Annotated in this window: 202 protein-coding genes, 1 pseudogene and 2 riboswitches; of the genes and pseudogenes, 101 read left to right on the top strand and 102 right to left on the bottom strand. The window is 74.6% G+C overall.

Features of this window, described 5'->3' with window-relative positions; genetic code table 11:
* Positions 1 to 303 precede the first annotated feature (303 nt).
* Entirely contained in the window at positions 304 to 969 is a 666-nt protein-coding gene (locus ACI78V_RS04775) for a DUF2461 domain-containing protein (RefSeq protein WP_456849428.1), read from the bottom strand.
* Positions 966 to 1,550, bottom strand: coding sequence for an N-acetyltransferase family protein (locus tag ACI78V_RS04770; protein ID WP_456849427.1), 585 nt, complete (start codon positions 1,548 to 1,550; stop codon positions 966 to 968). Before ACI78V_RS04770 ends, ACI78V_RS04775 begins: the two co-directional genes overlap by 4 nt.
* 57 nt (positions 1,551 to 1,607) lie before the next feature.
* Between ACI78V_RS04770 and ACI78V_RS04765 the strand changes: the two genes are divergently transcribed.
* On the top strand, positions 1,608 to 2,825 hold the full coding sequence (locus ACI78V_RS04765) for a winged helix-turn-helix domain-containing protein (protein ID WP_456849425.1): 1,218 nt from the start codon (positions 1,608 to 1,610) through the stop codon (positions 2,823 to 2,825).
* 7 nt (positions 2,826 to 2,832) lie between these two features.
* On the opposite strand, the gene ACI78V_RS04760 is transcribed toward ACI78V_RS04765, so the two are convergent.
* The gene (locus tag ACI78V_RS04760; protein ID WP_456849423.1) at positions 2,833 to 3,240 is read right to left on the bottom strand and encodes a DUF1232 domain-containing protein; all 408 of its coding nucleotides are present in this window, start codon (positions 3,238 to 3,240) and stop codon (positions 2,833 to 2,835) included.
* A gap of 72 nt (positions 3,241 to 3,312) precedes the next feature.
* On the opposite strand from ACI78V_RS04760, the gene ACI78V_RS04755 reads away from it, so the two are divergent.
* From ACI78V_RS04755 to ACI78V_RS04740, 4 genes are read left to right on the top strand one after another with little or no spacing between them, the layout of a single operon-like run.
* Positions 3,313 to 4,131 carry a thymidylate synthase gene (locus tag ACI78V_RS04755; protein ID WP_456849421.1) on the top strand — a complete coding sequence of 273 codons (819 nt, stop codon included), beginning with the start codon at positions 3,313 to 3,315 and terminating at the stop codon, positions 4,129 to 4,131.
* A 13-nt stretch (positions 4,132 to 4,144) separates the two neighbouring features.
* Positions 4,145 to 4,666, top strand: coding sequence for a dihydrofolate reductase (locus ACI78V_RS04750; protein WP_456849419.1), 522 nt, complete (start codon positions 4,145 to 4,147; stop codon positions 4,664 to 4,666).
* A gap of 9 nt (positions 4,667 to 4,675) precedes the next feature.
* Complete coding sequence (gene dapA / locus ACI78V_RS04745) at positions 4,676 to 5,572, top strand: 4-hydroxy-tetrahydrodipicolinate synthase (RefSeq protein WP_456849418.1); 897 nt, start codon at positions 4,676 to 4,678, stop codon at positions 5,570 to 5,572.
* Complete coding sequence (locus ACI78V_RS04740; protein ID WP_456849416.1) at positions 5,569 to 7,269, top strand: ribonuclease J; 1,701 nt, start codon at positions 5,569 to 5,571, stop codon at positions 7,267 to 7,269. The genes dapA and ACI78V_RS04740 overlap by 4 nt, the downstream gene beginning before the upstream one ends.
* A gap of 48 nt (positions 7,270 to 7,317) precedes the next feature.
* On the opposite strand, the gene ACI78V_RS04735 is transcribed toward ACI78V_RS04740, so the two are convergent.
* Positions 7,318 to 9,318, bottom strand: coding sequence for a prolyl oligopeptidase family serine peptidase (locus tag ACI78V_RS04735; protein WP_456849414.1), 2,001 nt, complete (start codon positions 9,316 to 9,318; stop codon positions 7,318 to 7,320).
* Positions 9,319 to 9,392: 74 nt separating this feature from the next.
* Here ACI78V_RS04735 and ACI78V_RS04730 point away from each other — a divergent pair, with 74 nt between their 5' ends.
* From ACI78V_RS04730 to ACI78V_RS04680, 11 genes are all read left to right on the top strand, one after another.
* Positions 9,393 to 11,933, top strand: coding sequence for a DNA translocase FtsK (locus ACI78V_RS04730; protein ID WP_456849412.1), 2,541 nt, complete (start codon positions 9,393 to 9,395; stop codon positions 11,931 to 11,933).
* Positions 11,934 to 12,059: 126 nt separating this feature from the next.
* Positions 12,060 to 13,487: a MiaB/RimO family radical SAM methylthiotransferase gene (locus ACI78V_RS04725; protein ID WP_456849410.1), complete on the top strand. Its 1,428-nt coding sequence runs from the start codon at positions 12,060 to 12,062 to the stop codon at positions 13,485 to 13,487.
* The gene (gene pgsA, locus ACI78V_RS04720) at positions 13,484 to 14,149 is read left to right on the top strand and encodes a CDP-diacylglycerol--glycerol-3-phosphate 3-phosphatidyltransferase (RefSeq protein ID WP_456849408.1); all 666 of its coding nucleotides are present in this window, start codon (positions 13,484 to 13,486) and stop codon (positions 14,147 to 14,149) included. Before ACI78V_RS04725 ends, pgsA begins: the two co-directional genes overlap by 4 nt.
* Before the next feature lie 161 nt (positions 14,150 to 14,310).
* On the top strand, positions 14,311 to 14,703 hold the full coding sequence (locus tag ACI78V_RS04715; RefSeq protein WP_456849406.1) for a helix-turn-helix domain-containing protein: 393 nt from the start codon (positions 14,311 to 14,313) through the stop codon (positions 14,701 to 14,703).
* A gap of 177 nt (positions 14,704 to 14,880) precedes the next feature.
* Positions 14,881 to 15,369: a TetR family transcriptional regulator gene (locus ACI78V_RS04710; protein WP_456849405.1), complete on the top strand. Its 489-nt coding sequence runs from the start codon at positions 14,881 to 14,883 to the stop codon at positions 15,367 to 15,369.
* Between the two features lie 103 nt (positions 15,370 to 15,472).
* Entirely contained in the window at positions 15,473 to 16,705 is a 1,233-nt protein-coding gene (locus ACI78V_RS04705) for a DUF4032 domain-containing protein (protein ID WP_456849403.1), read from the top strand.
* A gap of 318 nt (positions 16,706 to 17,023) precedes the next feature.
* A complete protein-coding gene (locus ACI78V_RS04700; protein ID WP_456849402.1) occupies positions 17,024 to 18,220 on the top strand; it encodes an extracellular solute-binding protein in 1,197 nt (398 codons plus the stop codon).
* The gene (locus ACI78V_RS04695; RefSeq protein ID WP_456849400.1) at positions 18,217 to 19,179 is read left to right on the top strand and encodes a carbohydrate ABC transporter permease; all 963 of its coding nucleotides are present in this window, start codon (positions 18,217 to 18,219) and stop codon (positions 19,177 to 19,179) included. Before ACI78V_RS04700 ends, ACI78V_RS04695 begins: the two co-directional genes overlap by 4 nt.
* On the top strand, positions 19,179 to 20,012 hold the full coding sequence (locus ACI78V_RS04690; protein WP_456849398.1) for a carbohydrate ABC transporter permease: 834 nt from the start codon (positions 19,179 to 19,181) through the stop codon (positions 20,010 to 20,012). Before ACI78V_RS04695 ends, ACI78V_RS04690 begins: the two co-directional genes overlap by 1 nt.
* Positions 20,013 to 20,050: 38 nt before the next feature.
* Positions 20,051 to 21,325, top strand: coding sequence for an ABC transporter ATP-binding protein (locus tag ACI78V_RS04685; protein WP_456849396.1), 1,275 nt, complete (start codon positions 20,051 to 20,053; stop codon positions 21,323 to 21,325).
* Between the two features lie 122 nt (positions 21,326 to 21,447).
* Positions 21,448 to 23,103 carry a glycoside hydrolase family 13 protein gene (locus tag ACI78V_RS04680; protein WP_456849395.1) on the top strand — a complete coding sequence of 552 codons (1,656 nt, stop codon included), beginning with the start codon at positions 21,448 to 21,450 and terminating at the stop codon, positions 23,101 to 23,103.
* On the opposite strand, the gene ACI78V_RS04675 is transcribed toward ACI78V_RS04680, so the two are convergent.
* Positions 23,100 to 23,564, bottom strand: coding sequence for a GNAT family N-acetyltransferase (locus tag ACI78V_RS04675; RefSeq protein WP_456849393.1), 465 nt, complete (start codon positions 23,562 to 23,564; stop codon positions 23,100 to 23,102). The two genes, ACI78V_RS04680 and ACI78V_RS04675, sit on opposite strands and share 4 nt — an antisense overlap.
* Positions 23,561 to 24,577: a carbohydrate kinase family protein gene (locus tag ACI78V_RS04670; RefSeq protein ID WP_456849391.1), complete on the bottom strand. Its 1,017-nt coding sequence runs from the start codon at positions 24,575 to 24,577 to the stop codon at positions 23,561 to 23,563. The genes ACI78V_RS04675 and ACI78V_RS04670 overlap by 4 nt, the downstream gene beginning before the upstream one ends.
* Before the next feature lie 142 nt (positions 24,578 to 24,719).
* On the opposite strand from ACI78V_RS04670, the gene ACI78V_RS04665 reads away from it, so the two are divergent.
* Positions 24,720 to 25,562 (top strand): PspA/IM30 family protein, encoded by an 843-nt coding sequence (locus ACI78V_RS04665; RefSeq protein ID WP_456849389.1) that lies wholly within the window; start codon positions 24,720 to 24,722, stop codon positions 25,560 to 25,562.
* Between the two features lie 155 nt (positions 25,563 to 25,717).
* On the opposite strand, the gene ACI78V_RS04660 is transcribed toward ACI78V_RS04665, so the two are convergent.
* The 8 genes from ACI78V_RS04660 to ACI78V_RS04625 form a co-directional block, all read right to left on the bottom strand.
* Positions 25,718 to 26,245: a ribose-5-phosphate isomerase gene (locus ACI78V_RS04660; protein WP_456849388.1), complete on the bottom strand. Its 528-nt coding sequence runs from the start codon at positions 26,243 to 26,245 to the stop codon at positions 25,718 to 25,720.
* Between the two features lie 23 nt (positions 26,246 to 26,268).
* Positions 26,269 to 27,999 carry a dihydroxyacetone kinase family protein gene (locus ACI78V_RS04655; RefSeq protein WP_456849386.1) on the bottom strand — a complete coding sequence of 577 codons (1,731 nt, stop codon included), beginning with the start codon at positions 27,997 to 27,999 and terminating at the stop codon, positions 26,269 to 26,271.
* Positions 28,000 to 28,039: 40 nt separating this feature from the next.
* Complete coding sequence (locus ACI78V_RS04650) at positions 28,040 to 29,173, bottom strand: ABC transporter ATP-binding protein (RefSeq protein WP_456849384.1); 1,134 nt, start codon at positions 29,171 to 29,173, stop codon at positions 28,040 to 28,042.
* On the bottom strand, positions 29,170 to 30,312 hold the full coding sequence (locus tag ACI78V_RS04645) for an ABC transporter ATP-binding protein (RefSeq protein WP_456849382.1): 1,143 nt from the start codon (positions 30,310 to 30,312) through the stop codon (positions 29,170 to 29,172). Before ACI78V_RS04645 ends, ACI78V_RS04650 begins: the two co-directional genes overlap by 4 nt.
* Positions 30,313 to 30,335: 23 nt before the next feature.
* Positions 30,336 to 31,202, bottom strand: coding sequence for a carbohydrate ABC transporter permease (locus tag ACI78V_RS04640; RefSeq protein ID WP_456849380.1), 867 nt, complete (start codon positions 31,200 to 31,202; stop codon positions 30,336 to 30,338).
* Between the two features lies 1 nt (position 31,203).
* Positions 31,204 to 32,154 carry a carbohydrate ABC transporter permease gene (locus ACI78V_RS04635; protein ID WP_456849378.1) on the bottom strand — a complete coding sequence of 317 codons (951 nt, stop codon included), beginning with the start codon at positions 32,152 to 32,154 and terminating at the stop codon, positions 31,204 to 31,206.
* A gap of 40 nt (positions 32,155 to 32,194) precedes the next feature.
* Positions 32,195 to 33,646, bottom strand: a complete 1,452-nt coding sequence (locus ACI78V_RS04630) for an ABC transporter substrate-binding protein (RefSeq protein WP_456849376.1) — start codon at positions 33,644 to 33,646, stop codon at positions 32,195 to 32,197.
* Positions 33,647 to 33,728: 82 nt separating this feature from the next.
* Positions 33,729 to 34,805, bottom strand: a complete 1,077-nt coding sequence (locus tag ACI78V_RS04625) for an alcohol dehydrogenase catalytic domain-containing protein (protein ID WP_456849374.1) — start codon at positions 34,803 to 34,805, stop codon at positions 33,729 to 33,731.
* 164 nt (positions 34,806 to 34,969) lie between these two features.
* On the opposite strand from ACI78V_RS04625, the gene ACI78V_RS04620 reads away from it, so the two are divergent.
* Positions 34,970 to 35,320: a hypothetical protein gene (locus ACI78V_RS04620; RefSeq protein ID WP_456849372.1), complete on the top strand. Its 351-nt coding sequence runs from the start codon at positions 34,970 to 34,972 to the stop codon at positions 35,318 to 35,320.
* 168 nt (positions 35,321 to 35,488) lie between these two features.
* Here the strand turns inward: ACI78V_RS04620 and ACI78V_RS04615 are convergent, their stop codons facing one another.
* Positions 35,489 to 36,343 carry a DNA-formamidopyrimidine glycosylase family protein gene (locus tag ACI78V_RS04615; protein WP_456849370.1) on the bottom strand — a complete coding sequence of 285 codons (855 nt, stop codon included), beginning with the start codon at positions 36,341 to 36,343 and terminating at the stop codon, positions 35,489 to 35,491.
* 88 nt (positions 36,344 to 36,431) lie between these two features.
* On the opposite strand from ACI78V_RS04615, the gene ACI78V_RS04610 reads away from it, so the two are divergent.
* Positions 36,432 to 37,016, top strand: a complete 585-nt coding sequence (locus ACI78V_RS04610) for an antibiotic biosynthesis monooxygenase (protein ID WP_456849368.1) — start codon at positions 36,432 to 36,434, stop codon at positions 37,014 to 37,016.
* Positions 37,017 to 37,100: 84 nt separating this feature from the next.
* Here the strand turns inward: ACI78V_RS04610 and ACI78V_RS04605 are convergent, their stop codons facing one another.
* On the bottom strand, positions 37,101 to 41,708 hold the full coding sequence (locus tag ACI78V_RS04605) for an ATP-dependent helicase (RefSeq protein ID WP_456849366.1): 4,608 nt from the start codon (positions 41,706 to 41,708) through the stop codon (positions 37,101 to 37,103).
* 55 nt (positions 41,709 to 41,763) lie between these two features.
* Here ACI78V_RS04605 and ACI78V_RS04600 point away from each other — a divergent pair, with 55 nt between their 5' ends.
* From ACI78V_RS04600 to ACI78V_RS04575, 6 genes are all read left to right on the top strand, one after another.
* The gene (locus ACI78V_RS04600; protein ID WP_456849364.1) at positions 41,764 to 42,567 is read left to right on the top strand and encodes a glycoside hydrolase family 16 protein; all 804 of its coding nucleotides are present in this window, start codon (positions 41,764 to 41,766) and stop codon (positions 42,565 to 42,567) included.
* A gap of 48 nt (positions 42,568 to 42,615) precedes the next feature.
* Entirely contained in the window at positions 42,616 to 43,761 is a 1,146-nt protein-coding gene (locus ACI78V_RS04595) for an acyl-CoA dehydrogenase family protein (protein ID WP_456849362.1), read from the top strand.
* 12 nt (positions 43,762 to 43,773) lie between these two features.
* Entirely contained in the window at positions 43,774 to 45,060 is a 1,287-nt protein-coding gene (locus ACI78V_RS04590) for an MFS transporter (RefSeq protein ID WP_456849361.1), read from the top strand.
* 159 nt (positions 45,061 to 45,219) lie between these two features.
* The gene (locus ACI78V_RS04585; RefSeq protein ID WP_456849360.1) at positions 45,220 to 45,414 is read left to right on the top strand and encodes a DUF3046 domain-containing protein; all 195 of its coding nucleotides are present in this window, start codon (positions 45,220 to 45,222) and stop codon (positions 45,412 to 45,414) included.
* A 175-nt stretch (positions 45,415 to 45,589) separates the two neighbouring features.
* Complete coding sequence (gene recA, locus ACI78V_RS04580; RefSeq protein WP_456849358.1) at positions 45,590 to 46,621, top strand: recombinase RecA; 1,032 nt, start codon at positions 45,590 to 45,592, stop codon at positions 46,619 to 46,621.
* 118 nt (positions 46,622 to 46,739) lie between these two features.
* Positions 46,740 to 47,348: a regulatory protein RecX gene (locus tag ACI78V_RS04575; RefSeq protein ID WP_456849356.1), complete on the top strand. Its 609-nt coding sequence runs from the start codon at positions 46,740 to 46,742 to the stop codon at positions 47,346 to 47,348.
* Positions 47,349 to 47,436: 88 nt separating this feature from the next.
* Here ACI78V_RS04575 and ACI78V_RS04570 read toward each other — a convergent pair whose 3' ends face one another.
* The 5 genes from ACI78V_RS04570 to ACI78V_RS04550 form a co-directional block, all read right to left on the bottom strand.
* Entirely contained in the window at positions 47,437 to 47,856 is a 420-nt protein-coding gene (locus ACI78V_RS04570; protein ID WP_456849354.1) for a hypothetical protein, read from the bottom strand.
* 152 nt (positions 47,857 to 48,008) lie between these two features.
* The gene (locus ACI78V_RS04565) at positions 48,009 to 48,911 is read right to left on the bottom strand and encodes an amino acid ABC transporter permease (protein ID WP_456849352.1); all 903 of its coding nucleotides are present in this window, start codon (positions 48,909 to 48,911) and stop codon (positions 48,009 to 48,011) included.
* Positions 48,908 to 49,558, bottom strand: coding sequence for an amino acid ABC transporter permease (locus ACI78V_RS04560; protein ID WP_456849351.1), 651 nt, complete (start codon positions 49,556 to 49,558; stop codon positions 48,908 to 48,910). The genes ACI78V_RS04565 and ACI78V_RS04560 overlap by 4 nt, the downstream gene beginning before the upstream one ends.
* Before the next feature lie 70 nt (positions 49,559 to 49,628).
* Positions 49,629 to 50,519, bottom strand: a complete 891-nt coding sequence (locus ACI78V_RS04555) for a glutamate ABC transporter substrate-binding protein (RefSeq protein WP_456849349.1) — start codon at positions 50,517 to 50,519, stop codon at positions 49,629 to 49,631.
* A 21-nt stretch (positions 50,520 to 50,540) separates the two neighbouring features.
* Positions 50,541 to 51,296 (bottom strand): amino acid ABC transporter ATP-binding protein, encoded by a 756-nt coding sequence (locus tag ACI78V_RS04550; RefSeq protein WP_456849347.1) that lies wholly within the window; start codon positions 51,294 to 51,296, stop codon positions 50,541 to 50,543.
* Between the two features lie 123 nt (positions 51,297 to 51,419).
* Between ACI78V_RS04550 and miaB the strand changes: the two genes are divergently transcribed.
* Positions 51,420 to 52,871 (top strand): tRNA (N6-isopentenyl adenosine(37)-C2)-methylthiotransferase MiaB, encoded by a 1,452-nt coding sequence (gene miaB / locus ACI78V_RS04545; RefSeq protein ID WP_456849345.1) that lies wholly within the window; start codon positions 51,420 to 51,422, stop codon positions 52,869 to 52,871.
* Positions 52,872 to 52,920: 49 nt separating this feature from the next.
* On the opposite strand, the gene ACI78V_RS04540 is transcribed toward miaB, so the two are convergent.
* Positions 52,921 to 53,622: an alpha/beta fold hydrolase gene (locus ACI78V_RS04540; RefSeq protein ID WP_456849343.1), complete on the bottom strand. Its 702-nt coding sequence runs from the start codon at positions 53,620 to 53,622 to the stop codon at positions 52,921 to 52,923.
* A 22-nt stretch (positions 53,623 to 53,644) separates the two neighbouring features.
* Positions 53,645 to 55,183 carry a DUF349 domain-containing protein gene (locus ACI78V_RS04535; protein WP_456849341.1) on the bottom strand — a complete coding sequence of 513 codons (1,539 nt, stop codon included), beginning with the start codon at positions 55,181 to 55,183 and terminating at the stop codon, positions 53,645 to 53,647.
* Between the two features lie 40 nt (positions 55,184 to 55,223).
* Between ACI78V_RS04535 and ACI78V_RS04530 the strand changes: the two genes are divergently transcribed.
* From ACI78V_RS04530 to dapF, 3 genes are read left to right on the top strand one after another with little or no spacing between them, the layout of a single operon-like run.
* Entirely contained in the window at positions 55,224 to 55,943 is a 720-nt protein-coding gene (locus ACI78V_RS04530; RefSeq protein WP_456849340.1) for a hypothetical protein, read from the top strand.
* Positions 55,940 to 56,863, top strand: a complete 924-nt coding sequence (miaA, locus tag ACI78V_RS04525; protein ID WP_456849338.1) for a tRNA (adenosine(37)-N6)-dimethylallyltransferase MiaA — start codon at positions 55,940 to 55,942, stop codon at positions 56,861 to 56,863. The genes ACI78V_RS04530 and miaA overlap by 4 nt, the downstream gene beginning before the upstream one ends.
* Complete coding sequence (gene dapF, locus ACI78V_RS04520) at positions 56,860 to 57,729, top strand: diaminopimelate epimerase (RefSeq protein ID WP_456849336.1); 870 nt, start codon at positions 56,860 to 56,862, stop codon at positions 57,727 to 57,729. The genes miaA and dapF overlap by 4 nt, the downstream gene beginning before the upstream one ends.
* Positions 57,730 to 57,769: 40 nt before the next feature.
* Here the strand turns inward: dapF and ACI78V_RS04515 are convergent, their stop codons facing one another.
* Positions 57,770 to 58,015 carry a hypothetical protein gene (locus tag ACI78V_RS04515; protein ID WP_456849334.1) on the bottom strand — a complete coding sequence of 82 codons (246 nt, stop codon included), beginning with the start codon at positions 58,013 to 58,015 and terminating at the stop codon, positions 57,770 to 57,772.
* 153 nt (positions 58,016 to 58,168) lie between these two features.
* Between ACI78V_RS04515 and hflX the strand changes: the two genes are divergently transcribed.
* The 3 genes from hflX (at position 58,169) to ACI78V_RS04500 (ending at position 61,568) form a co-directional block, all read left to right on the top strand.
* Positions 58,169 to 59,659, top strand: coding sequence for a GTPase HflX (hflX, locus tag ACI78V_RS04510; RefSeq protein WP_456849332.1), 1,491 nt, complete (start codon positions 58,169 to 58,171; stop codon positions 59,657 to 59,659).
* 126 nt (positions 59,660 to 59,785) lie between these two features.
* Complete coding sequence (locus ACI78V_RS04505; protein ID WP_456849330.1) at positions 59,786 to 60,535, top strand: phosphatase PAP2 family protein; 750 nt, start codon at positions 59,786 to 59,788, stop codon at positions 60,533 to 60,535.
* Positions 60,507 to 61,568: a hypothetical protein gene (locus ACI78V_RS04500; protein ID WP_456849328.1), complete on the top strand. Its 1,062-nt coding sequence runs from the start codon at positions 60,507 to 60,509 to the stop codon at positions 61,566 to 61,568. The genes ACI78V_RS04505 and ACI78V_RS04500 overlap by 29 nt, the downstream gene beginning before the upstream one ends.
* Positions 61,569 to 61,750: 182 nt before the next feature.
* Here the strand turns inward: ACI78V_RS04500 and lexA are convergent, their stop codons facing one another.
* The gene (lexA, locus tag ACI78V_RS04495; RefSeq protein ID WP_456849327.1) at positions 61,751 to 62,503 is read right to left on the bottom strand and encodes a transcriptional repressor LexA; all 753 of its coding nucleotides are present in this window, start codon (positions 62,501 to 62,503) and stop codon (positions 61,751 to 61,753) included.
* A 195-nt stretch (positions 62,504 to 62,698) separates the two neighbouring features.
* Between lexA and ACI78V_RS04490 the strand changes: the two genes are divergently transcribed.
* The 8 genes from ACI78V_RS04490 (at position 62,699) to ACI78V_RS04455 (ending at position 67,150) form a co-directional block, all read left to right on the top strand.
* Positions 62,699 to 63,637 (top strand): PfkB family carbohydrate kinase, encoded by a 939-nt coding sequence (locus ACI78V_RS04490; protein WP_456849325.1) that lies wholly within the window; start codon positions 62,699 to 62,701, stop codon positions 63,635 to 63,637.
* A 61-nt stretch (positions 63,638 to 63,698) separates the two neighbouring features.
* On the top strand, positions 63,699 to 63,845 hold the full coding sequence (locus tag ACI78V_RS04485) for a hypothetical protein (RefSeq protein ID WP_456849323.1): 147 nt from the start codon (positions 63,699 to 63,701) through the stop codon (positions 63,843 to 63,845).
* Positions 63,846 to 63,887: 42 nt separating this feature from the next.
* On the top strand, positions 63,888 to 64,928 hold the full coding sequence (locus tag ACI78V_RS04480; protein WP_456849321.1) for a TIGR03617 family F420-dependent LLM class oxidoreductase: 1,041 nt from the start codon (positions 63,888 to 63,890) through the stop codon (positions 64,926 to 64,928).
* 75 nt (positions 64,929 to 65,003) lie between these two features.
* Entirely contained in the window at positions 65,004 to 65,144 is a 141-nt protein-coding gene (locus tag ACI78V_RS04475; protein ID WP_456849319.1) for a hypothetical protein, read from the top strand.
* A gap of 172 nt (positions 65,145 to 65,316) precedes the next feature.
* Positions 65,317 to 65,943, top strand: a complete 627-nt coding sequence (locus tag ACI78V_RS04470; RefSeq protein ID WP_456849317.1) for a TetR/AcrR family transcriptional regulator — start codon at positions 65,317 to 65,319, stop codon at positions 65,941 to 65,943.
* Positions 65,944 to 66,055: 112 nt separating this feature from the next.
* Positions 66,056 to 66,481 carry a hypothetical protein gene (locus ACI78V_RS04465; protein WP_456849315.1) on the top strand — a complete coding sequence of 142 codons (426 nt, stop codon included), beginning with the start codon at positions 66,056 to 66,058 and terminating at the stop codon, positions 66,479 to 66,481.
* Positions 66,482 to 66,573: 92 nt separating this feature from the next.
* Entirely contained in the window at positions 66,574 to 66,738 is a 165-nt protein-coding gene (locus ACI78V_RS04460; RefSeq protein ID WP_456849436.1) for a hypothetical protein, read from the top strand.
* A gap of 37 nt (positions 66,739 to 66,775) precedes the next feature.
* Positions 66,776 to 67,150: a LapA family protein gene (locus ACI78V_RS04455; RefSeq protein WP_456849313.1), complete on the top strand. Its 375-nt coding sequence runs from the start codon at positions 66,776 to 66,778 to the stop codon at positions 67,148 to 67,150.
* Positions 67,151 to 67,159: 9 nt separating this feature from the next.
* Here ACI78V_RS04455 and ACI78V_RS04450 read toward each other — a convergent pair whose 3' ends face one another.
* Both ACI78V_RS04450 and ACI78V_RS04445 read right to left on the bottom strand, forming a co-directional pair.
* Positions 67,160 to 67,987, bottom strand: coding sequence for a DUF2182 domain-containing protein (locus ACI78V_RS04450; RefSeq protein WP_456849311.1), 828 nt, complete (start codon positions 67,985 to 67,987; stop codon positions 67,160 to 67,162).
* Positions 67,988 to 67,991: 4 nt separating this feature from the next.
* The gene (locus ACI78V_RS04445; RefSeq protein ID WP_456849310.1) at positions 67,992 to 68,594 is read right to left on the bottom strand and encodes a DUF1326 domain-containing protein; all 603 of its coding nucleotides are present in this window, start codon (positions 68,592 to 68,594) and stop codon (positions 67,992 to 67,994) included.
* 189 nt (positions 68,595 to 68,783) lie between these two features.
* On the opposite strand from ACI78V_RS04445, the gene ACI78V_RS04440 reads away from it, so the two are divergent.
* From ACI78V_RS04440 to ACI78V_RS04430, 3 genes are all read left to right on the top strand, one after another.
* Complete coding sequence (locus tag ACI78V_RS04440) at positions 68,784 to 70,628, top strand: acyl-CoA dehydrogenase (protein WP_456849308.1); 1,845 nt, start codon at positions 68,784 to 68,786, stop codon at positions 70,626 to 70,628.
* Between the two features lie 159 nt (positions 70,629 to 70,787).
* Positions 70,788 to 71,009 carry a hypothetical protein gene (locus tag ACI78V_RS04435; protein WP_456849306.1) on the top strand — a complete coding sequence of 74 codons (222 nt, stop codon included), beginning with the start codon at positions 70,788 to 70,790 and terminating at the stop codon, positions 71,007 to 71,009.
* Between the two features lie 24 nt (positions 71,010 to 71,033).
* Positions 71,034 to 71,225 carry a hypothetical protein gene (locus tag ACI78V_RS04430; RefSeq protein ID WP_456849304.1) on the top strand — a complete coding sequence of 64 codons (192 nt, stop codon included), beginning with the start codon at positions 71,034 to 71,036 and terminating at the stop codon, positions 71,223 to 71,225.
* Positions 71,226 to 71,408: 183 nt separating this feature from the next.
* Here the strand turns inward: ACI78V_RS04430 and ACI78V_RS04425 are convergent, their stop codons facing one another.
* Positions 71,409 to 72,773: an MFS transporter gene (locus ACI78V_RS04425; RefSeq protein ID WP_456849302.1), complete on the bottom strand. Its 1,365-nt coding sequence runs from the start codon at positions 72,771 to 72,773 to the stop codon at positions 71,409 to 71,411.
* Between the two features lie 263 nt (positions 72,774 to 73,036).
* Here ACI78V_RS04425 and ACI78V_RS04420 point away from each other — a divergent pair, with 263 nt between their 5' ends.
* The 4 genes from ACI78V_RS04420 to ACI78V_RS04405 are packed head-to-tail and all read left to right on the top strand — an operon-like array spanning position 73,037 to position 77,513.
* A complete protein-coding gene (locus ACI78V_RS04420; protein WP_456849300.1) occupies positions 73,037 to 73,792 on the top strand; it encodes a 3-hydroxybutyrate dehydrogenase in 756 nt (251 codons plus the stop codon).
* Entirely contained in the window at positions 73,777 to 75,732 is a 1,956-nt protein-coding gene (locus ACI78V_RS04415; RefSeq protein ID WP_456849298.1) for a helix-turn-helix domain-containing protein, read from the top strand. Before ACI78V_RS04420 ends, ACI78V_RS04415 begins: the two co-directional genes overlap by 16 nt.
* A gap of 27 nt (positions 75,733 to 75,759) precedes the next feature.
* Positions 75,760 to 76,686, top strand: a complete 927-nt coding sequence (locus ACI78V_RS04410; protein WP_456849296.1) for a 3-methyladenine DNA glycosylase — start codon at positions 75,760 to 75,762, stop codon at positions 76,684 to 76,686.
* On the top strand, positions 76,683 to 77,513 hold the full coding sequence (locus ACI78V_RS04405; RefSeq protein WP_456849294.1) for a tyrosine-protein phosphatase: 831 nt from the start codon (positions 76,683 to 76,685) through the stop codon (positions 77,511 to 77,513). The genes ACI78V_RS04410 and ACI78V_RS04405 overlap by 4 nt, the downstream gene beginning before the upstream one ends.
* Positions 77,514 to 77,517: 4 nt before the next feature.
* On the opposite strand, the gene ACI78V_RS04400 is transcribed toward ACI78V_RS04405, so the two are convergent.
* Positions 77,518 to 79,581, bottom strand: a complete 2,064-nt coding sequence (locus tag ACI78V_RS04400) for a diguanylate cyclase domain-containing protein (RefSeq protein ID WP_456849292.1) — start codon at positions 79,579 to 79,581, stop codon at positions 77,518 to 77,520.
* A gap of 219 nt (positions 79,582 to 79,800) precedes the next feature.
* On the opposite strand from ACI78V_RS04400, the gene ACI78V_RS04395 reads away from it, so the two are divergent.
* On the top strand, positions 79,801 to 80,328 hold the full coding sequence (locus ACI78V_RS04395) for a DUF4396 domain-containing protein (RefSeq protein ID WP_456849290.1): 528 nt from the start codon (positions 79,801 to 79,803) through the stop codon (positions 80,326 to 80,328).
* A 111-nt stretch (positions 80,329 to 80,439) separates the two neighbouring features.
* On the opposite strand, the gene ACI78V_RS04390 is transcribed toward ACI78V_RS04395, so the two are convergent.
* Positions 80,440 to 80,586, bottom strand: coding sequence for a hypothetical protein (locus ACI78V_RS04390; protein ID WP_456849288.1), 147 nt, complete (start codon positions 80,584 to 80,586; stop codon positions 80,440 to 80,442).
* A 131-nt stretch (positions 80,587 to 80,717) separates the two neighbouring features.
* A complete protein-coding gene (locus ACI78V_RS04385) occupies positions 80,718 to 82,430 on the bottom strand; it encodes a phosphoenolpyruvate--protein phosphotransferase (protein WP_456849286.1) in 1,713 nt (570 codons plus the stop codon).
* Between the two features lie 163 nt (positions 82,431 to 82,593).
* Between ACI78V_RS04385 and ACI78V_RS04380 the strand changes: the two genes are divergently transcribed.
* From ACI78V_RS04380 to ACI78V_RS04365, 4 genes are read left to right on the top strand one after another with little or no spacing between them, the layout of a single operon-like run.
* Positions 82,594 to 83,361, top strand: coding sequence for a DeoR/GlpR family DNA-binding transcription regulator (locus tag ACI78V_RS04380; protein WP_456849284.1), 768 nt, complete (start codon positions 82,594 to 82,596; stop codon positions 83,359 to 83,361).
* Positions 83,358 to 84,419 carry a 1-phosphofructokinase family hexose kinase gene (locus tag ACI78V_RS04375; protein WP_456849282.1) on the top strand — a complete coding sequence of 354 codons (1,062 nt, stop codon included), beginning with the start codon at positions 83,358 to 83,360 and terminating at the stop codon, positions 84,417 to 84,419. The genes ACI78V_RS04380 and ACI78V_RS04375 overlap by 4 nt, the downstream gene beginning before the upstream one ends.
* 22 nt (positions 84,420 to 84,441) lie before the next feature.
* Positions 84,442 to 86,562, top strand: coding sequence for a PTS fructose transporter subunit IIABC (locus tag ACI78V_RS04370; protein ID WP_456849280.1), 2,121 nt, complete (start codon positions 84,442 to 84,444; stop codon positions 86,560 to 86,562).
* 45 nt (positions 86,563 to 86,607) lie between these two features.
* The gene (locus tag ACI78V_RS04365) at positions 86,608 to 86,868 is read left to right on the top strand and encodes an HPr family phosphocarrier protein (protein WP_456849278.1); all 261 of its coding nucleotides are present in this window, start codon (positions 86,608 to 86,610) and stop codon (positions 86,866 to 86,868) included.
* 74 nt (positions 86,869 to 86,942) lie between these two features.
* On the opposite strand, the gene ACI78V_RS04360 is transcribed toward ACI78V_RS04365, so the two are convergent.
* From ACI78V_RS04360 to pdhA, 5 genes are all read right to left on the bottom strand, one after another.
* Positions 86,943 to 87,410 carry an SRPBCC family protein gene (locus tag ACI78V_RS04360; RefSeq protein WP_456849277.1) on the bottom strand — a complete coding sequence of 156 codons (468 nt, stop codon included), beginning with the start codon at positions 87,408 to 87,410 and terminating at the stop codon, positions 86,943 to 86,945.
* Between the two features lie 64 nt (positions 87,411 to 87,474).
* Positions 87,475 to 88,644, bottom strand: a complete 1,170-nt coding sequence (locus ACI78V_RS04355; RefSeq protein ID WP_456849275.1) for an AGE family epimerase/isomerase — start codon at positions 88,642 to 88,644, stop codon at positions 87,475 to 87,477.
* Positions 88,645 to 88,647: 3 nt separating this feature from the next.
* Positions 88,648 to 90,108, bottom strand: coding sequence for a dihydrolipoamide acetyltransferase family protein (locus ACI78V_RS04350; RefSeq protein ID WP_456849273.1), 1,461 nt, complete (start codon positions 90,106 to 90,108; stop codon positions 88,648 to 88,650).
* 2 nt (positions 90,109 to 90,110) lie between these two features.
* Positions 90,111 to 91,091, bottom strand: a complete 981-nt coding sequence (locus ACI78V_RS04345; RefSeq protein ID WP_456849271.1) for an alpha-ketoacid dehydrogenase subunit beta — start codon at positions 91,089 to 91,091, stop codon at positions 90,111 to 90,113.
* Positions 91,091 to 92,230 (bottom strand): pyruvate dehydrogenase (acetyl-transferring) E1 component subunit alpha, encoded by a 1,140-nt coding sequence (pdhA, locus tag ACI78V_RS04340; protein ID WP_456849269.1) that lies wholly within the window; start codon positions 92,228 to 92,230, stop codon positions 91,091 to 91,093. Before pdhA ends, ACI78V_RS04345 begins: the two co-directional genes overlap by 1 nt.
* A 215-nt stretch (positions 92,231 to 92,445) precedes the next feature.
* Between pdhA and ACI78V_RS04335 the strand changes: the two genes are divergently transcribed.
* Positions 92,446 to 92,919, top strand: coding sequence for an Lrp/AsnC family transcriptional regulator (locus tag ACI78V_RS04335; protein ID WP_456849267.1), 474 nt, complete (start codon positions 92,446 to 92,448; stop codon positions 92,917 to 92,919).
* Between the two features lie 55 nt (positions 92,920 to 92,974).
* Here ACI78V_RS04335 and ACI78V_RS04330 read toward each other — a convergent pair whose 3' ends face one another.
* Positions 92,975 to 93,226, bottom strand: a complete 252-nt coding sequence (locus ACI78V_RS04330; RefSeq protein WP_456849265.1) for a DUF3253 domain-containing protein — start codon at positions 93,224 to 93,226, stop codon at positions 92,975 to 92,977.
* A gap of 73 nt (positions 93,227 to 93,299) precedes the next feature.
* On the opposite strand from ACI78V_RS04330, the gene ACI78V_RS04325 reads away from it, so the two are divergent.
* Both ACI78V_RS04325 and ACI78V_RS04320 read left to right on the top strand, forming a co-directional pair.
* Positions 93,300 to 93,881 carry a hypothetical protein gene (locus ACI78V_RS04325; RefSeq protein ID WP_456849264.1) on the top strand — a complete coding sequence of 194 codons (582 nt, stop codon included), beginning with the start codon at positions 93,300 to 93,302 and terminating at the stop codon, positions 93,879 to 93,881.
* 148 nt (positions 93,882 to 94,029) lie between these two features.
* Positions 94,030 to 94,548: a hypothetical protein gene (locus ACI78V_RS04320; protein ID WP_456849262.1), complete on the top strand. Its 519-nt coding sequence runs from the start codon at positions 94,030 to 94,032 to the stop codon at positions 94,546 to 94,548.
* An 11-nt stretch (positions 94,549 to 94,559) separates the two neighbouring features.
* Here the strand turns inward: ACI78V_RS04320 and ACI78V_RS04315 are convergent, their stop codons facing one another.
* The 9 genes from ACI78V_RS04315 to ACI78V_RS04275 are packed head-to-tail and all read right to left on the bottom strand — an operon-like array spanning position 94,560 to position 101,760.
* Positions 94,560 to 94,883: a DMT family transporter gene (locus tag ACI78V_RS04315; protein ID WP_456849260.1), complete on the bottom strand. Its 324-nt coding sequence runs from the start codon at positions 94,881 to 94,883 to the stop codon at positions 94,560 to 94,562.
* Complete coding sequence (locus ACI78V_RS04310) at positions 94,880 to 95,023, bottom strand: hypothetical protein (protein WP_456849259.1); 144 nt, start codon at positions 95,021 to 95,023, stop codon at positions 94,880 to 94,882. The genes ACI78V_RS04315 and ACI78V_RS04310 overlap by 4 nt, the downstream gene beginning before the upstream one ends.
* Complete coding sequence (locus ACI78V_RS04305) at positions 95,020 to 96,702, bottom strand: amidohydrolase (RefSeq protein ID WP_456849257.1); 1,683 nt, start codon at positions 96,700 to 96,702, stop codon at positions 95,020 to 95,022. Before ACI78V_RS04305 ends, ACI78V_RS04310 begins: the two co-directional genes overlap by 4 nt.
* Positions 96,699 to 98,186: an aldehyde dehydrogenase family protein gene (locus ACI78V_RS04300; RefSeq protein WP_456849255.1), complete on the bottom strand. Its 1,488-nt coding sequence runs from the start codon at positions 98,184 to 98,186 to the stop codon at positions 96,699 to 96,701. Before ACI78V_RS04300 ends, ACI78V_RS04305 begins: the two co-directional genes overlap by 4 nt.
* The gene (locus tag ACI78V_RS04295) at positions 98,177 to 98,482 is read right to left on the bottom strand and encodes an EthD family reductase (RefSeq protein WP_456849254.1); all 306 of its coding nucleotides are present in this window, start codon (positions 98,480 to 98,482) and stop codon (positions 98,177 to 98,179) included. The genes ACI78V_RS04300 and ACI78V_RS04295 overlap by 10 nt, the downstream gene beginning before the upstream one ends.
* Entirely contained in the window at positions 98,482 to 98,970 is a 489-nt protein-coding gene (locus ACI78V_RS04290; RefSeq protein ID WP_456849252.1) for a flavin reductase family protein, read from the bottom strand. Before ACI78V_RS04290 ends, ACI78V_RS04295 begins: the two co-directional genes overlap by 1 nt.
* A gap of 11 nt (positions 98,971 to 98,981) precedes the next feature.
* The gene (locus ACI78V_RS04285; protein WP_456849250.1) at positions 98,982 to 100,430 is read right to left on the bottom strand and encodes a purine-cytosine permease family protein; all 1,449 of its coding nucleotides are present in this window, start codon (positions 100,428 to 100,430) and stop codon (positions 98,982 to 98,984) included.
* Positions 100,427 to 100,687: a hypothetical protein gene (locus ACI78V_RS04280; RefSeq protein ID WP_456849248.1), complete on the bottom strand. Its 261-nt coding sequence runs from the start codon at positions 100,685 to 100,687 to the stop codon at positions 100,427 to 100,429. The genes ACI78V_RS04285 and ACI78V_RS04280 overlap by 4 nt, the downstream gene beginning before the upstream one ends.
* Positions 100,684 to 101,760: an LLM class flavin-dependent oxidoreductase gene (locus ACI78V_RS04275; RefSeq protein WP_456849246.1), complete on the bottom strand. Its 1,077-nt coding sequence runs from the start codon at positions 101,758 to 101,760 to the stop codon at positions 100,684 to 100,686. The genes ACI78V_RS04280 and ACI78V_RS04275 overlap by 4 nt, the downstream gene beginning before the upstream one ends.
* A 183-nt stretch (positions 101,761 to 101,943) precedes the next feature.
* Between ACI78V_RS04275 and ACI78V_RS04270 the strand changes: the two genes are divergently transcribed.
* A complete protein-coding gene (locus tag ACI78V_RS04270; RefSeq protein WP_456849244.1) occupies positions 101,944 to 102,906 on the top strand; it encodes an Lrp/AsnC family transcriptional regulator in 963 nt (320 codons plus the stop codon).
* A 7-nt stretch (positions 102,907 to 102,913) separates the two neighbouring features.
* Here ACI78V_RS04270 and ACI78V_RS04265 read toward each other — a convergent pair whose 3' ends face one another.
* From ACI78V_RS04265 to ACI78V_RS04255, 3 genes are all read right to left on the bottom strand, one after another.
* Positions 102,914 to 104,413 (bottom strand): aldehyde dehydrogenase family protein, encoded by a 1,500-nt coding sequence (locus tag ACI78V_RS04265; RefSeq protein ID WP_456849242.1) that lies wholly within the window; start codon positions 104,411 to 104,413, stop codon positions 102,914 to 102,916.
* Between the two features lie 182 nt (positions 104,414 to 104,595).
* Positions 104,596 to 105,921 carry a serine hydrolase domain-containing protein gene (locus ACI78V_RS04260; RefSeq protein WP_456849240.1) on the bottom strand — a complete coding sequence of 442 codons (1,326 nt, stop codon included), beginning with the start codon at positions 105,919 to 105,921 and terminating at the stop codon, positions 104,596 to 104,598.
* A 52-nt stretch (positions 105,922 to 105,973) separates the two neighbouring features.
* Positions 105,974 to 106,300 (bottom strand): DUF3817 domain-containing protein, encoded by a 327-nt coding sequence (locus ACI78V_RS04255; RefSeq protein ID WP_456849238.1) that lies wholly within the window; start codon positions 106,298 to 106,300, stop codon positions 105,974 to 105,976.
* Positions 106,301 to 106,439: 139 nt separating this feature from the next.
* Here ACI78V_RS04255 and ACI78V_RS04250 point away from each other — a divergent pair, with 139 nt between their 5' ends.
* Entirely contained in the window at positions 106,440 to 106,985 is a 546-nt protein-coding gene (locus ACI78V_RS04250; RefSeq protein ID WP_456849236.1) for a hypothetical protein, read from the top strand.
* Between the two features lie 12 nt (positions 106,986 to 106,997).
* Here the strand turns inward: ACI78V_RS04250 and ACI78V_RS04245 are convergent, their stop codons facing one another.
* The gene (locus tag ACI78V_RS04245) at positions 106,998 to 108,053 is read right to left on the bottom strand and encodes a C40 family peptidase (protein WP_456849234.1); all 1,056 of its coding nucleotides are present in this window, start codon (positions 108,051 to 108,053) and stop codon (positions 106,998 to 107,000) included.
* Between the two features lie 35 nt (positions 108,054 to 108,088).
* Positions 108,089 to 108,184: riboswitch (cyclic di-AMP (ydaO/yuaA leader) on the bottom strand.
* A 234-nt stretch (positions 108,185 to 108,418) separates the two neighbouring features.
* Between ACI78V_RS04245 and ACI78V_RS04240 the strand changes: the two genes are divergently transcribed.
* From ACI78V_RS04240 to ACI78V_RS04230, 3 genes and pseudogenes are all read left to right on the top strand, one after another.
* On the top strand, positions 108,419 to 108,598 hold the full coding sequence (locus tag ACI78V_RS04240) for a hypothetical protein (RefSeq protein ID WP_456849232.1): 180 nt from the start codon (positions 108,419 to 108,421) through the stop codon (positions 108,596 to 108,598).
* 29 nt (positions 108,599 to 108,627) lie between these two features.
* Positions 108,628 to 110,184 (top strand): phytoene desaturase family protein, encoded by a 1,557-nt coding sequence (locus tag ACI78V_RS04235; RefSeq protein ID WP_456849230.1) that lies wholly within the window; start codon positions 108,628 to 108,630, stop codon positions 110,182 to 110,184.
* A gap of 47 nt (positions 110,185 to 110,231) precedes the next feature.
* Positions 110,232 to 110,984: pseudogene (locus ACI78V_RS04230) on the top strand (YhjD/YihY/BrkB family envelope integrity protein); the annotation flags it as partial.
* Between the two features lie 23 nt (positions 110,985 to 111,007).
* Here the strand turns inward: ACI78V_RS04230 and ACI78V_RS04225 are convergent.
* Complete coding sequence (locus ACI78V_RS04225) at positions 111,008 to 113,416, bottom strand: transglycosylase domain-containing protein (protein WP_456849228.1); 2,409 nt, start codon at positions 113,414 to 113,416, stop codon at positions 111,008 to 111,010.
* A 354-nt stretch (positions 113,417 to 113,770) separates the two neighbouring features.
* Between ACI78V_RS04225 and ACI78V_RS04220 the strand changes: the two genes are divergently transcribed.
* The gene (locus tag ACI78V_RS04220) at positions 113,771 to 114,397 is read left to right on the top strand and encodes a hypothetical protein (protein WP_456849226.1); all 627 of its coding nucleotides are present in this window, start codon (positions 113,771 to 113,773) and stop codon (positions 114,395 to 114,397) included.
* Here the strand turns inward: ACI78V_RS04220 and ACI78V_RS04215 are convergent, their stop codons facing one another.
* The 6 genes from ACI78V_RS04215 to ACI78V_RS04190 form a co-directional block, all read right to left on the bottom strand.
* Positions 114,398 to 115,069: an acVLRF1 family peptidyl-tRNA hydrolase gene (locus ACI78V_RS04215; protein WP_456849224.1), complete on the bottom strand. Its 672-nt coding sequence runs from the start codon at positions 115,067 to 115,069 to the stop codon at positions 114,398 to 114,400.
* Positions 115,066 to 115,485, bottom strand: coding sequence for a rhodanese-like domain-containing protein (locus ACI78V_RS04210; protein WP_456849222.1), 420 nt, complete (start codon positions 115,483 to 115,485; stop codon positions 115,066 to 115,068). Before ACI78V_RS04210 ends, ACI78V_RS04215 begins: the two co-directional genes overlap by 4 nt.
* Before the next feature lie 18 nt (positions 115,486 to 115,503).
* Complete coding sequence (locus ACI78V_RS04205; protein ID WP_456849220.1) at positions 115,504 to 116,718, bottom strand: MFS transporter; 1,215 nt, start codon at positions 116,716 to 116,718, stop codon at positions 115,504 to 115,506.
* A 220-nt stretch (positions 116,719 to 116,938) separates the two neighbouring features.
* Positions 116,939 to 118,744, bottom strand: a complete 1,806-nt coding sequence (locus tag ACI78V_RS04200) for a phosphoenolpyruvate carboxykinase (GTP) (RefSeq protein ID WP_456849434.1) — start codon at positions 118,742 to 118,744, stop codon at positions 116,939 to 116,941.
* Between the two features lie 233 nt (positions 118,745 to 118,977).
* Positions 118,978 to 119,493: an SRPBCC family protein gene (locus ACI78V_RS04195; protein ID WP_456849218.1), complete on the bottom strand. Its 516-nt coding sequence runs from the start codon at positions 119,491 to 119,493 to the stop codon at positions 118,978 to 118,980.
* Complete coding sequence (locus ACI78V_RS04190) at positions 119,490 to 119,819, bottom strand: ArsR/SmtB family transcription factor (RefSeq protein WP_456849216.1); 330 nt, start codon at positions 119,817 to 119,819, stop codon at positions 119,490 to 119,492. The genes ACI78V_RS04195 and ACI78V_RS04190 overlap by 4 nt, the downstream gene beginning before the upstream one ends.
* 73 nt (positions 119,820 to 119,892) lie before the next feature.
* Here ACI78V_RS04190 and ACI78V_RS04185 point away from each other — a divergent pair, with 73 nt between their 5' ends.
* The 3 genes from ACI78V_RS04185 to ACI78V_RS04175 all read left to right on the top strand — a co-directional run bounded on the left by ACI78V_RS04185 (position 119,893) and on the right by ACI78V_RS04175 (position 121,459).
* Positions 119,893 to 120,123, top strand: a complete 231-nt coding sequence (locus ACI78V_RS04185; protein WP_456849214.1) for a hypothetical protein — start codon at positions 119,893 to 119,895, stop codon at positions 120,121 to 120,123.
* Positions 120,124 to 120,199: 76 nt separating this feature from the next.
* Complete coding sequence (locus ACI78V_RS04180; protein WP_456849212.1) at positions 120,200 to 120,442, top strand: acyl carrier protein; 243 nt, start codon at positions 120,200 to 120,202, stop codon at positions 120,440 to 120,442.
* A 57-nt stretch (positions 120,443 to 120,499) separates the two neighbouring features.
* Positions 120,500 to 121,459 carry an NAD(P)H-dependent flavin oxidoreductase gene (locus ACI78V_RS04175; RefSeq protein WP_456849210.1) on the top strand — a complete coding sequence of 320 codons (960 nt, stop codon included), beginning with the start codon at positions 120,500 to 120,502 and terminating at the stop codon, positions 121,457 to 121,459.
* Between the two features lie 4 nt (positions 121,460 to 121,463).
* On the opposite strand, the gene ACI78V_RS04170 is transcribed toward ACI78V_RS04175, so the two are convergent.
* From ACI78V_RS04170 to ACI78V_RS04160, 3 genes are all read right to left on the bottom strand, one after another.
* Positions 121,464 to 122,189 (bottom strand): DsbA family oxidoreductase, encoded by a 726-nt coding sequence (locus ACI78V_RS04170; RefSeq protein WP_456849208.1) that lies wholly within the window; start codon positions 122,187 to 122,189, stop codon positions 121,464 to 121,466.
* Positions 122,190 to 122,275: 86 nt separating this feature from the next.
* On the bottom strand, positions 122,276 to 122,653 hold the full coding sequence (locus ACI78V_RS04165; protein ID WP_456849206.1) for an FKBP-type peptidyl-prolyl cis-trans isomerase: 378 nt from the start codon (positions 122,651 to 122,653) through the stop codon (positions 122,276 to 122,278).
* A 91-nt stretch (positions 122,654 to 122,744) separates the two neighbouring features.
* The gene (locus ACI78V_RS04160) at positions 122,745 to 124,058 is read right to left on the bottom strand and encodes an MFS transporter (RefSeq protein WP_456849204.1); all 1,314 of its coding nucleotides are present in this window, start codon (positions 124,056 to 124,058) and stop codon (positions 122,745 to 122,747) included.
* A 128-nt stretch (positions 124,059 to 124,186) separates the two neighbouring features.
* On the opposite strand from ACI78V_RS04160, the gene ACI78V_RS04155 reads away from it, so the two are divergent.
* Positions 124,187 to 124,576 carry a VOC family protein gene (locus ACI78V_RS04155; RefSeq protein ID WP_456849202.1) on the top strand — a complete coding sequence of 130 codons (390 nt, stop codon included), beginning with the start codon at positions 124,187 to 124,189 and terminating at the stop codon, positions 124,574 to 124,576.
* Positions 124,577 to 124,588: 12 nt separating this feature from the next.
* On the opposite strand, the gene ACI78V_RS04150 is transcribed toward ACI78V_RS04155, so the two are convergent.
* Positions 124,589 to 125,335 (bottom strand): SDR family oxidoreductase, encoded by a 747-nt coding sequence (locus ACI78V_RS04150; protein ID WP_456849200.1) that lies wholly within the window; start codon positions 125,333 to 125,335, stop codon positions 124,589 to 124,591.
* A 59-nt stretch (positions 125,336 to 125,394) separates the two neighbouring features.
* Here ACI78V_RS04150 and ACI78V_RS04145 point away from each other — a divergent pair, with 59 nt between their 5' ends.
* Positions 125,395 to 127,101 (top strand): glycoside hydrolase family 13 protein, encoded by a 1,707-nt coding sequence (locus tag ACI78V_RS04145; protein ID WP_456849199.1) that lies wholly within the window; start codon positions 125,395 to 125,397, stop codon positions 127,099 to 127,101.
* A gap of 202 nt (positions 127,102 to 127,303) precedes the next feature.
* Here ACI78V_RS04145 and ACI78V_RS04140 read toward each other — a convergent pair whose 3' ends face one another.
* The gene (locus tag ACI78V_RS04140; RefSeq protein ID WP_456849197.1) at positions 127,304 to 128,545 is read right to left on the bottom strand and encodes an acyl-CoA dehydrogenase family protein; all 1,242 of its coding nucleotides are present in this window, start codon (positions 128,543 to 128,545) and stop codon (positions 127,304 to 127,306) included.
* Positions 128,546 to 128,768: 223 nt separating this feature from the next.
* Here ACI78V_RS04140 and ACI78V_RS04135 point away from each other — a divergent pair, with 223 nt between their 5' ends.
* Complete coding sequence (locus ACI78V_RS04135; protein WP_456849195.1) at positions 128,769 to 129,545, top strand: alpha/beta fold hydrolase; 777 nt, start codon at positions 128,769 to 128,771, stop codon at positions 129,543 to 129,545.
* A 12-nt stretch (positions 129,546 to 129,557) separates the two neighbouring features.
* Here ACI78V_RS04135 and ACI78V_RS04130 read toward each other — a convergent pair whose 3' ends face one another.
* On the bottom strand, positions 129,558 to 131,558 hold the full coding sequence (locus ACI78V_RS04130; RefSeq protein ID WP_456849193.1) for an acetoacetate--CoA ligase: 2,001 nt from the start codon (positions 131,556 to 131,558) through the stop codon (positions 129,558 to 129,560).
* Positions 131,559 to 131,621: 63 nt separating this feature from the next.
* Between ACI78V_RS04130 and ACI78V_RS04125 the strand changes: the two genes are divergently transcribed.
* From ACI78V_RS04125 to ACI78V_RS04090, 8 genes are all read left to right on the top strand, one after another.
* Positions 131,622 to 132,032 carry a DUF2237 family protein gene (locus ACI78V_RS04125; protein WP_456849192.1) on the top strand — a complete coding sequence of 137 codons (411 nt, stop codon included), beginning with the start codon at positions 131,622 to 131,624 and terminating at the stop codon, positions 132,030 to 132,032.
* A 91-nt stretch (positions 132,033 to 132,123) separates the two neighbouring features.
* Complete coding sequence (locus ACI78V_RS04120) at positions 132,124 to 132,618, top strand: glutathione peroxidase (RefSeq protein WP_456849190.1); 495 nt, start codon at positions 132,124 to 132,126, stop codon at positions 132,616 to 132,618.
* Entirely contained in the window at positions 132,615 to 133,334 is a 720-nt protein-coding gene (locus ACI78V_RS04115) for a mycothiol-dependent nitroreductase Rv2466c family protein (protein ID WP_456849189.1), read from the top strand. The genes ACI78V_RS04120 and ACI78V_RS04115 overlap by 4 nt, the downstream gene beginning before the upstream one ends.
* Positions 133,335 to 133,619: 285 nt before the next feature.
* Positions 133,620 to 135,479: a hypothetical protein gene (locus ACI78V_RS04110; protein WP_456849187.1), complete on the top strand. Its 1,860-nt coding sequence runs from the start codon at positions 133,620 to 133,622 to the stop codon at positions 135,477 to 135,479.
* A 79-nt stretch (positions 135,480 to 135,558) separates the two neighbouring features.
* A complete protein-coding gene (locus ACI78V_RS04105; RefSeq protein WP_456849432.1) occupies positions 135,559 to 135,861 on the top strand; it encodes a mycothiol-dependent nitroreductase Rv2466c family protein in 303 nt (100 codons plus the stop codon).
* A gap of 109 nt (positions 135,862 to 135,970) precedes the next feature.
* Complete coding sequence (locus tag ACI78V_RS04100) at positions 135,971 to 137,044, top strand: FecCD family ABC transporter permease (protein WP_456849185.1); 1,074 nt, start codon at positions 135,971 to 135,973, stop codon at positions 137,042 to 137,044.
* Positions 137,041 to 138,123, top strand: coding sequence for a FecCD family ABC transporter permease (locus ACI78V_RS04095; protein ID WP_456849183.1), 1,083 nt, complete (start codon positions 137,041 to 137,043; stop codon positions 138,121 to 138,123). Before ACI78V_RS04100 ends, ACI78V_RS04095 begins: the two co-directional genes overlap by 4 nt.
* A complete protein-coding gene (locus ACI78V_RS04090; protein ID WP_456849181.1) occupies positions 138,120 to 138,947 on the top strand; it encodes an ABC transporter ATP-binding protein in 828 nt (275 codons plus the stop codon). Before ACI78V_RS04095 ends, ACI78V_RS04090 begins: the two co-directional genes overlap by 4 nt.
* A gap of 66 nt (positions 138,948 to 139,013) precedes the next feature.
* Here ACI78V_RS04090 and ACI78V_RS04085 read toward each other — a convergent pair whose 3' ends face one another.
* Positions 139,014 to 139,943: a siderophore-interacting protein gene (locus ACI78V_RS04085; protein WP_456849180.1), complete on the bottom strand. Its 930-nt coding sequence runs from the start codon at positions 139,941 to 139,943 to the stop codon at positions 139,014 to 139,016.
* Between the two features lie 114 nt (positions 139,944 to 140,057).
* Here ACI78V_RS04085 and ACI78V_RS04080 point away from each other — a divergent pair, with 114 nt between their 5' ends.
* Positions 140,058 to 141,065 (top strand): ABC transporter substrate-binding protein, encoded by a 1,008-nt coding sequence (locus tag ACI78V_RS04080; protein WP_456849178.1) that lies wholly within the window; start codon positions 140,058 to 140,060, stop codon positions 141,063 to 141,065.
* A gap of 33 nt (positions 141,066 to 141,098) precedes the next feature.
* Here the strand turns inward: ACI78V_RS04080 and ACI78V_RS04075 are convergent, their stop codons facing one another.
* From ACI78V_RS04075 to ACI78V_RS04065, 3 genes are all read right to left on the bottom strand, one after another.
* Positions 141,099 to 142,049 (bottom strand): EamA family transporter, encoded by a 951-nt coding sequence (locus tag ACI78V_RS04075; protein ID WP_456849177.1) that lies wholly within the window; start codon positions 142,047 to 142,049, stop codon positions 141,099 to 141,101.
* Positions 142,050 to 142,145: 96 nt separating this feature from the next.
* Positions 142,146 to 142,538 carry a VOC family protein gene (locus ACI78V_RS04070; protein WP_456849175.1) on the bottom strand — a complete coding sequence of 131 codons (393 nt, stop codon included), beginning with the start codon at positions 142,536 to 142,538 and terminating at the stop codon, positions 142,146 to 142,148.
* 76 nt (positions 142,539 to 142,614) lie between these two features.
* Positions 142,615 to 144,417 carry a BCCT family transporter gene (locus ACI78V_RS04065; RefSeq protein WP_456849174.1) on the bottom strand — a complete coding sequence of 601 codons (1,803 nt, stop codon included), beginning with the start codon at positions 144,415 to 144,417 and terminating at the stop codon, positions 142,615 to 142,617.
* Between the two features lie 206 nt (positions 144,418 to 144,623).
* On the opposite strand from ACI78V_RS04065, the gene ACI78V_RS04060 reads away from it, so the two are divergent.
* From ACI78V_RS04060 to ACI78V_RS04030, 7 genes are all read left to right on the top strand, one after another.
* A complete protein-coding gene (locus ACI78V_RS04060; RefSeq protein WP_456849173.1) occupies positions 144,624 to 145,016 on the top strand; it encodes a hypothetical protein in 393 nt (130 codons plus the stop codon).
* A 25-nt stretch (positions 145,017 to 145,041) separates the two neighbouring features.
* Positions 145,042 to 145,842, top strand: coding sequence for a thioesterase family protein (locus ACI78V_RS04055; RefSeq protein WP_456849172.1), 801 nt, complete (start codon positions 145,042 to 145,044; stop codon positions 145,840 to 145,842).
* Between the two features lie 51 nt (positions 145,843 to 145,893).
* The gene (locus tag ACI78V_RS04050) at positions 145,894 to 146,787 is read left to right on the top strand and encodes a mechanosensitive ion channel family protein (RefSeq protein WP_456849170.1); all 894 of its coding nucleotides are present in this window, start codon (positions 145,894 to 145,896) and stop codon (positions 146,785 to 146,787) included.
* Positions 146,784 to 147,281 carry a hypothetical protein gene (locus ACI78V_RS04045; protein ID WP_456849169.1) on the top strand — a complete coding sequence of 166 codons (498 nt, stop codon included), beginning with the start codon at positions 146,784 to 146,786 and terminating at the stop codon, positions 147,279 to 147,281. The genes ACI78V_RS04050 and ACI78V_RS04045 overlap by 4 nt, the downstream gene beginning before the upstream one ends.
* 122 nt (positions 147,282 to 147,403) lie before the next feature.
* A complete protein-coding gene (locus tag ACI78V_RS04040) occupies positions 147,404 to 148,345 on the top strand; it encodes an ABC transporter substrate-binding protein (RefSeq protein WP_456849168.1) in 942 nt (313 codons plus the stop codon).
* 15 nt (positions 148,346 to 148,360) lie between these two features.
* On the top strand, positions 148,361 to 149,323 hold the full coding sequence (locus ACI78V_RS04035) for an amino acid ABC transporter permease (RefSeq protein WP_456849166.1): 963 nt from the start codon (positions 148,361 to 148,363) through the stop codon (positions 149,321 to 149,323).
* Positions 149,320 to 150,093, top strand: coding sequence for an amino acid ABC transporter ATP-binding protein (locus ACI78V_RS04030; RefSeq protein WP_456849164.1), 774 nt, complete (start codon positions 149,320 to 149,322; stop codon positions 150,091 to 150,093). The genes ACI78V_RS04035 and ACI78V_RS04030 overlap by 4 nt, the downstream gene beginning before the upstream one ends.
* Positions 150,094 to 150,129: 36 nt before the next feature.
* Here the strand turns inward: ACI78V_RS04030 and ACI78V_RS04025 are convergent, their stop codons facing one another.
* Complete coding sequence (locus ACI78V_RS04025) at positions 150,130 to 151,158, bottom strand: zinc-binding dehydrogenase (RefSeq protein ID WP_456849163.1); 1,029 nt, start codon at positions 151,156 to 151,158, stop codon at positions 150,130 to 150,132.
* Between the two features lie 84 nt (positions 151,159 to 151,242).
* Positions 151,243 to 151,358: riboswitch (SAM riboswitch) on the top strand.
* A gap of 43 nt (positions 151,359 to 151,401) precedes the next feature.
* On the opposite strand from ACI78V_RS04025, the gene ACI78V_RS04020 reads away from it, so the two are divergent.
* Both ACI78V_RS04020 and metX read left to right on the top strand, forming a co-directional pair.
* Positions 151,402 to 152,697, top strand: a complete 1,296-nt coding sequence (locus ACI78V_RS04020) for a bifunctional o-acetylhomoserine/o-acetylserine sulfhydrylase (protein ID WP_456849161.1) — start codon at positions 151,402 to 151,404, stop codon at positions 152,695 to 152,697.
* 13 nt (positions 152,698 to 152,710) lie between these two features.
* On the top strand, positions 152,711 to 153,844 hold the full coding sequence (gene metX, locus ACI78V_RS04015) for a homoserine O-acetyltransferase MetX (protein ID WP_456849159.1): 1,134 nt from the start codon (positions 152,711 to 152,713) through the stop codon (positions 153,842 to 153,844).
* A 17-nt stretch (positions 153,845 to 153,861) separates the two neighbouring features.
* On the opposite strand, the gene ACI78V_RS04010 is transcribed toward metX, so the two are convergent.
* Complete coding sequence (locus ACI78V_RS04010; protein WP_456849157.1) at positions 153,862 to 154,440, bottom strand: gamma carbonic anhydrase family protein; 579 nt, start codon at positions 154,438 to 154,440, stop codon at positions 153,862 to 153,864.
* 64 nt (positions 154,441 to 154,504) lie between these two features.
* Here ACI78V_RS04010 and ACI78V_RS04005 point away from each other — a divergent pair, with 64 nt between their 5' ends.
* Positions 154,505 to 155,539, top strand: a complete 1,035-nt coding sequence (locus ACI78V_RS04005) for a uroporphyrinogen decarboxylase family protein (protein ID WP_456849155.1) — start codon at positions 154,505 to 154,507, stop codon at positions 155,537 to 155,539.
* A gap of 57 nt (positions 155,540 to 155,596) precedes the next feature.
* On the opposite strand, the gene gdhA is transcribed toward ACI78V_RS04005, so the two are convergent.
* From gdhA to ACI78V_RS03990, 3 genes are all read right to left on the bottom strand, one after another.
* Positions 155,597 to 156,946 (bottom strand): NADP-specific glutamate dehydrogenase, encoded by a 1,350-nt coding sequence (gdhA, locus tag ACI78V_RS04000; RefSeq protein ID WP_456849153.1) that lies wholly within the window; start codon positions 156,944 to 156,946, stop codon positions 155,597 to 155,599.
* A 101-nt stretch (positions 156,947 to 157,047) separates the two neighbouring features.
* Complete coding sequence (locus ACI78V_RS03995) at positions 157,048 to 157,938, bottom strand: NAD(P)H-hydrate dehydratase (protein WP_456849152.1); 891 nt, start codon at positions 157,936 to 157,938, stop codon at positions 157,048 to 157,050.
* A complete protein-coding gene (locus ACI78V_RS03990) occupies positions 157,919 to 158,659 on the bottom strand; it encodes a histidine phosphatase family protein (protein ID WP_456849150.1) in 741 nt (246 codons plus the stop codon). The genes ACI78V_RS03995 and ACI78V_RS03990 overlap by 20 nt, the downstream gene beginning before the upstream one ends.
* 145 nt (positions 158,660 to 158,804) lie before the next feature.
* On the opposite strand from ACI78V_RS03990, the gene ACI78V_RS03985 reads away from it, so the two are divergent.
* Entirely contained in the window at positions 158,805 to 159,383 is a 579-nt protein-coding gene (locus ACI78V_RS03985) for a YdeI/OmpD-associated family protein (protein ID WP_456849148.1), read from the top strand.
* A 17-nt stretch (positions 159,384 to 159,400) separates the two neighbouring features.
* On the opposite strand, the gene ACI78V_RS03980 is transcribed toward ACI78V_RS03985, so the two are convergent.
* Entirely contained in the window at positions 159,401 to 159,763 is a 363-nt protein-coding gene (locus ACI78V_RS03980; RefSeq protein WP_456849147.1) for an antibiotic biosynthesis monooxygenase family protein, read from the bottom strand.
* Between the two features lie 132 nt (positions 159,764 to 159,895).
* Here ACI78V_RS03980 and ACI78V_RS03975 point away from each other — a divergent pair, with 132 nt between their 5' ends.
* Together ACI78V_RS03975 and ACI78V_RS03970 are read left to right on the top strand one after the other, a co-directional pair.
* Complete coding sequence (locus tag ACI78V_RS03975) at positions 159,896 to 162,187, top strand: hypothetical protein (protein WP_456849145.1); 2,292 nt, start codon at positions 159,896 to 159,898, stop codon at positions 162,185 to 162,187.
* Complete coding sequence (locus ACI78V_RS03970) at positions 162,184 to 162,849, top strand: hypothetical protein (protein ID WP_456849143.1); 666 nt, start codon at positions 162,184 to 162,186, stop codon at positions 162,847 to 162,849. The genes ACI78V_RS03975 and ACI78V_RS03970 overlap by 4 nt, the downstream gene beginning before the upstream one ends.
* 15 nt (positions 162,850 to 162,864) lie before the next feature.
* Here the strand turns inward: ACI78V_RS03970 and ACI78V_RS03965 are convergent, their stop codons facing one another.
* The 5 genes from ACI78V_RS03965 to ACI78V_RS03945 all read right to left on the bottom strand — a co-directional run bounded on the left by ACI78V_RS03965 (position 162,865) and on the right by ACI78V_RS03945 (position 168,199).
* Positions 162,865 to 163,881 (bottom strand): C40 family peptidase, encoded by a 1,017-nt coding sequence (locus ACI78V_RS03965; protein ID WP_456849141.1) that lies wholly within the window; start codon positions 163,879 to 163,881, stop codon positions 162,865 to 162,867.
* A 266-nt stretch (positions 163,882 to 164,147) separates the two neighbouring features.
* On the bottom strand, positions 164,148 to 164,636 hold the full coding sequence (locus tag ACI78V_RS03960; RefSeq protein ID WP_456849139.1) for a hypothetical protein: 489 nt from the start codon (positions 164,634 to 164,636) through the stop codon (positions 164,148 to 164,150).
* A gap of 92 nt (positions 164,637 to 164,728) precedes the next feature.
* The gene (locus ACI78V_RS03955; RefSeq protein ID WP_456849137.1) at positions 164,729 to 165,031 is read right to left on the bottom strand and encodes a hypothetical protein; all 303 of its coding nucleotides are present in this window, start codon (positions 165,029 to 165,031) and stop codon (positions 164,729 to 164,731) included.
* Positions 165,032 to 165,299: 268 nt separating this feature from the next.
* On the bottom strand, positions 165,300 to 166,688 hold the full coding sequence (locus ACI78V_RS03950; RefSeq protein ID WP_456849135.1) for a metallopeptidase TldD-related protein: 1,389 nt from the start codon (positions 166,686 to 166,688) through the stop codon (positions 165,300 to 165,302).
* Positions 166,685 to 168,199 carry a TldD/PmbA family protein gene (locus tag ACI78V_RS03945; RefSeq protein WP_456849133.1) on the bottom strand — a complete coding sequence of 505 codons (1,515 nt, stop codon included), beginning with the start codon at positions 168,197 to 168,199 and terminating at the stop codon, positions 166,685 to 166,687. Before ACI78V_RS03945 ends, ACI78V_RS03950 begins: the two co-directional genes overlap by 4 nt.
* 113 nt (positions 168,200 to 168,312) lie before the next feature.
* Here ACI78V_RS03945 and ACI78V_RS03940 point away from each other — a divergent pair, with 113 nt between their 5' ends.
* Positions 168,313 to 169,128 carry an MBL fold metallo-hydrolase gene (locus ACI78V_RS03940; RefSeq protein WP_456849132.1) on the top strand — a complete coding sequence of 272 codons (816 nt, stop codon included), beginning with the start codon at positions 168,313 to 168,315 and terminating at the stop codon, positions 169,126 to 169,128.
* Between the two features lie 80 nt (positions 169,129 to 169,208).
* Here the strand turns inward: ACI78V_RS03940 and ACI78V_RS03935 are convergent, their stop codons facing one another.
* Positions 169,209 to 170,507: an amidohydrolase family protein gene (locus tag ACI78V_RS03935; protein WP_456849130.1), complete on the bottom strand. Its 1,299-nt coding sequence runs from the start codon at positions 170,505 to 170,507 to the stop codon at positions 169,209 to 169,211.
* A gap of 63 nt (positions 170,508 to 170,570) precedes the next feature.
* On the opposite strand from ACI78V_RS03935, the gene ACI78V_RS03930 reads away from it, so the two are divergent.
* From ACI78V_RS03930 to ACI78V_RS03920, 3 genes are read left to right on the top strand one after another with little or no spacing between them, the layout of a single operon-like run.
* Entirely contained in the window at positions 170,571 to 171,275 is a 705-nt protein-coding gene (locus ACI78V_RS03930) for a DedA family protein (protein ID WP_456849128.1), read from the top strand.
* Positions 171,272 to 171,946, top strand: a complete 675-nt coding sequence (locus ACI78V_RS03925) for an HAD-IA family hydrolase (protein WP_456849126.1) — start codon at positions 171,272 to 171,274, stop codon at positions 171,944 to 171,946. The genes ACI78V_RS03930 and ACI78V_RS03925 overlap by 4 nt, the downstream gene beginning before the upstream one ends.
* Positions 171,943 to 172,563, top strand: a complete 621-nt coding sequence (locus ACI78V_RS03920) for an alpha/beta hydrolase family protein (protein ID WP_456849124.1) — start codon at positions 171,943 to 171,945, stop codon at positions 172,561 to 172,563. The genes ACI78V_RS03925 and ACI78V_RS03920 overlap by 4 nt, the downstream gene beginning before the upstream one ends.
* Before the next feature lie 28 nt (positions 172,564 to 172,591).
* On the opposite strand, the gene ACI78V_RS03915 is transcribed toward ACI78V_RS03920, so the two are convergent.
* From ACI78V_RS03915 to ACI78V_RS03900, 4 genes are all read right to left on the bottom strand, one after another.
* On the bottom strand, positions 172,592 to 173,530 hold the full coding sequence (locus ACI78V_RS03915; protein WP_456849122.1) for an SRPBCC family protein: 939 nt from the start codon (positions 173,528 to 173,530) through the stop codon (positions 172,592 to 172,594).
* Positions 173,531 to 173,627: 97 nt separating this feature from the next.
* Positions 173,628 to 174,488, bottom strand: coding sequence for an FAD binding domain-containing protein (locus ACI78V_RS03910; RefSeq protein WP_456849120.1), 861 nt, complete (start codon positions 174,486 to 174,488; stop codon positions 173,628 to 173,630).
* A 28-nt stretch (positions 174,489 to 174,516) separates the two neighbouring features.
* Positions 174,517 to 177,009, bottom strand: coding sequence for a xanthine dehydrogenase family protein molybdopterin-binding subunit (locus ACI78V_RS03905; RefSeq protein WP_456849118.1), 2,493 nt, complete (start codon positions 177,007 to 177,009; stop codon positions 174,517 to 174,519).
* Positions 177,006 to 177,509: a (2Fe-2S)-binding protein gene (locus tag ACI78V_RS03900; RefSeq protein WP_456849116.1), complete on the bottom strand. Its 504-nt coding sequence runs from the start codon at positions 177,507 to 177,509 to the stop codon at positions 177,006 to 177,008. Before ACI78V_RS03900 ends, ACI78V_RS03905 begins: the two co-directional genes overlap by 4 nt.
* 299 nt (positions 177,510 to 177,808) lie before the next feature.
* On the opposite strand from ACI78V_RS03900, the gene ACI78V_RS03895 reads away from it, so the two are divergent.
* Complete coding sequence (locus ACI78V_RS03895) at positions 177,809 to 178,816, top strand: iron-siderophore ABC transporter substrate-binding protein (RefSeq protein ID WP_456849114.1); 1,008 nt, start codon at positions 177,809 to 177,811, stop codon at positions 178,814 to 178,816.
* A gap of 45 nt (positions 178,817 to 178,861) precedes the next feature.
* Here the strand turns inward: ACI78V_RS03895 and ACI78V_RS03890 are convergent, their stop codons facing one another.
* The 6 genes from ACI78V_RS03890 to ACI78V_RS03865 form a co-directional block, all read right to left on the bottom strand.
* Positions 178,862 to 180,187 carry a GAF domain-containing protein gene (locus ACI78V_RS03890; protein ID WP_456849112.1) on the bottom strand — a complete coding sequence of 442 codons (1,326 nt, stop codon included), beginning with the start codon at positions 180,185 to 180,187 and terminating at the stop codon, positions 178,862 to 178,864.
* 173 nt (positions 180,188 to 180,360) lie between these two features.
* Positions 180,361 to 181,881 (bottom strand): mycofactocin biosynthesis glycosyltransferase MftF, encoded by a 1,521-nt coding sequence (gene mftF, locus ACI78V_RS03885; protein WP_456849110.1) that lies wholly within the window; start codon positions 181,879 to 181,881, stop codon positions 180,361 to 180,363.
* Entirely contained in the window at positions 181,878 to 182,420 is a 543-nt protein-coding gene (locus ACI78V_RS03880) for a cysteine hydrolase family protein (RefSeq protein ID WP_456849108.1), read from the bottom strand. The genes mftF and ACI78V_RS03880 overlap by 4 nt, the downstream gene beginning before the upstream one ends.
* Positions 182,421 to 182,506: 86 nt before the next feature.
* A complete protein-coding gene (gene mftE / locus ACI78V_RS03875; RefSeq protein ID WP_456849106.1) occupies positions 182,507 to 183,202 on the bottom strand; it encodes a mycofactocin biosynthesis peptidyl-dipeptidase MftE in 696 nt (231 codons plus the stop codon).
* 89 nt (positions 183,203 to 183,291) lie between these two features.
* Entirely contained in the window at positions 183,292 to 184,200 is a 909-nt protein-coding gene (locus tag ACI78V_RS03870; RefSeq protein WP_456849105.1) for an ABC transporter permease, read from the bottom strand.
* 1 nt (position 184,201) lies between these two features.
* A complete protein-coding gene (locus tag ACI78V_RS03865) occupies positions 184,202 to 185,194 on the bottom strand; it encodes an ATP-binding cassette domain-containing protein (RefSeq protein ID WP_456849103.1) in 993 nt (330 codons plus the stop codon).
* Between the two features lie 62 nt (positions 185,195 to 185,256).
* Here ACI78V_RS03865 and ACI78V_RS03860 point away from each other — a divergent pair, with 62 nt between their 5' ends.
* Positions 185,257 to 185,919, top strand: coding sequence for a TetR/AcrR family transcriptional regulator C-terminal domain-containing protein (locus ACI78V_RS03860; RefSeq protein ID WP_456849101.1), 663 nt, complete (start codon positions 185,257 to 185,259; stop codon positions 185,917 to 185,919).
* A gap of 17 nt (positions 185,920 to 185,936) precedes the next feature.
* Here the strand turns inward: ACI78V_RS03860 and ACI78V_RS03855 are convergent, their stop codons facing one another.
* A complete protein-coding gene (locus tag ACI78V_RS03855; RefSeq protein ID WP_456849099.1) occupies positions 185,937 to 187,868 on the bottom strand; it encodes a mycofactocin system FadH/OYE family oxidoreductase 2 in 1,932 nt (643 codons plus the stop codon).
* A 55-nt stretch (positions 187,869 to 187,923) separates the two neighbouring features.
* Here ACI78V_RS03855 and ACI78V_RS03850 point away from each other — a divergent pair, with 55 nt between their 5' ends.
* Both ACI78V_RS03850 and ACI78V_RS03845 read left to right on the top strand, forming a co-directional pair.
* Positions 187,924 to 188,301 (top strand): YchJ family protein, encoded by a 378-nt coding sequence (locus tag ACI78V_RS03850; protein WP_456849097.1) that lies wholly within the window; start codon positions 187,924 to 187,926, stop codon positions 188,299 to 188,301.
* 96 nt (positions 188,302 to 188,397) lie between these two features.
* Positions 188,398 to 188,877, top strand: a complete 480-nt coding sequence (locus tag ACI78V_RS03845; RefSeq protein WP_456849095.1) for a pyridoxamine 5'-phosphate oxidase family protein — start codon at positions 188,398 to 188,400, stop codon at positions 188,875 to 188,877.
* Here ACI78V_RS03845 and ACI78V_RS03840 read toward each other — a convergent pair.
* Genes ACI78V_RS03840 through mftA form a run of 4 tightly spaced genes read right to left on the bottom strand, consistent with a single transcriptional unit; the run spans position 188,874 to position 192,484 of the window.
* A complete protein-coding gene (locus tag ACI78V_RS03840) occupies positions 188,874 to 190,718 on the bottom strand; it encodes a mycofactocin system FadH/OYE family oxidoreductase 1 (protein WP_456849430.1) in 1,845 nt (614 codons plus the stop codon). The genes ACI78V_RS03845 and ACI78V_RS03840 overlap by 4 nt on opposite strands.
* A gap of 14 nt (positions 190,719 to 190,732) precedes the next feature.
* Complete coding sequence (gene mftC, locus ACI78V_RS03835) at positions 190,733 to 191,965, bottom strand: mycofactocin radical SAM maturase (protein ID WP_456849093.1); 1,233 nt, start codon at positions 191,963 to 191,965, stop codon at positions 190,733 to 190,735.
* A 52-nt stretch (positions 191,966 to 192,017) separates the two neighbouring features.
* On the bottom strand, positions 192,018 to 192,338 hold the full coding sequence (gene mftB, locus ACI78V_RS03830; RefSeq protein ID WP_456849091.1) for a mycofactocin biosynthesis chaperone MftB: 321 nt from the start codon (positions 192,336 to 192,338) through the stop codon (positions 192,018 to 192,020).
* 32 nt (positions 192,339 to 192,370) lie between these two features.
* Positions 192,371 to 192,484, bottom strand: a complete 114-nt coding sequence (gene mftA, locus ACI78V_RS03825; protein ID WP_456849089.1) for a mycofactocin precursor MftA — start codon at positions 192,482 to 192,484, stop codon at positions 192,371 to 192,373.
* 189 nt (positions 192,485 to 192,673) lie between these two features.
* On the opposite strand from mftA, the gene mftR reads away from it, so the two are divergent.
* The gene (gene mftR, locus ACI78V_RS03820; protein ID WP_456849087.1) at positions 192,674 to 193,267 is read left to right on the top strand and encodes a mycofactocin system transcriptional regulator; all 594 of its coding nucleotides are present in this window, start codon (positions 192,674 to 192,676) and stop codon (positions 193,265 to 193,267) included.
* Positions 193,268 to 193,280: 13 nt separating this feature from the next.
* Here mftR and ACI78V_RS03815 read toward each other — a convergent pair whose 3' ends face one another.
* Both ACI78V_RS03815 and ACI78V_RS03810 read right to left on the bottom strand, forming a co-directional pair.
* Complete coding sequence (locus ACI78V_RS03815; RefSeq protein WP_456849085.1) at positions 193,281 to 194,483, bottom strand: cysteine desulfurase-like protein; 1,203 nt, start codon at positions 194,481 to 194,483, stop codon at positions 193,281 to 193,283.
* A 112-nt stretch (positions 194,484 to 194,595) separates the two neighbouring features.
* Positions 194,596 to 196,038 carry a bifunctional 3-(3-hydroxy-phenyl)propionate/3-hydroxycinnamic acid hydroxylase gene (locus ACI78V_RS03810; protein ID WP_456849083.1) on the bottom strand — a complete coding sequence of 481 codons (1,443 nt, stop codon included), beginning with the start codon at positions 196,036 to 196,038 and terminating at the stop codon, positions 194,596 to 194,598.
* 151 nt (positions 196,039 to 196,189) lie between these two features.
* Here ACI78V_RS03810 and ACI78V_RS03805 point away from each other — a divergent pair, with 151 nt between their 5' ends.
* The 3 genes from ACI78V_RS03805 to ACI78V_RS03795 all read left to right on the top strand — a co-directional run bounded on the left by ACI78V_RS03805 (position 196,190) and on the right by ACI78V_RS03795 (position 199,396).
* Positions 196,190 to 197,317, top strand: a complete 1,128-nt coding sequence (locus ACI78V_RS03805) for an NDMA-dependent alcohol dehydrogenase (RefSeq protein WP_456849081.1) — start codon at positions 196,190 to 196,192, stop codon at positions 197,315 to 197,317.
* Between the two features lie 139 nt (positions 197,318 to 197,456).
* Complete coding sequence (locus ACI78V_RS03800; RefSeq protein ID WP_456849079.1) at positions 197,457 to 198,350, top strand: AAA family ATPase; 894 nt, start codon at positions 197,457 to 197,459, stop codon at positions 198,348 to 198,350.
* A gap of 110 nt (positions 198,351 to 198,460) precedes the next feature.
* The gene (locus ACI78V_RS03795) at positions 198,461 to 199,396 is read left to right on the top strand and encodes a vWA domain-containing protein (protein WP_456849077.1); all 936 of its coding nucleotides are present in this window, start codon (positions 198,461 to 198,463) and stop codon (positions 199,394 to 199,396) included.
* Positions 199,397 to 199,408: 12 nt separating this feature from the next.
* Here the strand turns inward: ACI78V_RS03795 and ACI78V_RS03790 are convergent, their stop codons facing one another.
* From ACI78V_RS03790 to ACI78V_RS03765, 6 genes are all read right to left on the bottom strand, one after another.
* Positions 199,409 to 199,882, bottom strand: a complete 474-nt coding sequence (locus ACI78V_RS03790; RefSeq protein WP_456849075.1) for a molybdenum cofactor biosysynthesis protein — start codon at positions 199,880 to 199,882, stop codon at positions 199,409 to 199,411.
* 139 nt (positions 199,883 to 200,021) lie between these two features.
* Complete coding sequence (locus tag ACI78V_RS03785; protein ID WP_456849073.1) at positions 200,022 to 200,693, bottom strand: ATP-dependent Clp protease proteolytic subunit; 672 nt, start codon at positions 200,691 to 200,693, stop codon at positions 200,022 to 200,024.
* On the bottom strand, positions 200,690 to 200,959 hold the full coding sequence (locus tag ACI78V_RS03780) for a helix-turn-helix domain-containing protein (protein WP_456849071.1): 270 nt from the start codon (positions 200,957 to 200,959) through the stop codon (positions 200,690 to 200,692). The genes ACI78V_RS03785 and ACI78V_RS03780 overlap by 4 nt, the downstream gene beginning before the upstream one ends.
* A 99-nt stretch (positions 200,960 to 201,058) precedes the next feature.
* Positions 201,059 to 202,180, bottom strand: a complete 1,122-nt coding sequence (locus ACI78V_RS03775) for an XdhC family protein (RefSeq protein WP_456849069.1) — start codon at positions 202,178 to 202,180, stop codon at positions 201,059 to 201,061.
* Between the two features lie 92 nt (positions 202,181 to 202,272).
* On the bottom strand, positions 202,273 to 203,367 hold the full coding sequence (locus ACI78V_RS03770) for a vWA domain-containing protein (protein WP_456849067.1): 1,095 nt from the start codon (positions 203,365 to 203,367) through the stop codon (positions 202,273 to 202,275).
* 70 nt (positions 203,368 to 203,437) lie between these two features.
* Positions 203,438 to 204,433, bottom strand: coding sequence for an AAA family ATPase (locus tag ACI78V_RS03765; protein WP_456849065.1), 996 nt, complete (start codon positions 204,431 to 204,433; stop codon positions 203,438 to 203,440).
* Positions 204,434 to 204,607: the final 174 nt, after the last annotated feature.

Below are 204,607 nucleotides of genomic sequence, written 5' to 3'. Positions count from 1 at the left end.
GGAAGCTAAGCCTCTCAGCGCCGATGGTACTGCCCTGGAGACGGGGTGGGAGAGTAGGACGCCGCCGGACAACCATTCCCCGAAAGGGCTTCCAGCACCCGCTGGAAGCCCTTTCGGCATTCCCGGGCAACCCCCTGTGCCGGCGAGAGCACCGGACCGGCCGGCCCTCGCATCCGCCGGCCGGCACTTCTGGAGCCGCGGGGCCGGCGCCGCCCCGGCCGGGCGCCGCCGACCGCCACACCCGTCGCTCCGCGCGGAGCTCCAGAGCGAGCGGGTGCACCACCCTCGAGGACGGCGTCCGCCTCAGCGACGGGTGCGGGGTTCCTTGGTGGTGGCGCCGACGTTGTCGGCGAACCAGGCGTTGAGGGCGATGAGGTCACGCCACGCCGTCCGGACCTCGTCGAGGGCTCGTCCGTCGTGCAGCCACTCCGCCGGCTCCCAGCGGCGGCTGGCGTGCAGGGACCTGTGCCGGAGCAGGTCGCTCCGGTCGCCGTCGGCGGGGAAGCCGCTGGGGACCCGGACGAGGCGGTCACCCCCGATGTCCCAGCCGCCGGCGGCGAGCCGGTCGACCTCGGTGCGCAGCCGGCCACCCTGCACGTCGTCGGCCACGGCGCGGCGGTAGCGCGCCACCTGGTCGGACTCCAGCCGCCAGCACCCGCCGGCCACCATCAGACCGTCGGCCGACAGCTCGACGTACCAGGCGCCGGCCCCGCGTCCCTCGGGGTTCACGACCGCGCCCTGGTGGGTCTTGTACGGCGTCTTGTCGTGGCTGAACCGGACGTCGCGGTACGGGCGGAACAGTTTCGCCGTCCCGAATTCGGGGGCGAGCTCGTTCACCAGTGCCTGCAGCGGAGCCCGCACGCAGGCGTCGTAGGTGCCCCTGTGGCGGGTCCAGTAGGTCTTGCTGTTGTCGGCCTCCAGGCCCTCGTAGAAGACCAGTCCCTCGTCGGGGAACCCGGCGAAGCTCACCCGTCCTCCTCCAGGAGTGCGTGCCAGCGCACCTCGCGCAGCGGGTCCTGCCCGGTGTCGAGGGTGCGCACCCAGCCGTCCGGCGCCCAGCCGGCCGACTCGAAGAAGCCCGCCGACACCCGGTCGTGTTCCGGCAGCCAGGCCTGGAGCCGGGCCGCGCCCGAGTCGCGGGCGGAGTCGGCCACCGCGGCCAGCAGCCGGCTCCCGTGGCCGCGCCGTCCCCAGCGTGGCTCGACCAGCAGCGTGAACAGCTCGGTGGTCGGGCGGGCGGGGTCCGGCTCCTCACCCGCGCCCGGCTCCGGGGGGCCGTAGGCCGCGAAACCGACGACGGCGTCCCGCTCCACGGCCACCAGGACCCCGTGGGCCGGCGTGGGCGGCGAGGTCACCGCGGCGAGCCAGCTGCGCGCCGCCGTCCCCTCGTCCCAGTCGTCGAGCACGCCTGCCGGCAGTACGGAGCGGTAGGCGGCCCGCCAGGTGACCACCTGGACGCGGGCGATGTCGGCGGCGTCCTCGGCCCGGGCGCGGCGCACCGAGACCTCGGCGTCGCCCGTGAACCGGGGGAACGGCGAGGTCGGCTGCACGGGGTGAGCCTAGGACCCGCGCCGTTCCCGTCGGACCCGACCGGCAGGATCGGGGCCGTGGCTGCTCCCGTCGTCGACCGGTTGCCCGCCGCCCTGGCGCGGCGCATCGCCCTGGCCGCTCAGGGGCTCGTCGACCCCCGGCCGGGCGGCGCAGTCAACGGCGGGCACCTGCGCCGCATGGCCGACCGGCTGGCCGTCGTCCAGATCGACTCGGTCAACGTCCTCTCCCGGTCGCACTACCTGCCGGCGTTCAGCCGGCTGGGTCCCTACCGCCGGGCCGCCTTCGACGAGCTGGCCGGCCGCCGCGGCGCGCTGTTCGAGTACTGGGCGCACGAGGCGTCCTTCCTGCCGCTCCGGCTGCACCCGCACCTGCGGTGGCGGATGGCCGCCGCCGAGGAGCACGCGTGGGGCTCGATGGTCCGCATCCAGCGGGAGCGGCCCGGCTTCGTCGCCGAGGTCCTCGACCAGGTCCGCGAGGGCGGGCCCCTCAAGGCCGGCGACCTCGCCGGTCCGAGGCCCGACCGGCCCGGCAGCATGTGGAACTGGCATGCCGGCAAGGTGGCGCTGGAGTGGCTCTTCTACACCGGTGTCCTCACCACCCGCGGGCGGACGGCGGGCTTCGAGCGGGTCTACGACCTCTCCGAACGGGTGCTGCCCCCCGCGGTGCTGCGCGCACCCACCCCGGAACCGGCGGAGGCGGTGCGCGAGCTGGTGCGGACGGCCGCCCGTGCGCTGGGCGTGGCCACCGAGCGCGACCTGCGCGACTACTTCCGCCTCCGGCCGGCCCCGGCCCGCGCCGCCATCGCCGAGCTCACCGACGCCGGTGAACTCCTGCCGGTGGAGGTGGCCGGGTGGGGGGCGCCGGCCTGGCTGCACCCGGAGGCACGGCGTCCCCGCCGGGCCCAGGGGCGGGCGCTGCTGAGCCCGTTCGACTCCCTCGTGTGGGAACGCCCGCGGGTGGAGCGCATCTTCGGGTTCCGGTACCGGCTGGAGATCTACACGCCGGCCGCCCAGCGGGTGCACGGGTACTACGTGCTGCCCTTCCTGCTCGGTGACCGGCTGGTGGCCCGGGTGGACCTCAAGGCCGACCGGCAGGCCGGCGTCCTGCGGGTCCGGTCCGCGTTCGCCGAGCAGGGCGTCGACCGCGCCGAGGTCGCCGCCGAGCTGGCCGCGGAGCTGGGCCTCATGGGCGGCTGGCTGGAGCTCGAGGCGGTGGCGGTCGCCGAACGCGGGGACCTCGCCGCCGATCTCGCCGCGGCGCTCGGCGTCCGCTGACCTCGGGTCAGGCCTCGGGCAGGCCGGCCAGCCGGCGCACGACCGTCAGGCCGACCGGGCTGCCGGGCCACGCCCGGTCCAGCGCGGCGGCGCCCGCGCCGCGCACCACCCATCGCAGCGCCAGCGCCACCACCACGACGTCGTCGGCGTAGCCGAGGACAGGCACGACGTCCGGTACCAGGTCGACGGGGGAGAGCAGGTAGGCCAGCAGTGCCCACAGCCGCCACCGGACCCCGCGCGGGAGGGACCGGTCAGCCGCCAGCCGGCGGACCAGGCGGACGAGGTCGGGGAGCAGGCGCAGCGCCTCCCGGACGGTGAGGTCCGGGGGGCGGGCCCGCCAGAGGACCAGCAGCAGGACCACCCACAGCAGGAGGAGCCCACCCACGGCGGCGACCAGCCCCTCCCACCAGTCCACGTGACGAGTCTGACCGGTGCTGCCGGGCGATCCGCCGGTGACCCGCGGCGCGCGGCCGTAGGCTACGAGCCCGTGGGAAGCGCAACCGACGGCCGCATCGACACCCAGTACGAGGACCTGCTGCGCCGGGTGCTCGAGCAGGGCACCCCCAAGCAGGACCGCACCGGCACCGGCACGGTGAGCCTCTTCGGCGAGCGGCTGCGCTACGACCTGTCCGAGACCTTCCCGCTCGTCACCACCAAGCGCGTGCACTTCCGGTCCGTCGCCGTCGAGCTGCTCTGGTTCCTGCGTGGGGACAGCAACGTGCAGTGGCTGCGCGACAACAAGGTGACGATCTGGGACGAGTGGGCCTCACCCGAGGGCGAACTGGGCCCCGTGTACGGCGTCCAGTGGCGCTCGTGGCCCACGCCCGACGGCGAGCACGTCGACCAGATCAGCGCCGTCCTGGAGACCCTGCGCACCGACCCGGACTCGCGGCGGATGGTGGTCTCGGCGTGGAACGTCGCGGCCCTGCCCGACATGGCGCTGGCCCCCTGCCACGCCCTGTTCCAGTTCTACGTCGCCGAGGGCCGGCTGTCCTGCCAGCTCTACCAGCGCAGCGCCGACCTGTTCCTGGGCGTGCCGTTCAACATCGCCAGCTACGCCCTCCTCACGCGCATGGTCGCCGACCAGGTGGGCCTGGCTCCGGGCGACTTCATCTGGGTGGGCGGGGACTGTCACGTCTACAGCAACCACGTCGAGCAGGTGACCGAGCAGCTGTCCCGTGAGGTGCTGCCGTTCCCCCGGCTGGAGTTGGCGCCCGCGCCGTCGCTGTTCGACTACACCTACGAGCACTTCACGCTGGCGGACTACCGGCACCACCCGGCGATCCGCGCCGCGGTCGCGGTCTGACCGGGCGGTCGCCGTGTCCGTCGGCCTGGTCTGGGCACAGGCGCACGACGGGGTGATCGGTGCCGGCGGCGCGCTGCCGTGGCACCTGCCCGAGGACCTCGCGCTCTTCCGCAGCCTGACCTCGGGCAGCACCGTCGTCATGGGCCGGCGGACGTGGGAGTCGCTGCCCGAGCGGTTCCGCCCGCTCCCGGGGCGGCGCAACGTCGTCCTGACCTCCGACGCGTCCTGGGCGGCGGAGGGCGCGCACCGGGCGGCGTCCGTCGCCCAGGTGCTCGCCGAGCGGGACGGCGACCTCTGGGTGATCGGCGGCGGGCACGTCTACGCCGCCTTCCTGCCGTTCGCCGACCGGGTGGTCGTCACCGACGTCGACACCAGGGTGGACGGCGACACGTGGGCGCCGGAGCTCGGTGCCGAGTGGTGCCGGGTGTCCCGGGACCCCGAGGAGGGCTGGTCGACGTCGTCCACGGGACTGCGTTACGCGGTCTCGCGGTACCGGCGGTCCTCGGCCGGGGACCCGCTGCCCGCGGCTCGGTAGATTCTCCCCATGACCAGCGACCCCGCCCGGCCCTTCGGGCGCGTTCTGACGGCGATGGTCACCCCCCTGGCCGAGGACGGCTCCATCGACCTCGCCGGAGCCCAGGAACTGGCCGCGCACCTGGTCGACCGGGGTGGCCACGACGGCCTCGTCGTCGCCGGGACGACGGGGGAGTCGCCGACGCTCAGTGACGCCGAGCAGCGTGCCGTCCTCGAGGCGGTGCTCGACGCGGTCGGGGACCGCGCCACCGTCGTCGCCGGCGTCGGCACCAACGACACCGCCCACTCGATCGAGAAGGCCCGCGACGCCGAGCGGCTCGGCGCGCACGGCCTCATGGTCGTGACGCCGTACTACAACAAGCCCCCGCAGGCCGGGCTGCTGCGGCACTTCACCGCCGTCGCCGACTCCACCGACCTGCCGGTGATGCTCTACGACATCCCGCCGCGCACCGTCGTGCCCATCGAGGTGGAGACGCTGGTGCGGGCGGCGGAGCACCCGCGGATCGTCGCGGTGAAGGACGCCAAGGGTGATCTCGGCGCCGTGTCCTGGACCCTCGCCCGCACCGACCTGGCCTACTACAGCGGCGAGGACATGCTGAACCTGCCGCTGCTGGCGCTCGGCGCGGTCGGGGTCGTCAGCGTGGTGGGCCACCTGGTCGGGCCGCGGCTGGCCGAGCTCATCGCCGCGGTCGAGTCCGGCGACCTGGTGAAGGCGCGGGCGGTCAACGAGAGCCTGCTCCCGGTCTACACCGGCATCTTCCGCACGCAGGGCGTCATCCTGGTCAAGGCCGCCCTGCGCGAGCTGGGCCTGCCCGCCGGGCCCGTCCGGCCGCCGCTGGTCGACGCCACCCCGGAGCAGGTCGCCACCCTGCGGGCGGACCTCACCGCCGGCGGGGTGGCGCTGTGACGGCCGGCGCCGTCCAGCCGCACCTCGACCTGAGGGTCCCGCCGCCGCTGCCCGCCGGCGGCCTGCGGGTCATGGCCCTGGGGGGCCTCGGGGAGATCGGCCGGAACATGGCCGTGCTGGAGTTCGACGGCAAGCTGCTGCTCATCGACTGCGGGGTCCTGTTCCCCGAGGCCGAGCAGCCCGGCGTCGACCTGATCCTCCCGGACCTCGGGGTCATCGAGCACCGGCTGGACGACGTCGCCGCGGTGGTCCTGACCCACGGCCACGAGGACCACATCGGCGCCATCCCCTACCTGCTCCGGATGCGCGAGGACATCCCGCTGGTCGGCTCCCGCTTCACCCTCGCCCTGGTCCGGGCCAAGCTGCGCGAGCACCGGCTGGACCCGGTGCTGGTGGAGGTGGCCGCCGGTGAGGACCACCTGGCCGGGCCGTTCCACTGCGAGTTCATCGCGGTCAACCACTCGATCCCCGACGCGCTGGCCGTCGCCGTCCACACGCCGGCCGGGGTCCTGGTGCACACCGGCGACTTCAAGATGGACCAGCTGCCGCTCGACGGCGTCCTCACCGACCTCGGGGCGTTCGCCCGGCTCGGGCTCGAGGGCATCGACCTGCTGCTGGCCGACTCCACCAACGCCGAGGTGCCCGGCTTCGTCATCTCGGAGCGGGCGATCGGTCCCGTCCTCGAGGACGTCTTCCGCCGGGCCACCCAGCGGCTGATCGTCTCCAGCTTCGCCAGCCACGTGCACCGCATCCAGCAGGTGCTCGACGCTGCCGAGCTGCACGGCCGCAAGGTCGCCTTCGTCGGTCGGTCGATGGTTCGCAACATGGGTGTGGCGCGCGACCTCGGCGTGCTGCGCGTGGCGCCCGGGCTGACGGTGTCGCTGGACGAGGCGACGTCGATGCCGCCCGAGCAGGTGGTGCTGGTCAGCACCGGCTCGCAGGGGGAGCCGCTGTCGGCCCTCGGGCGCATGGCCCGCGGTCAGCACCACCAGGTCACGATCGAGGCCGGGGACACCATCGTGCTGGCCTCCTCCCTCGTGCCGGGCAACGAGACGGCCGTCTACAAGGTGATCAACGGGCTGGCCCGCCTCGGTGCCACCGTCGTCCACAAGGAGACGGCGATGGTGCACGTCTCCGGGCACGCGCCGGCCGGTGAGCTGCGCACCCTGCTCAACGTCGCCAAGCCGCGCCACCTCATGCCGGTGCACGGGGAGTGGCGGCACCTGCGGGCCCACGCGGCGCTGGCCGAGCAGACCGGCATGTCCGCCGACCGGGTGCTGCTCGCCGAGAACGGCGTGGTCGTCGACCTCGTCGACGGCAAGGCCTCGATCGTCGGCAGCGTGCCGGTCGGCGACGTCTACGTGGACGGGCTCAACGTCGGGGACGTCGGTGAGGAGTCGCTGCAGGAGCGGCGCATCCTCGGCGACGAGGGGTTCGTGGCGCTCACCGTCGTCATCGAGCCCTCGACCGGCACGATCGTGCGCCCGGTGCACCTGTCCGCCCGCGGCTTCGCCGACGACCCCACCGTGTTCGACCCGGCCCTCGAGCTGGTCGAGGACGCCCTGCGGCGCACCCTGGCCGACGGCGAGGCCGACCCGCACCGGCTGTCCCAGGTGATCCGGCGGACGATCGGCAAGTGGGTGTCGGACACCCACCGCCGCCGTCCGATGATCATCCCCACCGTCCTCGAGGTGTAGGAGCGGGGAGGCGGCAGCCCGGAGGTCCCCGAGGAGCGGCGGGGTGGCTCAGGGGGAGTCGGGGACGGCGCCGGGCCGCGGTCGCTGTCCGGAGGACCGCAGGGGGATCGGGGTGATGCCCTCCGCCGCGGGGAGGTCGAAGCCCCACACCTGCGCGTAGAACGACAGCTCGCCGTCCAGGGCCGCGCGGATGTTCTCCGCCCTCCGGAACCCGTGCTGCTCGCCGGGGAACAGCAGGTAGGCGTGCGGCACCCCCTTCGCCCGCAGCGCGCCGACGATCGCCTCGGCCTGCTCGGAGGGCACGACGCGGTCCTCCTCGCCCTGGAACACCGCCAGTGGGGTGTCGAACGCGTCCACGTGCGAGAGGGGGGAGCGCTCAGCATAGACGTCGGCGCCCTCCGGCCACGGCGCCACCAGGGAGTGCAGGTAGCGCGACTCGAACTTGTGGGTGTCGGCGGCCAGCGCGCCGAGGTCGGCGACGCCGAAGTGGCTCGCGCCCGCCGAGAACACCCCTGGCCGCAGGCAGAGCGCGGCCAGGGTGGTGTAGCCCCCCGCCGAGCCGCCGCGGATGGCCATGCGGGCGGGGTCCACCCGGCCGCTGTCGGCGAGGAACCGGGCGCAGGCCACGACGTCGTCCAGGTCGACCACCCCCCAGTTGCCGCGCAGGGCCTCCCGGTAGCGACGTCCGTAGCCCGTCGAGCCGCGGTGGTCGACGTCGGCGACGCAGAACCCGCGGGAGGTCCAGTACTGGACGCCCAGGTCGAGGACCGCCGTGGTGGCCGACGTCGGACCGCCGTGCACGACCACCAGCAGCGGCGGCAGCGTGCCCTCGGGGGCGGACACCTCCGGGTTGGTCGGCGGGTAGACCAGTGCGTGGGCGACGTCGATGCCGGTGCCGTCCTCGGGGGTGGGGAAGCAGACGTGCTCGGGCCGGGAGAACCACGCCGGGTCCAGGCCGAGGTCGCGGGCCGGGCGCAGCACCTCCGCCGCCCCGTCGTCCACCCGGACCCGCAGCACGACGGGTTCACTGTCCGGGCCGCCGGCCACGCACACGACCGAGCCCCCGGCGGCGGTCACGTACCGGAAGGCGGCGTACGGCAGGTCGAGTTCCCGCAGCGTCCCGTCGGGCTCACGGACGGCGAGCCGGTCGGCGCCCTCCCGAGCGGAGGCCAGGACCACGCGGCCGCCGGGCAGCACGGCGAAGCGGCGGGCCCCGAAGACCCACTGCGGCCCCGCGATGTCCGCGCCGAGGTCGAGCACCAGGTCGACGTCCCCACCCGGCCGCCAGCGGTACAGCGCCCACACGTCGCTGCGGTCGGCGCAGAACCACAGGCTCCCGTCGGCGGCCCACCCCGGCTGGACGACGGACTCGGCTCCGCCGTCCGGACGACGGCCACCGGCCACGACGGTCTCGGTGCCGTCGGCGGCGCGGACGACGAGGGCGGCTGCGTCCCACGGCATGTCGGGGTGGTCCCACTGCAGCCACGCGAGGTGCTGCCCGTCGGGGGACAGGCGGGGGTCGGAGACGAAGTCCGGCCCGGTGACCAGGACCTCGACGGTGCCGTCCGAGTCCACCCGCACGACCTCGTTGACCACGTCGGCGGCCGCGCCGCCGGCCGCGTGCGTCTCCCGGACGGCGAGGAGCCCGCCCGGCACGACCTGCAGGTCGGCGTACCGCACCCCGGCCGGCACCTCCGGCTCGGGGGTGACCGCGACCGGCTCGGGGGCGCCGGGGTCGAGCCGGTACAGCCGCTGGTCGGCGAAGTCGACCGACCACAGCACGCCGTCGCGGACGGTCCAGGCGCCCCCGCCGTACTCGTGCACCCGGGTGCGGGCGTTCCACGGCGGTGGGAGGACGTCGGTGGTCCGGCCGGCGGCGTCGCGGCGGACCAGCGCCGAGCGGCCGCCCTCCCCGGGCCGGGACTCCGACCACCACACGGCGTCCCCGTCCACCGCCACCTCGCCCAGCCGGGCGGCGGCCCGGACGACGAGTTCCGAGGTGATCGGGGTCGGCCAGCTCCCGTACGGGCGCGCGGGGGACGTCGGCATGTCCTGACCGTAGGTGGCGGACACGTCTGTCCGCCTGCCGTCAGGGGGCACCCCGGGCCACTACCGTCTGACGCATGCCTGCTCGCACGACGACGACCCGGCCGTCGGGTCGGTCGTCCGCGCGCGGCCGCTCCGGCTCCGGGTCGACCGCGTCCCGGAAGCGACCGCCCGCGAAGCGACCCGCCTCCGGCGGCCGCAAGCCCGCTGCCCGCAAGTCCGCTAAGAACTCCGGCCCCGGCCTGTGGGGCGTCATCAGCGGCGGCTGGTCGCTGCTGGCCCGTGGCGCCGGTGGGCTGGCCCGCTCGGTCGCCCGCCCGGAGGAGGCCGAGCCGCTCGCGCCCGAGCACCGCCGCGACGGCGTGGGGCTCGCGGTGCTGGGTCTGGCCGTGGTCCTCGGTGCCGCGGCCTGGACCAACGGGATCGGGCCGGTCGGCGCCGCGCTGGCCGACGGCGTGCGCTGGGTCGTCGGCTCGCTGGTCATGGTGCTGCCGGTCGTGCTGTTGCTCGCCGCCCTCCGGCTGCTGCGCCGTGGCCCGCGCCCGGAGGCCCGCGGCCGCCTGGTGATCGGCTGGCTGTGCGCCGTCGCGTCGGTGCTGGGCATCGCGCAGGTCGTGGGGGAGGGGGCGGTCCCCGCCAAGGGGCGTCCGGGATCGGGCGGCCTGATCGGGTGGGCCGCGGGCACCCCGCTGGTCGCCGGGGTCGGCAGCGTCGTCGCCGTCGTCCTGCTGGTCCTGCTGGCGTTCTTCGGCCTGCTCGTGCTCACCGCGACCCCGGTGCACCAGATCCCCGAGCGGCTGCGCGAACTCGGCGACCGGCTGCTCGGCCAGGCACGCGACGACGACGAGTACGACGAGGACTGGGACGACGACGACGAGGAGGAGCCCGTCGCGCCGCCGGCCCCGCGCCGCGCCCGCCGCCGCTCGCTGTCGGACGACCTGATGGACACCGGCCCGGTGGAGACCCTGCCGGCCATCGACCACGCCGCCTTCGACGAGGCGCCCGAGGCCGTGCGCCTCGAGCGGGCGCCCGAGCCACCCCCCGCGCCGCGTCGTCCCGTGGTCGACCGCACCGCCCCGCAGGAGGACCTCGAGCCGATCACCGAGCCCGAGCAGCTGCGCATCGAGCCGGTGGAGGGCGAGTACACGCTGCCCTCGGTCAGCGTGCTGCGGCCCGGCGACCCGCCGAAGAAGGGCTCGAAGGCCAACGACGCGGCGATCGAGGCGATCACCGGTGTGCTCGAGCAGTTCAACATCGACGCCGCGGTCACCAGCTTCACCCGCGGCCCGACGGTCACCCGCTACGAGATCGAGCTGGGCCCCGCGGTCAAGGTCGAGAAGATCACCGCCCTGACCAAGAACATGGCCTACGCCGTCGCCAACGACAACATCCGGATCCTCGCGCCGATCCCGGGCAAGTCCGCGGTCGGCGTGGAGGTGCCCAACGTCGACCGCGAGATGGTCAGCCTGGGCGACGTGCTCCGCTCGCAGGTGGCCAAGCAGGACCCGCACCCGATGCTGGTCGGCTTGGGCAAGGACATCGAGGGTGGCTTCGTCTGCGCGAACCTGGCGAAGATGCCGCACCTGCTGGTCGCCGGTGCCACCGGTGCCGGTAAGTCCAGCTGCGTCAACTCGCTGCTGACCTCGCTGCTGCTCCGGGCCACCCCGGAGCAGCTGCGGATGATCCTCATCGACCCGAAGATGGTCGAGCTGACGCCGTACGACGGCATCCCGCATCTGATCACGCCGATCATCACCGACCCCAAGAAGGCGGCCACCGCGCTGGCCTGGCTGGTCGAGGAGATGGAGCAGCGCTACCAGGACATGCGGGCCACCGGGGTGCGGCACATCGACGACTTCAACCGGAAGGTGGAGCGCGGCGAGATCGTGGCGCCGCCCGGCAGCGAGCGGGTGTACCGCCCCTACCCGTACATCCTCGCCATCGTCGACGAGCTGGCCGACCTCATGATGGTGGCGCCGCGCGACGTCGAGGAGTCGATCGTCCGGATCACCCAGAAGGCCCGTGCCGCCGGCATCCACCTGGTGCTCGCGACCCAGCGGCCCTCGGTCGACGTCGTCACCGGTCTGATCAAGGCCAACGTGCCGTCGCGGCTGGCGTTCTCCACCTCCAGCCTCACCGACAGCCGCGTCATCCTCGACCAGCCCGGCGCGGAGAAGCTGATCGGCATGGGCGACGCCCTGTTCCTGCCGATCGGCGCCGGCAAGCCGATGCGCGTGCAGGGCGCCTACGTCTCCGACGCCGAGATCGAGGCGGTCGTCGACTTCACCAAGCGGCAGGCCGAGCCCGAGTACCGGGAAGAGGTCTTCACCGCCGGCGGCGGCGAGAAGAAGGAGGTCGACGAGGACATCGGCGGCGACCTCGACCTGCTGTGCCAGGCGGTCGAGCTGATCGTCACCAGCCAGTTCGGCTCGACGTCGATGCTGCAGCGCAAGCTGCGGGTCGGCTTCGCCAAGGCCGGCCGGCTCATGGACCTCGCGGAGAGCCGCGGCATCGTGGGCCCGTCGGAGGGCTCCAAGGCCCGCGACGTGCTCGTCAAGCCCGACGAGCTGGAGTCGGTGCTGTTCACCCTGCGCGGCGGCACGCTCGGCGAGGCCTGAGCGCGGACCCGTCCTCCCCGGGCTGAGGGCGGGCCCCGGGACGAGACCAGGAGCCGGTCGGGTCGGGGAGGTCCGAGTCACTCGGGAGATCCCGTGCGGGCCCGGCGTGCCGACTACGATGGGGCGGTGACAGCTCTGCCCGACCCTGCCCGCACGGTGGCGGTGGTGACCCTCGGGTGCGCCCGCAACGAGGTCGACTCGGAGGAGCTGGCCGGCCGCCTGGCCGCCGGCGGCTACGAGCTGGTCGAGGACGCCGACGGCGCCGACGCGGTGCTCGTCAACACCTGCGGGTTCATCGAGTCGGCCAAGAAGGACTCCGTCGACGCCATCCTCGCCGCCACCGACTCCGGCGCGCGCGTCGTGGCCGTGGGCTGCATGGCCGAGCGGTACGGCTCCGAGCTCGCCGGCGCGCTGCCCGAGGCCACCGTGCTCGGCTTCGACGACTACGCCGCGATCGGCGACCGCCTTGACGACGTCCTCACCGGCCGTCACCTGGTGCCGCACGACCCGCGGGACCGCCGCACGCTCCTGCCGATCAGCCCGGTGGCGCGCACCGCGGCGGTCGCCGCGGCGGACGCCCCGGCCATCCCCGGCCACGGCTGGCTGCAGCGCCGCCGGCTGGCCGCCGGCCCGTCGGCGGCCCTGAAGCTGGCGTCCGGGTGTGACCGGCGGTGCGCCTTCTGCGCCATCCCGGCCTTCCGCGGCGCGTTCGTCTCCCGCCCCCCGGCCGAGGTCCTCGGGGAAGCGCAGTGGCTGGCGGGCCAGGGCGTCACCGAGCTGGTCCTGGTGAGCGAGAACTCGACCTCCTACGGCAAGGACCTCGGTGACCTGCGGTCACTGGAGCGGCTGCTGCCGCAGCTGGCCGCCGTCGAGGGGATCGCGCGGGTGCGCGTGGCCTACCTGCAGCCGGCCGAGATGCGGCCCGGTCTCCTCGAGGTCATCGCCGGCACGGAGGGTGTCGCGCCGTACTTCGATCTGTCGTTCCAGCACTCCTCGCCGGGCCTGCTGCGTCGCATGCGGCGCTTCGGCGGGACCGACGACTTCCTCGCGCTCATCGGGCGAGCCCGGGCGCTGGCCCCGGCCGCCGGCTTCCGCACCAACGTCATCCTCGGGTTCCCCGGCGAGACCGAGGAGGACGTCGCCGAGCTCGAACGGTTCCTCGTCGAGGGTCGGCTGGACGCCGTCGGCGTGTTCGGCTACTCCGACGAGGAGGGCACCGAGGCCGCGGGGCTGCCCGGCAAGCTCGACCAGGCCGAGATCGACGCCCGGGTCCGCCGGGTCACCGACCTGGTGGAGGAGCTCACCGCGCAGCGGGCGGAGGACCGGGTCGGCGACCGGGTCGAGGTCCTGCTGACCGAGGACCTCTCCGGCACCGACGGCGCGGGCACCTGGCTCGGGCACGCCGCCCACCAGGACCCGGAGGCCGACGGGACGACGTCGGTGACCGGCGTCCCGGCCGGCGCGGTCGCGGGTCGGGTCGTGCCGGCGGAGGTCGTCGGCACCGAGGGCGTCGACCTCGTCGCGGCCGCGCTGGTGCCCGCGGTGACCGCATGAGCCCGGCACCCGCGGACCCGGCCGCGACCCCGCCGCAGTCGGTGCGGGTGCTCAACCTGCCCAACGCGCTGACCGTCCTGCGGCTGGCCGTGGTGCCGGTGTTCGCCGTCCTGCTGCTCACCGACGGCGGCACGGACGAGGCCCAGCGCTACTGGGCGACGCTGTTCTTCGGGCTGGCGATCATCACCGACCGCTACGACGGGATGATCGCCCGCCGCACCGGCCAGGTCACCGAGTTCGGCAAGCTGGCCGACCCGATCGCGGACAAGGCGCTGACCGGCACCGCGCTCATCGGCCTGTCGGTGCTCTCGCTGGTGGCGTGGTGGGTGACGCTGACGATCCTCGTCCGCGAGGTCGGCGTGACCCTGCTGCGGTTCTGGGTGATCCGGCACGGGGTGATCGCGGCCAGCCGCGGCGGCAAGGCGAAGACCGTCGTGCAGGCCCTGGCGATCGGGCTGTACATCCTCCCGCTGGAGGGCCTGCTGGCCAGTGCCCGCTGGTGGGTGATGGCGGTGGCGCTGCTGCTCACCGTGGTGACCGGCCTGGACTACGTCTACCGGGCCCTCACCCTGCGGCGCACCAGCGCGCGGGCCATGCGGGCGGCCGCGGCGCGCCGCGCCGCCGGTCCCTCCGGGGGGTCCCGCACCGACGCGGCCGCCTGAGGGCGGACGCGGGAGCGGGGAAGGGCTGTCCGGCCTCTGGCGTTACGCCCAGAGCGGACGCGCCGGGGATGGCGCGGTGCCGGTCAGTGGCTCCGCGTACCGTGAGCGCACGGCGCCCCGAGGGAGCCGCCGCTTCCGAACAGGCAGGACAGGAGACGGCCATGACGCTGCTGCGCACCCAGCTCGGCACTTCCCTGCGCGGCCACCGGCTGCGTCAGCGCCGGACGCTGCGGGACGTCTCCGGAGCCGCCCGGGTGAGCCTGGGCTACCTCTCCGAGGTCGAGCGCGGCCAGAAGGAGGCCTCCTCCGAGCTCCTCGCCTCGATCTGCGAGGCCCTCGACCTCGAGCTCGCCGACCTGCTCGCCGAGGTCAGCCTCGAGCTGCGGCACGCCGACGGCGGCGTCCGCCCGCTGACCCCCGCGCCCGGTGGCGTCGCCGCCGAGCAGCCCGTCGCCGACGAGGCCGCGCAGGAGCAGATGGCCGAGCCGGCGCTGGCCCTGGTCGGTGCGCCGGCCCGCCCCGCGCCTCGCACCGCGGTGTCCCTCGCGGCCTGAGGTCGGCGACACGGAAGGCACGCGAGGTCCGGCGTCCTCGACCCGCCGCGCCGGTGGCGCCGGACGGGACGCACGGTGACGGTCGGCCCGCTCCCGCCGGACGTCGCGCCGTCCCCGGGCTGGGTGCCGGCGGCCCCGGTGCACGAACGGGGGGCGCACACGCGCAGCGGCAACGCCATGAACCGCACGCGCGCCGGGCTCCTGGACGGCGCCGCGCGGGCCTTCGCCGACCGTGGCCTGCGCGGCAGCACCATGCAGTCGGTCGCCGCGTCCGCCGGGGTGGCCAAGGCGACCCTCTACAACCACTTCCGCACCAAGGACGAAGTCGCCCGCGCGCTGCTGGCCGCGGAGCTGGAGCGGCTGGGTGGGCTCGCCGTGGCGCTGCCTCCCGAGGCCGCGCTGGCGGCCCTCGCCGACGAGGTGGCCGGGCACCCGGTGCTGCGGAGGCTGGCCGAGGACGAACCGGTGGTGCTGGCCGGCCTGCTGGGAGCCACGCCCCAGCACTGGGCGGAGCTGGTGGGGCGGCTCGCCGCGGCGCTGGGTGTCGAGCCCTCCGCCGCCGAGACGGTCGCCCGCTGGCTCGTGGGGCTGGTCCTCCAGCCGGGGGAGGCCGGCACGCGGCGGGCCGGGGCGGCGCAGCTGGCCGCCGTCCTCAGGAGGGACTGACCGCCGACCGGCCGCGCGCGCGGGCGGACCGGCATGGGATGGTGACGGTCCGGCACCGCCCCGGACGGGCGGTCGGCTGCTGCTGCGACCAACGGAGCTCGCCGTGCGGTACCTCTTCCGGCCACCGGCCACCGACGGGGCCGGCCTGCTGTCCCTCCCCTGGCACCTGCCCCTCGAGGAGTGGGACCCCGAGCTGCTGCTCGAGGTCCCGCAGCGCGGCATCTCGCGGCACGTGGTCCGGTTCGTGGCCCACGGTGGTCACGTCTACGCCCTCAAGGAGATCGCGGAGTCGCTCGCCCGGCACGAGTACTCGCTGCTGGGGCAGTTCGAGGAGGAGGGACTGCCGTCGGTCTCGGTGCTCGGCCTGTGCATCGACCGGCCCGGCGGGCAGGACGCCATCCTGGTCACCCGGTACCTCGAGTACTCGATGTCCTACCGGTTCCTGTTCTCGCGGCCGCGGGGCGAGCAGTCGGCCGAGCAACTGCTCGACACGATGGTCGTGCTGCTGGTCCGCCTGCACCTGGCCGGCGTGTTCTGGGGTGACTGCTCGCTGTCCAACACGCTCTTCCGGCTCGACGCCGGCACCTTCGCGGCCTACCTGGTCGACGCCGAGACCGCCGAGCGGCACCCGACCCTCAGCCCCGGCCGACGGCGGTACGACGTCGACCTGGCGCGGGAGCGGGTGGGTGCGGAGCTGCTGGACCTGCAGTTCGGCGGGCTCCTGCCCCGCGACGTGGACCCCATCGAGGTGGCCGACAGCCTGCCCCCGCGCTACGAGGCGCTGTGGGAGGAGGTCAACCGCGAGGAGGTCTTCTCCCCGGACGAGCAGCGGTACCGGGTGACCGACCGGCTGCAGCGGCTCAACGACCTGGGCTTCGACGTCGGGGAGGTCGAGCTGGTCACCTCGCCGGAGGGCGCCCGGCTGCGGGTGGAGACCCGCGTCGCGGAACCGGGGGAGAACCGGCGGGAGCTGTTCCGGCTGACCGGTCTGGAGGTCCAGGAGCGGCAGGCCCGCCGGCTGCTCAACGACCTGCGGGCCTTCCGCGCGCACCTGGAGCAGAAGAGCGGGCGGCCGGTCCCCGAGACCGTCGCCGGCTACCGGTGGCTGGAGGAGGCCTACCAGCCGGTGGTCGACGCGATCCCGCCGGACCTCGTGGGCCGGCTCGCGCCGGCCGAGGTGTTCCACGAGGTGCTGGAACACCGCTGGTTCCTGTCGGAGAAGGCCGGCCGGGACGTCGGGACGACGGCCGCGGCGCGCGCCTACTTCGACACCGTGCTGCCCCGCACACCCAAGGAGATGACCACGCCGTCGGCCATCGTGGGCCACCACGACTGAGCTCCGCGGGGGCCGCTGCGCCCCTGCAGCGCCGCTGGTCAAGGGCGGTAACGGGCGGGTTTCGTTCGAGTTGACAGCCCCTGTGACCTGGGCCACCGTACGAAATCCGAAGAGGTCGCAGGCTCCACGGCCCGCCAACGGAGGCGATGACGCGTGCTGAGAAGTGGCAGGAGGGCGGCACGCCGGGCGCGTGTCGCGCCGGACAGGACCTCACCGGGTCGACGCTCCCGCCGGGCGCTCGGAGGAGCGGCAGCCTCGCTGGTCCTGGCCTCCACTCTGGCCGCCTGCGGCGGTGGGGGCGAGGGCGCCGGCGCGCCGGTGCTGAACTGGTACATCAACCCCGACTCCGGTGGGCAGGCCGAGATCGCCTCCCGCTGTTCGGAGGAGTCGAACGGGGCCTACACGATCTCGGTCTCCCAGTTGCCGCGGAACTCGCCAGGGCAGCGAGAGCAGCTGGTCCGGCGCCTGGCTGCCGGTGACGAGTCGATCGACATCATGAGCCTGGACACCCCGTTCCCCCCGGAGTTCGCGCAGGCGGGCTTCCTGGCCCCGGTTCCGCAGGACCTCGCGCAGCGGGTGAGCGAGGGGGTCGTCGAGGGCGCCCTGGAGTCGGCGACGTGGAACGACGAACTCGTCACGATCCCGTTCTGGGCCAACACCCAGTTGCTGTGGTTCCGGAAGTCGGTGGTCGAGCAGGCCGGCCTGGACATGACCCAGCCGGTCTCCTGGGACCAGCTGATCACCGCGGCGCAGGACACCGGGACGACGATCAGCGCGCAGGGCATCCGCTCGGAGTCGCTCGTCGTCTGGCTCAACGCCCTCATCGAGTCCGCCGGCGGCCACATCATCGAGGAGAACTCGGAGGACCCCGAGCAGATCCAGTTCGGACTGACCTCACCCGCCGCCGACCGCGCGGCCGAGGTCATGAACGCCGTGGCCAACTCCGGCGTCACCGGCCCGGCCTTCTCCACGGCCAACGAGGACTCGAACGCCACCCAGTTCGAGGGTGGGAGCGCCGGGTTCATGGTCAACTGGCCGTTCGTCTGGGCCCGAGCGCTGGCGGCGGTCGAGGCCGGGACCATGGAGCAGTCGGTGCCTGACGACTACGGCTGGGCGCTCTACCCCCGCGTCGACGAGGACACGCCCAGCGCGCCTCCCATCGGCGGGATCAACCTCGGCGTCTCGGCCTTCAGCCGCAACGCCGACCTGGCGTACGAGGCGACCGAGTGCATCACGAGCGACGAGAACCAGGCCTACTACATGATCACCAACGGCAACCCGGCGTCGTCGGCCGCGGTCTACGACGACCCGGAGGTCGTGGAGGCATTCCCGATGGCCGACGTCATCCGGGAGTCGCTCGAGTCGGCGGCCAACCGGCCGCAGACGGCCTACTACAGCGAGGTCACCGGGGCTCTCCAGCGCGAGTACCACCCGCCGTCCTCCGCGTCGCCCGAGACCGGTGAGCGGGCCCAGGAGCTCATCACCGCCGTCCTGTCAGGAGACCAGCTGCTATGAGTCAGACCACGCTCCCACCGGTGGAGAAGACGCAACCGGTCTCGACGCCACAGGGAGGGCTCAGCGACCGCTCGCGCGCCGAACGCAGACTCGGCTGGCTGCTGGCCGGCCCCGCGTTCGTCGTCATGATGCTGGTCACCGCCTACCCGATCCTCCAGGCGGTCTGGTACTCGCTGTTCAACTACCGGCTGACCGACCCGGGGAACAGGTCGTTCAACGGGTTGAGCAACTACGCGGTGATCCTCAGTGACCCGATCTGGTGGACGTCGCTGTGGGTCACCCTGCTCATCACCGTCGTGACCGTCGTGGTGGAGCTCGTCCTGGGCTTCGCGCTCGCGCTGGTGATGGCCAAGGCGTTGAGCTCCATCCGCCCGGTCGTGCGGGCCGCGATCCTCATCCCCTACGCGGTCATCACCGTGGTGTCGGCGTTCGCCTGGCAGTTCGCCTTCGACATCGACACCGGGTTCGTGAACTCGTGGTTCGCCTGGCTGCCCGGCGTGGCCGGGGACACCGACTGGTTCGGTGACCGGGGGACGTCGCTCTTCGTCATCTGCCTGGCGGAGATCTGGAAGACCACGCCCTTCATCTCGCTCCTCCTGCTCGCCGGCCTCGCCCAGGTGCCGGAGGTCCTCCAGGAGGCGGCCAAGGTGGACGGCGCGACGTGGTGGCAGCGGATGTGGCGGGTGACCATCCCGAACATGAAGGCCGCGATCATGGTGGCGCTGCTGTTCCGCACCCTGGACGCCTTCCGCATCTTCGACAGCATCTTCGTGATGACCAACGGGGCCAACGGCACCGAGTCCGTCTCGTTCCTGGCCTACCGGCAGACGATCGCGCGGGTGGAGATAGGCCTCGGCTCGGCCGTGTCCGTGCTGCTGTTCGTGTGTGTCGTGATCATCGCGTTCGGCTTCATCAAGGGCTTCAAGATCGACCTGGCGCAGGCGAGAGGGGAACGCTGATGTCCCGGCGGGAGAAGACCTGGTGGATCATCGGGGGCGTCCTGATCATCCTGTACTGCCTGTTCCCGATCGCCTGGATCATCGCGCTGTCGTTCAAGGCGCCGGCGGACATCGCGAACGGGCAGTTCCTCCCGACCGACCTGTCGTGGGAGAACTACACGACGATCCTCACCGGCTCGGCGAGTGAGCTGTTCCTGCCGGCGCTGCGCAACTCCTTCGGCATCTGCCTGATCGCGACGGCGATCTCGTGCCTGCTGTCGATGTTCGCCGCGTACGCCATCGCGCGGCTGGACTTCCCGGGCAAGAAGCTGATCCTCTCCGCCGCGCTCGGGGTGGCGATCTTCCCGGTCATCTCGATCGTCACGCCGCTGTTCAACCTGTGGCGGCAGATCGGCCTGTACGACACCTGGCCGGGGCTGATCATCCCGTACCTGTCGCTGACCCTCCCGATCTCCATCTGGACGATGTCGGCGTTCTTCCGCGAGATCCCGTGGGAGATGGAGCAGGCGGCCCAGGTCGACGGGGCGACCACGTGGCAGGCGTTCCGCAAGGTCATCGTCCCGCTCGCCGCGCCGGGTGTGTTCACCACCGCGATCATCGCCTTCTTCATCGCGTGGAACGACTTCGCCTACGGCATCTCGCTGACGTCGACCAGCGCGGCCCGGCCCGTGCCCGCAGCTCTGGGTCTGTTCTCCGGGGCCTCCCAGTTCGAGGACCCGACCGGGTCCATCGCCGCGGCCGCGGTGATCGTCACGATCCCCGTCGTGGTCCTGGTCCTCCTCTTCCAGCGGCGCATCGTCGCCGGTCTGACCAACGGCGCCGTCAAGGGCTGACGGCCCGCATCCATCCACCCATCGAGGGGACAACTGCCATGGCTTCGATCGAGATGCGCAACATCGTCAAGCAGTACGGCGACGGTTTCCCGGCGGTGAACGACGTCAGTCTGGACATCGCCGACGGGGAGTTCATGATCCTCGTGGGCCCGTCCGGCTGCGGGAAGTCGACGCTGCTGCGCATGATCGTCGGGCTCGAGGACATCACCAGCGGGGACATGATCATCGGCGGCAAGCGGGTCAACGACATGGCGCCCCGCGACCGCAACCTGTCGATGGTGTTCCAGAACTACGCGCTGTACCCCCACATGACGGTCTACGAGAACATCGCCTTCCCGCTGCGGCTGTCGAAGACCCCGGACGACGAGGTGCGCCGCCGCGTCACCGAGGCGGCGGAGGTCCTCGAGCTCAAGGACCACCTCGAGCGCAAGCCGGCCAACCTCTCCGGTGGCCAGCGCCAGCGGGTGGCGATGGGGCGGGCGATCGTCCGCCAGGCCGAGGCGTTCCTGTTCGACGAGCCGCTGTCGAACCTCGACGCCAAGCTCCGTGGGCAGATGCGGACCGAGATCTCCCGGCTGCAGCGCCGACTCGGGATCACGACCGTCTACGTCACCCACGACCAGACCGAGGCCATGACCCTCGGCGACCGGGTGTGCGTGCTGCGGAAGGGGAGGATCCAGCAGGTCGCCTCCCCACGGGAGCTCTACGAGCAGCCGGTCAACCTGTTCGTCGCCGGGTTCATCGGCTCGCCGCCGATGAACTTCCTGCCCGCCACCCTGCAGGGCAACCGGCTGCAGACGCCCTTCGGCGAGATCCAGCTCGACGAGCGCCGCACCGCTGCGGTGCAGGGGCGCGATCTCCTGCTGGTGGGCATCCGGCCGGAGTACTTCGAGGACGCGTCGTTGGTGGACGAGGCCAAGCGGCCGCTGGGCTCCCTCTTCCGCGCGCGGGTGGACGTCACCGAGTGGCTGGGTGACTCCCAGTACGCCTACATCCCCTACGAGGCGCCGGAGGAGATCACCCGGCAGCTGCGCGACCTCTCCCGGGAGCTGGACTCCGAGGAGCTGCGCACCCAGGCGATCGTGTCCATCGACGCCACCAGCCGCATCCGCGAGGGGCGGGAGGCGGAGTTCTGGCTGGACAGCCGCAAGGTGCACGTCTTCGACCCCCAGTCCGGTGAGAACCTCACCCGCGACGCGGAGGCGGGGGCCCGCCTGACCCAGATGGCGACGGAGGACAGGGTCGAGCAGGTGCAGGAGGCCCAGGCGTCCGGGCAGACGGTCGGGGGCTCGCACCGCGCCGGCGCGGCCTGATCGAGCAGACACCGCCGGCGGCCCATCCGGCCGCCGGCGGTGCCGCGCCGGCGTCTGGTCTCCCGCACGACCGCCCCTGAGCAGCACCGCCCGCCCGGGGGCCCGAGCACGTCTGGAACGCGATGTCTCCCGCTGCTGGGTCCGGGCACCGCCCGTGGTGGCGCACCGCCGTCGTGTACGAGGTGTACCTGCGCAGCTTCGCCGACTCCGACGGTGACGGCCTCGGGGACGTGAACGGCCTCCGCAGGCGCCTGCACCACCTGGTCGACCTCGGGGTGGACGCCGTCTGGATCACGCCCTGGTACCCGTCGCCCATGGCCGACGGCGGCTACGACGTGAGCGACTACCGGGCGATCGACCCGCGCCTGGGCACCCTCGCCGACGCGGATGCACTCCTCGCCGAGGCACATGCAGCCGGCCTGCGGGTCGTCATCGACCTGGTCGCCAACCACACGTCGGTCGAGCACCCGTGGTTCGCCGCGGCGGTGGCCGGCGGGCCCGGCGCACCGGAGCGGAACCGCTACTTCTTCCGGGACGGCCGGGCCGGCGGCGCCGAGCCACCCAACGACTGGATCAGCGCGTTCGGGGGTCCGGCCTGGACCCGCGTCACCGAGCCCGACGGGCGGCCGGGCCAGTGGTACCTGCACCTGTTCGCGCCCGAACAGCCGGATCTCGACTGGGACGACGCCGCCGTGCAGGAGGAGTTCGACGACGTCCTCCGCTTCTGGCTCGACCGGGGCGTCGACGGCATCCGGGTCGACGCCGCCCCGGCCATGGCGAAGACGCCCACCCTCCCGGACGCCGGTCACGGCCCGGGGGCGCTGTTCGAGTCGAGCACCTGGGTGGACAACCCGCACTGGGACGTCGACGAGGTCCACGAGATCTTCCGCCGGTGGCGCCGCATCGGGGACGCCTACGACGGGGACCGCCTGTTCGTCTCCGAGGCGGTGGTCAACGGCCCGGAGCGGCTGAGCCGGTACGTGCGGCCCGACGAGCTGCACACGACCTTCAACTTCGACTACCTCAAGGCCCCGTGGGACGCCGGCCGCATCCGCGCGGTCGTCGACGGCACGCTGGCCGCGCTGGCGCCGGTCGGTGCGCCGGCCACGTGGGTGCTGTCGAGTCACGACGAGACCCGGCACGTCACCCGCTTCGGGCGCGCGCGCAGCGGCGCAGCGACGATGGGCTTCGACGCCGCGGCCCCCGCGGATCTCCGGCTGGGGCTGCGCCGGGCGCGGGCGGCGGCGCTGCTCACCCTCGCCCTGCCGGGCGGGGCGTACCTGTACCAGGGGGAGGAGCTCGGGTTGCCCGAGGTCGAGGACCTCCCGGAGGAGGTCCTGCAGGACCCCACCTGGGAACGCTCCGGCCACACCGCCCGCGGGCGGGACGGCTGCCGGGTGCCGCTGCCGTGGTCCGGGGACCGGCCGCCGTTCGGCTTCACCGACGACGGCGTCCGCCCGTGGCTGCCGCAGCCGGACTCGTGGCGGACCCTGACCGTGGCGGTCCAGCGGGCCGACCCGGGCTCGACGTTGTCCCTCTACCGCTCCGCGCTGCGCCTGCGTCGCAGCCTGCCCGGCCTTCTCGACGACGAGTCGCTGACCTGGTTCGACCTGGGGGAGGACGTGCTCGCCTTCGACCGGGGAGAGGCGTTCCGGTGCGTCGTCAACCTGTCGGATCGCCCCCTGCCGCTGGCCGGCCTGGGACGTCCGGTGCTGGTGAGCGAGCCGGTGGAGGCGGTCCTGCCGCCGGACACGGCCGCCTGGCTGGTGGCCGGCTAGGACGAGAGGGTCCGCGTCAGCACCAGGCGGTCCTGCCCCGGCCCTGCGCGGTCCACGGACAGGTGGCCGCCGGCCCCCAGCGCGGTGTGCAGGCCGATCGTCGCGGCGTCCTCGGGCCGGGCGACCGCCTGGACGACGCGCGCCCCGGTGCTCGTCGCCAGGTCGTCGAACCAGGTCATCAGGCGGCGCCCGAGGCCGGCGCGCCGCCGGTCGTCGCGCACCGCCAGCAGGTGCACGTAGGCCAGCCGGTCGGCGGTGACGACGCCGAGCAGGTACCCGGCGTCCAGGCCGTCCGCACTGCGGGCGAGCACGCCGAACCCGCCGAACTGGTCGAACCAGACCGGGTCGTGCAGCGGCCGGGTGTCGACCTCCCAGAACCGGTCGTGCTGGGCCAGCAGCCGCGCCCGCACGACCCCCGCCGACAGCTCGGCGAACCCGGCGAGGGTCACCTCCGAGCTCACCGCCGAGCCGCCGCGAGCTCCTCGCGAGTCGGCGGGTCCGCGCCCACGCGCGTGCAGTTGAGGGCGGCGACGAGCGCGGCGTCCTCGACGATCGACAGCAGCTGCGCGTCGGACAGCGCCTGCAGTTGCCCCCTCGTCGTGACCCCGGCGGCGAGCAGCCCGGCGAACAACCCCGCGGCGAGCGAGTCGCCGGCGCCCACCGTGTCGACGACGTCCACCCGGGGCGGTTCCCGGTGCAGCAGCGGGCGACCGGGGCGGGCGATCCGCAGCGGGGCCCCGCCGTCGGTGAGCACCACCAGCGCGGCGCCGCCGTCGGCCCAGCGCTGCGCGGTCCCGTCGAGGTCGGCCGCGGCGTCGGGTTCGAGCCAGGCGAGGTCCTCGGCGCTGACCTTGACGACGTCGGCGTTCGCCAGCAGCCGCTCCAGCCGGGCGTGGACCCGCGCGCGGGTGTTGCCGAGTGCCGTCCCGACGGGGCCGTCGGCGAGCATGGGCCGGATGTTGGGGTCGACGCTGACCAGGGCGCGCCCGCCGGCCGCCACCTGCTCCACCAGCCGCGCGATCGCGTCGCAGCCGGGCGGGGTCCAACTCGAGATGGAGCCGACGTGCAGGATCGCCGTCCCCGCCGGCAGGACGGCGGCGAGCTCCTCGTCGGTCCACTGCCAGTCGGCCGCGCCCTGCACGTGGAAGCCGTAGTCGGGGGCGCCGTCGGGGCCCAGGCCGACGACGGCCAGGCTGACCGGCTCGTCGGCGGCCACGAACCCGGCCGGGTCGACGCCGGACCGTTCCGCGTGTCGGCGCAGGGCCGGCGCGAGCGGGCCGGTGCCCAGCCGCGCCAGCAGCCGCACCGGTGCGCCCAGCCGGCCCGCGGCGACGGCGACGTTGAGGGCGTTGCCGCCGGGCCGGGCGACGTAGTGCGGGGCGGTGCCCTCCGGGCCGGCCCCGGCCTCGGGGACCGGGAGCAGGTCGACGACCAGTTCCCCCAGGACACACAGCACCGGGTTCTCGGTGGACACCCCGAGACCCTAGCGGGGGAACGCACCCGGGGCGTCCCTGGTGGCTCACGGACCGGCACACCTGGGACGATGGCGGGTGACGCCCATCGCTGCGGCCCGCCGGCGGTGACCGGTGGACGATCCGCGCCGAGCAGGAGGACCCATGCCCAACCCGTTCGTCAAGCTGTGGAAGTACCTCACGGCCTCCGCCAACGCGAAGATCGACGAGAAGGCCGACCCCAAGATCCAGATCGCGCAGGCCATCGAGGCCGAGCAGCAGCGACACCAGGCGCTCGCCAACCAGGCGGCCGCTGTCCTGGGCAACCAGCGGCAGTTGGAGATGCGGCTCAACCGGCAGCTCGGCGAGGTCGAGAAGCTGCAGGCCTCCGCGCGCCAGGCGCTGGTCCTGGCCGACAACAGCCGGGCGGCCGGTGACGCGGCCAAGGCCAGCGAGTACGAGAACGCCGCGCAGGCCTTCGCCACCCAGCTGGTCGCCGCCGAGCAGGCCATGGAGGACCTCAAGCGCAGCCACGACGAGGCCCTCCAGGCCGCCGAGCAGGCCCGCGGCGCGGTCGAGCAGAGCCGGATGCGCCTGCAGACGACGCTGGCGGAGCGGACCAAGCTGATGAGCCAGCTGGAGCAGGCGCGGATGCAGGAGCACGTCGCGGCCTCGCTCAAGCAGGTCAACGAGCTGTCCGCGCCGGGCAACACGCCCAGCCTGTCGGAGGTCCGCGACAAGATCGAGGCGCGCTACGCCAACGCGCTGGGCCAGGCCGAGCTGGCCCAGACCTCGGTCGAGGGCCGGATGCTCGAGGTGCAGAAGGCGACCCTCGACGTCGCCGGGGCCTCCCGGCTGGACCAGATCCGGGCGTCCATGGGTCAGCCGCAGTCGGCGGTCACCGGGGGTGCCGCGAACCCGGCACTCGAGCAGGGGGCACCGTCGGTGCCGACGCCGGAGGCGCAGTCCGCGGCCCAGCCCGCGGAACGCCCCGAGGCCAGCGCCTGACCGCCTCCTCCGCCTCGCCATGACGGGCCGGCCGCCGCGAGCGGCCGGCCCGTCGTGCTCGGCGTGGCCTCCACGACGCGCGCCGATGCGTCCCTGGGTCCGCTGCCGGACAGCCCCGGCGACCGCCGCGGGAGCCGGGACGACGGCCGGCGGGGTCAGTCACAGGCCGAGCGGGCCATGTCCTCCTCCAGCGCCAGTTCCGACGCCGAGTCCGCCTGTCCCGTCGAGGCCTCGTAGCCACGGATGGCGTCGACCTTGGCCGCGGACGCGGAGCCGGGGTCGAAGCGGTAGTCGAGCCACTCCCGAGCCAGCCGCCGGGCCAGCTCGATGCCGATCACGCGCTCGCCCATGCACAGCACCTGGGCGTCGTTGCTCAGCACCGAGCGCTCCACGGAGAAACTGTCGTGCGCCGTCACGGCACGGACCCCGGGCACCTTGTTCGCGCTGATCGCCACGCCCAGCCCGGTGCCGCAGACCAGCAACGCGCGGTCGGCCTTGCCCTGGGCGACGAGCTGTGCCGCGGCCACGGCCACGTGCGGGTAGGCGGTGGTGTCGTCGGCGCCGACACCGACGTCGGTGACCTCGGCCACGCGGTCGTCGGCCTGCAGGTCGGCCTTGAGCTGCTCCTTGTACCGCAGTCCCGCGTCGTCGCAGCCGACCACGATCCTCCATCGACCGGGCACACCGACTCCTCTCCGAGCTCGGGTCAGACGTCTGTCAGCACGTGGCCGACCGTGGTCAGGCAGGCGGCCAGGGACACGGCGCCGGCGTCCGGGGTGCCGACGCTGCGCTCGGCCAGCGGCCGGGCCCGACCGACCCTCGGCCGCAGCTCGGCGGTGGCCTCGGCGGCGTCCTGCGCCCGCCGTGCCGCCTGGTCCCAGGCCGGACCCAGGTCCTGGCCCTCGTCCACGGCGGCGGACAGCGACTCGGTGAACGGCAGCAGGGCGTCGAGCATCGTCTTGTCGCCGGGGTGCGCCCCACCGAGCCGGACCAGCGCGTCGTAGCCGTCGCGGACCCCTGCCGCGACGGTGCGCGCGTCCGGGGCGCGGGTGTCGCCCAGCCGCCGCCCCATGGCCGCCAGCGCCGCTCCCCAGAGGACACCGGAGGTGCCGCCGGCCTTGGCGGCCCAGGCGTCCCCGGCCTCGACGAGCGTCGTCCCGGGACCTGCGCCGGCGTGGACCGCTGTCCGGGCCGCGTCGCGTGCGGCGGCGGTGCCGCGGACCATGCCCCGGCCGTGGTCGCCGTCCCCGGCGACGGCGTCGATGCGGCCGAGCTCCTCCTCCATGTCGGCCACGGTCTGCGCCATCGCCTCGATCGCGGCCAGCACGCGACCCGCGCAGGCCCGGCCCGCCTCGTCGGCCTCGGCAGCCGCCATCGTCGGCGCGGAGGCCGCGGCCGCCACCTCGGCTCCGGACCGCGGTGGACCCGGGGGGTCGGCGGTCAGGGTGCCCTTGCGGTACGCGGGGGTGTCGGCCGGAGCGCGCCAGAAGCGCTCGAGCTCCTCGTCCAGCCACATGAGGGTCAGTGAGCAGCCGGCCATGTCCAGGCTGGTGACCAGCTCACCCACCTCGGGCTCGACGACCTCGAGCCCGGCCTCCCGCAGCCGGCCGCTCACCGAGGCCCAGACGATGAACAGTTCCTCGTACTTGGTGCGTCCCAGGCCGTTGAGGATGGCCGCCACCCGGGTCCCGGCGCCCTCCGGGGTCTCGGCCAGGAGGCCCTCGACCAGGATCCTGGCGAGCTCCGACGCCGAGGGCATGGGCTGCTCGGCCACGCCGGGCTCACCGTGGATGCCCAGCCCCAGGCCCATCATCCCGTCGGGCACGGTGAACAGCGGCTCCCGTGCGCCGGGCATGGTGCACCCGTCGAAGGCGACACCGAGCGTGCGGGTGCGTGCGTTGCTGTGCCGGGCCACCCGTTCCACGCCGTCGAGGTCGTAGCCCTCCTCCGCGGCCGCCGAGGCGGTCTTGAAGACGGTGAAGTCACCGGCGATGCCGCGCCGCTTGGTGATCTCCGACGGCGGCGCGCTGGCGACGTCGTCGGTCACCGCGAAGTAGCGGGCGTCCCGGCCCTCGGCTCGCAGGCGCTCGACCGCCAGTCCGAAGTTCATCACGTCCCCGGCATAGTTGCCGGTCGTCAGGAGGACGCCACCGCCGGCGTCGGCGGCGCGCCCGACCGAGGCGGCATCGGCCGCCGACGGCGAGGTGAACACGTTCCCGACCACGGCCCCGTCGGCGAAGCCGGGACCCACCACCCCGCAGAACGCCGGATAGTGGCCCGAGCCGCCACCGACCACCACGCCCACCTTGCCCGGACGCGGCCGGCTCGCCCGCACCACCCCACCGGGGACGCCGACCACCCGGCCGGCGTGGGCGTCGAGGAAGCCGGCCAGCATGTCCTCGGTGAACTGCGCCGGGTCGTCGTACAGGCGCGTCACAGGCGTCCTCCTGTCGCGGTGTGAGGTGCCGCAGCCGCGGTCAGCGGATCCGGTCGCCCGTGTCCGGGTCGAACAGGTAGACCCGCTGGGGCGGAGCCGAGACCCGCACCGGCGTGCCCTGGTGCCAGTCCTCGTCGGCCGGGGTGACCGCCACGACCGGCCCGTCCACGCCCTGCACGTCGATCGTGGCCTGGCCGTACTCGAGCAGGTGCTCGAAGACACGCACCTCGCCCTCGATGGCCGGCTCGCCCGCCGGGACGTCGACCCGGCAGTCCTGCGGGCGCAGGCCCACCACGACCGGCCGGTCGTGCTCCGGTGTCCGCGCGGCGGTCGGCAGTGCGCCGGTCCGGCCGATCCGCACCAGGACCTCGCCGTCCTGGCGGGCGGTCGTACCCTCGACGAGGTTGATCTTCGGCTCACCGACGAAGTCGGCGACGAACTGGTTCGCCGGGTCGTCGAAGACCTCGTCGGGCGTTCCGAACTGCTGGATCACGCCCTTGTCCATGACCGCCATCCGGTCGGCCAGGCTCAGCGCCTCCAGCTGGTCGTGGGTCACGACCACCGTGGTGTAGCCGAACTCCCGTTGCAGCACCTTCAACTCGCGGCGCACCCGCTGCCGCTGGGCGGCGTCGAGGTGCGACAGCGGCTCGTCGAGCAGCAGCACCGGCGGGTTGCGGATGAGCGCGCGTGCCAGGGCCACTCGCTGCTTCTGCCCGCTGGAGAGGTTGGCCGGGCGCAAGGGCAGCAGCTCGGTCATCTCCAGCCGCTCGGCCAGCTCGTCGACACGGCGCCCGGCGTCCTTCACACCGCGGGCCTTCAGCCCGTAGGCGAGGTTCTCCCGCACGTTCAGTGGGGGGTAGAGCGCATAGCTCTCGAACCCGACCCCGACGTTCCGCTTGCCCGGGGGCAGGTCCTGCACGGTCCGATCACCGATGCGGATGTTGCCGGACGTCACCGTCTCCAGCCCGGCGATCATCCGCAGGGTCGTCGTCTTGCCGCAGCCCGAGGGGCCGAGCAGGGCGATCAGCTCGCCGGGCTCGATGTGGAGGTCCATCCCCTTCACCGCCTCGAAGGACTCCCGCCCGCGGGAGACGTAGGTCTTGCGCAGCTGCTCGAGGATCAGCGGCTGCGGTCCCTCGGTGGTGGTGGGCCGCCCGGTCCGGTGGCTGGTCATCGCTGCTCCTGGTGTCCGGCCGGCTGCATGCCCCGACGGATGCGGCGGGCCGGCTCGCCGGCCCCGCCGAGGCGGCGGGTGTCCTCACCGGCCGGCCCGTCGGCGAACAGGTGGACGTGCTCCAGCGGGATCTGCAGCTCCACGTCCTGGCCCTCGTCGGCGTGCTGGACGGTCGAGTCGACCGCGATCAGGTCGACGTCGCCGACCCGGACGTCGAGCTCCAGTTGACGGCCCAGGCGCTCGGCGAGCCGGACCCGGCCGCTCATCCGCAGCCAGCCCGCCCCGCCCCGGCCGGGGCGGACGACCTCCACGTCGCGGGGGCGGATGCCCAGCCGGACCCGCTGGCCTCGTCCGAGGTCCAGCGGCGGGACGGCGAGGTCGATGGCGCCGCCGGCCGCGCGGATCCTGCCGTCCTCCACCACCGCGTCGATCACGTTGATCTCCGGTTGGCCGAGGGCCTTCGCCACGAAGCTGTCCACTGGTTCCCGCCACACCTCCTCCGGCGTGCCGACCTGGACCAGGCGTCCCTGGCGCAGCACCGCGATCCGGTCGCCGAGGGAGAGTGCCTCCTGGTAGTCGTGGGTGACGTACAGCGAGGTCGTGTGGGACATCCCGCCGAGCTGCTTGAGCTCCGCCCGCATCGCCGCGCGGAGCTTGGCGTCGAGGTGCGACAGCGGCTCGTCGAGCAGGTAGACGTCGGCGGGGCGGACCAGGACCCGCCCCAGCGCCACCCGCTGTCGCTGCCCGTTGGACAGCTCCCTCGGCAGACGCTCGAGCAGGTGGTTGATCCCCAGCGTGGTGGTCACCAGGTCGATCCGCCGCTGCTGCTCCTCCGCCGCGTACCGGCCGGTGCGTCCCGACCGCAGCGGCGAGGCGAGGTTCTGGAACACCGTCTTCTGCGGGTACAGCGCGTAGCTCTCGAAGGCCATGGCCACCCCGCGGTGGTACGGCTCGACGCCGGTCATCGGCCGATCGGCGATCACCACGTCGCCCCGGTCGATCTCGACCAGGCCGGCCACCGACTTCAGCGTCGTCGTCTTCCCCGCACCCGAGGGGCCGAGGATCACGAAGAACTCACCGTCACCGACGTCGAGGGTCAGGTCCTCGATGCCGACCGTCGACCCGTAGTGCTTGGTCACGCCTTGGAGCTGCACCGCACCCATCAGGCCTTCACCGCCCCGAACGACAGGCCCCGCACCAGGTACCGCTGGATGGTGAGGGCGAGGATCAACGGTGGCAGGGCGCCGATCAGTGCCGCCGCCGCGGTGAGGTTGTAGAACGCCTGGCCGCCACCGCCGAGGAACCGCGAGATCGCGACGGTGACCGTGGCGTTCTCCGAGCCGGCGAGGATGAGGGGGAACACGTAGTTGTTCCAGGCGAAGATGAAGGCGAGCAGGGCGGCCGCCGCGATGCCGGGCCGCACCAGCGGCAGGGCCACCATCACGAACGCCCGGCGGCGGGTGTACCCGTCCAGCAGGGCGGCCTGCTCCAGGTCCTCGGGCAGGTCCTCGAAGTATGACCGCAGGATCCACACGACCAGCGGCATCGTCACCAGTTGGAGCACCCAGATCATGCCGACGCGGGTGTCGAACAGGCCGATCTGGTTGTAGATCACGAACAGCGGCACGATCACCATCAGCTCCGGGGCGAACCGGAACGACAGGATCGTGAACATCAGGTCGTTCGAGCCGCGGAAGCGGTAGCGGCCCGCGGCGTAGGCGGCCGGGATGCCGATCAACAGCGAGACGAGGACGGCGCCACCGCAGTTCACGACGCTGGAGAGGATCGCGCCCGGGTAGTTGACGCTGGTCAGCCGCGTCCCCTCGTCGCTGAGCACCGTGGCGAAGTTCTCCAGCGTCGGCGAGAACGCGAAGTACGTCGTCGTCTGCTCGGCCGGCGTCTTCAGCGACAGCAGGACCATCCAGACGATCGGGAACAGCGAGAAGACGAACCACAGCACCAGCACCACGTCCGCACCGATCGAGGCGGGCGTGAAGCGCTTCTGGCCCGGCATGAGTTCCGTGGCCATGTCAGTCCTCCGCTCCGGCAGCGCGGCGCTGCGCCTTGCCCAGCACGCTGACCAGCCAGCGCGCGGTGATGAAGACGAGCACCCACAGCAGGAACATGTAGGTCGCCCCGCGCGAGTAGTTCAGGTTGATGATCGAGTCCTGGTAGGCCCCGATCTGCAGGGTCCGGGTCTCGTTGCCCGGGCCGCCCGCGGTGAGGACGAACACCTGGTCGAAGACCTTCAGCGAGTCCATGAAGCGGAAGATCACCGCGACGAGGATGTACGGCCACATCATCGGCAGCATCAGCCGGCGGAACATGTAGAACCAGCTGGCGCCGTCCACCGACGAGGCCTCGAACGGTTCCCGCGGCAGCGACCGCAACCCGGCCAGCACGAGGATCGCCACGAAGGGCGTGAAGATCCAGATGTCGACGAGGATGACCGACCACAGCGCGTTGCTCCGGCTGAGCCAGTCGAAGTTGCCGAGCCCGAAGACGTAGTTGAGGACGCCGAACTGCGGGTTGTACATCAGCCCCCAGATGACTCCGGCGATCACCGGCGCGATCATCAGCGGGAGGATGAGCACCCGCTCGAAGATCCGCCCCACGAAGCTCGCCCGGTAGAGCAGCAGCGCGATCCCGACGCCGAGCACCGTCTCGAGCACGGTGGCGGCCACCGCGAACAGCAGCGTCGTCCGGACGCTGGCCCAGAAGACGCTGCTGGAGAGCACCGTCTGGAAGTTGTCGAGGCCGACGAAGGTCGGGGTGGGATTGGTCGCCGAGTAGTTGATGAACGCGTAGTACGCGCCGAGGACGAACGGGTAGAGGATCCCGATGGTGATGGCCAGTGCGGGTACGGCCAGCACGTAGGGGCGCAGGCGCCGTCGCCAGGACGGGACGACCGGGGGCTGCTGACCCTCGGCGGGGGCCGGCGCCTCCTGGTCAGGGGGCCGGCCGGGAACTGTCGTGGTCACGGACTGTCCTTCCGCAGCGAGGGACGGCTGGCGCTGCGCGTCAGCTGTTCACGATCTCCGTGCTCTGCTCGGCGAGGGCATCGAGCCGTTCCTTGGCGTCGGCACCGTCGTAGATGTCCTGGAGCGCGACGGACCACTCCTCGGTGGTCTCGAAGAAGTGGGTCTGCGGCGTGAACTGGATCGCGGTGCTGTCGATGACGGTCTCGAAGGTCTCGAGGTAGCCGGGGAAGTTCCCCAGGGTCTGCTTGAAGGCGCCGTCGAACACCGAGGCGCGGGTGGGGTCGGCGAAGGTGCCCTGCTGGACCGCCTTGGTCATCGCGTCCGAACTGGTCGCCCACTGGATGAACAGCCAGGCGGGGAGCTTGTTCTGCGAGGCCGCGTTCATGGCCCACGACCACGTCCACAGGTTCGTGGCGTAGCTGCCGTCGGGGCCGGCCGGCCCGGGGTGCCAGGCGAGGTTGCCGGCCTGGGCGCTCGCCCCGGGGACGTTGAGGGGGTAGGTGGCGCTGTCGGCGTCGTAGGCCATCATCGCCGACCCGTTGCCGAGGTCCCGGGTGACGTCGGGGTACTCGTACGTCGTCCAGCCCGCGGGTCCGGCGTCCCTGGCGAGGTTCACCCACGCCTGGGTGAAGTCCACCGCCTCCGGCGAGTTCATCGCGGCCTGGAGTTGGTCGCCGTCCGCGGTGTAGTCCCGGGCGCCCTCCCGGGTGTACTGCGTCATGTACCCCGGGTGGATCGACGCCCAGGAGCGGGAGCCGCGGAAGGCGATCCCGTAGCGTCCGGCGGCGCGGTCGGTCAGGTCGACGGCGATCTGCTGGAGCTCCTCGAAGGTCTCCGCCGGCCGGATGCCGCGGCGGTCGAACTCCGCCTTGTTGTACGCGATGACGTTGGTCTCGAACCCCCACGGGATCGCCCACTGGCCACCGCTGCCCAGCGGGCTGCCGAGCTGGAAGTCCCAGCGGGTGGCGTTGCGCAGACCCTCGTAGATGTCCTCGAAGTCGTAGTCCGGGCTGGTGGCGGAGTCGTTCTCGATCCAGGGCTGCAGGTCCTCCATCCAGCCGGGGGGGCCGTACTGCCAGATGAAGTAGGCACCGGTCATGAAGGCGTCGTAGTTGCCGGCGCCACCGGCGAGCTCGGTGTTCAGGCGGGTGAAGTAGTCGGCCTCGGGCACCAGCTCGACCTCCACCTGGATGCCGGTCAGCTGGGTGAACTCGGCCAGCAGGGGCTGGAAGCTCTGCTGGTAGGGGTGCGGCGTCTGCAGGATCCTGATCGTCTCGCCGTCGGCCTTCTTCCAGTCGAACCCGCCGGTCACCTCCGCGGCACCGTTGTCCTGGTTCCCCCCTCCTCCCGTGCTGCCCCCCGTGCCGCACGCCGACAGCAGGGGCACGCCCGCGAGGCCGGCCACCCCGAACCCGAGCGCCTGCAGCATGGAGCGGCGGGACAGGGGGCGCTGCCCGAGGTCGCGGCCGTACAGGGGGTGACTGCCGTGCATGGGGATCTCCAGGTGTCTGCGGAGTCGTACCGGGGCGTACAGCGGGGACGGTGGGGCGGGTGGAGGCGCGGTCCAGCCGGGATCAGTCGGGGATGAGGGAGACCTTGACGGACTTCGTGCCGGAGGCCACCAGGTCGAGGCCTTCCTTGAACTCCCGCACCGGGAGTTGGTGCGTCACGATCTGGTCCATCGGCAGCACACCGGACTCGAGCATCCGGGCGGCCGTCGGCCAGCAGTGGGGGCCGAGGTGGGCGCCGCGGACGTCGAGCTCCTTGTCGTCACTGATGATGCTCCAGTCGACGGTGACGTCGTCCTTGAAGACGCTGTACTCGACGAAGGTCCCGAGCTTGCGCAGCAGGTTGAGCCCCTGCGGCACGGCAGAGGGATGGCCGGTCCCCTCCAGGTAGACGTCGGCGCCGTAACCGTCGGTCATGTCCTTGACGATCGCGACGGCGTCCTCCTCGGCGATGTTGATCGTGAGGTCGGCGCCGACCTGCCTGGCGAGGTCGAGCTTCGCCGGGGCGACGTCCAGGGCCACCACCGTGGTGGGGTACTTCGCCTTGGCGCCGGCGATCATGCCGAGCCCGATCGGGCCGCAGCCGGCGACGACCACGACGTCCTCGAAGTGGATGTCGGCGCGCTCGACGGCGTGCAGGGCGCACGACAGCGGCTCGATGAAGGCCGCGTGCGCTGCCGGGAGGTCCTTCGAGATCTTGTGCACCAGCGCCTCGACCGGATACACCATGTAGGACGCCATGCCGCCGGGGGTCCGGCGCTTGAAGCCGTACAGGTCGTGCGGAGCGCACATGTGGTACTGGCCGCGGAGGCAGTAGCGGCACTTCCAGCAGGGGACGATCTGCTCCGACGTCACCCGGTCACCGACGTCGATGCCCCAGCGGCGGCTGGCCTCCTCGTCGAGGTCGACGACCTCGCCGACGAACTCGTGTCCGGGGATGACCTGGGTCTCGGCCCAGGCGGGACGGTTCTCGTCCCCCCAGAACTTCGCCGCGCCGTGGTAGCACTTCAGGTCGCTGGCGCAGATGCCCACGGCCTCCACCCGGACCAGCGCCTCCCCGGGCCCGCGTTTGGGGACGGGGACCTCCTCGAGGCGGTAGTCCTCCGGGCCGTGACAGACGACGGCTTCCATGGAGTTCGGCATCGGTGCCCCTTCGAGCCCGGAGGTGTGACGAGTGCCACACCCGGCGTTGACGTGCAACGGAGGCTAGGGGGGTCACCCGTCGGGGGCAATAGCAGGGCCGCACCGCGCCTGAACTGCGGCGGCTCGCGGTGGCCCGGTTCCCCGCACGGCGTCACGATGGCCCGGTGGCGGTGCACGACGATGCCCCGGGCGCCGGGCACGGCGACCCCACCTACCGCCTCCTGCTCTGGTCCGTACGGGTGGCATGGGCGAGCTGCGCTCTCGGGGTCGTGGCGATGACGGTGGGCCTCGTCCTGCGGTCGCCGGCCCTGGTGGGCGTGTTCCGCGTCGGCCTCGTCGGGTCGGTGGTGGCCACCGGCGTCGCCCTGCTGTTCTTCCTGGGTCTGCTCGCCTCCCCCGCGCGGCTCGCGGTGGTGGTCGCGGCGACCCCTCCTGCGTCCCTGCGGCGGCGCGCCGAGACCCTGCTCGCCGTCCTCCTGGTGGACCTCCTCGACCCGGATGAGCCGGATCGGTAGGCCGCCGGTACCGGTTGCCGGCCGCCGGGCCGGTCGGGTGTCGGGGCTGACCGGGGGACTCCCCGCCCTCGGGCCCCGGACCTCCGCCGGCGTCCTCCTCGATCCCGGCGGCGACCCGGTGGAGGGCGACGCCGCCCGGCGACGGCTGCGGGGCTGTCGTCCCGTGTGTCAGGAGGAGCCGATGAGCGGGCGGGGCCGGCCCGGCTCTCCGGTGCGGGCGGCCGGGTCGACGGGGGAACGGGCCGCCTGACAGTTCGGACACCAGTAGGTGACCCGCTCCTGCAGGTCGGGGCCCTGGTCGCCGAGCAGGATCGGGGTGCCGCAGCGCCGGCAGGGGCGGCCCTTGCGGCCGAAGACCCAGTGGTCCTCGCCGCGGCGGAGGCTCCCGGTGGTGCTCTGCTCGGGGTGCTCGCGGTTGGCCAGCATGAGGGTGCGCGCCCGTTCGACCAGTCCGGTGAGGTCCGGGACGTCGGCCACCCGGATCCACGGGTGGACGCCGCAGACGAACAGCGTCTCCACCTTGTAGAGGTTGCCGATGCCGGCCAGGTTGCGCTGGTCGAGCAGCGCCACGCCGATCTGCTCGTCGGGGTGCGACCGCAGCCGGCGCAGTGCCTCCTCCAGGTCCCAGTCGGGCCCGAGGACGTCGGGGCCGAGGTGGCCGACCAGCTGGTCCTCGTGGGCGGTGCGCACCAGGGTGACGTCGTGCAGCCGGTAGCCGACGCACTCCCACTGCTCGGTGGCCAGCACGGCGCGGATGTCGAACGCGGGGCCGCCACGCCACCGGGCGCCCGGGCGGTAGATGTGCCAGCTGCCGTCCATCCGGAAGTGGGTGCGCAGGGTCCACCCGTCGGCGAAGCGGAGGAGCAGGTGCTTGCCGCGGGGGACGACCTCGGTGACGGAGCGCCCGGCGAGGTCGGTGGCGGCAAGCTGCGGGACCCGGAGCTCGCCACGGCGCAACGTGGCCCCGGCCAGCGCGGTGTGCATGCGCTTGGCCGCCAGCCAGACGGTGTCTCCCTCGGGCACGCCGCCAGTGTCCCCTGCGGCGTAGCCACCTGCTGTGAGACCGCTGACAGCAGGGATGACCCGAGGGTCTCTCAGCGCTGAGGTACCCGTGGCCGTCTCGACCCTGCTCCGTCCCCGCCTGCCCCGACGCGAGGTCGCCGGACGCACGCCCGAGCCGGTGACCGTCACCGTGGCCCGGGTGGTCCGGCCCCACCGCCGGCAGGCGTTCGAGCGGTGGGCCGCCGACGTGCTCGCGCTCGCCGCGACCTACCCCGGCAACCTCGGTGGCACCCTGCTCAAGCCGGGGTTGGGCAGCTCCGAGTACCACCTGGTCTACCGCTTCCGGGACGACGCCTCGCTGGCCGCGTGGGAGGCCTCCCCGCAGCGGCACCAGGCCCTGGAGCGGATGCAGGAGATGATCGACGAGGAGCGGTACGCGCGGGTGGCCGGGCTCGACAGCTTCTTCACCCGGCCGGCCACGCCGGGGCCGCGCTGGCGCTCGACGGTGCTCACCATCGCCGCGGTCTTCCTCATCACCTCGGCGCTGCAGCTGCTGGTCATGCCGCACATCGACGGGTGGCCCTGGCCACTGCGGCTGCTGCTGTCGGCCTGCATCGTCGTGGTGTTGCTCGGCTTCGTGGTCATGCCGACCCTGACCCGCCTGTTCGCCGGCTGGCTGCGCCCGGAGCGCTGAGGTAAGGGGGCAACCCTCGGCCGGGGCCGCGGGACCGCGTGCGGCGGACGGCCTCGCCCGGGGACACCGCGGCGCGCCCGCCGGTCACGCGCGCAGGCGCAGGCCGCGGGGCGTGGCGGCGAACCCGGCCGCCTGCAGGGCCGCCGACAGCGGCGTCGACTCGTGCACCGACGCCCCGTCCGCCTTCTGCACGACCATCCGGCCCAGCGCGCCGGCGGCCGCTGCCCCGGAGAGCGCCGTCGCGGCCTCCTTCAGCACCGTCTCGTCCTCGGTCCACGACAGGAGCGTCTTGCCGCCGCGCTCGACGTAGAGCACCAGGTCGCCGTCGACGAGCACCACGAGGGCGCCGGCCTTGCGCCCGGCCCGGTGCCCGGCACCCGCACGCCTCCCGCCGGTGCCCTCGCCGACGTCCACGGCCTCCTCACCGCCGCCGGCCGACCGCTCCGGCCAGGGCAGCGCGGCGCCGTAGACGTTGGCGGGGTCGGTGGCGGCCAGCACCACCGCGCCGCCGGGCACCCGGTCCGGCGTGGCGAAGCTGCGGAGCCGGTCGACCGATCCGGGGGTGCCGAACTGGGCGGCGCCGAGGGTCTCGACGAAGTAGCCGCGCCTGGCCCGGCCATTCTCCTCGAAGGCCCGCAGCACCGGGTAGACCGCGGGGAAGCCACCGGGCACCTGCTCGGCCATCACCGCACCGCGGGTGAGCACGCCGTGCCGTTCGAGCAGTGCCTCGGCACGGGCGGTCGTCCGCTTGGTCGGGTTGGTCTCGCGTTCGGGCAGCCGGGACCAGCGGCCGGCCACCGTCGGCGGCCCGGTGCGCGTGGGCATCGCAGGCCGGCCCAGCCGGGGGCGCCCGTAACGGGTGCGGTCCAGTCGAGCCCGCGGGGGTGCCGGCTGCCGCTTGTGCGTGCCGCCGCCGGCCAGCCGGGTGCGCAGGGGGGCCAGGGTGTCGTTGGTGAGCAACCCGGCCCACACGAGGTCCCACACCACGTCGGCGAGGGCCGTGTCGTCGGTGGCGCCGACGAGGTCGGACAGCCCGCGGAAGAAGAGGGCCTGACCGGCCGAAAGCTGCTCCAGAAGGGCAGAGCCGACGCCGTCGTCGCTACCGTCGCCCACCCCACCGAGTTCCAGGGGCTCGGGCAGCAGCAGCGGCGCGAGGTCGGCCGGGACGAGGGTGATCCACCCGTCGCCGCCGGGCAGACCCCCGGCGCCGGCCCACAGCACCTCGCCGGCGCTGGTGAGCTCGTCGAGCATCCCGGGGGCGTAGTCGCGCACCCGGGCCGGCAGCACCAGCGACTCCAGCGCACTGGCCGGCACGAGCGCGCCGGCCAGTTGCTCGACGACGGCCAGCACACCGTCCGGCCCCCGCATCCGGCTGCCCACCGACTGCCAGGACGGGGTGAACCGCGCCAGTGTGCCGATCGGGACCGGTTCGACCTCCTGACGCAGTCGGGCCAGGCTGCGGCGGCGGACGGACCGCAGTACGTCGGTGTCGCACCACTCCTGGCCGGTGCCGCCCGGACGGAACTCGCCGGTGACGAGCCGACCGGTGCCCACGAGGCGCTGCACCGTGGCGGTGACGACCGCGACGCCCAGTCCCAGCCGCTGGGCGACCTCGGCGGGCTGGAAGGGTCCGTGCGTGCGGGCGTAGCGGCCCACGAGGTCGCCGAGGGGGTCGGGCACCGGTTCGGTGAAGACCTCGGGCACGCCGACGGGGAGGGCCGTGCCCAGCGCGTCGCGGAGGCGGCCGGCGTCCTCGATGGCCACGTGGCGCTCCTCGCCGGCGATCCGCACCACCAGCGCGCGCCGGGCGGCGACCAGCTCGTCGAGCCACTCCCGTGGGACGCCACGGGCCGCTGCCTCGGCCGGCGTGAGGTCACCGACGAGGCGCAGCAGGTCGGCCGCGCCGTCCATGCCGCGGGGGTGCCGGTCCGCCGGCAGGCGCTGCAGCTCGGCCTCGACCTCGGCCAGCGCTTCCGCGTCGAGCAGTTCCCGCAGTTCCGAGCGGCCGAGCAGCTCGGCGAGCAGGCCGGTGTCGAGGGCGAGCGCCTGGGCGCGGCGCTCGGCCAGCGGGGCGTCGCCCTCGTAGAGGAACTGCCCGACGTAGCCGAACAGCAGCGACTGGGCGAACGGTGACGCAGCCTGCGTCTGGACGTCGACCACCCGCACCCGCCGGGCGCGCACGTCGCCCATCAGCTCGACCAGCCCCGGGACGTCGTAGACGTCCTGCAGCACCTCGCGGGCGGCCTCCAGCGTGATCGGGAAGCTGGAGAACTCGCTCGCCACCGACAGCAGCTGGGCCGCCCGCTGCCGCTGCTGCCACAGGGGGGTGCGACGGCGGGGATCGCGACGGGGGAGGAGGAGCGCTCGTGCCGCGCACTCGCGGAACCGGCTGGCGAAGAGGGCGGAGTTGCCGACCTCGGCGGTCACCTCCCGCTCGACGTCGTCGGGGTCGAGGACGGCGAGATCGGCCTCCGGCGGTTCGCCGGTCGTGTCCGGCAGCCGCAGCACGATGCCGTCGTCGGAGTGCATGGACGCGACGTCCACGCCGTAGCGCTCCCGCAGCCGGGCCGCCAGCACCAGCGCCCAGGGGGCGTTGACCTGCGCGCCGAAGGGGGAGTGCACCACCAGCCGCCAGTCGCCGAGCTCGTCGCGGAAACGCTCGACGAGCAGCGTCCGGTCGTCGGGGAGGTGGCCGGTGGCCTGCTTCTGCTCGGCGAGGTAGGCGAGCAGGTTGGCCGCACCCCACTCGTCGAGGCCCGCCGCCCGGGCGCGGTCCAGACCGGCCTCGGGGGTGGCGGAGCCGACCTCCCGCAGGAAGGCGCCCAGCGCCCGGCCGAGCTCGAGGGGACGGCCGGGTGCGTCGCCGTGCCAGAAGGGCATCTTCCCCGGCTGGCCGGGCGCCGGGCTGACCAGCACCCGGTCGTGCGTGATCTCCTCGATCCGCCACGAGGAGGAGCCGAGCAGGAAGACGTCACCCACCCGCGACTCGTAGACCATCTCCTCGTCCAGCTCGCCGACCCGCCGACCGCCGGACCCCTCCCCGCCGACGAGGAACACGCCGAAGAGGCCGCGGTCGGGGATGGTGCCGCCGCTGGTCACGGCGAGCCGCTGTGCGCTGCTGCGGGCGGTGAGCGTGTCGGTGACGCGGTCCCACGTGAGGCGGGGACGCAGTTCGGCGAACGCGTCGGAGGGGTAGCGGCCGGCCAGCATGTCGAGGACGGCGTGCAGCGCGGACTCGGGCAGCGAGGCGAACGGCGCCGACCGCCGGACCAGCTCTGCCACCTCGTCCACGGTCCGCGGCCGCTCCGAGACGATCGCGACGACCTGCTGGGCGAGGACGTCGAGCGGGTTGCGCAGGTAGCGGATCGACTCGATGGCGCCGGCCTTCATGCGCTCGGCGACCAGGGCGCACTGCACGAGGTCGCCGCGGTACTTGGGGAACAGCACCCCGCGGCTGACCGCGCCCACCTGGTGCCCGGCCCGGCCCACCCGTTGCAGGCCCGAGGCCACGGTGGGCGGCGCCTCCACCTGGACGACGAGGTCGACCGCGCCCATGTCGATGCCGAGCTCGAGGCTGGAGGTGGCGACGACCGCCGGCAGCTGCCCCGACTTCAGCGCCTCCTCGACGACCGCCCGCTGTTCCCGCGACACCGAGCCGTGGTGGGCCGCGGCGACGGGCCGCACGCCCTCGGGCACGCCGCCGCCGGAGCCGGCCTGGGCCATGAGCGCGGCGGCGTTGGTGCCGGGCGGCACCGTCTCGCCGGTCGCGCGTTCGTAGGCCAGCTCGTTGAGCCGGCTGGTCAGCCGCTCGGCCAGCCGCCGGGAGTTGGCGAACACGATCGTGCTGCGGTGCGTCTGGACCAGGTCGAGCACGCGCTCCTCGACCGCGGGCCAGATGGACGTCCGCGGTTGGTTGCCGGCCGCTGAGCCGTCCAGCTCGCCGGTCGCCTGCCCGAGGGTGCTCATGTCCTCGACCGGGACGACGACGGAGAGGTCCCACTCCTTCGCCGAGCCGGGGGCCACGACCTCCACCGGACGACCACCGGCGAGGAACGTCGCCACCTCCTCGACGGGCCGGACGGTGGCCGACAGGCCGATGCGCTGCGCGGGACGCTCGAGCAGCTCGTCGAGCCGGTCGAGGGAGACCGCCATGTGCGCCCCGCGCTTGGTGTCGGCGACGGCGTGCACCTCGTCGACGATCACCGTCTCGACCCCGCGCAGCGCTTCCCGGGCCGAGCTGGTGAGCAGCAGGAACAGCGACTCCGGCGTGGTGATGAGGATGTCGGTCGGTCGCCGGGTGAAGGCCCGCCGCTCGTCGGCCGGGGTGTCGCCGGAGCGGATGCCGACCTGGATCTCCGGGCGGGCCAGACCCAGCCGCGCCGCGGCCTGTCCGATGCCGGCCAGCGGTGCCCGGAGGTTGCGCTCGACGTCGACGGCCAGCGCCTTGAGCGGGGAGACGTACAGCACCCGACAGCGGGCACGTTCGTCGACCGGTGGCGGGGTGCTGGCCAGTCGGTCCAGTGACCACAGGAACGCCGCGAGGGTCTTGCCGGAGCCGGTGGGCGCGACCACGAGGGCGTGCCCACCGCTGCTGATGGCCTCCCAGGCACCCTCCTGTGCGGCCGTGGGCTCGGCGAAGGCGCCGGTGAACCACGCCCGGGTGGGCTCGGAGAACCGGTCGAGAGCGGTCACGGCCCCAGTCTCCACAGGGGGACGACACTCCGCCCTGCTGCCAGGATCAGCGGTCATGACCGGCGCCCGATCGCGGTACGACCTCGAGGTCGAGGACACCTTCGACGGGGACGTCCTCGATCCCGCACTGTGGCTGCCGTACTACCTGCCCCAGTGGAGTTCCCGGTCCGCCGCGGCGGCCCGGTACCGGCTCGACGGTGGCCACCTGCACCTGGTCGTGGAGGAGGACCAGCCGCCGTGGTGCCCCGAGTTCGACGGGGAGGTCCGTGTCTCCTCGCTGCAGACGGGGCTGTACGCGGGACCGCTGGGCAGCGCGGTCGGTCAACACCGGTTCACCCCGGCCGCAGTCGTGCGGGAGGAGCAGCCACCGGCCCGCCTGTACACGCCGCAGTACGGGCTGTTCGAGGTCCGGGCACGGGTGAGCGACGACCCCGCGGCCATGGCGGCGCTGTGGATGATCGGCTACGAGGACGCACCTGAACGGTCGGCGGAGATCTGCGTCTTCGAGGTCTTCGGGCGCAGCGTCGGCCCGGACCAGGCCGACGTCGGCGTGGGCGTGCACCCCTTCGGCGACCCGCGGATCACCGACCAGTTCGCCGTGCGCAACCTCCCGATCGACGCCCGGGACTTCCACGTCTACGCCGTGGAGTGGACCCCGGATCGACTGGTGTTCACCGTCGACGACGAGGTGGTGACCGTCGTCGACCAGTCCCCGGCCTACCCGATGCAGTTCATGCTCGACGTCTACGCGCTCCCCGGACCGGACGGCGCACCACCGGCGGGCCCCTGGCCCAAGGAGCTCGTCGTCGACTGGTTCCGGGGGTACCGGCCGGCCGGCACGGCGCCCCGGTGGCCCTGAGGCGCAGGTGCGCCGGTGAGCACGCCGGTCTCGGGCACACTGACCGCCATGCGCCGTTCCCTGTACGAGGCCGAACACGAGGACTTCCGCGAGATGGTCCGGGCCTGGGCCGAGAAGACCGTCGTCCCCTTCCACGAGCAGTGGGAGAAGGCGGGGATCGTGCCCCGCGAGGTGTGGACCTCGGCCGGCGCGCAGGGGCTGCTCGGCATCGACATGGACGAGGAGTACGGCGGCGGCGGTGTGCGGGACTTCCGCTACCAGGCGGTGGTCGACGAGGAGCTGATGCGGGTCGGCGCCACCGGCGTCGGCTTCGCACTGCACAACGACGTCGCCGGGCCCTACCTGCGCGACCTCGGCACCGAGGAGCAGAAGCGGCGCTGGCTGCCCGGCTTCTGCCGCGGCGAGCTCATCACCGCCATCGCGATGACCGAACCCGCGGCCGGCAGCGACCTGCAGGGCATCCGGACCGCGGCCCGCCGCGACGGTGACGCCTGGGTGCTCAACGGCTCCAAGACCTTCATCACCAACGGCATCAACGCCGACCTGGTGATCGTGGTGGCCCGCACCGACCCGGGTGCCCCGGGTTCCAAGGCGCTCAGCCTGCTCGTCGTCGAGCGGGACATGCCCGGGTTCACCCGTGGCCGGAACCTGGAGAAGGTCGGCCTCAAGGCCCAGGACACCGCCGAGTTGTTCTTCGACGACGTGCGGGTGCCGGCGGAGAACCTCCTCGGCACGGAGAACCGCGGCTTCCACCACCTCATGGAGAACCTGCCGCAGGAGCGGCTGTCGATCGCCGTCGGCGCCGTCGCCTCCGCCGAGACGGTGCTGGCCCGCACCATCGAGTACGTCACCGGACGCACGGCGTTCGGCAAGCCGGTGAGCAGCTTCCAGAACACCCGGTTCGTGCTGGCCGAGCTGCAGACCGAGGTCACCGTCGCACGGACCTTCGTCGACGAGTGCATGCGGCAGCTCAACAGCGGCGACCTCACGCCGGTCGACGCCGCGATGGCCAAGTACTGGACGACCGAGCTGCAGAACAAGGTCGCCGACCGGTGCCTGCAGCTGCACGGCGGCTACGGCTACATGGACGAGTACTTCGTCTCCAAGGCCTGGCGTGACGCCCGCATCCAGCCCATCTACGGCGGCACCAACGAGATCATGCGCGAGATCATCGGCCGCTCGCTGGGCCTGTAGGGCCGGTCTCCGGTGACCCCTGGGACCTCGTCGGCGCTCGACCCGGAGCGCGTCCAGCGCCGGACCCTCGGGGTGCTCGGCGGGGGCGTGGCCCTCGGTGGGCTCGGGGTGACCGTGGGCATCACCGTCGGCGGTCTGCTGGCCCGCGACGTCGCCGGCAGCGACACCGCGGCCGGCCTGGGGCAGACGGCGGGAGTGCTCGGCGCCGCGGTCGTCGCCGTCCCGCTGGCGCGGATCAGCGACCGGGCCGGCCGCCGTGCCGGGCTGGCCGCCGGGTACTCGCTCGCCGCCCTCGGCTCGGTGGTGACCGTCGTCGCCGCGGTGGTCGACGCGCTCCCGCTGCTGCTGGTCGGGCTCTTCGCCTGCGGGGCGGCGACCGCCTGCGGACTGCAGGCCCGGTACGCGGCCGCCGACCTGGCCGCCCCCGAGCGACGCGGGCGCGCGCTCTCGCTCGTGGTCTGGGCGACGACCGTCGGCTCCGTGCTCGGCCCCAACCTGGCCGGCCCCGGCGGTGACCTGGGCACCGCACTGGGACTGCCCGCACTCGGCGGCGCCTTCGTCATCTCCTTCACGGTCTTCGTGCTCGTCGCGGCCGGCAACCTGCTCCTGCTGCGACCGGACCCGCTGCTGCTCGCCCGGCGGCTGCGCGGGGCGGGGACCGTCGGTCCGACGCGTCCCCGCCGGGCGACGAGCACGGCCCTGCATGCGGTGTGGGCCGACCCCGGTGGCCGGCTCGGGCTCACCGCGGTCGTGGTGTCCCACGCCGTCATGGTCGGCGTCATGGTCATGACCCCGGTCCACATGGGCCACGCCGGCGGGCCCGAGGGGACGACCCTGCGGGTCATCGGCGTGGTGATCAGCGTGCACGTCGCGGGGATGTACCTGTTCTCGCCCCTGGTCGGGCAGGTGGCGGACCGGGCGGGGCGGCGGACGACGGTCGTGCTGGCCGCGACGCTCCTGCTGGCCGCTGCCGCGCTGGCCGGCACCGCCGGACCGGGGGACGCCGTCCGGTTGGGCGTGGCCCTCCTGCTGCTCGGGCTCGGTTGGTCCTGCGGGTTGATCGCCGGTTCCACGCTGGTGACCGGGTCGGTGGCGGAGGACCTGAGGCCGACGGCCCAGGGCGGCACGGACCTGCTCATGGGCCTGGGCGCCGCCGTGGCCGGCGTGGTCGGTGGCCCGCTGCTCGCGCTCGGCGGGTACGGGCTGGTGGCCGGGGTCTCCGCGGCGCTGGTGCTGCCCCTCCTCGTGGTGTGGGCCCGCGCCGGTGGCCCGGAGGCCGCGGTTCAGCGGCCCCGGTAGTTGCGGTACAGCAGCACCAGCGACACCAGCAGGCACAGGGCGATGCCGATCTCGAGGACGAGGTCCCAGGTCGCGGAACCCGTGGTGGGGAACACGGCGCCAGCCTAGGAGTCGCTCGGCGCCACCGGCTGCCCGCCGACGCGCGCTAGCGTCGATAGCGTGCGCCTGCAGGATTTCTGGTCCCGACTCACCGAGCAGTTCGGCTCCATGCGTGCCGAGAGCGTGGCGCGGGACCACGTCTTCTCCTCCCTCGGGGGCCGCAGCGCGGTGGAGGCCCTGGAGGCGGGCCTGCCGGTACGACGCGTGTGGCTGGCGATCTGTGAGGAGTACGACGTCCCGCGCAGGGACCGCTGACTCGTCCGACCGGCGTGTCACGCTGGCAGTCGAACACACGTTCGGGCTAGATTGGGCGGCGCAGTCCACAGGCCGGGTGCTCCTCCACAGGTCCGCCGGATCCCCCGGAAGTGTCAGACCCTCGCTCTAGCGTCGACACCGACCCGCTCCACGCGACTTCCCGAAGGTGAACACCATGGCAACGCTCGACCGCGACAAGGCCCTCGACATGGCCCTCGCCCAGATCGACAAGCAGTTCGGCAAGGGTTCGGTCATGCGGCTGGGCGACAACGCCGCACAGGCGATCAAGGTCATCCCGACCGGCTCGATCGCCCTGGACATCGCCCTCGGCATCGGTGGCCTCCCGCGGGGCCGCGTCATCGAGGTGTACGGCCCCGAGGCCTCCGGCAAGACCACGGTCGCCCTGCACGCGGTGGCCAACGCCCAGGCCGCCGGCGGCATCGCGGCGTTCATCGATGCCGAGCACGCGCTCGACCCCGAGTACGCCCGGGCGATCGGGGTGGACACCGACGCCCTGCTGGTCAGCCAGCCCGACACCGGTGAGCAGGCGCTCGAGATCGCCGACATGCTGATCCGCTCCGGCGCGCTCGACATCATCGTCATCGACTCCGTCGCGGCGCTGGTGCCCCGCGCCGAGATCGAGGGCGAGATGGGTGACAGCCACGTCGGTCTGCAGGCCCGGCTGATGAGCCAGGCGCTGCGCAAGATCACCGGTGCGCTGAACAACTCCGGCACCACCGCGATCTTCATCAACCAGCTGCGCGAGAAGGTCGGCGTGGTCTACGGCTCCCCGGAGGTCACCACCGGTGGCCGGGCGCTGAAGTTCTACTCGTCGGTCCGGCTCGACGTGCGCCGCATCGAGACCCTCAAGCAGGGCACGGAGGCGGTGGGCAGCCGGGTCCGGGTCAAGGTCGTCAAGAACAAGGTGGCGGCACCGTTCAAGCAGGCCGAGCTCGACCTGCTCTGGGGCACCGGTTTCAGCCGCGAGGGCGGCCTCATCGACGCGGGCGTCGAGCAGGGCTTCATCCGCAAGTCCGGTGCCTGGTACACGTACGAGGGCGACCAGCTCGGTCAGGGCAAGGAGAACGTCCGCTCCTTCCTACGGGACAACCCCGACCTCGCCGACGAGATCGAGAAGAAGGTCAAGGAGAAGCTGGGCATCGGCCCGCAGCTCGACGCGCCCGCCGCCGAGACGCCCGACTTCTGAGCCGGTGAGCGGCTGGCCTGAGGCGCGAGAGCGCTCCGGTTCCGACCGCCGGCGCGGGCGGCGTCCTCGTTCGTCCCCTGACCCGGACGACGCGGACGCCGCCCGGCCTGGCGGTGCGGTGGGGGAGGACGAGCCCGGCGATCCCGAGCAGGTGGCCCGGTCCATCTGCCTGCGCGCCCTCACCGGTGCGCCCAAGACCCGGCAGCAGTTGGCCGATCTGCTCGCCAAGCGCGGGGTGCCCGACGACGCCGCCGAGCGGGTGCTGGACCGGTTCGGCGAGGTGGGTCTCATCGACGACGCCGCCTTCGCCCGGGCGTGGGTGACCTCACGCCAGGCCGGTCGGGGCCTGTCGCGGCGAGCCCTCAAGACGGAGCTGCGGGCCAAGGGCATCGACGCGGAGGTCGCCGAGGAGGCGATCACCCTCGTCGACGACCAGGACGAGTGGGACGCCGCCCGACGGCTGGTCGCCCGCCGCGTGGCCGGCCTCCGTCGGGTCGACCGGGCGACCGCCGAGCGCCGTCTGATCGGCATGCTGGCCCGCAAGGGCTACGGCGGTGGGCTGGCTTCCTGGGTCGTCCGCGAGGCGCTCGACGAGGACCGCGCGGGCCACGACTCCGACGACGACGAGGCGGCCGACGACGGGCAGACGGTCATCGGTTCCACGGGCATCGGCAGCGGCTCGGCCGCCCGCCATCCCGATCCGGGTCTGGACGCCTGGCTGCCCTGAGCCGTCCCGTCAGCGCCGCGTGTGGGGGCGATCCCGCAGGAGAGCGGAGCGGCCGGTCACGCCACGCCACCGGCCACGGGCCGTGGGCTCAGGCGGACGTGCGCGCCGTCGCCGACCAGGCCGAGACGTCGACGGCCACGCCGTCCGGGGCCTCGTCGTCGGGCACCAGCCAGTCGCCGTCAGAGCCGCGGCCCTGGGCGAGGTAGGTCTGGATCTGCAGGTCGAAGGCCCGCTCCGAGGACGCGGCACGGCTGACCGGCCCGAGGAAGGTCAGGTCGGCCTCCTCGCCGCCGAGCAGGCGGAGCACGACCCGGCAGCGGGACCTCCGGTGCCGGGCCGGGGGGACGACCTCCCGCACGACGGCCGTCTCGGCGCCGGCGGCGGCGGCGAAGTCGGGGGCGGCCGCACGCATCCGGGTCACGAACTCCTGAGCGGGGTCGGTGAACCCGTCGGGCTGGCGCACCAGGGGCGGGAGCGGCGGCACGGCGGGGCGGAGGGCGGTGTCCACGTCACTGATCTCGGCAGTGCACTGCCCCGGCGTGACCGTGGAGCGTCCCACCAGTCCCACCCGGTCACCGGCGCCCCCGCCGCCCACGGAGGAGGCGCCGCGGGTCACAGCCGGACGGCGCGCTACAGGTCACACCGGGACACCCCTGCAGGTCACACCGGGACGGCGCCGCCGCCACCGCCCATCTGCACGTCGGCGGGCAGCTCGGTCTTCGTGGTGGCGGCGGTCTTCGCGTTGCGCCGCGTGCGCGCCTCGACGACCCGGGCCAGTTGGGACAACAGCACGTTGACCACGATGTACAGCACGGCGGCGCCCACGTAGAGCTGGAACGTGTAGGTGTTGCCGAACTGGAAGTTGAAGAACTCCACCAGGCTGCGCGCCTGCCGCAGCAGCTCGATGTAGCCGACGATGAAGCCCAGCGAGGAGTCCTTCAGCAGGACGACCAGCTGGGCGACCAGCACCGGCAGCATCCGCCGCACCGCCTGGGGCAGCAGGACGAGGGTCATCACCTGCGTCTTGCGCATGCCGAGGGCCATGGCCGCCTCGCGCTGGCCGCGGTCCACCGACAGGATCCCGGCCCGGAAGATCTCGGCCAGGACCGCCATGTTGTACAGCGTCAGGCCCAGTGCCAGCGCCCGGAACGCCGTCATCGGGATGCCCACGGTCGGCAGGAACAGCAGGCAGAACAGGATCAGCACCAGCAGCGGGACGGCGCGGAAGAACTCGATGACCACCGCCACCGGTCCGCGCACCCACGCGTGGTCCGACAGCCGGCCGACGGCGAGCAGCGCGCCCAGCACGGTGGCGGCGACCATGCCGACGGCTGCCACGGCGAGGGTGTTGAGCAGGGCCTCGCCCAGCGCCTGGGGCACCCCGGCGGCCGGGTCGAACAGGATGGCCCACCGCTGGCCCTCGAGCTGACCGTTGATCCCCAGCCGCCACAGGGCCAGCGCGATCAGCCCCAGGACGACCAGGACGCCGACGACGGTGCCGATGCGCTGCCGGCGGCGGGCGCGCGGCCCGGGCAGGTCGAACAGGACGCTGGTGCTGCTCATCGGACGATCGCCACCCGGTTCTCGACGACCTTGATCAGCCACGCCGAGGGCAGCGTGATGACCAGGTAGCCGATGACGACGGCGGCGAAGACCGCCAGGAGTTGGTCGGCGTTGGCGTTGGCCAGGCGCTGCAGTGCGGCAGTCAGGTCGGTGACGGCGAAGCCTGCCGCGATCGAGGTGTTCTTGGCCAGCGCGATCCAGACGTTGCCCAGCGGGGGGACGACGGTGCGGAACGCCTGCGGCAGGACGATCGTGCGCAGGGTCTGCCCGAAGTCCAGGCCGAGGGCGCGGGCCGCCTCGGCCTGCCCCGGCGGGACGGCGTTGATGCCCGAGCGCAGCGCCTCGCAGACGAACGACGCGGTGTACAGCGACAGCGCCGCCACCGCGGTGACGAACCGGCTGGGGAACTGCAGGTCGACGTAGACCAGGCCGAAGAAGAGGAAGAAGAACACCACCGTCAGCGGGGTGTTGCGGAAGACCTCGACGTAGAAGGTGGCCAGCCCGCGCAGCGGGGCGACCGGGCTCACCCGCATGCCGACCAGCACGGTGCCCAGGACCAGGGCGCACAGGCCACTGGTGACCGCCAGCGAGAGCGTCGTCAGGAACGCCCGCCACAGCAGGTCGAAGTTGTCGCTGATGAACTGCACCGCGCCCTCTCGACGTCAGTGACGGGGCGGCGCCGCCGGGTGGTCACCCACCCGGCGGCGCCACGGGGACTCAGTAGCGGTCGACCGTCGGGGGCTCGGGAGCCTCCTCGCCGGTGATCGCACCGGCGGTGCGGTCCCAGGCGTCGGCCCAGCGGCCGTCCTCGAAGGACTCCTCGAGGACGTCGTTGATGAAGTTGCGGAACTCGTCGTCACCCTTGGCCAGGCCGATGCCGTAGGGCTCCTCGGTGAACGGGTTGCCCACCAGCTCGAAGCCCTCGGGGTTGCCGGCGACCAGGCCGGTGAGGATGACGTTGTCGGTGGTCACCGCCTGGACGTTGCCGTTGGCCAGGTCGTCGGCGCACTTGGAGTACACGTCGTAGGTGACCAGGTTGGCCTCGGGGTAGTTGTCACGGATGTTCTGGGCCGGGGTCGAGCCCTCGACCGAGCAGACCGTCTTGCCCGCGAGGTCCTCCGGCCCGCCGATGGACTCGGGGTTGCCGGCGGCGACCATGATGTCCTGACCGGCCACGTAGTACGGCCCGGCGAAGTCGACGACCTGCTTGCGGGTGTCGTTGATCGTGTAGGTGGCCACCACCATGTCGACCTGGCCGTTCTGGATGAACGGCTCACGGTTGGCCGACACCGTCTCGGTCCAGGTGATGTCCTCGGCCGCGATGCCCAGCTCGCCGGCGATGATCTTGGCGATCTCGACGTCGAAGCCCTCGGGCACGCCGTCGGGGTTGAGCAGGCCGAACCCGGGCTGGTCGTACTTGGTCCCGATGGTGATCGAGCCCGCCTCGTTGAGCTCGGCCATCGTCGTGCCGGCGTCGAACGAGACGTCCTCGGCGACCTCGGCGCCGCCACCGGCGGCGTCCTCCGCCTGGGTCCCGGCCTCGCTGCTGCAACCGGCGAGCACGACGCCGGTGGCCGCGAAGGCGGCGGCGTATCGGGTGATCCGCATGTGTGTTCCTTTCCTCCGGGCTCAGTGGTTGAGGATCTTCGAGAGGAAGTCCTTGGCCCGGTCCGACTGGGGGCGGGTGAAGAAGGTCTCGGGGTCCGCGGACTCGACGATCCGGCCACCGTCCATGAAGACCACCCGGTTGGCCGCGCGGCGGGCGAAGCCCATCTCGTGCGTGACGACGATCATCGTCATCCCGTCACGGGCCAGCGACGTCATGACGTCGAGGACCTCGTTGATCATCTCGGGGTCCAGGGCCGAGGTCGGCTCGTCGAAGAGCATGACCTTCGGGTCCATGGCCAGCGCGCGGGCGATGGCGACGCGCTGCTGCTGGCCGCCGGACAGCTGGGCGGGGTACTTGTCGGCCTGCGCGCCCACGCCCACCCGGTCCAGCAGTTCGCGCGCCCGCTGCTCGGCCTCTGCCCTGGACCTCCCGCGGACCTTGACCGGCCCCAGCGTGACGTTCTGCAGGATCGTCTTGTGGGCGAAGAGGTTGAAGCTCTGGAAGACCATCCCGACGTCGCTGCGCAGCCGGGCCAGGGCCTTGCCCTCCTCGGGCAACCGCTGCCCGTCGATGGTGATCTCGCCCTGCTGGATCGTCTCCAGGCGGTTGATCGTCCGGCACAGCGTCGACTTGCCCGAACCCGAGGGGCCGATGACCACGACGACCTCGCCGCGGTCGATCGACAGATCGATGTCCTGCAGCACGTGGAGTTCGCCGAACCACTTGTTGACGCCGGACAGGCGGACGAGAGGCTCTCCGTTGGAACGGCTGGTCACCCGAGCGACCCTAGGGCCGGGAGGCGACCGTGGCCGAACGGGGCGATCACGAAGCAGTAACGAACGCGCGGGGGCTGTGAGCGGGGGAACACCCGTCCGGGTCGCCGTACCCTCGCAGGTGACATGGGTACCGAGCTCCAGACCGCCGGACGGACCTACCGGGTCCGCACGTACGGCTGCCAGATGAACGTGCACGACTCCGAGCGCCTCTCCGGGCTGCTCGAGGCCGCCGGGTACGCCGCCGCGCCGGAGGGTGAGGACGCCGACGTCGTCGTCCTCAACACGTGCGCGGTGCGGGAGAACGCCGACAACCGGCTCTACGGCAACCTCGGGCACCTGCGCCCGGTGAAGGACGCCCACCCCGGGATGCAGATCGCCGTCGGCGGCTGCCTGGCGCAGAAGGACCGTGGCGAGATCGTCCGCCGGGCGCCGTGGGTGGACGTCGTCTTCGGCACGCACAACGTCGGCTCGCTGCCGGCGCTGCTCGAGCGGGCCCGGCACAACGCCGAGGCACAGGTGGAGATCGCCGAGGCCCTCGAGGTCTTCCCGTCCACGCTGCCGGCCAAGCGGGACTCCGCGTACTCCGGCTGGGTCTCCATCAGCGTGGGGTGCAACAACACCTGCACGTTCTGCATCGTCCCGTCGCTGCGCGGCAAGGAGCGGGACCGCCGGCCGGGCGACATCCTCGCCGAGGTGCAGGCGCTGGTCGACCAGGGCGTGCTCGAGGTGACCCTGCTGGGCCAGAACGTGAACAGCTACGGCGCCGAGTTCGGCGACCGGGGCGCCTTCGCCGACCTGCTGCGCGCCGCCGGCCGCATCGACGGCCTGGAGCGGGTCCGCTTCACCAGCCCGCACCCGAGGGAGTTCACCGACGACGTCATCGCCGCGATGGCCGAGACGCCGGCGGTCTGCCACTCGCTGCACATGCCGCTGCAGTCCGGCTCCGACGAGGTCCTGCGCCGCATGCGGCGCGCCTACCGGCGGGACCGCTTCCTCGGCATCCTCGACCGCGTGCGGGCGGCGATGCCCGACGCGGCGATCACCACCGACATCATCGTGGGATTCCCCGGCGAGACCGACGCGGACTTCGAGCAGACCCTCGACCTGGTCCGGCAGGCCCGCTTCTCCAGCGCCTTCACCTTCCAGTACTCCAAGCGCCCCGGGACGCCGGCCGCCGAGATGGACGGGCAGCTGCCCAAGGACGTCGTCCAGGAGCGCTACCTGCGGCTGACCGCGCTGCAGGACGAGATCAGCTGGGCGGAGAACCGTGCCCTGGTCGGCACCCGGGTGGAGCTGCTGGCCGCCGCCGGGGAGGGCAGCAAGGACGCCGCCCGGGGCCGGATGAGCGGCCGGGCCCGTGACGGTCGGCTTGTGCACTTCACGGCGGCCGACGGTGTCCGCCCGGGCGACGTCGTCGAGACGGTGGTGACGCAGGCCGCGCCGCACCACCTGGTCGCCGACGGCGCGCTGCTGTCGCACCGCCGCACGCGCGCCGGGGACGCCTCCGAGGCCGGGACGCGGCCGACCACGCCGGGCGTCCTGCTGGGGATGCCGCGCGTCGGCGCGCCCGCCTGAGCACCCCGGCGCGCGGCCGCCGGGTGGAGGTGGCCGCGCGCCGGCGGGTTCAGGCCGACTCGAGCAGCAGGTCGGTCAGTTCCCGGGGGCGGTTCTGCGGGACCAGGTGGGTCGTGGCGATCTCCCGGTAGACCCACGCGTCCGACGCCCGCGCACGGGCGGCGGCCGCCGCGAACCCCGGGTTGGCCGGCACCCCCGGCTCCGCGGCGGTGGCCCGCACGTAGGTGCGCCGGAACGGCCACTCCTCCAGGGGGCGGGACAGCCGGACCGGCTCGGTGAAGCAGCCGACCGGGTGCAGGGTGCGGCGGGGGGTGCTGAAGGCCTCCTCGGCCGGGTCCTCGTACACGCGGACGGGGCCCTCGACCAGCCACGGCGTCCCGAGGGTGCGGGGCGGTACCGGGACGCCGAGCAGGCCGTACAGCGAGTCGCCGTCGTCGGGCACGAAGGCGTCGAGGTAGACCAGCGACCGCACGCGGTCACCGATGGCGTCCAGCGTGCCGGTGACGACCAGGCCGCCGTAGGAGAAGCCGACGAGCACGATCCCGTCGAGGTCCTCGTAGAGGACCTGGTGCACCACGTCGGTGACGTGGGTGGTCAGGTCCACCTGCGGGCTGGCCAGGTGCGACCGCTCGCCGATCCCGGTGAGGGCCGGGGTGAAGACCTCGTGGCCGGCCTCGCGCAGCAGCCGGCGCACGTGCCGGAACCCGTGGGCCCCACCCCAGGCGCCGTGCACGAGCACGAACGTGGTCACGACGCCGTCCTCCGTCCCTGCCTCAGCGGCGCGACGCCGCCTTCTCGGCCTCGGCCAGCCACTCGCGGCGGGTGGCGAGGTTGGCCCGCGCCTCCTCGATGCGCCGCGCGTCCCCGGCGGCCTCGGCCTTGGCCAGCTGTTCCTCGGCCTTGGTGACCGCCTGGCGCATCGAGGTGACCATCGGGTTCTCCGGCGCGACGCGGGCGCGCGTGGAGTCGACGGCGCCCCGGACGCGCTGCTCGACGGCCTGCATCCGGTCCTCCAACTGCCGCATCACGCCGCGCGGCACGTGACCGATCGCGTCGTAGCGCTCCTGCAGCTTGCGCAACGCGTTCTGCGCACCCCGCAGGTCGGTGGACGGGTCGAGCTTCTCGGCCTCGGCGAGGATCTCCTCCTTGGCCTGCTGGTTGGCCGCCTGCTCGGCGTTGCGCGCCTTGTCCTGCTCGGAGCGGGCGGTGAAGAAGACGTCCTGGGCGGCCCGGAACTGCTTCCACAGGTCGTCGTCACCGTCACGGCCGGTGCGGGGGACGGCCTTCCAGCGGTCCATGAGGGAGCGCATGGCCGCGCTCGTGGCGCCCCAGTCGGTGGACGTGGACAGCCGCTGCGCCTCGGCGATCAGCTCCTGCTTGGCCGCGCGGGCCTCGCTGCGCTGGGCGTCGAGGGCGGCGAAGTGCGCGCCCCGGCGGCGGCCGAAGGCGTCCCGCGCCGCGGCGAAGCGTGACCACAGCGCCTCGTCGGTCTTGCGGTCGATGCCGCGGATGGTCTTCCACTCCTCGACGATGGCCTTCAGCCGGTCGCCGGCCGCCTTCCACGAGGTGGACTCCGCCGCGATCTGCTCGGCCTCGGCGGCCAGCGCCTCCTTGCGGGCGACCTGCGCGGCGCGGGCCGCGGCCTTCTCCGCGCGGGACTCGGCCGCCGCGGAGTCGGCGGTCTCGACCATCGCGCGGGCGCGGGCCGCCAGCCCGTCGAGGTCGCCGACGGCGGTGGCGGTCGGGATGGAGTCGGCCAGAGCCTGCGCCTTCGCCTTGATCTCGCTCGGGTTGCCGGTGTGCGCCCTCAGCCGCGCCTCCAGCAGCGACACCTCGGTGGCGAGGTCGTCGTAGCGGCGGGCGTAGTGGGCCAGGCCCTCGGTCGGATTCCCGGCCTGCCACGAGCCCACGGCCCGCTCGCCGTCGGGGGTGCGCACGTAGACCGTGCCGTCCTCGTCGACCCGGCCCCACCGGCTGGGGTCCGACGCCGGTGCGGTCGGCTGCTCCGGGGCGGACGCCTGGGTGGTGGCCTCGACCGGGGTGTCCGGCGTGGGCGCGACCACCTCGGGGGTGGTGGCCTCGGCCGGGGCGTCCGGCATGGGCGCGACCACCTCGGGGGTGGTGGCCTCCGGCGGCACGAGGTCCGGCTGGTCGGTGGCCTCGGGGGACCCGGCTGTCGGATCGGCCAGCGCGGCGTCACCGGGGGAGGGCGCGGCCGCCGTCCCCGCCTCGGGGGTGACCGCCTCCGACCCGGACGTCTCCGGCGTGGGGACCTGCGGCGAGGTGCTTGCGGCGTTCTCCGTGCTCGACACGCACCGCAGTGTCCCACGCCGCATCCGCGACACTGCTGCGGTGAGCATCTCCGCGGCCGGGCCGCGCACCCGGGGGCCGGGCGCAGCGGTGTCGGCGGCCTTCTGCCCGTGCCCGCCACTGCTGCTCCCGGCGGTCGCCGGACGCGCCGCGGCGGACACCGCGGCGCTGCGGAACGCGTGCGCCGAGGCCCTGGAGGCGGTGCTCGCGTGTCGTCCCGAGGTGGTCGTGGTGGTCGGCGACGGGGCCGACGGGAGGTTCGGTCCCGGCGACGGCGGCGACCTGCGCGGGTTCGGCGTCGACCTGGAGGTGCCCTTCGCCGGGCCGGTGCAGCCCAGGGGCCGGCGCACGCCGCTCGCGCACACGGTCGGGGCCTGGCTGCTGGACCGGGCCGGGTACTCCGGCCAGCGGCTCGGGGTGGGCCCCGGCGACCTCGCCGACGTCCTCGCCGGCCTGCCGGGCCGGGTGGGCCTGCTCGCGATGGGCGACGGCTCGGCGCGGCGCACGGTCAAGGCGCCCGGCTACCTCGACCAGGCCGCCGCCCCGTTCGACGACGCCGTGGCCGCGGCGCTGGCCGCCGGGGACGCCGGCGCGCTCGCCGCGCTGGACGCCGTGGAGGGGGAGCGGCTGCTGGCCGCCGGTGTGCCCACGTGGCGGGCGGTCGGGGCGGTGCTCGCCGGCCGGGAGGTCCGTGCACGGCTGCACCTGCACGAGGCGCCGTTCGGGGTCGGCTACCTGGTGGCCGACTGGGTCGCGGCGTGACGTCGCCGCCGCCGGTGGTCGCCGTCGTCGGGCCGACCGCGACCGGCAAGACGGCCCTGGCCGTCGCACTCGCGCAGCGGCTCGGCGGCGAGGTGGTCAACGCCGACTCGATGCAGCTCTACCGCGGCATGGACATCGGCACGGCCAAGCCCTCCCCGGAGGAGCGGGCAGGGGTGCCGCACCACCTGCTCGACCTGTGGCACGTCCGGGAGGCGGCGTCGGTGGCCGAGTACCGCCGGCGGGCCCGCGCCGAGATCGACCGGCTCCGCGCCGCCGGCACGGTGCCGCTGCTCGTCGGCGGCTCCGGGCTGTACGTGCGCGCCGTCCTCGACGACCTGGACCTCCCGGGTACCGACCCCGCGGTGCGGGCCCGGCTGGAGGCGGAGCTGGCCGAGGTGGGCGCTCCGGCGCTGCACGCCCGCCTCGCCGCCGTCGACCCGGCCGCGGCCGCCGCGGTGCTGCCGGGCAACGGACGGCGGATCGTGCGGGCGCTGGAGGTCGTGGAGCTCACCGGTGGCCCGTTCCGGGCCACCCTGCCCGAGCCGCGGCCGCACTACCCGGCGGTCGTGGTGGGCCTCGACCGGGACCCGGCCGAGCTCGACCAGCGGATCGCCGGGCGGGTCGACCGCATGTGGGCCGCCGGCTTCGTCGCGGAGGTGGAGGCGCTGGCCGCCGACGGACTGCGGCAGGCGCCGACGGCGTCGCGTGCGCTCGGCTACGCGCAGGTGCTGGCCCAGCTCGACGGGGTGCTGACCGCGGAGGAGGCGCGCGAGCGCACGGTGAGCACGACCCGCCGCTTCGTCCGGCGACAGCGCTCGTGGTTCCGCCGGGACGCGGCCACGAACTGGCTCGACGCCGCCCGGCCCGACCTGGCCGACGCGGCGGAGGCGCTGATCGGCGCACCTACGATCGACGGGTGAACGCAGACCGGGTGCTCATCGGCCACGGCACGGAGAACGACTTCGTCGTCCTGCCCGACCCCGACGGCACCGTCTGGCCGGAGGACCGGCTGGACGTGGCGATGGTCCGCCGGCTCTGCGAGCGCCGCGCCGGGCCGGGGGGTGACGGCGTGCTGCGCGTCGTCCGCAGCGCGCACGTCCCCGACGCCCCCGCCGTGCTGGGGGAGGCCCTCGGCCGGTGCGAGTGGTTCATGGACCACCGCAACGCCGACGGCTCGCACGCCGAGATGTGCGGCAACGGGATCCGGTTGTTCCTGCACGTGCTGGTCACCGAGGGGTTGGTGGACCGGGCCGCCTGTGCCGGCGGCGTGTGGGTGGGCACCCGCGGCGGCCCACGTCGGGTGGGCGCCGCGCCGGACGGCGGGTACTGGGTCGACATGGGCCCGGCCCGGCCCTTCGGACACGGCGAGGCGGTGCTCGACGGCGCGGCGTTCCCCGGCCGGGCGGTGTCGATGGGCAACCCGCACCTGGCCTGCCTGACCGACGTCGACGTCGACACCCTCGACCTCACGGCGGCGCCGTCGGTCGACGCGGAACTGTTCCCCGAGGGCGTCAACGTCGAGTTCGTGGACGTGCTGGAGCCCGGTGCGCACATCCGGCTGCGGGTGTCCGAGCGCGGGGTGGGGGAGACGCGCTCGTGCGGCACCGGCGCCTGCGCCGCCGCCTGGGCCGCCCTCGAGGACGCCGGCGCGGCCACCGGGACGGTCACGGTGGACGTCCCGGGTGGCCGCCTCTCGGTGCGGGTGGACGAGCGGACGACGGTGCTCAGCGGCCCCGCCGTCGTGGTGGCCGCGGGCTCCCTCACGCGGGAGTGGCTCCGGGGCTGAGGGCCCAGGGCCCACCCGCCGGGTGCTCGCCGGTCGTGACTCAGCCCCGGGCGCTCCCCTCGCCGGTGTTCTCCGTCTCCTCCGGGGACTCCGGCATCATCGACTGCCCGGCGATGCCCGGGCTGCCCTTCGGTTCGCCGCGGCCACTGTCCTGGTCGGGCCCGCCGGTCGTGCTGCCGAGACCACCGGACAGCGGGTTGCGCGGTGGGTTGAGGCCCTGGGGGTCGCGGCCCGGGTCGTCGATCTCCTCGTTGGCGCCCAGGCTGCTGCTGCCGCTCTCGCTCATCTCTGACCTCCTCGGGGTGTCGTCGTCCGCCCCTACCCGGCGAGGCCCCGGCCACGCCTGACCGGCGCGGGATGGTCCCCGGCGGTCCCGGTGTTGTACCGGGCGATGACAACTCAGGTGCCCACTCTGCCGGGCCGTGCCACGCTGGAGACGATGACGACAGCACAGAACCGCGCCGTTCTCGACGATGACGGGGAGCGCGCCGTGCGGGCCGCCCCGGTCGACGAGGCGACCCGTCCCGCACCCGCCGGTCAGTGGGACGAGCCGGACGACACGACCGGCTCCTACGAACTCGAGGCGCGTGGTGCGCTGCGCCGGGTCGCGGGACTGTCCACCGAGCTCGCCGACGTCACCGAGGTCGAGTACCGCCGGCTGCGCCTGGAGCGCGTCGTGCTGGTCGGTGTCTGGACCGAGGGGACGCAGGCCGACGCCGACCGGTCCCTCGCCGAGCTCGCCGCGCTGGCCGAGACGGCGGGGTCGGAGGTCCTGGAGGCGGTGAGCCAGCGGCGCGACAAGCCGGATGCCGGCACCTACGTCGGCTCGGGCAAGGCCGCGGAGATCCGCGACATCGTCGCCTCGACCGGCGCCGACACGGTGATCTGCGACGGCGAGCTGACGCCGGGCCAGCTCAACCAGCTGGAGAAGATCCTCAAGGTCAAGGTGGTCGACCGGACCGCCCTGATCCTCGACATCTTCGCCCAGCACGCCTCCAGCCGGGAGGGCAAGGCGCAGGTCGAGCTCGCACAGATGCAGTACATGCTGCCGCGCCTGCGCGGCTGGGGTGAGTCGCTGTCCCGGCAGGCCGGTGGCCGCGTCGCCGGCGGTGGCGGCATCGGTACCCGCGGTCCCGGTGAGACCAAGATCGAGACCGATCGGCGGCGGATCCGCGCGCGGGTGAGCAAGCTGCGTCGCGAGATCGCCGGTATGGCGACCGCGCGGGCCACGCAGCGGTCCAGCCGGGGGCGCAACGCCGTCCCCAGCGTGGCGATCGCCGGGTACACCAACGCCGGCAAGTCCAGCCTGCTCAACCGGCTCACCGGTGCCGGCGTGCTCGTGGAGAACGCGCTGTTCGCCACCCTGGACCCGACGGTGCGCCGGGCGCAGTCGCCCGACGGCCGCGAGTACACGCTCACCGACACCGTGGGCTTCGTGCGGCACCTGCCGCACCAGCTGGTCGACGCGTTCCGGTCGACCCTGGAGGAGGTGGCCGCCGCCGACCTGCTGCTGCACGTCGTCGACGGCTCCGACCCCGACCCGCTGGGCCAGATCGACGCCGTCCACGTGGTCCTCGGTGAGATCGACGCGGCCGCGGTGCCCGAGCTCATCGTGGTGAACAAGGTCGACGCCATGACCGAGGACGACGTCCTGACCCTGCGGCGGGCGCTGCCGGGCGCGGTCTGGGTGTCGGCGCGCACCGGCGAGGGGATGGAGCAGCTCCGCGAGATCATCGCGGCCCGGCTGCCGCACCCCGACGTCGAGGTCGACGTGCTCGTCCCGTACGGCCGCGGGGACCTCGTCGCCCGGGTCCACCGGGACGGCGAGGTGCTCAGCGAGCTGCACGAGGCCGGGGGGACCCGCCTCACCGCCCGCGTGGACGGCGCACTCGCCGCCGCCCTCGAGGAGTTTGCCGCGCCGGTGGTCTGACCGGCGCTGCCGCGTGGCACCGGTCGCCCGGCCGGTGCCACGCGCGCGCCCCGGTGGCGCTGCGCGGCACGCCTGGCCCGGTCGGGCGAGGTCACGGGCACGTCACGGGCCGGTACCGTGAGCCGTGTGACCAGCGGCGCGGTGCAGCGGCGTACCGGTGGGCAGCGGCCCGCGGACGACGCCCGGTCCGTGCCGTACCAGCGGGTCGTCACCGCCGGCCGCCCGTCGTGGTGGCTGCTCTCCCTCGCCCTGCTGGTCACCGTCGGGGTCACCGTCGACCTGCTCAGCCGGGGCGTGCTGGAGCGGATGGACCTGCGGGTCTCCGAGGTGGTCAGCGCCTGGGGCCTCAAGGACTCCGCCGCCTACTGGCCGGTCTGGGCCGTCACCCAGCTCGGCGGTCGCGGCTTCATCCTCATCGTCCTGGCCGGCCTCGTCGCCCACCTCGTGTGGCGACGGCGCAGCGTCGTCCCGCTGCTGCGCGTACTCGTCGCCCTCGCGCTGCTGACCGTCGTCGTCTACGGGTTCAAGTACGGGACGGGCCGGACCGCACCGGCCTACCCGGGGTCGTTCTTCCACCGGGACGGCGCCTCCTACCCCTCGGGGCACGTGGCCAACGCCGTCCTCATGTGGGGGGTGGCCCGCTGGCAGGCGGTCGAGTTCCGGCTCGCGCCCGCCGTGCAGCGGACCTTCCGGCTGCTGAGCGTGGCGGGGCCCGTGGCGACCGGGGTCGCGATGGTCTCGCTGGACTTCCACTGGGTCACCGACGCCGTCGTCGGCGCGGCGGTCGGCATCCTGCTGTTGGGCGTGGTTCACGCGCTGGACGCAGTCGTGCTGTCACGCTGGGTCGGTGCCCGAGCTGGCCGGCCATCCGCGTAGCGGCGCCGCAGGGCGACGTCTCGGCGCGGGCGCGGCCCTCGCGATGACGCTCGTCCTCGCAGCCGCTCCGCCGGCGTCCGCCGAGGACTCCGCGCCGCCCGCTCCGACGACGCAGTGCCAGATCACCGATCCCCGCCTGCCGGAGCTGTCCGGGCTCGTCGTGGTCGGCGACCGGATGCTCGCGATCAACGACGGCGGCCAGCAGCTCGACGTCTTCGTGCTGGACGCCACGTGCCAGGTGCTCACCGTACGCAGCGCGCCGATGGACCCCTACGACCCCGAGGACCTCGCCGTCGGTGCCGACGGGACGGTGTGGCTGGCCGACACGGGGGACAACCAGGGCACCCGGGAGACGGTCGCGCTGATCGCGCTGCGGCCCGACGGCAGCACCGCGGTCCACCGGCTCACCTACCCCGACGGCCCGCGGGACGTCGAGGCCCTGCTGCTGGCGCCCGACGGCACCCCCTACCTCGTCTCCAAGGAGGTGCTCGGCGCCAGCGCGGTCTACCGGCCGGTGACCGCGCTGGTGGAGTCGGGGACGGTGGCCCTCACCGAGGTGGGTGGGGTGGAGTTCACGCTCACCGGCACCACCGGTGGTCCGGTGGGACGAGCCGGTCAGCTCATGGTGACCGGGGGAGCGGTGTCGGCCGACGGGAGCCGGCTGGCGCTGCGGACGTACACCGACGCCTACGTGTGGCCGCTGTCGGGTTCTGACGTCGCAGGGGCGTTCGCGGCGGAGCCGGTGCGGCTGGCGCTGCCGGACGCACCGCAGGGCGAGGCGATCAGCTTCACCGCGGACGGCAACGGGGTCGTCGTGGCGGGCGAGGGTGTGCCGAGCGACGTGACCGTCGTCCCGATCCCGGAGGCGCCTGTCGGCGCGGGTGCTGCGGCGCCCGCGTCGGCGGACGACGGGCTGCCCGGCCTGCTGACCGCCTCCGACGGGGGGATCCCGCTCGTGCCGACCGCGGTGGTCGCCGCCGTGATCGCCACGGCCCTCGTGTGGGTGGGCGGGAAGCTGCGCCGCCGCACCTGATCGGCCGACGTGGCCCGGCCGGGACGGGGGTGGACCGGGCAGGTCAAGGGGCCCGTCGGACAGGAGGCCACGGGCTCGGCCGCGCGCGGCGCCCGGACGTGGGGCGGGGCCGTGGGAGGGCGCGGGGACGCGCAGACGGTCCGCCGGGGCGGCGGACCCCGGCGGACCGATCCGGCCGGACCTCAGACCCGGCGCAGCACCGTGACGACGCGCCCCAGGATGGTGGCCTCGTCGCCGGGGATGGGCTCGTACGCCGGGTTGTGCGGCAGCAGCCACACGTGCCCGTCGCGGCGCTTGTAGGTCTTCACCGTGGCCTCGCCGTCGAGCATCGCGGCGACGATCTCGCCGTTCTCGGCGGTCGGCTGCTGGCGCACGACGACCCAGTCACCGTCGCAGATCGCGGCCTCCACCATCGAGTCGCCGGCGACCTTGAGCATGAACAGCGTGCCCTCGCCGACCAGCTCGCGCGGCAGGGGGAAGACGTCCTCGACGGCCTGCTCGGCCAGGACCGGGCCACCCGCGGCGATGCGGCCGACGAGGGGCACGTAGGTCGGGGCCGGGGTCTCCTCGGGACCCGCCACCGCCGCCGGCTGCACCGGCTCGCCGGTGGCGTCCCCCGGGAGGCGCACGTCGAGTGCGCGGGGCCGGTTCGGGTCGCGCCGGAGCCAGCCCTTCTTCTGCAGCACGGTCAGCTGGTGGGCGACCGAGGACGCCGAGGAGAGGCCGACGGCCTCGCCGATCTCGCGCACCGAGGGCGGGTAGCCCCGGCGCTCGATCGAGTCGCGGATGACCTCGAGCACGCGCCGCTGACGCTGGGTGAGGCCATCGCCGGCCTCACCCCGGTCGGGGAACGTGCGCACGGCCGCCGTCTCGGTGGTCGCCGCCGGGACCGCCGTCCGCCGGCGGCGCCCCGACGTACCGCTCTTCTCCGCCACCGTCGCCTCCTCGTCGCCTGCCCAAGCAGCGCGTCTCGTCCTTCGGGCCGACGGTAGCGCGCCGGAGGCGCACGATCAAACACGTGTTCGAAGTGGCCCCGGGTCGGTGTGGCTTTCGTCGGAGCCATCCGGTAGACAACGCACAGACGTCCGGTTCGAACAGTTGTTCGACGGTCTCGGTGATCGGCGGGAGGAGTGGTCGTGGCAGGCGTGCAGCGAGCGGTGCTGGACTTCGACGACGCGGTGCAGGTGCCGTGGCGGCCCCGACTCCGGGCGGTCCCCGTGCCCGACGAGTCCCGGGTGAAGCGGGGGCCGGGGGGGGGGGGGGGCGGGGGGGGGGGCGGGGGGGGGGGGCGGGGCCGGGGGGGCGCCCGCGGCCCCCCCCCCCCCCCCCCCCCGCCCGGGGAGCGGCAGCTGGCGGCGCTCACCGGGGTCGGCGTCGACGTCGGGCACGTGCTCCGGACACCGCAGGCACCCACCGGCAGCGCGACGATCCCGGTCGAGGAGGGCAGCGGCGAGAACCTGATCGTCGTCGTCCCGGGCGCCAACGCCGAGCTCCGCCCGGCCGACGTCGAGGTCGATCCCGTCCGCCGGGCGCGGGTGGTCCTGCTCCAGCTCGAGGTGCCGTTGGCCACCGTGACGGCCGCCGCGGCCGCCGCGGCCGGCACGGTCGTCCTGACCCCCGCCCCGCCCCAGCCGCTCCCGGCGCAGCTGCTGGCCCGCGTGGACGTGCTGGTGCCCAACGAGCACGAGCTGGTCGCGCTGTCCGGCGCGGCACCCGCCGACCGCACGCCTGCCGAGCTCGCCGAGCTGGCGCGCTCGCTCGGGGCCGGCACGGTGGTGGTGACCCTCGGGGCCCGCGGCGCGCTGCTGGTGCCCGCGGACGGCCCGGCCCTGCTGCAGGCCCCGCCCCCGGTGCGGGCGGTCGACACCACCGGGGCCGGCGACTGCTTCTGCGGCGCGCTCGGCGCGGCCCTGGCCGAGGGGGCCGCACCGGCCAGGGCGGTCGCCGTCGCGGTCACCGCCGCCGCGCTGTCCACGACGGGGCCCGGCGCCCGTGGCGCACTGCCCGGGCCAGGGGCCGTCACCCGGCTGCGCCGCGAGCTGCCGCCGGCCACCACGCTGCGCGGTTGAGCAGCCGGTCCCCCGGGCACAGGCCCGGCGAACCGGACCGAGCCGACCGAGGAGGACGACGATGACCGACCCGGAGCGCCCGCCCCGCACCGCCGAGCGCGCCGAGGGTGACCCGCCCGGCGAGGACACGGCCGACGGCCGCACACCGCGCAGCGAGGAGCCCGCCGAGGGCCAGGAGCTGCCCGGCGAGGGTGCGGACACCCCCTGAGCGCTGGCGGGCGGGGCGGCCCGTGCGGCAGGCTCCGGGGCCGTGCTGCTCGACGCCACCCTGCCCGCCGACCTCGACGAGGTCCCCGGGGTCGCCCGCGAGCTGGAACGGCGCGGCTACGCCGGCGTCTGGACCTCCGAGACCGACCACGACCCGTTCCTGCCGCTCCTGGTGGCCGGCCGGGCCACCACCCGGCTGCAGGTCGGGACGGCGATCGCGGTCGCCTTCGCCCGCTCCCCCATGACGGTGGCCGCCACGGCGCACGACCTGCAGCGCTACACCCGCGGCCGTCTCGTGCTGGGGCTGGGCACCCAGGTCCGCGCCCACGTGGAGCGGCGGTTCTCCATGCCGTGGAGTTCCCCCGTGCCCCGGATGCGCGAGTACGTCGCCGCGCTGCGGGCCATCTGGACGGCCTGGCAGGAGGGCACCCCGCTGCGCTTCCGGGGCGAGCACTACACGCACACCCTCATGACACCGGTCTTCAGCCCCGAGCCGCACGAGTGGGGTGGGCCGCCGGTGCACCTGGCCGCGGTCGGGCCGGCGATGACCCGGCTGGCCGGCGAGGTCGCCGACGGGCTGTTCGCGCACGCGTTCACCACCGCCCGCTACCTGCGGGAGCGCACGCTGCCGGCGCTCGAGGAGGGGCTCGCGGTCTCCGGGCGGGCGCGCACCGACGTCACCGTGAGCCTGCCGGGGTTCGTCGTCACCGGGGACACCGGCGCCGAGCGGGACGCCGCGGCCGCCGCCGTCCGTGCCCAGATCGCGTTCTACGGCAGCACCCCGGCCTACCGGCCGGTGCTGGAGCTGCACGGCTGGGAGGACCTCGCCGACGAGCTGCACACCCTGTCGGTGGGCCGTCGGGAGGACCGCTGGACGGCGATGCGGGACCTGGTCGACGACGAGGTGCTGGGCGCGTTCGCCGTCGTCGCCGACCCCGCGGACGTCGGGGCCCGGGTGCGCGAGCGGTTCGAGGGGCTGGTCGACCGGTTCAGCGCGTCCACGGTCGGGCCGTCCTGTCCGGCGGCCGCCGACTCGCTCGTCGCGGCCCTGGGAGGCGGCCCGGCGCACACGCGGAGTGACTGATCTCTCAGCGTTTCGGCTTCAACTCACCGTATCGGGTCTGTTTCCGCGGCCCTCGGACGGGGGACGCTGGGTGGCATGGAGGACACGCAGCGCGACATGCGAGTGATCGACGAGACCCCGACCGAGCGCCAGGCAGACGAGTCGCAGGCCCAGCAGGCCTCCGCCGTCCCGGTGGCGCGGATGCTGGCCAACCCCCGCCGGGTACGCCGGGCCTGACCCGACCGGGGATCGGTAGGTCGCCTGACGGTCACACATCGTCACACGCGTCCCACCGATCCCCGGGGTCCCGGCCAGCCCGGGCGCCTCTCGTCACTCACTGCGACCAACCGGCGCCGGATCCCGGCGTGCCGCGAACTGATCCGTCACGGGCTGGGGCAGCATCCCCGACGTGACCGCAGCCGCCCTCCCCCTCGCCGCCGACGACGCCTCGGTTCCCGTCCGCCGGAGCCGGGCCGAGCGGCAGGCCATCGTCCTGGACACCGCCGAGCGGCTCTTCGCCAGCCGCAGCTCCCGCAGCGTCGGCATGGACGAACTGGTCAGGGAGACCGGGCTCGGCAAGATGACGGTCTACCGGCTCTTCAAGAGCAAGGACGACCTCGTCGGCGCCTACCTGGCCCGCAAGGCGGCCACCGTGCTCGCCTTCATCGACGCCGAGCTGGTGCGCCTCGAGGGTGACCCGCGGGCCGCGCTGCTGGCGGTCGTCGACGCCGTCGAGCGGGACGTGACCCGCACCGGCTTCCGCGGCTGCCCGTTCACCAACGTCAGCAGCGAGTACGACGACCCGCAGCACCCCGCGCGCAGCGCCGCCGCCGACTACAAGTTCGAGCTGCACGCCCGCCTGGAGCGGCTCGCCGACCAGGTCGCGCCCGGCGCCGGCGACGACCTCGCCGCGCAGGTCCACCTGATCATCGACGGGATGTACCTCTCCGGCGGGTTGCTCGGCCCCGACGGCCCCGCCGCCCACGGCCGCGCGCTCGCCGAGCGGCTCATCGACGCCGCGATCGCCGCCCGCTGAGCCCCTCGGGGGTCCCGGGGACCGCACCCCGACGCCTCGACCGCGCGTCGCTGCGGGCCCCCTCCTCGACGGTCGTCCGGCGGACCGGCGCGGTGCCCCGCACGATGGGGCGGTGAGCACCGACCGCAGCCGCCCCGACCTCGACGACACGACCGTGGAGGGCCTCGGCAAGCTCTCCGAGGCCCTGGAGACGATCGAGCAGGCCCGCGGCCAGCTCTACGGCTTCCACCAGCACTCGGGGAAGGCCGACCTGCTCCTGCAGGACGCCGTCGAGCTGTTCCGCGAGGCCGGCCACACGCAGCTGGCCGACGACCTCGACCGTGACCTGGTGGGCCGCAACGTCATCGCCGACCGGTGGACCTTCCAGATCGTCGAGGACTACGACGCGAACTACTGGTCGGTCTTCCGCGACTTCGACGAGCGGGCCCGCACCGAGCTGGCCGACGGCGACCGGCACGTCTACGAGGCGCGGATGAAGCAGCGCGAGCGCACTCACGGCCACCCGCACCACGAGGCCGGTCCCGTTCTCGACGAGTAGCCGGGCCCGGCCCCCAGGACACGGGCAGCGGCTCGGCGGCGGTCGGGGACGGCCGCCGGGCGCGGTGTCGCCCGGGGGGCGACGATGTCGTCGTGACGATGCCCGAGCCCTCCGACGACCGCGACGTCCAGCCCCTCGGCGGGGAGGTGGCCCCTCCGGCCGACCCGGAGTCGCAGGGCGGCACCGAGGGCCCCGCCTCCGGCGTCGCCGGGCCCAGCTACCCGCCGGCGGGGAGCGAGCCCGACGCGGACCGGTGACCGTGCGACATCCGGCCGGGAGCAGGAGACTCGTCCTGTGACGTCTCCCGGCTCGCCCGTCGACCCCCTGGGCACGACCGCGGGCACACCCGGCACCTCCGGAGCACCCGGCACCGGCTACGGCACGACCGGCCCCACCGGTGGCACTCCCGCGCCGACGACGGCCCGGACGTCGACCGAGCGGCACGCCGGCCGCACCATCGGCCGCACCCTGGCGCTGGCCCTGCTCCTGACCGTCACGGTCATCCTGGTGCTGTTCGTCGTCTTCAACACCCAGACCGTCGACATCAGCCTGGTGTTCGGCAACGTCGACGCCCCGCTGGTGGTGGCGCTGCTGATCGCCGCCGTCCTGGGCGCGCTGGTGGGGTGGCTGAGCAGCCTCGTGCTGCGCGCCCGCCGCCGCAACCGCTGACGACGGGCGTCAGGAGCCCATCTCCGGCATCTCCTCGGCCATGTAGCCGCCGGGCACGGTGAGGGCCGGGACGACGTCCGGGGCGGCCAGCACCAGCACGCCGAGGCCGAACAGCAGGGCCGCCGTCCCGTAGGTCGCCACCCTGCGCCAGGGCAGGGTCTTCTCGACCGCGATGAGGCCGGCGACCAGAGCCATCCACACGATGCTCATGACCCCCAGGGCGAACAACGACGCCATCAGCGCCCAGCAACAGCCCACGCACCAGGCGCCGTTGTGCGCGCCCATGCGGAGCACACCCCACCGGCCCTCCCGCCACGAACCCAGCAGGAAGCCGAGCGGGCTCCGACACCTGCCCAGGCAGACGTCCTTGAGCGGGGTCAGCTCGTACACCGCCGCGACGACCAGCGTGGCGCCCGCGACCCAGCGGCCGGCGCGGTCCCAGGCGAGCACGTCGCCCGCGAGGCGGTCCAGGGCGGTCAGGAGCCCGAAGGCCACCAGGCCGGCGAGGGCCCAGGTGACCAGGTAGCCCGCCACGAACAGCAGGGGCGAGAGCGGCGACCGCTGCCGGGTCATGCGGGCGTACAGCGCGACCGTCGGTGCGACCGACGGGAACATCATCGCGGCCATCATCACGATCCAGACCCCGAGGAACCACCCCAGCGTTCCCAGTCCGGTCCAGGGCCCCCCGTCCATGCCGCGCATCTGCCGGGCCGTCCACCACCAGCCGGCGCCGGCGAGGGTGAACAGCACGGCGACCAGCCCGAGCCGGACCCGGACGGCGGCGAAGGCGGGTGCGAGGCCGCCTCGGGCAGCGCGGTCCCGGGCGCCGACGCTCATCGCGTCAGGCGGACCAGGCGAACCCGGCGTGGGACACGCCGGTCTTCCCCTCGTACGAGATGCCGAAGGCGTTGATGCGCGAGCGCCGTGCCTCCGCCATCGTCAGGTCCGGGGCGACCGGGTGGAACGCGCCGTTGAAGCGCACCGGCTGACCGTTCTCGACGCCGAACGGGACGATGTCCTCGATCTCGAAGTCGATCGCGTCCCCGACCCGCACGCTGTGCAGCAAGCCGTCGTCGCGCATCTCGATCGCCGCCCGCTCGACGCCGACCACCTCACCCACGAGCGGGGCCAGAGCGGCCATCGGACCGCCGAGCTGGCCGCCGAAGACCTTGACCAGCTTGTCGAACTGCTCGTCGTCGGCCTGGTCGTCGACGTACATCCCGAGCCGCCAGTTGCCCTCGGTCATGACCTTGGGCGTGTCGATGATCGTCACGACCCGGCGGCCTCGGACGTCGGTGCCGTCGACCTCGCCCTCGCGGATGTCGAAGGCCAGGGTCGCCCGGCAGAAGTCGTACGTGGCCCCGTGGTCGAACGAGAGGTTGCAGGGGCACATCAGCTCGCAGGAGCAGGTCTCGGCGTAGCTGCCCTCGAGGTGCCAGGCCATGGCAGGTCCCCCTCCACGAGGAGGCCAGTGTCCTGCCGTCTGGGGAGAGGGGTCAACCACCTCCGGAGCAGGCTCCCGGTGCACCCCTCCCGGAGGAGTTCCTTGCCCCGGTTACCCGCCGGTAATACCGTTTGTTACCCGCGGGTACGAACTCGCCGGACGCCGGCACGGGACACGGGAGCACGACGCATGGGCCACTACACCGCGAACCTGCGGGACCTCGAGTTCAACCTCTTCGAGTTCCTCGACACCAAGGACCGGTTCGGCACCGGCCCGTTCGAGCAGATGGACGCCGAGACCGCGCGCGGTGTGCTCACCGAGATCCGCCGGCTGGCCGAGGGCCCCATCGCGGCCTCCTTCACCGACGCCGACCGCAACCCGCCCGTCTTCGACCCGGCCACGTCCTCGGTGACGCTCCCCGGGTCCTTCAAGAAGTCGGTCGAGGCGCTGCACTCCGGCGAGTGGTACCGCCTGGACCTCTCCGAGGAGCTGGGCGGCTTCGGCGCCCCCGCGGCCCTGACCTGGGGCGCGTTCGAGATGGTGCTCGGTGCCAACCCGGCCGTGTTCATGTACGGCTCCGGCCCCGCGTTCGCCCAGACGCTGTTCGACCTGGGCACCGAGGACCAGAAGGAGCTCGCCCGCCTGATGATCGACCGCGGCTGGGGCGCCACGATGGTGCTCACCGAGCCCGACGCCGGCTCCGACGTCGGCGCCGGCCGCACCCGGGCGGTGCGGCAGCCCGACGGCTCGTGGCACATCACCGGGGTGAAGCGGTTCATCACCTCCGCCGAGCACGACCTCTCCGACAACATCGTCCACCTGGTGCTGGCCCGCCCCGAGGGCGCGGGGCCGGGCACCAAGGGGCTGTCGCTGTTCGTCGTCCCCAAGTTCCACGTGGACCTGGAGACCGGCGAGCTGGGCGAGCGCAACGGCGCCTACGTGACCAACGTCGAGCAGAAGATGGGCCTCAAGGTCTCCACGACCTGTGAGGTCACCTTCGGCGACGGCCCGGTCCCGGCCCGGGGCTGGCTGGTCGGCGAGGTGCACGACGGCATCGCCCAGATGTTCCGGATCATCGAGTACGCACGGATGTTCGTCGGCACCAAGGCGATCGCCACGCTGTCGGCCGGCTACCAGGTGGCGCTGGACTACGCGAAGAACCGCGTCCAGGGCGCGGACCTGACCGCCTCCGGCAAGGACGCTCCGCGGGTCCCCATCACGCGACACCCCGACGTCCGCCGTTCGTTGATGCTGCAGAAGTCCTACGCCGAGGGCATGCGCGCGCTCTACCTGTACGCCGCCAGCCTCCGCGACCGGGTGACCGAGGCCCAGGCGGCGGGCACCGCCGACAGCGAGGCCGCGACCCTGGCCGCCCGCGTCAACGACCTGCTGCTCCCGGTGGTCAAGGGCTTCGGCTCGGAGCGGGCCACCCAGCTGCTCACGCAGGAGTCGCTGCAGACCCTCGGCGGCTCGGGCTTCCTGCAGGACTACCCGGTCGAGCAGTACATCCGCGACTCCAAGATCGACACCCTCTACGAGGGCACGACGGCGATCCAGGGGCAGGACTTCTTCTTCCGCAAGATCGTCAAGGACGGCGGTGTCGCGCTGACCTGGCTGGCCGGCCAGGTCCGGGCCACCATCGAGGCGGAGACGGGCAACGGCCGGCTCAAGCAGGAGCGTGCGCTGCTGGCGACCGGCCTGGGCGACGTGCAGGCGATGCTCACGGCCATGTTCGGCCACCTCACCGCCGCCCAGCAGGACGTGACCGAGCTGTACAAGGTCGGCCAGAACACCTCCCGGCTGCTGCTGGCCACCGGTGACCTGGTCACCGCGTGGCTGCTGGTCCGCCAGGCCGAGGTGGCCCTGGCCGCCCTCGCCGGCGAGGTCAGTGACAAGGACCGGCACTTCTACGAGGGCAAGCTCGCCGCCGCCCGCTTCTTCTGCACCCAGGTGCTGCCGCGGCTGGCCTCGGAGCGGGTCATCGTCGAGCAGACCGACAACGCCCTGATGGAGATCGACGAGTCCGCCTTCTGAACGGTGCGGACCCGCGGTTCTGCACCGTGCACGTCCGCGGACGTGCCCGCACCGCCGCCGCGGCCGGTGGCCGTCTCCCCCGGGAGGCGGCCACCGGCCGTTTCAGGGTCGGGCCAGCGGGCATGGGCCCGGGGACGACGAGGTCCCCAGGAGGCTCCCGTGACCGATCCGCAGGGCAGCGACCGGATCCAGCAGGACATCCCCACCGCGTCGGGCACCGGCGACAACAGCAGCACCGGGTCCGGTTCCAGCTTCGACGACGTCCCGCTGACCCGCGAGGAGGCCGTGGAGCGGGACGCCGCCCAGCCCGACGACCTGCCGGCCAAGGCCGAGACCGCACCGGCGCGTGCCGAGCGCGGCGGCGCGGGCGGCGGCGCCTGACCCCGACCAGACCGAGGAGCACACATGAGCGAGTCCGACCCCACCGGCTACCGCGAGTCACCCGACACCACGGACGGGCCGACCAACACCAACATGGTCGACGGCGTCCCGGGCGAGGACCGCTCGGACGGCAGCGAGCGGGACGTCACCCTCACCACCGACGACGACGCCCAGCACGACGACGGGGTGGTCCGCCCGGGCAACGCCCCGGACTGAGGACGGGCGGGCCTCAGAGCCGGCCGTGCCGGCACGCGGCCCCCACGGCCGCGTGCCGGTTGGGCGCGACGAGCTTCGCGGGCAGGAAGCCCCCCGGCACGGGTGCGCGGTTCTCACGACTTCCGGCGACAAACGCCACGGGCGGCCCATGACACGTGTCATGGGCCGCCCGTGGCGGTGGGGTCAGACCGACGCGGTGGGGCGGCGGCTCTTCACGACGACGGCCTTGTCCTCGGCGAGGTCGCGCTTGCCCGTCTCCCCGTAGGTGGCGACGGCGACCAGCGTGACCACGGCGCAGGCCACGATGTAGAGGCCGACGGCGAAGACGTTGGGGTCGTCGAAGCTGCCCAGCAGGGCCAGGGCGATCAGCGGCGCCGGTGCGCCGGCCACCAGGGAGGCCAGCTGCGCGCCGACCGAGACGCCCGTGTAGCGCGCCTTGGTGCCGAACAACTCGGAGAAGAACGCCGCCTGCGGGCCGTACATGGCGCCGTGGAACAGCAGTCCGACGGTGATCGCGACCACGGCGAGCAGGAAGTTGCCGGTGTCGAGCAGGCCGAAGAAGGCGAAGGCCCACACGCCGACACCCAGGGCGCCCAGGAGGTAGACCGGCTTGCGGCCGACCCGGTCCGACAGCGCCCCCCACAGCGGGATGGTCACCAGGTGCACCGCCGAGGCGATCAGCACCGCGTTGAGCGCGAAGGAGGAGTCCAGCCCGACCACGTTGGTCAGGTAGGTGAGGCTGAAGGCGGTCAGCAGGTAGAAGGAGACGTTCTCGGCGATCCGGGCCCCCATGGCGGTGAGCACCTCGCGCTTGTACCGGGTGAGGACGGTGACGATCGGCGCCTTCTCGGTCACCCCGCTCGCCGCGGCCTTCGCCTCGGCCTCGCGCTGGGCCTCGAGGAACACCGGCGACTCGCTCACCGTCAGCCGCACCCACAGGCCGACCAGGATGAGCACCGCCGACAGCAGGAACGGGATCCGCCAGCCCCAGGCCTCGAAGGCCTCGTCGGACTGGAAGGTGGCCAGCAGGGCGAGGACGCCGGTGGCCAGCAGGTTGCCCGCGGGCGCGCCGGCCTGCGGCCAGGACGCCCAGAAGCCGCGGTGCTCGGGCTTGCCGTGTTCCGAGACGATGAGGACCGCACCGCCCCACTCGCCGCCGAGCGCGAAGCCCTGGACGAGCCGCAGCAGGATGAGCAGGACCGGCGCGAGTACGCCGACGGAGTCGTAGGTGGGCAGCAGGCCGATGCAGAAGGTGGCCCCGCCCATCATCATCAGCGAGATCACCAGGAGCTTCTTGCGGCCGAGCCGGTCCCCGAAGTGGCCGAAGATCAGCGCGCCCACGGGGCGGGCGAAGAAGCCGACGGCGTAGGTGGCGAAGGCGGCCAGCACCCCGACGAACTCGTCCTGCTCCGGGAAGAACAGCGGGCCGAACACGAGCGCGGCTGCCGAGCCGTAGAGGAAGAAGTCGTACCACTCGACCGTGGTACCGATGATGCTCGCGCCGACGACGCGGCCGAAGCGCGTGCCGGAGCTTGCGGGTGCGGACATGAGCTCTCCTCGTCGGGTGTCCGCCGGGCGGCGGCGCTACCTGTCGGGACCGACGCTAGGGGCGTGTGGCCTGCACCACCATGTGGGGAACGGGCCGTTCCCGCCACCGCGTCATGTGGCGTGACCACACAGACCCCGGTCCGTCGGTGCCGTCGTCGACGGGTCGGTGGCCGCGGTCGTGTGGGCGACCGCCACCGCGGGCCGCCGGACCGTGTGGGGCGCCGCCGTGCGCGACCCGGTGGCACGCCCCTACGGTGTCGGCCATGAGCGCTGCGGGCGGACTGGCGGGACGACGGGCACTGGTCACCGGAGGGGCCTCGGGCATCGGCCGGGCCTGCGCGGTACGGCTGGCGGCGGAGGGCGCAGCCGTCACGGTGGTGGACCGCGACGCCGAGGCCGCCCGGGCGGTCGCGGAGTCGGTCGGCGGCACCGCCGCGGCCGTGGACCTGACCGACCTGGACGCGATCGACCGACTCGACCTCGACGTCGACGTCCTGGTCAACAACGCCGGGCTGCAGCACGTCGCCCCACTGCACGAGTTCCCCGTCGACCGGTTCTCGCTGATCATCCGGCTGATGCTGGAGGCACCGTTCCGGTTGGTCCGCGGGGCGCTCCCGTACATGTACGGCCGCGGCTGGGGCCGGGTCGTCAACGTCAGCTCCATCCACGGCCTGCGGGCCTCGGCGTACAAGAGCGCCTACGTCACCGCCAAGCACGGCCTCGAGGGGCTGTCCAAGGTCATCGCCCTGGAGGGCGCCCCGCACGGGGTCACCTCCAACTGCGTGAACCCCGCCTACGTCCGGACGCCGCTGGTGGAGGGGCAGATCGCCGACCAGGCCAAGGCGCACGGCCTGTCCGAGGACGAGGTCGTGGAGCAGGTCATGCTGGCCCCGGCCGCGGTCAAGCGGCTCATCGAGCCGGACGAGGTGGCCGAGGCGGTGGCCTACCTGTGCTCCCCCGCGGCGGCCTCGATCACCGGCAGCTCACTGGTCATGGACGGCGGGTGGAGCGCGCACTGAGGGAGGGCCCCCTCCCCACCCCGGCGCACACTCGGGGCGGGGCCCGGACCGGGGCCGCGGCGGGCGGGGCCGCCGAGTTCTTCACGCTGGTGCTCGAGGACGCCGCCGCCATCGAGTACGAGGGCCCGCTGGTTCGCGCCCGGGCCGCGGGCGCCGACGCGGCGGAGCTCGCCGAGCTGGAGCGGGTCAAGCTCCTGGCGCTGCAGGTGCGCGAGGCGTTCGCCGCCCGCCGCCGGCGGGAGTCCGAGCTCTCCGCGCTGTTCGACACGGCCAGCGACCTCGCGGCGCTGCGCGGCGTGGACTCGGTCCTCACGGCGATCGTGCGGCGCGCCCGGCAGCTGCTCGGCACCGACGTCTCCTACCTGACCCTCAACGACGACGTCCGCGGCGACACGTACATGCGGGTGACGGACGGTTCCGTGTCGGCCCGGTTCCAGGCACTGCGGCTGCCGATGGGAGCCGGGCTCGGCGGCCTGGTCGCCCAGACGGCGGCGCCCTACGCCACCGGCAACTACTTCACCGACGCCCGGTTCTCGCACACCGACGAGATCAACGGCGGGGTCAGGGAGGAGGGCCTGGTCGCGATCCTCGGCGTCCCGCTGATCCGCGGGTCACAGGTGGTCGGGGTCCTGTTCGCCGCCGACCGCAGCGCGCGGCTGTTCGACCGGTCGGAGGTGGCGCTGCTGGGCTCGCTGGCCGCGCACGCGGCGATCGCCCTCGACAACACCCGGCTGCTGGAGGAGACCCGCACGGCGCTGGACGAGCTGTCCACGGCGTCGCGGGAGCTGCGCGCCCACGCCGTGTCGGTCGAGCGGGCGGCCGCGGCCCACGACCGGTTCGTCGACGTCGTCCTGCACGGGGGCGGCGTGGAGGACGTCGCCGCGGCCGTCACCGACGCCCTCGGGGGCGCGGTCACCGTCGTCGACGCCGACGGCCGGGTGGCCCCGCCGTCGGAGCGTGGCGGGGACCTCGCCCTGCCGCCGGCCGGCGTCCTCGCGCGCGCCCGGTCCACCGGGCGGACGGTGCGGGAGGGCGACTGGTGGGTCGCCGCGGTGACCGCCGACAGCGAGCTGCTCGGCGGCCTCCTCCTGCACCGGGACGACGAGCTCTCCGATGCCGACCAGCGCATCCTGGAACGGGCCGCACTGGTGACGGCCCTGCTCCTGCTCATCCGGCGCACGGCCGCCGAGGCCGAGGGCCGCGTCCGCGGCGAGCTGCTCGAGGCCCTGCTCACCCCGCCGCTGCGCGACCCCGACGGCCTGCACGAGCGCGGCCGCCGGCTCGGGGCGGACCTGGACCGGCCGCACGCGGTCGTGGTGCTGCAGGTCGAGGAGGCCGTGCGGGACCGGGCGCGTGCCGCTGCCGACCACCTGGCTGCCACCCGCGGCGGGCTGGCCGGGCTGCACGGCGGCCGGGTGGTGCTCTGCCTGCCGGAGCTGGCGCCCGGCGCCGCGGCCACGCTCGCCCGCCGCGAGGTGTCCGCGGCGGTGGCCCGCCCGGTGACCGCCGGAGGCGGCGGGCCGGCCCGGGGCGCGGCCGGGATCGCGGGCGCGCACGCCGAGGCGCAGCGGTGCGCGTCGACGCTGCAGGCACTGGGCCGTGGCGGGGAGGCGGCCGGCGCCGAGGAGCTGGGGTTCGTCGGCCTGCTCATCGGCGAGGGGCGCGACGTCCGCGGGTTCGTGACGGCGACCCTGGGCCCGGTGCTGGAGTACGACGCCCGCCGGGGGACCGAGCTCGGCGCCACGCTGCAGGCCTGGTTCGACACCGGCACCTCCCCCGCCCGCGCGGCCGAGGCGCTGGGGGTGCACGTCAACACCGTGACCCAGCGGCTGGACCGGGTGGGCCGGCTGCTGGGCGCGGGGTGGTCGTCACCCGCCCGCGCGCTGGAGGTCCAGCTCGCGCTGCGGCTGCACCGGCTCACCGGCGCGGCCGTCGGCTGACCGACGACCCCCTCCTACCCTGGGCGGGTGCCCCCCGAGCCCGTCCACCTGCCCGCCGGGGTGTGGGCGGCGCGGTCGGCGGCGCACGCGGAGCGGGCCGACGCGCTGACCGCCGGGCACCGCGCCCGGAGGGCCACCGGGCAGCGGCACGCGGTCGAGGACTTCCTCTACGAGTACTACGGCACCCGCCCGTCGGTGCTCCGGCGTTGGCACCCCGGGGCCGGCACCGCGCTGGCGCCGTCGGAGGACGGTCCGGCCCCGCACGCGGCCTGGCGCTGGTACGGCACGGACGACGAGGGGACCGTCGCCCTGGACGTGGCCGCCTTCCTGGCCGACCGCGGGGACACCGCCGGCTTCGTGCACCGGCTGCTGACGGCCACCGCCTCGCGGCCGGCCTTCTCCGGCTGCTTCGGGCTGCACGAGTGGGCGATGGTCTACCGGCAGGACGAGCACCGGCACCCGCTGCCGCTGCGGCTGGGCCAGGCCGGCACCGACGCGGTCGTCGAGTCGCACCCGGTCCGGTGCACCCACTTCGACGCCTTCCGCTTCTTCACCCCCGCCGCCGTGGGCCTCAACCAGCTCACGCCCACCCGGGCGACCCAGCCGGACCTGGAGCAACCCGGCTGCCTGCACGCGACGATGGACCTCTACAAGTGGGCGACCAAGCTGGGCCCCGCCGTCCCCGGCGAGCTGCTGCTGGACTGCTTCGAGCTGGCCCGCGACGTCCGGGAGCTGGACATGCGCGCCTCCCCGTACGACCTGCGCGGCTACGGGCGGGCGCCGGTCCGCATCGAGACGCCGGAGGGACGCGCGGAGTACGCGGCCGCCCAGCGCGGGTTCGCCCGGCGCGGCGCGGTCCTGCGCACGCGGTTGACGGCGGTCACCGGGGCGTTGCCCGCCGTCCCCGACGGTGGCGCCGCGACGTCGCCCGTGGGTCGTACCGTCGGGAGGTGACCTCCACGCGCACCGACCGCTGGCTGCGGCTCGACGGGACGACCAACACCCGGGACCTCGGCGGGCTGCCCACACACGACGGCGGGACGACGCTGCCCGGGCGGGTGCTGCGCAGCGACAACCTGCAGACGCTGAGCGACGCCGACGTCCGCCGGCTGGTCGGCGAGGTGGGCCTGCGCGAGGTGATCGACCTCCGCACGACCGCGGAGGTGCTGCTGGAGGGCCGCGGCCCGCTGCGCGCGCTGCCCGAGGTGACCCACCGGCACTTCACGCTGCTGCCCGAGCGGGGCCACCACACCGACGTCTTCGCCGTGGAGGACGCCGACGTGCCCGAGTTGCCCGCGGACTGGGCGGAGTCGTTGCTCCCCCGGCAGGTGGCCGAGCACGACGCCGGGGAGCCGCCGGCCGTGCGCTCCTACCTGGGTTACCTGGAGCACCGGCCGGAGAACGTGCTCGGCGCCCTGCGGGCGCTCGGCGCGGGCACCGGCGGTGCCGCGGTGGTGCACTGCGCCGCGGGCAAGGACCGCACCGGCGTCGTGGCGATGTTCACCCTGGCCGCCGCCGGTGTCCCCCACGAGGAGATCGTCGCCGACTACGCGCTGACCGCCGAGGTCATCGAGGCGCTGGTGGCCAAGCTCGCCGCCTCGCCCACGTACGCGGAGGACATGACCAGCCGCGACATCGCCACCCACACGCCGCGGGCGGAGACGATGGACCGGTTGCTCGCCCTGCTCGACGACCGGCACGGCGGTCCGCTGGGCTGGCTCACCGAGCACGGCTTCGGGCCGGAGGAGCAGGCGGCGCTGCGCGCGCGGCTGCGCGGCTGAGCCCTCAGGTCCCGGCGTCCTCCGCGCGGGCGCGACCCGCGTGCTTGTCCTGGTACATCGCCGCGTCGGCGGCGCGCAGCAGGGCGTCGGGCCGCCCCCGCTCCCCGCTGTGGACGGCGACCCCGACGCTGGTACCGACCACGACCTGCCGGCCCTCCAGGCGGAAGGTCTCGTCGAAGCAGCCGAGCACGCGGGCCACCACACGGTCGGCGTCCTCCGGGTGGGTGAGCCCGGGGAGGATGACGGCGAACTCGTCGCCGGAGAGCCGGCCGACGGTGTCGCCGGGGCGGACCGCCGCCCGGAGGCGGGCCGCGACCTGACGGAGCAGCTCGTCACCGGCGGCGTGGCCGAGGGAGTCGTTGACCGCCTTGAACCCGTCGAGGTCGCAGAAGAGCACGGCCGCGTGCTGGTCGGGGCCGGTGGCGGCCAGCGCGCCCTCCAGCCGCTCCATGAACAGCACGCGGTTGGGCAGCCCGGTCAGGGCGTCGTGGGTGGCCTGGTGGCGGACGGTCTCCAGCAGCCGGGCGCGCTGCAGGGCCGTCGCGGCCTGGTCGCCCACGCCGCGGAGACGGGTGAGCGAGTCGCCGGCCAGCGCCGCGGGTGCCCGGCCGGCCGGCCAGCTGGCGGTGGCCACCCCGAGGAACGTCCTGCCGGCGAGGACCGGCACGGCCACCACGTCGGTGATGGTGAGCGCGTCGAACAGCTCCTGCAGCGGCCGGCTGCTCGTCGTGGTGCTCAGCAGCCGCGGTTCCCTGTCGGTGAGCATCCCGACGAGTTCCGGGACGTCCTCGGCACGCAGCGGGGTCGACAGGAGCAGCTCGCGGGCCTCCGGGGTGTTCCCCACGGTGGCGTTGGTCTGCAGGCAGCCGCTGGCGGGATCCCAGAGCATCATCGCCGCGCTGTCGCACCCCACGACGCGGGGCAGCGCCTCGGCGACCACCGCGCAGACGGCGGCGGCGTCGGTGGCGCCCGCGAGTTCGTGCGCCAGGGTCAGCAGGGAGCCGGCGCGGTCGGCCTCCTGCCGCGCGCTCTCCAGGGCCATGAGCAGGTCCAGGGCGGCGGCGGCGTGTCCCGCGTACGCGGCGAGCATCTGCCGCTCGTGGCCGAGCGCGCCGTCACCGGGCCGGTAGACCGTCGCCAGCCGGCCGTGGTGCCGCCGGGCGGAGACCACGTCGACGGCGATGACGTGCGCACCGAGGTCCTCACCCGCCAGCAACGCCCGCGCCAGCTCGCCGACCCGGTCCTCCGGGAGTCCGTCGCCGTGCACGAGCGGAGGGCCGCCGGCGGGGTCGGTGACCGCCAGCAGGTAGCCGGGGGCGAGCACGGCATCAGCCGCCCGCTCGACGATCCGGCGCAGCACGGTGTTCACGTCGTCGCTGGCCACCAGGTCGCTGGTGGCCGACTGCAGGTTGCGCAGCTGGTCCCGGAGCGCCAGGAGCTCGGCTCCGGAGTCCCGCCTGCCGCGCCGGCCGCCGCCCAGCCGCAGCCGGCGGTCCCAGGTGAGGTGGTAGAGGCACGCGGGGTACCCGTCGGACTCGCACTCGGTGTGCACCAGCTCGGCCGGGGGCAGGCCGAAGATGGCCGGCACCATGCTGATCAGGCCCTGCGCGTACTGGCAGTCCAGCCGCGAGTGCCGGTAGCCCTCGTGCAGCGTGAAGCTCAGGGTCGCCGAGCCGGCGCCCGCCTCCAGGACCCGCATCGTCGAGGTGGTGGAGAACTTGGCGACGGCGCGCGGCAGTTGCCGGTACACCTGGCGCGGGGAGCCCATGGCCCGGATGAGCAGCACGAGCGCGGGGTTCATCCCGTGGGTCAGCGACTCGCTGCCGACGCGGTACATCGTCAGTGGGTCGCCCAGGACCTCGGTCGCGGCGCTGAACAGCCGGATCCGCGTGTCGTAGCTGGTCCAGCGCGACGGGAGGGAGAGCTCCTCGGCGCTGTACGGGACCTCCGCCCGGCGCAGCACCTCGGCGACCGCCTCGTCGCCGCCCTGCTGACGGACGTAGCTCAGGACCAGCCCCGTGGTGGCTCCCGAGGTCTCGCGGGGCTCCAGCGGCAGCGCTCCGCTCACCGGACACCGTCCCGCGGTCGGCGCCGGCCTCCGAGGAGGTCCTGCTCCCCGTCCGATGTGGTCACAGCACCTGGATCGGCACGCCCGGCGAGGCGGTTGAGGAGGACGCCCCGAACGAGGGAGGTGCGGCCCCTTGCCCCGCCGGGCGCGCGGGAGTACAACGGGAGATACCCCCCAGGGGTAACCGGGACCACAGCGTGGACGAGGAGGCGGCTCCCGATGGGCACTGCCGCACACGACCTGCACCACCCCGCCGGCAGCGGGACGCACGGACCCGGCCACCAGCACGGGCACGACCACTCCGGCGGCACCGGCGCCTCCTGGGCGACGGCCGCGTCGGCGACGCTGCACTGCCTGACCGGGTGCGCGATCGGCGAGGTGCTCGGCATGGTCATCGGCACCTCACTGGGCCTGCACGACGGCGCCACCGTCGCCCTGGCGGTGAGCCTGGCCTTCGTCTTCGGCTACGCCCTGACGATGCGCGGGGTGCTGCGCGCCGGCCTGCCGTTCCGGCGCGCCCTGCGGGTGGCGCTGGCCGCAGACACCGTCTCCATCGCGGTGATGGAGCTCGTGGACAACGCCGTCATGCTCTCGGTCCCCGGGGCGATGGACGCCGGCGTCACCAGCGCCCTGTTCTGGCTGGCGCTGGCCGGCTCCCTGGCCGTCGCGTTCGTGGTCACCCTGCCGGTGAACCGGGCGATGATCGCCCGAGGCAGGGGGCACGCGGTCGTCCACGGGCTGCACTGAGCCCGCCACCGCGCCCGGACAGCAGACGACCCCGGTCTCCACACGGAGGCCGGGGTCGCGCGTGTCGGCCCCTGCCGGCCCCGCCGCGAGCGGCGGGCAGGGGTCCTGCCGTCAGCGGTGGAGGCCGCCGCCGTTCGCCATGGTCAGGAGCTCGTCGCGCATGGACGGGCTGCTGGTGCGCGCGAGGGCGCGCTCCAGCGCCCGGCGCGTACGCGCCGCCTGCCGACGCTGCCGCCAGCTGGACGTCACGGTGTTCATCGCCTGGTGCCTTCTTCCGTCTCGGGGGTCTCACCCTCATCAAAGCAGGTGAGCCCAAGAGTATTCCGACGAATCGCAGGCAGATGAGCCACCACGGCGACGGATCCTCACCCCGCGGGGTGATGTTGCCCTCACTCCCCGGTCAGCACCGCCCGCGCCGCCGCCCGGGCCGCGTGCGGGTCGTCGGTCGCGAGGGCTGCCTCGGCGGCCCGCCGGCAGGCGTCGAGGTCCACCGTGGCGAGGCGGGCCCCCACGCCGGCGATCGACGACGCGGCACACGACAGCGAGGTCACCCCGAGACCGACGAGGACGCACGCCAGCAGGGGGTCGGCCGCCGCCTCGCCGCAGACCCCGACGGGGCGACCGGACCGCGCCCCGGCGGCCGCGGTGAGCTGGACCAGCGCCAGCAGCGCCGGCTGCCACGGGTCGGTGAGGTCGGCGAGGTCGGCGGAGAGCCGGTCGGCGGCCAGGGTGTACTGCGACAGGTCGTTGGTGCCGATCGACAGGAAGTCGACGTGCTCCAGCAACCGGTCGGCCTGCAGCGCCGCCGACGGGACCTCGATCATCACGCCGGGCACGAGCCCCCGCTCCCGCACAAGCCGGGCGAAGCCCGCGGCCTCCGGGACCGTCGCCACCATGGGCGCCATCACCCACGGCTCCGCGCCGGTCCGCCGGGCGGCCTCGGCGATCGCGTCGAGCTGCCGCTCGAGCAGGCCGGGGTCGCGGCGGGCGACGCGCAGGCCACGGACCCCGAGCGCCGGGTTGGCCTCGTCGGGCGGCGTGGCGAAGGCCAGCGGCTTGTCGGAGCCCGCGTCCAGGGTGCGCACGACGACCCGCCGGCCCTCGAAGGCGGTGAACACCTCGGCGTAGCCGCGGGCCTGCTCCTCCACCGAGGGCTCCTCGGCGCGGCCGAGGAAGGCCAGCTCGGTACGCAGCAGGCCGACCCCCTCCGCGTGCGCGGCCGCGGCGGCGCGGGCCCCCGCGCCGTCCTGGACGTTGGCGAGCACCTTGACCGCCACGCCGTCCCTGGTCGTCCCGGGGCCGCGGTAGCCGGCCAGCGCCGCGGCCGCCGCCCGCGCGGCCTCCACCCGGGCCCGCGCGTCCTCCGGGTCGGGGTCCACGGTCACCGTCCCCCGCTCGCCGTCGAGCAGCACCGTCGCACCCGCGGGGACGTCGTCGAGACCGCCCACCGCGACCACGCAGGGCAGGCCGAGCTGGCGGGCGATGATCGCGGTGTGGCTCGTCGTGCCGCCCAGGCGGGTGGCCAGGCCGGTGATGCGAGCCGGGTCGAGGCCCGCGGTGTCGGCGGGCGCGAGGTCGTCGGCGAGGAGCACCGACGGCACGGCAGGGCTGGGCACGCCGGGCTCACCCTGACCGGTGAGCTGGGCGACGATCCGGTCGCGGATGTCGCGGACGTCGGTGACCCGCTCGGCCATGAGGCCGCCCAGACCGGTGAACAGGTCCACGAACTGCTGCGCCGCCTGCACGGTGGCCAGCGCGGCCGGGACCCCCGCGTCGATCCGCTGCTCCACCGCCGACAGCAGCCCCCGGTCCCGCGCCAGACCGGCGGTCGCGGCGAGCACCTCGGCGCTGACCCCGGTGGCCCCGGACGCACGCTCGGCCAGCCGGTCGGCGACCACGCCGGCGGCGGCGGTGAAGCGCTCCTTCTCCCCCGGGCGCTCCTCCTCGCGCACGGTCCCGCCGTCGTCGGCGGGGAGCCGCACCGCGCCGGAGGGCCGCACCACCGGGCCGTAGGCCACGCCGGGGACGACGGGCGTCCCCGGGAGCACGGTCGGGCCCGCGGTGGACGAGGGGGCGGTGGTGCCGGGAGCGGTGGTGGACATGGGTACCTGCCTTGACTGACGAGGGGGACAGGAGCACGGCGGACGCCGTCGTCCTCCGGTGACCACGGTCACGGAAATGTGTTGACTTGTCAATGGATCGGACGTAGAACAACATCATCACAACCGTAAAGCCACACAACCGGGCACGGAGAGGAGGCGGGTCGTGTACGCAGAGGAACGTCAGCAGGCCATCGCCGGGCTGGTCGCCGATCGCGGTCGCGTCGCGGTGACCGCGCTCGCCGAGGAGTTCGGGGTCACCACCGAGACGGTGCGCCGCGACCTCGCCGTCCTCGAGCGCGCCGGCATGCTGCGCCGCGTGCACGGCGGCGCCGTGCCGGCCGGGGCGCTCACCTACGTGGAGACGGCGCTCGGCGAGCGGCACGGCACCCGCAGCGAGCAGAAGCGGAAGATCGCCGCCGCGGCCCTCGACCTGCTCCCGGGCACCGACGGCAGCCTGCTCCTCGACGGCGGCAGCTCCACCGCCGCGCTGGCCGAGCTGCTGCCGGGTGACCGGCGGCTGTTCGTCGCCACGCACTCGGTGCCCATCGCCGCGCGCCTGGGCACCATGCCCGGCCTCTCCCTGTACGTCGTCGGGGGACGGGTCCGCGGCATCACCCAGTGCGCGGTCGGCGAGCAGGCCGTCAACGCCCTGGCCGACCTGCGGGTCGACGTCGCCTTCCTCGGCGCCAACGGGATCTCCCCCGAGCACGGCTTCTCCACGCCGGACGAGGCCGAGGCGTCGGTCAAGCGCGCCATGGCGCGGGCCGGGCAGAAGGTCGTCGTCCTGGCCGACAGCAGCAAGCTGGGCCGCGAGCACCTGGTCCGCTTCGCCGCCCCCGGCGACGTCGACGTCCTGGTCACCGACGCCGACGCCGACCCCGCCACGATCGCCCGCCTGGAGACCGCCGGCGTCGAGGTCGTGGTCGCATGAGCGCCGAGCGCGCGAGGCCCACCGGGGGCCCGGCCTCCGGCCGCATCGTCACCCTGACCGCGAACCCGAGCCTGGACCGCACACTGGCGCTGCCCGGGCCCCTGGAGCGCGGCGGTGTCGTCCGCCTGGCGCCCAGCTCCACCGAGCCGGGCGGCAAGGGTGTCAACGTGGCGCGGGCGGTCGCCGCCGCAGGGGGCGACGTCCTGACCGTCATCCCCGCGGGGGACGACGACCCGATCGTCGCCGCGCTGCACCGGCTGGGCCTGCCGCTGGCCTCGGTGCCGGTCGCCAGCCCGGTGCGCACCAACTACACGCTGGCCGAGCCGGACGGGACGACGACCAAGCTCAACGAGCCCGGCGCCCCGCTGAACGCCGACACCCGTGCCGCGCTCGCCGCCGTCCTGCACGAGCACGCCACCAGTGCCCGCTGGGTGGTGCTCTCCGGCTCACTGCCGCCGGGCACGCCGGTCGACTGGTACGCCGAGCTGGTCCGCGCGCTGCGCGACTCCGGCGCCCGCATCGCCGTCGACACCTCCGAGGCGCCCCTGCTCGCGCTGCTGGCCGCGGGCCCCGACGCCGCACCGGACCTGCTCAAGCCCAACGCCGAGGAGCTCGCCCAGCTGGCCGGGGTCACCGAGGCGGAGGTGACCGCCGACCGGGACGCCGCGCTGGCCGCCGTCGCCACGCTGCACGAGCGCGGCGTCGGCGAGGTGCTGCTGACCCTCGGGGCCGACGGCGCCCTGCTGTCGGGCGCGGAGGGCGTCTGGTCGGCCACCCCGCCGCCGATCGCCGTCCGCAGCACGGTCGGCGCCGGCGACTGCAGCCTCGCCGGCCACCTGCTGGCCGACCTCGCCGGCGCCCCGGCCGACGAGCGGCTGCGCTCCGCCGTCGCCTACGGGGCCGCCAGCGCCTCCCTGCCCGGCTCCGCCGTCCCCACCCCGGCCCAGGTCGACGCCGCCGCCGTGGCGGTCAGCGCCATCCGCGGCCCGCTGTCTCCCCCCGCACCGCCCGGCACGTCCCGCACCACCGTCCCGGCCGCCGGCCGCGACGTCCGCTGACGCCCTCCCGGAGAGGCACGCCATGCCCGACCTGATCACCCCCGACCTGGTGGCGCTCGACGCCGACCTGGGCGCTGACAAGCACACGGTCGTCCGGCGACTGGCCGCACTGGTCGCCGCCACCGGCCGGGCCACCGGCGCCGACGGCCTCGCCGACGACGCCCTGGCCCGCGAGGCCCAGGCCGCGACCGGCCTGCCCGGCGGCATCGCCATCCCGCACTGCCGGTCCGAGTCGGTCACCGAGGCCTCGCTGGCCTTCGCCCGCCTCGCGCCGAAGGTGGACTTCGGCGCGCCCGACGGCCCCGCCGACCTGGTCTTCCTCATCGCCGCGCCCGCCCACGGGGACGCCGACCACCTCACGCTGCTCACGGCCCTGGCCCGGGCGCTGGTGCGGCCGGAGTTCGTCGCCTCGCTGCGGGCCGCGCAGACCGACGCCGACGTCGTCCGGCTGGTGCAGGAGGTCGTCGCCCCCGAGCCGGCCGCCGCCCCCGTCGGGTCCCCGGCCGGTGCGCCGGCGCCCACCCCGGCCCCCGAGCCCCAGCCCGAGGCCGCCGCCGCCCGGCGCAGCATCGTCGTGGTCAGCGCCTGCCCGACCGGCATCGCGCACACCTACATGGCCGCCGACAAGCTCACCGCGGCCGCCGAGGCCGCCGGGGTCGACGTCCACGTCGAGACCCAGGGCTCGTCGGGTTCCACGCCGTTGCGCCCCGACGTCATCCGCGCCGCCGACGCGGTGATCTTCGCCGTGGACGTCGGCGTCAAGGACCGCGACCGGTTCGCCGGCAAGCCGGTCGTCCAGTCCGGCACCAAGCGGGCCATCAACGAGCCCGACGTCATGATCCGCGAGGCGCTGGCCGCCGCCGACGACCCCGCCGCCCGCCGGGTGCCGGGCTCCGCCGACGCCGCGGGCACCTCCGCCGCCGCGTCGGCCGGGCCCCGCCCGGGCACGGGCACCGAGATCCGGCGCTGGCTGCTCACCGGCGTCAGCTACATGATCCCGTTCGTCGCGGCCGGCGGCCTGCTCATCGCCCTGGGCTTCCTGTTCGGCGGCTACCAGATCGTCAACGACAACCCGGACGCCGACGGCCAGAGCTACGCGCTGAGCTGGGTGCTCAACAACTCCTTCTTCGACCTGCCGACCGCGGCGCCCACCGAGGGCCTCAACGACGGGTTCTGGGGCTACCTCGGCGCGGTCTGCACCGTGCTGGGCCAGGCGGCGTTCGGCTTCCTCGTCCCGGCGCTGGCCGGCTACATCGCCTACGCGATCGCCGACCGCCCCGGCATCGTCCCCGGCTTCGTCGTGGGTGCCGTCTCCGTCACCGTCGGCGCGGGCTTCATCGGCGGCCTGGTCGGCGGCATCATCGCCGGGTTCGCGGCGCTGTGGATCAGCCGCTGGAAGCTCCCCACCGGCGTCCGCGGCCTCCAGCCGGTCGTGATCATCCCGCTGCTGGCCACGCTGATCTCCAGCGGCCTGATGGCCGTCGTCCTCGGCCGTCCGCTGGCCGCGGCCCTCACCGGCCTGGGCAACTGGCTCACCGGCCTGACCGGCACCTCGGCGGCCCTGCTCGGGGTCCTGCTCGGCCTGATGATGTGCTTCGACCTGGGTGGCCCGGTGAACAAGGCGGCCTACGTCTTCGCCACCACCGGCCTGACCGCCGCCGCCACCGGCGCTCCCCTGGTGATCATGGCCACCGTCATGGCCGCGGGCATGGTCCCGCCGCTGGCGATGGCGCTGAGCACGGCGATCCGCCCGAAGCTCTACACCCCCGCCGAGCGCGACAACGGCAAGGCGGCCTGGCTGCTGGGCGCCTCGTTCATCTCCGAGGGCGCCATCCCGTTCGCCGCGGCCGACCCGCTCCGGGTCATCCCGTCGATGATGCTGGGCGGGGCCACCACGGGGGCGATCGTGGCCGCTGCGGGGGTGGAGCTGCGGGCCCCGCACGGCGGCATCTTCGTCTTCTTCGCCATCACCGGGCTCCTGTGGTTCGTGGTCGGGATCCTGGCGGGCACGGTCGTCGGCGCGGTCGCGGTGACCATCGCGAAGAGCATCGGCCGGCCCAAGGCCGAGGACGTCCCCGAGGACGCCGTCGACATGGCCCACGCCCACGCCGCCACCCCCGTCACCCAGCCGGCCCGCGCCTGACCGGGCAGGCTTGACCCCGATCCGTCCCCGCAGCGAGGAGACCCCATGCCCAGTCAGACCGTCACCGTCGGATCCCGCGTCGGGCTGCACGCCCGCCCGGCTGCCCTGATCGCCGAGGCCGTCGGCAAGGCCGGGGTCCCGGTCACCCTGGCGACCGCGGGCGGCATCCCGGTGGACGCCGGCTCGCCGCTGATGATCATGACGCTCGGCGCGAAGCAGGGCACGGAGGTCGTCGTCACCACGGACGACCCTGCCGTCCTCGAGCAGATCGCCGGCCTGGTGGCCCAGGACCTCGACGCCGAGTAACCCGGCCGCACAGCCGACGGCGCCCGTTCCCTGCAGAAGGGGGCGGGCGCCGTCTCGTGGTGCGGAGCGTCAGGTCACGGCTGGTCGGGGCGCGAGACGTCGCCGCGCCAGGCGCCGGTCTCGGTGCCGCGGCTCTCGATGAACTCCTTGAACCGCTTCGCGTCCGCCTTGACCTGCCGGTCGTCGAAGCCGAGCGCCGCGCCGGCCTTCTCCACGATGCCGGTGGGCTCCCAGTCGATCTGGATCATCACGCGGGTCTTGTTGTCGTCGAGCCGGTGGAAGGTGACCACCCCGGCGTGCTTGGCGTCGCCGCTGGTGCTGGTCCAGGCCACCCGCTCCTCGGGGTGCTGCTCGGTGATCTCGGCGTCGAACTCGCGCTTGACGCCGTCGATGTTGGTGACCCAGTGGGTGTGCCTGTCGTCGAGCTGGGTGATCCGCTCCACCCCACCCATGAACTGCGGGAAACTCTCGAACTGCGTCCACTGGTCGTAGGCGACCCGGATCGGCACGTCGACGTCGATGGCTTCCTGCACGCTGGCCACTGTCTGCTCCTCTGCTCGGGTACTCGGTCGTGGCCCTCCTACCCACCCGACCAGGACCGACACGTCAGCGCAGGGCGGCCGCCACGCTGCCCCGCACCGGCCGGCCCTCGGCCAGCAGCAGCATCTGGACGAGGTGGTAGGCGTCCGGCTGCCCGTCCCAGGTGCCCGAGGCCACCTCCCCGGTCGGCGTCAGCTCGTGGTGCCAGCTGCCGGTGACCGGGTCGGCGAACCGCTCCTCCCCGTGCGCCCGCCACCGCCGCGCCAGCTCCCCGTAGCCCGGCTCCCCGGTGACCTCGGCCAGCGCCGCCGCGGCGGCCACCGCCTCGCAGAGGACCCAGTGCATGCGGGCACCCACGACCGGCCGGTCGTCCCAGTCCAGGGTGTAGGGGAACCCGTCGTGCCCGTCGGCGGCCCAGCCGCGGGTGGCGGCCGCGTCGAACAGGGCGACGGCGTCGTCGAGCAGCCAGGGCGGCGCACCGGCGGTGACCGCACGCAGGTGCAGGGCCAGGCGGGCCCACTCGAACTGGTGCCCGATCGTCACGCCGTACGGGCGGAACGGGTGGGCCGGCTCGTCGCGGTTGTACCCGGGCAGCGGCGTCCAGCCTGCGGTGAAGTGCTCGGGCAGCCGCCAGTCCCGCTCGCGGGCCCAGCCGTGCACGACCCGCTCGAGGGTGCGCAGCGCCCGGCCGCGCAGTCGTGCGGCGCGGGGGTCCCCGTCGCCCAGCGCGTCGGCGGCCGCCAGCGACGCCTCGACGCCGTGCATGTTGGCGTTGGCGCCGCGGTAGTCCGACAGCGTCGTCCAGCCGGCGTCCCACTCCTCGACCGCGAGGCCCGCGTCGTCGTCCCAGAAGCGGGTCTGCCAGACCTCCAGCGCGTCGTCGAGCAGCTCCCGGCCGCCCGGCGCGCCGACCACGGACGCCGTCGCCCCGGCCAGGACGACGAAGGCGTGCACGTAGGCCGACTTCGTGTCGTCGTCCGCCGTCGCGTACCAGCCCCCGTGCGCGGCGTCCCGCAGCGGGCCGTCGGTCAGCGCCTCGACGCCGTGACCGACCAGTCCGCCCGCCCCGGGCCGGCCCAGCAGCTGGGCCAGCCCGAAGACGTGCGTCTTGCGCGCGGTGATGAAGGTCATCAGCGGGCGGTCGGCGATGACCTGCCCGTCCCCGCCCAGGAAGCCGAACCCGCCGGGCACCGCCGATCGCTCGGCGAAGTCGAGCAACCGCTGCAGGTCCGTCATGGGTCAGAACGCCAGCGCGGTGCCGGGGTCGGAGAGCAGCGCGCCGACGTCGGCGAGGAACCGGCTGCCCAGCTCCCCGTCGATGATCCGGTGGTCGAACGACAGCGCCAGCTGCGTCACCTGCCGCGGCCTGACCCTGCCCTTGTGCACCCACGGCATCTCCCGGACCGCCCCGAAGGCCAGGATCGCCGACTCGCCGGGGTTGAGGATCGGCGTCCCGGTGTCGACGCCGAACACGCCCACGTTGGTGATCGTGATCGTGCCGCCGGTCATGTCCGCCGGGGCGGTGCGGCCGGCGCGGGCGGTCTCGGTGAGCTCCGCGAGCGCGCCGGCCAGCTCGGGGAGGCTGAGCCGGCCGGCGTCCTTGATGTTGGGGACGACGAGGCCCCGGGGCGTGGCGGCGGCGATGCCCAGGTTGACCTGCCCGTGGACGACGATCTCCTGGGCCGCGTCGTCCCAGGAGCTGTTGACCATCGGGTGCCGGCGCGCCGCCAGCAGCAGCGCCTTGGCCACGAACAGCAGCGGGCTGACCTTGAGATCCGCGAACTCCGGCCGGGCGGCCAGCCGCGTACGCAGCTTCATCATCCGCGTGACGTCGACGGCGAGGAACTCGGTCACGTGCGGAGCGGTGAACGCGCTGGCCACCATGGCCGCGGCCGTGTGCTTGCGCACCCCCTTCACCGGGATCCGCTGCTCGGTGCCGCCCGCGGCCACCGGAGCGGGCCCGGCGACCGGCTGCTGCCCGCCCGTGGCCGCCGCCTCGACGTCGGCACGGGTGATGACGCCGCCGGGGCCGCTGCCGGACAGCGTGGTGAGGTCCACCCCGAGGTCCTTGGCCAGCTTGCGCACCGGCGGCTTGGCCAGGGGGCGCAGGCGGCCTCGGCCGGGCGGGGCGACCAGGGCGGTCGCCGCCTCCTCGGCCGCGGCGTGCGCCTCGGCAGCGCGGCCGACCTCCAGCCCGCCGTGTCGCACCGGCTTGCTGCGGGCGTCCGGGGCCGTGGTCAGCAGCGGGGTCCCGCGCGAGCCGTCGTCGGCGGACCCGGCCAGCGGCGTGGGCGTGGCGGCCGCGTGGACGGCGCGCCGCGGGCGCCGGCGCGCCTCGGTGGTGCGGGGTCCGTACCCGACCAGCACCGCCGTCCGGCCGCCGGGAGCGGCACCGCCGATCAGCCCGGCCGCGACCTCGCCGCCCGCCCCGGCGGGGGCCTGGGCCGGCCCGTCGCCCCCGACGTCGATGGTGATGATCGGCGTCCCGACGTCGACGGTCTCGCCGGCCTCGTGCAGCAGCGCGGTGACCGTGCCGGCCCAGGGCGAGGGCAGCTCGACGGCGGCCTTCGCCGTCTCCACCTCGCACAGGGGCTGGTTCACCGTCACCGTGTCACCGACGGCGACCAGCCACTGCAGGATCTCGCCCTCGGTCAGCCCCTCGCCGACGTCGGGCAGCTTGAACTGCCGGAGCTCGGCCATGCTCAGAACCCCATCGCGCGGTCGACGGCGTCGAGCACACGGTCGAGGTCGGGGAGGTACTCCTCCTCCAGCTTCGACGGCGGGTACGGGGTGTCGTAGCCGCCCACCCGCAGCACCGGCGCCTCCAGCGAGTGGAAGCAGGTCTCGGTCACCCGCGCGGCGATCTCCGCGCCCAGGCCGAGGGTCACCGGCGCCTCGTGGACCACGACGCAGCGGCCGGTGCGCCGGACCGAGTCGAACACCGGGTCGAGGTCGAGGGGGGAGAGCGTGCGCAGGTCGACCACCTCGAGGGAGCGGCCCTCCTCCGCCGCCGCCTCGGCCGCCTGCAGCGCCGTCTTCACCATCGGGCCGTAGGCGAGCAGGGTGACGTCGTCCCCGCCCCGCACGACGCGGGAGGCGAACAGCGGCCCGGGGCCGGCGTCGGTGTCGACCTCGGCCTTCTCCCAGTACCGCCGCTTGGGCTCGAGGAAGACGACCGGGTCGGGGTGGGTGATCGCCTGCTGGATGCCGAAGTAGGCGTCGACGGGGTTGCTGACCGCGACGACCTTGAGACCGGGGGTGTGCGCGAAGTACGCCTCGGGGCTCTCGCTGTGGTGCTCGACCGCGCCGATGCCGCCGCCGAAGGGGATCCGGATGACGATCGGCATGGCCAGCTTCCCGCGGGACCGTGCGTGGATCTTGGCCACCTGGGTGACGATCTGGTTGTAGGCGGGGAAGACGAACCCGTCGAACTGGATCTCGCAGACCGGCCGGTAGCCGCGCATGGCCAGGCCGACGGCGGTGCCGAGGATGCCGGCCTCGGCCAGCGGTGTGTCGACGACGCGGTCCTCGCCGAAGTCCTTCTGCAGACCGTCGGTGATGCGGAAGACCCCGCCGAGCCGGCCGATGTCCTCACCCATGAGCACGACCTTGGCGTCGTCCTCCATCGCCTTGCGCAGGCCGAGGTTGAGCGCCTTGCCGATCGTGAGGGTCTGTCCGGCCATCAGTGCTCGCCCCCCTCGAAGCTCGCCTGGTACGCCTCGAACTCGGCCTGCTGCGCGGCCAGGTGCGGGGTCTGCTCGGCGTAGACCTGGTCGAACATCGCCGTCCCCGGCGGGTCGGCCATCTCGACGGTGCCACGGCGGATGCGCACGGCGAGCTCGTCGGCCTCGGCCTCCACCGAGTCGAAGAAGGCGGCGTCGGCCATCCCGCTCCGCGACAGGTGCGCCTTGAGCCGGGCGATGGGGTCGCGCAGCTTCCACTCCTCCAGCTCGCTGGCCAGCCGGTAGCGGGTGGGGTCGTCGGAGGTGGTGTGCGCGCCCATCCGGTAGGTGAAGGCCTCGATGAACGTCGGGCCCTGGCCGTCACGGGCGGCGGCGAGCGCCGCCCGGGTCACCGCGAGGACGGCGAGGACGTCGTTGCCGTCGACCCGGACGCCGGGGAACCCGAAGCCGGCGGCCCGCTGGTAGAGCGGCACCCGCGACTGGCGCTCGAGCGGCACGCTGATCGCGTACTGGTTGTTCTGGCAGAAGAAGACGACGGGGGCGGAGAAGCTGGCCGCCCAGATCATCGCCTCGTTGACCTCGCCCTGGCTGGTGGCGCCGTCGCCGAGGAAGGCGATCGTGGCGGTCTCGGCGCTGTCGCGCTGCAGGCCCATGGCGTAGCCGGTGGCGTGCAGGGTCTGCGCGCCGATGACGACGGTGTAGAGGTTGAAGCCGGTGGCGACAGGGTCCCAGCCGCCGTTGTCGACGCCGCGGAACAGGCTGATGACGTCCAGCGGGTCGACCCCGCGGGTCCAGGCCACCCCGTGCTCCCGGTAGGTCGGGAAGGCCATGTCGCCGGGCTGCAGCGCGCGGCCGGCCCCGATCTGCGCGGCCTCCTGACCCAGCAGCGAGGCCCAGATGCCCAGCTCACCCTGCCGCTGGAGCGCGGTCGCCTCGACGTCCCACCGGCGGACCAGCACCAGGTCGCGGTAGAGGCCGCAGACCTCCTCGGGGGTGGTGTCCAGGGAGTACTCGGGGTGCTCGACCCGCTCGCCCTCGGGCGTGAGGAGCTGCACCAGGTCGGGCTGCTGTGGCAGGTGGGGCGCCTCGGCGCCGGGGACGGGGTCGACCACCTCGGTGGTCGCGCTCGACACGCTCACGCACTCACTCCTCCGTCGACCGGGCCGCCGGGGTCACCGGCCGTGCTCCGGTGGTGGACGCCTCGTGGCACCGGGGTGTGGTGCCACTCACACATCGTGGCACGTCCCCCGCCCCGGCGAGAAGATCACCGCTCCGCCGGGATGCGCAAGGGGAGTCCCACCCGGTGCGCAGATTGCTCGGTACGAGGACGTCCTCGCATGCCAGACTGAGCACCGTGCCGGCCCTCGACGCCACCGACGCCCGGCTGCTGCGGGCCCTGACCGAGGACCCTCGCGCCACCGTCATGGCGCTCTCGCAGAAGCTCGGACTGGCGCGCAACACCGTGCAGTCGCGGCTGGCTCGGCTGGAGAGCAGCGGGGTGCTCGCCCCCTTCGACGCCCGCGTGCACCCCGAGGCGCTGGGTTACCGGCTCGGCGCGTACGTCACGGTCCAGGTGGTGCAGCGCAGCCTGGCCGACGTCGGGGACGCGCTCGCCCACATCCCCGAGGTGCTGGAGGTGACGGCGCTGTCCGGCGTCGCGGACCTGCTCGTCCGGGTCGTGGCCAGGGACGCCGACGACCTGTGGCGGATCACCGAGCGCGTGCTGGCCATCCCCGGGGTCCAGCGCACCGACACCGCGCTGGCCCTGCGCCGGCTGGTCGACCACCGGATGGGCCCGTTGCTGGACCGGACCGCCGGCTCGGACTGAGGCGCAGCGCGGCGGCCGGGGGCCCACGCCGGCGAGGCCGGGACAGCGAGCACGGCTACCGCGGGCGACGCACCCGCACGGGTCCACGGGCGGCGGCGACGTCCACGACGACGCTGCCCTGGGTCACCTCCGCGCGCCCGGCCGTGGCCAGGCGGCCGGCGGCGGCACGAGCGGCGGGCATGAGGTCGCGCCAGGCGGTGGGGTCGACGGCGCGGGCGGCCTCCGAGGGACAGATCGACGCGCCGGCCCGCCGGTCGTCCAGCAGCGCCTCGATCGTGTGCTCCAGGCGCGCGTCGACGTCGTCCACACCGGTCAGGGTGCGGCGGGAGCCGCGCCGCCGCCACTGGCCGCCGGTGGCCGGCGCGCGGGAGGCTGCCGCCGTGCGTCGGACCTCCGTCTGCCTGCTCGCCGTCCTGGCGGTGCTGGTCACCGGCTGGGTGCTGGCCGCCCCGGCAACGGCCTGCAGCTGCACCGGCGCACCCCTCGCCCGGCAGGTCGACCGGGCCGACGCCGTCTTCACCGGCCGCCTGGTCTCCCGTGAGGTGCGCGGAGGGTGGAGCACCCCCGATCCGGCGCTCCACGTCTTCTCCGTCGAGGCGGTGTGGAAGGGGAGCGTCGCCGCGGAGCAGGGCGTGGTGTCGGCGGCGTCCGGGGCCAGCTGCGGGCTGGAACTCGCCGGGGAGGGGCCGTTCCTCGTCCTCGCCACGGGGTCGGCCGACCTCGACGGAGGGCAGCTGTCGGCCGACCTGTGCGGCGGGACGACCACCTGGACGCCGGTCACGGAGGCCGGGGTCCGCGCCGCGACCGGGCTCGACGCGCCGGCCGGGCCACGACCGGGAGCGGCCGGCACCGAGTTCGGCGGCCAGCCCCTGTGGGGCCGGCTGGCCCTGGCGGCGGCCGGCGTGGGGGCACTCGGCCTCCTCGGCGCCACCCTGCTGCGCCGCCGTGGGGGGCGGCGGTGACCGACGACGAGGACGCGGGACACCGCCTCCGCCTCGAGTACGGCCTCGACGTGCCGAAGGGCTCCCCGCGGACCGGGCCGGCTGACCGCGACCGGCTGCTGACCCGCCGGCCCGGTGTGCCCGCGCACCTCCGGGGTAGAGCGGGGCCATGGCGAAGCGCACCCCGGTGGGGACGATCGGGAAGGGACGGCGCGGCATCAGCATGCTCGGCTGGGCACTGCGGGGTGCTGCCGCCGGCGCGGCCGGCAGCACCGCCCTCAACGCGGTGACCTACCTGGACATGGCCGTCCGCGGCCGCGGCAGCAGCTCCACCCCGGAGCAGACCGTGCAGACCCTCGCCGAGAAGGCGCACGTGTCCATCCCCGGGGACGACGAGACGCGGCAGAACCGGGTCCAGGGGCTCGGCCCGCTCAGCGGGCTGGTCGCCGGCATCGGGGTCGGCGTCGTCGTCGGCCTGGTCCGGGCGGCCGGCTTCCGGTCACAGCCACTGGTCGGCACGCTGCTCACCACGGCCGGCGTCCTGGTGGCCGCCAACGGGCCGATGACCGTGCTCGGTGTGACCGATCCGCGCACCTGGTCCACCACCGACTGGATCAGCGACATCGTGCCGCACCTGGTCTACGGCGCGGTGGTGAAGACGACGATGGACGCCTTCGACCGTCCCTGACGGCGGCGGCCTCAGTGCAGCGGACCGCCCAGGTTCAGCACGACCACACCCACGACCACGAGCAGGACGCCGGCGAGCTGCACAGCGGTGAGCGACTGGCCGAGGACCGTGACGCCGATCGCCACCACGGTCAGCGTGCCCAGCCCCGACCAGATCGCGTACGCGATCCCCACCGGCAGGGTCCGCACCACCTGCGCGAGCAGCACCACCGCGACCGCGTAGCTCGCGAGCGATCCCAGCGACGGCCACAGGACGGTGAACCCCTCCGTCCGCGACAGCAGCGACGTCCCGATGACCTCCGCCACCACGGCGACCGCGAGCAGCGCGTAGATCACCGGGTCGGCTCCCCCTCTCCGGACAGCGGCACCCGGCCGGTGGTCCCCGGGCCGCAGCCCTCCAGCCCGGCGCGTCCGGCGGGGTCGTCGGTCAGCAGGCGCGCGGTGTGCACGCCCGGGTCGACCGGGACCTGTGTCACGCCCGCCCCGTCCGGGCGGCGGCCAGCCCGGGGCCACGGACGTGCACGCTCTCGCCGGCCACGAAGACCTGGTCGACGTCGATGCCCGCCAGCTCGTCGTCCGGCACCGCCAGGGGGTCGCGGTCCACGACGACGAGGTCGGCGACCTTGCCGGGCTCCAGCGACCCGCGGGTGCCCTCCTCTCCCAGCGCCGTCGCCCCGCCGAGGGTGTGCATGCGCAGCGCCTCCAGCGTGCTGATCCGCTCCTGCTCGGCGATGACCTGGCCGTGGAAGGTGCGCCGCCGGACCGCGCAGGCCACGCTGAAGAACGGCCGGGTCTGCTGCTCCTCCGAGCCGACCCACACGTCGGAGGACCCGGAGATCGGCCACCCGTCGTCGAGCAGCCGCCGGAACGGGAACTGCCGGTGGCGGGCGTACTCACCGACGTAGGTCGGGAGGAACTCGGCGAAGTTCTGGATGAACACCGGCTGTGGCACCGGGATGATCCCGGCGGCCCGCCACGCCTCGGTCAGCTCGGCGTAGTCGGGTACGAAGTTGCCGGCGTGCTCGATCCGGGGGCGCAGGGCCCCGGCGGGAGCGGGCCCGGCGGCGACGATCGCGGCGCACACCTCGCGCTGGGCACGGTCCCCGTTGGCGTGGACGGCGAGCTGCAGGCCGGCCGCGCGGGTGCGCTGCACCGCCTCCGTCAGCTCCTCGGCCGTCACCGCCATGTGCCCGCAGCCGTGCCCCTCCAGGGCGTACGGGCGGGTCAGCGCGGCGTTGGCCGCGGAGTAGCCGCCGTCGGCGAACATCTTCACGCCCTGGATGCGGAACCGGTCCGGGGCGGAGGCCAGCCCCGACCAGGTGCTCGCGTCGCAGGCCTCCTCGAGCGACACGGTCCCCGGCACCCACAGGTAGACGTGCAGCCGGGGAGCGATCCGGCCGGCCGCCACCGCCGCGTCCATCATCCGCAGCCCCGCCACCGACTCCGAGATCTCCCCCAGCGTGGTGACCCCGTGCCGGGTGAACAGCCCGGCGATGCCGGTCTCGATCGCCTCGCGTTGCTCCTCCTCGGACAACTGCGGCAGCGGCAGCAACTTGTCCATCTCGGTGACGATGCCCGTGGCCACGCCGGCGGCGTCGCGGTGCACGCTGGGCTTCCCGGTGATGCTGTACGTCACCGCCTCGTACCGGTCGTCGATCCCGCACCGCTCCAGCGCCCGGCTGTTGAGGACCGACAGGTGGCCCCCGGCCCGCACCACGATCGCGACGTCCCGGCTCACCGAGTCCAGCTCGGCCCGTGTGGGGAACCGGCCGTCGGTCAGCTTCTGGTCGAAGAACAGGTTGGCCTGCGCGACCAGCCAGCCGTCCCGGGCCGAGCCGAGACCGTCGCGCAGGGCGTCGAGCACGTCCCCGACCGAGGAGCAGCCCGGCGCCCGGCAGTCGACCATCGTCCAGCCCGCCTTCGCCGCCACCTCGGCGTGCGCGTGCGGGTCCACGAACCCGGGCAGCACGGTGCGGCCGCCCGCATCGAGCACCACGGTGTCCGGGCCGATGTGGTCGGCGGCCCGCTCCCGCGGGACGACGGCCTGCAGGACGCCGTCCCGGACGGCGACCGCGACCGGGCCCACCGGGCCGTCGCCGGTCATGGTGAGGGCGCGGCCGGCCAGCAGCACGGTGTCCGCCACCGGCCCGGTCACAGGGCCACCCCCGACAGCACCAGCACACGCGGCTCGGTGTAGTCCTCCATCGCTGAGCGCACCCCCTCCCGTCCGATCCCGGACTCCTTGACCCCTCCGTAGGGCATCTGCTCGGCGCGGTAGGTCGGCACGTCGCCCACCACCACGCCGCCGACGGTCAGCTCCCGCTGCGCGCGGAACGCGGTTCCCAGGTCGTGGGTGAAGACCCCCGCCTGCAGCCCGAACCGGGAGTCCTCGATGCGGCGCAGCCCGTCGGCCACGTCGTCGACCGGTGCCACGACGACCACCGGGCCGAAGACCTCGTCGCAGGCCACCGGCGAGTCGGGCGGGACGTCGACCAGGACGGCCGGCGGCACCGTCGTCCCGGACCGCCCGCCGCCGGTGAGCAGCCGCGCGCCGGCAGCCACCGCACGGCTCACCCAGTCCTCGACCCGCTCGGCGGCGGCGAGGTCGATCAGCGGGCCGACGTCGGTGCGCTCGTCCCCCGGGTCCCCGGTCCGCAGCCGGCCGACCTCCTCGACCAGGTGCTCGAGGAACCGCTCGTACAGCGGCCGCTCGACGAACACCCGCTGGACGGAGATGCAGGACTGCCCCGCCTGGTGGTTGGCGAACAGGGCCACGCGTGCGGCGGCGCGGGCGAGGTCGTCCCCGCGGTCCCAGTCGGCGCACACCAGCGCGGCCGCGTTGCCGCCCAGTTCCAGGGTCACGTGCTTGCGGGGCAGCGTCTCCTTGAGCCACCAGCCGACCGGCCCGGAACCGGTGAACGACACCACCGGCAGCCGGGGGTCCCCGGTCAGCTCCCCGGCCCGGCTGTCGGGCAGCGGGAGGACCGACCAGGCCCCCTCCGGCAGCGTGCACTCGGCGAGCAGCTCGCCCAGCAGCGCGGCGCTGAGCGGGGTCTTCGGCGCGGGCTTGAGGACGATCGGCGCGCCGGCCGCCAGCGCCGGGGCCACCTTGTGGGCGACCAGGTTCAGCGGGAAGTTGAACGGGGTGATGCCGAGCACCGGTCCCCGGGGGAACCGCCGGGTGACCGCCAGCCGGCCGTCGGACGCCGGATCCGCGTCCAGCCGCTGCAGCTCACCGGACCAGCGCAGCGCCTCCTCGGCCGCCCACCGGAAGGTCGCGGCGGCCCGCTGCACCTCGACCCGCGCCCAGCGCAACGGCTTGCCGCTCTCCGCGGTGATCGTGCCGGCCACCTCCTCGGCGCGCTCCAGGAGCCGCGCGCCGACGTGCCGCAGCGCGTCGGCCCGGCGGTGCGCGGGCCAGGCCGCCAGCTCGGGCGCAGCGGCGCCCGCCCCGGCGACGGCCCGCTCGACGTCCGCGGCCGTGGGCACCCGCACGCACCCGACGACGTCCCCGGACCAGGGGTGGACGACGTCGACCACCTCCGCTCCCCCCACCTCCCGCCCGGCGACCCACCCGCCCCGGACCGGCGCGACGCGGCCGGTCCGGGGAGCGGTCGCCGGGTCCGCGATCACGGCCACGTGAGCACCCGCGGGGCGTTGAGCACCTGGACGCCGGCCTGGGCGAACCGCTGGAGGTCGGCCACCGCGGCCTGGCCCTCCGGGCCGGACAGCGAGGCGGCGGCGTCCTCGGCGGACCGGTAGGTCATCCGCGCCACGACGTAGGGCGCGTCGGCCTGCGCGGAGTCGACCCTGCCCCACGCGAACTCCGCCACCAGCGGCATGGCCTGGACCAGGGGGACGTGGACGCGGGTGTAGTGCTCGTCGAAGGCGGCCGGGTCGGCCGGCCGGGTGTAGAGGACGACGACGTCGTACATCAGGTCTCCGCTCGGGGGACCGGAGCCGGGTGCAGCCGGCGCCGGTGGTAGACGACAGGGGTGCTCGAGGGGTCGTGCTCGAGGGCGGCGACCCGGCCGACGACGATCGTGTGGTCACCGCCGGGGAGCAGGTCCGCCACGACGCAGTCGAGGACCTGCGCGGCGCCACGCAGCTGCGGCTGGCCGGAGAGCCCGATCGCCCAGTGGCCGCCGTCGAACTTGTCCGCCCCCTTGCCGGCGAACCGCATCACGGACGCCTGCTGCCCGTCGGCCGCCACGTGCACCAGGAAGTGCCGGCCCACCTCCAGCGCGGCCAGCGTGTCCGACGCCCGGTCCAGGCAGACGAGGAGCAGCGGCGGGTCCAGCGACAGGGAGGTCACCGCGGACACGGTGGCCCCGTGCGGGACGCCGTCCGCAGCAGTGGTCGTGACGATCGAGACGGCGGCCGGGAGGTCGGCCATGGCGGTGCGGAACGCGGTGCCGTCCACGCACGCCGCGGTCACGAGCGCCGTCCCGCGGCGGACAGCGACCGGCGGCCGTAGCCGCCCCGGCCCAGCGGGCGCAGGACCAGCACCGCGCCGAGCCAGTACACGAGGCCGGCGACCACGATGGAGGGAACCGACGCGGTCAGGTACTGGAACGGCGCGCGGTAGACGTAGGTGACCGGGTCCAGCAGGTAGATGTAGGTGACCACGCCGGCGGCGAAGGCCACGAAGCCCACCGGGTTGAACCCGCCCCAGTAGCGGTACGCCGTCCCGTTCCGGTCGTCGTAGAGCGCGGGGACGTCGTAGCGCTGCCGGCGCAGCACGAAGTAGTCGACGATCTGGATCCCGCAGACCGGCCCGAAGCACACGCCGAGGAAGGCGAGGAACGTGCTGAAGTGGGAGAAGACGTCGTCGGCGAAGAACCCGACGAGGACGAACGCCGGCAGGACGGCCACGAGCGTCGAGGTCCGCCACGACCAGCGGCGGACGCCGGGCAGCTGCCGCACCGCGAGCGTGGAGGCGTAGACGCCGACGATCGCGGTGCCGATGTTGGCCAGGACGATGAACGCCAGGGCGATCACCCCGACCACCGGGCCGCCGATCTCGACGAGGAACTGGGTCGGGTCGCCGCCGGAGTCCGGCAGCGCCAGGCCTGCGTAGAACCCGGTCAGCGAGCCCACGCCCACCCCGAGACCCAGCCCGATGACCACCGGCCACAGCGACTTCCGGGCACTGGGCCCGTTGCGGACCATCGCCCCCGTGTACGCCCACCAGGAGAGGTTGGAGGCGACCAGCACCTCGATGCCGCTGGCCCAGTTGGCCGACGCGTCCGGCCACGCGGCCACCGCCGGGGCGGAGAACAGCTCGTCGACACCGACCTGCACCAGGAGGATCCCCAGGACCACGAAGCCGAGCACCAGCACCAGGACGGCGATCGGCCGGCTGAAGTCGCGCAGCGCCTGCGGTCCGCGGGAGAGCATCCCCAGGACCACCAGGATGCCCAGCACCCCGCACGCGCCGACGAACCAGGACGGCGTCTGCCAGCCCAGGGCCGCGGCGATCGATGCGGTGGCCCGGCCCAGGAAGATGAACAGGATGACGTTCCAGCCCAGCGTCGAGGCGTAGACCAGCACCATCGACAGCCCGGCACCGCGCGTGCCGAACTGCGGCCGGCTGCCGACGACGGAGTCGATGCCGTACTTCACGCTCGACGGCACGCAGGCCAGGACGATGAAGAGGATGCCCAGCAGCGAGCCGGCGAGGATCGCCAGCGTCCCCTGCCCCGCGCCGAGGTAGTAGGAGACGAAGCCCCCGATGATGAAGCACCAGGTGGCGATCGCCGTGGACACCGACGTGGAGAAGATGGTGAAGGTCCCCCACGGTCGCTGGGGGCGGGCGATCGGCCAGCCGTCCTGGACCGAGACCCCGCCGGTGTCGGTCGTGGGGTCGGACGTGGTGGTCATGCCAGGACTCCGATCAGCACGAGGAGGGCGGGGACCAGGACGGTGACGACGAGGAGCAGCAGGTAGTCCCGGCGCTCCAGGGGCAGGCCCTGCATGTCGGGGTCCTCCATCGCCGCGCAGGCGGCGGCCAGCCCGGGCGGCAGTGCCCCGGTGTCCAGAGCGCGTGGGGGGACGCCGTCCTCGGTGAACCCGGGGTCGAGGAACGGGCGCGCGGGGTCCCCCGGCGCGGCCCCCGCCGACGCGGGCAGGGCGGTCATGCCGCACCCGCCGCGGCGGCCGGGTCGACGACGGGGATGACCTCGTGCCCGATGAGCTCGAGGGACTGCTCGATGTTCTCGTGCCCGACGGCGTCGATCCGCAGCAGCACCTCGTCGATGCCCATCTCCTCCAGTCGCTTGATCCGGGCGATGAAGTCGTCCGGGTCGCCGATCATGACCGAGGGACTGGACTCGCACAGCCAGTCCAGGTCGTCCCTGTGCTCCACGAGCGCCCTGATCTCCTCCAGGTAGCCGTAGGCGGGGTTGTCCGCCAGCGGGATGTAGAGGTCGAGGATGAACTCGAAGTAGCGCAGCGCCACGTCGCGCGCGACCCGCCGGGCCTCCTCGCGGCTCTCCGCGCAGTAGGCGGTGGCCACGTACAGGCCGCGGTAGTCGTTGGGGGCGACGACGCCGGAGTGGTCGGTGCCGTCGAAGGCCGTCCGGTAGGCCCGCAGGCACTCCTCCAGGTACGGGAACCCGAAGTAGTTCTCGAAGGTGATGACACCGATGCCGCGGCGGCCTGCGTTGGCGTGCGACTCCACGCTGGAGGCGGCGACCGAGATCGGCGGGTGCGGGGTCGTGACCGCCCGGGGCACGAGCTCGCGGCGGGGGATCTGCCACACCGGCCCGTCGTGCTCGAGGTGGTCGTCGGTGAGCGCCTTGACGAGCACGTCCATCGAGTCCTCCCACTGGGCCCGGGTGTCCTTGGGATCGACGCCGAAGGTCGCCAGGGTCTGCAGGTTGTTCGACCGTGCGGTGCAGATCTCCGCCCGGCCGTGGGAGACGATGTCGAGGGTGGCCAGCCGCTCGGCGATCAGGACGGGGTGGTTCCACGCCAGCATCACCGACGCCATGGTGCGGAACTTGATCCGCTCGGTCCGCGCCGCGGCGGCCGCGTAGAGCACCTCGGGGGCCGAGACCGAGAAGTGCGGCGGGCTGAAGTGCTGCTCGGAGGTCCCCCACGTGGAGAACCCGAGCCGATCGGCCAGAATGACCTCGTCGATCATCTGGTGGTACCGGTGGTAGGCGTCGGTGCCCGTCAGGTCACCTTCTTGCAGCAGTCCGACTCGCATGGCTTCTCCTGGTGTGGGTGGGGAGCCCCGGGTCCCGGCGGGCCGGCCGGGTCCGGGCTGGTGCGTGGTGCGCAGGAAGTGGGGTCGTGGGTCGTGGTCGACGAGGGCGGCACGGTGGGGGGCGGCCCGGCCGTGTCATCCGGCACCTCCTCGGGCGGGGATCCGTCCGCGGCGCGGCCGCGGGTGGTGCTGCGGTCGGACCCGGCCCCGTCGCAGCTCGGCGAGCTGGAGATGCAGCTGGTCGCGCTGTTGCAGGCCGACGGGCGCATCTCCTTCGCCGAGATGGCCCGGCAGACCGGCGCGACGGAGAAGACGGTCCGCCGCAAGGTGGCGCGCCTGCTCGACGAGGCCTTCGTCCAGGTGTCGGCCGTGACGGACCCCGCCGTCCTCGGCTGGTCGGCCATGGCACTGGTCTGCCTGACCGTCGACGGCACGGTGCCCACCGCGGTGCTGGCCGACCAGCTGGCGGAGATCCCCGAGGTCGACTACGTCACCTGCACCACCGGGCGCTTCGCCGTCCAGGCGGAGGTGGTGTGCGCCGACGTCGGCGTCCTGCAGCAGGTCGTCGACGAGCGGATCCGTCGCCTGCCCGGCGTCCGTGACGTCGAGCTGCTGCCCTACCTGCGCCTCCACTACCAGCAGGCCCGGTTCGACGGGGTGCGGGTGGAGGACGCCCCGACGGGGGTACGCCCGCACCAGCTCGACGAGACCGACCGGCGGATCGTCGCCCGGCTGGCCGCCGACGGGCGGATGCCGTTCAGCGAGCTCTCGGCGGACCTGGACGTCTCGGAGACGATGGTCCGGCAGCGGTTCCAGCGGCTGGTCGCCACCGGTGCGGTCAAGGTCATGTGCATCGCGAACCCCCTGAGGTTGGGCTTCCGCTCGGTCGGGTGGATCGGGGTACGTGCCGGTGCCGGCGCCCGGTCCGTGGACATCGCCGAGGCGTTGACCGGACTCCCGGCGGTGACCTACGTGGCGGTCACCGCCGGGCGGTTCGACGTGCTGGCCGAGGTCGTCTGCGCCACGCAGGAGGACTTCCTGTCGCTGGTCGACGACTCGGTGCGGGCGGTGGACGGGGTCGCCGAGGTCGAGGTCTGGCTGTACCTGGACCTGCGGTACAAGCCCCTGCAGCCTCGCGTCGGCTGACCCGGACTCAGTCCAGGGACATCCAGACGGTCTTGGTCTGCAGGTACCCGTCGAGCCCCTCCGGCCCGCAGTCGCGGCCGAGCCCCGAGGCCTTGACCCCGCCCCACGGCGCCGCGGCGCTGAAGTCGCCGTAGGTGTTCACCCAGACCGTGCCCGCCTGCAGCGCCGCCGCGACCCTGTGGGCCTTGCGGACGTCGTCGGTCCAGACGCCGGCGGTCAGGCCGTAGGAGCCACCGTTGGCCCGTGGGACCAGCTCCTCGACGGAGTCGAACGCCTGGACCACGACGACCGGCCCGAAGACCTCCTCGGCGACCACCGGGTCGTCGTCGGCGGGCTCGACGACCGCCGTCGGCTCGAAGAAGAAGCCGTCGGCCAGGGGCCCGCCGGGGCGGGTCCCGCCGAACGCGATCCGCGCACCGGAGGCGGCTGCACCCTGGACGTAGCGCTCGACCTTCTCCCGCTGCCGGGCCGACGACAGGGGGCCCATCGTGGACGCCGGGTCCAGTCCCGGGCCGAGCACGAGGGCCTTGGCGTGCTCGGCGAGGCCGGCCAGGACCTCGTCGAGCACCGGGCGCTCCACCATCAGCCGGGACCCGGCGAAGCAGACCTGGCCCGTGTAGAAGAAGGCGGTCGTCGCGGCGGCCGCCGTGGCCTTCTCGATGTCGGCGTCGGCGAAGACCACGTGGGGGTTCTTGCCGCCGAGCTCGAGCGAGATGTGCTTGAGGGCGTCCCCGGCGTCGCGGGCCAGGCGCCGGCCGACGGCCTCCGAGCCGGTGAACGAGATCTTCTCCACCAGCGGGTGCGCGACCAGGGCGGCGCCCGTGGCGGTCCCGGTGCCGGTGACCACGTTGAGGGTCCCCTCCGGCAGGCCGGCCTCGACCGCGAGCTCGGCGAGGCGCAGGGAGGACAGCGAGGTCAGCTCCGACGGCTTGAGAACGGCGGTGTTGCCGGCGGCCAGGGCCGGGGCCAGCTTGATCGCCGCCTGGCACAGGGGGAAGTTCCAGGGGGTGATCGCCGCGACGACGCCGAGCGGCTCGCGCCGGGTGTAGACGTGCGCCGACGACGACTCGACGGGCACCGTCGCCCCCTGCAGCTTGGTCGGCCACCCGGCGTAGTAGCGGAACTGCTCGATCGCCAGCTCCAGGTCGATGGCGCGGACGTAGCTGACCGGCTTGCCGCTCTCCAGCGCGTCGTACTCGGCGAGCTCCTGGGCGTGGGCGTCGACCAGGTCGGCCAGGCGGTGCAGGCACCGTTCCCGGGCGCCGGGTGTCATCGATCCCCAGGGCCCGGCGAAGGCGTCGTGCGCGGAGCGCACCGCGGCGTCCACCACGTCGGCCGACGCCTCGGCGACCCGCGTGACGACCCGCCCGGTGGCCGGGTCGAGCGTCTCCACCCAGGTGGCGTCATCGGCCGTCACCTCGACACCGCCGACCACCGAGGCATGGGGGACGGAGGTGAACTGCCGGACGCCCGGCGACATCGAGGTGGTGCTGCTGTCTACGGTCACAGGCCTTCCCTTTTCCGCGAAGACGGGTTGGCCGGGGAACCTATTCCGCGCATTCGCGCAAGGTCAAGACCTGAATCCGCGTTCACCGGACCGATACACGCCTGGATCACCTGCGCGGACGGTCGAGCCCGGCCGTGGCGGCCGTCACAGCCGAGGAGCGACGCCGGTCACACCGCGGCTCGTCAGTGCCGCCAGCCGTCCTCGTCCACCCCACCGGGCACCGGCCCCGCGGGGTCGTACGGGGTCCGGGTGAACACGAAGGTGCCCAGGTCCAGGTGGTCGGCGGCGATCGTCAGCGGCTCACCGGCGTAGTACCCGTCCAGGCCGACCCACGTGCCGTCGTCCCGCCGGGCGAACCGGCTGGCGCGCCCGGCGCGCCCGGGCATCGGCCCGAGGTGCAGCAGCCCGCCGGGCAGCGCCCGGAGCTGGTGCGGCGCCGGGCCCCAGAACCAGACGCCGAGGTCCTCCAGCGGCACGGGGGACGGCGAGGGCTGCCAGGGCTCGACGATCCTGGGCTCGGCGGCGCGCAGGTCGGCCAGCAGGCCGAACACCACCGGCTCCGGACCGCTGGTGGCGTTGGCCAGCGACACCGCGCCGGTCCGCTCCTCGCGGTCGACGAAGACGCCGGCGAGGAAGCCGGGCATCGACCCGCCGTGCCCCACGAGGGTGTGCCCCTCCACCCGCACGACCTGCAGCCCCAGCCCGTAGGCCGACCAGCCCGACGCCGAGGAGTCCACACCCGCCGGCACGGTCATCTCCTCCAGGGTGGCCGGGTCCAGCACGTCGCCGGTGTCGCCGAGCAGGAAGACGGCGAGGCCGGCGAGGTCGGCCAGCGTCGCCCACAGCTGGCCCGCGGCGGCCATCACGCCGGCGTGGTGCTCGGGCTCGGGCAGGACGACGTCGGCCCACGGGTGCACCGCGTGCCCCTCGGCGGCCGGGGCCACCGGGCGCGGCGTGGTGCGGGTCATGCCCAGCGGGGCGAGCACCTCGTCGCGGACGACGTCGTCCCACGGGCGCCCCCGCAGCCGGGCCACCAGCTCGCCGAGCAGACCGAAGCCGAGGTTGGAGTAGTGGAACCGGCGCGCGGCCCCGAGGACGGCGTGCTCGTCGGCCAGGCCCAGTTCCTCCAAGGACCCGCCGGGAGTGCGCTCCCACCAGCCGCCCGGGCTCTCCGCGGCGGCCCCGCCGAGGTGCGACAGCAGCTGGCCGACCGTGCGCTCGCCCACCGGCGTCCCCGGCACGTGCAGCTCCAGCGGGTCGTCGAGGTGCAGCCGGCCCTCGTCGCGCAGCCGCAGCACCGCGACGGCGGTCACCGTCTTGCTGATCGACCCCAGCCGGTACTGGACGTCGGTGTGCGGCTCGGTGACGTCGCCGCGGCCGGCCGACCAGACCAGCCCGTCGTCCCGGACGACGCCCGCGACCAGGCTGGGCGCCCGGCCCTCCCGCTGCACCCGCGCGACGCGGGCGAGGAGGGTGCGGGCGGTGGACGGCAGGACGGGCTCGGGCATGAGCGCGAACCTAGACGCCGGGACGCCCCCGGCGCGGTGGGGACGGCTGCCGTCAGGTGGTGGGGACGGGCTCGGGCAGCGGCAGCCGCTCGGTGCGGGTGGCCCAGCGGTCGAACCACAGGGTGACCAGCGGCGGGACCGACGCGGCGAGGGCGAGCAGCGTGGTGCGCGCGTCCCACCGCAGCACGCGGGCCGCCACCAGGGCGACGAGCACGTAGAGGACGAAGATCCCGCCGTGGATCGGACCGAAGATCTGCACGCCGCGCTCGGAGGACCCGAGGACCCACTTCACGAACATGCCGAACAGGAGGCCCACCCACGAACAGGCCTCGGCGAGGGCGACGGCGCGGAAGGCGAGGGCGACAGCACGGGGGTTCATCGCCCCCCATCCTCCCCGATGCCCGACCCGGGGGCGCCGCGCCCCGCGGGGAGGGCCCGTGGCCGGCCGGGAGGCAGCCGGTGACGGGCGGCGGGGCCGCCGGGACGGGCACGGCCCGGTGCTGGCAGGGTCGACGCCCGTGCGGGGACTGGCGCGGCGGGAGTTCTGCCTCGTGCTGCTGCGGCGGATGGCCGACCTGCGGCCCGACCTCGTCGCCGAGGCGCTCCCGCGGCTGGGCGCCACCCGGGCGGAGGCGCACGCCGCGCACACCCGGTGGCAGGCGCTGCAGCACGCGCCGCGGGCTCCGCGGGGTCTGGCGCTGCGCACCGCCGTCCTCGGCCCCCCGGACGAGCTGGAGGACCGCCGGTTCGGCGACCTCGACGTCCAGGTCCGCCGGTGGCCGGTGCCGCTGTGGCCGCACCTGTACTGGGAGGTGCTCTCCGGCCCCGGCGGCTCCGTGCTCAACGAGCACCTGGTCCGGGCACCGGGCTCTCCCGTGCCGCGGGCGACGGCCACGCGGCTGCGCGTGTGGGAGCACGTGCTGGACGACGTCGTGGGCCTGCCGGGCGCCCGCAGCGTCGATCCCGGCGTCGTCACCCGCTGGGAGGTGACCCTGCCCGGTGGGGTCCGGGCGCGGTTCGTCTGGGGGCTGCTGCAGGAGGTCGGCGGAGGACCGGCGCGCTGAGCGGGTCGCCGCTCAGCCGCCGATGCGGTTGAACCGCGGGGTGGTGCCCATGGCGTCGACGCTCGCGACCTTGACGACGTCGCCGGAGGTCGGCGCGTGCACCATCTGGCCGTTGCCGAGGTAGATGCCGATGTGGCTGACCGGGCTGTAGAAGGCGACCAGGTCACCGGGGCGGGCCTCGGCCCGGGACACCTGGGTCCCCATGGACGACTGCATCCGGCTCGAGTGCGGCAGGCTGATGCCGGCGGCCTTGAAGGCGTACTGGACGAGCCCGGAGCAGTCGTAGGACCCCGGACCGGACGCCGCCCAGACGTAGGGCTTGCCGCGCTGCGCCATGGCGGTGTCGATCGCGGTCTGGATCGCCGCGCTGCCGGCCACCACGGGCGCGGCCGCGGGGACCGCCGGCGCCGTCCGCTCGGCGCGGCTGGCCCGTGCGGTCTCGCCACCGTGGGCGGCCGCGGCGGCGTCGAGGGCGGCCCGCCGCTCGTCGGCGGACAGCCGGGCGTAGTCGGCCTGGTAGTCGTTGATCTGCGCCTGCAGCCGGGCCTGCTGGGCGGCGACCTCGTCGTACTGGGACTGCGCCTCGGCGGCGGCGGATTCGGCCACCACCCGGGCCTGCGCGGCGACCTCGCCGGCGGCCACGGCCTGGTCCAGCAGCACGTTCTGGTGCCCCGCGACGGTCTCCAGCAGGGTGACCCGGTTGACGAACTCGTCGGCCGAGCCGCTGGTCATGAGCGCCTGCAGCGACCCCATGCTCTCGCCGGTGAACGCGCTGCGGGCGATGCCGCGCACCTGCTCCTGCGCGGCGGTCACGACGCCCTGCGCCTCGGCCACCGCCGCGGCTGCGGCCGCGGCCTCGGCCTGCTGCGCGGCCAGGGACTCCCGGGCCTCGTTGAACTCCTCGGTGACGACCTCCAGCTCGTGGCCGCGCGCGGCCACGAGGGCGGCGGCCTCCTGTGCGGTGACCGGCTCCTCCGCGACGGCGGAGGAGGGCACGAGGGCGGTGCCGAGGGCCCCGGCGACGGCCAGGACGAGGGCGGCGCGACGGGCGGTGCGAGGGGACGCCATGGTGCGGCGGCACTCCGTTTCTTCCACGGCCGCCTACCGGGTTAGCTGACGGGTTCGGGCGGGAAGGCGCCCGGCACGCCCGGCCACGAGGCCGTGCGCGCTTCACCCCAGTGCTGCGGTGGGTCCCCGGCCCGGACGCCCCCGGGGAGGAGGGCGCCGGCTCGGCGGCGTCCGCGGAGTGTCACCCAGGTTGGTGACGGAGCGCCCCGCCAGACGTACACACCGTAAGCGCCGTGACGCCGCCGTGACAATTACCCGGATGTGATTTGGTGGACTCTCGACTCGACCCGCGGCACGGCCGGGACGGGTGGGACCAGAGGGGCCGGTGGGGTTTGGCGACCGTCCTCCCCGCGCAGAAGCAACACATGGACCTCAGACGACCCCTGGCCGCCCTCCTCCTCGCCGGGGTGCTCGCCGGGTGCAGCAGCACCGAGACCGGCGGCAACACCGACGTCGAGCGCAACGAGCAGGACTGCGGCACCGCCGAGCAGGCACCCGGGCGGGGCTGCGAGGAGAGCGAGGACGCTCCGGCCGAGGGGAGCTGACCGGTGCCGGCACCGGCCACGGTCCGCCAGTGAGCGAGCGGAGCAGGTACGACGCCGTCGTCGTCGGGGGCGGGCACAACGGGCTGGTGGCCGCGGCCTACCTCGCGCAGGCCGGCTGGTCGGTGCTGGTGCTCGAACGCCGGGAGCGGGTCGGCGGCGCCGCGGTCAGCGAGCAGGTCTTCCGCGGGGTCGACGTCCGGCTGTCGGCGTACTCGTACCTGGTCAGCCTCCTCCCCGACCGGGTCGTCGCCGACCTCGGCCTGGAGGTGACCCTCGCCGACCGCGCGGTCGCCTCCTACACCGCCGTCCCCGGTGGCGCCGGGCTGCTGGTGGAGCGGGACGAGGGGCCGGCGACCGCCGCCTCCTTCCGGGCCCTGACCGGGTCCGACGCCGAGCTGGCCGGCTGGCGGCGCTTCTACGGACGCCTGTCCACCCTCGCCCAGGACCTCGCCCCCACGCTCACCGAACCCCTGCTCGCCCCCGGCGACCTCGCCCGACGGCTGCGCGACCCGGAGCTGTGGCACGACCTCCTCCACCGCCCCCTCGCCGACGTCGTGGCCGACGAGCTGTCCTCCGACGTCGTCCGCGGGGTCGCGCTGACCGACGGGCTGATCGGCACCTTCGCCGACGTGCACGACGCCGGCTCACCGGCCGGCCGCTGCTTCCTGTACCACGTGGTCGGCAACGGCACGGGACGGTGGCGCGTGCCGGTGGGCGGGATGGGCGCGCTCACCGGGGCCATGGCGGCCGCCGCGCGCGGGGCCGGCGCCGAGCTGGTCACCCGGGCGACCGTCGACGCCCTCGAGGCCCGCGCCGACGGCGTCACCGTCCACTGGACCGACGACGACGGCGCCCAGCGGGCGGTGGACGCCGGCCACGTGGTCTGCGGCGCGGCGCCCGCGGTGCTCGACCGGCTCACCGGCGCACCGCCCCGGCCCACCACCGACGGGGCCCAGCTCAAGGTCAACATGGTGCTGGCGCGGCTGCCGCGGCTGCGCTCGGGCGTCGACCCCGCGGTCGCCTTCGCCGGCACCTTCCACGTCGACGAGGCCGCCGGCCAGCTCGACGCCGCGTACGCCCAGGCCGCCGCCGGCCGGCTGCCCGACGTCATCCCGTTCGAGGTGTACTGCCACTCGCTGTCCGACCCGTCGGTCCTCGGGCCGGCGGAACGGGCGGCCGGCCACCAGACGCTGACGCTGTTCGGCCTGCACACGCCGGCGGAGCTGTTCCGTGCCGACCCGGTGGGCACCCGCCGGGAGGCGGTGCGCCGGGTCGTCGCCCAGCTCGACGCGCACCTGGCCGAGCCGCTGCTGGACTGCCTGGCCCAGGACGCCGACGGCGGACCGTGCCTGCAGGCGGCCTCCCCGCTGGACGTCGAGGCGTCCCTGGCGATGCCCGGAGGCCACATCTTCCACGGCGACCTGGCCTGGCCGATGGCCGCCTCGCCGGAGGAGGTGGGCACCTGGGGCGTGGCGACGGCGCACCCGCGGGTGGTGGCCGCCTCGTCCGGGGGCACGGTGCGCGGCGGGGCGGTCAGCGGTCTGGGCGGCTACGCCGCGGCCCGTTCCCTGCTGGACCGGCCCTGACCCGGCGCTGGACGGCCGCCCGGCTGAGGCGGGAGACGTCGTCCCTGGTGCGGGCCGCGGGACGGCGGCTGCGCGGCCGGGACCTCGCCCTGATCGCCGCGGGCCTGACCTTCTACGCGGGCATCGCCGTGGTGCCGTTGCTGCTGGTCGCGTTCTGCCTCACCGCGCTGCTCACCTCACCCGGGACCGTCCGCGAGCTCAGCGACCGCCTCGCCGACCTGTTGCCGGCCGAGCTGGGTGCCCCCGAGGCGCTGCGGGCGCTGGCCCGGGCGGGCGTGGGCATGGGGGTGCTCGACGTCGTGCTGGCCCTGCTGCCGCTGTCGCTCTACGGCGAGGGGTTGCGGCGGGCCCTGCTGCGCTTCACCCCCCGCCAGGACACGCTGACCGGCTGGCGGGGCCGGCTGCTCGCCCTGCCGCTGGTGGTGGCCACCCCCGTCCTGCTGTACCCGCTGCTGCAGGCCGCCGCCGTGATGGCCGACCTCACCGACCGCGGCAACCGGCTCGGCAGCGTCGCCGTCGGCTACTACTCGGTGCTGTTCGGGCTCACCGTCCCGCTGCTGTGGGGGTTCGGCGTCGTCGCGGCCGGCCGGCTGCGCTGGCCGGCGCTGGTGTCGGGCGCGCTGTTCACCGCCGCGTGCCTGTCGGGCTTCCTCCAGGGCTTCGTGCTCTTCCTGGCCCTGCCGCTGGCCCTCGGGGCACCGTTCGGCGGCCTCACGGTGGTCGGCGCGGTGGTCGCGATCAGCCTCTGGCTGTTCCTGCTGCACCTGGTGCTGATCGTCGGCTGGCTGCTGACCCAGGCCCTCGACGAACGGATCCGCGCCGGTCAGGCCGGAGCCGGCTCGGCGGGTGCGGGCGGCGGGGGCTCGGCCGGCAGCGGTCCGGGCTCGGCGGGCGGCGGCGGCGGCGCCGGCTCGGCGGGCGGCGGCGGTGGCGGAGCTGGGGCGGCCGGTGGCGGTGCCGGCGCGTTCGGCGGCGGGTTCGCGGGCGCGGGTGGCGGTGCGGGAGCCGGCCTGACGTAGTCGGCCCCGTTGCTGACCAGGATGGACACGGTCTGGCCCGGCACGGCGCGGCCTCCGCGCGGCGGGCTGGTGCCCAGCAGGGCCCCGGCCGGACGTGCGCTGTCGATCCGGACCGTGGTGTGCTCGAACCCGGCGTCGGACAGCGCCGCCTGGCAGGCGCGCACCGAGGAGCACCCGGGCACCGGGCGGGTGTTGCCGTTCTGCACGACGTCGTCCGGCGGCGGGAACTCGCTGCTGCCCCGGGCCTCCAGGATCGGCGCCATGGCGTCGTGCCAGACGGTGGCGGCCTTGCCGCCGCCGAAGCCGCCGACGTTCTGCTTCCGCTTCGGGTTGAACACCATCACGCTCGCGGCGATGTCGGCGGTGTAGCCGACGAAGGCGATGGAGTCGTTGTCCTGGGCGGTCCCCGTCTTGCCCGCGATCTGGTGACCCGGCACGTGGGCGCGGGCACCGGTCTGGCCGGGATTCCCCGGCGCGACGTCCTTGACCAGCATGTGGTTGAGCGTGTTGGCGACCCCGGGCGGGATCGCCTCGGGGGTGCACCGGTCGCCGACGGCGAGCGGCTCGCCGTCGGCGCCGAGCGCGGGGTCCCCGTGCTGGTCGAGGACGGCGGTCACCGGGACGACGTCGCACTGGGTGCCGCTGGCCGCCAGCGTGGAGTAGGCGCTGGCCAGGCCCAGCGGGCTGGTCGCCTCGGCGCCGAAGGTGAACGACCCCCGGTTCTCGTCGATGATCCGCTGCGGCAGCGCGGGGTCGTTGAACTGGAACAGCCCCATCCGCTCGGCCATCCGCACCGGCTCCTCGACGCTGCCGAGGGCGTCCTCGAGGGCCAGGAAGTAGGTGTTGGACGACTGGTAGAGGGCCGTCGTGAGGTCCAGCGTGGACCGGTAGGTGCCGGCGTTGCGCACGTCGTAGCGCCCGGAGCCGTCGCGGTAGACGCGGGAGACGTACGGGTCGCCGGTGGTGAGCGTGTAGTAGCTGGAGTACCCGCGGGCCAGCGCCGCGGCGGCGGTGAAGACCTTGTAGGTCGACCCGGACCCCTTGCTCGGGGCGACGTTGAGGTTGAACGACTCCTGGGCGGGGTCGGCCTGGTCGTAGCCGAACACCCGGTTCACGCTCATCGCCAGCAGGTGGCCGGTGCCCGGTTCGACCGCGGTGAACGTGCCGGCCAGCGAGTTGCCCATCGACAGCGTGTCCAGGACGGCGGCGTCACCGGCACGCTGCAGCTCGACGTCCAGCGTCGTCTGCACGACGTAGCCGTTGTTCTCGAGGTCCTCCTGCGTGAGGCCGAGTTCCTGGATCAGGTACCGCTGGACGAAGTCGCAGACGAAGGGCCCCACGGTGGCCTCGACGCAGCCGCGGCGCGGGGCCGGGGCCGGGGCGAGACCCAGCGGTGCGCCCTGTGCCGCGGTGGCCTGCTCGGCCGAGATGTAGCCCTGCTCGGCCATCCGGGACAGGACCTCGTTGCGCCGCTGGGTGGCCGCCTCCGGGTTGGTGAACGGGTCGTCGGCGGTGGGACTCTGCGCGAGGCCCGCCAGCAGGGCGGCCTGCGGCAGGTCCAGCGCCGCGGCGTCGACGCCGAAGAAGGCGCGGGCGGCCGGTTGCACGCCGTAGGCGTTCTGCCCGAAATACACGATGTTGAGGTAGCGGGTGAGGATGTCGTCCTTGGAGTAGGTGTCCTCCAGGGCGAGGGCGAGGCGGGCCTCGCGCAGCTTGCGGCCCAGCGTCTGCTCGGTCGCCGCCTGGCGCTCCTCGGGGGTCGTCGCCGTCTGCAGCAGGGTCTGCTTGACCAGCTGCTGGGTGAGGGTGGAACCACCCTCCTGCACGCCGCCGGCGGCGAGGTTGGTGACCAGCGCGCGCAGCGTCCCCTGGACGTCGAGGCCGTGGTGGTCGTAGAAGCGCGCGTCCTCGATGGCGACCATCGCCTGCTTCATGACCTCGGAGATCTGGTCGTGCGCGACCGGCGCCCGGTTCTCGTCGTAGAAGTACGTGATCGGCTCGCCGTTGGCGGCCAGCAGCACGGTGTTGGCCGGCGGCGGGTCGATGGTCAGCTCGGTGGGCAGGTCGCCGAGGAGCCCGGTCGACTGCTGTGCGGCCACGGCGGGCCCGCCGACCCACGGGAAGAGGAGTGCTGCGACCAGTGCCCCGGCCGCGACGACCGTGGCGGCCAACTTGAGCAGCGTCCTGACCCGTGCGTCCGTGCGCAGGTCCATGGCCCCCCTTCCGTGGCAGCCCTCACTGGAACAGAGAACGTGGTCGTCCACAACCACCCGCGCCGTACGCGCCCGCCTCCGACACCGAAGCGTGAAGCGCCGGTCACTCCTCGAACGGACCGGGCAGGTCGCCGCGTGCACCCGGGGGAAGCAGTCGGCGCACACGTGAAGTGGGCACGCTCGGTCAGGAGGACGGTATCGGGGACGGTGGTGCCGGCGGCGACGGGAGACACGGTCGGACGCCCCCCCGGCGCGAGCGGGCCACGGCACTTCCTGCCGGGGCACCCGTTGCGGGGTGGTCTCGGTGGGCCCGGGTCCCTCCACCCGCCCGGTCGACGGTGTCAGGCTGCGCCCGTGACCGGCGCCCGCCTCCTGCTCCCCGTCCTGGCGGGCGCGGCCCTGCTCACCACCGGGTGCGCGGAGCGGGCCGCACCGGGAGCGCCCGCCCCGCCGACCGGCGCCCAGCCGTTCGTCAGCCGGCAGCCGGTGCCGCAGCCCGAGCCGGTGCCCCCGGTCCCGGACGCGCTGCCCCCGGAACTGCTGGAGGGGGTGACCCCGATGCCCCTGGAGCTGCTCACCTTCCAGAACCGGCTGCACGAGCTGTTCGGCGACTCCCCCGACCTCGGGGCCACCAGTGCGGCGGGCCGGCCCAGCGAGGTCGTCGTGCGCTGGCACGGGGACCCGCCCGCCGGCCTGCTCGCGCTGGTCGAGCGGTACGCGGACGCCCCCTTCCAGATCCGCGTCGAGCAGACCCGGTTCCGTCCGGGCGACCTGCTCGAGGAGGCCCGCCGGTTGCTGGAGCAGCACCCGGGCGTGGTCACAGGCACGGGCCCGCGCACCGAGGGCGACGGTGTCGTCGTGGGGATCGCCCCCGCGGTGGACCCCGACCCCGGTCCCGAGGAGCTCGCCACCCTGGGCATCACCAGCCGGTTCCCGCTGTTCCCGGAGGCCGTGGAGCAGCCCGTGCCGGCGGCCGGCTGATCACCCCGTCCGGTCGCCGGGTTCCACGATGTGGACCCGCACCGCGCGGAACTGCTGGGGGGTCGCGAGCAGGACCGCCTTGGTCGGCTCACCCACCTCGAGCGGCGGCTCGCGCCGCAGTGCCGCCAGCGCCGGCAGCCGCGGATCGGCCAGGACGGCGTCGACCAGCCCGCGGTCGCCGCCGGTGAACAGCGCGACCACCTCCCCGGCGGCCGGCAGGAGCACCCGGACGGCGGTGTCCGCGGCCGCCGTCACCACGGCGTCGGTCTGGTGGCCGCGGCGGCGGGCGAACCGCTGCTGACTCCAGCCGCCCGCGGCGGTGCGGCCCTGCACCTGGCGGGCGTCGACCTTGGACACGACGAGGTCCGCGCCGTCGAAGACGCCGACCGCCCAGCGTCCGCGGCGGACCAGGAGGACGGCGGCCCGGCGCGGCTGCCGCGCGCCCGTGGTGAACGCGGTGAGCAGCGCCGGCCCCGGCTGCCAGTCGAACGGGGCCCGCAGGGTCAGCGCGGTGGTGTCCGCGCAGGTCACCCGCACCGCACCGTCGGGGTCCTGCGTCACCCGGACGAAGCTGCCGTGCCGGTCGGCGACCCCGTCCAGCCAGCGGCCCAGGCGTTCCGGCGGCACGCCCAGGGTGCGGCCACCTCCGGCCGCGGGTCGGGCGCGGGTCATCCGGACGCGGCGTCGTCCCTCGTGGTGGGCAGTCCCGCCGCCCGCCAGGCCTGGTACCCGCCGACGACGTCCGTGGCCCGGGAGAGCCCGAGGGTGCGCAGCGAGGCGGCGGCGAGGCTGGAGGAGTAGCCCTCGTTGCAGAGGACGACGACCTCCACGTCGTACCCGGTGGCCTCGGGCAGCCGGGCGTCGCTGGCCGGGTCGAGCCGCCACTCGAGCACGTTCCGCTCGACGACGAGGGCGCCGGGCACCTCGCCGTCGGCCTGCCGCTGCGCCACCGGCCGGGTGTCCACCAGCAGCGCGCCGGCGGCCATGCGGGCGGCGGCCTCCTCGGGCTCGAGTCGCTCGAGGCGGCTGCGCACGTCGGCCAGGACCTCGTCGACGGTGCGGGCCCCGGCCGGCCGGTCGGTGCTCATCGGACCGTCACCGGACCGTCACCGGGCCATGGCCGGCTCGGCGGCGTGCTCGGCCGGCACGTGCAGCACCCGCTGGCCGGCGCAGACGGTGACCGCCGCGACCGCAGCGGCGACCGTCGCCACCAGGAACGAGGCGTTGGCGCCGACGGTGTCCACGATCTTCCCCGCGGCGGAGGTGCCCACGGCCACCCCGAGGGCCAGCGCGGTGCCGATCCAGGTGAAGGCCTCGGTGGTCGCCGAGCGGGGCACGAGCAGCTCGGCGAGGGTGAACGAGCTGATCAGCGAGGGTGAGACGGCGATCCCGGCCACCACCACGAACGGGATCATCAGCCAGATGTCCTGGATGAGCAGCAGCGGGAGGCTCAGCACAGTCAGCAGCGCCAGGGCCACGGCCAGCCGCAGCCGGAGCGGCTGCCTCCAGTGCACCGTGCCCCAGCCGATGCCGCTGGCCATCGACCCGACGGCGAGGGCGGCGATCAGGACACCGGACAGCGACATCGCGTCGACCTCGTCGGCGAAGGCGACCAGCGCGATCTCCAGGGTGCCGAGGACGGCGCCGACGGCCGCGCCCACGACGAACAACACCCGGATGCCGGCGCTGCGGATGGCCGAGGCCCCGGTGCGTGCCGCGTGCCCGTGCGGCGGCGGCTCGGTGCGCCCCTGCGCGGCGAACAGCAGGCTGCCCACGACGGCGAGGGTGAAGGCGGTCACCACGCCGGAGGTGGCGTGCCCGGTGGTGGACAGGAACGTGACCAGCACCGGGCCGACGATGAAGACGAACTCGTCCAGGACCGACTCCATCGCCAGCGCGGTCGGCAGCCGGTGCGTGCCGCGCAGCAGGTGGGTCCAGCGCACCCGGATCATCGAGGACACCGGGGGGATGCACGCGCCGGCGACCCCGGCGGAGACGAAGACGGTCCACAGCGGCCAGTCCTGCTTCACCGCCGGCAGGAAGACGCACCCGGCGGAGACGAAGACCGCCACGACGGGCAGCAGCGTCCGGCGTTGCCCGTGGGTGTCGGCCCAGCGGCCGATGAGCGGTCCGGAGATCGCGGTGGTCACCGCACCGGTCGCGGCGACCACGCCGCCCAGGCCGTAGGACCCGGTCTCCGAGGCGATCAGCAGCACCGAGCCCAGGCCCACCATCGACAGCGGCAGCCGCCCGACGAACGCGGCCAGGACCATCGGCAGCGCGTGCGGCGTGCGGAGCACGTGCAGGTAGGGGTTGGGCACGAGCGGAGGACCTGTCGTCTCAGGTGGCGGTCGGTCGGGAGTACGTGCCGTCACGCTAACGGACCGGCCCCTCGGTGGCCGGGCGGCGCACGTCCGCGCTGGTCGGCCCCCGCCACGACGTGCGAGGCCCCGCACCGGTCGCCGTTGACCGGTGCGGGGCCTGCGGGCCGGCTCGGGAGAGCCGGGGTTCCGGGGGCTCGGTCGAGCCCGTCCGCCGGGCTCAGGCGAGCCGGTGCTCCAGGATGGCGAGCTCGTCCCACATGGTGCTGGGCAGCTTGTCGCCGAACTTCTCGAACCACTCGGTGATCTGCGGGATCTCCGCGCGCCACTCGTCCTTATCGACGGCCAGTGCCTTCTCCACCTGCTCGGCGGTCAGGTCCAGGCCCGAGACGTCCAGCGAGTCGGGGGTGGGGACGTGCCCGACCGGCGTCTCGACGGCGGCCGCGGTCCCCTCGAGGCGCTCGACGACCCACTTGAGGACCCGGCTGTTCTCGCCGAAGCCCGGCCACAGGAAGCCGCCGTCCTCGTCGCGGCGGAACCAGTTGACGTAGAAGATCTTCGGCAGCTTGCCGGCGTCGTGCGCCTTGCCGGTCTCGACCCAGTGCCGGAAGTAGTCACCGGCGTTGTAGCCGATGAACGGCAGCATGGCGAACGGGTCGCGACGGACGACGCCGACCGCGCCGGTGGCCGCGGCGGTGGTCTCCGACGAGAGCGTGGCCCCCATGAAGACGCCGTGGTTCCAGTCGCGGGCCTCGGTGACCAGCGGGATCGTCGTCTTGCGGCGGCCGCCGAACAGGATCGCCGAGATCGGCACGCCCTGCGGGTCGGCGTACTCCGGCGCCAGGATCGGGCACTGGGTGATCGGGGTGCAGAACCGGCTGTTGGGGTGGCTGGAGGGCTCGTCGCCCTCCGGCGTCCAGTCCCGGCCCTTCCAGTCGGTCAGGTGGGCCGGGGCGTCGTCGGTCATGCCCTCCCACCAGACGTCACCGTCGTCGGTCAGGGCGACGTTGGTGAAGACCGAGTTGCCCTTCTCGATCGTGCGCATGGCGTTGGGGTTGGTGTCCCAGCCGGTGCCCGGGGCGACGCCGAAGAGGCCGAACTCGGGGTTCACGGCGTAGAGCCGGCCGTCCTCGCCGAAGCGCATCCACGCGATGTCGTCACCGAGGGTCTCCACCGTCCAGCCCGGGATGGTCGGCTCGAGCATCGCCAGGTTGGTCTTGCCGCAGGCCGACGGGAAGGCGGCGGCCACGTAGTACGTCTTCTGCTGCGGGCTGGTCAGCTTGAGGATCAGCATGTGCTCGGCCAGCCAGCCCTCGTCGCGGGCCATGACGGAGGCGATGCGCAGGGAGAAGCACTTCTTGCCGAGCAGCGCGTTGCCGCCGTAGCCGGAGCCGTAGGACCAGATGGTCCGCTCCTCGGGGAACTGCACGATGTACTTCGTCGGGCTGCACGGCCACGGCACGTCGGCCTGGCCCGGCTCGAGCGGGGCACCGAGGGAGTGCATCGCCGGCACGAACGGCCGGTCGGTGCCCATGGCCTCGAGGATGGAGCTGCCGATGCGGGCCATGACCCGCATCGAGACGACCACGTACTCGGAGTCGGTGAGCTCGACGCCGAACATGGGGTTCTCGGCCTCGACCGGGCCCATGCAGAACGGGATGACGTACATCGTCCGGCCGCGCATGCACCCGCGGTACAGCTCGGTCATGATCGACTTCATCTCGTCCGGGGCCATCCAGTTGTTGGTCGGCCCCGCGTCGGCCTCGTCGACCGAGCAGATGTAGGTGCGGTCCTCGACGCGCGCCACGTCACTGGGGTCGGAGGCGCACCAGAACGAGTTCGGCTTCTTCTCCAGGCGGGTGAAGGTGCCGGCGTCGACCAGCTTCTGGGTGAGCCGCTCCCACTCCTCGCCGGTCCCGTCCACCCAGACGACCTGGTCGGGGGTGGTCAGCTCCGCCATCTCCTGCACCCAGGCGAGCAGCCGGGCATGGGTGGTCGGGGCGTTGTCGAGACCGGGGGTGGCCACAGAAGTCAAGACGTCTCCATCCGTCGGGTACGCGGGGGCAGGGAGCCGCCGACGTGGGTGTTGCTGGCTGGTGGACCCCGACCGCGCGGCCTGGCCGCGCCGGGGTCCCGGAGTGCGGCCAGCCTAACGGCGGAGCCCTCCGCTGTAACCGTGAGAGATGTTACGTATAAGACGTCTACCCGATGGGACCTAGGCCCCTGGTGGCGCAGCACACACCCGGCCCGGGACGGCGCTCAGCCGGCGCCGCCGCGGCCGTAGAGCGGTCCGACCTCGGCCCAGAAGGGCTCCCACTCCCCCGGCCCGTCCCCGCCGGCGACCTCGGCGTCGAGCTTGTCCAGGTACCAGTGCCAGCCGCCGGCGATGTCGCCCGGGTCGATGTCGGCACGCAGCACCTGGGTGAACACCAGGGTCGTGACCCCCTCGGCCGCGGAGAGGTCCAGCTCCACCCGCCACTCCCACTCGGCGTCCCACTCCAGCACCAGCCGCCGGGGCGGGTCGCACTCGAGGATGCGCAGCGCCTCGCCGGCGTGCTCGCCGTCCTCGTGGGTCATGGTGAACACGCCGGTGCCGCCGGCGCCCCGCTCGCCGTCGTAGGTGCCGATCCAGCGGGCCAGGCGCTCGGGCTCGGTGACCGCGGACCACACGTCCTCGATCGGGTCGGGCCAGGAGCGACGGAACTCCAGTCGCCGGCGGCCGTCCGCCCCGGTGGTCACGACGCCGCGGCGGGCGTGCACGTCCTGCTGGGTCATGTCGGGCCTCCGCCCTGCCTGGCCCGCCGGCCGCGGGCGATCTCGGTGTCCAGTGCGTCCAACCGTTGGGCCCACAGGTCGCGGTAGGGCTCCAGCCACTCGTCGAGTTCGCGCAGCGGGCGCGGGTCGAGCGCGTAGAGCCGCCGGCGTCCCTCGACACGACTGCGCACCAGCCCCGCCTCCCGCAGCACCCGCAGGTGCCGGCTGATCGCCGGCCGACTCACCGGGAAGCGACCGGCGAGCTCGCCGGCGGCCAGCTCGCCCTGCGACAGCAGGGCGAGCAGCTGCCGGCGGGTGGGGTCGGCCAGCGCCGCGAGCGCCTCCACGCCAAGATGCGTAACACATGCGTTACGCGTATGCGAGGGGTTGGCGCGCGGCCCCGCCGGGCACCGGCGCTCCATGACCGTCACCGACCCCGACGTCCCCGACCCGCTCAACGACCCCCGCACGCTGCAGGCCGACCCCGGCGCCTACGGCGAGGGCGAGGACCTCGCCTCGGGGGCGGACGACCCTGCCGTCAGCGGCGAGGAGGAGATGGCGGAGGAGGACGAGCTCACCGCGGGGCGCACGCCCGCCGACGACGCCGGCGGCGGCGACGTCACCGGCGGCGCGGCCCCCGCGGCCGACTGAGACGGAGCAGTCCGTTTCGGGGCGCGCGGGGCGGGAAGTGTGAGGAGCCCCACAGTTCCGAGACGAGGAGGCTGCCATGGCCACCGGTGAGACCGGGTTCGAAGACGTCACCTACGACCTGATCTCGGTGCAGTACCACTCGCTCAAGGCCGGGCACGACTACGGCCAGTACGTCCGCGACGCGGAGAACGCCGGCCTCGACGACATCGCGGGCTTCTTCCGCCAGGTCATGGAGGAGGACTCCGCGCGGGCCCGACGCTGCCACGAGTTCCTGCGGCAGATCTCCGGCACCGAGCAGGGCGGCCCCGCCACCCAGTAGTCGGGTGGACCTCTGCCGGGCCGACCGCGAACGGCCCGCAGGGGCAGGATGAGCGGCGTGATCCGGACGCCGCTGACCCGTTGGTTCGACCTCGCCGCACCGGTCGTCGGCGCCCCGATGGCCGGTGTGGCGGGCGGGGCCCTCGCCCGCGCCGTCTCCCTCGGCGGCGGGCTCGGGATGATCGGGGTGGGCAACGCGACGACCCCGGAGTCCGTGGCCGAGCAGGCCGCGATCCCGGCCGCCGACGACCTGCCGTTCGGGATCGGCCTGATGGCGTGGGTGCTGGAGACCCGGCCGGAGTTGCTGGAGGCGACGATCGCGGCGCGGCCGTCCCTGGTGTCGGTCTCCTTCGGCGACCCCGCGCCCGCCGTCGGCCCGTTGCACGACGCCGGGATCGCCGTCGCCACCCAGGTCAACACCGCCGCCGACGTCAGCCGCGCGCAGGAGGCCGGCGTCGACGTGCTCGTCGCCCAGGGCACCGAGGCCGGCGGGCACACCGGCCACCGCGCCACCCTGCCGCTGCTGCAGGAGGTGCTGGCGCTCACCGACCGGCCGGTCCTGGCCGCCGGCGGCATCGCCACCGGCGCCGGGATGGCCGCCGCACTCGCCGCCGGGGCGGCCGGCGTGTGGATCGGAACCCCGCTGCTGGCCTGCCCCGAGGGGCTCAACTCCCCCGCGGCACGGGCCCGCGTCACCGCCGCCCGCGGCGAGGAGACCGTGCTCACGCGGGCCTTCGACGTGGCACAGGGCCTGGCCTGGCCGGAGCGGTGGCCCGGCCGCGCCCTGGTCAACGACTTCTGCCGCACCTGGCACGGTCGGGAGGCGGAGCTGCCGGGGCACCCGGACGCCGCGCGGGTCGTCGAGGCCCGCCGGACCGGTGACCTGGCCTTCGCGCCGCTCTACGCCGGGGAGTCGGTGGGCCTGGTCACCGCCGAGCGACCCGCAGCCGACGTCGTCCGGGGGATCGCCGAGGAGGCCGAGCGGCGGTTGCGCGCGGTGGCGGCCCTGCTGGACTGACCGGTCAGACGACGCAGCTGTCGTCGGTGCAGCCGTCGGCGGCGGGCACCGTCACGAGCGGGTTCGCGTCGGCCCAGGCACGCTCCAGCACCTGCAGCAGCAGCTCGGCCGGCTGCGCGCCGGCCGCGCCGTACCGGCGGTCGACGACGAAGAACGGGACGCCGGTCGCACCGAGGGCCTGGGCCGTCCGGGCGTCGTGGCTGACCGCGTGCCGGTAGCGCGAGTCGGCGAGCGCGGCCCGTACCTCTGCCTCGTCGAGGCCGACCTCGACGGCGAGCGGGACGAGCGCGTCGACGTCGAACACCGACCGCCCCTCCTCGAAGTGGGCGTGCAGCAGGCGCTCCTTCACCTGCCCCTGCAGGCCGTGCTCGGCGGCGAGGTGGATGAGCTCGTGGGCCAGCCGGGTGTTGCCGCTGACGCCGTCGGCCAGGTGGTACTCGAGCCCCTCCGCGGCGGCGGTCTCCTCGACGTGGCGCATCATCGCGCGCATCTCCTCCTCGCTGCGGCCGTACTTGGCGGCCAGCGCGGGCAGCGTCGCGTGCGTCCCGCCCTCGGGCGCGGTCGGGTCGAGCTGGTAGGAGCGCCAGACGACCTCCACCTGGTCCCGGTGCGGGAACCGCGCGAGCGCGGTCTCCAGCCGGCGCTTGCCGATGTAGCACCACGGACAGACGACGTCGGACCAGACCTCGATGCGCACGTCGCCGACCAACCGCGCTCCGCCCGGGGTCATTCCGCCCCCTGTCCGGCGATCACGGCGCCGTGACCTCCCCTGCGGTGCCGGAGGTGGTCACGGCGCCATGATCGGCGGGAAGGGTCTCAGCGGACGCCGACGAGGTCGACGACGAAGACCAGCGTCGCGCCCGGCTTGATCACCCCGCCGGCGCCGCGGTCGCCGTAGGCCTTGTGCGGCGGGATGGTGAGCCGGCGCCGGCCGCCCACCCTCATGCCGGCCATGCCCTCGTCCCAGCCCTGGATGACCATGCCGACGCCGAGGCGGAACTCCAGGGGGTCGCCGCGGTCCCAGGAGGCGTCGAACTGCTCGCCGCCGTCGTGGGTGACACCGACGTAGTGGGCGCTCACCAGGTCGCCGGCCTTGGCCTCCGGGCCGTCGCCGACGACGAGGTCCTCGATCACCAGGTCGTCGGGCGCCGGGCCGGTCGGCGGCTCGACGTCGGGGCGGGTCAGCTCGGCCACGGGGTCTCCTCGGGGTGGGGTGCCGGGTCGGTCCCGACGCGTCGTCCCCCATCCAAACAGCGGTCCCGCCGGGACGCCGACCGGCCGGTGCTCACACCCGGTCGAGGACCTCGCGCGCCGGCGGCTCCGCGGCCGGCGGCACACCGGCGGCACCGGCGTCGAGCGGGTGCGCGAGCTCGTCGGTCGGCATCCGCGCCGCGAGGACCGCCACGGCCGCCAGGAGTGGGGGTGCCAGCCCCGCCACGAGGAAGGTCGCGGCCGGCCCGATCAGCTCGCTGACCGGGCCGGCCAGCGCCATGGACAGCGGCATGAGGCTGAGGGAGACGAAGAAGTCCAGGCTGGAGACGCGCCCGAGCAGGGCCGGTGGCACCCGCCGCTGCAGGAGGGTGCCCCAGATGACGGTGCCGGCCTCGAAGGCCGCACCGACCAGGGCGCCGGCGGCGATCATCAGCGGGAGGCTCGTGGAGAGGCCGAAGACGACCATCGGCACACACCCCAGGCCCCACAGCAGGACCATCACGGTCAGGTACCGCCGGGGCAGGCGCAGCGACGCGACGAGCAGGGAGCCGATCGCCCCGCCGACCCCGAAGGCGGCCAGGACGTAGGCGTGCTGGGTCGGCCCGCCACCCGCGTCGCGGATGGCGAAGGGGACCAGCACCTCGAGCGGCCCGAGGAGCGCCAGCACCATCAAGGACGCGAACAGCAGCGTGGCGAGCAGCCAGGGCGTGCGCAGCATGTAGGCGAAGCCCTCGCGCAGGTCGGCCAGCACCCCGGCCGGCGGGGCGCCGTCGTCGGCAGCCGCCCGCCGGACGGGGGTGACCGGCAGGGCGACGACGTGCGCGGCGGCGAGCAGGGAGACCGCCGCGGTCGCGGCCAGTGCCGCGCCGGGTGACACCGCCGCGACGAGGAACCCGGCGGCGGCCGGGCCGGCGGCGTTCTGCAGGAGGGGGCGGACGGCGCCCTCCAGCCCGTTGGCCGCCAGCAGGTCCCGCTCCGGCACGAGGGCGGGCAGCTGCGCGGAGTAGGCGGGGTAGTACAGACCCGTCGCCAGCCCCACGGCCAGGGCGGCCGCCGCCAGCTGCCACAGCGCGAGGACACCGACCAGCGACAGGACGGCGACCACGGCGACGGCTCCCGCCTGGAGGAGTGCCACGGCCAGCAGGAGGTACCACTGCGGGACCCGGTCGGCGAGCACGCCGCCGAACAGCGTGCTGGCCAGCATCCCCCCGGCGGACAGGCCGGTGACCAGCGAGAGTGCGGCCGGGCCCCCGTCGAGGGCCACCACCTGCCAGACCACGGCGACCGCCCACAGCCCGGCGCTCGTCAGCGACAGCGCCATCGACGCCGCCAGCAGCCGGTAGTGCCGGTGCCGCAACGGCGCGAGTGCGCGCGGCAGGGCGGTCATGGGAGCGCCTCCTCGTCGGGTCGGGGTCCGCCCATGGTCGGCGAGGGGTACGACGGGACGCACCCGATTTGCCGGGCCGCGCGTCGGGGCGCTGACGGCCGTGGGTCCCGCCGCTACGGTCCCGCGACGTGATCGACCACCTGGGACTGCAGGCCGCGGACGTGGACGCCGCCGTGAGCTTCTACACGCGGGTGTTCGCGCCCGTCGGCCTCCGCGAGGCGATGCGCTACGACACCCCGGACGGCCCGGTCGTGGGGTTCGCCGGGCCCGACGGGCACCCGCAGCTGTGGCTCAGCCCGCTCGACGAGGGCCGCGACCGCCCCGTGCACCTGGCCCTGCGGGCACCGTCCCGAGCAGCCGTGGACGAGGTGTTCGCGCTGGCCCGCGAGGCCGGGGCGGAGGTCCTGCACGAGCCCCGGGTCTGGCCGGAGTACCACCCGGGCTACTACGGCGCGTTCTTCCGCGACCCCGACGGCAACAACGTGGAGGCGGTCCACCACACACCGCCCGGGAGCTGACGCGCCGTCCGCTCACCGCCCGCCGGCGACGTCCAGCACGCTGCCGGTGCAGTAGCCGGCGTCGTCGCCGAGCAGCCACAGCACGGCGGCGGCCACCTCCTCGGGCAGGCCGGCCCGGCCCATCGGCACCGTCGGGCCCAGCCGCGCGACCCGGTCGGGCTGCCCCCCGCCGGCGTGGATGTCCGTCTCGACGATCCCCGGGCGCACGACGTTGACCCGCACGCCCTCGCCGGCCACCTCGCGGGCCAGCCCGAGACCGAGGGTGTCCACCGCGCCCTTGCTCGCGGCGTAGTCCACGTACTCGCCGGGCGACCCCAGCCGGCTGGCGGCCGACGAGACGAGCACGACCGACCCCCCGGCCCCGCCGTGACGGGTGGACATCCGGCGCACGGCCTCCCGGCAGCACAGGACGGCCCCCAGCACGTTGACGGCCAGCACGCGCTGGACCCGCTCGGCGGTCAGCTCGTCGACCCGCGCCCGCGGGGCCACGATGCCGGCGTTGGCCACCAGCCCGGTCACGGGCCCCAGGCGCTCGGCGGCGGCGAAGGCGGCCAGGACGTCGTCCTCGACCGAGACGTCGGCCCGCGTGGCGGTGGCGACCCCGCCGTCGGCCCGGATGCCGCCCACGACGGCGGCGGCGGCGGCCTCGTCGTCCCGGTAGGTCAGGGCGACCGACCACCCGGCCGCCGCGGCGGCACGCGCGGTCGCCGCACCGATGCCGCGGCTCCCGCCGGTCACGAGCACGACACCGGGGGGCACGGCTGGCGACCGTAGCGCGACCGGGTGCGGGGCGCAGCCCGCCGTGCTGGGCTGGGCGCATGCCCGAGCAGCCCCCGTGGTGGACCCGTGCCGTCGTCTACCAGGTCTACCCGCGCTCGTTCATGGACTCCGACGGTGACGGGATAGGCGACCTCGGGGGGATCCTGCAGCGCCTGGACCACCTGGCCGACCTCGGCGTCGACGTCCTGTGGCTCTCGCCGGTCTACCCCTCGCCGCAGGCCGACAACGGCTACGACATCAGCGACTACCAGGACATCGACCCGCTGTTCGGGGACCTCGCGCGGTTCGACGAACTCGTCGCCGCGCTGCACGCGCGCGGCATCCGGCTGCTCATGGACCTGGTGGTCAACCACACCAGTGACCGGCACCCGTGGTTCGTCGAGAGCCGGTCCTCCCCGGACTCCCCCAAGCGGGACTGGTACTGGTGGCGGCCGCCGCGGCCGGGCATGGCGGCCGGGGCGCCGGGCGCGGAGCCGACCAACTGGCACTCGTTCTTCTCCGGCTCCACGTGGGAGCTCGACGAGGCCAGCGGCGAGTACTACCTGCACCTGTTCGACCGCCGGCAACCGGACCTGAACTGGGAGAACCCCGAGGTCCGGCAGGCGGTCCACGCGATGATGCGCTGGTGGCTCGACCGCGGGGTCGACGGCTTCCGCATGGACGTCATCAACATGATCAGCAAGGACGTCGCCGAGGACGGGCACCTGCACGACGGCCCGCCGCTGCCGGGGCTCCCCTACGGCGACGGCTCGGCGTCCTACCTGTGCGGGCCGCGGATCCACGAGTTCCTGCAGGAGATGCACCGCGAGGTGTTCGGAGGCCGCTCGGCGGCGCTGCTCACGGTGGGGGAGATGCCCGGGGTCACCGTCGAGCAGGCCCGGCTGTTCACCGACCCGGCGCGGGCCGAGGTGGACATGGTGTTCCAGTTCGAGCACGTCGGCCTGGACTTCGACGAGTCCAAGTGGCACCCCCGGCCGCTGCGGCTGCGGGACCTCAAGGCCTCGTTCGGCCGCTGGCAGGCGGGGCTGGCCGACGTGGGCTGGAACTCCCTCTACTGGGACAACCACGACCAGCCGCGGGCGGTCTCCCGGTTCGGCGACGACTCGCCGGAGCACCGGCGGGACTCCGCGACGTGCCTGGCCACGCTGCTGCACCTGCACCGCGGGACGCCGTACGTCTACCAGGGCGAGGAGCTGGGGATGGCCAACGCCCCGTTCAGGAGGCTGGCGGACTTCCGGGACGTCGAGTCGCTCAACCACCACGCCCAGGCGGTCGCGCACGGGGCGGACCCCGAGACGGTGCTGGCCGCGATGCGGCGGATGGGCCGGGACAACGCACGGACCCCGGTGCAGTGGGACGGCTCCCCGAACGCGGGCTTCACCACCGGGACGCCGTGGATGGCGGTGAACCCCGACCACGGGGAGTGGAACGCCGCGGCCCAGCGCGCCGACCCGACGTCGGTGTTCGCCCACCACAAGCGACTGGTCGCGCTGCGGCACGAGTCGGCGGTGGTCGCGCTCGGCGACTTCACCATGCTGCTGCCCGAGCACGACGACGTGTACGCCTTCACCCGGTCCCTGGACGGCGAGACGCTGCTGGTCGTGTGCAACGTGAGCGGGCACGAGCACCGGCTGGGCGAGCTGCTGCCCCAGGCACCCGGTGCGGAGCTCGTGCTGGGCAACCTGCCCGAGGACGACCCCGCCGTGCTGCGCCCCTGGGAGGCGCGGGTGCTGCGGCTGCCGTAGGCACCACCGGGCGACCCCGTCCGGGGGCGCCCACTGCCGACGGCGACCACCTGCCACACCACCGCGACGGCGGAGGTGCTGTCGGCGAGCAGCCACAGCCCCGGGGAGGCGGCCCGCAGGCGGTGGCGCGGTCGGCGCAGCGGGGCCGGCGCCCGCGGCAGGCCGGCCATCGATCCCCCCGTCGGTGCGGCGCCCCTGCCGATCAGGCCAGGGGTGACCGGGGGAGCATGCGGTCGCTGATGATCCGCTTCTGGATCTCGCTGGTACCCTCGAAGATCGTCGTGAGCCGGGCGTCACGCCAGTGTCGCTCCACCTGGCGCTCGGTCGTGTAGCCGTTGCCGCCGTGCAGCTGCATCGCCTGGTTGGTCACCCGCACCGACATCTCGGTGGCCTCCAGCTTCACCATCGACGCCTCCCGCTCGCACGGGACGCCGAGGTCGAGCAGGTGGGCCACCTGCCGGTAGAACGCGCGGGACTGCTCGACCTGCGCCGCCATCTCCGCGACGGCGAAGCGCAGCGCCTGGAAGTCGCCGATCGGCCGGCCGAACTGCTCGCGCTCCTGCAGGTAGAGGACCGAGTCCTCCAGCGCCGCCCGGGCCAGCCCGACCGCCCGGGCGGCGGTGTGCACGCGGGCGGTGTTGAGGAACAGCTGCGCCTGGGCGAACCCGGCGCGCTCGCCGGCGGCGTTCTCCTCGTCGCCGGCGGCGGCCTCGTCGACGACCTCGCCCCGCGGGATGCGGACGCCGTCGAAGACGAGGTCCCAGGTGAGGAAGCCGTGGTAGCCGACCTTGTCGATCGGGGAGCCGCTGAGCCCCTCGGGGAACGCGCCCCGCTCCTTCTCGAGCAGCAGGTTGACCAGGCCCGCGGATCGGGACTCGCCCGGCCCGGGGTCGCGCTCGCGGACGAGCACCTGGATGAAGTCGGCGGCCAGGGCGTTGCCGCACCAGCGCTTGCGGCCGCTGACCACCCACTCGTCGCCGTCCAGGACCGCCCGGGTGGAGACCCCGGCGAGGTCGGAACCGGCGTCGGGCTCGGAGAGCGCGATCGCGCCGATCCACTCGCCCCGGGCGCTGCGGCGCAGCAGCTCGTGCCGGCGGCCGGAGTCGGCCACCGCCGTCCCGAGGCCCTGCGCGCGGGCCAGGATGCTGGCGGTCGACATCCACGCCCGGGCCAGCTCCTCGGAGACCATGCAGTACTCGAAGACGCCCAGGCCCAGCCCGCCGTGCTCGGCCGGCACGGTGATGCCGAAGTACCCCAGCTCGGCCAGCCGGGCCAGCAGCGACGCCGGGATCTCGCCCTTCTGCGGGTCGAGCTCGTCGGCGACCGGCAGCACCTCCTCCATGGCGACGCGGCGGGCCTGCAGCTGCAGCGCCTCGCGCTCGGGCGTGTGCCACGGGGGGAGCAGGGCCGGCGGCTGGGGCGGCAGGGTCTCCGTCGCGGACATCGGTGCGGGTTCTCCTGACGTCGGGGGTGACCACCCTCCACCCTGACCGCTGACCGGGCCGGGCGCAGCCCGGTACCGGTGTTGCACGTGGAACACGCCCGGGCGGTCCGTCCCGGACGGGGCTGGCCCGCCGCGCCCGCCCGGGCCTACCGTCGTCGGCAGGCGCGGGTCGGGGCAGGACGACGTCGCGGACGCCGGCCGCTCCGGGGACGGAGGCTGGCCGATGGCGACGTTCGTGCTGGTGCACCCGGCCTGGTTCGGCGGCTGGTGCTGGCGGAGGGTGGCGCCCGCGCTGCGCGCGGCGGGGCACGAGGTCTCCACGCCGACCCTCACCGGCCTGGGCGACCGTGCGCACCTGCTGGACCACGGCATCGACCTCACGACGCACGTGGAGGACGTCGTCGGCCTGCTGGTCTACGAGGACCTGGAGCAGGTCGTCCTCGTGGCGAACGGCTCCGGCGGCGTGGTCGTCACCGGGGTGGCCGACCGGGTACCGGAGCGGATCGCCGAGCTGGTCTACGTCGACGCCTTCGTGCCCGAGGACGGCCAGAGCCTGCTCGACCTCCTGACGCCGGATCGACGGGCGGACCTGGAGGCGCTCGCGCGGGACGAGGGCGACGGCTGGCTGGTGCCGCGCCCCGCGCCGCGCCCGTGGGAGGAGGTCCTCCCCCGCCTGTGGGGGGTCACCGACCCCGCGGACACCGCCTGGGTGCTGCCCCGGCTGCACTCCACCCCGCTGGGGCACTTCTCCCGGCCGGTCCACCTCACCAGCGCGGCGGCCCGGCAGCTGCCGCGCAGCTACCTCCGGTGCACCCGCCACCCGCAGCCGACGTTCGACCGCCACGCGCGGCAGGCGCGGGAGGCAGCGGGGTGGCGGTACCGCGAGCTGGCCTCCTTGCACATCCCCCAGGTCACCTGCCCGGACCGGCTGACCGACGTCCTGCTCGAGCTGGCCGGGAGCGACCGCCCCGCGGGCGCGGCCGTCGGCGCGGCGAGGTGACGGGGCCGGCCGTCAGCGGGGGCCGCGCTCCCGGGCCAGGGCCACGTAGTGCTCGACCGCGGCGGGGTCGTCGACCGCGCCGACGTTGAGCGCCCTGGCCGGGTCGACCCCCTGGAACAGCCGCTTGAGCGGCACCTCCAGCCGCTTGCCGGTGCGGGTGTGCGGCACCGCGGGCACGGCGATGACCTCGTCGGGCACGTGGCGGGGGCTGGCCTGTCGGCGGATCGCCTCCCGGATCCGGCCGGTCAGCTCGTCGGTCAGCTCGGCCCCTCCAGCGAGTTTCACGAACAGCGGCATCCAGTAGCCGCCGTCCCGCTGCTCCACGCCGAGGACGACGCAGTCGACCACCTCCGGCACCGACTCCACGGCGGCGTAGATGTCCGCCGTCCCCATGCGCACGCCACCGCGGTTGAGCGTGGAGTCCGACCGGCCGGTGATCAGGCAGGTGCCGCGGTCGGTGACCTCCATCCAGTCGCCGTGCCGCCAGACGCCGGGCCACGGCTCGAAGTAGGTCTCCCGGTAGCGGGAGCCGTCCGGGTCGTTCCAGAAGTACAGCGGCATCGACGGCATGGGCTCGGTGATGACCAGCTCGCCGAGCTCCCCGACGACCGGCCGGCCCTGCTCGTCCCAGGCGGCGGCCGCGACGCCGAGCATCGGCCGCTGCAGCTCGCCGGAGGTCACCGGCAGCAGCAGGGAGCTGCCGACGAACCCGGTGGCGACGTCGGTGCCACCGGACAGCGAGCCGAGGAAGACGTCCGGCTTCACCGCGTCGTAGACCCACTCGAAGGCCGACGCCGGGAGGGGGGACCCGGTGGACCCGATGGACCGCAGCGCCGACAGGTCGTGGGTCTCCCCCGGCCGGATGCCGGCCTTCTCGCAGGCGGTGAGGTAGCCGGCGCTGGTGCCGAGGAAGGTCAGCCGGGTCCGCGCGGCGAGGGCGAACTGGGCGTCGACCGACGGGTACGCGGGGGCACCGTCGTAGACGACGAGGGTGGCGCCGGACAGCAGCGCCGAGGTGGCGATGTTCCACATGATCCAGGCGGTGGAGGCGTACCAGAAGAACCGGTCGCCGGGGCCGACGTCCATGTGCAGGGCGGCCTGCTTGACCTGCTCGACGACCACCCCGCCGTGGCCGTGCACGATCCCCTTGGGCAGCCCGGTGGTGCCCGAGGAGTAGACGATCCACAGCGGGTGGTCGAACGGGACCTGCGCGAACTCCGGCTCCTGCTCCTCGGCCACCGCCTCGGCCCACGGCACGGCGTCCGCCGGCACCTCGTCGGGGAACAGCCGGGGGACGGCGATCGTCGTCCGGACGCTGGGCAGCGCGCCGCGCAGCTCGGTGACGACGTCGCGCCGGTCGTACTCGCGGCCGTTGAACCGGTACCCGTCGACGGCGACCAGCACGGTCGGCTCGATCTGGGCGAAGCGGTCCAGGACGGCGCGGGTGCCGAAGTCCGGCGCGCACGAGGACCAGACCGCGCCGATGGCCGCCGTCCCCAGGAAGGCGACGACCGCCTCCGGGACGTTGGGCAGGTAGCCGGCCACCCGGTCGCCACGTCGGACGCCCAGCCACCGCAGCGTGGCGGCGAAGGCGCCCACCCGGCCGCGCAGCTGCGCCCAGCTGGTCTCCTCCGGCTCCTGGTCCTCGGCGACGGCGACCAGCGCCGGCGAGGCGGCCGGGACCGTGCCCTCGGCGCCGGCCCGCAGCGCCTGCTCGGCGTAGTTGAGCGTGGCGTCGGGGAACCAGACGGCGCCGGGCATCTCGCGCCGGGTCAGGACCCGGTCGTCCGGGACGTCGGGCAGCACACCGGTCCAGCCCGCCACGTCGGCCCAGAACTGGTCGAGGTGCTCGACCGACCAGCGCCAGATCGCGTCGTAGTCCGGCGGGTCGCCGAGGTCCAGGCCCCGCCGTCGCGCGACCCAGCCGGCGAACTCCGCGATCCGGGTGGCGCGCATCGACTCTGGGGTCGGGCGCCAGAGGACGGTCGGCTCGCTCGCGGTGCTCCCAGTCACACCGGCACCCTGCCATCCCCTGCGCGCTGCGCCAGTGGGATGCACGCAGCAAGATGGGATGCGATGAGCGAGCCCGAACCCGGCAGCGGGGAGCGCAACGTCCTCGGCGGGCCGCTGGAGCCGTGCAGCACCGAGCCGATGACCGGCTTCTACCGCACCGGCGTCTGCAGCAGCGGCCCCGAGGACGTCGGCAACCACACGGTGTGCGCCGTCGTCTCGGCGGAGTTCCTCGCCCTGCAGCGCGAACTGGGCAACGACCTCACCACGCCCCGGCCGGAGTACGGGTTCCCCGGCCTGCGCCCCGGCGACCGCTGGTGCGTCGTCGCCGCGCGGTGGCTGCAGGCCTACCAGGCGGGAGCGGCGGCCGGCGTCGTCCTGGCCGCCACCCACGCCCGGGCGCTCGACGTCGTCCCGCTGGAGGCCCTGCGCCAGTACGCCGTCGACGTCCCCGACGACCTCAGCGACCTGGACTGAGACAGGCTCCCCTGCCCCCGACCCCCTGCAGGCTCGCGGCGGGGCCCTGCACGGGGGCCACCGACCGCCGCACGCCACCACGAGGAGCGACATGAGCGACCTGCTGGACCTGCCGGTGACCACCCTCCAGGGCGAGGCGACCACCCTGGGTGCGCTCGCGGGCGGGGGTGCGGCGCTCGTGGTCAACGTGGCCAGCCGCTGTGGCCTCACCCCGCAGTACAGCCAACTCGAGGCGCTGCAGCAGGAGTACGGCGAGCGCGGCCTCACCGTGGTCGGCGCGCCCTGCAACCAGTTCATGGGCCAGGAACCGGGGACGGCGGAGGAGATCCAGAGCTTCTGCTCGACCACCTACGGCGTCACCTTCCCGATGACCGGGAAGCTGGAGGTCAACGGCCCGGGCGCGCACCCGCTGTTCCAGCGGCTGGCGGAGGCCCCCGACGCCACCGGCGAGGCCGGTGAGGTGCGCTGGAACTTCGAGAAGTGGCTGGTCGCGGCCGACGGCGAGGTCGTCGCCCGCTTCCGGCCGCAGACCCAGCCCGACTCCCCCGAGGTGCGGCACGCCATCGAGCAGGTGCTGCCCCGGTGACCCGGGACGCCGACCTGCACTTCTGGTTCGACCCGGTCTGCCCCTTCGCCTGGCTGACCAGCCAGTGGGTGCGCACCGTGGCCGCCCAGCGCGACCACACCGTCGAGTGGCGGCTGATCTCGCTGCGACTGCTCAACCGGCACGTCGACTACGACGCCCAGTTCCCGCCCGAGTACGAGGCCGGCCACACCGCCGGGCTGCGGCTGCTGCGGGTGGCTGCGCGGAGCCGCGCCGAGCACGGCCCGGACGTGCTCGGGCCCCTCTACGCGGCCATGGGGGCCCGCATCTTCGAGGCCGACCAGGTCCCGGACGGCGAGCACCGCGGGCGGGCGGAGTTCGTCGAGCCGATCCTCGCCGCCGCCGGGCTGCCGGCCGACCTCGCCGACGCCCTGGACGACGAGTCCTGGGACGCGGAGATCCAGGAGGAGACCGACGAGGCCCTGCGCCTGACCGGCAAGGACGTCGGGACGCCGATCCTGCACTTCCGGCCACCGGACGGCGCGGCGTTCTTCGGACCGGTGATCAGCCGGGTGCCCGCCCCCGAGGACGCCGTCGCGCTGTGGGACCACGTGGTGGCCCTCGCCGCGTTCCCCGGGTTCGCCGAGCTCAAGCGGAGCCTGCGGGAGCGACCGCAGGTCCGCGCCTTCGGCGTCCGGCCGGGCGAGGTGGGCATCCAGGAGGACTGGCACGGGGGCAGCCGCCGCCAGCACCGGTGACCGCGGGCTCGTACCAACTGCCACGTAGCCGTGAACACCCTCTTCCCCTTAGATGGGCGAGTGGACCTAGCGCAGTTCGCCGAAACCCTTCCAACATCCGGGCCGCCAGCCATCGTCGATGACGCTCGCGGGCTGAAGATCGTGAGCAAGTCTCGACCCGATTTCGTAGCGCCGGGACTAGTACCAATCGAAGGGTCACCGTCACCAGCACTCCTATTGGTAGCACCCGCGGCAGCCGGCAAGAGCACCGCGGCCCAAGCCGTAGCCGCAGTCACAGGCGGTCTCATGATCGATCTTGCGGGCCAACGGGTGGCCGATGGATCCTTCGTCGGATTGCTGGACGAAGGATTAGGCGAAGGATCAAGCCTTGCCTACAAAGGAACTCTTCGCGCTGGTTTGACAACGCTCATAATTGACTCTCTCGACGAGACACACGTCTCCTCGGGAGAGGCAAACTTCGTAGCTTTTCTACAGGGGCTCGCTCGCTTTCTGCGAACCGCCACTGGGGACAGCAACATCGTTCTTATGGCGCGCCAGGAGAGCGCCGAGTGGGTCCGCTTCGCTTTCGAGGCAGAGAATGTTGACATAGCCGAGATGCGCCTCGACTATTTCGAAGAAGAACAGGCCCACAGGTACTTAGACCTAAAGCTTGACGCCCTGTACTCCAAACAGGAGAGAAGCGCCGCCCATCGACAGCACCGAGCATCCTTCGAAGCCGCCCGAGACTCGATATTGAGTCGTGTCGCCGAGGCTGCCGGCTTTAGCAGCCTGGCCGACGCCTGGACCGATGAGAGTGGCCGACGACTCCTCGGCTACTCACCCGTCCTCGAAGGTATAGCGACCTACCTGCATGTACCGGATTTCAGGGAGCTTGACACAGGCCGCCTTTCGAGCGACACGGAAGCCTTCCCCGAGTGGGGCCTCCTGTCCAGCCTCATGCGGGAACTCCTTCAACGAGAGCACGACAAGTTTCTGAACAATTGGCTCGACAACATTTCCCGAGCCATGTTTACGACCGACCAACTCTCACGCATATACGACCCCGAGGAGCAGTGTGCCAGACTGGCCGCTCAGGCGATGGGCACACCACTGCCATCGGAGTTTGAGGCGGAGATTCCCGACTCCTTCATAGACAATTACAGGTCAGCAATAGACTCCCAGTTGGCGAATCACCCGCTCCTCAACACTCGAGACACATTCGTTAACACCACATTTCGTGACTATGTTGCCGCAACCGCATTAACCCAGGGGGTTAAAGGCGGACAGGCGGCTATAGCACGACGGCTGCGCGGCTCATTCGGGCTATCGTCTCCAGGACTGGCGCCATTCATCCTAAGTCGCCTGGCGTCCGGCGGCGAAGCGCTGAGTAGCGAGCTTCTCGACCTGGTCATCGCCTCACTCACAGCGCGAGAAGATTCACAGCATCAGTATCAGTTTCACATCAGCACTAGCGGGCAGTCCGGACTTTTCGTCGTTGAGGAGACCGGCACCGATCTAGATGAACCGGCAGTCGTTAGCGTAACCCTGAACGCCACGGGCACCGTGGCACTGCCAACTAGAGTGAAATGTCTAGACCTCGCCACAGATGGCGAAGTGCACATTGAAGGCGCCTCCCTCCGCATTGGCCCTCAAGTTCATTTTGACGCTCTCCTCGTGATACTGAAGGCGCCGGAATGTACGGTGGATGCCCATGAATCTGTGAGCATTCGCGCCCAGGCTGTGAGCGCCAACTGGGAGCAGCAGTTGCGCCTGCTCGGCAAAGAGCTTTCTATTGAGACGGCAGACGCCGAGGGATGGCCACAGCGCTATGCTAGGGGCCAAACGCACACCGAAGAGGACTCGGACGTGCTTGAGTACTACCACGCCCTCCGGCGCGTGCTGCGATTCTTCCGCCGAACTCAGCATGTCGAAGCCGGCGCTCTCGCAGCTGACCGAGAGCAATTGTGGCAGTACGTTCTTCGGACCGACGCTAAGGCTGATGCAGTGGTCGATGCGCTCATGACGCAGGGGCTCTTATGGCAGCACGGCCCCGAGTATCGACTAAGCCAGGAGATTCTTGAGCGTGTCGGACTAAGTTTCGAAGACATGAACCGCGCAGTCGTGACTCCTCAGCTCCTGACACTACTTCGAAGCATCGCGGCTTGAGGTGCGGCGGCGAGAATTCCGTCGTCACTGTCGTCCGAGATAGTTGGAGACTGTTGCAGGGGAAAAACGCAGCCATTAGCTGTCATGTCCACAGGAGGGGAGAACACTGCGCCTGACCGGCAAGGACGTCGGGACGCCGATCCTGCACTTCCGGCCACCGGACGGCGCGGCGTTCTTCGGACCGGTGATCAGCCGGGTGCCCGCCCCCGAGGACGCCGTCGCGCTGTGGGACCACGTGGTGGCCCTCGCCGCGTTCCCCGGGTTCGCCGAGCTCAAGCGGAGCCTGCGGGAGCGACCGCAGGTCCGCGCCTTCGGCGTCCGGCCGGACGAGGTGGGCGTCCAGGAGGACTGGCACGGGGGCAGCCGCCGCCAGCACCGGTGACCGCGGGCTCCCCGCGGGCACGCGGAGGACCTAAGGTGAGCCTTACCTGCCCCGCAGGGCGACCTGTCTGCAGGCTGACCGCCACCGCCCCTCGTCCCTGGAGCCGCTCGTGTCCTCGACGACCGACGCCGCTCCCCGGACCGCCGGGGCGGTGGCGCCGCCGCGGCCGCGCGGCCTGCTCCGCGGCCGCGGTCCCCGGTTCCTCACCGCCGCCGCGCTGCTGCTCCTGGTCGTCGTCGCCGCCGCGCTCAGCCTCGCCGTGGGCACCCGCGGCATCGGTCCCGGCACGGTCTGGCAGGCGCTGACCGACTCCTCCCTGAGCAGCGAGGAGACCGTGATCGTGCGGGAGCTGCGCCTCCCACGCACGGCCTTGGGCCTGATGGTGGGGCTGGCGCTGGGCGTCGCGGGCGCGCTCACCCAGGGCCACACCCGCAACCCGCTGGGCGACCCGGGCCTGCTCGGGGTCACCGCCGGCGCCTCGCTCGGCGTCGTCCTGGCCATCTGGCTGCTCGGGCTCACCACCCCCGCCGGCTACGTCTGGTTCGGCTTCGCGGGGGCGCTGACCGGCAGCGTCCTGGTGTTCGCCCTCGGCTCCGTCGGGCGCGGCGGCGCCACCCCGGTGACGCTCGCACTCGCCGGCGCCGCGCTGTCGGCGCTGCTCTACGCGCTGGTGCGGGCGATCCTGGTCAGCGACTCCACCAGCCTCGACGGCTTCCGGTTCTGGGTCGTCGGCGCCCTGTCCGGCCGTGGCGCCGACATCGCCTGGCAGGTCGCCCCGTTCATCGCCGCGGGGCTTGTCCTCGCGCTGCTCAACGCCCCCGCGCTGGACCTGCTCGGCCTCGGTGAGGACGTCGCCCGCGGGCTCGGCCAGCGGGTCTGGCCGGCCCGGCTCGTCGGCCTCGGCGCGGTCACCCTGCTCTGCGGCGCGGCCACCGCGGCCTGCGGTCCGATCGCCTTCGTCGGCCTGGTCGTCCCGCACGTCGTCCGGGCGCTCACCGGCCCGGCCCACCGCTGGCTGGTCCCCCTCTCCGGGCTGCTGGGTGCGGCGTTCCTGCTGCTGGCCGACGTCCTGGGCCGGGTCGTGGCACGCCCCGGCGAGCTGCAGGTCGGCATCGTCCTCGCCCTCGTCGGCGCCCCGTTCTTCATCGCGCTGATCCGCCGTCGCCGGCTGGCGGGCCCATGACGGCCACGGCTCCGGAGCGGGTCGCCGTGCCGCGGGAGACGGTGGTCCGCGTCGGCCCGGTCTCCGGCAGGGTGCGCTGGCGCCGGCTGGTCGTGCCGGTGGCCGCCGCCGTCGTCGTCGTCCTGCTGGGTGCGCTGAGCCTGGGCCGCGGCGACTTCCCCATCAGCGTCGGCGAGGTGCTCACCACCCTCGTCGGCCTGGGTGAGGAGACCCAGGAGTTCATCGTCCTGGAGCTGCGGGCGCCGCGGATCGTCGTCGGGGCGCTCGTCGGCATCGCGTTCGGGCTGGCCGGTGCGCTGTTCCAGACCTCCGCCCGCAACCCGCTGGCCTCCCCCGACGTCCTCGGCATCACCCAGGGCGCCTCGGTCGGCGCGGTGGCGGCGATCGTGCTGGGCGGGACGTCGGGCGGCGCGGCCCTGCTGGGCGGCCTCGGCATCCCGCTGGCCGCCCTCCTCGGCGCGCTGGTGTCCGGCGCCCTGTTGTTCGTGCTCGCCTGGCAGCGCGGTGTCGACGGCTACCGGATGGTCCTCGTCGGCATCGCGCTGTGGGCGGTCGCCTCCGCCCTCACCGACTGGCTGCTCACCCGCGCGGAGATCTCCGACGCCGCCTCGGCCTACGTGTGGATCACCGGCTCGCTCAACGCCCGGACGTGGGACCAGGCCGTCCCGCTGGCGATCGCCCTCGCCGTGCTGGTCCCCCTCGCACTGGCCGCCAGCCGCGCCCTGGGCGTCCTGCAGTTCGGCGACGACACCGCCCGCGGCCTGGGCGTGCGCCTCCCGCTCGCCCAGGCGTCGGTCGTGCTCGTCGCGGTCGCGCTCACCGCGGCCGCCGTCGCCGCGGCCGGCCCGATCTCGTACGTGGCCCTCGTGGTGCCGCAGATCGCCGTCCGCCTCAGCGGCGGCTCGCGGCCACCCCTGCTCGCCTCCGGGCTGCTCGGCGCCGCGCTGGTGATCGGCGCGGACCTGCTCACCCGCACCGTCCTGCCCCAGGCCCTGCCGGTCGGGATCCTCACCGCCGTCGTCGGTGCCCCCTACCTGCTCTGGCTCCTCGTCCGCGGAAGGCGGCGATCCACGCTGTGACGACCACGGTGCACCCCCCGGCCCCCACCGGGACCCGCCCGGTCCGCCTCGCCGCCGAGTCGGTCAGGCTCGGCTACGACGACCGCGTGGTCGTCCACGACCTGGACCTGCAGCTCACCGACGGCTCGTTCACCGCGATCGTGGGGCCGAACGGCTGCGGCAAGTCCACGCTGCTGCGGGCGCTGGGCCGGCTGCTGCGCCCCACCCGGGGGCAGGTGCTGCTCGACGGCCACGCCATCGCGAGGACCCCGACCCGCGAGGTGGCGAAGGTCCTCGGCCTGCTGCCGCAGACCCCGGTGGCGCCCGAGGGCCTGACGGTGGCCGACCTGGTCGCCCGCGGCCGCCACCCCCACCAGTCGTGGCTGCGGCAGTGGTCGCGCGGGGACGAGGCCGCGGTCGCCGAGGCGCTGGCCTGGACCGACATGTCCGACCTCGCCGAGCGCCCCGTCGACGCGCTCTCCGGCGGGCAGCGGCAGCGGGCGTGGATCTCCATGGCGCTCGCGCAGGGCACCGACCTGCTGCTCCTGGACGAGCCGACGACCTACCTGGACCTCTCGCACCAGATCGACGTCCTGGAGCTGGTGAGCCGGCTGCACACCGAGCGGGGCCGCACCGTCGTCGTCGTCCTGCACGACCTGAACCTGGCCGCGCGGTACGCACAGCGGCTGGTCGCGATGAAGGACGGCGTCCTCGTCGCCTCAGGCACCCCGGCCGAGGTGCTCACCGAGCAGCTGCTGGCCGACGTCTTCGACCTGGAGGCGCGGATCGTGCCGGACCCGGTGGCGGGGACGCCGATGGTGGTGCCGGTCCGCCGGCTGCGCTGAGGCGCCGCTGACGACCGTGCACGTGCGCGGACGTGCACGGCGGGTCCCCGCGATGTGCCCAGCGGCTCAGGAGGCGACGCCCTGCCGCCAGTAGCCCATGAACGCCACCGCGCCGCGGGGGACGCCGAGGTCGCCGACCAGGTGCCGGCGCAGCTGCTTGACCACTCCCGCCTCGCCGGCCAGCCAGGCGTAGCAGCCCGAGGCCGCATCGGCGTCGGGGACCTCCCACAGCAGCTGGGAGTCCAGGTCGACGTCCTCCGGGGCCTCCGCCGGCGTCGCCGCCACCCCCAGCTCGCACAGCGCCGCGTGCACCGCCGGAACCAGCAGCGAGCCGCGGACGGCGCCCGAGCGCGGCAGCCAGCGAACGGTCACCCCCGGCGGCAGCGCCAGGTCCACCGCGTCGCCCTCGGCCGGCACCTCCAGCAGGGCCACCACGCGGCGCGGGGCCTCCTCGAGGGCCTCGAGGATCGCGCACACCGCGGGGACGGCGGTCTCGTCGCCGGCGATCAGCAGCGTGGTGGCCGCGGCCGGCGGAGCCCACTCCACGCCCCACATCCGCCCGCGCCCGGGCCGGTCGGGGCCGAGCAGCACGATGCGGTCGCCGGGCGCCGCGGCCGCGGCCCAGCGGGCGGCCGGACCGGCGTGCCCGTCCTCCACCCCGTGCAGGACGACGTCGACGTCGAGCTCGGCGACCTCGGGACGCGCGGCGCGGACCGTGTAGGTGCGGATCCACGGCCGCTGCTCCTCGGGCATCGCACAGTACTCGGCGTACCACTCCGGGCCACGGTCGGTCAGCCGGCGCAGGCCGGCCGGGTCCCGGGCGAGCACCAGCTTGATCCGCTGGTCGTCGCCGGCGACGCCGAACCCGGCCAGGTCGGGGCCGGTGAGCGTGATGCGCACGAAGCTCGGCCCCAGCCTGCGGACGGCGGCGACCTCGACCGGGAAGAAGGCCCAGCCGGGCGCGGCCCGGACCTCCGGCTCGACGGTGAGGCTCATGCGTCGTCTCCGCTCTCCCCGGGATGCCGGCCCGTGCGGACGGCAACAGAGGTGAGGCTAACCTAAGCCGCTGCTCGGGGGAACGACCCCGAGGTGACCTGCGAGGAGATCCCGTTGCACCGCACACCGCGCCGCCTGATCGGTGCCTCCCTCACCCTGGCCGCCGTGCTCGCCGCCGCCGGCTGCTCCGACGACGACACCGCCGGCGCGGCCGGCACCAGCGCCTCGGGGGAGGGCGGCTGGCGGTTCACCGACGACATGGGCAACACCGTCGAGCTCGACCGGACCCCGACCCGGATCGCCGGGCTCAACGACGTCGTCGCCTCGCTGTGGAACTACGGCATCGAGCCGGTCGCCGCCTTCGGCCAGACCTCGGCCGCGGACGACGTGGCGTTCGACGGCAGGGACCTCGGCGAGCTGGAGATCGTGGGCGAGAGCTACGGGCAGATCGACCTGGAGCAGCTGGCCGCGGCCGACCCCGACGTCATCGTCACCTCGGTCTACCCGACCGACTCCGAGGGCACGCTGGACGACACCCAGCCCCTCTACGGGTTCGAGTCCCTCGAGCAGCAGGAGCAGGTCGCCGAGATCGCCCCGGTCATCGCGATCGCCTATCGCGGCTCGGCCGCCGACGTCATCGAGCGGACCGTCGAGCTGGCCGGGTCCCTCGGCGCGGACGAGGAGGTGGTCGACGCCGCCCGCGAGGACTTCGACGCGGCGTCGGAGACCCTCTCCGCGGCCGCCGAGGGCGGGCTGACCGTGCTGCCGGTCTACGCCACCGTCGCCGACGGGTGGTGGATGAACAAGGCCGCCGACGACCCGTCGCTGCGGCTCTACCAGGACCTCGGCGTCCGGTTCGTCGACCCGGGCGGCGACGGCTACTTCTGGGAGTCGGTGGGCTGGGAGGAGGTCCCGGACCACCCCAGCGACGTGATCCTGTACTCGCTGCGGTTCAGCATGACGCCGGAGGAGATCGCGGCCCAGCCCACCGCCGCGTTGCTGCCGGCGGTGCAGGCGGGCCAGCTGTACCCCTGGAAGTACATCGGCATGGACCACGTGGCGCAGGCCGCCTACATGGAGGAGCTGGCCGGCTACCTCACCGAGGCCAGGAAGGTCACCTGAGTCGGCTCCCCGCTGGTCGCCTCCCGGCGCGGGTCACGAGGGCGCGACGGTCTCCGGGACCGCGGCCGTCGCGGGCGCCGACCGCGCCGTCTGGGCCAGGCCGATCCCCACCAGGACGACGAAGCCGCCCAGCACCTGCCAGCCCGACAGCACCTGTTCCACCCACAGCCAGGCCACCACCGACGCCAGCACCGGCTCGACGGTCGCCACGAGGCCGGCGGTGGTGGGCGACAGGTGCCGCAGCGCCGCGATCGACAGCCAGAACGGCACCATCGCCCCGAGGACGACGATCCAGGCGACCAGCGCCCACAGCGGCAGCTCCAGCGCGCCCAGCGACACCGGCACCCGCTCGGTGAGCACCCCGGCGTCGAACTCCCACCACGGCGCGGCCACCGACCAGAACAGCCCGGCGGCGACGAAGCTCCAGCAGGTGAGGGCCACCGGGTCGCGGGAGACCGTGCCGCGCTCCCCCATGAGGTAGTAGGTGGCCAGGCACAACGCGGCGGTCAGCCCCGCGGCCACGCCGAGCGGGTCCAGCGAGCCGCCGCCCTGCCAGACCTCGGCCACGAACACCAGGCCGGACAGCGACAGCAGCAGCGCCACCCACAGCCGGCTGCGCACCCGCTCCCGGCGGACCAGCCACACGTAGAGGGCGATGAACACCGGCGCGGTCATCTCGAAGACCAGCGCGATGCCGACCGGCAGCCGGCCGATCGCCACGTAGTAGAGGAACTGCGTGAGGGCGACGCCCACCACGCCGAACACGGCGAGGAAGGGCACCTCCCGCCAGGTGGTCCGCAGCCGCCCGGGCGAGACGAGCGCCAGGACGACGAGCAGGCCGACGGCGGCGCCGACGCAGCGCAGCGCGGTCAGCCGGGTGGGCGGGATGCCGGCCTGCAGCGCCAGCGTCGAGACGGTGCCGTTGACGGCGAAGAACCCCGCGGCGGCGACGGTGGCGGCGTATCCGAGGGCGGGGCGCGGCATGGCGAGAACGTAGTCCCCGTAGCGCCTCGTGCCGCCTACCTGGTGGGGAGTCGGACCACGGCCGGGACGCCACCGCGGTGGACCCCCCGGCCGGGCTCACTGCACGGAGGCCGGGTCCATCCAGACGGCCTCCCAGACGTGACCGTCGGGGTCGGTGAAGCTGGCGCCGTACATGAAGCCGTGGTCCTGCGGCGGCAGCCAGGGCTTCCCGCCGTGCTCGAGCGCCCGGGTCACGAGCGTGTCGACCTCCTCGCGGCTGCTCGCCGACAGGCCGTTGAGCACCGTCGTCGACTGCGCCGGGTCACCGACCTCGCCGGTCACGAAGTCGGCGAAGCGGTCCCGGGTCAGCAGCATCACGACGATGTTCTCGTCGACCACCACCGAGGCGGTCCGCTCGTCGGAGAACTGCTCGTCGAAGGAGAACCCCAGGCCGCCGTAGAACGCCTTGGCGGCGGCGAGGTCCCGCACCGGCAGGTTCACGAAGATCATGCGCACGGTCGTCGGTCCCGTCGTCCGGGGGCCCGGTCGGCCCCGTCGCGAGTAGGACGGGGCCGGCCGGCGGAACTCATCGACCGCGGTCGGGGACCGGGGAGCCGACGTCCCGCACCCCGCGCTCCCCGCCGTCCTCCCGGTGCTCGACGGCGCGGACCGGGCCGTCCGGGACGCCGTCCCCGTCGGTGTCCGGCGCCGGCTCGACGACCAGCACGAAGTCCTCGCCGTGCCGGGTGATGCCCTCGACGACGGCCTGCTCGACGGCCTCGGCGGCGACCGTGCGACGCAGCACGACCGGGTCGGTCCGCACGTCCCTGGCCAGCGACACCGCCAGTCCCACCATCACCAGCGCGAAGGGCAGCGCGGCGATGATCGTCAGGTTCTGCAGGCCGGTGAGCGCCTCGTCCCCGCCGGCCAGCAGCATGATCGCGGCGACCGCGCCCATGACGACGCCCCAGAACACCACCGTGCCCCGGCTCGGCGACAGCGTGCCGCGCTCGGACAGCGACCCCATCACGATCGAGGCGGCGTCCGCGCCGGAGACGAAGAAGATCGCCACCAGCACCATCACCAGCACGGTCATCACGGTGGCCAGCGGGAAGGTCCCGAGGACGCCGAACAGCTGCCCCTCCGAGGTCCCCTGCCCGGCGACGTCGGCGCCCCCGCGCTGGGCCGCGATGCCGGCGCCACCGAAGACGGCGAACCAGACCAGGCTGACCACGCTCGGGACCAGCAGCACGCCGGACACGAACTGGCGGATGGTGCGCCCGCGGCTGATCCGGGCGATGAACAGCCCGACGAACGGCGTCCAGCTGATCCACCAGGCCCAGTAGAAGACCGTCCAGCCGCGCAGCCACTCGGCCATCGGGTCGCCGCCGGTGGCCTCGGTGCGCGCGGCCATGGCGGCGAGGTCGGAGAAGTAGCTGCCGATCGTCGACGGCAGCAGGTTGAGGATGAAGACCGTCGGCCCGACCACGAAGACGAACACCGCGAGCACCAGGGCGAGCACCATGTTGGTGTTGGCCAGCCACTGGATGCCCTTGGCGATGCCGGAGACCGCCGAGGCGACGAACGCCGCGGTCAGGACGGCGATGATCACCACGAGGCTGCCGTTGCCGACGTCGCCGGCCCAGCCGAGGATCTCCACCCCGCTGCCGATCTGCAGCGCGCCCAGGCCGAGCGAGGCCGCCGACCCGAACAGCGTCGCGAAGATCGCCAGGACGTCGATGACCCGGCCGGCCGGCCCCTCGGTGCGGCGCGTGCCGAACAGCGGGGCGAACGCGGCGCTGATCAGCTGCCGGCGGCCCCGGCGGAAGGTGCCGTAGGCGATCGCGAGCCCCACGACGGCGTAGATCGCCCACGGGTGCAGCGACCAGTGGAACAGCGTCGTGGCCATCGCCGTCTGCACCGCCTCGGGCGTCTCGGCGGTCACGGTGCGCGGGGGCGGGGAGACGTAGTGGCTCAGCGGCTCGCTGACGCCGAAGAACATCAGGCCGATGCCCATGCCGGCGCTGAACATCATCGCGACCCACGAGACCGTGCGGAACTCCGGCGCCTCGTCGTCCCGCCCGAGCGGGATCCGCCCGTACCGGCTGGCGGCCAGCCACAGGACGAAGACGACGAACGCGGAGGCGAGCAGGACGAACAGCCAGCCGAGGTTGGTCTCCACCCACTCCAGGGCGGTGCCGCTGGCCGAGCCCAGCCCCGACGGCGAGGCGAAGCCCCAGGCGACGAACGCCAGGGCGACGACGGCGGAGACCCCGAAGACGACGCGGTCGAGGGAGCCCCCGCGGTCGGCCGGTGACGGCGGGGGCGGCGCGACGGCGGGGTGCGCCCCGGAGCCGGTGGACGGTGGGCCTGCTGGTGTTCTCGTCACGGTTGCGTGCGACGCCGGGGACCGGCGTTCCTCCCTCTCGATCGACGGCGGACGCGCCACCGCTCCCGGGGTGCGGGAGGAGGCGGCGCTCCCCCACGGTCCGGAGCGGACCGGCCGGATGCAAACCGCCGTGATCTCGGCGACACGACCGCGCGGCAGCCGCCGGTGCCTGTGTGCCCGCGGGACGGCGGGGGCACACCCCGGCCGTGGCGCCCCCGTTCCCCCCGTCCCAGTCGCGGCCACCGTGGTCCCCCCGACGCCGGAAACTGCTGGTCGGGCTGGCGGTCGGGGTCGCCGTCGGCGTCCTCGGCTCGTTCGTGCTGCCGGCGCAGTACGGCATCACCGCACTGTTCCTCGCCGGCCTCAGCGGCTTCCTGCTCGTGGTCGCGGTCGTGGTGTTCGTCACCTACCCCGGGCCGGACACCCTCGGCCAGCTGCTGCGGACCCCACCCCTGGCGGGGGCGGTGCTGGTCGTGGCGGTGCTGCTGGTGCTCGCCAACCCGGCCGGGTCGCTGCGCTGGCTGTGGGTCGTGGCCGCCGCCGTCGCCGCCGCGTGGACGGCGTTCGCGGTGTGGGAGACCCGCCGGTACGGCGGCTGACGAGGCCCCCGGCACACTTCCCGGCATGGACCAGCCCACCACAGAGGACCTGCCCGCCGCCCTCTACCGGCCGGTCGACGGCGGGTACCTCGCCACCGCGCTGACCATCGGCCCCTGGGACGCGGGCCTGCAGCACGCGGGGCCTCCGGCGGCACTGCTGGCCCGCGAGGCCGAGGCGGCGAGCGGGATCGCCGACGGGCAGACCGTCCGGCTCGCCTACGACATCCTCGGTCCGGTGCCGGTGGGCCCGGTGGCGGTCTCGGCCCGGGTGCTGCGCCCCGGCCGGCGGGTCGAGCTCGTCGAGGCCCGGCTCACCGCCGGCGACGACCGGCCGCTGATGCGGCTGACCGCCTGGCGGGTCCGCACCCGTGCCGCCGAGGGGACGCCGGAGCCCCCCGTCCCCCTCCCCGGGCCGGCGGAGAGCCGGCCGGAGACGGCGGACTTCTTCACCACCGACGTCGCCTACCACCGGGCGCTGGAGTGGCGGTTCGCGCACGGCTCGTTCAACGCGCCCGGCCCGGCCGCCGCCTGGACCCGTCCGCTGTGCACCCTGGTGGACGGCGAGTCGATGACACCCCTGCAGCACCTGCTGGTGATGACCGACGCGGCCAGCGGCATCTCCGCCGTCCTGGACTGGACGACGGCGACGTTCGCCAACGTCGACCTCGGCCTCTCGCTGGTCCGGCCCCCGGCCGGGGAGTGGCTCGGCGTGGACGCGACCACCACCATCGGCCCGGCCGGCGCCGGCCAGTGCTTCGCCGACCTGTACGACACCACCGGGCGCGTCGGCCGTTCCGCCCAGTCGCTGTTCGTCGAGCCGCGCTGACCGCCGGTCACGGTTGGCGTTCCCCGGCGGCGGCGACGACGCTGGGGGGCGATGGAACCACTCGACGCACTCCTGAACTGGCTCTCCGGCCGCGGGCTGGAGATCGTGCTCATCATCCTCGGGTCGGTGCTGCTGGCCCGGCTCGTGGCCTGGGTGGGCACGAAGATCACCGACCGCATCGACGCCCGCTCCACCGGCGGCGACGTCCTGGTCCGGTCCGAGGCGGCCAAGCACCGGCACTCCCTGACCCAGGTGATCACCTGGACGCTGGTCGTGATGATCTACGCGATCGCCGCCTTCTTCGTGCTCGACCGCGCCGGCATCCCGATCGGCGGGCTGGTGGCCCCGGCGACCGTCCTCGGCGTCGGCCTCGGCTTCGGCGCCCAGCGGATCGTCGGCGACGTGCTGGCCGGGTTCTTCATCATCACCGAGCGGCAGTACGGGTTCGGTGACGTCGTCTCCATCCAGGTGGTGGGCGGTGGCGACGAGGCGACCGGCACCGTCGAGGACGTCACGCTGCGGATCACCCGGCTGCGCTCGCCCAACGGCGAGGTCATCACGCTGCCCAACGGCCAGATCGTCAAGGTGGTCAACCTGTCCCGCGACTGGGCCCGCGCCGTCGTGGACATCCCCGTCCCCACCACCATGGACGTCAGCCGGGTCAACGACCTGCTGCACAGGGTCGGCGAGGAGGCCTTCGCCGACCCCGCGATGCGCCCGCTGCTGCTCGACGAGCCCAGCGTCATGGGCGTGGAGACCCTCGACCTGGAGCAGGTCAACGTCCGCATGGTGGCCCGCACGCTGCCCGGCAAGCAGTTCGAGGTGGGCCGCGACCTGCGCGCCCGCGTCGTCCTGGCCTTCCGCCGGGCGGGACTGAACATGCCGCCGCCGACCTCGCACGTAGCCGCCGAGGACCTCTCCGCCGCCCAGGACGGCGCCCGGTGAGCCCCCGCCACGCCGACGAGCACCCGACCCGCGAGCTGCCCACCGGGCGGCCGTCGGTGCGCACCGCGCCCCCCTCGGGGCTGCGCCGGTTCTGGTCGGCGGTGCCCCACCACCTCGGCCGCGCCCGCACCTCGACCGTCGTCCTGACGGTCCTCTTCCTCGCCATCGGCACGCTGTACCTGTACGTCCGCCCGCCGGTGACCGGCGTCGGCACGATCCAGCAGCCCGCCGGCAGCACCCAGCCCGCGCCGGCACCGGCACCGGTGACCACCGAGCCGACCCGGGCCCCCGAGACCACCGAGCCCACCGGGACGACGGAGCCGACGCCGACCCCCACCCGCAGCACCGCGCCGACCAGCACGCCGCGCGAGACGACCGGGACGACGCCGGAGGAGACCACCCCCGAGGAGGGGACGACGAGGACCAGCCCCCGCGAGCCGGCACCGACCCCCGCGCCGACGTCGGACGCCCCCGTACCGACCACGTCCCCGTAGCCGTGACGGCCGCCACGCACGGCGGTCACCCAGGCACCTCGCCGCGCCGGGGCCGTGGTCCACAGGGCAGGATCAGCACCCCGCGCCTCGGCGGACGAGGCGCCTGTGGAGGGAGACAACCCGTGGCCATCCGATCCCTGACCCGGCGTGGACGGGTCGCCGTCGCGGCCGCCGCCGGCCTGACCCTCGTGCTCGCCGGCTGCGGGGACGACTCCGGCGGCACCGACGCGGGCAGCGGTGGAGGTGGCGCGGCGGCGAGCACCGAGCCGTTGCCGACGGTCGAGGCCGACGAGGCGCTCGCGGCGATGGTCCCCGCGGAGGTCGCCGAGGACGGCGTGATCACCGTCGGCACCGACAGCAGCTACGCCCCGAACGAGTTCATCGCCGAGGACGGCGAGACGATCGTCGGCTTCGACGTCGACCTGTTCAGCCTGGTGGCGCAGAAGCTCGGGCTGGAGGCCCGGTTCGAGACCGCCGACTTCGGCTCGATCATCGCCGGCGTGGGCTCGGGCCGGTACGAGACGGGTGTCTCCTCGTTCACGATCAACCCCGAGCGACTGCAGCAGGCCACCATGGTCAGCTACTACTCCGCCGGCACCCAGTGGGCCACGAAGGCGGGCAACCCCGACGGCGTGGACCCCGACAACGCCTGCGGGCTGACCATCGCCGTGCAGCGGGCCACCGTCCAGGTCGACGACATCACCGCCCGCTCGCAGGCCTGCGAGGCCGCCGGTGAGGAGCCGATCACGATCAACCAGTACGACCTGCAGAGCGACGCCACCGCGGCGATCGTCTCGGGCGCGGCCGTCGCCGGCCTGGCCGACTCCCCGGTCATGGCGTACGCCGTCCAGCAGACGGGCGGCCAGCTGGAGCTGCTGGGCAACATCTACGAGGCGGCGCCCTACGGCTACGTCGTGCCGCTGGACCAGACCGAGTTCGCCCAGGCGCTCGCCGACGCCGTCCGCGCGCTCATCGAGGACGGCACCTACACCGAGGTGCTCGAGCGGTGGGGCGTGGAGAACGGCGCCATCGACGACCCGACGGTGAACCCCACCGTCGGCTGACCGGAGCCCTCCGCCATGGCCGCCGAGGCCCCCGACACCACCCGGCCGGCACCGCCCGAGCGCATCGAGGCGGTGCCGGTCCGGCACCCGGGGCGGTGGGTCGCCACCGCCGTCATCGCCGTGCTGGCGGCGATGTTCGTCCACATGCTGGCCACCAACCCGGTGTTCCAGTGGGACTTCATGGTCGACAACATGTTCTCGCCCCCGGTCCTCCGCGGGGCGCGGACGACGTTGGTCATGACCGTCCTGGCCATGGTGCTCGGGGTGGTCCTCGGCATCGTCCTGGCCGTCATGCGGCTCTCGCCCAACCCGGTCGTCTCCGGCACCGCCTGGGCCTACATCTGGTTCTTCCGCGCGATCCCCCGGATCGTCCTGCTGTTCTTCGTCGCCAACCTCGGCGCCCTCTACGCCACCTACGAGTTCGGTTTCCCGTTCGACCGCCAGCTCATGGACCTGTTCGGGTTCGACGCGGACCTGCGCCTGTTCGGCTTGAACGGCAACCAGATCTTCACCGGCTTCTTCGCGGGGCTGCTGGGTCTGGCGCTGTCCGAGGCGGCCTACATGGCCGAGATCGTGCGGGCCGGCATCCAGTCGGTGGACCCCGGCCAGGCGGAGGCCGCCCACGCCCTGGGCATGAGCCGGGGCAAGACCATGCGCCGGATCGTCCTGCCCCAGGCGATGCGGGTCATCATCCCGCCCACGGGCAACGAGACGATCGCGATGCTCAAGGACACCTCGCTGCTGATCGCCGTCCCGGTGACCACGGAGCTCAACTTCCAGCTGCGGGCCATCGGCAGCCGCACCTTCCAGATCATCCCGATGGCCGTGGCCTCGATCCTCTGGTACGTGGCGCTGGCCAGCCTGCTGATGATCGGCCAGCACTTCCTGGAGCGGCGGTTCAGCCGCGGGTTCGGCACGCGGGAGACACGGGCACAGCGGGCCGCGCGCAGGGCGCGGGGGATCGGGGGCACGAAGTGAGCGTCGCGGCGCAGCCCATGGTGCGGGCCGAGGGTGTGCGCAAGTCCTTCGGCCACGTGGAGGTGCTCAAGGGCATCGACCTGGAGGTCGCGCCCGGCGAGGTGGTGTGCGTGATCGGCCCGTCCGGGTCGGGGAAGTCGACCTTCCTGCGCTGCGTCAACCACCTGGAGAAGATCGACTCCGGCCGGCTGTGGGTGAACGGCCACCTCGTCGGCTACCGCGAGCACGGCGGCAAGCTGCACGAGCTCCACGACCGGCAGGTGGCCGCGCAGCGGCGCGAGATCGGCATGGTGTTCCAGCGGTTCAACCTGTTCCCCCACATGACCGCGCTGCAGAACGTCATGGAGGCGCCGGTGCAGGTGAAGGGCGTCCGCAAGGAGGAGGCCCGGGCCCGGGCGGTGGAGCTGCTGGAGCGGGTGGGGCTCGGGGACCGGGTGGACAACTACCCGAACCAGCTCTCCGGCGGCCAGCAGCAACGCGTCGCGATCGCCCGGGCCCTGGCGATGGAGCCCAGCCTCATGCTCTTCGACGAGCCGACCTCCGCCCTCGACCCCGAGCTGGTCGGGGAGGTCCTGGACGTGATGCGGGGGCTGGCCGACTCCGGCATGACGATGGTCGTCGTCACCCACGAGATCGGCTTCGCCCGCGAGGTGGGCGACTCCCTGGTGTTCATGGACGACGGCGTCGTGGTGGAGTCCGGCAACCCCCGCGACGTGCTCACCGACGCCCAGCACCCCCGCACCCAGGCGTTCCTCTCCAAGGTCCTCTGAGGAACCGGCACCCGGGGGCGGCGGCCGTCCCCGCCCTCACCAGGAGGTGACGACGGCGATGCCGGGCGCCGAGCCGACCGCGGCCAGCGCCGCGGCGGCGTCGTCCAGGGGCAGGTGGCGGGTGACCAGACGCTGCGGGGCCAGCCGCCCGGCCGCGATGAGGCCGATCAGCTCGGGGTAGGCGTGCGCGGCCATGCCGTGGCTGCCCAGCACCTGCAGTTCGCGCGCGATGACCAGCTCCATCGGCACCGACGGCCGGCCCTGCGCCGGCGGCAGCAGCCCGACCTGCACGTGCCGGCCGCGCGGGCGCAGGCACCGCACGGAGTCCTCGCAGGTGACCGCCGCCCCGAGCGCGTCCAGCGAGACGTGCGCCCCTCCTGCGGTCAGCTCCACCACGGCCGCCGGCACGTCCGCGCCCCCCTCGACGACGTACTCGGCGCCGAGGTCGCCGGCGAGGTCCAGCGCCGCCGGGGAGACGTCGACCGCGACCACCCGCGCACCCGCCGCCACGGCCACCTGCACCGCCGAGAGCCCGACACCGCCGCAACCGTGCACGGCGACCCACTCGCCGGCCCGGACGCCGCCCACCTGGACGACCGCCCGGAAGGCCGTGGCGTACCGGCAGCCCAGCGCCGCCGCGGTCCCCTCGTCGAGGCCGTCGGGCAGGGCGACGAGGTTGACGTCGGCGGCGTCGAGGGCGACGAACTCCGCGAGTGAGCCCCAGTGGGTGAAGCCGGGCTGCGTCTGGTGCGGGCAGACCTGGTGGTCCCCGGCGGCGCACTGCGCGCACCGGCCGCAGGCGTTGACGAAGGGGACGGTCACCCGGTCGCCGGCCCGCCACCGGCGCACGCCGGCTCCGACGGCGGCCACCGTGCCGGCCAGCTCGTGGCCGGGCACGTGCGGCAGGACGACGTCCGGGTCGTGACCCTGCCAGGCGTGCCAGTCGCTGCGGCAGATGCCGCTCGCGCCGACCCGGACGACGACGCCGCCGGGCGCGGGATCGGGCGTGGGCACCTCCCGCACGCTCAACGGGCCACCGAACTGCTCGAACACCAGTGCACGCACCCGGGCAGCCTCCCGCACCGCCACGGGCGTCCCCCCGGGGGCGGGCTTCCCCGTGCGACGGCCGGCTGCCTAAGATCGCGGCTGGCTCACGAGAGGCAGTGCGAAGCACCTGGCTGGCTGCCCGGCAACCTCGACTCCGTCCGAGGTGCTCCAGGGGAAGAGCCGGCCGGTCGGCGCCCGCCGCCCGGCAAGGACGGAGGTCCCCGTGCGCCGCGGGGTCTCCCGACGAGAGGAGACCGGCGCATGACCGACCCGCAGAGCTGGAGCTTCGAGACCCGGCAGATCCACGCCGGCACCAGCCCCGACCCCACGACCGGGGCCCGCGCGCTGCCGATCTACGCCACGACGAGCTACCAGTTCCGTGACGCCCAGCACGCCGCCGACCTGTTCGCGCTGGCCGAGATGGGCAACATCTACACGCGGATCATGAACCCGACGCAGGACGCGCTCGAGCAGCGCGTGGCCTCGCTGGAGGGCGGCGTCGCGGCGCTCGCCGTGTCCAGCGGCCAGGCGGCGGAGACCCTCGCGATCCTCAACATCGCCGAGGCGGGCAGCCACGTCGTCGCCTCGGCCTCGCTCTACGGCGGCACCTACAACCTGCTGCACCACTCCCTGCCCAAGCTGGGCGTCAGCGTCTCCTTCGTCGAGGACCCCGACGACCCGCAGAACTGGCAGTCGCTGGTGCAGGAGAACACCAAGGCCTTCTACGCCGAGAGCATCGGCAACCCCAAGGGCGACGTCCTCGACATCAGCGCGGTGTCGGAGGTGGCGCACCGCAACGGCGTCCCGCTGATCGTCGACAACACGATCGCCACGCCGTACCTCATCCGGCCGATCGAGTTCGGCGCCGACGTCGTCGTGCACTCGGCGACGAAGTACCTCGGCGGGCACGGCACCGCGATCGCCGGCCTCATCGTCGACTCGGGCAACTTCAGCTGGACCGGTGGCAAGTTCCCCGGCTTCACCGAGCCCGACCCGACCTACCACGGTGTGGTCTACGCCGACCTCGGTGCGCCGGCGTACGCGCTCAAGGCCCGCGTGCAGCTGCTGCGCGACCTCGGCCCGGCGATCTCGCCGTTCAACGCCTTCCTCGTCGTCCAGGGCATCGAGACGCTGTCGCTGCGCATGGAGCGGCACGTGGCCAACGCCCAGCGGGTCGCGGAGTTCCTCGAGGCCCACGACGCGGTCGACCGGGTCAACTACCCGGGCCTGGCGTCCTCCCCGTGGCACGCGGCGCAGCAGAAGTACGCGCCCCGCGGCGCCGGCGCCGTCCTCACCTTCGAGCTGCACGGCGGCGTCGAGGCCGGCAAGCGGTTCGTCGACGCCCTGGAGCTGCACAGCCACGTGGCCAACATCGGGGACGTCCGCAGCCTGGTCATCCACCCGGCGTCGACGACGCACTCCCAGCTGACCGCCGAGGAGCAGCTGACCACCGGCGTCACCCCGGGCCTGGTGCGGCTGGCCGTCGGGCTGGAGGGCATCGACGACATCCTGGCCGACCTCGAGGCGGGCTTCCGCGCCGCGAAGTCGGCTGAGTGACAGGGGCATCCTGATGGTGGGCGGCGGGGTCCGGGTCGGGCAGGTCGCTGCCCCCTGGGCTCCGCCGCGGCCCGGCGGTTGGCGCGAGGGCGACCCGGCGGGCGACCGCCGCTTCCTCGACCTGCCCGGGCCGTTCGACCTGGAGCGCGGCGGCTCGCTGCCCGCCGTCCGGGTCGCCTACGAGACCTGGGGCGTCCTCGCCCCGGACGGCGGCAACGCCGTCCTCGTAGAGCACGCGCTCACCGGCGACAGCCACGTCGCCGGGCCGGCCGGGCCGGGGCACCCCACGCCGGGCTGGTGGGAGGGGCTGGTCGGCCCCGGCGCCCCGCTGGACACCGACCGGCTGTTCGTCGTGTGCGCCAACGTCCTCGGCGGCTGCCAGGGGACGACGGGGCCGTCCTCGGCAGCTCCGGACGGCGTTCCGTACGGCTCCCGTTTCCCAGCGGTCACCGTGCACGACCAGGTCCGGGTGGAGGCGGCGCTCGCCGACGCGCTGGGCATCGGCCGGTGGGCGGCGGTGCTCGGCGGCTCGATGGGCGGCATGCGGGTGCTGGAGTGGGCGGTCGCCTTCCCCGAGCGGGTGGCGGCGCTGCTGTTCCTGGCCTCCGGGGCGGCCGCGACCGCCGACCAGGTCGGCACCCAGACGACCCAGCAGGCCGCGGTCCGCGCCGACCCCGCCTGGGCCGGCGGCGACTACCTGCCCGGACCGGGCCCGGTCGCCGGCCTCGGCGTCGCCCGGCGGATCGCGCACCTGACCTACCGCAGCGCGCTGGAGCTCGGCGAGCGCTTCGGCACCGTCGTCCAGGCCGACGGCCGCTACGCCGTCGCCTCCTACCTCGACCACCACGCGGACAAGCTGGTCGGCCGGTTCGACGCCGGCAGCTACGTGGCCCTCACCGAGAGCATGAACTGGTGGGACGTCGGCCGCGGCCGCGGTGGGGTGGACGCGGCGCTGTCCCGGGTGACGGCGCGGGCGGTCGTCGCCGGGATCGACTCCGACCGGCTCTACCCGCTCGCCCTGCAGCAGCAGGTGGCCGACGGTCTACGCGTTCCCCTACGGGTCGTCCCGTCGCCGTACGGGCACGACGGGTTCCTCATCGAGATCGACGCCGTCGGCGCACTGGTCCGGGAGCTGCTCGGGACCTGACGCGTCGTCGGGCTCGCTCACCCCATGTCGTCGCCGGGCACCTGCCCCGCGGGTGGCAGCGGCTGGCGGACCACCGGCCGGACCCGGCGCGCCGCGGGCAGCCGCTCGGTGTAGCTGGCCGCGTTCCCCCGGATGTGCGCGAGGTCGTCGTCGGTCGTCCGCCGCAGCACCTTGGCGGGGACGCCACCGACCAGGGAGCCCGGCGGGACCTCGGTGCCCTGGGTGACGACCGCACCCGCGGCGACGATGGAGCCCGACCCGATGTGCGCCCCGTTCATCACCACGCTGCCCATGCCGACCAGCACGTCGTCGTCCACCCGGGCGCCGTGCAGCACCACGTTGTGCCCCACGGTGACCCCGCGGCCGATGACCAGCGGGGAGCCCGGGTCGGAGTGCAGCGTGCAGCCGTCCTGCACGTTGGTGCCCTCGCCGATCTCGATGACCTCGTGGTCGGCCCGGGCGACCGCGCCGTACCAGATGCTCGACCGCGGCCCCATCGTCACGGCGCCGACGACGACCGCCGTCGGCGCGACGAAGGCGTCCTCGTCGATCTTGGGGGCGCCGAAGTCCAGCTGCGCGATGTAGTTCTCCGCCACGGGGGTCAGCACAGCACAGCGGGGCCGTGCGCGCACCGTCCGGACGCACGGCAGACTCCAGCGCATGCCCGCACCGCTCCCGCCGCTGCCCACCTCGATCGTCGGCAGCCTCCCGCAGCCCGGCTGGCTGATCGACCACGACAAGCTGGCCCACCAGTTCCCGCCCCGGGTGCGGGCCAAGGAGTTGTGGCGGGTCGCCCCCGACCAGCTCGAGGAGGCGCAGGACGACGCGACGCTGCTCGCCGTCCGCGCGCAGGAGCTCGCCGGGCTCGACGTCCTCACCGACGGCGAGCAGCGGCGGGAGTCCTACTCCAACCACTTCGCCACCGCACTGCACGGCGTGGACGTCGACGACCCGGGCACGGTGCTCAACCGGTCGGGGCGGCCGATCCCCGTCCCCCGCGTGGTCGGTGACATCACGCGGCGCGAGCCGATCCAGGCCCGGGACGTGCGGTTCCTGCGCGCGGCCACCGACCGGGCCGTGAAGATCACGCTGCCGGGGCCGTTCACGATGGCCCAGCAGGCCCAGGACGACCACTACGGCGACGACCGCGCGCTGGCGCTGGCCTACGCCGAGGTGGTCCGTGAGGAGATCGCGGACCTCTTCGCCGCCGGCGCCGACATCGTGCAGATCGACGAGCCGTGGCTGCAGGCCCGCCCCGAGGTCGCGCGCCGGTACGGCGCGGAGGCGGTCACCCGGGCCGTCGAGGGCGCCGCGGGGCCGGTGCACCTGCACCTGTGCTTCGGCTACGCCGCGATGGTGTCCGAGCGACCGGAGGGCTACTCGTTCCTGCCCGAGCTGGCCGACACCCCGGTCCACACGGTGTCGGTCGAGACCGCCCAGTCCCACCTGGACCCCGCGCAGTTGCGGCCGCTGCGGGGCAAGGGCATCGCCCTCGGCGTCCTGGACCTGTCGACCCCGGAGGTGGAGACGCCCGAGGTGGTCGCCGACCGCGTGCGCCGCGCGCTGGACGACGTCGACGTCGAGAAGCTGGTGCTCACCAGCGACTGCGGCCTGAAGTACCTGCCCCGCGCCTCGGCCGAGGGCAAGATGCGCTCGCTGGCCGAGGCGGCCCGGGTGCTGCGGTCGGAGCTCTAGGCGGACGGCCGCTCCGGCGCCCGCCCCTCCGCGAGGAGGGCGCCGGGGCCGATCCGCTCAGACCAGCCCGTGCGCGTGCACCGCCTCGGCCACCTGCAGGAAGCCCGCGACGTTGGCGCCGAGGACGAGGTCACCGGGTGAGCCGTACTCCTCGGCCGTGGCGTGGCAGCGGGTGTGGATGTCCCGCATGATCTCCTCCAGCCGGGCCTCGGTGTGCTCGAAGGTCCAGCGGTCCCGGGAGGCGTTCTGCTGCATCTCCAGCGCGGAGGTGGCCACGCCCCCGGCGTTGGCGGCCTTGCCCGGGGCGAAGGCGATGCCCGCCTCCCGGAAGATCCGCACCGCGTCGGGCGTCGAGGGCATGTTGGCGCCCTCGACGACGTAGCGGCACCCGTTGCGGGCGAGGACCTTCGCCGCGTCGCCGTCCAGCTCGTTCTGCGTGGCGCTGGGGAGGGCGATGTCGCAGGGCACGTCCCAGACGCTGCCACTCTCGACGAAGGACGCCGACGGGACCCGGTCGGCGTAGTCGCTGATCCGCCCGCGCTCGACCTCCTTGACCTGCTTGAGCACCTCCAGGTCGATGCCGTTCTCGTCGACGACGTAGCCGGTGGAGTCCGAGCAGGCGACCGCGCGGCCGCCGAGCTGGTGCACCTTCTCGACGGCGTAGACGGCGACGTTGCCCGACCCCGACACCACGACCCGCTTGCCGTCGAAGGCCTCGCCGCGCACCTCCAGCATCTCGTCGGCGAAGAAGACCGCGCCGTACCCGGTGGCCTCGGTGCGGACCAGCGCGCCGCCCCAGCCCAGCCCCTTGCCGGTGAGGACGCCGGACTCGTAGCGGTTGGTGATCCGCTTGTACTGGCCGAACAGGTAGCCGATCTCGCGGGCGCCGACGCCGATGTCACCGGCCGGCACGTCGGTGTACTCGCCCAGGTGCCGGTAGAGCTCGGTCATGAACGACTGGCAGAACCGCATGACCTCGCCGTCCGAGCGGCCCTTGGGGTCGAAGTCGGAGCCGCCCTTGCCGCCGCCGATCGGCATGCCGGTCAGCGCGTTCTTGAAGATCTGCTCGAAGCCCAGGAACTTGACGATGCCCAGGTTCACCGACGGGTGGAAGCGCAGGCCGCCCTTGTACGGGCCCAGCGCGGAGCTGAACTCGACGCGGAAGCCGCGGTTGATCTGCACCTGTCCGCGGTCGTCCTGCCACGGGACGCGGAAGATGATCTGCCGCTCCGGCTCGCAGATCCGCTCGACGGTCTTCATCTCGGCGTACTCGCGGTGCCGGTCGAGCACCACGGCCAGGCTCTCCAGCACCTCCCGGACCGCCTGGTGGAACTCCGTCTCGCCCCGGTTGCGCCGCAGCACCTCGTCGTAGATGCCCTGCACCCTTGCAGGAACCTCGCCGCTCACCCTGGTCCTCCTCCAGTCGGGTCCGCCCGGCAGACGCTACGGCTCCGGGGTGGACGTGCCCGACGCCGGGGCAGCCGGATGCCCCTGCGCCGTGGGCACGGTCACGGCGTGAGCTCGCCCAGCACCCGTGGCACCTCCGGCGGCAGCTCCCGCGCCAGGAAGCCGAGCCGGCCCACGGACGACGCCAGCCGCTCGCCGGCCCGCCCGTGCACGTAGGAGGCCCAGACGGCGGCCTGCTCCGGGGGCGCCCCACGCGCCAGCAGCCCGACGGTGAGGCCGGCCCGCACGTCGCCGGACCCGGACACCCCGAGCCCGGGGAGACCGCTGTCGTCCTGCCAGAGCCGGCCGTCCGGAGCGGCGGTCCAGGCGGTCGCCCCGCCCAGCCCGACGACGCCCCAGGTCCGGTCGGCGAGCTCCGTCGCCGCGGCGGCCGGGTCGTCGTCCACCTGCTCCTCGTCGACGTGCAGCGCGTAGGACATCTCCGCCGGGTTCGGCGTGAGCACCACCCGGCCCTCGAGGTGGCGCAGGCACGTCGCGTCGGCGGTCACGCAGGCCAGGCCCAGGGCGTCGAGGGCCAGGCACCCCTGCACGACGGGCAGCAGCCGCCGGCCCAGGGCCCGGGTCTCCTCCTCGTCGGCCATGCCCGGCCCGATCAGGACCGCGTCGGCGGCCTCCGCGAGGCCGCGCACCGCGTCGGCCGCGTCGGCGCGCACGGCGCCGCCGCTGGTCTCGGGCAGCGCACGGACCCGCGCCTCCGGCAGCGCCGTCGCGGCGAAGGGGGCCATCGACGCCACGGTCGCGACCTGCAGCTTGCCGGCGCCCGCCCGTAGAGCCGCCTGGGCGGCGAGCAGGACCGCGCCGAGTGTCTCGGCGCTGCCGCCGACGACGAGGACCGAGCCGCGGGCGTTCTTGTCGCCGGTGGGTTCGGGCAGCGGCCAGCGGCGCAGCGCCTCGGCGGTGACGATCGTGGGTTCAGGTCCGCGGTGCGGCATCGGGCTCCTCGGTGACCGGCTCGGCCTCGGCGATGAGGTGGTCGACCTCGTTGAACGCCGCCAGCCGCAGGCAGCCGTCGGCGTCGGCCTCGTAGCGGGTCAGCGAGGCGTTGGCCACCTGCTGGTCCCGGTCGACGGCCAGCAGTTCCTGCTCGGTGAGTTCCTCGAGCACGTAGCGGAAGACCATAATCACGGCTTGGTGCGCGACGACGAGCAGCCGCTCGCAGTCGTGCCGCAGCGCCTCGGTGGCCAGCAGGCTGCGCAGCCGCAGCGCGACGTCGGCCCAGCTCTCGCCGCCCGGAGGGCGGTAGTAGAACTTCCCCAGCAGCTCCCGCCGTTCGGCCTCCTCCGGGTGGTGCTCGCGGATGCCGGCGCCGGTCATGCCGTCGAAGGCGCCGAAGTCCCGCTCCCGGAGCCGCTCGTCGGTCCGCACCCGGACGCCCAGGGGTGCGGTCGCCAGCCGCGCCGTGGTCAGGGCCCGGGCGAAGGGTGAGCAGAGCACCGCGGTCGGCCGCTGGTCGGCCGGCAGGGCGGCCAGGTGCCGGCCCAGGGCCTCGGCCTGCTGCCGGCCGGTGTCGGACAGCGGCACGTCGGGGTCGCGGATGTCGAGCTGCAGGCGGGCGGCCCCGGTGGCCTGGGCGTGCGCGTCGGCGACGTTGCCCATGCTCTCGCCGTGCCGGACCAGCCACAGCACCGCCGGGCCGGGTCCCCGCTCGCCCATCCCGGCCCTCCTCGTGTCGCTCTCCCCCGGGCGCGCGGCAGCGCCCGGCGTCCCGCCGCCGGTAGCCGCGCCGGGGACCGGTCAAACCGCGGGCCGGTGCCCAGCGCTCTGGACGGGTGGCCCGGCCGGCCGGAGGATCGCCTACGTGACGCTGCCGACCGACCTGCCGGTGCGGGCGTTCCCGGACCAGGCGGCGCTGGAGGAGTGGCTGGCGGCCGAGCACGCCACCGCGCCCGGGCTCTACGTGCAGATCGCGAAGAAGGGCTCCGGGGTGCCGTCGGTGACCTACGCCGAGCTGGTCGAGTCGGTGCTCTGCTTCGGCTGGATCGACGGTCGGTCCAACCGGGTGGACGACGTCTCCTACCTGCAGCGGATCACCCCGCGCCGTCCGCGCAGCATCTGGTCCCAGAAGAACGTCGCGGCGGTCGAGGCGCTGACCGCCGCGGGCCGGATGCGGCCGGCGGGGCTGGCCGCGGTCGAGGCGGCGAAGGCCGACGGCCGCTGGGAGCGCGCCTACGCCGGCCCGGCCACCGCGACGGTGCCCGAGGACCTCGCCGCGGCGCTGGCCGCGCAGCCGGCGGCCCGGGAGGCGTTCGCGGCCCTGGACGGCGCCAACCGGTACGCCGTCCTCCACCGGGTCCTCACCGCCGCCACGCCGGCCACCCGGGCCAAGCGCGTCGCGGCACTGGTGCAGATGCTGGCCGAGGGCCGCCGCCTGCACTGAGGGGGCCGTCCCGGGGGTCAGGGGGCGGACGTCAGGCCGGTTGCCGCGTCGACGGGCTGGGCCTGCCTCGCGTCGTCGCGGTCCCAGGCGTACCGCCTCGTCTCGGTGGCGATCGTGATGTCGTAGGACTGGAAGAACTCCCGCCGGCCACGCTCCCGGGTGCGGACGTGGTCGGGCTGGTCCCGCCACTGCGCGATGGCCTCGTCCGACTCGAACCGGGCAACGGCGAGTTCGCTGCCGTCCTCGCCGGCGTATCCCTTGATCTCGATGAAGCCGGGGATCTGGGCGACCCTCTCCAGCATCTCCGCGAAGGCCTGCTCGTAAGCGGCCTGGTCGATGTCCTCGCGCGTGTGGATCTTGAACAGGACGACCTTGCCCATGACCCCTCCCTCACGGTCCGGCCCCGGATCGGGTCCCCATGCTGGCACCGGCTCGTGGGGCCGTCGATCTCCAGGACGACGGGTGCGGTGACTTACCATGCCGCACGCCTGGACGAGGGACGAGGACTGCCGGTGATCAGCGTGGAGCAGACCCTGCTGGATGCGCTCGACCGGGGGGATCCGGAGCCTCTCGGGGACTGGCTCACCACCTCCCTGGCCCGCACGGGGATGGACCCGGACCGGTTCGACCGGCTGCGGGGCATGGCGCGGTGGAACAGCGCGGACGGGGTGGGCGCATCCCTGGACCAGACGCTCGAGTGTGTCCGCGAGGCCGTGCGCCGGTCTGCGACCGACCCCGTCGCGAGTGCGCTGCTGGCGCTCTACCTCCGGCAGCGGGGCGAAGCCGCGTGGGAGATCTGCTGGGACCACGAGCCCGTCCGGGCGGTGATCACCGCCGCGTGCACGGAGTGGAGGGCGGTCACGAGGGGGGTCCCGGAGGCCGTGGTCGAGGGCGCGTGGGAGCTCCTGCGGCTCCTAGACCAGGAACTGCTCGTCGAGGGCGCCGCCTCCTCGGGCGGGCTGTCGCTGCTCACGCGTCTGGCGGGGCTCGCCGCCGACGGGGCGACCGCGATCGCGTCGTCCGTCGCCGGGACGGACCCGATCGCCGCGCACGTCTGCGAGGTCGCCCGCCGCGAGTCGGCCTTCTACCGGGCGGTCGCCGGCGCAGCCGGCGCAGCCGATCGACACGTCAGCGGCAGCGCGGACGACCTGGACGGCGCGATCCGGGCGCTGTCGGCCGCTGAGGACCTGCACCCCCACGAGATCGAGCGCAGCGAGCTCCGTGCCCACCGCGCCTCACTGGAGGCCCTGCGGTCGGCCCGGGGCCGGCCGCAGGTCCACGTCGTGCGCGGGTCGGTGGTCTACCTCTACCCGTTCGGCCTGCGCGGGCTGACCCCGGGGAAGGCAGTGGACGCCCTGCGGCGGACCGGCACCCGGTGGACGCTGGCAGGCCTCCCCGTGGAGACGGTGGCCCGCGAGCTCCCGCTCAACGACATCTGGCGGGGCAACGACCCGCTCCTCCGGCAGTACGCCGGCGCCTCGCTCCTGCTGCCCGAGTTGCTCCTGCCGGACCCGGACCGGGACCAGCCGCACGCGCTGCGGGTCGAGGTGCGGCTCACCCGGCTCGGCAACCACTGCATCCGCATCGAGACGCCACTGGAGGGGACCGGACCGCAGGGCCTCTACGCGGCCATGCTGCGGGCGGCACCCGAGTCCGCCGACCTCCGGGAGCTGGGTCTGCCGATCGCGCCGGCCGGGGCCGCCGAGGGGCCGACGTGGGGACGGCTCGCCGACCTCGCCACCGAGGTGGGGGCGGACCTGTGCAGTCAGTTCGCCGCGCATGCCGACGCACCGGACGTGCAGGTGAGCGCCAGGGGCGGCACGTACCACGTGATCGTCCGGGTGCAGGAGGCCGTCGCCCGGGACCCGGGAACCGGCGCGGGTCCGCTCGTCGAGGACCCGGACGCCCTGCTCGGCCTGGTCGGCGGCTCCCTGCTGGGGCACCCGGTGCGCCACGGGATCAGCTCGATCGCCGAGTGGAGCCGGTACCCGGCGTCCGCGGCGACCCGGATCGCCGCGCCCGGCCTCGTGGAGGGTCTGGTGCTGCGGACGGCCAACACGACCACGATCGCGTGCCCGACCGCGCCGAACTACATGGTGGACACCCTCCAGGAGGCCGCCGAGTTCGTGGCCACGCTGGACGGCCTGTTCGCCGGATGGCAGGTGGAGCTCGCCGACCTCTACCACCGCATCAAGGGCGAGATGGAACGGCTGTCGGAGGAGCTGGCGAACCCTCCTGCCGGCGGCTGGGACGAGGGCCACCTGGACGCCCAGCAGCGCAGCCTCGAGGTCGCCCAGCACGAGATGCAGCTGTTCGTGATGGCCAGCCGGCTGCGGCTGAAGTTCATCACCGCGCCGTCCCTGGTCACGTCCCCCGTGATGCGCGAGATCATCGACCACCTGCTCGACGCAGCCGGCTTCGACCAGGCGCGGGCGGACTTCGTCGGGACGGTCGAGGAGGTCGTCGGCGATCGTGCGTGGACGTTGATCGAGAGCTCGGTGCGCAGGCGCCAGGAGCTCGCCGATGCGCGACGTGTCCTCGACGAGGCGCGCGCGCGTCGCAGACTCGACATCCTGCTGGCCGCTGTGACGGCGATCGGCGTCTCGGGGATCTTCTCGCTCCTGCAGGCGGGCTACGACATGCGCGGATGGCTGGCCGCCGCGCTAGCCGCCCTCGCGCTCCTGACCGCGGCCACCATCGCCGTGGTGACCAGCCGCGTCACCGCGCCGTTCTCCCGGCACGACCGGGACCGCAGCGCGGCGGGTCAGCCACCGCCCCGGGCGGGGGATCGGGGTCCGCGGTGATCACGACGGTCACCGACCCGGCGGAGCTCCGTCTCGTCCACGCCCGGCTCCTCGCCCCCACGTTCTCCCCCGATGAACTGCTCGGGGCCGAGGAGCTCAGCCGCGCGGTCGCCGGCGACTCGGCCGAGGTCCTCGTCCTGCGGCGGGCGGACGAGCCGACGTCGGTCGCGGTCGCGGAGTTCTTCCCCGCGGCCTCGGTGGTGCTCCTCTCCTACCTGGCCACGGCGCCGGCCGTCCGGTCCACGGGGCAGGGCAGGCAGCTCCTCGACGCGGCGCTGGCCCGGTGGACTGCCCGGCACGACCCGTGCCTGGTGCTGGCCGAGGTGGAGGACCCCGCGCACCACCCCCGCAACCGGTACGGCGACCCGGAGGCCCGCCTGCGGTTCTACGCGCGCGGCGGAGCGGAGGTCCTCGACCTGCCGTACTTCCAGCCCCGCCTGCGGCCCGACAGTGCCCGCGTGCCGCACCTGTTCCTGCTGGTGCTGCACTCGGCGCCGTCCCTGCGTTCCGGTCCGGGAGCCGTCGACGGCACGCTCGTGCGGCGCTTCCTGGAGGAGCTGTTCGTGGGAGGCGAGGGCCGGCTGCCCGAGGACCCCGATGGGCGGCGGCTGCTCGCGGCGGCGACCGGAGGTGTGCGGGTCGGCCCGCTGCACACGGCGTGACCGGCCGCCCGCCGGTCAGAGGAAGCGGCGGGCTCCGGCGTAGCCGCGCTGGTCGACGCTGGTGACCGCCACCGGCTGTCCGAAGGTTCGCGCGTGCACCATCTTCCCGTCGCCGATGTAGATGCCCACGTGGCTGACCGGCGAGTAGAAGTAGACGACGTCGCCGGGCTGCAGCTCGGCCCGGGAGACCTCCTGGCCCATCTGCGACTGGGCACGGCTGGAGTGCGGCAGCGACACCCCCGCCGCCTGGTAGGCGAAACTGGTCAGCCCGGAGCAGTCGAAGCCGTCCGGGCCCGAGGAGCCCCACACGTAGGGCTTGCCCACCTGCGCCAGCGCGGCCTGGATGACCGCCCCCACGGCCCCGCTGGGCGCGGCGGCCACCACCGACGCGGTGGACGGCGGCGCGAGGGCCGGCCCGGCCAGCCGCGCGGTGACGGCGGCCTGCTCCTGCGCCGAGAGACGGGCGAAGTCGGCCTCGTAGGCGTCCACACGCGCCTGCACGTCGGCCTGCTGGCGCTCCAGCTCGGCGAGGGCCGCGGTGGCCTGCGCGGCGGCGGCGTCGGCTCGCGCCTGTGCCTCCTGCGCCGCGGACTGCGCCGCGGCGACCTCCGTGAGCAGCCCCTCGGTGTGGCTGGCGATGAGGTCCAGCGTCGTCATCTGCTGGACGACGTCGGCGGCGGAGGCGCCGGTGAGGAAGGCGGCGACCCGCGACTGGGAGTGGCTGGTCCAGCCGCTCTGCGCGAAGGCCCGCAGCTGGGGCTCGTACTCGGCGACCGCGGCGTGCGCCTGGTCGGCGGTCCGGGCGGCGGCGGCGGCCACCTGCTGCTGCTCGGCGACGAGGAGACGCGCCTGGTGCACCTGCTCGTCGAGGTCGGTCAGCTGCTGGCCGGTCTCCTCCACGAGGCGGGCGGCCTCGGCGGCGTCCGACGGCGTGGCACCGGCCGTCGCGGGGGCCAGCACGACCGCCGCCGCCGCGCCCAGGGCGAGGGTGGCTCCGGCCCAGCGTCGCCTCGTCGTCCGGTTGCGCTGCATCGCCGGCCCCCTCTCGCCGCGCCCCGCCCCGGGAAGTGGGCGGTGTTCCGAGCGCGTCCGTACGCACGGTAGGGAGGACGTGTCGACGAGTAGTGGCTGGCGCGCGGGCTGCCGGGCAGGAGGCGCGACTCATCCGTCACAGGGACCACAGCAGGCCCCGGCGTCCCGCCCGGGCGGGGGATCTGTCAGCAGGAGGGGCTACCGGGGCGGCGCCGCCCCGGGGGCACGGCGCCTTCGCGGGCGGCACCCCCGGGGACGGGCGCGGGCTACCGCCGGCGGGACGGGGCCGCCCCGGAGGGGTGGCGGTCGGGCGCGAGGGGGACCAGCCGGTCGGCGACGGCACCGGTGACGAACGAGTACAGGGCCTTGCCGCCGATGTCCACGACCTGGTCGCGGCGTGACCACGTCCACGGTGGCGCACCGACGCCGGTGGCGTTCTCCAGGGTCTGGTCGGTGGCCAACCGCACGGAGGTGTGCCACGCGGAGGCACGCCAGCCCCGCAGCCCGCTGGCCGACCAGATCCCGCGCAGGGCGCCGACGAGGGCGCCGGTCCCCCAGTGCATGAGGTGGTTGCGGACCGGCGGACGCGCCGAGCCGGGGAGCCGGCGCCGGGTGGTCAGGGCGGTCAGGGTGCGTCCCGGCACGTAGGAGTCCGGCCGGTGCGTGACCGACTGCTCGAGCTTCTCGCCGAGCGTCATGGCCGCGGTGCCGGCCAGCCCGGCCAGGGCACCGCGGAGGGCGGCTCGTCCCAGCATGGGTGCGCCCTACCCCGCACGCCCCCGGCCAACCCGCGGACGGCGGCCCCGCAGGGGCCGCCCCGGGCCGACCCGCTCCGGGGGTCGCCCGCTCAGCCGGCGAGGGGCTCCTGGGCGTCGATGCCGGTGACCATCTCGAGATCGCGCAGGACGGCGCCGAGCTCGTCGGCGGTCCACGGCTCGCAGCAGTCGCAGCCGCCGTCGCGGTAGCAGGCCAGGCCGAGCAGACCCGCGGCCTGGTCCTCGGCGATGGAGAGGTGGCCCGCGGACGGGTGACGGTGGCAGGCGCACGCCGCGGCACACAGCCCGAGGCCCCAGCCCGCGACGACGACGGTGTCGCCGTCGTCCCAGACCTGACCGATCTGGAACACCGACGGCTTCTGACCTCTGGCCACGGGACTCCCCCTCACCGGCCCCGGTGTCGCGCGGGGCCTGTCTGTGGCCGCGCGGGGGAACCGCCCGTGCCACGTCTGGTCTGGTGTGCGGGGTGGTACGAGGCCTGTGTCGCGGTCCTGCGGGCCATCCCGACAGGACTCAGGGTATTTGGACGTTTGCGGAACGTCACGGTCACGATCCGCCAACGATGTGACGGAACGGTTGGCACACGACCACTGACCGTCGTGTCGCGTCGGCGCGCCGCGGCACCGTGGCCCGGGGAAGGCGTCAGCTCGCCTGCGACACGCTGCTCATGTTGAAGTCCGGCACCCGCACCGGCGGCATCGCGGCCCGCGTGAACCAGTCGTTCCACTCCCGCGGCAGGGTCCGCTCGGTGCGCCCCACCTCGGTGATGCGGGCCAGCAGGTCGATCGGGGACTCGTTGAAGCGGAAGTTGTTCACCGCACCGGTCACCTCGCCGCCCTCCACCAGGAAGACGCCGTCGCGGGTCAGGCCGGTGAGCAGCAGCGTCTGGGGGTCGACCTCGCGGATGTACCAGAGCGTGGTCAGCAACAGCCCGCGGTCGGTGGCGGCCACCATCTCGTCCTGACCGGCGGTCGCCCCGGGCAGCTCGAGCACCAGGTTGTCGACGGCGGCCGTCGCCGGGGCCGTCGTCCTCAGCGCCCACGACCGCGGCCGGATCAGGTTGCTGAGGACGCCCCCGGCGATCCAGTCGACCGCCGGGGTCGCCATCCCGTTGTCGAAGACCGACGCCGAACCGGACGACCCGCTGACCACCTGGAAGGGGCAGGCCTCCAGGCCCGGCTCGAACGGGTCGCTGCGCAGGGTCAGCGGGAGTGCGGCCAGCCGCTCGCCGATCCGGTTGCCGCCGCCGGCCTTGGCGTAGACGTTGCGGCCCTCGTCGGCGTCCCGCGCCTCCATCGTCCAGTAGGCGTAGATCATCAGGTCGCTGACGGCGGACGGCGGCAGCAGCGTCTCGTAGCGGCCCGCCGGGAGCTCCACCCGGCGCCGGGACCACTCCAGCTTGCGGGCCACCTCCCCGGCCAGCGCCTCCACCGAGACGTCGGCGAAGTCACGGGTGCCCGTGCCGGCCCAGACCGAGCGGCCCATGTCGGCGCTCTTGCCGTTGAGCTCCACCCGGCCCGTCGGCTGGTCGTGCCGCAGCCGCAGACCGGTCGACGTCCCCAGGTACGTGGTCGACAGGGCGTGCTCGGCGTAGCCGAAGAGCCGCTCGTCGCGGCCGCGGGCCTCGCCGAAGGCCTGGCCGAGGGCCGGCGCGAACTCGGCGAACACGTCGATCGAGGTCTGCGCGGGCTCGGCGTCCCAGTCGCCGGAGCCCGGCGGGGTCTCCGACACCAGCGGCATCGCGTCCTCCGCGGGACCCGCGTCGCGCGCGGCCTGCTCGCTGGCCGCCACCAGCTCGGCGATGTCGGGGTTGCCCGTGCGCGCCACGGTGCCCGCCGCCATCCCGGCGCCACCGTCGACGAAGGAGACGACGACGATCTGCCGCGAGCGCATCGACCCGTTGGTGGTGAGGCTGTTCGACGCCCACCGGAGGTTGGCCTCGGAGCTCTCGACGACGAAGGCCACCTGCCCGTCGGCCGTGGAGGCGGCCAGTGCCTTCTCGACGACGTCCTGCGGGCGCTCGTACGTCATCGGCCTGCCTCCTGGACCGTGTTGAGGATGGTGACGTTCTCGAACAGCGCCACCGGGCAGCCGTGGCTGACCGGGGCGACCTGACCGGGCTGGCCCTTGCCACAGTTGAAGGCCCCGCCGAGCACGTAGGTCTGCGGGCCGCCGACGACGGCCATCGAACCCCAGAAGTCCGTCGTCGTCGCCTGGTACGCGACGTCGCGCACCTGGCCGGCGAGGCGGCCGTTCCGGATGCGGTAGAAGCGCTGGCCGGTGAACTGGAAGTTGTAGCGCTGCATGTCGATCGACCAGCTCTTGTCGCCGACGACGTAGATGCCGCGCTCGACGCCGGCGATGACGTCGGCGGTGGAGGGACCGTCGGGCGCCGGCTGCAGCGAGACGTTGGCCATCCGCTGCACCGGCACGTGCCGCGGGGAGTCGGCGAAGGCGCAGCCGTTGGAGCGCGGCATCCTGCCCAGCCGGGCGGTGTTGCGGTCGACCTGGTAGCCCACGAGGACGCCGTCGCGGACGATGTCCCACCGCTGGCCGGCCACGCCCTCGTCGTCCCACCCGACGGTGGACAGCCCGTGCTCGGCGGTGCGGTCGCCGGTGACGTTCATGATGGGCGAGCCGTACCGCAGGGTGCCGAGCTGGTCGACGGTCGCGAACGAGGTGCCGGCGTAGGCCGCCTCGTAGCCCAGTGCCCGGTCCAGCTCGGTGGCGTGGCCGATGGACTCGTGGATGGTCAGCCACAGGTTCGACGGGTCGACGACGAGGTCGTGGCGGCCGGCCTCGACCGAGGGGGCCTTGGTCTTCTCCCGCAGCAGCTCGGGGATCTCCGCCAGCTCCCCCCGCCAGTCCCACCCGGTGCCGGTGAGGTACTCCCAGCCGCGCCCGGCCGGCGGCGCCAGGGTGCGCATGCTCTCGAACGCGCCGGTGCTGCGGTCGACGGTGAGCGCGGTGAGGTCGGCCTGGATGCGGACCCGCTGCTGACGGGTGCGGGTGCCGGCGGTGTCGGCGTAGTACTTCTGCTCCTTCACCGCCGTGCAGCCGGTCTGCACGTGCTCCACGCCGTCGGCGGCCAGGAGCTGCTCGGAGAGCTCGGTGAGCAGGCCGGTCTTCTCCGCGTCGGGCACGGCGAACGGGTCGACGTCGTAGTCGGAGACCCAGACGGCGTCGGCGTACACCGGCTCGGGGGCGAGCTCGACGCGGTCGCTGTTCACCGCGGCGGAGACCCTGGCGACCGCGACGGCCTCCTCGGCCAACCGCACGGCCTCCGCGGCGGTGAGGACGACGCCCGCGGCGAACCCCCAGGTGCCCTCGTGGACCACGCGCACGGCCAGGCCGAGGTCCTCGCCGTCGGCCAGGGTCTCCGGGCGCGCGTCACGCAGGCTGATCGTCTGCGTGCGGATCCGCTCCACGCGCAGGTCGGCGTGCTCGCACCCCAGGTCGAGCGCGCGGGTGAGCGCCGCATCGGTCAGCGCGGCGAGCGGGAGGGCGAGGAAGGACGCATCCACGTCGCGGGAACCGGCCACGGGGCCTGTCTACCAGCCGGGCGGGACACACCCCGCCGGTCGACTGCGCGGACCCGCCCCGGGCAGATCCGGAGATGTGCACGGAGGGGGCCGGCCGGGGTAGTCGCCGGGGCATGACCTCGTCCCCGCCGTCCCCCGTCGGCGACGTCACCCTCACCTTCGGTGGGAACGCCACCACGCTGCTGCGGATCGGCGGGTTCACCCTGCTGACCGACCCGAACTTCCTGCACCGCGGGCAGCGCGCCTACCTCGGCAAGGGGCTGTGGACCCGACGGCTCACCGAGCCCGCCCTCCTGCCCACCCAGCTGCCGGCCCTGGACTCGATCCTGCTGTCCCACCTGCACGCCGACCACTGGGACCGCATCGCCACCCGGACCCTCGACAAGGACACGCCGGTGGTGACCACGCAGGCGGCGGCCGCGGCGCTGGGACGGCGCGGGTTCCGGGCGACCCTCGACCTGGCGCCCTGGCAGCGGCACGAGCTGACCCGGGACGGCGAGACGCTGCGGATCACCTCGGTGCCCGGCGTGCACGGGCCCGGGCCGCTGGCCAAGGTGCTGCCGCCGGTGATGGGCAGCGTGCTGGAGCTGCTGCGCGGGGGCGAGGTGAGCTGGCGCGGCTACATCAGCGGCGACACGATCTTCCGGCCGTGGCTCGGCGAGGTGCTGCAGCGCTGCGGGCCGCTCGACGTGCTCATCCCGCACCTGGGCGGCACGAGGGCCCTCGGCGTCACGGTCACGATGGACGGCCGGCAGGGCGCCGACCTGGTGGAGCTGCTGAAGCCGCCGGTCACCGTGCCGGTCCACTTCGACGACTACGACCGGTTCAAGTCACCCCTCGGCGACTTCGTCCGCGAGGTCGCCGCGCGCCGCGCCCCCGGCGAGCTCCGCACCGTCACCCGCGGCGAGACGATCTCCCTGCGGCCGTGACCCGGCGGTCCTCCGGACCGCACCGCGACCCCGTGCCGTTCCCGGCCGGGCCGAGCCCCCACGCCCGTGGATCCCCTCGGTCAGCGGCCGGCCAACCGCGCGGCGCGCTCGGCCACCCCGGTCCGCAGCGCCTCGGCGTCCACGGTGGTGCAGACGCCGTCGCGCACGACCTGCCGCCCGCCCACCCAGGTGTCGCGCACCAGCCGCGAGGCACCGGACCAGACGAGGTGGGTGAGCAGGTCCTCCACGTCGCCGACCGGCTCGAACAGCAGGTCCCGGGTGTCGACGTGCACCAGGTCGGCCCGCCGCCCGGCCTCGAGCTGCCCGAGGTCGGGCCGGCCGATCGCGTCCGCGGCGGCGCCGGTGGCCAGCCAGAACGCCTCCGCCGCGGGCAGCGCGGTCGCCGACCCGGTCGACAGCCGGACCAGCTGCGCGGCCAGCCGGACGTCGGCGAGCAGGTCCAGCCCGTCGTTGGACGCCGGCCCGTCGGTGCCCAGCCCGACCCGGATCCCGCGGTCGAGCATGGCCCGCACCGGCGCGATGCCGCTGGCCAGCTTGGCGTTGCTGGCCGGGCAGTGGGCGACGGCGACGTCGTACTCGCGCCACAGCTCCAGGTCGCCGTCGTCGAGGTGCACGCAGTGCGCGGCGAGCACCCGGCCCCCGAGGACGTCGTGGGCGGCCAGCAGCGCCGGCGTCGACAGGCCGTGGGTGGCCAGCAGGTCGGCGTCCTCGACGACGGTCTCGGCCACGTGCAGGTGCAGCAGCATGCCGTGCTCGCGGGCAGCCGCCGCGGCGTCCCGCAGGACCGGGAGCGGGACCGTGTAGGCCGCGTGCGGCCCGATGCCGTACTCGACGGTGCCGTCCCCCGGTGCCCGGGCGGCGAGCGACACCGCGTCGGCCAGCTGCTGGGCCAGCGGCGGCATCCCGGGCAACGGCAGCAGCGGGGTGGCGACGACCGCCCGCGCGCCGGTCCGGCCGACGGCGGCGGCGATCCGCTCGGGCGCGAAGTACATCTCCACGCTGGTGGTGACCCCGCCGCGCAGCATCTCCGCCGACGCCGCGGTCATGGCGACCTCGACGTCGTCGTCGGTCAGCCGGGCCTCCCGCGGCCAGATCACCTCCCGCAGCCAGCGCTCCAGCGGCAGGCCCTCGGCCTGCCCGCGGAACAGCACCATCGGCGCGTGCGAGTGGGTGTTGACCAGCCCCGGCACCAGCACCCCGGGGACGGCGACCACCTCGGCGTCCCCGGACGGCGGGGCGTCCGCCGCGGGGCCGACCCACGAGATCGAGCCGTCGGCGACGTCGACCACCGCGTCGGGGACCACCGTGCCGGCCCGGTCCCCCACGACGACGGCCCGGGCGGTGAAGCGCTGGCGCATGAGTGGCGAAGCTACCCCTGCCGCTCCAGGCCCTCCCGTGACCGCGCCGTTACCGTGGGACCCATGTCGTTCCTCGCCGCCGCCGCATCCGACGAAGGCGGGATCACCGGCTTCCTGCTCGACCTGGTGGAGAAGCTGGGGCCGATCGGCGTGGGGCTGTCCATCCTCGCCGAGACGGTCATCCCGCCCATCCCGAGCGAGGCCGTGCTCGGCGCGGCCGGCGTGCTCATCAACGAGGGCCGCATGTCGATCGTCCCGGTGGTCCTGTGCGCCACCATCGGTTCGGTCCTCGGCGCGATCTTCTTCTACCACGTGGGTCGGGCGCTGGGTCCGCGCCGCTCGCACGCCTTCCTCGACCGGCTGCCGCTGGTGGAGACCGCGGACGTCGACAAGACCTTCGCCTGGTTCGAGCGGCACGGGCGCTCGGCGGTCTTCTTCGGCCGCATGGTGCCCATCGTGCGCAGCTTCATCTCGGTGCCGGCCGGCGTCGTGCGCATGCCGTTCGGCCAGTTCCTCCTCTTCACCGCCGGCGGCAGCCTCATCTGGAACAGCCTGCTCATCGGGCTGGGCGTCGCGGCCGGCGACTTCGTCCGCGACAACCTCAAGTACCTGGACTACGCCGTCGTCGCCGTCGTCGCCCTCGGGCTCGCGTGGCTGGTCCACAAGCGGTTCCAGGACGTCCGTCGGCACCGGCGCGCCCGCAGCGAGGCCGGCCGCACCACGGCCGACCGGGCCGCGGCCGACGACGCCGAGCGGCCGCAGGCGTGAGCGGCCCCCTCCGCCGTCCGGAGGTCGTCGCGTTCGACGTCAACGAGACGCTGCTCGACCTGGCGCCCGTGCGGGCCGCCCTGGTCGAGCTCGGCCAGCCCGCCGACCTGCTCGGCACGGTCTTCGCGCGGACCCTCCTCACCGGGTTCGCCACCGCGGCCGCCGGCACCTGGTGCCGGTTCCGGGACGCCTTCGACGCCGCCCTCGCCCAGGCGAGCGACCTCTCCGACGACGACCGCGGCCGGGTCGCCGACGCGTTCCTCGAGCTGGCACCGCACCCCGACGTGGAGCCCGCGCTGCGCCGGCTCACCGCGGCCGGTGTCCGGGCGGTGACCCTCACCCACGGCTCCCCCGGCGTCGCCGAGGCCGGCCTCGAGCGCGGCGGGATCGCGCCGCTGGTGGAGCGGTCGCTGTCCAGCGAGGTGATCCGGGCCTGGAAGCCCGCCCGCGAGGTCTACCTGTGGGCGGCCGGCGCCTGCGACGTGGCCCCTCAGCGGCTGGCGCTGGTCGCCGCCCACGCCTGGGACGTGCACGGGGCGCTGCGGGCGGGCCTGTCCGCCGCCTGGTTCCCCCGCGGCGAGCGGGCCTACCCCGGGGTGTACGACCCGACCGCGCTCGTGGCCGGCGACCTGGCCGGCGCCGTGGACGCGCTGCTGGCCCTGCCCCGGTGACCGAGCTGCCGACCCCGCTCGGACCGGCCCGGGTCACCGCCACCGAGCCGGCCGACGGCACGGTCGGCACCCTGGTGCTGGGCCACGGCGCCGGCGGCGGCATCGGGTCGGCCGACCTGGTCGCCGTCACGACGTCCGCGGCGGCCGCCGGCTGGCGGGTGCTGCGTGTGGAGCAGCCCTGGCGGGTGGCGGGCAGGCGGATCGCGCCGGCCCCGCCGCGGCTGGACCTCGCCTGGGCGGCCGTCCTGGACGCGCTGCGGGACGGCGGCCGCCTGACCGGGCCGCTCGTGCTCGGCGGCCGCAGCGCCGGGGCCCGGGTGGCCTGCCGGACGGCGGCGGAGCAGGAGGCCGCGGCGGTGCTGTGCCTGGCGTTCCCGCTGCACCCCCCGGGGAAGCCGGAGCAGAGCCGGGCCGGCGAACTGACCGCCGTCGACGTCCCCCTGGTCGTGGTGCAGGGCGAGCGCGACGCCTTCGGCCGGCCCGAGGACGTCGCGGCCGTGCTCGACGGCCGCGGCGGCGCCTCGGTCTACGCCGTCCCCGGCGACCACGCGCTCGAGGCCGCCCCCGACGTCGTGGCGGCGGCGGCCGTCGACGGCCTGGGTGGGGTCGTCGGCTGACCTGCCCGGCGACCCCACCCGTGCCGGGTCAGCGGCGGCGACGCCGGCGCACGACGAGCGCCACCACCAGCAGCACCGCGGCGACACCGGCCAGCGGCGTCGCGTACCGGGCCATCGCCGCGCCGCCGGCGACCTCGAGCAGGTCGATCGGCTCCGGCTCGGCCTGGGCCGCCCGGGCCGGGGTGCTGGTCGGCGTCGCGGCCGGGCCGGCCGGGGTGGTCGTGCCCGCGGTGGTCGGCGCCGCAGCGCCGGGAGCGGCGGTGGCCGGCTCCGCCGGGGTGGAGGCCGCGGTCGCGGCCGGGCCCACCGGGGTGGTCACCGACGTCGGCTCGCCGGCGGCCTTGTCCGCTGCGGAGGCGGCCGCCTGCCTGGCCGCGGCAGCGGCCTTCTCCACCGGGGCGGCGCTGGTCGACGCCTCGGCCGCCGCGGCCACCTCCTCGACCGCGCCCGCGGCGGTCGCCGCGGCCCCGGGGGCCGGCGGGGTGGTCGCGGCCGCGGCCTGCGTCGGGGCCGTCGCCGCGTCACCGGCACCGAGCTGCGCGGCCAGCTTGTCGGCGAACTGGCCGAGCAGCTTGTTGCCGACGTCGGTCATGACGCCACGACCGAACTGGGCGGGCCGGCCGGTGATGTTGAGGTCGGTGAGGACGTCGACCCGCGTGACGGACCCCTCCTCCTTGAGCTGGGCAGTGATCAACGCGGCCGCGGTGCCGTTGCCGCGCTGGTCCTTGCCGCGGCCGTCGATGACGGCCCGGTGCGAGGCCTCGTCCTTCTCCACGAAGGACGCCTTGCCCTGGTAGGTGAGGTTGATCGGGCCGAGCTTGACCTTCACCCGGCCGGTGAACTCATCGCCGGTGACCGAGTCGAGCGCGGCGCCGGGCATGCACGGGGCGATCCGCTCGATGTCCAGCAGCACCCGCCAGGCCTCGTCGATGGGCACGGGGACGGTGAACGAGTTCTCCAACTGCACGGTGCGACCTCCTGGGGCTACGTGGCTCGGCCGGTCCGCCCCCCGAGGGGCGGGCCGGCCGAGTGGACTGGGCGGTACGGGGGGCGGGTGACCGACGCTACAACCCGGCGGCGGCGGTCACCGCACGACGAGTCAGCACCTGGGCCAGGTGCTGCCGGTAGTCGGCCTGGGCGTTGAGGTCGCTGCTCGGGCTGGTGCCCTCCGCAGCCGCCCGCGCGGCCGCCGCGATGGCGTCCGCGCTGGCCGCCACCCCGGCGAGGGCCGCCTCGGCCGCCCGGGCGCGCAGCGGTGTCGGGCCCATGTTCGTCAGCCCGATGCGGGCCTCCGCGATGTGCCCGTCCTCCCTGCGGACCGCCGCGGCGACCGCGACGATCGACCAGGCCTGCGCCACCCGGTTGAACTTCTCGTAGCGCATGCCCCACTCGCCGGCCAGCTTGGGGACGCGGATCTCGACGAGCAGCTCCCCCTCCTCCAGCGCGGTGGTGAGGTAGTCGACGAAGAAGTCCCCCGCCGGCACGGTGCGCCGGGTGCCGCCGGGGCCCACGACCACGAACTCGGCGTCCAGGGCCAGGGCCACCGCCGGCAGGTCACCGGCCGGGTCGGCGTGGGCCAGCGCCCCGCCGAAGGTGCCCCGTGCCCGCACCTGCCGGTCCGCCACGGTCTCGGTCGCCTCGGCGATCAGCGGCGCGTGCTGCGCGATCAGCGGGTCGACCAGCACGTCGTGGTGCGTGGTCATGGCGCCGATGACGATCGCGTCGCCGTCGTCCCGGACGCCGCGCATCTCGGCGACCCGGGACAGGTCGACGACCGTCTCCGGCGCGGCCAGACGCAGCCGCATGACCGGGATCAGCGACTGGCCACCGGCCATGATCTTGACGTCCTCGCCGCCGTCGGCGATGGCCCGCAGGGCCTCGTCGACGGTCGTCGGCCGGGCGTATGCGAACGGAGCGGGGATCACGGCTCTACTCCTTCGTCGTGTCGGCGGATCACCGGTCACCCCCGAGCGACGACTGCGGGGTGGAGACGCCGGCGGTGGTCTCGGTCTGCGCCCCGCCCCAGGCGACGGTCCCGGCGGTGGCGCGACCGCCGCCGTCCCCGCCCTGGTGGATCGCCCGCCACACCCGCTCGGGGGTCAGCGGCATGCGCAGGTCGCTGACGCCGAGGTGACGGACGGCGTCGAGCGCGGCGTTGACCACGGCGGGGGTGCTGGCGATGCAGCCGGCCTCGCCGACGCCCTTGGCGCCGATGGGGTTGCCCGGCGCGGCGTGCACCGTGTTGCCGGTGTCGAAGTGCGGCAGGTCGGCCGCCGACGGCACGAGGTAGTCGACGAACGTGCCGGTGGTGAGGTTGCCGTCGGCGTCGTACACGGCCTCCTCGTAGAGCGCCTGGGCGATGCCCTGCGCCAGCCCGCCGTGGATCTGGCCCTCGACGATGAGCGGGTTGACGATCGTCCCGACGTCGTCCACGGAGGCGTACTTGCGGATCTTCACCATCCCGGTCTCGGTGTCGACCTCCATGGCGCAGATGTGCGTGCCGTGGGGGAAGGAGAAGTTCACCGGGTCGTAGGTGGCGTCGGCGTCGATCGAGGGCTCGACGTCCTCCGGGTAGTTGTGCGCGGCGAAGACCGCCAGGGCGACCTCCTGGATGCCCATGCTCGTGCCCGGCGTGCCACGGACGGAGAACTTGCCGTCGGCGAACTCCAGGTCGTCCTCGCTGGCCTCCAGCAGGTGCGCGGCGACCTTGCGGGCCTTGGCCACCACCTTCTCCGCCGCCTTGACCACCGCCGTGCCGCCGACCACCAGGGACCGGGAGCCGTAGGTGTCCATGCCCTTGGGGGCCACCGCGGTGTCCCCGTGCAGCACCTCGACGTCCTCGAACGGGACCCCGAGCTGGTCGGCGACCAGCTGGCTCCACGCCGTCTCGTGGCCCTGGCCGTGCGGCGTCGACCCGGTGACGACCTCGACCTTGCCGGTCGGCAGCATCCGGATCGACGCCGACTCCCAGCCGCCGGCCCCGTAGGACAGCGAGCCGAGCACGCGGGAGGGTGCCAGGCCGCACATCTCGGTGAAGGTGGAGAACCCGATGCCGAGCTGGACGGGGTCGTTCGACTCGCGCCGGCGGCGCTGCTCGGCGCGCAGCTCGTCGTAGCCGATGAGCTCCAGCGCCTGCTGCGTGGCCGCGTCGTAGTCGCCGCTGTCGTACTCCAGGCCGGCCACGGTGGTGAACGGGAACTCCTGGGCCTTGATCCAGTTCTTCCGCCGCAGCTCCAACGGGTCCATCCCGAGCTCGACGGCGAGCTCGTCCATGATCCGCTCGACGGCGAAGGTCGCCTCCGGGCGGCCGGCGCCGCGGTAGGCATCGGTGGGCACCTTGTTGGTGAAGACGCCGTCGCACTCGAACCGGTAGGCGGGGAACTTGTAGATCCCGGGGAACATGAACGCGCCGAGCGCCGGCACGCCGGGGGTGATCAGCCGCAGGTAGGCGCCCATGTCGGCGAGGATCCGGCAGCGCAGGCCCTTGATGGTGCCCTCGCGGTCGGCGGCGATGTCGATGTACTGGATCTGGTCGCGGCCGTGGTGGGCGGTCATCAGCGACTCGCTGCGGGTCTCGGTCCACTTGACCGGCTTGCCCAGGCGACGGGCCACCAGGAGGGCGATGACCTCCTCCGGGTTGACCTGCAGCTTGCCGCCGAAGCCCCCGCCGACGTCGGGGGCGACGACCCGCAGCTTGTGCTCCGGGACGCCGGTGACCATCGCCAGCATCACCCGCAGCACGTGCGGGATCTGGGTGGCCGACCACATGGTGTAGTTGTCGCCCTGGGGCTGGACGACCACCGAGCGCGGCTCCATGAAGGCCGGGATCAGCCGTTGGTTGACGAAGCGGCGGCTGACCACGACGTCGGCGTCGGCGAACGCCTGCTCGGTGTCGGCGCCGGTGCCGGCCTCGCCCGCGTCGAAGACGAAGTGGTAGGCGGTGTTGGACTCGAGGTGGTCGTGACAGAGGTCCGCCTCGCCCTTGACCGCCTCCTCCATGTCCAGCACCGGAGGCAGCAGGTCGTAGTCGACGTCGACGAGCTCCAGGGCGTCGGCGGCGGCGGTCCGGCTGCGGGCGACGATGACGGCGACGGCCTCCCCGACGTGGTTGACCTCCTCGACGGCGATCGAGGGGTGGCCCGGGTTGACCATGTCCGGCGTCACCGGCCAGGCGCAGGGGATGGAGCCCTGTTCCTCGGCGAAGTCCCGGCCGGTGAAGACGGCGACCACGCCGGGGGCCTGCTGCGCGGCCGAGACGTCGATGCCGGTGATCTTGGCGTGCGCCACGGGGCTGCGGACGACGGTGAGGTGCAGCATCCCGGGCAGGACCATGTTGTCGGTCCACGTCGTCCGGCCGGTGATGAGCCGGGCGTCCTCCTTGCGGCGGCGGGCCTTGCCGACCTCCTTGGCGGGGGCCAGGTCGGCGGCGTCCTCGGTGACGGTCATGCCTGCGCTCCCGTCGTCTCGGCGGCCGGGGCGGAGCCGGCCATCTCACCGGCGGCCTGCTGCACCGCGCGGACGATGTTCTGGTAGCCGGTGCAGCGGCAGAGGTTGCCCTCGATGCCCTCGCGGACCTCGGTCTCGCTGGGGTGCGGGTTCTCCTTCAGCAGGTCGATCGAGGCCATGATCATCCCGGGGGTGCAGTAGCCGCACTGCAGGCCGTGCATCTCGTGGAAGGCCTTCTGCACGGGGTGCAGGACGCCGTCCCGGGCGATCCCCTCGATGGTCGTCACCTCGCCACCGTCGGCCTGCACGGCCAACACGGTGCAGGACTTCACGGCCGCGCCGTCGAGGTGCACGGTGCACGCACCGCAGTTGCTCGTGTCGCAGCCGACGACCGTGCCCACCTTGCCGAGTTGTTCCCGCAGGTAGTGGACGAGCAGGGTCCGCGGCTCGACGTCGTCGGTGTAGGACACCCCGTCGACCCGCACGTTGATCTGTGTCACGGATCCTCCGCTTCGTTGCAGGGGTTCGTGTGGCAGAGCCACCTGAGCGGGAGTCTGGCAACGCGGGAGTGACTTAGGCCACGCTTACCCGCACGACCGGGGTACGCGGTTCCGCACCAGCGGAACGATCGGGCGTCGACGGCCGCGCCTGCGGAGACGATGCGGGCGCGTCGTCCCGAGCCGCGCCGGCGGCGCAACGTTGCAGCGCCGTTGCAGAGGCTCCGCGCGACCCCCGCGGCCCCGCCGCGACACCGCAGGTGTTAGGTGAGGCTGTCCTATCGTCGCACCGAGGAGTCCCGATGCGTTCCCGATCCGCCCTGCGTGGCGCCGCACTGCTCGCCGTCGCCGTCCTGGCCACCAGCTGCAGCTCCGACCCGGCGGACGACGGCGACGCCGCGGCGCCCTCGGGCGGGGCCTCCGGCGCGTCCTCCGGCGCGTTCCCGGTGACCGTGCCCACCGCCTTCGGCGACGTCACCGTCGAGGAGGAGCCGGCTCGCGTCGTCGCCCTGGGCTGGTCCGACGCGGAGACGGCGCTGGCCCTCGGGGTCCAGCCGGTCGGCGCCAGCGACTGGCTCGGCTTCGGCGGCGAGGGCGTCGGCCCCTGGGCCGAGGGGCTCTACGACGAGGCCCCGGAGCTGATCGACACCCTGGAGCCGAGCCTCGAGGCGATCGCCGCGCTGGAGCCCGACCTCATCCTCGACACCCGGTCGGCGGCCACGCAGGAGCGCTACGACCTGCTCCGCCGGATCGCGCCGACCATCAGCCAGCCCGAGGGCGTCGGCCCGTACCAGACCACCTGGCAGCAGCAGCTGGACCTCGTGGGCCAGGCCCTGGGCAAGCAGGACGAGGCGGCGCAGCTCCGGGACGACGTCCAGCAGCAGTTCGCCGACGCCGCCGCCGGCAACCCGGAGTTCGACGGCACCGAGGTGGCCGTCGCCGCCTACACCTCCGAGGGCTTCGGCGCCTACGTCCGCGGTGACTCGCGGGTCGACTTCATGGAGCAGCTCGGCTTCGTCAACAAGCCCGCCGTCCAGGAGCTGTCCGGCACCAACTTCTTCGTCCCCGTCAGCGACGAGGAGGTGTCGCTGCTCGACGCGCCGCTGACCGTCGTCTTCCCGATCTTCGTGGAGGTCAGCGCGATCACCTCGAACCCCGTCTGGGGCACGCTGCCCTCGGTCCAGCAGGGCAACGCCCTGGTCCTCGAGGACCAGGACCTCGTCAGCGCCTTCTCCAGCGGCACCCCGCTCGGCATCGAGTACGCGCTGGACAACGCCGTTCCGCTGTTCGCCGACACCCTCGCCGGCTGAGACCTCCCACCAGGGACCACCTCCACCGGGCGGACGGGTCCGCCCTCAGTGCAGGCGGAGCGGCCCGCGCGGGGCCCGGCGGAGGCGGTGCAGGTGGGCGGCGACCGCGGTCCGGTGCGGCGCGCCGGGCGGCAGCCACTCCAGGCAGGTCTGCCACACCGCGACGTCGTCCTGTGCCTCGGCCAGGCGGCTGTAGCGCAGCAGCAGCTCCGGGCGACGGCTGGCCAGGACCGCCTGCCGCACGAGGGCGGCGACCCGCTCGCGGGCGGTCACCACGCCGGGCGCGGTCGAGCGCGGCAGCACCGCACCGGGGTAGCGCTCCAGGGCGGCACCGACGGCGCCTCGGCCCAGCAGCCGCCGGACCTGGTCGAGGTCGGTCTCGAGCGGTGCGATCAGCCGGTAGGGACGGGAGCCGACGAGGTCGGTGCCAACCAACCGGCGCAGGCGCGACAGCTCCGCCCGCACGGTCACCGGGGCGGCGTCCCCGCCGTGGCACTCGGCGGCGAGCTGCTCGGCGGTACGCCCGCGTCCGGTGACGGCCGCCTCGGCGAGCAGCAGCAGGAGCTCGGAGTGCCGCAGCGACAGCTCGACCGGCCCAGAGGGCAACCGGAGGCGGGCGCGCTCGCGGCCGAGGACGTCCAGCCGGGGGACGGCCGGCCGGGGAGCCGGCGGCACGGGACGCCGGGTGGCCTGCTCACGGTGCAACCAGCGCAGCTCCGACTCCACCGCGGCGACGGTCGCCCGCACCAGGGTGAGCACGTGCGGGCTGGCCACGTGGTCGCCGCCGGTGACGTCGATGGCCCCGAGCAGGACGCCGGTGACCGGATCGTGCACCGGCGCGGCCGAGCAGCTCCAGTTCTGCACCGGGCGGCGGTAGTGCTCGCTGCCGTAGATCTGCACGGCGTGGTCGAGGGCCAGGGCGGTGCCGGGGGCGTTGGTGCCGGCGACCTCCTCCGCCCAGCGGGCACCCTCGACGAAGTTCATGGTCTCGGCCCGTGACCGCAGCCGCCGGTCGCCCTCCACCCACAGCATCCGGCCGGCCGCGTCGGTGACCGCGACGATCATCCGGTCGGCCTCGGCGTCCTCGACGAGCAGCCGGCGGATCACCGGCAGCACCGGGGCCAGCGGGTGTGCGGCGCGGTAGGCCAGCAGGTCGTCGTCGAGCAGGTCGACCGGCGGTGCGCTCCCGTCGGGGTCCACCCCGCTGCCGAGGCTGCGGCGCCAGGAGTCCCAGACCACGGCGCGGACCAGGTCGCCGGCCGGCCGGCCACCGCGGGTGACCAGGGCCTCGTGCGCGGCCCGGAGCCGGTGGGTGTGGGCGGGGTCGGGACGCCCCTCGGGCAGCGCCAGCCACGGGTTGACCGTGGTCACGGCGTCGTCCGCGGGCTCGGGCTCATCGCCTGCCCATCGTGGCCCCTCGTGCGGCTTTCCACCAGGCAGGGCCTGCGCGGCCCACGACCGGCCCGGCCGGGCCGCGTCCCGGCTGATGGTGTGGCGGCGACCCGGGACGCGCCGGGTGGGCCAGGACCACCCCGGGGAGCACCTCAGGCGGTCGGACGCGGCGACGAGCCGGACCGGCGAGCCGGGCTCATCGGTGGCGGGGCCGCGGGCAGCAGGGCGCGGGGGTCGCGGGCGCGGACGGCGCCGGCCCACAGCCCGGCGCCGTAGGCGAGGTCCTCCAGCCGGCGGGCGGCGGCGAAGCGGAGCGGCCCGACCACGCGCCGGTGCGGCCACCACGCGAGGACGGCGTCGGCGACGGCGGCCGGGAGCAGGACCCGCCGGGCGCGCGGGGACACCACAGCGACGGCGAGCGCCAGCGGCCAGTGGTGGCGGGTCGCGCTGCGGGCCAGGGTGCGCCCGGCCGCGGCGCTGCCGCGCAGGACGAGGACGGCTGCCAGTCCCAGCGGCGGGCGCTCGCCCGGCCGGGCCAGTCGGCGGGCCAGCCGGACGGCGGTGAGGGCGAGCACCCCGCCGGCGGCGGCCACCGCGGGACGCCGGCCGGTCAGGACCAGCCCGAGGGCCAGCGCCGACGAGGGCGAGACGACGACCGGCGCGACCGCGGCGCCGTGCCGGGCGGCCAGCAGTGCCGCGCCGGTGCCGTAGAAGGCGCGGCGGCGCAACCACTCGCCGGTCGCCGCGGGGTGCTCGTGGGCGACCTCGGCCGCGGGCTCGTAGCGCACCCGCCAGCCGGCCGCGGTGAGCCGCCAGACCAGGTCGACGTCCTCGGCCACGCGCATCGACTCGTCGAACCCCGCACCGAGGGCCACGCGGCGGGCCAGCAGCGCGGCGCTGGGCACGTAGGAGACCGCCGTCCCGGCGGCCACCGGAGCAGGGTGCGACCCCATGTCCAGGGCGCTGACCGCCGCCTCGTAGCGGCCCACCCACCCCGCCGAGGGCAGCGACGGCCGCCTGCGCCCCCCGGGGGCTCGCGAGCCAGCAGGGAGCGCGGTGATCCGCGGCGCGACCAGCGCGAGCCGGGGGTCGGCGGCGTGACCCACGAGCACCCCGGTCCACCCGGGGCGCGGCACGCAGTCGGAGTCGAGGAAGGCGACGAGGTCGGTGGTCGCCGCGGCCAGCCCGGCGTTGCGGGCGGCGGCCGGGCCGCGACTCACCTCGTGCCGCAGCACCCGGGCGCCGTGCCGGGCCACCGTCCGCGCGAGCGCGGCGGGGTCGGCGGAGCCGTCGTCCACCACGACCACCGGCGCGGGGGCCGTGCCGGGGTCGGCCCGCAGCGCGGTCAGCAGCCGGTCGACCTCGGCGGGGCGGTCCTTGACCGGGACGACGACGGTGAGGTCGGCCGCCGCGATACCGGCGAGGTCCGGGTGGGCGAGGCCCGCGTCGAGCAGCCGGGCGGCGAGGGCGGCGGTCGCGGCGTCCCGGACGACGAGCCGGTCGCCGCGCAGCAGGCCCCGGGCCCTCGGCAGCAGGCGGAGCAGGCGGAGCGGGGAGCCGCCGAGCAGCGCCGTCCCGCCGTCCCGACGCCGGGTCCGCGGGTCCAGCCGGACGGCGAAGCCGTCGGGGAGCCGGTCCGGGGGCGGCGCGGGGACCGCGGGAACGGGCGTCATCCCTCCGCGAGGACCTCCGCGGTCGTGGTCACCTCGACCAGGGGCGCGTAGCAGCCGAGGATCCGCATGGTGTCGTCGTGCGCCTCGTCGTCGGCGCCCGCGCAGGCGTCGGAGACAACCCGCACCGGCACGCCGGCGTCGGCCGCGGGGAGCACGGTGGAGAGCACGCAGCAGTCGGTGGCGACGCCGACGACCGTGACCGGCCCCTCGCCGACCCGCTCCACCACTCCGGGCACCCACTTGCCGAAGGTCGGGGCGTCGACCACGGGGAGGCCGCCGGGGTCCTCCGCGAGCTGGAACAGCGGGATGGCGTGCGGCTCGGTGAAGTAGGAGTACTCCTTGTAGTAGTCGACCCAGGCACCCGTCGGCTCCTCCGGCACGACGAACCGGGTGAAGACCACGCGCTCGCCGAAGGCCTCCACCAGCGACCGGATGCGCGGGCGGATCTCGTCGAAGCGCGGCGTGGTCCACGGCGAGGAGGTGTCGCGGAAGACCTCCTGGTAGTCGACGACGACGAGCCATCCCTCGGGCGTTGCCATGCCCGCGACCATAACGACCGTCCGGAGAGCGCCCGGGGAGACGGTGGACGCGGGCGGCGTCCCCGGCCGCAGCCCCTCGTCCCCAGCTAGCCGCGCAGCCGCCCGGTGGGGTCGACGTCCCATGCCCGGACGGCGGCGGTGAGCCGGCCCGCCATCGCGGCGAGCAGCGTGGCCCCCTCCTCGGCCGAGGCGCCCGCCGGGTCGCCGAGCACCCCGGTGGGGCTCACCCCGTGCACCCCCTCCGCGCGCAGCCGCGGCAGCAGCTCGGCGATCGGGGTGGTGTCCCCGGCGACCGCCCGGTCGGACCGCACGAGCGCCGGTTCCACGTGCAACATCAGCGAGGTCTCGGTGCGCCCGGCGTGCGCGTCGGCACCGGGCACACCGCAGGGGAACCAGCCGACGTCCCGCCCCTCCGAGCGCAGCACCGCGACCGACGCCCGCAACGCGTCGAGGTTGCCGCCGTGCCCGTTGACCAGCACGAGCCGACCGGCCCACCGGCAGGCCGAGCGGCCGTACTCGGTGAGGAGGCCGGTGAGCGCCGCCGTGCCGATCGAGACGGTGCCGGGGAAGCCCTCGTGCTCACCGCTGGCCCCGTACGCCAGGGCGGGGGCCAGCAGGGCGCCGTCCAGGTCGCCGGCCGCCGCGTCGGCGACCGTGCAGGCGACCGTCGTGTCGGTGGCCAGGGGCAGGTGGTGGCCGTGCTGCTCCACCGCGCCGAGCGGCACCAGGAGCAGCGGGCGCTCGGGCAGGTCCGGCCAGACGGCACCGGCGAGGGAGGTCACCGGAGCAGCCTAGGGAGGCCCCGTCCGGGCGGTTCCCGCGCAGGGCCGCCGCGAGCCTGCGGGTGCCGGCGGGCGACGGGGTCCTCCTCCTACTCCGTGGTCTTGAAGACCCGTGCCGCCAGGGCGACCAGGCCCAGCGTGATGACGGCGACCGTCAGCAGCTGGACGCCGACCGGCACCTCCCACCCGAACCAGGTGAGCACGGGCACCAGCCGCTCCTGCTCGGCGGCCGACAGCGACAGGTGCTCCAGCGTGAGGTGCCGCATCGGCTGGACGACGTAGGTGAGCGGGTTGAGCCGCGTCAGGACGGCGAGCCAGTCGGGCAGCCCGGAGACGGGGAACAGCGCCCCCGACAGGAACATCATCGGCATGATCAGCAGCTGGCTCACCGGCATCGCCGTCTGGATGGTCTTGATCCGGGTGGACAGCAGCACGCCGAGCGCGGTGAGCAGCAGCGAGCCGAGGAACAGGCAGCCGACCAGCTGCAGCAGCAGGATCGGCGCGTAGGGGATCCCGACCGTGCCGACCAGGGCCAGGAGCACCAGGCTCTGCACGGTCGCGACGGCGGCACCGCCGAGGCACTTGCCCCAGATGATCGCGCTGCGGGAGATGGGCGCGACCATCATCTCCCGCAGGAAGCCGAACTCCCGGTCCCAGACCAGGGAGATGCCGGCGAACGCGGCGGTGAAGAGCACCGAGGTCGCCAGCACGCCGGGGAAGAGGAAGGCCTGGAAGCTGGTGCCGCCGCCGGTGTCGATGATGCTGGACAGCCCCGTGCCCATCACGAAGATGAACAGCACCGGCTGCAGCAGCATGGTCAGGATCCGCGCCCTGTCCTGACGCAGCCGGATCAGCTCCCGGCGCATGACGACCCAGGTGGCGCGCAGCTCGTGGGCCAGGTCGCTGCGCACCTCGCGCAGCGGCGCGGCGGCGGGGGTGGTGTCCCGGGCGGTGGCGTTCGGCATCGTCATGTCGTCCTCGTCGACGGAGTCGGTCACGTCATCGCCTCCCGGTGAACAGGGAGCCGGCGGGGCCGGCGCCCTCGGAGTCGCGGATGGTGCGGCCGGTGTAGGTCAGGAAGACGTCATCGAGGCTGGGCCGGGTGACGGTCACCGACCGGATGCCGACGCCGAGCTCGGTGAACAGCCGGGGGACGACCTGCGCGCCCTCGGCGACGGCCAGGGTCACCTGCCCCTCGTGGATGCCGGCCTCGATGCCCAGTCGCTCCCGGACACGGGCGATGGCCAGCTCGTCGTCGTCGGTGCGCAGGGCGATGCGGTCGGTGCCGATGCTGGACTTCAGCGCCTCCGGGGTGTCCTCGACGACGACCTCGCCGTGGTCCATGATCGCGATGCGGTCGCAGTGCTCGGCCTCGTCCATGTAGTGCGTCGTGACGAACACGGTGATCTCCGTCGTGCGGCGCAGGTCGTGCAGGTACTGCCAGATCGCGGCGCGGGTCTGCGGGTCCAGCCCGATGGTGGGCTCGTCCAGGAAGAGCACCTGCGGGGCGTGGACCAGGCCGCGGGCGATCTCCAGCCGGCGCTTCATCCCCCCGGAGAAGCGCTGCACCGTGTCCGACCGGCGGTCGGCCAGGGCGACCATCTCCAGCACCTCGGCGATGCGGCGGTCGGCCTCGGCCCGGGCCAGCCCGTACAGCTCGGCGTGGAAGCGGAGGTTCTGCTCGGCGGTGAGCTGCAGGTCCAGCGTCTGCTGCTGGAACACCAGCCCGATCCGCCGCCGCACCCGGTCGCGCTCGCGGACGACGTCGAACCCGGCGACCCGGGCGGTGCCCGAGGTGGGGTTCCGGATGGTGCAGAGCATCTCGATGGTCGTGGACTTCCCCGCCCCGTTGGGGCCCAGGAAGCCGTAGGTCTGGCCGGCCTCGACCCGGAGGTCGATGCCCCTGACCGCCTCGACGACGGAGTCACCGCTCCTGTACGTCTTCGTCAGCCCGGCCACCTCGATGGCCGGGTCCCCCACCGCGTCGGACACGGCGAGCACGGTTCTCTAACACCGTTAGGGTGTCAAGCGTGAATCCGGCGGAGCGGCCCCGCGTGACCCGCGAGGCCGTCGTCGACGCGGCGCTGGCCCTGCTGGCCGACGGCGGCCTGGAGTCGGTGTCCTTCCGGCGCGTGGCCGCGCGCCTCGGGGTGGCCGGACCGACGCTCTACTGGCACGTCGAGAACAAGCGGCAGCTGATGGACCTCATGGCCGAGGAGCTGTTCCGCCGGGCCGGCGTCGACCACCCGCCGCCGGAGCCGGGCCAGCCGTGGTGGGAGTGGCTCCGGGAGGACGCCCGGCGGATGTTCGCCGCGCTCGTGGCCACCCGCGACGCCCCACGCGTGCTCGCCGGCAACCGGCCGGGCCGGGAGAGCCTGGAGCGGATCGAGCGGTCCCTGGCCGTCCTGGTCGACGCGGGGCTCACGCCCGGGCAGGCCCAGCACACGCTGTTCGCGATCGGCTCCTACGTGATCGGCAGCACCACCGAGTGGCAGGCGGAGGCCGAGCGCAGCCGCAGCACCCCGCTGCCGGCGGCCGACGACGCGGACGCCGACGCCCTGCGGGCCGACGTCCTCGCCGACCACCCGGTGCTGCTCGCCGCGATCACCGAGGCGCTCGGCGAGCCGCACGGGACGACCTTCGAGTTCGGCCTGGACCTGCTCGTCCGGGGTCTGCGCGCCCGGTTCGCGCCGGGTGGGGGGCCACGGCGCGGATAGCGCGTCCCCGCACCCCGCTACAGCGCCGCGCCCACCCGCTCGCCGTCCAGGGTGGCCGCCGAGGCGCGCCGGGGCGCCAGGCAGTCCCCCACCCGGTGCACCTCCAGGCCGCTGCCGGCCAGGGCCCGCCACAGCTCGTCGTCCGCCCGGGCGTGCGTGGCCACGACGACCCAGTCGACGGTCCGCTCCTGCCGCGCGCCGGTCGGGTGGTGCAGCAGCCGGACGACCCGACCCTCGACGCCCTCCACCACCAGGTCCGTGGTCTCGCGGATGCCGAGTCCGGCCGCGCGCGCCCGCCAGCGCGGTGCGTCGAGGGTCAGGCCGAGGTCCTGCCCGACCACCATCGCCGCCGTGGTCACCTCCACCCGGCACCCGCGGCCGGCCAGCAGCTCGGCGACCGACGGCGCCGCGGCCGCACCCAGGTCGTCGACGACGAGGACCTCACCGGCGGGCGCGACCCGCCCGGCCAGCACGTCGCGGACGTCGACCACCCGGTCGCTGTCCCCCGCCCACGCCGGCCGGGCCGGGCGGGCGCCGGTGGCCAGGACGACGGCGTCGGGCGCCTGCGCCCGGACCACCTCGGCGGTGGCCCGCACCCCGGTGCGGACGTCGACGCCGGCCCGCGCGCACTCGGCGGCGAGGTCGTCGACCAGCGGCCGCAGCCCGCCCCGGCCGGGGGCCGACGCCGCGAGCACGACCGCGCCGCCGGTCGCGGCCGCCTGCTCCAGGAGGGTCACCGCGTGGCCCCGCTGCGCGGCGGTGGCGGCGGCCCGCAGCCCGGCCGGCCCGCCGCCGACGACGAGCACGCGCCGGCGCCGGACCGGGGCCCGCAGCGGCGCCTCCCGCCCGGCGCGGGGGTTGGTCACGCAGCCCAGGGGCCGGTTGAGGCCGACCCGTCCCACGCACTCCTGGTTGCAGCCGAGGCAGGTGCGGATCTCCGCGGGCCGCCCGCCGAGCGCCTTGGCCGCGAACTCGGGGTCGGCGATCTGCCCGCGGGCGACACCGACGAGGTCGCAGTCACCGTCGGCCAGGGCACGCTCGGCCTGCACGGGGTCGAGGAACCGGCCGACGCCGATGACCGGCACGCCGGCCGCGGCGCGGATCGCGGCCGAGAGCCGCCGCGCGTAGCCGGGCGGGGTGGTCATCGGCGGGACGACCTGCTCGAGGGTCACCGTCGCGACGCCGACCGTGGTGCTCACGTAGTCGACCAGGCCGCGCTCGCCGAGCAGCCGGGCGGTGGCGGCGGCCTCGGCGGGCGTGGTCCCGCCGTCCACCGCCTCCTCGCCGGCGAGGCGCACGCCGAGCGCGCGGCCGGGCCCGAGCGCCGCACGGACGGCGGTCAGCACCTCCACGAGGAAGCGGGCGCGGTTCTCCAGGGACCCGCCGTACCCGTCGGTGCGCCGGTTGGTGGCGCGGGAGAGGAACTGGCGCGCCAGCGAGGACTGGGAGGCCTGCACCTCGACGCCGTCGAAGCCGCCCGCGGCACACCGGGCCGCGACGTCGGCGTAGCCGTCCACCAGGCGGGCGAGGTCGGCGGCGGTCGCCTCCCGCGGCACCTCGCGGAACAGCGGGTCGGGCACCGGGGACGGCGCGACCACGGGCGCCCGGGTGTGCGTGCCGTCGGACTGGCCGCCGTTGTGGTTGAGCTGGGCGAACACCGGGACGCCGTGGGCGTGGACGGCGTCGGTGAGCCGCCGGTAGCCGGGCAGCACCGCCGGGTCGTGGCCGCGGACCAGCTTCTCGTAGGGCCGGTCGGCGGGGTCGACGGTCGACTCCTCGGTGACCACCAGCCCGGCCCCGCCGGCGGCCCGCGCCGCGTAGTACGCGGCGTGCCGCTCGGTGGGCAGGCCGTCGACGGCGTAGTTGGTCAGGTGGGCGGGGAAGACGACCCGGTTGGGGAGGGTCACCGGCCCCACCCGCAGCGGGGCCGCCAGCCGCTCGAACCGCACCCGTGCCCCTCCCAGCCCGTGCCGGGGACACCGTGCCCCCGGGACACTCTTGCGCATGGCTCCCCGACGCTGTCCCTGCGGAACCGGACTGCCGTACGCCGAGTGCTGCGGCCGGTTGCACGACGGGACGGCCACCGCGGGCACCGCGCAGCAGCTGATGCGGTCGCGGTACAGCGCGTTCGCGGTCGGGGACGCCGGCTACCTGCTGGCCACCTGGCACCCGACGACGCGGCCGGCGTCGCTGGACCTGGACCCGGCGGTGCGCTGGACCGGGCTCGACGTGCTCGGCGGCACCGGCGGCGGGCTGCTGGCCCGGGAGGGGACGGTGGAGTTCCGCGCGTGGTACCGGTACCGGGGCGAGACCGGCAGCCGGCACGAGGTGAGCCGGTTCGTCCGCGAGGACGGCGCCTGGCGCTACGTCGCCGCGGTCTGACCGGGGCCGGAGACGACCGTCCCCGCCCCTCCGGTGTCGGGGCGCCGCGGTCGGGGCAGGAGGGGGTCATCCGGTCGCGCACGACGAGAGGACGCCATGACCACCGAGGACAGCCGCAGGGTCGCCGAGCTGATCAAGGGAGAGCGGTTCGGCTTCCTCACCACCGTCACGCCCGCGGGCACGCTCACCAGCCGCCCCATGACGCTGCAGGAGGTGGAGTTCGACGGCGACCTGTGGTTCTTCGCCGAGCGCGGCACCGACTGGTTGGCCCACGTCGCGGCCTCACCGCAGGTCAACGTCGGCATCGGGTCCGGCGGCACCTGGGTGTCCCTGACCGGGCGCGCCTCGGTGGTCGACGACGTGGCGAAGAAGAAGGAGCTGTGGAACAGCGGTGTCGAGGCCTGGCTGCCGCAGGGCCCCGAGGACCCGTCGACGGTGCTGGTCAAGGTCGACGCCGACTCCGCGGAGTACTGGGACAGCCCCGGCGGCCGGCTGGCGACGGCGTTCAGCTTCGTGAAGGCCAAGGCGACCGGACGGCGGATCGACGCCGGCGAGAACGAGAAGGTCGACCTCTAGCCCTCCAGCAGCGCCCGCGCCGCGCGCCGGCCGTCGAGCACCGCCTCGAGCACGGTGCGCGGCGCGACGACGTCCCCGGCCCCCACGGCGGCGTCCGGCACGGCGCCGGGCAGCGGCGCAGCGGCGTCGACCACGACGGCGCAGGGCACGCGGCGCCCGGCCCCGGTCCAGCGGTCGGCGACCACGGCGACGCCGTCCCCGACCGCCCGGAGCACGCAGCCGGTCTCCCGCCGCACCCCCGCGCGCGCCAGCCGGCCGTTGGCCGGCGCCAGGTCACCGGCCAACCGGACGCCGACGACGTCGTCCGGGGTGACCACGGTGACCTCGCGGCCGGCCGCGGCGAGCAGCTCGGCCACCCCGGTGCCGGCCGGGCCGCCGGCGGGATCGTGCACGACCACCGGGCCCGGCGGCAGCGCCCCGCCGGCCAGCACCTCGGCGGCGGGGAGGACACACGCCCCGTCGGCCACCGCGAACTCCGGCGGCCGGGGCCGCGCCCCGGTGGCGACGACGTCCCCGGCGTCCACCGCGGCCCCCAGCTCGACGCGCACGCCGAGCCGCCGCACCTCGCCCTCCAGCCAGTCGGCGAGGTCGGCGAAGCGGGCCCGGCCGGGCAGGGCGGCGACCAGGCGCAGTGCACCACCGAGCCGCCCGGACCGCTCGACCAGCCGGACGTCGGCGCCCGCGCCGGCCAGCACCCGCGCGGCCTCCAGCCCGGCCGGCCCCCCGCCGACGACGGTCACCCGCCGGCCGGCACCCGACGCGACGCCGGCCGGCTCCTCGGTCTCGTGGCCGCTGCGCGGGTCGGCCACGCAGCTGACCGGTGGGTTGCGGACGTCCAGCACCTGGCAGGCCTGGTTGCACAGCGTGCAGGGACGGACCGGGACGCCGGCCCGGGCCTTGGCCACCAGGTGGGCGTCGGCGATCTGGGCGCGGGTCATCTCCACCGCGTCGGCGACCCCGCTCGCGAGCGCGGCCTCCGCGGCGGCGACGTCGACCACCGAGCCCTGGAGCACCACCGGCGTCCCCCCCGCGGCGGCGCGCACCGCACGCGTGAGGTCGACGTTGAACCCGGGCGGGGTGTGCCCGTCGGGCCGGTGCGCCGAGGCCGCCAGACCGCTGCCGCGCACCACGGTCAGCAGGTCCACCAGCGGGGCGAGCCCGGCGACGACGTCCACCGCGGACGCCGGCGTCCTGCCGGCCCACGGCGCCTGCTCGTCGCAGGACAGCCGCAGCCCCAGCACCCGGCCCGGGCCCAGCTCCGCGCGGACGCCGGCCAGCACCTCGCGCAGCAGCCGCAGCCGGTCGGTGCCGTAGCCGTCGGTGCGGGTGTTGGTGAGGCCGGAGGCGAACTGGCGCAGCAGCGCACGCGGGCCGGCGTCGACGTCCACGCCGTCGAGGTCGGCGGCGACCGCGGTGCGGGCGGCGGCCCGGAACCCGGCGACCACCGCGGCGATCTCGTCCGGCTCCAGCTCCGCGGGGACCTCGCGGGTGACGACGTCGGGCACGGCGGAGGGCGCCCGGAGCGCGGCCCGGGTGTGCGCGCTCGTCCCCTGCGCCCCCGTGTGCCCGAGCCCGGCGAGCACGAGCGCGCCCGCCGGCCGGCAGGCGGCGACGACGTCCGCCCAGCCGGGGCCGCAGTCGGCGGCCAGCGGACTGCGCTCGTAGGGCCAGTCGCTGTCGTGCACCGACGCGGTCTCGGTGACGATCACGCCGCAGCCGCCGGCGGCGCGGCGTGCGTAGTAGGCGACGTGCCGCTCCGACAGGGCCCGGCCGCGGCCCAGGTTGGTCTCGTGCGGGCCGAACAGCACCCGGGAGGGTGCCGTCCGGCCCGCCAGGACCAGCGGTTCGAGGAGCCTCAGCGCAGGTCGAGACCGGCCAGCGGCGACTCGTCGCAGATCTTGGCCGGGATGCTCGGCATGCCCAGCAGCGTGGGCTGACCGCGGACCGGACCCGTGTGCGAGTGGTCGATGTGGCTCTTCGGCGTGACCAGGTCCGCGGCGCGGGCGGCCAGCGCGCTCTCGCCGTAGCCCTGCACGCACTCGGGATCGGGGCCGTCCAGCGGCAGTCCGGTGAAGAACTTGGCCGCCATGCAGCCACCGCGGCAGGCGTCGAAGTGCGCGCACTTGGTGCAGGCTCCGCCGGTCTGCGGGCTGCGCAGGTCGGCGAAGAGCTCCGAGGACTGCCACACCCGCTGGAAGCCGCCCTCGTCGCGCACGTTGCCGGCGAGGAAGTTCTCGTGGATGGCGAACGGGCAGGCGTAGACGTCGCCCACCGGGTCGATCAGGCAGACGACGCGGCCGGCGCCGCACAGGTTGAGCCCGGGCAGGGCCTCGCCGAACGCCGACAGGTGGAAGAAGGAGTCACCGGTCAGCACCTTGTCGCCGTTGGCCAGCAGCCAGGAGTAGAGCTCCCTCTGCTGCTGCTGCGTCGGGTGCAGCTCGTCCCACACGTCGGCGCCCCGGCCGGAGGGGCGCAACCGCGTGATCCGCAGCTGGGCGCCGAAGGAGTCGGTGAGCGCCTTGAACTGGTCGAGCTGGCCGGCGTTCTCGCGGGTGACGACGACGGAGACCTTGAAGTCCTTCATCCCGGCCTCGGCCAGGTTCTCCAGCGCCCGGATCGCGGTCGCGTAGGAGCCGGTGCCGCGGACGCGGTCGTTGACCTCGGCGGTCGCGCCGTCCAGGGAGATCTGCACGTCGACGTAGTCGGTGCGGGCCAGCTGCGCGGCGCGGGTCTTGTCCAGCTTCACGCCGTTGGTGGAGAACTTGACGCCGACGTCGTGACCGATGGCGTAGTCGAGCAGGTGCCAGAAGTCCGGCCGGACCGTGGGCTCGCCGCCGCCGACGTTGACGTAGAAGACCTGCATCCGCTGCAGCTCGTCGATGACCGCCTCGGCCTCGGCGGTGGACAGCTCCCGCGGGTCGCGCCGTCCCGAGGAGGACAGGCAGTGCGCGCACGCCAGGTTGCACGCGTAGGTGAGCTCCCAGGTGAGGCAGATGGGCGCGTCCAGCCCGTACTCGAACTGGTCGATCAGCCGCCCGCCGACCGGGCGTTCGGGCGCGGGCGTGCGGGGCGGCAGGACGGCCGTCATCGCGGGGCCCCGCAACGTCGTGGAGCGGAGCGGGTCAACGTCGTGGGGCGACTCATGCGGGTCCCTCCCGGAGCTCGATCATCTGCGAACGTGCGAGGTCGGCCAGCGCCTTGACGTAGGCCGGGCGCTGGGCCGCGGGGACCCCGCACGCGACGAGGGTGGCCTCGGCGCTGGGGTGGTCGGCCAGCGTCTCGACGACGGTGACCAGCGTCCTCGACTTCAGGAACGACAGCTTCCGGTTGCCGAAGTGGTAGACCAGCGCGCCGAAGGGCTCGGGGCGCAGCGCCACCGAGCGGGCCCGCCGCCAGGGCAGCGACGGGTCGAACGCGGGGGCGCCGGGACCCGGCGGTGGAGCGGCGCCGGCGTCGCTCATCGGCTCGGCCGGCACCGCGACGGGGGCGTCGATCAGTACACCCCGCACATGCCGTCGATGGAGACCTCCTCGACGAGCGACTCCTCCACCAGGGCCTCCTCGGCCGCGGGCGCCTCGACGGTCTGGGTGTCGGTGGTCTCGGGCACGGTGCCTCCTGTGATCCGGGTTACGAACGTGGGGTGGACGTTAGTGACACCCAGTGCCACCGGCAACACCGGGGGTCGGACGCGCCGCGCAGGTCAGCCGCCCGTGTGCGCGCCCGCGGGCGGTCGCTCCGTCCGGGACGCGACGCCGGGACCGACCGGGTCGACCGTCCGGTGGCCCAAGATGTCCTCGTGACCTCGCTGCTGCCCGACGCGCGTTCGGACACCCGTGCCCGGATCGAGCAGGCGGCCCTGCACCTGTTCGCCCGCACCGGGTTCGAGCAGGTCACCACCGACGAGATCGCCGACGCGGCCGGCATCAGCCGCCGGACGTTCTTCCGCTACTTCGCCACCAAGGCCGATGCGGTGTGGGGTGACTTCGCCTCCCACGTCGAGCGGCTGGAGCAGCTGCTGGCGACGGCGCGCGCCGACCAGCCGGTGCTCGCCTCGATCTGCGCCGCCTACGTCGAGGTCAACGACTACTCCGCGGCCGACCTCCCGATGCTGCGCCGGCGGATGGCCCTGATCCTGGGCGAGCCGGCGCTGCAGGCGCACTCGCAGGTGCGCTACGCCGACGTCGACCGGGTGGTGGCCGAGCACGTCGCCCGGCGCACCGGGGAGCGGCCCGACATGCTCCTCCCCCGGCTGGTGGCCACCACCACCCGCGCCGCGGCGACCACGGCGTTCGAGGTGTGGCTGACCGACGGGACGACGTCCCTCGGCGACGTCCTGCACGCCGCCTTCGACCAGCTCGCCGCCGGCTTCCCGACCCTGCGCACCGCCTGATCCCCGGTCCCGCTCAGCACCCGAGCCACTCCCCCAGCCCGGCCAGCAGCCGGTCAACGTCCGCGTCGTCGGTGTAGGGCGCCAGCCCCACGCGCAGGCCGCCGGCGTCGCCGAGCCCGAGCCACCGGGAGGCCTCGATCGCGTAGAAGGAACCGGCCGGGGCGTTGACCCCGCGCCCGGCGAGGAACCGGTACGCGTCGGCGGCATCCCGGCCGGCGAAGGTCAGCAGCAGCGTGGGCGTGCGCCGCCGCGCCCGCGACCACACGGTGACGCCGGGGAGCGCCCGGACGCCGTCCTCGATGCGCTCCCGCAGCCGGTCCTCGTGCTCCTCGAGCGCGGCCATCCCGACCTCGAGCCGCGCCCGCCGGTCGCCCTCCGGGCCGCCGAGGCCGGCCAGGAAGTCCACCGCCGCGGTGGTGCCGGCGAGCAGCTCGTAGGGCAGCGTGCCCAGCTCGAAGCGCTCCGGGACGGCGTCGGTGGAGGGCAGCAGCTTGTCCGGCCGCAGCGTCTCCAGCAGGGCGGGCGCGGCGACGACGCAGCCGCAGTGCGGGCCGAGGAACTTGTACGGCGAGCAGGTGTAGAAGTCGGCGCCGAGCGCGCGGACGTCGACCGCGGCGTGCGCCGTGAGGTGCACGCCGTCGACGTACGTGAGGGCTCCGGCGTCGTGCGCCAGGGCGGCGATCGCGGCGACGTCGGGCCGGGTGCCGACGAGGTTGGACGCCCCGGTGACCGCGACCAGCCGGGTGCGGTCGGAGAGGACGGCGGCGACCGCCTGCGGGGGGAGCTCCCCGGTGGCGGGGTCGAACCCGGCCCAGCGGACCGTGGCTCCCCGGGCGTGCGCGGCCTGCACCCACGGGCGGACGTTGGCGTCGTGGTCCAGCCGGGTGACCACCACCTCGTCACCCGGACCCCAGCCGGCCGAGAGCACGCGGGAGAGGTCGTAGGTCAGCTGGGTCGCGCTGCGGCCGAAGACGACCCCGCCGGGGTCCCCGGCGACCAGGTCGGCGACCGCCCGTCGCGCCCCGAGGACGACGTCGTCGGCGGTGCGCTCGGCCTGCGTGACGCGGCCACGGTTGGCGATCGGCGAGGTGAGGGTGGCCGCGACGGCCGCGGCCACCGACTCGGGCACCTGCGAGCCGCCCGGTCCGTCGAAGTGCGCGGTGCCGGCGCGGAGGGCGGGGAAGCAGGCCCGGACGGTCTCGACGTCGTAGCTCACCGCGACAGCATGCCCACACCCCTGCCGCGCGCCGCCCCTCGGGCGCCGGGTGCGCACAGCCCGTGCGCTCGCGCGCCGGCCCGGCGCGGTCCGGGCACGGACCGTGCCCACGTCAGCGGGCGGACTGCACGATCCGGTCGGGGCGGACGACGACGGTCGTCGCCCGCGCGCGCCGCAGCCACGTGGTGAGGACGCCGTCGACGTCGGCCAGCACGATCTCGACCCCGCCCACCGGCCGCACCGCCACCCGCCCGGGCGCGAGCAGCCGCAGCCGTGCCGTCCCGGGGCCCAGGACGTCGTCCACCGGGCACCGCCGGCCGCCGACGTCCACCGGGGCTCGGGGCAGCAGCGTGCCGGCCAGCCGCCGCCCGGCCCGTCCGCGGCGCCGGACCAGCGGGCCCCGGCGCAGTGGCGGGGTGCGGCTGTCCGTGGCGAAGGCCGCCACCGCCGGGACCCGGCCGACCGCCGCCAGCACCGCGCGCCGCAGCGCGGCCCCGCCGGCGCCACCGCCGGTCACGAGCCGGCCGACCAGCAGCGCCAGCCGCACCATCGCCCGGGTGTGCGGCGCGCGCTCGGCCTGGTGGGTGTCGAGCAGACGGTCGTCGGCCGCGCCGGTGAGCACCGCGGCGAGCTTCCACGCCAGCTGGTGGACGTCGCGCAGCCCCAGCCCCAGCCCCTGGCCGATGAAGGGCGGGGTGAGGTGGGCGGCGTCCCCGGCCAGCAGCACCCTGCCGACCCGCCAACGGTCGGCGACCTGCGCCCGGTAGACGTACTCGGCGACGCGCACCACCTCAGCGCCGTCCGCGCCGGCGGGGGCCAGCAGCGCCGGGAGCCGGGCGGCCAGCTCCTCGCGGGTCTCCCCCGGGCGCATGCGGAACTCCCAGCGGTAGCGGTCACCGGCGACCGGCATGAACGTCGCCGGCCGGTGCCGGTCGCAGACCTGGTGCACGCCCGGCCACACCCGCAGCGGCGCGGCCGAGCGGAGGTCGGCCACCAGCCAGCGGTCGGCCCGCCCGAGGTCGGCCATGGCGGCGCCGACGAGCCGGCGCACCGTGCTGTTGGCACCGTCGCAGCCGAGCACCGCGGCCGCGAGGACGTCCGCGACGTCCGTGCCCGCGCGCACGGTGACGGAGACGCCGACGGGGCCCGCGGTCAGGCCCACCACCTCCGCGCCGGTGCGCACCGTGATGCCCGGCGTCGCGCCGGCGGCGGCCAGCAGCGCCTCCTCCAGGTCGGGCTGGTGGAACATCGACCCCTGCGGCCAGCCGTGGGTGCCCGCCGAGGGCGAGCGGCGGAACTCCGCGAGGGTGCGCAGCCGGCCGTCGAGCAGCCGCAGCCCGCTCATCGGCCGGCTGATCCGCAGGAACGCCTCGGCGACCCCGGCGTCGGCCAGCGCCCGCAGGGCCTCGTCGTCGAGGTGCACCGCACGGGGCCGGCCGTAGGGCGCCGGCTGCCGCTCGAGGACGAGCACCGCCAGCCCCCGACGGGCCAGGAGCAGCGCCGCGGTCAGCCCCACCGGGCCCGCGCCGACGACGACGACCGGCCCGTCCACCACGGCGCCACTCTCCCAGGGGACGGAAACCGGGGTAGCGGGAACGTTGCAGCTCCCTTCCCCTTGTGTGAGCCACGCCATAACGTGCGGACACAGTCATGCGCTCGTGCATGCAGGACGGCCCTCGACGACGAGGGCGACGAGGAGGTTCCCTGTGCCCGTGAACACCCGTGGCGCGATCCTGCGCTCCGCTCCCGGCAAGTGGGAGGTCACCGACCTGATCGCGGACGACCCGCGTCAGGGCGAACTGCAGGTCAAGGTCGCCGCGTCCGGCCTGTGCCACTCCGACGACCACATCGCCACCGGCGACATGCAGGTCGGCCACTACCCGTTCCTCGGCGGCCACGAGGGCTCCGGCGTCGTCACCGCCGTCGGCCCGGGCACCCCGGGCTTCAAGGAGGGCGACCACGTCGTCTTCTCGTTCCTGCCCGGCTGCGGCCGCTGCCGCTACTGCGCCAACGGCCAGCAGTACATCTGCGACTCCGGCGCCAACCTGCTCATCGGCTCGCGCTGGGACGACGCGGAGAGCTTCCGCTTCCAGACCTCCGACGGCACCCCGGTCGGGCAGATGTGCGGTCTGGGCACCTTCGCCGAGGTGACGACGGTCGACGTCCGGTCGACGGTGAAGATCCCCGAGGACATCCCCCTCGACGTCGCCTGCCTCGTCGGGTGCGGTGTCGGCACCGGGTGGGGCACCGCGGTGCAGGCCGGTGAGGTCAAGGCCGGCGACACGGTGATCGTCATGGGCATCGGCGGCATCGGCATCAACGCGGTACAGGGCGCCTCGCACGCCGGGGCGAGCCACGTCATCGCCGTCGACCCGATCCCGTTCAAGCGCGAGAAGGCGATGGAACTGGGCGCCACCCATGCCTTCGAGAGCATCGAGGAGGCCGCGGACTTCGCCCGCAGCGTCACCAACGGTCAGGGTGCGGACAAGGCGCTGGTCACCGTCGGGATCCTGAAGGGCGAGCACGTCGCCCAGGCCTTCGACGCCATCGGCAAGGGCGGACGGGTCGTCATCACCGGCCTCGGCGACCTCACCGACGTGGGCATCCCGATCAACCCCAGCATGCTCGCGCTGTTCACCAAGGAGATCCGCGGCGCGCTGTTCGGCGACCAGAACCCCAGCTCCGACATGCTCAAGATGCTCCGCCTCTACCAGGAGGGGAAGCTCAAGCTCGACGAGCTGATCACCAGCCGCTACACGCTCGACGACGTCAACCAGGGCTACGAGGACATGAAGGCCGGCAAGAACATCCGCGGCGTCATGATCTACGACTGAGACAGGACCGCCCTCCCCCCACGCCTCGCAGGCACAGGCGCAGGGTCCCGGGAGGGTGGCCGTTCCAGCACGTCACCGGGGCCGGGGCGTTCCCTGCAGGGAGCGCCCCGGTCGCGCGTCACCCACCCCGAGGAGAACCGTGACCACCACCACCACCGCCCGGCGGCTCGACGTGGCCGGCATGGTCCGCGTCGCCCGTGAGCGGGTGGTCGCCCGCATGCGCGAGGCCGAGGTCGTCGCCGCCGCCCTCTCGGCCGGTCGCAACGTCCTCCTGGAGGGGCCGCCCGGCACCGGGAAGACGACGCTGCTGCGGTCCCTGGCCGACGGCGCGGGCGTGCCGCTGGTGCTGGTGGAGGGCAACGCGGAGCTCACGCCGACCCGGCTGGTCGGCCACCACGACGCCTCCCGGGTGCTGACCGAGGACTACCGCGCCGAGAACTTCGTGCCCGGACCCCTCACCCGGGCCATGACCGACGGCGCGATCCTCTACGTCGAGGAGTTCAACCGGGTGCCGGAGGAGACGATGAACGTCCTCCTCGGCGTCCTGTCCGAGCGCGAGATGCACGTGCCCCGGTTCGGTCGGGTCAGCGCCCGCCCCACGTTCCGGCTGGTCGCGGCCATGAACCCGTTCGACGCCGTCGGCACCGCGCGCGTCACCCCCGCCCTCTACGACCGCTCCTGCCGGGTGGCCATGGGGTACCAGGACGAGGAGGCCGAGCTCTCCGTCGTCGCGACGGCCACCGGCGGCCCGGAGAGCCTCGTGGCCCGGGCGGTGCGCACGGTCAGGATCACCCGCGACCACCCCGAGCTGCGCATCGGCTCCTCGGTGCGCGGCGCCATCGACACCGTGCTCATCGCCCTGGAGCTGGCGACCGTCCGCGGTCACGAGGGCGTCGAGGACAGCACCGGCCTCGACGCCGCGCTGGCGGCCCTCACCGGCAAGGTCACCCTGGCCGACGGCACGGCCCGCCCGGTCGAGGACGTCGTCGCCGACATCTGGCGCCGGGCGGGTGAGGAGCTGGGAAAAGCCTGACGCCCGAGGACCCGGGCGACCCCGCCGACGCGGCCGAACCACCGCCACCCCCGCCCGGGCCGGGCGGCCTGCAGGACCCACCCGGCCGCCGGCCGCCGCAGCCGGCACCGGTGGAGGACGCCGACGACGTCGAGCAGCTGCTCAAGCAGCACGCCGCCCGCAAGGCCGGCCGTGACGAGCTGGCCCGGGCGCACCCGGACTTCCGGCAGGTCTCGCCGCAGCTGGGCGAGCTGGACGAGGAGGCGATGGCCGACCTCACCGCGCGCGACCCCGACGCCGCGAACAAGCTGCTGACCGCGATGGGCCGCGCCTTCGACCCGGGGCTGCGGGCGGCCGCCCGGGCCCTGGCCTGCCGGCTGCCGGTGGGCACCCCGCGGGCCGGCGTCCCCGACCGTCCCGGCACCCGCCGCGTGGTCACCCGCCGCGACGACACCGGCAGCGACATCGACCTCGACGCGACCCTGGCCGCCCGCGGCGCGGAGCCGCACTGGCGGGCCGAGCACCTGCACACCCGCGGCTGGCGCTCCACCGGCCGGGCCTGCGTGCTCCTGGTCGACGCCTCCGGGTCGGTGGCCGGTGACGAGCTGTCGGTCGCCGTCCTCACCGCCTCGGCGCTGGCCCAGCGGATGCGTCCGGGCGACGAGCTGGGTGTGGTGGCGTTCTGGTCCCAGGCGGTGGTGCTGCGGCCGCTGTCGACCGACCCGCGCACCGACGTCGTCGTCGACCGGCTGTTCGACCTCGACGGCGGGGGGACGACCGACCTCGACCTCGGCCTGCGCACCGCGGCGGTCCAGCTGGCCCGCTCCCGCGCCGCGGCCCGGGACGTGCTGCTGCTCTCCGACGGCATGCCCACCGACAGCCCCGACCCGCTACCCGCCGCGGCCGCGCTGGCCCGCGCCGGCGCGCACCTGCACGTGTTGTCGCTGTCCGACGACCCCGAGTCGGTCGCCAACTGCGCCGCACTCGCCGCCGCCGGCGACGGGCGGGTGGCTCCCCTGCGCCGGCCCACGCAGGCGCCGGAGGCGGTGCGCACCGTCCTGGGCTGAGCGAGGCGCCGCTCAGCGCGGACGCGGGGCCGGTCCCACGGCCTGCCCCGCCCGTGCCGGGTCCAGCGGGACGGCGGCGGTGAGGACGGCGGGCCCGAGCCGCAGCACGCCGTCGGACAGCACCGCGCAGCGCACCCCGCCGCGCCCCCGCAGCCCGCGATGGGCCCCGGCCGCGAGGACGACGTCCATCCACGCGCACGGGTTCGCCGGCCGGCCGCCGCGCAGCCACACCGCCCCCGAGCCGCTGTCGAGGGCGAACTCCTGCCCGCGCAGCGCCTCCACCTCCGCGCCGCGCAGGACGACGGTGCGCCGGGCCAGCAGCGGGTCGAACGGCAGCACGCCCAGCTCGGCGGCCAGCGCCTCCAGGCCCTCGACGGCCAGCACGGTGAGCTGGGCGTCGCGGTGCGCCGGCCGGCCGGCGTAGCGGTCGCCCACCACCCCGGAGCCGGCACGCACCTCGATCTCGTCGCGCCGGTCGTCGTCCACCGGCGGGACGTCGCTCCCGGGCCGGCCGCCGTAGCGGTGCACCGGGGAGGCCAGGAGCCCGACGACCTCGACGTCGTACCGGGGCAGGACCCCCTCCTCCCCACCCCTCGCCGGCTCGGGCCGGGCCCCGGGTGGGTGCCTAATGGTCGAGCAGGCCGTAGGCGCGGGCCTCGGCGACGTCGAGCAGCCGGCCTGCCCGCATGTCACCGGCGACCTCCTCGACCGGCCGGCCGCAGGCACCGGCGAGCCGTTCCTGCAGCCGGCGCAGCTGCCGGGAGTGCTCGGCGGCCCAGGCCTCGACCGCGTGGCCGGGCAGACCCCGCGGCGCTCTGGGCTCGCACAGCCGGAAGCTCGCGTGCGCCCCGGCCTGCCGGTGGTCCGCGACGGCCAGGACGGCGAGCGCGGGGCCGGTCAGGGTGCCCAGGGAGGTGGCGTGCACGGGAGCGCCCACGAGGTCGAGGGCATCGACGAGGGTCAGGGCACCGTCCAGGTCCGCGCTGACCCCCGAGAGCCGCAGCCGGACCGGTCCGTCACCGGTGGCGTCGAGCAGGGCCAGCTCGGCCACGGCCCGGTTGACCGCCTCCGCGTCGAGCTCGCCGGCGAGGGCGACCACGCGCTGCTCGAGCAGCCGCTCGGCCAGCCAGTCCGGGGCGCCCACGACGAGCGCGGCCGTCGCCGACACCGGGCCCGGGACCGGAGGGCGCGACTCCGGCTGCCACGGCGTGCGGGGCCACTCCGGGGTCCGCGGGGGGAAGGGCGGATCGGGCGGACCGGGCGGGACGGGTGGCCAGGCGGACACGGGTCGGCTCATGGGGACTCCTCGGACGGTCGGACCTGCCAGTCGACGGTGCGGCCGAGTGCGGCCGCGTAGCGCTCGAGCGTGGACAGCCGTGCGTCGAGCTCGCCGCTCTCCAGCCGGGCGACCGCCGACTGCGACGTCCCCATGCGCGCGGCGACGTCGGTCTGGCTGAGCTCGCTCTCCCGGCGGACGCGGACGAGCTCGTCGATCAGCTCGCGCCGCCGGTCGGCCAGGCCCTCCAGACCCGGGAACCGACTGCGGCGCGGCGACGGCGGCATACCGGTGATGGTATGCCTGACTTGGTATACCCACCAGCCTCGGCCTCCCGCGGGGGCCCGCCGCGAGCCGGCGAGCGGTGGGGGCAGGCGGCCGGGGCCTCAGCGGTCGGCGGTGCGGTGGATCGGCCCCTCGGTGCCGGTCAGCCGCTCACCGGTGCCACCCCACCGCCCGGCGATGATCTCCGCGGCGATGGAGATCGCCGTCTCCTCCGGGGTGCGGGCCCCGAGGTCGAGCCCGATCGGCGAGGAGAGCCGGGCCAGCTCCTCCTTGGCCATGCCGGCGTCGGCCAGCCGCGCGAGTCGTTCCTCGTGCGTCCGTCGAGACCCCATCGCACCCACGTAGGCGACCGGGAGGCGCAGCGCGACCTCCAGCAGCGGGACGTCGAACTTGGGGTCGTGGGTGAGCACGCACAGCACGGTGCGCTCGTCGATGCGGCCGGCGTCCACCTCGGCCTGCAGGTAGCGGTGCGGCCACTCCACGACCACCTCGTGGGCGTCGGGGAAGCGCTTCGGGGTCGCGAACACCGGACGGGCGTCGCACACGGTGACCCGGTAGCCCAGGAACGCCCCCACCCGGGCGACCGCGGCGGCGAAGTCGATCGCGCCGAACACGACCATCCGGGCGGCCGGGGCGAAGGAGTTGACGAACAGTGACAGGTCGTCGCCGCGGCGCTCGCCGTCGTGGCCGACGTGCAGCATCCCGGTCCGGCCGGCGGCGAGCATGCCGCGGGCGTCGGCGGCGACGGCGTCGTCCAGCCGCTGCAGGCCGAGGGTGCCCGACACGCGGTCGGGCCAGACCACCAGCCGCCGGCCCACCCGGTCCTCCGGCCCGGCGACGCAGGTGACGACGGCGACGGGCTCGTGCGCGGCCACGGACTCGGCGATCTCGCCGAGCTCGGGGAACGACTCGCGGGAGACCCGCTCCACGAAGACGTCGAGGATGCCGCCGCAGGTCAGCCCCACGGCGAAGGCGTCGTCGTCACTGACGCCGTACCGCTCCAGCGACGGGACGCCGGTCTCGACGACGTCCTTGGCCTCCTCGTAGACCGCGCCCTCGACGCAGCCGCCGGAGACGCTGCCGACCGCGGTGCCGTCGGGGCCCACCAGCATGGAGGCGCCGGCCGGGCGCGGCGCCGAGCGCCAGGTGGCGACCACCGTGCCCATCCCGACGGTCTCCCCCGCCTGCCACCAGCCGATCAGGTCCTCGAGCACGTCACGCATCGGACAGTCCCTCTTCTCGGTGTGCGAAACCCACGGCCCCGTCCGGAGGCCCACCCGGAGTGTGCGGAGGGTGAGGGGAACGGGGTCCTCTCTCAGGCACGCGAGATCACTCCCACGAGCTCCTCGAACGCCGCCATGCTGTGCCCGGCGACGAAGTGGTCGATCGACGGCAGGGCCGCCTGCATGCCGCCGGTGAGCGGCTCGTAGCCCTCCCGCCCCTTGTGCGGGTTGACCCAGACCACCGCGTGCGCCAGCCGGTGCAGCCGTGCCATCTGCTCGGCGAGCACCTCGGTGCCGCCGCGCTCCCAGCCGTCGCTGCAGACGACGACGACCGCACCGCGGGCCGTCCCGCGCTGCCCCCACCGGTCGAGGAACGCCTTGAGCACGTCGCCGAGGCGCGTGCCGCCCGACCAGTCCGGGATGGCGGAGCCGCTGGCGGCCAGGGCCTTGTCCGGGTCACGCATCCGCAGCTCGCGGGTCACCCGGGTCAGCCGGGTGCCGATCGTGAAGACCTCCGTCGCGGCCGGGTGCGCGCGGACGGCGGCGTGCGCGAACCGCAGCAGGGCGTCGGCGTAGGGGCTCATCGAGCCGGACACGTCGACGAGCAGCACGACGCGGCGCGGGCGGGGCCGGGCGCGGCGGTGCAGCAGCCGGGTCACCTCACCACCGTCGTGCAGCGCGCGGCGCACGGTGCGCGACGCGTGCACCATGCCGTGCGCACTGGCGCGGCGGCGCCGCGACGGGCGCATCGGCACGGCGGGTACCAGCAGGGCGAACAGCCGGCGCAGGTGGTCCCGCTCGGCCACGCTCATCTCCGCGACGTCGCGGTGGCGCAGCACCTCGTCGGCGCTCGCCGTCCCGGCGAGCTCCGGCGGCTGCTCGCCGTCGTCGCTCTGCCCGGTGCCGGGCTCCAGCGGGGCGGTGGTGGCCAGCTGCCGCTCCGGCTGGGCCGCCGAGCGGGACGGCCGCGGCGCCTCCCCGCCGAAGTACGCGGCGAAGGCGGCGTCGTAGCGCTCCAGGTCGTCAGGCCCGCCGCAGAGGGTGAGCCGTCCGGCCCAGTACACGTCGGTGGCGTCCAGGACGTCGAGCGCGCCGACCGCGGCCAGCATCGCCTCGACCCGGTCCGGCGAGGCGGCCACCCCGGCGTGCCGCAGGGTGCGCGCGAACCCCAGCACCGTGTCGACCACGTCCCTCGGCGGCCGTACCGCGATGGCCCCGTCCCCCCGCGAGGGGCGGGCCTCGGCACGGGGTCCGCTCTCAGCCACCACCGAAGAGCGCCCCCCGAGCCAGGGCGTGCACGCGGTCGGCGTCCTCCCGGTACTTCAGGACGGCGCCCAGCGTGCGTGCGGCGATGTCGGGGTCGAGGTCGCGGGCACCCAGGGTCTGCAGCGCGGTGGCCCAGTCCATGGCCTCGGCGACGCCGGGCGGCTTGAGCAGGTCGAGGGTGCGCAGCTTCGCCGTCGCCCGGGCCACCTCGCGGGCCAGCTGCTCGGTGACCTCGGGCAGCCGGCGCCGCAGGATCGCCACCTCGCGGTCGAAGTCGGGGTGCTGCAGCCAGTGGTAGAGACAGCGCCGCTTGAGGGCGTCGTGCACCTCTCGGGTGCGGTTGGAGGTCAGGATCACCAGCGGCGGCGTGGTCGCCCGGATCGTGCCCAGCTCCGGGATGGAGATGGTGAAGTCCGACAGCACCTCGAGCAGGAACGCCTCGAACTCGTCGTCGGCGCGGTCGACCTCGTCGACCAGCAGCACCGACGGCGAGTCCTCCAGGGCCTGCAGCAGCGGGCGGGCCAGCAGGAACCGGCGGTCGTAGAGGGACGCCTCCAGCGTCTCGGTGTCCCCGGTGGCGTGCGCGGCCTCGGCGGCGCGCAGGTGCAGCAGCTGCCGGCCGAAGTCCCAGTCGTAGAGCGCCTGGCTGGCCTCCAGGCCCTCGTAGCACTGCAACCGGTACAGCGGGCGACCGGTCACCTGGGCCAGCGCCTGGGCGAGCGCGGTCTTGCCGACGCCGGCCTCGCCCTCCAGGAACAGCGGCCGGTGCATCGCCAGGGCGAGGTAGGCGGCGGTGGCCAGCCCCTCGTCGGGCAGGTAGCCGGTGCCCTCGAGGGCGGCGGCCAGGTCGTCGGGGCCGGCGAACGCCCCGCGCGGGGCGGACACCGGCTCCAGCGTGGCCTCACCCACCCGGTCGCCTCGCCGGCGCTCGTCGTCCGTGGTCGCGGCACTGCCGTGTTCCCCGCGTTCGCTCGCAAGCTCGCTCACGTGCCGAGCATCCCACCTGGGCCGGGGCGGCTGCTCTGCGGAGCGGCCGCCACCCCCGGTCGGGGGGGGGGGGGGGGGGGGGGGGGGGGGGGGCGGGGGGGGCGGGGCGGGGGGCGGGCGCGGCGCCGGCCGCGGGGGGGGGGGGGGGGGGGCGGGGGGGGGGGCGGGGGGGGC

The sequence above is a fragment of the Geodermatophilus sp. SYSU D00742 genome (genome assembly GCF_054049935.1).
This window is presented reverse-complemented; position numbering and strand designations above follow the sequence as displayed.

Coding starts and splice junctions, on each gene's coding strand:
- dapA (WP_456849418.1), top strand. CDS start 4,676: ATGACCAGCGACCCCGCCCGGCCCTTCGGGCGCGTTCTGACGGCGATG.
- ACI78V_RS04735 (WP_456849414.1), bottom strand. CDS start 9,318: ATGCCGACGTCCCCCGCGCGCCCGTACGGGAGCTGGCCGACCCCGATC.
- ACI78V_RS04730 (WP_456849412.1), top strand. CDS start 9,393: ATGCCTGCTCGCACGACGACGACCCGGCCGTCGGGTCGGTCGTCCGCG.
- pgsA (WP_456849408.1), top strand. CDS start 13,484: ATGAGCCCGGCACCCGCGGACCCGGCCGCGACCCCGCCGCAGTCGGTG.
- ACI78V_RS04715 (WP_456849406.1), top strand. CDS start 14,311: ATGACGCTGCTGCGCACCCAGCTCGGCACTTCCCTGCGCGGCCACCGG.
- ACI78V_RS04710 (WP_456849405.1), top strand. CDS start 14,881: ATGAACCGCACGCGCGCCGGGCTCCTGGACGGCGCCGCGCGGGCCTTC.
- ACI78V_RS04695 (WP_456849400.1), top strand. CDS start 18,217: ATGAGTCAGACCACGCTCCCACCGGTGGAGAAGACGCAACCGGTCTCG.
- ACI78V_RS04690 (WP_456849398.1), top strand. CDS start 19,179: ATGTCCCGGCGGGAGAAGACCTGGTGGATCATCGGGGGCGTCCTGATC.
- ACI78V_RS04685 (WP_456849396.1), top strand. CDS start 20,051: ATGGCTTCGATCGAGATGCGCAACATCGTCAAGCAGTACGGCGACGGT.
- ACI78V_RS04680 (WP_456849395.1), top strand. CDS start 21,448: ATGTCTCCCGCTGCTGGGTCCGGGCACCGCCCGTGGTGGCGCACCGCC.
- ACI78V_RS04665 (WP_456849389.1), top strand. CDS start 24,720: ATGCCCAACCCGTTCGTCAAGCTGTGGAAGTACCTCACGGCCTCCGCC.
- ACI78V_RS04650 (WP_456849384.1), bottom strand. CDS start 29,173: ATGACCAGCCACCGGACCGGGCGGCCCACCACCACCGAGGGACCGCAG.
- ACI78V_RS04640 (WP_456849380.1), bottom strand. CDS start 31,202: ATGGCCACGGAACTCATGCCGGGCCAGAAGCGCTTCACGCCCGCCTCG.
- ACI78V_RS04630 (WP_456849376.1), bottom strand. CDS start 33,646: ATGCACGGCAGTCACCCCCTGTACGGCCGCGACCTCGGGCAGCGCCCC.
- ACI78V_RS04625 (WP_456849374.1), bottom strand. CDS start 34,805: ATGCCGAACTCCATGGAAGCCGTCGTCTGTCACGGCCCGGAGGACTAC.
- ACI78V_RS04600 (WP_456849364.1), top strand. CDS start 41,764: ATGACCGGCGCCCGATCGCGGTACGACCTCGAGGTCGAGGACACCTTC.
- ACI78V_RS04595 (WP_456849362.1), top strand. CDS start 42,616: ATGCGCCGTTCCCTGTACGAGGCCGAACACGAGGACTTCCGCGAGATG.
- recA (WP_456849358.1), top strand. CDS start 45,590: ATGGCAACGCTCGACCGCGACAAGGCCCTCGACATGGCCCTCGCCCAG.
- ACI78V_RS04565 (WP_456849352.1), bottom strand. CDS start 48,911: ATGAGCAGCACCAGCGTCCTGTTCGACCTGCCCGGGCCGCGCGCCCGC.
- ACI78V_RS04555 (WP_456849349.1), bottom strand. CDS start 50,519: ATGCGGATCACCCGATACGCCGCCGCCTTCGCGGCCACCGGCGTCGTG.
- miaB (WP_456849345.1), top strand. CDS start 51,420: ATGGGTACCGAGCTCCAGACCGCCGGACGGACCTACCGGGTCCGCACG.
- ACI78V_RS04515 (WP_456849334.1), bottom strand. CDS start 58,015: ATGAGCGAGAGCGGCAGCAGCAGCCTGGGCGCCAACGAGGAGATCGAC.
- hflX (WP_456849332.1), top strand. CDS start 58,169: ATGACGACAGCACAGAACCGCGCCGTTCTCGACGATGACGGGGAGCGC.
- ACI78V_RS04485 (WP_456849323.1), top strand. CDS start 63,699: ATGACCGACCCGGAGCGCCCGCCCCGCACCGCCGAGCGCGCCGAGGGT.
- ACI78V_RS04475 (WP_456849319.1), top strand. CDS start 65,004: ATGGAGGACACGCAGCGCGACATGCGAGTGATCGACGAGACCCCGACC.
- ACI78V_RS04450 (WP_456849311.1), bottom strand. CDS start 67,987: ATGAGCGTCGGCGCCCGGGACCGCGCTGCCCGAGGCGGCCTCGCACCC.
- ACI78V_RS04445 (WP_456849310.1), bottom strand. CDS start 68,594: ATGGCCTGGCACCTCGAGGGCAGCTACGCCGAGACCTGCTCCTGCGAG.
- ACI78V_RS04440 (WP_456849308.1), top strand. CDS start 68,784: ATGGGCCACTACACCGCGAACCTGCGGGACCTCGAGTTCAACCTCTTC.
- ACI78V_RS04430 (WP_456849304.1), top strand. CDS start 71,034: ATGAGCGAGTCCGACCCCACCGGCTACCGCGAGTCACCCGACACCACG.
- ACI78V_RS04425 (WP_456849302.1), bottom strand. CDS start 72,773: ATGTCCGCACCCGCAAGCTCCGGCACGCGCTTCGGCCGCGTCGTCGGC.
- ACI78V_RS04420 (WP_456849300.1), top strand. CDS start 73,037: ATGAGCGCTGCGGGCGGACTGGCGGGACGACGGGCACTGGTCACCGGA.
- ACI78V_RS04395 (WP_456849290.1), top strand. CDS start 79,801: ATGGGCACTGCCGCACACGACCTGCACCACCCCGCCGGCAGCGGGACG.
- ACI78V_RS04390 (WP_456849288.1), bottom strand. CDS start 80,586: ATGAACACCGTGACGTCCAGCTGGCGGCAGCGTCGGCAGGCGGCGCGT.
- ACI78V_RS04385 (WP_456849286.1), bottom strand. CDS start 82,430: ATGTCCACCACCGCTCCCGGCACCACCGCCCCCTCGTCCACCGCGGGC.
- ACI78V_RS04375 (WP_456849282.1), top strand. CDS start 83,358: ATGAGCGCCGAGCGCGCGAGGCCCACCGGGGGCCCGGCCTCCGGCCGC.
- ACI78V_RS04370 (WP_456849280.1), top strand. CDS start 84,442: ATGCCCGACCTGATCACCCCCGACCTGGTGGCGCTCGACGCCGACCTG.
- ACI78V_RS04365 (WP_456849278.1), top strand. CDS start 86,608: ATGCCCAGTCAGACCGTCACCGTCGGATCCCGCGTCGGGCTGCACGCC.
- ACI78V_RS04355 (WP_456849275.1), bottom strand. CDS start 88,644: ATGACGGACCTGCAGCGGTTGCTCGACTTCGCCGAGCGATCGGCGGTG.
- ACI78V_RS04350 (WP_456849273.1), bottom strand. CDS start 90,108: ATGGCCGAGCTCCGGCAGTTCAAGCTGCCCGACGTCGGCGAGGGGCTG.
- ACI78V_RS04345 (WP_456849271.1), bottom strand. CDS start 91,091: ATGGCCGGACAGACCCTCACGATCGGCAAGGCGCTCAACCTCGGCCTG.
- ACI78V_RS04320 (WP_456849262.1), top strand. CDS start 94,030: ATGGCGAAGCGCACCCCGGTGGGGACGATCGGGAAGGGACGGCGCGGC.
- ACI78V_RS04295 (WP_456849254.1), bottom strand. CDS start 98,482: ATGTACGACGTCGTCGTCCTCTACACCCGGCCGGCCGACCCGGCCGCC.
- ACI78V_RS04285 (WP_456849250.1), bottom strand. CDS start 100,430: ATGACCACCACGTCCGACCCCACGACCGACACCGGCGGGGTCTCGGTC.
- ACI78V_RS04280 (WP_456849248.1), bottom strand. CDS start 100,687: ATGACCGCCCTGCCCGCGTCGGCGGGGGCCGCGCCGGGGGACCCCGCG.
- ACI78V_RS04275 (WP_456849246.1), bottom strand. CDS start 101,760: ATGCGAGTCGGACTGCTGCAAGAAGGTGACCTGACGGGCACCGACGCC.
- ACI78V_RS04260 (WP_456849240.1), bottom strand. CDS start 105,921: ATGCCCGAGCCCGTCCTGCCGTCCACCGCCCGCACCCTCCTCGCCCGC.
- ACI78V_RS04255 (WP_456849238.1), bottom strand. CDS start 106,300: ATGAACCCCCGTGCTGTCGCCCTCGCCTTCCGCGCCGTCGCCCTCGCC.
- ACI78V_RS04245 (WP_456849234.1), bottom strand. CDS start 108,053: ATGGCGTCCCCTCGCACCGCCCGTCGCGCCGCCCTCGTCCTGGCCGTC.
- ACI78V_RS04240 (WP_456849232.1), top strand. CDS start 108,419: ATGGACCTCAGACGACCCCTGGCCGCCCTCCTCCTCGCCGGGGTGCTC.
- ACI78V_RS04225 (WP_456849228.1), bottom strand. CDS start 113,416: ATGGACCTGCGCACGGACGCACGGGTCAGGACGCTGCTCAAGTTGGCC.
- ACI78V_RS04215 (WP_456849224.1), bottom strand. CDS start 115,069: ATGACCCGCGCCCGACCCGCGGCCGGAGGTGGCCGCACCCTGGGCGTG.
- ACI78V_RS04210 (WP_456849222.1), bottom strand. CDS start 115,485: ATGAGCACCGACCGGCCGGCCGGGGCCCGCACCGTCGACGAGGTCCTG.
- ACI78V_RS04195 (WP_456849218.1), bottom strand. CDS start 119,493: ATGACCCAGCAGGACGTGCACGCCCGCCGCGGCGTCGTGACCACCGGG.
- ACI78V_RS04185 (WP_456849214.1), top strand. CDS start 119,893: ATGACCGTCACCGACCCCGACGTCCCCGACCCGCTCAACGACCCCCGC.
- ACI78V_RS04180 (WP_456849212.1), top strand. CDS start 120,200: ATGGCCACCGGTGAGACCGGGTTCGAAGACGTCACCTACGACCTGATC.
- ACI78V_RS04170 (WP_456849208.1), bottom strand. CDS start 122,189: ATGACCCCGGGCGGAGCGCGGTTGGTCGGCGACGTGCGCATCGAGGTC.
- ACI78V_RS04160 (WP_456849204.1), bottom strand. CDS start 124,058: ATGACCGCCCTGCCGCGCGCACTCGCGCCGTTGCGGCACCGGCACTAC.
- ACI78V_RS04145 (WP_456849199.1), top strand. CDS start 125,395: ATGCCCGAGCAGCCCCCGTGGTGGACCCGTGCCGTCGTCTACCAGGTC.
- ACI78V_RS04140 (WP_456849197.1), bottom strand. CDS start 128,545: ATGTCCGCGACGGAGACCCTGCCGCCCCAGCCGCCGGCCCTGCTCCCC.
- ACI78V_RS04135 (WP_456849195.1), top strand. CDS start 128,769: ATGGCGACGTTCGTGCTGGTGCACCCGGCCTGGTTCGGCGGCTGGTGC.
- ACI78V_RS04125 (WP_456849192.1), top strand. CDS start 131,622: ATGAGCGAGCCCGAACCCGGCAGCGGGGAGCGCAACGTCCTCGGCGGG.
- ACI78V_RS04120 (WP_456849190.1), top strand. CDS start 132,124: ATGAGCGACCTGCTGGACCTGCCGGTGACCACCCTCCAGGGCGAGGCG.
- ACI78V_RS04110 (WP_456849187.1), top strand. CDS start 133,620: ATGATCGATCTTGCGGGCCAACGGGTGGCCGATGGATCCTTCGTCGGA.
- ACI78V_RS04095 (WP_456849183.1), top strand. CDS start 137,041: ATGACGGCCACGGCTCCGGAGCGGGTCGCCGTGCCGCGGGAGACGGTG.
- ACI78V_RS04085 (WP_456849180.1), bottom strand. CDS start 139,943: ATGAGCCTCACCGTCGAGCCGGAGGTCCGGGCCGCGCCCGGCTGGGCC.
- ACI78V_RS04075 (WP_456849177.1), bottom strand. CDS start 142,049: ATGCCGCGCCCCGCCCTCGGATACGCCGCCACCGTCGCCGCCGCGGGG.
- ACI78V_RS04070 (WP_456849175.1), bottom strand. CDS start 142,538: ATGATCTTCGTGAACCTGCCGGTGCGGGACCTCGCCGCCGCCAAGGCG.
- ACI78V_RS04055 (WP_456849172.1), top strand. CDS start 145,042: ATGGACCAGCCCACCACAGAGGACCTGCCCGCCGCCCTCTACCGGCCG.
- ACI78V_RS04050 (WP_456849170.1), top strand. CDS start 145,894: ATGGAACCACTCGACGCACTCCTGAACTGGCTCTCCGGCCGCGGGCTG.
- ACI78V_RS04035 (WP_456849166.1), top strand. CDS start 148,361: ATGGCCGCCGAGGCCCCCGACACCACCCGGCCGGCACCGCCCGAGCGC.
- ACI78V_RS04020 (WP_456849161.1), top strand. CDS start 151,402: ATGACCGACCCGCAGAGCTGGAGCTTCGAGACCCGGCAGATCCACGCC.
- metX (WP_456849159.1), top strand. CDS start 152,711: ATGGTGGGCGGCGGGGTCCGGGTCGGGCAGGTCGCTGCCCCCTGGGCT.
- ACI78V_RS04005 (WP_456849155.1), top strand. CDS start 154,505: ATGCCCGCACCGCTCCCGCCGCTGCCCACCTCGATCGTCGGCAGCCTC.
- ACI78V_RS03995 (WP_456849152.1), bottom strand. CDS start 157,938: ATGCCGCACCGCGGACCTGAACCCACGATCGTCACCGCCGAGGCGCTG.
- ACI78V_RS03990 (WP_456849150.1), bottom strand. CDS start 158,659: ATGGGCGAGCGGGGACCCGGCCCGGCGGTGCTGTGGCTGGTCCGGCAC.
- ACI78V_RS03980 (WP_456849147.1), bottom strand. CDS start 159,763: ATGGGCAAGGTCGTCCTGTTCAAGATCCACACGCGCGAGGACATCGAC.
- ACI78V_RS03965 (WP_456849141.1), bottom strand. CDS start 163,881: ATGCAGCGCAACCGGACGACGAGGCGACGCTGGGCCGGAGCCACCCTC.
- ACI78V_RS03960 (WP_456849139.1), bottom strand. CDS start 164,636: ATGCTGGGACGAGCCGCCCTCCGCGGTGCCCTGGCCGGGCTGGCCGGC.
- ACI78V_RS03950 (WP_456849135.1), bottom strand. CDS start 166,688: ATGACGTACGAGCGCCCGCAGGACGTCGTCGAGAAGGCACTGGCCGCC.
- ACI78V_RS03940 (WP_456849132.1), top strand. CDS start 168,313: ATGACCTCGTCCCCGCCGTCCCCCGTCGGCGACGTCACCCTCACCTTC.
- ACI78V_RS03935 (WP_456849130.1), bottom strand. CDS start 170,507: ATGCGCCAGCGCTTCACCGCCCGGGCCGTCGTCGTGGGGGACCGGGCC.
- ACI78V_RS03930 (WP_456849128.1), top strand. CDS start 170,571: ATGTCGTTCCTCGCCGCCGCCGCATCCGACGAAGGCGGGATCACCGGC.
- ACI78V_RS03905 (WP_456849118.1), bottom strand. CDS start 177,009: ATGACCGTCACCGAGGACGCCGCCGACCTGGCCCCCGCCAAGGAGGTC.
- ACI78V_RS03895 (WP_456849114.1), top strand. CDS start 177,809: ATGCGTTCCCGATCCGCCCTGCGTGGCGCCGCACTGCTCGCCGTCGCC.
- mftF (WP_456849110.1), bottom strand. CDS start 181,881: ATGACGCCCGTTCCCGCGGTCCCCGCGCCGCCCCCGGACCGGCTCCCC.
- ACI78V_RS03880 (WP_456849108.1), bottom strand. CDS start 182,420: ATGGCAACGCCCGAGGGATGGCTCGTCGTCGTCGACTACCAGGAGGTC.
- ACI78V_RS03850 (WP_456849097.1), top strand. CDS start 187,924: ATGGCTCCCCGACGCTGTCCCTGCGGAACCGGACTGCCGTACGCCGAG.
- ACI78V_RS03845 (WP_456849095.1), top strand. CDS start 188,398: ATGACCACCGAGGACAGCCGCAGGGTCGCCGAGCTGATCAAGGGAGAG.
- mftC (WP_456849093.1), bottom strand. CDS start 191,965: ATGACGGCCGTCCTGCCGCCCCGCACGCCCGCGCCCGAACGCCCGGTC.
- mftB (WP_456849091.1), bottom strand. CDS start 192,338: ATGAGCGACGCCGGCGCCGCTCCACCGCCGGGTCCCGGCGCCCCCGCG.
- ACI78V_RS03785 (WP_456849073.1), bottom strand. CDS start 200,693: ATGAGCCGACCCGTGTCCGCCTGGCCACCCGTCCCGCCCGGTCCGCCC.
- ACI78V_RS03780 (WP_456849071.1), bottom strand. CDS start 200,959: ATGCCGCCGTCGCCGCGCCGCAGTCGGTTCCCGGGTCTGGAGGGCCTG.
- ACI78V_RS03775 (WP_456849069.1), bottom strand. CDS start 202,180: ATGCGTGACGTGCTCGAGGACCTGATCGGCTGGTGGCAGGCGGGGGAG.